Genomic DNA, 228148 nt, shown 5'->3' with positions numbered 1-228148 from the left:
ATAACGCCTTTAGACGGGGACGCTTTTTTGCACTCAAGAATAAACGCGGTGCGCGCACCCTGCAGGGCGTCATAGAAACGACGGCTGCTCGGGACGACGTCGTTCTGGAAACTGGCAAGCGGCTGCTGTTGCTTGCGGGCTTCCACCCAGATGGCCTTGTCGGCAACGATTTTCGCTAAAACGGTCTGCATTCTTTACCCTCTTGCCGCAAGTGCGGTAACGCGATCGTAAGCTGCACCGGAGCGCAGTACATCCAGAACTTTTTGAACGTTGGCCTTCAGGTCTTCCTCACCGTGCAAACGCATCAGCATGGCGACGTTGGCAGCAACGGCGGCCTCATGGGCGACCTCACCCTTACCTTGTAATAAGCGCGTCAGAATGTCACGGTTTTCTTCCGGCGTACCGCCTGCCAGCGCTTCCTGATGATACGGCGCAAGGCCGAAGTCGGCAGCGTCCAGCTGGTAGCTCAGAATCTCACCGTCGCGCAGTTCGGCCACCAGCGTCGGGGCATGCAGCGACACTTCATCCATACCGCCGCTGTGCACCACGGCAGCACGCTGGTAGCCCAGGACGCGCAGCGTTTCTGCAATCGGCAGGACCAGCTCCGGGCTATAGACGCCAATCAGCGCCAGCGGCGGGTGAGCCGGGTTAATCAGCGGCCCCAGGACGTTAAACAGCGTGCGGGTTTTAAGCTGCTGACGAACCGGCATCGCGTGGCGGAAACCGGTGTGATACTTCGGCGCAAACAGGAAGCAGACGCCCAGATCATCCAGCGCTTCACGGGAACGCTCGGCGTTCATATCGAGATTAATACCGAATGCGGCGAGCAAATCAGACGAGCCTGACCGGCTGGAAACGCTGCGGTTACCGTGTTTCGCGACCTTCAAACCACACGCTGCCGCCACGAAGGCGCTGGCGGTGGAGATATTGATGCTGTTACTGCCGTCACCGCCGGTGCCGACAATATCGGCAAACTGATAGTCCGGGCGCGGGAACGGCGCGGCATTTTCCAGCAGGGCCGTGGCGGCGCCGGCGATCTCCTGTGGGCTTTCGCCGCGCACTTTCATGCTCACCAGCGCGGCAGCCAGCTGCTCAGGCTTCAGCTCGCCGCGAACCACCGCGGAGAAGAGCTGGTGGCTCTCCTGCTGGCTCAGGGTCTGAGCCTGGTACAGTTTTTCCAGAATTGGCTGCAGGGTGTTGGTCTGCTCCAGCTTCTGTAACGCCCAGTCCAGGGTCTGTTCCAGCAGACGGGCACCGTGGGAGGTCAGGATCGATTCCGGGTGGAACTGCATGCCGCAGACGCGGTCAGCGTCGTGACGTACCGCCATCACCATTCCTTCAAACGAGGCGTTAATGGTCAGTCCGGCGGGAATGTTGCTTCCGACCAGCGAGTGGTAGCGTGCAACCGGGAGCGGATTCGGCAGCCCGGCAAACATCGCCTGGCCGTCATGTTCGATGCTGGACGCTTTACCGTGCAGGATCTCACCCGCCTGGCCGACGTAGCCGCCGTAGGCTTCAACGATGGCCTGATGGCCCAGGCAGATGCCGATAATCGGCAGCTTGCCGCGCATGCGGGTCAGCAGCTCGGGCATACAGCCCGCCTCGCTCGGTGCGCCAGGCCCCGGGGAGAGCATCAGCACCGGGTTTTGCATGGTTGCCAGACGGTCAATCAGGGTCTGCGCCGGTACATGGTTGCGATAGATAACGACGTTATGACCATTCGCACGCAGCTGATCTGCCAGGTTATAGGTAAAGGAGTCGATATTATCGAGCAGCAGAATATCAGCCATCAGAAAATCTCCTGTGCATGGTGTGCGGTTGCAATGGCGCGAAGGACCGCACGTGCTTTACTGCGCGTTTCGTCAGCTTCAGACTGCGGAACAGAATCAAGAACAATCCCGGCTCCCGCCTGTACGGTAGCAATACCGTCTTCGACATAGGCGGAGCGGATCACGATGCAGGTATCGAGGTCACCGTGGGCCGTGAAGTAGCCCACCGCGCCGCCATAGCTTCCGCGACGGCGCCCTTCGGCCGCGGCAATCAGCTGCATGGCGCGCACTTTCGGCGCACCGCTCAGGGTGCCCATGTTCATGCAGGCGCGATAGGCGTGCAGCGCGTCGAGATCGTGGCGCAGCTCGCCGACCACGCGGGAGACCAGGTGCATCACGAACGAATAACGGTCAACTTTGGTCAGGTCCGCCACGTAGCGGCTGCCCGGGGTGCAAATGCGGGCCAGATCGTTACGCGCAAGGTCAACCAGCATCAGGTGCTCGGAGAGCTCTTTGTGGTCGGTACGCATTTCAAGTTCGATGCGGCTGTCCAGATCGCGATCCAGGGAGCCGTCGGCACGACGCCCGCGTGGACGGGTTCCGGCAATCGGGTAGATCTCAATCTGGCGGCTGGTGGCGTCATATTTCAGCGAGCTTTCCGGCGACGCGCCAAACAGCGTGAATTCGTTGTCCTGCATAAAGAACATGTACGGGCTTGGGTTACTCTTCTTCAGCACTTCATAGGCCGCCAGCGGGGACGGGCAGGGCAGTGAGAAGCGACGGGAAGGCACCACCTGGAAAATTTCCCCGGCGCGAATCGCCTTTTGCATCTGGCGAACCACGGCACCGAACCGATCGTCCGTCTGGTTTACATCGCATGTCATTTTTTCCACGCGCTGCACCGGCAGCGCAGGTGGCGCTTCGCGCATCTGCTGTTCCAGTTGTGCGATACGGTGTTCGAGGCGTTCTTTCTCCGCGCTGGACGGCGTGAACAGGCTAGCCTGAATGCGGGTGTACTTTTTCTGATGGTCGATCACCAGCAGGGTTTCAGCCAGATAGAAGCAGTAATCCGGGCAGCGGTTGCCCTGTTCCGTTTCCGGCAAATCTTCGAAACCGGCAACCAGGTCGTAAGCAAACAGCCCGCCAAAGAACATCGCTTCACGTTCCTCTGCCGGCACGGTGACCAGATTCTGCAGCAGGCGGAAGGCATCGAAAACGGAAAGAGAGCAGAGCCGCGCGTCTTCGTCCAGCAGCTGGCTGACCGCCGGGAAATGCAGAATGCGCATTTCCGGGTGGCGTTCATTTTCAATACCTGAAGGCAGAGCGGCATCCAGCAGCGGCAGAAGCGATGCGCCATTGTCCGACAGCGCCTTGATCGTGACGGTATCACCTAACGCGGTAATGCGCAGTGCGCTATCAACCAGCAGCAGACTCTTGAGATCGTCCTTGCTGTCGATATCCGCAGATTCCAGCAGCAAGGTCGCCGGACGGGCACCGCACACCTGATGAAACAGGGCAGTAGGGTTGTGACGATAGGCCGCCTCGCAGGTCAGCAATTCGAGGTGTGGTTTGGCTGTTTGCATTATGTTGTTCTCATTTTCTGTTCAAAAAAAAGCCCGCTTGGTAGCGGGCTGGGTATCTGTTTGCATTTCGCAGACGCGTGACACTGCCCGAAGATCAGGAAGTACGCCACCAACCGTGCAGAGTGAAATGTGCTGTCATTTTCAGATACCTTTCTCGTGTGAACTTGCGTACTAGTTAACTAGTTCGATGGCGTATTGTCAACCCTTGATTTCAGAATTTCGCGTTAAGTCGGTATCATGGTGGTTTCGGATGTCTCCAACCTGTTATGGGAAGTGCTTTGAGCGATACCACCTACGCCATTATTTATGATTTACACAGCCATACTCAGGCCTCTGATGGCCTGTTGACACCCGAAGAACTGGTTCACCGTGCCGTTGAAATGCGCGTTGGCACGCTGGCGATAACCGATCACGATACGACAGATGCCATTCCGGCGGCGCGCGCCGAGATTGCCCGCAGCGGGCTGGCGCTGAACCTGGTCTCCGGCGTCGAGATATCCACGCTCTGGGAAAACCACGAAATTCATATCGTTGGCCTGAACATCGATATAGAACATCCGGCACTTCGCGCGTTTTTGCAAGAACAAAAAACGCGCCGCAACCAGCGTGCAGAGATGATCGGCGAGCGTCTGGAAAAGGCGCATATTCCGGGCGCGCTGGAAGGCGCGCAGAAGATGGCGAACGGCGGGGCGGTGACTCGCGGCCATTTCGCCCGTTTTCTGGTTGAGGCAGGCAAAGCAACGACCATGGCGGATGTCTTTAAAAAGTATCTGGCACGGGGGAAAACCGGATACGTTCCGCCACAGTGGTGTACAATAAAACAAGCTATTGATGTGATTCATCATTCTGGCGGTAAGGCCGTGCTGGCCCATCCGGGACGGTATAATCTTTCTGCTAAATGGCTGAAAAGACTGCTGGCACACTTTGCCGAATGCGGCGGTGAGGCGATGGAAGTCGCCCAGTGTCAGCAGGCGCCCAACGAGCGTGCGCAGCTCGCGACCTATGCCCGCCAGTTTGGCCTGCTTGGGTCACAAGGGTCTGATTTTCATCAGACCTGCGCCTGGATCGAACTGGGGCGCAAGCTCTGGTTGCCCGCTGGCGTTGAACCTGTCTGGCAGCTCTGGGAACAGCCGCAGCAAATTGAAGAGAGGGAAGTATGAGTCAGTTTTTCTATATCCATCCGGATAACCCGCAGCCGCGCCTGATTAACCAGGCCGTGGAGATCGTCCGCAAAGGCGGCGTGATCGTCTACCCGACCGATTCAGGCTACGCGCTGGGCTGCAAAATTGAAGATAAAGGGGCAATGGAGCGCATTTGCCGTATTCGCCAGCTGCCGGACGGCCATAACTTTACCCTGATGTGCCGCGACCTTTCTGAGCTGTCGACCTACGCCTATGTCGATAACGTGGCGTTTCGCCTGATTAAGAACAACACGCCGGGTAATTACACCTTCATCCTGAAAGGGACAAAGGAAGTACCGCGTCGTCTGTTGCAGGAAAAACGTAAAACCATCGGCATGCGCGTGCCGTCGAACCCGATTGCGCAGGCGCTGCTGGAAACCCTCGGTGAACCGATGCTCTCTACCTCGCTGATGCTGCCGGGAAGTGAGTTTACCGAGTCCGATCCGGAAGAGATCAAAGATCGCCTCGAGAAAGTGGTCGAGCTGATTATTCACGGCGGTTATCTCGGCCAGCAGCCGACCACCGTCGTCGACTTAACCGAAGATGCCCCGGAAGTGATTCGTGAAGGCGTGGGCGACGTAAAGCCTTTCTTGTAAAGGTATAAGCAGATATACTACGCGGCCATCAAAGCAGGGCGCGGCCCTGTTTTGACCTGATTCGACGCCTGTGAAGGCGACACCTGAGGAAGCTCAATGAGCGAGAAGTTACAGAAAGTGCTGGCGCGCGCCGGCCACGGTTCACGCCGTGAAATCGAAGCCATTATTGAAGCGGGCCGCGTGAGTGTGGACGGTAAAATCGCCACGCTGGGCGACCGCGTAGAAATCGTACCGGGGCTGAAGATCCGCATCGACGGTCATCTTATCTCCGTAAAAGAATCCGCTGAGCAGATCTGCCGCGTGCTGGCTTACTACAAGCCGGAAGGCGAGCTGTGCACCCGCAACGACCCGGAAGGTCGCCCGACGGTGTTTGACCGTCTGCCTAAACTGCGTGGCGCTCGCTGGATTGCCGTCGGTCGTCTGGACGTGAACACCTGCGGTCTGCTGCTGTTTACCACCGATGGTGAACTGGCGAACCGTCTGATGCACCCGAGCCGTGAAGTGGAACGCGAATACGCCGTGCGTGTATTTGGCCAGGTTGATGAAAATAAACTGCGCGATCTGTCGCGCGGCGTTCAGCTGGAAGACGGTCCTGCGGCGTTCAAAACCATCAAATTTACCGGTGGGGAAGGCATTAACCAGTGGTACAACGTGACGCTGACCGAGGGCCGTAACCGCGAGGTGCGTCGTCTTTGGGAAGCGGTGGGCGTCCAGGTTAGCCGTCTGATTCGCGTCCGCTACGGCGACATTCTGCTGCCAAAAGGTCTGCCGCGTGGTGGCTATACCGAATTGGATCTGACGCAAACCAACTACCTGCGCGAGCTGGTTGGCCTGACGCCAGAAACCACCTCTAAAGTGGCGGTAGAGAAAGATCGTCGTCGCATGAAGGCGAATCAGATTCGCCGTGCGGTGAAGCGCCATAGCCAGGTGAGCAGCAACCGCCGCTCCGGCAGCCGTAACAACAACGGTTAAAAACGAAAGCCCGGTCAGTGACCGGGCTTTTTTTTAATAATCAATCCCGATTTGCGCTTTGATGCCCGCATCGAAGGCGTGTTTCACCGGACGCAGTTCGCTGACGGTATCTGCCAGCTCCAGAATATCCCGATGACACCCGCGCCCCGTGACGATAACCGTCTGATGCGCTGGGCGGTTTTTCAGGGCTGTCAGCACGGCCTCCAGCGGCAGATAGTCGTAGGCGACCATGTACGTTATCTCATCCAGCAGAACCATATTCAGCGTGGGGTCAGTCAGCATTCTTTTGGCGTGCTCCCAGACGGCGAGACAGGCTGCGGTATCGGTTTCCCGGTTCTGCGTGTCCCACGTAAACCCGGTCGCCATCACCTGAAACTCTACGCCGTGAGGCTCAAGTAAATTTCGTTCGCCGTTGGGCCATTCGCCTTTGATAAACTGGATAACGCCGACTTTCTGCCCATGGCCGACCGCGCGGGTGGCAGTACCAAACGCGGCAGTGGTTTTCCCTTTGCCGTTGCCGGTAAACACGATGACGATCCCACGCTCGTCCTGCGCTGCCGCGACGCGTGCGTCGACCTGTTCTTTCAGACGCTGCTGGCGCTGCTGATGACGTTCTTCACTCATTGCGAAATTCCCGGTTTACGGCCCGGCTGGGCGTCAAAGGTCATCCCGGTCTTGCGGCGGCTGTCGTCGCCCATCAGCCAAAGATAGAGCGGCATAATATCGGCCGGGGTTTTCAGCTTCTGCGGATCTTCGCTCGGGAACGCGCTGGCGCGCATTTTGGTGCGCGTACCGCCCGGGTTAATGCAGTTCACGCGAAGATGACGGCTCTGATACTCCTCCGCCAGCACCTGCATCATGCCTTCGGTGGCGAATTTTGATACGGCATAAGCACCCCAGTTTGCGCGCCCTTCGCGGCCTACGCTGGAGGAGGTAAAGACCAGGGAGCCTGACTCGGATTTGAGTAATAAAGGAAGCAATGCCTGGGTGAGGAAAAACGTGCCGTTGACGTTAACCTGCATCACCTGCTGCCAGATATCCGGATCCTGTTCATCCATTGGCCGCACCTCGCCAAGCAGACCGGCGTTATGCAGCACGCCGTCGAGCCGTGGATAGTGGGTGCTGATGCGTCGGGCTAATTCCTGACACTCCGCGGGCGTACAGGTAAGTAAATCGAGCGTATACCACGGAACCGGAGTGCCGTATGCGGCCTCAATCTCCTGAGCGACGCTTTTCAGTTTTTCTTCGTTGCGCCCTATCAGAATAACGTTCGCGCCGTACTCGGCGTAGGTCAGGGCTGCCTCGCGGCCAATCCCATCGCTGGCACCGGTGACAAGAATGATCCGGTTCTGCAGCAGATTTTTTTGCGGTTGATAATGCACGGTGGCTCCTCAGGTGCCCGGTGATTCAGTGGCACCTTCATAATGACTTTTCGGCTTTATGCCCGAATTAGCATGAGAATTCAATCAGTCTACAGGACGCATTACTGTAAAATTAACAATTTGCAAATATTTAAACTACATGCCGGGGATTCCTGAAGGCGGCTCGCAGAGGTAATGTCACGAGCGAGACGCATGGGCAGGGCTGTTGTACACTGCCGTGAAAGATTCGTGGTTAAATCAAGGTGGAACGCGTGGAATTACTTTCTCAATATGGGTTGTTTTTGGCCAAAATCGCAACGGTGGTGATTGCCATTGCGGTGATTGCCGTTCTGATTGTCAACCTGACGCAGCGTAAGCGTCAGCGTGGGGAGTTACGCATCACCCGCCTGAGCGAGCAGTATAAAGAGATGCAAGAAGAGATGTCTCTCGCGCTGCTTGATAGTCATCAACAGAAACTGTGGCTGAAGGCACAGAAGAAAAAGCATAAACAGGATGCCAAAGCGGCAAAGGCAAAAGCGAAGCTCAACGTGCCGCAGGATAAGGCCGCGCCACGCGTTTACGTGCTCGATTTTAAGGGCAGTATGGATGCACATGAAGTTTCCTCTTTGCGGGAAGAGGTCACCGCCGTTCTGGCCGTGGTGACCCCGCAGGATCAGGTTGTTGTGCGTCTTGAAAGCCCGGGCGGTGTAGTTCATGGCTATGGGCTGGCAGCCTCGCAGCTGCAGCGCCTGCGTGAAAAACAGATCCCGTTGACCGTTGCCGTGGATAAAGTGGCGGCGAGCGGGGGCTATATGATGGCCTGCGTGGCGGACAAAATTGTTGCCGCGCCGTTCTCCATTATTGGTTCAATCGGCGTGGTCGCCCAAATTCCGAACTTTAACCGCTTCCTGAAAAATAAAGAGATTGATATCGAACTTCACACGGCGGGTCAGTACAAACGCACCCTGACGCTGCTGGGGGAAAATACGGAAGAAGGGCGTCAAAAATTCCGTGAAGATCTCAACGAAACGCATCACCTCTTTAAAGACTTTGTGCACCGGATGCGCCCAGCGCTTGATATCGAACAGGTGGCGACGGGTGAGCACTGGTACGGGATCCAGGCGCAGGAGAAGGGGCTGGTGGATGAAGTCGGGACCAGCGACGACCTGCTGCTCAACCTGATGGAAGGCCGGGAGCTGGTTGGTGTGCGCTTTACCCAGCGTAAGCGACTGCTGGATCGCTTTACCAACAGTGCGGCAGAGAGTGCGGACCGCCTGCTGCTCCGCTGGCTGCAGCGCGGACAAAAACCGCTGCTGTAAACAAAAACGCGAGGCATATGCCTCGCGTTTTGCATTAATCGATCAGGTGATATTTCTCTGAAAGCGTATGCGCCAGGTATTTAAACATGTTAAACACGGCGGTGCTTTTCGGGGTTGGTAACCCCTGTTCGTCAAGGAAGTATTCGCCGCTGAAAATCAGCACCCCATTACGCTGCTCTACGCCGGTGGCTTCAATGCCCGCCAGCGTATCTTCATGGTCACGGATAAGCTTGTTTGCTTCGATAAGCAGAGAGGCTCGGTCAATAGGTTGGGTCGTATTCTGCATAATCCACTCCTTAAACAGTGACAATAGTCTACGCCGAGGGCGCTTTGGGGGCAAATTTTCCCTGTAATGTGAGGGGATAAGGTACCGGGACCTGGCTGGCAGGATTTGCTTTTGCATGCTAATAAAGTTGCGTAACGAATTTTATCAGGTAGAGTGTGCGCTTTCGTCATTCTGGCAACAGAATTGCTTGACATTCAACCTGGAATTCGTCACGAATTACACGAGATGTGAGAAAAATACCCGAAAACTCAATCACCTGGGCGTTTTTTGTTTGACGCTCAGTAAGTCAAAGGGGTTGATATCTCCTGACGCAGTCGCAATATCATTGGCTCGTCGTCAGCGGAAGGGAAATCAACGTGCGGCGTATTCCTGGAAGAATTAAATTAGGTAAAGGTGAATATGGGTAAAGCTCTCGTCATCGTTGAGTCCCCGGCAAAAGCCAAAACGATCAATAAGTATCTGGGTAATGACTACGTGGTTAAGTCCAGCGTCGGTCATATCCGCGATTTGCCGACCAGTGGCTCAGCCAGCAAAAAGAGCGCAGACTCTACCTCCACCAAAGGGGCTAAAAAGCCTAAAAAGGATGAACGTAGCGCGCTTGTCAACCGCATGGGTGTTAACCCATGGCACAACTGGGATGCACAATATGAAGTGCTGCCCGGGAAAGAAAAAGTCGTTAACGAGCTGAAGCAGCTTGCTGAAAAAGCAGACCACATCTATCTCGCAACCGACCTTGACCGCGAAGGGGAAGCCATTGCGTGGCACCTGCGGGAAGTGATCGGTGGTGATGACAAACGCTACAGCCGTGTAGTGTTTAACGAAATTACGAAGAATGCGATTCGTCAGGCTTTTGAAAAGCCGGGCGAGCTGAATATCGACCGTGTAAACGCACAGCAGGCACGTCGCTTTATGGACCGTGTAGTGGGTTACATGGTTTCTCCACTGCTGTGGAAAAAGATTGCCCGTGGGCTGTCCGCAGGTCGTGTGCAATCGGTCGCAGTGCGTCTGGTCGTTGAGCGTGAACGCGAAATTAAAGCCTTCGTGCCGGAAGAGTTCTGGGAAGTCGATGCCAATGTGACCACGCCGGGCGGTGACGCTCTGCCGCTGCAGGTAAGCCACCAGAACGACAAGCCTTTCCGTCCAGAAAACCGCGACCAGACCATGGCCGCCGTAGCGCTGCTGGAAAAAGCGCGCTATCAGGTGCTGGAACGAGAAGACAAACCGACCAGCAGTAAGCCTGGTGCGCCGTTTATTACCTCGACGCTGCAGCAGGCTGCAAGCACGCGTCTGGGCTATGGCGTGAAGAAAACCATGATGATGGCCCAGCGCCTGTATGAAGCGGGTTACATCACCTATATGCGTACCGACTCAACCAACCTGAGCCAGGACGCGGTGAACATGGTGCGCGGTTACATTGGTGACAATTTCGGTAAGAAATACCTGCCGGAAACTGCTAACCAGTTCGCCAGCAAAGAGAACTCTCAGGAAGCGCACGAAGCGATTCGTCCTTCCGATGTCTCTGTGTTAGCCGAATCGCTGAAAGACATGGAAGCCGACGCCCAGAAGCTGTATCAGCTGATCTGGCGCCAGTTCGTTGCGTGTCAGATGACGCCAGCGCAGTACGACTCCACCACGCTGACCGTCGGTGCGGGTGATTTCCGCCTCAAGGCGCGCGGTCGTATCCTGCGTTTCGACGGCTGGACGAAAGTCATGCCAGCGCTGCGTAAAGGTGATGAAGACAGAACGCTGCCGGCGGTTAACAAAGGTGACGAACTGTCTCTGGTTGAATTGATCCCGGCTCAGCATTTCACCAAGCCGCCTGCGCGCTTCAGCGAAGCCTCTTTGGTGAAAGAGCTGGAGAAACGCGGTATCGGTCGTCCGTCAACCTACGCATCCATCATCTCGACGATTCAGGACCGTGGCTACGTACGTGTTGAAAACCGTCGTTTCTACGCGGAAAAAATGGGTGAGATCGTCACTGACCGTCTGGAAGCCAACTTCCGCGAGTTGATGAACTACGATTTCACCGCGCAAATGGAAGACAGCCTCGACCAGGTCGCCAGCCATCAGGCGGAATGGAAAAAGGTGCTCGATAGCTTCTTCAGCGACTTTACCGACCAGCTTGAAAAAGCGGAGAAAGATCCTGAAGAGGGCGGCATGCTGCCTAACCAGATGGTACTGACCAGCATCGACTGCCCAACCTGTGGCCGTAAGATGGGGATCCGTACTGCCACGACGGGCGTTTTCCTCGGATGCTCCGGCTACGCGCTGTCGCCAAAAGAGCGCTGCAAAACCACCATCAACCTGGTGCCTGAGAATGAAGTTCTCAACGTGCTGGAAGGTGACGATGCGGAAACGAACGCTCTGCGTGCCAAACGCCGCTGCAAAAAATGCGGCACGGCAATGGACAGCTACCTGATCGATCCAAAACGTAAACTGCACGTGTGCGGTAATAACCCAACGTGTGATGGATATGAGATCGAAGAGGGTGAGTTCCGCATTAAAGGCTATGACGGCCCGATTGTGGAGTGCGAGAAGTGTGGTTCTGAAATGCACCTGAAAATGGGGCGTTTCGGTAAGTACATGGCGTGCACCAACGACGAGTGTAAAAACACGCGTAAAATTCTGCGTAACGGTGAAGTGGCGCCGCCGAAGGAAGATCCGGTTCCGCTGCCTGAGTTGCCGTGTGAGAAATCCGACGCGTACTTCGTGCTGCGTGACGGCGCTGCGGGTGTCTTCCTGGCCGCCAACACCTTCCCGAAATCGCGTGAAACGCGCGCGCCGCTGGTCGAAGAGCTGCATCGTTTCCGCGATCGTCTGCCTGAGAAACTGCGTTACCTGGCCGATGCGCCGCAGCAGGATCCGGAAGGCAACAAAACCGTGGTGCGCTTTAGCCGTAAAACCAAGCAGCAGTATGTTGCGGCGGAAAAAGAGGGTAAAGCGACCGGATGGTCAGCCTTCTTTGTCGATGGCAAATGGGTTGAAGGCAAGAAATAATCTTCCCTTACCGTAACTTACCTGTAAAAGGGCCGGACTTCCGGCCCTTTTTTATTGCCTTGTTATTATTTTTTGTTCCGTACTATACAGTCAGGCTATAAATGATATAGTGGTTATAGTTAACCTGTTTTTTATTATTAAATCGTCTTAAGCGATTGACCGCGTGCGCTAAATCGGATGGTCTGGCATGAAATTACAGCAGCTTCGTTATATCGTTGAGGTGGTGAATCACAACCTTAACGTCTCTTCCACCGCCGAGGGGTTATATACCTCCCAGCCGGGCATCAGCAAACAAGTTCGTATGCTGGAGGATGAGTTAGGTATCCAGATATTTGCCCGCAGCGGGAAACACCTCACCCAGGTGACGCCAGCAGGGCAGGAAATCATCCGCATCGCGCGGGAAGTCCTCTCTAAAGTCGATGCGATTAAGTCTGTCGCAGGGGAGCATACCTGGCCGGATAAAGGCTCGCTGTATATTGCCACAACGCATACTCAGGCGCGCTACGCGCTGCCGGGCGTTATCAAGGGCTTTATCGAGCGCTATCCCCGCGTCTCTTTGCATATGCATCAGGGCTCGCCAACGCAAATTGCGGAGGCAGTATCGAAGGGCAACGCGGACTTTGCTATCGCGACGGAAGCCCTTCACCTGTATGACGATCTGGTGATGCTCCCGTGCTACCACTGGAACCGTTCGATTGTCGTGACGCCCGATCACCCGCTGGCAGGCAAGGGGTCGGTGACTATTGAAGAGCTGGCACAGTATCCTTTAGTGACCTATACGTTTGGCTTCACCGGGCGGTCTGAGCTTGATACGGCTTTTAACCGGGCAGGATTAACGCCGCGTATTGTCTTTACCGCGACCGATGCCGACGTTATTAAGACCTATGTCCGGCTTGGGCTGGGGGTGGGCGTTATTGCCAGCATGGCGGTCGACCCGGTGTCAGACCCTGACCTGGTGCGACTTGATGCGCATGATATTTTCAGCCATAGCACCACAAAAATTGGGTTCCGCCGCAGCACCTTCCTGCGTAGCTATATGTATGATTTTATTCAGCGCTTTGCCCCTCATTTAACGCGTGACGTGGTTGATACCGCCGTCGCATTACGTTCAAATGAAGATATCGAAGAGATGTTTAAAGATATCAAACTCCCTGCAAAATAATCACACCCGGTATCTTTCCCTCACGGAAAGATACCGAAATAACCCTCAAAGCTAAATTAGAATTATCTTCATCTACGCTTCCTGTCATATAATGTCAGTATCCTTTTAATTGGTGTGGTTATAATGTCGTGAATTGGCGACAAAAGTAGAAACTAATTAACGGCTACGCAAATTTTTCTTTTCAATTATTTATTTCTGGTCAAAAGAATGAATATTTCCTGGGTGCCGGTGCGTAAATTCACTGGCTTTTCGGCTAAAGTTTCTTTAGGATTTATCTCAACAGATGATTAATTGTACCAATTGTTTGGTCCTAAATGATAAGCGATATCGATTGTATGAGGTTAGCAATGCCTTCAGGAAGTGAAGAACCGCAAAGGGATCCTGCGCTCAAGCGTAAAGCCTGGCTGGCGGTCTTTCTCGTTTCCGCCCTGTTTTGGGTGGCAGTTGCTCTCCTGGCCTGGAAATATTGGGGTTAAATATGGCAGTGACGGTTCGTACAGCAACGGTAAAACAGATGTGTCAGCATCGTGACAATGGTCACAGAGGGCGTAAAGCACCTGCGACTGTTGTACCCGCGTCCTGGAAACTGACGCCGCAGCAGCAAGCGTTTATTGATGTGTTCGCAGAAGACGAACCCAAAAAACAATAATTTAGTTTATTGCCTAATGGTGCAAATAGTGTGAATAACGACTCTGCACTTTTGTACTCTTTAATAAATACACATCAGCAATATAGCACTGAGGTCTAACCTCGGAACTTTTTATAAATAATGCCTGGTGTCCCTATGATGAATAACATGACGTCTCACAAATACTGGTCATGGATCGGCGTTTTTACCGTGTCGATTCTGTTCTGGAGTCAGCTCATCTGGTTGGCCCTCCACTAAATTGTAAAACCTCGCTACGGCGGGGTTTTTTGTTTCTCCCCCTCTGGACCAATCCGAAATTTATCAATTTGGGTTGTTATCAAAACGTTACGACATCTTTGTGTTATCTTTAATTACGGCCCTGATAATTGTCAGGGCATCTCTGTGATTAAGGAGGAGCTCATGTCGTTAACCCTACGCGAAGCCAGTAAGGACACATTACAGGCAGAAAATAAAACCTGGCATTACTACAGCCTGCCGCTGGCTGCCAGAACGCTTGGGGACATTTCGCGTTTACCCAAGTCATTGAAGGTTTTACTGGAAAATCTGTTACGCTGGCAGGACGGTGACTCCGTTACCCTCGACGATATCCAGGCGCTGGCCGGGTGGCTTGAGAATGCCCATGCCGACAGAGAAATTGCCTACCGCCCGGCGAGGGTCCTGATGCAGGACTTTACCGGCGTTCCTGCCGTGGTTGATTTAGCCGCGATGCGCGAGGCCGTTAAGCGTCTCGGCGGTGATACGGCAAAAGTGAATCCACTTTCCCCTGTTGACCTCGTCATTGACCACTCCGTCACCGTTGACCACTTCGGCGACGATGATGCCTTTGGTGAGAACGTGCGTCTGGAGATGGAGCGTAACCACGAGCGCTACGTATTTCTGAAGTGGGGGCAACAGGCGTTCAGCCGCTTTAGCGTGGTTCCACCGGGTACCGGTATTTGTCACCAGGTTAACCTTGAATATCTGGGCAAAGCCGTCTGGAGCGAACTGCAGGATAAAGAGTGGGTGGCCTATCCGGACACGCTGGTGGGCACGGACTCCCATACCACCATGATCAACGGTCTGGGTGTGCTGGGCTGGGGTGTCGGCGGTATTGAAGCGGAAGCCGCCATGCTCGGCCAGCCGGTTTCCATGCTCATCCCTGATGTGGTGGGCTTCAAGCTTACCGGTAAACTGTCTGAAGGCATTACCGCTACCGATCTGGTGCTCACCGTCACCCAGATGCTGCGCAAGCATGGTGTGGTAGGCAAGTTTGTTGAATTCTACGGCGACGGCCTGGATTCGCTGCCGCTGGCCGACCGCGCCACCATCGCCAATATGGCGCCGGAATATGGTGCAACCTGCGGCTTTTTCCCTATCGATGACGTTACGCTGGAGTACATGCGCCTTAGCGGTCGTAGCGAAGAGCAGGTGGCGCTGGTGGAGGCGTATACCAAAGCGCAGGGCATGTGGCGAAATCCGGGCGATGAACCGGTCTTCACCAGTTCGCTTGAGCTCGATATGGGCAGCGTCGAGGCGAGCCTCGCCGGGCCTAAACGTCCTCAGGATCGGGTTGCGCTAACTGACGTGCCGAAAGCGTTCGCTGCCAGCAATGAGCTGGAAGTGAACGTGGCGAAGAAAGACCATCGTCCAATCGACTATGTTCTGAACGGTCATCAGTATCAGCTTCCGGACGGGGCGGTGGTTATCGCAGCCATTACCTCCTGCACCAATACCTCGAACCCCAGCGTGTTAATGGCGGCCGGTTTACTGGCTAAAAAAGCGGTAGAGCTTGGGCTAAAACCTCAGCCGTGGGTCAAGGCCTCGCTGGCACCGGGCTCCAAGGTGGTGTCGGATTACCTGGCCCAGGCCAGGCTGACGCCGTACCTCGACGAACTGGGCTTTAATCTCGTCGGCTACGGCTGTACGACCTGTATCGGTAACTCCGGTCCGCTGCCTGAACCCATTGAAACTGCAATCAAGCAGGGCGATCTGACGGTTGGCGCAGTCCTTTCCGGTAACCGAAACTTTGAAGGGCGAATTCATCCGCTGGTAAAAACCAACTGGCTCGCCTCGCCGCCACTGGTGGTGGCTTACGCCCTGGCAGGGAACATGAATATCAACCTGGTGACCGATCCGATTGGTCACGATCGCAAGAATGACCCTGTCTACCTGAAAGATATCTGGCCGTCATCGCGTGAAATCGCCCTGGCCGTTGAAAAGGTCTCGACCGAAATGTTCCGCAAAGAGTATGCGGAAGTCTTTGAAGGTACGCCGGAATGGAAAGCCATTAACGTCGCAGGTTCGGATACCTATGACTGGCAGGATGACTCGACCTATATCCGTCTGTCGCCGTTCTTTGATGAGATGCTGGCCGAGCCGGCACCGCTTAAGGATATCCACGGCGCGCGCATCCTGGCGATGCTGGGGGATTCGGTCACGACCGACCATATCTCTCCGGCGGGGAGCATCAAAGCCGATAGCCCGGCAGGCCGCTATCTGCAAAGCAGGGGGGTGGAACGCCGTGATTTTAACTCCTACGGTTCGCGCCGCGGTAACCATGAAATCATGATGCGCGGCACGTTTGCCAACATCCGCATTCGTAACGAAATGGTACCGGGTATTGAAGGAGGCATGACGCGCCATCTGCCGGGGACGGAAGTCGTGTCGATTTATGATGCGGCCGTGAAATATCAGCAGGAAGGAACGCCGCTGGCGGTGATCGCTGGCAAGGAGTACGGTTCCGGCTCAAGCCGTGACTGGGCAGCGAAAGGTCCGCGCCTGCTGGGTGTTCGTGTGGTTATCGCCGAATCGTTCGAACGTATTCACCGCTCGAATCTGATCGGTATGGGGATCCTGCCGCTTGAGTTCCCGCAGGGCGTGACGCGCAAAACGCTGGGCCTGACCGGAGAAGAGCAGATTGATATCAGCGATCTGCAAAACCTGAAGCCGGGTAAAACGGTGCCGGTGAAGTTAACGCGGGCTGACGGGAAAACCGAGGTGCTGGAATGCCGGTGTCGTATCGATACGGCAACCGAGCTGACCTATTACCAGAACGACGGCATTTTACATTATGTGATTCGCAAGATGCTGGATTGATGAAGCGAGCCCGGCACCCGTGCCGGGCTTTTAACGTTTACTCGTTCAGGAGATGGCCCATTTTGGCCGCTTTGGTATCTAAATAATGGGCGTTTTTCGGGTTACGGCCGACAATCAGCGGGACACGCTCAACGATATTGATCCCGGCTTCGGTCAGGATCTCCACTTTTTTCGGGTTATTGGTCAGCAGGCGAACTTCATCCACGCCCAGCAGCTTGAACATATCGGCACACAGGGTGAAGTCACGTTCGTCAGCGGCAAAGCCGAGTTGGTGGTTCGCTTCAACGGTATCGTAGCCCTGATCCTGAAGCGCGTAAGCGCGGATTTTATTCAGCAGGCCAATATTACGGCCTTCCTGACGGTGATAAAGCAGTACGCCGCGACCTTCTTCAGCAATATGAGAAAGGGCCGCTTCCAGCTGGAAACCGCAATCACAGCGCAGGCTGAACAACGCATCGCCGGTAAGACACTCTGAGTGTACGCGGGACAGCACCGGCGTCTGCCCTGAAATGTCGCCATACACCAGCGCGACATGATCCTGTCCGGTTGCCAGTTCTTCAAATCCGACCATCAGGAAATCGCCCCATGGGGTTGGCAGTTTGGCTTCTGCCACACGTTTAAGCTGCATGTGATTCTCCAGAGTAGGCTGACACGTTTCGCGTCTTTGCCCTGTTTTGCTTTCTGTATCCGTTCATTTTGCCACAAGCTCAGCATGTTCGCCTAATGGGCGCCACGCTATATGAACGTTAAACGCACGATCCGACATCTCCACCCAGCGAATAAATTTCAGTTATGATTGTGGCGCTTAGCGAAAAAGGAGAAGACATGCTTTCGATCGCCAGACGTACGGCAGCAGGTGCGGCCATTTTACTGATTATGCCTCTGGCCGTATGGGCCTCAGGGTGGATGTGGCAGCCCGGGCAGAACGCCACGTGGCTGAAATCGTTATACTGGATAACGGAAACGGTCACCCAGCCGTGGGGGATCATTACCCACGTGCTTCTCTGCGCCTGGTTCCTGTGGTGTTTGCGCTTTCGTCTGCGCGCGGCGCTAATGCTTTTTGCGATCCTCGGTGCTGCCATTGTTATTGGCCAGGGCGTAAAGTCCTGGGTGAAGGATCGCGTTCAGGAGCCGCGTCCTTTTGTCGTCTGGCTGGAAAAAGCGCACCATGTTCCGGTAGATGAGTTCTACAATTTAAAGCGTAAAGATCGCGGTGCATTGGTAAAAGAACAGCTTTCGGAACAGCAGGATATCCCGAAGTTTTTGCGTAAGCACTGGCAAAAAGAGACGGGGTTCGCGTTTCCTTCCGGTCATACCATGTTCGCGGCCAGTTGGGCGTTGCTGGGGGTTGGGCTGTTATGGCCAAGACGTCGAACGGTCACTATCGCGATTTTGCTGGTCTGGGCTACGGGGGTGATGGGTAGCCGCTTGCTGCTGGGTATGCACTGGCCGCGGGACCTGGTTGTCGCTACGCTTATTTCATGGCTGCTGGTGACGCTGGCGACCTGGCTTGCTGAACGATTCTGCGGCCCGCTAACACCACCGCCAGAAGAGAAAGAAGAAATAGCCGAAAGGGAGCAAAGCGACGCCTGACGGTTGATATTCCGTGTTTCGCCCATAAATCCATGGCTGGCGCGTTACTTTTTCCGTTTCGCGCCCGTCACTAAAATGGTAGTTTATAAGGCTGATTGCGGTGAGTTGAACACACTTTATTCGCTTGAACCACATAACGGGAAGTAATGTGAAATATTTACTCATTTTCTTACTGGTATTGGCGATTTTTGTCATTTCAGTCACATTGGGTGCACAGAACGATCAACAGGTGACGTTTAACTATCTGCTGGCCCAGGGCGAGTATCGCGTGTCGAGCCTGCTGGCGGTCTTATTTGCTGCGGGCTTTGCCATTGGCTGGCTGGTTTGCGGTCTGTTCTGGTTAAAAGTCCGTGTCTCTCTTGCGCGCGCTGAACGTAAAATTAAACGACTCGAAAATAACATTGCGCCTGCGTCCGACATTCCGGAAAGCTCCGGTGTGCCGGTCGTGAAGGAATAATCGACTATGCTGGAGTTGTTGTTTCTGCTTTTGCCTGTCGCCGCAGCCTATGGCTGGTACATGGGCCGCAGAAGTGCGCAACAAACAAAACAGGATGAGGCCAATCGTCTCTCCCGCGACTACGTTGCGGGGGTGAACTTCCTCCTGAGCAATCAGCAGGACAAAGCGGTAGATCTGTTCCTCGACATGCTGAAAGAGGATACCGGTACTGTTGAAGCGCATCTCACCCTGGGTAACCTGTTCCGCTCGCGCGGTGAAGTCGATCGCGCCATCCGTATCCACCAGACCCTGATGGAAAGCGCCTCACTGACCTACGATCAGCGTCTCCTTGCGGTGCAGCAGTTGGGGCGTGATTACATGGCTGCGGGGCTGTACGACCGCGCTGAAGATATGTTCTCGCAGCTGGTGGATGAAACGGATTTCCGTATCGGTGCGTTGCAGCAGCTGCTGCAAATTTATCAGGCTACCAGCGACTGGCAGAAAGCCATTGATACGGCTGAACGACTGGTGAAGCTGGGTAAAGATAAGCAGCGCGTTGAGATAGCCCATTTCTACTGCGAGCTTGCTCTTCAGCAGATGGGCAATGACGACATGGACAAAGCCATGGCGTTGCTGAAGAAAGGAGCCGCCGCAGACCGCAATAGCGCGCGTATCTCCATCATGATGGGGCGTGTCTTTATGGCGAGTGGCGATTACGCCAAAGCCGTTGAGAGCCTGCTGCGCGTCATTGATCAGGACAAAGAGCTGGTCAGTGAAACGCTGGAAATGCTGCAAACCTGCTACCAACAGCTTGGCAAGCAGGAAGAGTGGGTGGCATTCCTGCGTCGCTGCGTGGAAGAGAATACCGGTGCGACCGCGGAACTGATGCTCTCAGACGTGGTGGAGCAGTATGAGGGAAGCGACACCGCGCAGGTTTATATTACCCGACAGCTGCAGCGCCATCCGACCATGCGGGTCTTCCATAAGCTAATGGATTACCACCTGAACGACGCTGAAGAAGGGCGCGCCAAAGAAAGCCTGATGGTGCTGCGCGACATGGTTGGCGAGCAGGTGCGCAGTAAACCGCGCTATCGTTGCCAGAAGTGTGGTTTTACCGCCTATACGCTGTACTGGCATTGTCCTTCCTGCCGCGCATGGTCCACTATTAAGCCAATTCGTGGCCTGGACGGGCAGTAATTTTTTAAAACCCCTCACTTTAGTTACAACATACTGTTCATTTTCTCACATCTTCAGGCTCCGTGCGGTTTGCCGGTCTGGCAGGAAAGCAAATGGATTCTGTCAATTTGCGGCGGTGGCAGGTAGAATGCTCGCCGTTTATCTGTTCCGCGCCGCTGCGCGCCCATAGACGAAAAGGGCTGGTCATGACGTCTGTTACATCCTCCACTTCCCGCATAATTACGGATTCTCCTGTTGTTGTTGCGCTTGATTACAATAAGCGTGACGCTGCACTGGCGTTTGTCGACGGTATCGACCCTCGCGATTGCCGTCTGAAAGTTGGCAAAGAGATGTTCACGCTGTTTGGACCGCAAATCGTTCGCGATCTGCAGCAGCGCGGCTTTGACGTTTTCCTCGACCTCAAATTCCATGATATCCCGAATACCACAGCGCACGCCGTGGCTGCAGCCGCCGATCTGGGCGTATGGATGGTTAACGTCCATGCATCGGGTGGGGCGAGAATGATGACGGCTGCCCGTGAAGCGCTCCTGCCGTTCGGCAAAGATGCGCCACTGCTGATTGCGGTCACCGTGCTGACCAGTATGGACGAAAGCGACTTACGCGACCTCGGCGTGACGTTGTCACCTGCCGAGCATGCCGAGCGTCTCGCGCGTCTGACGCAGCATTGCGGGCTCGATGGCGTCGTCTGCTCCGCGCAGGAAGCGGTGCGTTTTAAATCAGTGCTGGGTCAGGATTTTAAGCTGGTCACCCCGGGGATCCGTCCTGCAGGCAGTGAAGTTGGCGATCAGCGCCGTATTATGACGCCTGAGCAGGCGCTGGTTGCTGGCGTTGACTACATGGTCATCGGGCGTCCGGTGACGCAGTCTGCAAACCCGGCAGAGACGCTTAAGGCTATCAACGCGTCGCTGAAAAAGGGGGGATAATGACCGATTCCAACAGTCGTCTGGTCTACTCAACCGACAGCGGGCGTATCGACGAACCGAAAGCGAAAGCCGAGCGTCCGAAGGGAGACGGAATCGTTCGCATCCAGCGTCAAACCAGCGGGCGAAAAGGAAAAGGGGTCTGCCTTATCTCCGGAATTGACCTGGATGATGCGGAGCTGACAAAGCTGGCGGCCGAACTGAAAAAGAAATGCGGCTGCGGCGGTGCCGTGAAAGACGGCATTATCGAAATCCAGGGTGATAAACGCGATTTAATAAAATCGCTGCTGGAAGCCAAAGGCATGAAGGTCAAACTGGCGGGCGGCTAAAATAAATAAGCCACGGCAAATGCCGTGGCTCGTGTTATATACGTGCGTATGTCAGACCTGAAATGCGTTCAAATATCACAATATCGCGGAAGGCTTATAGAATAATTATTTGCCGACCTGGTGACCGATAATACCACCGACAGCAGCGCCACCTAATGTACCCAGCGTACTACCATCCGTTAATACTGCACCACCGAGAGCACCGGCACCGGCACCAATGGCGGTGTTGCGGTCACGTTTAGACCAGTTAGAGCATGCGCTCAGGGACATAGCTACAGTGATTGCCAGAACAGCGGCGGCTAATTTTTTGCTGGTTAAGGTCATAATACTTTCTCCTGAATTATCGATTCACGGAAAGATGTACACGTTAAGTATAGACGATTCGAATACTTAATTCTGTTCTCCGTGAAAGCTGGTCGCGCAGGCGTTACGTAATCACGCAGGTGATAGTCACTTCCTGTTATATCGCTAACATTAATTTTACGACTTTAGGGCGAGTTAAACAGGTAAAAACTCTTAAAGAAGTACCAGGAATCATCTCAGAGAAAGAAGGGCGAGAGCGCCCGAAATTCGGGCGCACAGAGGGCTCAGGCGGTTGTTTTAATAATATTGACGATGAGACCGTCATCTTCCAGTTTATTACGGTGCTCTTCGCGTAAACGTTCGTCAGTAATAACGCGGCTAAAGCGAGAAAGAGGCCCCATCGTATACGGATGGACGGCGCCGAATTTAGAGCTATCGGTGAGCACAATGGCTTCACACTCTTTTTCCAGTACGGCATTCACGACGTCAGAGCGCATCATATCCCGGCCGGTGAACCCCGTCTCAGGCTGCCAGCCGTCAATCCCGATAAAGGCCTTACTGAAATGAACCTGCTGGACGTACTGGCGGGTCAGCGGGCCGACCATGCTTTCACTTTTTTTCTGGTAAATACCGCCCAGCAGAATGACCTCGCAGCGCGTCTCTTTGAGCAAATGCGCGATATAGCTACTGACGGTGATGATAGTTACGTCTTTTTGATCGGCAAGCGTGCGCGCCAGAAGGGCATTACTGCTGCCGTTTTCAATAAAGACCGTTTCACCATTGTTCACTAACGACGCGGCAAATTCCGCCAGTTCACGTTTGAGCGCGTAGTTATTCATCATGCGCGTCTCAACGTCATCGCTGTCCAGCGGGACGGCATAGCCGTGTGCGCGACGCAGGTAGCTCTGTTTTTCCAGCAGATTAAGATCCTGGCGGATTGTGACTTCAGACACGCCGGTCGTTTTAGCGAGATCGACTACGCTGACGCGTCCCTGATCGATGACCATCTGCAAAATGAGTTGTTGTCGGGAATTCATAGCATCCATTTAATAAAGCGAAACGAGGTCGGAAACGGTGGGGTTAAACTTCCCACGGCGCTTTGGGCTGTCTGTTTTCAGGTGGCACGTCAGCGCCGTTCTGAGCAAGGAGTTCAGACTTCAGGATCTCAAGATTACGGATAGCAGAGTGATAATCGCCCGCCACCAGGATATCCAGCACGGTATCAATACGTTGTGCTACAGCTTGTGCATCAATAGTCGACATAATCTCACCCCCAGGCGCGAAAAGTTAATATTTTCAATGATGCAGAAATTAGGATCAAAAGAGAAGGGAAAAAATACAATAACTAAATTACTTAAACGGAAGTGATAAATTTATTCCCTCTCATGTAGCGGGCTTATTGAGTGGATTAGTCTAAAACTGCGCGCAACGCGCTTTTTTATAAGAGGAATGAGACTATGACCGTTATCAATCAGCCTACCTGCACACTGTTTACCGATACTGAACGGTTCACTCAGCTGTCAGGGTATTACGAGGCGGAGCGACGCACAGTCTGGATGATGCTGCGGGCCCAGCCGCGTCCTTGCTTCAACCACGCGTTAATTGAGGAGATCATGAACTTTTCATGGCTGGTTCGCCAGTCTGGTTTTGCGGTTGATTTTTGGGTAACCGGATCGCTGGTTCCCGAGATGTACAACGTGGGCGGTGATTTGCAGTTCTTCGTCGAGTGCATTCAGAACGGACGTCGGGAAGCGCTGCGGGCGTACGCACGCGCCTGCGTTGATTGCGTCCACGCGGCATCCCGCGGGTTTGATACGGGAGCCGTCTCTCTGGCAATGGTCGAAGGCAGTGCGTTAGGGGGCGGGTTTGAGGCCGCGCTGGCGCACCATTTCGTTCTGGGTCAGCGCGATGCCCGTTTAGGTTTCCCGGAGATTGCCTTCAATCTCTTCCCCGGCATGGGGGGATATTCTCTGGTCGCACGCCGTTCAGGCATGAAGCTGGCGGAGGAACTCATCTACAAAGGGGAATCCCATACGGCGGAATGGTACGAACAGCACGGGCTGGTGGATGTCCTGTTTGAGCCCGGACAAAGCTATGTTTCCACCAGAACCTTCATCGATACGCTGCGGCCAAAACTGAATGGCGTAAGGGCGATGCTGCGCGCCCGTACGCGCGTCCTGCAATTGCCTCGCAGTGAACTGATGGACATCACGGAAGACTGGGTTGATGCTGCGTTCTGCCTGGAGCCGAAGGATATCGCCTACATGGAGCGTCTGGTGATGCTGCAAAACCGCCATCATGCGGCGGGTTTGCGGAAAGCCAGTTAACGCTGTTTACGCGCTTGATATCGTTTTAGCCATCGCTCAAATGCGGCAGCGGGCATCGGCTTAGCAAACAGAAAACCCTGCCGTTCGTTGACGCCGTTCTTGGTCAGAAAGGCGTCTTCTTTTGCACTTTCGACCCCTTCGGCAATCACCTGCAGGTTCAGCGCCTGCGCCACCGCAACGATGGCGCGCACCAGAGACTGGGAAATTGACTGCTTATGAATATCCCTGACAAAGGATTGATCGAGCTTGATGGCGTCGATGGGGAAACGGGCCAGCTGGGAGAGGGAAGAGTAGCCGGTACCAAAATCGTCCAGGTGAATTTGCGCCCCGAGCCGGCTGAACTGCTGGATGACGGAGAGCGCCAGCTCTTCGTTCTCAATAAGACAGCTTTCGGTTAATTCAACGTCGACGGGGCAGTATTCAAAGTTAAGATCTTTTAGCGCCTGCTTTAAATCACTGAAAATCGTCTGGTCGGCCAGCTGTCGCGCTGAGACGTTCACGGCCACGCGCAGGTTTATCCCCTTATCGCGCCATTTCGCCACCTGTCGAACCACGTCGAGCATGACCCAGCGCCCCAGCGGCACAATCAGGCCCGATTCCTCGGCATAAGAGATAAACTCCAGCGGCGGAATCAAGCCGCGTTCCGGCGATTGCCAGCGGACCAGTGCCTCAAGGCTTCTGATCTCCCCGCGCCAGGTTATTTTAGGCTGGTAGTGGATCAGGAGCTGATCGTTATCCAGCGCTTTACGCAGGTTGGTATCCAGCCAGAGATACTCAAACACGCGCTGGTTCATCTCGGGCGAGAAGACGCAGAACTTGCCGCGACCGTTCTCTTTGGCGGTATACATGGCGGTATCGGCGTTACGAATGACGCTTTCCCGGTCGTTTCCGTGCTGCGGAGCGAGGGCGATGCCCAGAGAGCAACCGGTGTAAATCTCGATCAGACCGATTCTGAAGGGCTGGCGCAGGCGGGTCAAAATGCGCGACGCCATCGCTTCCAGTGAACCCTGAGAGGTATTGGTGGCCATGACGATAAACTCATCGCCGCCAAGTCGCGCCAGCACCTGTCCCTCATCCAGACAGCTCAAAATGGCGAGAGCGACGGCCTGTAGCAGCTGATCGCCAAACATATGCCCGTAGGCGTCGTTGACCTTTTTAAAGTTATCCAGATCGAGATACACCACGCCAACCTGCGTATCGCCGCGGCTGGCGATGGCGTCGGAAATCAGTTCATGGATGGCATTGCGGTTTGGCAAGCCGGTGATGGTATCGGTATTGGCCAGCACGCGCAGCCGCTCCTGCGCGCGGCGCTCCTCGGTAATATCGGTACCGGAACAGATAAGGAAAATTTCATTTTTACCGCTGCCGCTGTGAACGAATTTGTTTCTGAACAGAAACAACCGCTGCCCTTTACGCGTTTTAATCCAGCGTTCGACCTCGTAGGAGCTGCCGTTACGGAAGAAACCGGCGATATTACGCTTTGAGGCTGCCGCTTCGCTGCGGCTCATAAACAGCTTAAACACGTTCTGACCAATCACTTCGTGTTCTTTCAGACCGGTATATTCTTCGCTCAGCCGGTTAAAACGCTGAATATTGCCGTTTTGATCGAGGATAACAATAACGGAGTTGGCCTCTGAGACAACCTGTTCCGCGAAAGAGAGACCCTGAGCCAGATCGCGCGCGACGGAGGGCGTATCGTTCCAGGCGGACGCGGTGCCGGCCCACTCGTTGCGGGTAATTTTGCGCCCCACGAGGTGCACCGGGACATCTTCTCCGTACAAAGAGAGCGACATGGAGATACTGGAGGTAATCACGGTTAACTGACGGATGAGATCGGCCTGTTCATCGTCCAGAGACACCACCTGCGTGACATCGGCGTTTTCGCTGGTGGCAAGGTGCAGAGCATTACTGTCAGCTGACAGGCGCCACCAGGGGCTGTGCGTCCCCATGTAACGAAACAGCAAATTCTGCTCCAGATCGTCCATCATGTCTTCTCCCGCCGCTGTTCATTAGCGCACAAATTATTCATTTGCAGTCGACTTTTCCGTTGCGAAACAGCGGTAAAACCGAAGTGAACTTATTGTTTTTCCCTGTTTTCTTATATTAAAACGAGTCGGGTAAAAAAGAATACTCAGCGTATAAAAATTCACGTAACCGAATATAACAACACTCTTTTACTGTAGATAATTATGGCGAGTTTGGGCGGCAGTAAACGGAAAATAGTGTGAAAAAATGATGATTTTGTGGCGGGGATAAAAAGAAAAATTGTCGGCCCCTCCGGAAAGGAAATGGCCGACAATTTAACAGGTTATCAGGCGACAGGGCGCGCGATAATACTGCGGGTTTCCATGCGGACTTCGGCGATGTTTACGTCAATCACGTCTGTGACTTTGTAAACTGTTTCACCTTTAATTTGCACCGTGCCGTTTTCCTGACTGCAGACCATTTCATCGCGCACGGCATGCAGGAACGGAGCAGGGATAAAGGCGACAGCGCCGTTATCGACCAGGCGGACGCGCATACCGCCGCGGCTGATATCAATGATCTCAGCCGCGAAACGGGTATCCGTACCGGCTTTATCCTGCAGGAAGCGCGCGTACAGCCAGTCTCCCACGTCACGTTCCGCCATGCGGTTCAGGCGGCGACGTTCGGCCATCTGCAGCGTGGTATCGTCCTGAGGACGCGCGATCGTTTCGCCTTTGATAATCGCTTTCAGCAGACGGTGGTTAACCATATCGCCATACTTACGGATTGGAGAGGTCCAGGTAGCGTAAGCTTCCAGACCGAGACCAAAGTGCGGGCCCGGCTCCGTGCTGATTTCCGCGAAGGACTGGAAGCGACGAATGCGGCTGTCCAGGAAACCGGACGGCTGCGCGTCCAGCTCACGACGAAGTTTGCAGAAGCCCGGCAGCGTCAGCACTTCTTCCGGATCAACGTGCACATCATGATTCTTCAGCAGGGCCGCCAGCGCTTCGGTGTTCGCAGGATCAAAACCGGTGTGGACGTTGTAAATGCCGAAGCCCAGCTTGTCGCGCAGCACGCGTGCGGCACAAATGTTGGCAGAAATCATCGCTTCTTCAACAATGCGGTTCGCAATACGTCGCGGCTCGGCCACGATGTCCAGCACTTCGCCTTTTTCACCCAGAACAAAGCGGTAATCCGGACGGTCTTTGAACACCAGCGCGTGGGTTTTACGCCACTCGCCGCGGTTCAGGCAGATGCGCTGCAGCAGACGGATCTGCGCGGCAATAGCATCTGATTCAGGTTTCCAGCTACCGGTATTTTCAAGCCAGTCGGACACGTTGTCGTAGGCCAGCTTGGCTTTCGATTCGATGGTAGCGGCAAAGAACTCGATATCGTCTTCAATCGCGCCATCCGCTGCGATGGTCATGCGGCAGGCAAGGACCGGGCGCACTTCATTGGGGCGCAGCGAGCAGAGATCGTCTGACAGCTCGCGCGGCAGCATCGGAATGTTGAAGCCCGGCAGGTAGTTGGTGAAGGCACGGATTTTCGCCGCGTCATCCAGCTTGCTGCCTTCGGCAATCCAGGCGGTGGGATCGGCAATGGCAACCGTCAAATGCAGTTTGCCATCGGCGCTCTCTTCAGCGTAGAGCGCGTCATCCATATCTTCCGTGCTGGCGCTGTCGATGGTGACAAATTCCAGGGCGGTGAGATCGCGACGCGTCAGACCTTCGTCCTGCATCTCCGTCGCTACGCCGTTAGGTGCTTCTTTTTCAAGATTGTGACGTGCGAGCGTGACCCACCATGGCACGAAATGGTCGGCACCAAAGGTGATGAACTGGGTCAATTCAGCATAAAAACCGCGGTCGCCTTTCAGAGGATGACGGCGCATTTCTGCTACGGCCCAGTCACCTTCTTTAAAATCATGCTCAACGCCGCGGGCGGCGCGGCAGGGGATGGCATCTTTCAGCAGAGGATGATCCGGCACGATAGACAGACGATCGTCTTTTCTCTGCACCTTACCCACAAAGCGGGTCAGGAACGGTTCGATCAGTTCTTCCGGCTCGGCGGACTCTCGTTCCTTTTCGGTATGAATGACGGCCATGACGCGGTCGCCATGCATCACTTTCTTCATCTGCGGTGGCGGAATGAAGTAGCTTTTCTGCGCGTCAACTTCAAGGAAGCCAAAGCCCTTTTCCGTGGCTTTTACGACCCCTTCTGCACGCGGCGTCTGGGAATGCAGTTGCTGTTTAAGCTGCGCTAGCAGCGGGTTGTCCTGAAACATAATGTTCTATTTTCGTAGCCATTGAGCGGCTGACAGTTTTACGCGATTCTCACTGTCTCAGCAAGCGGTCTTTGGGTAATTAGTATGGTTATTCCTCTTTGCCAAACGCGACTTTCAGACGCGTAAGCCAGCCATCAAACGCACTTTGGGTAAGCAGTGAGATCGCCTGTTCGGCAGAGAGTCCTTGATCCGTGAGCGGGGTAAACTGTGCGGCACTGAAGCGGTCCGGAGAGCGCGTCAGCAGTTCGACCGCTGCCGAAAGTGCAGGAGAAGTCAGAGAAATCTCTTCGCGACTGTTGATCAGGATTTCTCCCGTCAGGTCGAGCAGCGACGGCTCATGGCAAAGAACCGGCGTCAGCGCCTCAAGCGCGGGTTCTGCCTGCCAGCGGGACAGCGACTCAAGCTGATGCGCACTCGCATAGCGCAGCTCGACAACCGGCAAAAGCGGCGCCCAGGCCTCGTGGCTCGCGGGCAGGGTGTGTGGCTGAATATGATGGCCCGGCAACCAGCGAACGGGCTGTCCTAACAGCGCCTGAAACACCGCGACCACGCGCGCCTGAAAACCAATAAAGCCGATAATCTGGTTAATCACCACAATGTCATATATTGACAGGCCAACCTCATCAAGCTGGTTCTGCGCTTTATCATCAATGACATCAGGGGAGCTGGAAAGCTGGCGGGCATACTGCGTGATTTGCGCCAGGCGTTGGTTGCTTTCGCGCGAGGAGTCCGGGCCGGGTAGTGGGGCGAGGAGGGCGGCGTAATGGTTACAAAGCCGTTGAACGCCACAGGCCTGTGCGACCGTCAACGCGGTACTGAGCCGATCGTAGGCGCTGAGCGTATGCAGGCGGTTCACGGGAATCGAGAGCGGAAACAGCTGGTGGCATAAGGCTCTGGCAGGGGCAAACCAGCCAGAACAGGCGGCGACAATCTCATCAGGCAAAGCTAAATCGAGCAAAAAACGATCGTCGACGTTAGCGGCTTCGGGCACCAGAGGCAGAATATCCGTCTGCGCGTGGTTTGACTGGGTTTCGTGGTACCAGTGGCCTTTGCCGGAAAAACGGCGTTGTTCCATGTGCGTTCCTTGATCTCAAAATGGCGATCAATATCCTGGCGTAACGCAGATAAAGGGAAAAATATTGTTAGGTGATAACAAATAGCAGAACGGAATAACGGAGGAATGGTGCGGGGGAAAAACTCTCTTCCCGTGGGGAAGAGAGTCACAGCTTATTTAATTTCCAGCTCGTTCATTGCAGCGATGTTGAAGCCGCCGTCAACGTGAACCACTTCGCCGGAGATACCCGCGGAAAGGTCAGAGCACAGGAAGGCTGCAGAGTTACCCACATCTTCAATGGTAACAGTACGACGAATCGGGGTAACCGCTTCGCAGTGTGCCAGCATTTTACGGAAATCTTTGATGCCGGAAGCTGCCAGGGTGCGGATAGGACCAGCAGAGATGGCGTTAACGCGCACGCCTTCAGGACCCATTGCGTTCGCCATGTAGCGTACGTTTGCTTCCAGAGACGCTTTAGCCAGACCCATGACGTTGTAGTTAGGGATAGCACGTTCTGCGCCCAGGTAAGACAGGGTCAGCAGGGCTGCGCCCGGGTTCAGCATCGCGCGGCAAGATTTAGCCATCGCAACGAAGCTGTAGGAGCTGATGTCGTGAGCGATTTTGAAGCCATCACGGGTTACCGCGTTCACGTAGTCGCCGTCCAGCTGGTCGCCAGGAGCGAAGCCGATGGAGTGAACGAAGCCGTCGAATTTCGGCCATGATTTTGCCAGTTCAGCAAACATGCCATCGATGCTTTCGTCTTGTGCAACGTCACATTCCAGAACAATGCTGGAACCCAGCTGTGCGGCAAACTCTTCAACACGGCCTTTCAGCTTGTCGTTCTGGTAGGTGAACGCCAGCTCAGCGCCTTCGCGATGCATTGCCTGCGCGATGCCGTATGCGATGGACAGTTTGCTGGCAACGCCAGTCACCAGAATGCGCTTACCGGAAAGAAAACCCATAGCTTTAATCCTTATATTCATTGCTTATTTTGCCTTGTAATTCATAGCGTTACAGGCAGTATTTCAAAATCATTCGAAATTAGCTCGAAATTATAGCCCACTCACAGCCCCTTGTGTCACGATTTTTCTCGCTCTTCTCCGAAGACGCATGCCCTACGTTATGGGGCGCGGACGCGCGGGGGCGCAAAATTTCAGCATCCGTCCAGTATATCACCCGGCAACGGCTTCACCTCATCCAACCAGCGAGGAAGCGCAATCCATCAACGGATTCACGCTTTTCTGATTCTGTCGGTGAAACGCGCGATGACGATAAAGAAAACCGGTACGAAGAAAATGGTGAGAAGCGTACCGCTAATCATGCCGCCAAATACGCCGGTGCCGATAGCGTGCTGAGTACTGTCACTTGCCCCCGTGGCCAGCATCAAAGGAACTACTCCCAGGGTGAAGGCTAACGAGGTCATCAGAATAGGGCGCAGCCGCTGGCTTGCAGCATGCAGCGTTGCCGCCAGGACCGGTTGCCCTTCGCGATGAAGCTGCCTTGCAAACTCAACAATCAGAATGGCGTTCTTGGCGGACAGGCCGATCAGGGTGATAAGACCGACCTTGAAGAAAACGTCATTCGTCATGCCCGCAACAGAAACGGCTATCACCGCGCCGAAAAGACCCAATGGAACAACAAGCATTACTGCAAACGGAATGGACCAGCTTTCATAGAGGGCCGCGAGCACCATAAACACGACCAGTATCGACAGAATGATAAGACCTGGAAGCTGAGATTCCGATTTTCGCTCCTGCAATGAACTGCCGGCCCACTCGCCCGCCATGCCCTGGGGTAAATTTCTCGATAAACTCTCCATAACCTTCATGGCGGTGCCGCTGGATTCACCCGATGGCGCACTTCCGGTAATGCGTAGTGCAGGGTATCCCTGATAACGGGTCAATTGCTGCGGGACAACGTTCCAGGAGAGTGTGGCAAACGTTGATACAGGCACCATCTGGCCCATCCGGTTTTTCACTGATAATTTCAGTAGCTGCTCAGGCTGCATTCGATAAGGCGCATCGGCCTGAACGATTACCTGCTGAATGCGACCGTTATTCGTATAGTCGTTGACGTAATTTGAGCCCATTGTGACGGAGAGCGTCTGGTTGATTTCATCAAATGATACGCCCAGCGCTTCCGCTTTTTCTCTGTCAACCTGGAGCGCAAGGCTGGCTCCTTCCGGCAGGCCATCTATGTAGACTTCACTGAGTTCAGGGCGCTGGTTGGCCTGCTGAACCAGTAAATCGGCCGCCTTCTTTAAAGCCTGATAGCCCAGGCCGGTTCTGTCCTGCACGTACCAGGTGAATCCGGATGAGGTTCCCATGTCGGAAATCGCAGGAGGAAGCAGGCTCATCGTGACGGCATCAGAAACGTTCGCCATGCTTTCTTGTATATGGTCGGCTTCATCTTGCGCTGTCGAACCCTGCCGATTTTTCCAGTCCTTCAGCGTGGTGAAGGCCATGGCCGAATTCGGTCCTGAACCTGAAAACCCAAACCCCAGGATCGTAATGTTGCTTTCGATATCCGGTCGGGTCGCAATTTCCTCTTCAAATTTTTTAACCACTTTCAGGGTTCGCTGCGTTGTGGCGTCAGACGGCAGCTGTATTGAGGACATAAAATAGCCCTGATCTTCATCCGGCAGAAAGGACGTTGGCAAAGACGACAATCCAAAAAACAGCGCAGCGCACAGCGCAACGTACAGGAGCAGCATACGCCCGGTGCGTTTCAAAACGTCACCCAGTCCGGCCTCATAACGGGCTGTGAGCGAACGAAAGCGCGCGTTAAACCCTTGCGCGAACCTTCCACCTCCGCGCTTATCTGCCCTATGCGGCTTGAGTAAGGTTGCACACAGGGCGGGCGTCAGCGTCAGGGCAAGAAACGCCGATAGCAGTATGGAGACCGCCATTGAAATGCAAAATTGTCGGTAGATAATCCCGACGGAGCCTTCTGCAAATCCCATGGGTATAAAGACGGCGGTAAGCACCAGCGTGATCCCTATAATCGCCGGTGTAATTTCCTGCATGGCTTGCCGCGTGGCTTCCCGTGGGGAGAGGTTTTTTTCTTCCATCAGTCGTTCGACGTTCTCCACGACCACAATGGCATCATCAACGATAATCCCTATCGCCAGCACCATGCCGAACATCGTCAGAATATTGATGGAGTATCCGCTCAGTAACATCACAGTGAAGGTGCCAAGAAGCGCGACGGGCGCAACAATCGCCGGAATAAGCGTGCAGCGTAACTTATGCAGAAACAGCAGCATAACAAGGAAGACCAGGACCATCGCTTCCACAAATGTTTGTACGACTTTCATGATAGAAAATTTTACAAACGGGGCCGTATCGAAGGGTACCGTAAATGCCATTCCTTCGGGCAAAACCTGCGAAAGCGCGTCGATGCGATCCCGTACGCCAGAAGCCGTGCTCATCGCATTTGCGCCTGGTGACAGCTGTATTGCGGCAGCTGTTGCATGAACCCCATTTTCGCGTATACCAAAGGCATAACTTTGCAGGCCAGATTCAACACGTGCAATATCGGACAATTTCAGCCGGGCGCCGGACGCGTCAGATTTAAGGGTGATATTCCTGAACGCCTCTACTGAGGAGAATTGCCCCTCCACGGTGATAGGATAGGTTACCCCTTGGCCTTCCGTCGTCGGTTCATCTCCCGTTCGGCCTGGCGAAACAAGGGCATTTTGCTGGCTGACCGCGGTAAGAACATCGCTTACTGAAAGCCCGTAAGCGTGGAGCTTCATCGGATCCAGCCAGATGCGGAGCGCTTTTTCGCCGCCAAACAGCTGAACTTTCCCTACGCCGGGCACGCGGCGAAGCTCATCGCTGACGTTTCGGGCGAAATAATCGCTTAAATCGGCTTCCTCAAATTTACCTGCCGTGGACTTCAGCCCCACCATCATTAAAAAACCTGAATTTGCGGCCTCGACGTTAATGCCGTTTTGTCTTACCGCCTGAGGTAAGCGCGGCTCCACAATCTTAATCTGGTTCTGAAGGTCCATCTGCGCCAGCTTGATGTCCGTGCCGGGCTTAAACGTCACGGTAATCGATGCGGAACCGGTTGTGTCGCTGGATGACTCGAAATAGAGCAAATTATCTACCCCGGATATTTCGCGCTCAATCAACGACACCACTGACGTATTCATGACATCGGGGCTGGCGCCAGGGTAGCTGACGGAAATAATGATCCCCGGCGGAGCCACCGCCGGATACTGGGCTACCGGTAAACGAGGAATAGACAGTACGCCCGTCAGGACGATAAAAAGCGCCACTACCCAGGCGAAAACGGGGCGTTCAATAAAAAAATGAGGCATTACAGTAATGTCCAGGTACGAGAGCAGTGCGATGGATTAAATCATCCTCATCATGAGGTACAGCGGTGAACCGCCAAAAAAGATGATCAAATAGCATTCGTAGTAAAAGACCAGATCGTCGATATCAGGTATCGCGTTTAACAGCACGGTAAACGTGATGATGAGATAAACGAAAATCACCATCAGCCAGAAGGCGATAACAAATAACTCTGTGAGCGCACCGGCTTTATGCTGTATTACCAGGGTGACAACTGACAAGGCGATGCAGCCGTAGATTATGGGTGAAGAGGGCATCGTCGAGGTGACTTGTTCATCCATTCTGTGTATTAGCACCAGCCAGGCATAAAGTAATCCCCACGAGAGCAGCAGGAACAGAGAATATACGCCGATTTTTTTAGGAGAGAGATATTTAGAAAGTTCCATGTTCATTATTTCAGCAAAATTCATAAAATCTTAATGCGTTAGGGTTAATTGGCAGCATTCAAAGAAAAGGTTTAGGCCTGAATAGTTATTTTGAACGGGTATTGTCGAGTTTTTATTGCCGGAATGTGTAGCCTGTGTGGAGAAATAGCCGGGCATTTAAATCAACCTCAAAATTTTCGCGTCCATGGCACTTTTTCCCGGAGGCTGTGTCTTATTGTGCTGAAGATATTTGATAGCGTGCTAAAAGGGATTTCACCCGCGGAGTAAAAATGAACAAAAATGCGCTGATCCTTGTTGTTGAAGATGAAGACGAAATCGCCGATATACTCATGAGCTACCTGGAGCGTTCCGGAATGAAAACGCTCAGGGCCAGGCAGGGCGAGCAGGCAATAACGCTAAACCGCCTCCATAAGCCGGATCTCATATTGCTGGATATTCATTTGCCCGTATGTGATGGCTGGAGCGTACTCACCACGCTTCGTCAGGAAAGTTCCGTGCCCGTCATTATGGTGTCCGCCCTCGATCAGGATGTCGATAAGCTCATGGGGCTGAGGCTGGGCGCGGATGATTACGTGATCAAGCCCTTCAACCCTTCCGAGGTTGTCGCACGGGTTGAAGCGGTGCTGCGCAGAACAAAACCCGCGGTTCAGCAGGTAGGTTCGATGCCTCTCAGAACGCCATTTATTACGGTCTATCCGGATGATTTTTACGTGGAGGTCACAGTGGGTGCAGAGGTTATCTCCCCGGTATTAACGACGACTGAATTTAAATTACTGACCTGGCTGGTGAGATATCCGCGAAAGGTGTGTTCCCGCGAAGAGTTACTCAACGCGTGTCTGCCTGAGGGCGATACCCTCGACAGAACGGTCGACAGCCATATGAGCAAGCTGCGTAAAAAACTTGAGCTTGCCGGCCTGTATGGCGTTCCCGAGAGCATCAGGGGAATGGGCTACCGGCTTGGGGAAAAGAAATGAACAAAGAGTCTGTCCTGAGTCGTCAGATCTTAACGTACATGCTGTTGTTGACGTTCACGATAATTGCCATCGCCATACTGGGCTCCTGGTTTTTTTACTCTTTTATTCTGGATCACCTTCCCGGCGGCGCAGCTGCGGGAGATGACGAGCAGATGACGATGTGGGACTGGGTGTGGATCGGGACAGCGACAACCATCAGTCTGATCATTGCCGTATTTTTTACGGTAAAACTCTCGTCGCGAATACTCACCCCGCTAAACGCGGTCGCGTCCAGCCTGAAAAAAATCTCGCAGGGCGATCTGGACGCCCGGGCGTTTTGTGCCAGTTCCCGGCTTGGTGAGGTCAACCACCTCGTCACGGATTTCAATGAAATGGCGGAAAAACTCCAGACGCTGGATATCCAGCGTAAATCCTGGAATGCCGCTATTGCGCATGAGCTGAGAACGCCGGTCACCATTTTGCGCGGACGGCTTCAGGGACTGGTTGACGGCGTTTTTGCCCCGGAACCGGTGCTGTTTAATAACCTTCTCAAGCAGACGGAAGGGTTAACGCGTCTGATTGAAGACCTTCGGGTGATCAGTTCGGACGGTGGAGCGGGTTACACGCTATATCAATCCAGAACCGATCTAAAAGGGACAATACAGGATGCTCTCGACACTTTTATGCCCGAGTTCAACCGTAAAGCGTTCATCATCAATACAGAACTGAGGGAGCAGCAATGTGTCTTCGATCCGTTGCGTATCAATCAGTGTCTGACCGTTTTGTTTGACAATGCATTGCACTATTCAACCTCGCGCAAACTGATCGTGAAAAATGGGGTTTCAGATAAAGGAAATTATATTCTTATTCAGGACGGGGGACCGGGCATTCCCCGTGAGTTTCATGATTTCTTGTTTCATCCCTTCCAGCGCGATAATGGCGCCAGACAGGTGAACCCGGAGGGCTGTGGGTTAGGCTTATCGGTGGTAAAAGCCATCATGCTTGCTCATGGTGGCGATGTTACCTATACCTTATCGACGCAAAATCACTCAATTTTTAAACTCACCTGGCCCAGTACCTGAGCTTCAGCGGCAGGTCAAACGTGCCTGCCCGTGGAGAGCGGTAAATGCCATATTTTCCCTAACCTTGCATCCCATTCCCGTGGGGTAATAGTCAGCTTACCGCGTCTCGGGCTCAGGGTTATTTCACTGAAATAGATTTCATGCTTTTTTAGCATCAGATCAACGCGGCAGTAGTCAATGCCATCCGCCAGCTCCTGGGATGCCAGCAATGCCTGTCTGAACAAGACCGGTTCGCCTGGCTCAACCGAAGTATTGGGATATTCCATCTGGAAAGGCTGTAAATTCCACTGCCTGTCGTAAACGTTGATAAAGCCGTGGCCATTACTATCCGTAAAATCCGCTTCTACGTAGTGGGCAACGCCATGAAAGCAGTGAATTCTCAGCATTTCCGGCGTGGTGTTTCTGTCTGCCTCATCAAAGAGATCGACAAACGGTTCGCAAAGTATCATCGGGGTAATGTTTTTGTACTGCCATTCACGTGTGGTGTAGTACAAATTCTTCCTTAATGCGAAATCCAGCTTTTTACACGCTTCCCAGTAATTAAATTGCGCTTTGTTTTTGCACACTATTGTGCTGCCGCTATCATGATTGCACTTAAGGACGAATTTGTCCGGGAGTGTTGTGAAATCAATTTGCGACGCCTTGTTATAAACGCCAATTAACGGCACCGTTTTCACCCGTTTGGTTCTTGATGTCACGTATTCCCGAACGGCGAGTTTATCGGCAAGCATTGTGTAGAGGTCATTGCGATCGTACACCAGGCGATGACATATCTTTTCACTCAACGTAGTGGGCGATTTAATGTCAGGGTCTTTCCCTGAAATTTTTTTGAGTCTGCTGGTATGGAAATTCAGGTCCGTCATTAAAAAAGAACGGCATTTTCTGATGAGATACTCGATGTATTTGAGTAAGTAAGTTGCGTTATTCATTTCTTCTCCTCCGTAATGTTCGGGTATTCTGGAGAAGAACTGTTGATTGATATTGATTAGAATATGGAGCAGAGGTGGAGACGCAAATTTAAAGGATTAAATAGCCTGAACGGACTATTTAATCCTTATATTAGCAAAGTAATCTTTGTTTACCGTCGTGCCTAGCGGTCTTTTCGCCACGCGTCAGCTGTCAATGCTTCACCGAAATGACCGGCAATCAGGCGTTTTGTCAGCTCATGGAGCGGGGAGGCCATCACATCCGCCGTGCTGCCGCGCTCGACGACTTCCCCCTCGTGCATGACCATCACCTGATCGCTGATGTGCTTCATCATCCCCAGATGCTGGGTGACGTAGATATAAGAGATACCCTGTTTTTCCTGTAGCTCCAGCATCAGGTTAATCAGCTGCGAACGCATCGACATATCCAGCGAGGCAAGCGCTTCGTCAGCGATGATTACTTTCGGGCGCAAAATCAGCGCGCGCGCCAGACCCAGACGCTGTTTCTGACCAGGGGCCAGCATATGCGGGTAGTAGCTTTCGTGATCCGGTAACAGCCCAACCATGCGCAGGGTTTCAAAGACGCGCTTACGGCGCGCCTCCGGCTCCAGGTCAGTGTTCAGGCGCAGCGGAAAATCGAGGATCTGCGAAATACGCTGGCGTGGATTAAGCGAGGTAGACGGATCCTGGAAGATCATGCGGATGCGCTGGCTGCGGAAAGAATAATCCCCGAACGCCAGAGGATGGTCGTCAATCAACACTTCGCCTGCGGTAGGTTCAACCATGCCGGCGAGCATTTTCGCCAGGGTAGATTTCCCGGAACCGTTCTCGCCGATGATCGCCAGGGTCTGTTTTTCACGCAGGGTAAAGCTCAAGGGTTTTACCGCTTCGACGGTTTGACGGTGAAACAGCCCCGTACGGTAGCGAAAGGTCTTACTCAGGTTGCGGACTTCCAGCAAGGTTTCGACCATTTCACTCTCTCTCCATGTTCAGCGGGAAATGACAGGCGTAAAGATGATTTTTGGCCCCGGCCAGGCGCGGCGTCTCGATACATTTACGCTGAGCATAGGGGCACCGTGGCCCCAGACGGCAGCCAATCGGCAAGGATTCCAGCAGCGGAATCGCCCCTGGCAGAGTATTCAGGCGGCTCTTGTGCGGCATGGCGCTGCCAAAATCCGGAATGGCGCGGATAAGCGCCTGCGTGTACGGATGGTGCGGGGCGTTGATAAGATCTTCACTCGGCGCGGTTTCGACCGTTTGCCCGCAGTACATCACATCGATTTTGTCCGCCCATTTGCTGAGCATTTGCAGGTCATGGCTGATCAGCAAAATAGTGGTGTTGTTATTCTGGTTGAGACGCGACAGCAGGCGGAAAATTTGCGCCTGCGTGGTGGGCTCCATCGCGTTTGTGGGTTCATCCGCAATCAGCAAACGCGGCTGATTGGCCAGGGCGATGGCAATCATCACTTTCTGACACTCGCCGTCGGTCAGCTCATACGGGAAGCTGCGCATCGCGTCTTTGTGATCTTTGATCCCGACGCGGTGCAGGAGCTCAATCGCGCGACGCTTGCGCCAGCCCACGTGCTGCCACCAGCGGCCTTTAAAGGTCCAGCCGGGAATGTTCTGCATCAGCTGTTTGCCCACCCGTTCGGACGGGTCGAGACAGGACTGCGGCTCCTGAAAAATCATCGAGACGTTATGCCCGACCAGCTTGCGCCGCTCGCGAGGGGAGAGGCGCAGCAGGTCGATATCATCAAAGCGCATTCGGTCGGCGGTCACGCGCCAGTTGTCTTTCGCCACGCCGCAGATGGCTTTGGCAATCAGGCTTTTTCCGGAGCCGGATTCTCCCACCAGCCCGCGAATTTCACCCTCAGCGAGGGTGATGCTGATGCGATCGACGGCTTTAACCCAGCCTTCACCGGTTCTGAATTCAATGGTGAGGTTACGAATATCAAGAAGCGGCATTATTGCACCCCCGCGTTAATTGCACGGCGAATACCGTCGCCCAGCAGGTTGATCAGCAATACGCTCACCATAATCGCCGCGCCTGGCAGCATGACCGTCCACGGCGCAACGTAGATTAACTCCAGCGCGTCACCGAGCATCGCGCCCCATTCAGGCGACGGCAGCTGTGCGCCGAGGTCGAGGAAGCCGAGCGCAGCGATATCCAGAATCGCCATCGACAGGGCGCGGGTGATTTCGGTGACCAGCCCGGCGGCGATGTTTGGCAAAACGGCAAACCACAGAATGTTGAAGGTCGTCGCACCGTCCAGACGGGCCGCGACAACATACTCTTTCTCCAGCTCGTCGTGCACCATGCTGTAAACCGATCGCACGATGCGGGGCAGAATAGCCAGCCAGACCGCGAACATGGCATGCGACAGATGCGGACCGGCAAAAGCAACGACAATGATCGCCAGCAGCAGAGAGGGAATGGAGAGCAGCGTATCAAGAATGTGGTTAAGCACTGCCGAGCGCAGGCCGTGCGTGGAGCCCGCAAAAATGCCCAGCGCCAGTCCGCAGACAGTGGCCGCGAGCGTCACCACAAATGCGCCGCCTACCGTCGGGGCGGCACCGCTCAGCAGGCGGCTCAGCACGTCGCGTCCCAGATCGTCCGTCCCCAGGAAGAAAGAGACTTCACCGTAGCGGGACCAGGAAGGCGGCAGCAGCTGATAGCCAAGGAACTGCTGGTCAATGCCATACGGCGCAAACCACGAGCCAAAGACGCACAGCAACACCAGCCCGGCGCAGCCGTAAAGGCCGATCATTGCCGTGGTGTCACCATAGAATTTACGCCACACGGTACGCAGCACGCCGGGCGTGCGCTTTTCACTGTATACGCTATCGTAAGGCATACCATTCCTTATGCTTCAATGGGTTAGCCATAGCACCCAGAATATCGGACAACACGTTAACAATAATCACCAGCGAACCAATTACCATCACACCCGCGGAAATAGCCGCATAGTCCTGCTGGCGTATAGCGTTAATCAGCCACCGGCCCAGTCCGGGCCAGCTAAAGACCATTTCGGTGATCATGGCCAGCGTGAGCATGGTGGAAAACTGTAATCCCAGACGCGGAATAACCGGCGGCAGCGCGTTGTGCAGGACATTGCGGCGCAGTATGGTCAGGCGCGATAGCCCGCGCGTGGCGGCGGCTTTGACGTAGTTTTGATCAAACACTTCGATGGTGCTCAGGCGCATCAGGCGGATCACTTCAGTCGTTGGGGCCACTGCCAGCGTCAGCACCGGCAATACCATATGGCGCAGGGCGCTGACAATCATCTCATGGCGCCACACGGAATCGGACAGCCACGCGTCGATGATGGCAAACCCCGTCACCGTTTTCACCGTGTAGAGCAGGTCAAAGCGGCCGGAGACCGGGAGCCAGCCCATCGTCAGCGAGAAGAAAAGCGTCAGCAGCAGCGCCAGCCAAAAGACTGGGATGGAGAAGCCGAGCAGGGCGAGAGCGCTGATAAACTTATCCTGCCATTTATTGCGATAAATCCCGGCCAGCATACCCACGGGGATCCCGACCATCAGGGCAAAGCCGAAGGCCAGAATGCACAGCTCCATTGTGGCCGGAAAAACCTCTTTCAACTGCTCGGAAATCAGCTGCCCGTTAATGCTGGACACGCCAAAATCCCAGTGCAGCAGCCCGTTGAACCAGAAGAGCCAGGCATCCCATAGCGACGATCCCTGGAGCGGGGCGTGCGGCGTGAAATAGCTCAGGCTGAAGCCGACAAAGTTCAGGAAAAAGAGCGTCACCAGCAGCAACAGGAGCCGACGCAAGGTAAAAATAATCATGGTTTTTTCACCTCTTGTTCTTTTTCACGCGACACGCCGGCGAACGAGGCGTTACCGAACGGGCTCAGCACCAGGCCTTTAATATCATAGCGATAGGCCTGGAGACGCAGGGAAGAGGCCAGAGGCAGCACCGGCAGTTCCTGGGCCAGGATCTTCTGCGCCTCGTCATAGGCGTCGATGCGTGAGGCCAGCTGTTGGGAAGCGAGCGCTTTTTGCAGCACGGCGTCAAACTCCCTGTTACACCAGTGGGCGTAGTTAGTCTGCGAGTTTATTGCCGCGCAGCTCAGCAGCGGCCGGAAGAAGCTGTCCGGATCGTTACTGTCGGTTGCCCAGCCGGTCAGGGTTAAATCATGATTCATGTCCATCAGGCGCGCCTCCTGGAAACGGCCTTCAACCGGTACGATGATCACTTTTACGCCCACCTGCGCCATATCCGCCTGCAGCAGTTCGGCGGTCTTGAGCGGGCTCGGGTTCCACGCCTGGGAACTGGTCGGCACCCAAAGCTGCAGCGTAAGGTTTTCCGCCCCCAGCGCCTTCAGCTGTTCACGCGCTTTTGCCGGGTTGTATTCCGTAATTTTAGCCTCACCGTCATAGGCCCACGAGGCGCGCGGTAAAATTGAGGCGGCGGTTTCCGCCGTGCCGTAGTAGATCGACTGCATCAGGCGCTGGTTGTTAATCGCCAGCGCCAGGGCATGACGAACGGCAGGGTTATTCAACGGTGGCTTATCGGTGTTAAAGGCCAGATAAGCGATGTTCATGCCGGGACGTAACGTCAGGCGCAGGCGCGGGTCGTCGCGCAAAATGGTGAGCTGGCTGGCAGCAGGCCAGGCGAGCACGTCACATTCCCCGGTGAGAAGTTTCGACAGACGTCCTGTTCCGCCAGAACCCAAATCAACCACCACCTGAGGCATCAGCGGGGTACCGCGCCAGAAATGTTCATGGCGCTGCAGACGAATATATTGCCCGGCGCGGTATTCGGCCAACTGGAACGGACCGGTGCCGACCGGCTGGCGATCGAGCTGCTCCTGACGATCTTTCTTCGTCAGCTTCGCCGCGTATTCGGCAGACATGACGGACGCATAGTGGGTAGCCAGGTGCCAGAGGAAGGAGGCATCCGGGCGCGTCAGGCTGAATTCAACCGTCCGGTTATCCAGCTTGCGCACGCTTTTAACCGTATCAGCAAACTGCAGGCTGTCGAAATAGGGGAAGTTGCTGCCGTTAACGTTATGCCACGGGTGATTGCGGTTAAAAATACGCTGGAAGGTAAAGACCACGTCGTCCGCATTCAGCTTGCGCGTGGGGGTAAACCACGGGGTGCGCTGGAACGTGACGTCATCGCGCAGATGAAAACGGTAGGTAGCGCCGTTATCCAGTACTTCCCAGCTTTCCGCAAGCTCGGGTACCAGACGGTAGGTGTAAGGGTCGACATCAAGCAGACGATCGTAAAGCTGTGCGGCAAGGGTATCCACAATCAGGCCGCTGCCCGCTTTCTGCGGGTTAAAGGTATCAACCTGGCCGCTCACGCAATAGACGAAGCCGCTGTCACGAATGTCAGGCTGCGGCGTTTGCTCGGGCGCAGCTAAGGCCAGGCTACTGAACAGACCGAGTGCAAAAAAGGACGATAAAACCAGACGCATAATTTTTAAGGTATTTTATATGAAGTGGCTATCTTACTAATTTTAAACGACATTATCCAGTGTCGTTTATCCCTGAGGGCATCCTGGGGCAGGAGCGTTTGCAGTCGCTCATTCAGCATGCCTGCCTGATCGGCGTTCATACCAACTATCCACTTTGAATATACCTCATACACCATCTTAGCATTTTCACGGCCCATCTGACTCGCTATAAACGAAGGTTTCGCCCCGGCAGACGCCATCCAGTCAGTCACCGTATGGCTTAGCTGAAAAAAATAACTAAAGATTTCTTCCTGTAATCTTATGACTGACATTAATATTGGCGAATTGTCTTAAAATCCACTCATTGATATTAATTTCGACATGAAATTTCATAATAATGTGCACGGTGTTTATATCGCGCAAGCAACACGCAAGTATGCGAATTTTTATAGTGGATGCGTATTGTCATAAGAAATATTCAGTAAAAGCATGTTTGCCCAAGTAATTGTTGCCGTCATGATAATGATGGTTTATATACTGGCTCTCTGAGCCAGCAATTTGACTGAGCGAAAGGGGTGTCAGAGAAAAATGAAACTCTACAACGTTTAGGAAAATTACATATTTCATGTAATCGACCCGAATGTCGATTGCCTGTTAATTTGTTGGGTTTCGATATTCATCGTGATGTGGTTTCAATAATGACGTCTAAAAGTCACTTTAAAATGTGACAATGGCTAAGATATCAAAGGCTTATGGATGAGTAAACCCTTGCAGGTATTTAAGAATTTTACACATGCGCGCTTGCGGTTGTTTGTGATTATTGCTTTTTTCTCTTCAGTAATAAATGTGCTGATGCTTACGCCTTCAATTTATATGCTGCAGGTCTACGATCGCGCGCTGTCATCCGGGAATACGACAACCCTCTTTATGTTGACCTTGTTGGTGTTATTTATGTTCACCATCATGGCACTCATGGATTATGCCCGGGGCATCATCATTATCAGATTAGGTAATCAGTTTGATAATGCTCTTTCGCCTGTACTGTATACCGCAGCATGTGAAAGCAATCTCATTAAGCGTAGCCCTAATGCCGGGCAGGCTATCAGCGACCTCGCCGTCATACGCCAGTTTGTTACCGGTCCAGCGTTATTCGCCGTTTTTGATTCGATCTGGTTTCCAGTCTACATAGGCGTCATTTTTCTTTTTAATACCTGGCTCGGATTGTTCTCTCTTTCAGGCGCGTTTGTGCTGCTGGCTCTGGCTTTTATTAATGAAAAAATAACGCGTCAGCTTTTAAATGAAGCGGGTGGTTATGTCCTGGTGTCTAATCATCAAGCTAACAGCACCTTGCAATGTGCTGAGACGCTGCAGGCGCTGGGGATGACTGAAAACGTCAAGGCGCGCTGGTGGCGAGCACATCGACAGTTCCTTTACTGCCAGAGTGCGGCCAGTGAACGTGCTGTTTTTATGTCTGCCATCACCAAAACGGTACGTATGGCTCTCCAGTCGCTCATGCTGGGGCTTGGCTGCTGGCTGGCGATTCTGGGGGATATCTCGCCGGGCATGATGATCGCAGGCTCTATTTTGCTTGGAAGAGCGTTGGCACCGGTTGAACAACTCATCAGCGTGGCGAAAGGGTACCGGTCAGCTCGCCAGGCATGGGGGCGCATGGTTCATTTGACAAGCGAGTTTCCACCGGCGCTGGAGAGCATTCGTCTGCCGGAGCCACAAGGGCTGCTCACGGTGGAGAATGTCACCGTTTTCCCGCCGGGAAACTCCCGGCAGCCCATACTGCACAATATCAATCTGCGGGTAGAACCGGGTGAGGTGCTGGGAATTGTGGGGGCCAGTGCATCGGGAAAATCCTGTCTCGCTAGAGTGTTATGCGGTGTCTGGCCCGCCGGAGAAGGGGATGTCAGGCTGGATGGGGCAGATATTTATCAATGGCAGAAGCAGAAGCCAAGTCCCGGAATCGGTTACCTGCCGCAGGATGTTGCGCTCTTCACGGGAACCATCGCTGAGAATATTGCGCATTTTGGTGAGATCGATTCAACGCAACTGATCGCCACTGCAAAGATGGCCGGCATTCATGAAATGATTTTGCGCATGCCTGAAGGCTATAACACCCTGACCGGCGAGCAGGGTACGGCCCTTTCGGGCGGACAAAAACAACGCATTGGTCTGGCTCGTGCGCTGTACGGCAACCCGGCGCTGGTGATCCTTGATGAGCCCAACGCTAACCTGGATGAATCGGGCGAAAAGGCCTTACAGCAGGTCATCCGGCAGCTTAAACAGCAGAAGAAAAGCGTCGTCATCATTTCTCATCGTCCGGGTATTTTGCCGCTGACCAGTCACCTGCTCGTTCTGGAGGGCGGGAAATCAAAGCTTTATGGCCCGACAGAACAACTCTTACAGCAGTCAACTCGCCCGGTGAATCAGACCAAAAGCGTCCCCGTAGAACAAGGAAAAGTCCATGCATGATACCGATGCGCTGAAGACGCCTCTTGTTGACGTCATTCCATTTGTCCGCTTTGGCTGGATCGTGCTGCTGGCAGGCCTGGGCTCTTTTTTGTTCTGGGCTGCCCTGGCTCCTCTGGATAAAGGTGTTGTGTCATCCGGAACAGTGGTGGTCGACGGATACCGTAAGGCCATACAGGCTCCCATCGGCGGCGTGGTGACAAAAATCGCGGTCAAAGAGGGTCAGACTGTACATAAGGGCGACCTGCTCGTGATGCTCAGCCAGCAAACCTCACTCGCCCAGCTCTCCGCTGCGCGCCAGCATTATCTGACTTCGCTTATTGCTGAAAGCCGTCTTCGATCGGAGTTGGCTGGCATGCAAACGCTGACGTTGCCCCCTGAGGCAGAGGAAGAGGCTCTGCAGGATGCCATGAAGCCAATTGTCTTACAGCAAAGCCAGCTTATGCATGCCCGGCAGGAGGCGCTGAAAAACGCCCAGCAAAACGACGCTCAGGCCATCGCGGGGCTGGCGCGCCAGCGTGATTCTCTTGCCAGAACCTGCGAGACGAAAGAGCGAGGTCTCGCGCTGGTAAATCGTCAACTTAAAGACCTCAAGCCGCTGATGGAGGAAGGCTATTTTCCCCGTAACCGCTTTCTTGATATCCAGGTGCAATCTGCGTCACTGGCGGGCGAGGTGGGGGAAACTCGCAGCAAAATAGTGGAATTAGGTAATCAGATTGAGCAGCTTAAGCGCAGCATGCAACAGCGTTTGATTGACAACCGGAAAGATATTGAAACGCAGATCGATCAGCTTCGCCTGCAGGTAAGTGAGAGTAAAAAACAGCTGACGCTCTCCGATGTCGATCTCTCGTTGACCCGAGTCGTGGCACCACAGGACGGTGTGGTAATGAACCTCGCGCTTGCCAGCGATAGCGCGGTAGTGAGTGTGGGAGAGCAGCTTTTGGAGCTTGTCCCGCAGACATCCCCCCTGACTATAGACTCACATATCGATGTGGCCTTGATCGATAAAGTTCATAAAGGCATGCCTGTCACCCTGATGTTCACTGCCTTTAACCAGCAAAGCACGCCAAGGATCCCGGCCCAGGTATCACTGGTTTCGGCGGATCGCCAGACAGATCCCACTACCCAGCAGCCTTACTACAAGATTCAGATCGCCGTTTCGCCAGAGGGCATGAAAAAGCTGGAAAGTGAAGATATTAAACCCGGTATGCCGGTAGAGGTCTTTATTAAAGCCGGAGAGCGCTCGCTGTTGAGCTATCTGTTGAAACCGATTGTGGATCGAGCGACGCGGTCGTTCATCGAGGAATAATGATGCTGAGTGCACACTTTACACGCGTTTTATATTTTCTCGCACTGATGGCGCCGTTTTCAGCAGGTGCCTTGACACTTGCACAGGGCTGGTTTATGGCGCTGGATAACGATCCCCATTACCGTGCTGCCGTTAAGGATCAGCTTGCCGGGGAAGAATACATTCCCATTGGCCGAGCCGGGTTGCTGCCAAAAGTCAGCGTCAGCTATCAGCGCGCACCGCGTAACTGGCAGCGGCAGCAGTACCAGCAGTTAAATGTGCTGGGTGAGCGTTCTGAGGTGGTGCAGCATCAACAATATGACAGCCATTCGGGATCGCTTACCGTCGTTCAGCCGCTGTTTGATTACGACGCCTATGCGGGCTATCGCATCGGCATCATCAAAAAATTGCAGTCTGATGAACGCTACCGAAGCAGCCTGATTGACCTGCAAAACCGCTTCATTACCGCATGGCTGGATGTTGCTGAGGCACACCAGCGGCTTCAGCTTGCAGCCCTGCATCGCCAGGGTCTGGAAGAGCAGAAAAAGCAGACTCAGCGACAGTTTGAATCCGGAGAGGGGTCAATAACGGATGTCACGGAAACCGCGTCTGCGCTCAGCCTTGCTGTTGCTGATGAGGTAGAAGCGCGGGATACGCTTGATACGGCAAACGTTGCGCTTTCAGCGATAGTGGGCATGGTTCTGTCGGATACTTCAGCGCTGCCGATGCTCGGTGAAAAGCCCCTTAAGCTTCCGCTGGCATCGAGAGACTATCAATACTGGGAACGAAAAGCGTCCTCGCATAACCCCGATATTCTGTCTGCCGGGCACAGCGTGGAAGAAAAGCGCTATGAAATTGAACGCAGCCGCGCTGGCGCGCTTCCCCGAATACAGCTTTACGCAATGCATTCTGAGAACGACTCCAGCAACGATAACACCATCAATCAGAAATATCGTACCGACAGCATAGGAATGCGCGTCAGCATGGATTTGTTCTCCGGCGGAGGCGTGTCCGCTTCCGTGCGCCAGGCGGCGGCCCGCTATGAACAGGCAAAATATCTTCACGACGCGCAGCGGCTGGTTACCTATAGCGAAATCAAAAAATCATTAAATAAATGCCTTCATGCGCCAGAGCGCATTGCAGCCTATGCCTCCGCGGTGGAAGCCGCCAGGCGACAGGTTGAAGCGACCCAAAAAAGTATTCAGGCTGGCCAGCGTATGAATATTGATTTATTAAATGCGGAACAATCTTTCTATAAAACCAAAGTTGAGCTTACTGCTGAAAAACATGCTGTCATTAAAGCATGGGTCAGTTTGCTCGCGCAGACGGGTGAAATAAATAATGACAACGTTATGTTGCTTAATTCTTATTTCGCTCATTAATTGTCAATGTTAAACAGAGGGACAGACTATGCCTGTATTTGATTATCAGGGCGAGAAAAACACGCAGCTTATTAAGGAAGCGCTGACTATTGAAAGTATCAATTTTGGTGCGGCGACCTATGCTGATTATATCTATACGGAAGAAAATGGCTGGAATGTACTAGACGGTGCGACGCTCAACTATAGTGGTTGTACTAATCCCTATGGTGCTTTTTATGGCGAAAGTCTTCTTGAGTCGAGCGCCGAATGCAACGTCATGGGGAAATATGATGCTAATGGTAAGCTGGTGAACATAGGAATTAGCTTCTGGGGGACGGGCACTTACGCGGCCGCGCCTTCACTTCAGCATACCGTTAACACAGCGATGGATACCGTCAGCGATGTATTCTCTGCGCTAATCGACGGCTATGCAGATAACTATGTTCTCAATGCTTATAAAAACCTCATGAGTTCAGTGGCTGCGTTTGCCACCGCAAACGGCCTCACCGGTAATGACGTCATCGTCACCGGGCATAGTCTCGGTGGACTGGCTGTTAACAGCATGGCGACCCTTTCCGCGCAGGGCCAATGGGATAGTTTTTTTGAGGACGCGAGCTATGTCGCTTTTGCCTCTCCGACTCAGAACCTTGCCGATGATAAGGTTCTTAACATTGGTTATGAAAACGACCCCGTGTTTCGTGTTTTAACTGGCCATAGCCTGTCTCTGGACAGTTTATTTAATCATGACACTCCGCTTGAGACCTGTACCAACAACCTTGTCTCTTTTAATGATTACTATGCAGGCCTGACCAGCGATTGTCAGTTCTTTTCGATCGCGAATATGGCGTCGTGGGCCGGGCATTCAGGCCAGGGATATACGGACGGCGCGTTGCGAATTATGGATTCTGAAATCTATGATTTCACGCATCAAAACTCCAATATTATTGTTTCCAACCTTTCTGAGGCGTATCGCTCGACAACCTGGGTTTCTGATCTTAATAAATCCGTAACCCATGTTGGTTCGACGTTTATTATTGGTACAGAGTCGAATGATTTATTACAGGGTGGAAAGGGCAACGATTATCTTTGCGGGGGTGGGGGCGATGATAGTTTCAAAGACCACAGTGGCTATAACGTTATTTATGGCGGCGCGGGAAGCAATACCTACGTAACGGAATGTAATATCGCCGATTTTACCTTCAGCCACGACACCGAGGGAACGCTGTACTTTAAGTATTCCACCGGGGATGTTACTCGGGCAGAAGATATCCATTACGTTAATGCTGACCACACGTTGTTCAGCCTGTTTGGCATTAACTTCAACCAGAACGCTACATGGCAGGTCACCGGTTATGGGTTAGAAGGCGATAGCGGCTCAATCGCCTATGCGAAAAGCTATTATGCTGATACATCTAACAGTTTCACTATCTCGACCGCCAGTAATGACAGCTGGTTCTATTCAGGGGCAAATGACAGCGATATCAACATTGCCGGTAACAATAATAATGTTGTTTCCGGGTTTGCAGATGACGCCATTCACCTCAACGGCAGCGAAAACACGCTTCTCTTCTATGGTGATTTTGGTCACGACACTGTCTATAACCTCTCAACCAGCGACAGCCTGATCTTTATGGCTAACCAGAGTATTGCAGACAATGACAGTTATCTTAGCCATCTGTCGTTTGACGGTGATAATGCGTTACTGACCTATGGTGAGAGCAGTGTCACGCTAGTGGGTGTTAATACCGATATGCTTTCACAAATGCACATAGCGGTAGCATGAGTCTTATCCCCGCGGGATGCTCCGCGGGGATAAGTTCCGTCTAAACTTTTCCAACTTCATAGCGCTGTCGTCCGCTTCCGGCTGTCAGCGCATGTGATGTTTTTTGAGCAATGCCCTTAATTGATGGTAGGTCAGACCCAGCAGTTCAGCCGCGCGTTTCTGGTTATATTTCGCTGCCTTCAGGCTTTGTTCAAGCAGCCGTTGCTCCTGATCGTGCTGGAACTGACGCAGATCGAGAGGAAGTGAGGGCGCATCGCCCGCGGTCGCCGGTGCGGCAGCGGGTGACGTACTACGCTGAAAAGGATCGATAATGATGTTGTCCAGCTCTGTCTCGCTGCTCCCGTGGCGGTACACTGATCGCTCCACGACGTTTTTCAGCTCGCGGATATTTCCCGGCCAGCGGTAAGCAAGCAGCGTCTCCTGCGCATAATCGCTGAAGCCGGGGAACAGCGGCAGGCCAAGTTCACGGCACATCTGAATTGCAAACTGTTCCGCCAGCAGCATGATGTCGCTTTGACGCTCGCGCAGCGGAGGAAGCTGAACGACGTCAAAGGCCAGCCGGTCAAGCAGATCGGCACGGAATTTTTCCTCCGCCACCATCTCCGGCAGGTTGGCGTTAGTGGCGCAGACCAGGCGCACATTGACCTGCAGCGGCTGGCTACCGCCGACGCGTTCCAGCTCGCCGTACTCAATCACGCGCAGCAGTTTTTCCTGCACCAGCATGGGGGCGGTGGCCAGTTCATCAAGAAACAGCGTGCCGCCGTCGGCGCGCTCAAAGCGTCCGGGATGGCGTTTCTGGGCGCCGGTAAACGCGCCCGCTTCGTGGCCGAAAAGCTCGGTGTCGAGCAGGTTTTCATTCAGCGCCGCACAGTTAAGAGAAATGAAGGGGCCATCCCAGCGCCCGGATAAATAGTGCAGACGGTTGGCTATCAGCTCCTTACCTGTTCCACGTTCACCGATGATGAGCACCGGTTTATTGAGCGGTGCAAGGCGGGAGACCTGTTCCAGCACTTCCAGAAAGCTGTTTGCTTCGCCGAGTAAATTGTCTTTGTATCCAGGCATGATGAAATTAACCACTCCTTAGTGTTATTCACCAGGTAAGAATAGTCAGTCGCTGCCTGAAAATCAATCATGATGAGTAAAATCAATAAGATAAAAAGTTGGCATGGGATTTGTATTATCTGTACAGCAGGGCATCGCCCGATAACAGAAACATGAGGATTAGATTATGGGTATTTTTTCTCGTTTTGCCGACATCGTGAACGCCAACATCAACTCTCTGCTCGAGAAAGCGGAAGATCCGCAGAAGCTGGTACGTCTGATGATTCAGGAGATGGAAGACACGCTGGTCGAAGTGCGCTCTACCTCCGCCCGCGCGCTGGCTGAAAAAAAGCAGCTGACGCGTCGTATTGAGCAGGCTACCGCTCAGCTGAACGAATGGCAGGAAAAAGCGGAGCTCGCGCTGCGCAAAGATAAAGAAGATCTGGCCCGTGCGGCGCTGATTGAAAAGCAGAAGCTGGCCGATATGGTTGCTACGCTTGAGCATGAAGTGACGCTGGTGGATGACACGCTCGCCCGTATGAAGAAAGAGATTGGTGAACTTGAAAACAAGCTGAGCGAAACGCGCGCGCGTCAGCAGGCGCTGACTCTGCGTCACCAGGCGGCAAGCTCTTCCCGCGACGTGCGACGTCAGCTGGACAGCGGCAAGCTGGATGAAGCAATGGCGCGTTTTGAATCGTTCGAGCGTCGTATCGACCAGATGGAAGCGGAAGCCGAAAGCCACGGCATCGGTAAGCAGAAGTCGCTGGATCAGCAGTTCGCCGACCTGAAGGCCGACGACGAAATCAGCGTGCAGCTGGCGGCACTGAAAGCCAAAATGAAGCAAGATAACCAATAATAATGCCTGCGGCACCTGAGCGTGCCGCATCATAAGACAAGGAGTACACATGAGCGCGCTTTTTCTGGCCATTCCCCTGACTATTTTCGTGCTGTTCGTATTGCCGATTTGGCTATGGCTGCACTACAGCAACCGTTCTTCACGAGGCGAACTGTCCCAGAGTGAACAACAGCGTCTGGCACAGCTCTCCGAAGAGGCGAACAGAATGCGCGAACGCATTCAGGCGCTGGAGTCTATTCTGGATGCCGAACATCCAAACTGGAGGGACCGTTAATGTCTGGACTGAATCTGAACAAAAAGTTGTGGCGTATTCCGCAGCAGGGCATGGTGCGCGGCGTCTGTGCCGGGCTGGCCCACTATCTTGATGTCCCGGTAAAGCTGGTGCGCGTGGTGACGGTGCTTTCGATCTTCTTCGGTCTGGCATTTATTACCCTGGTGGCGTACATCGTGCTGTCGTTTGTCCTTGACCCGATGCCGGAAGGGGAGCTGGCTGCAGAAGGGGCTCCAACCAGCAGCGATCTCCTCAATGCCGTTGATGAGCAACTCGCAGCCGGTGAGAAGCGGCTACGGGAAATGGAACGCTATATCACGTCGGATACCTTTACGCTGAGAAGTCGTTTTCGTCAGCTTTAAGAGAGAAATGAGATGAAACAACACTGGCAACAGGCCGGTCAGAAGGTAAAACCCGGCCTGAAAATCGCAGGTAAACTGGTTCTGCTGACCGCGTTACGCTACGGTCCGGCGGGTGTGGCAGGCTGGGCGATAAAATCCATTGCCCGCAAGCCGGTCAGAATGGTGCTTGCCGTGGCGCTCGAACCGCTGTTGCAAAAAGTGGCAAAACGGCTTTCACGCCGCTATTTATCCTGAAAATTCTCACTCGCGCCAACCCCTTCTTTTCCCAAAGAAGGGCCAGGGACGAATAACCGCATTTCCGCTTTTCCCCCTTCTTTCTTTGCGGCAGCTCACAATACTACGCTGAGCTGCTTTGCAATCGCGTTTTTCTGCCTCCCGGTCCGTTGACAGATATTTTTCATGGGAGTAGATTGCGTTCCGTGGGACCGCTACCATGGAAAATAAAAGTGAACGCAAAAATTAAAGAGCTCATTAATCTTATTTACGGGGAATCGTTTTCTGAAGCACAGCGTAATGTGCTGCTGGAAAATATTGGAAAGGCCGCTTTTGTTATTACTGAAAAGCGTAAAGCGGGGTGGGATGAAAAAGACGTTGTTCTGATTACCTATGCCGATCAATTTTCGACGAAAGGGGAGAAGGCACTGCCTGTTTTTACGCGTTTTTATAACAAGTGGCTTTCTCACTCTTTTTCTCACGTCCATCTTTTACCATTTTATCCATGGTCTTCTGACGACGGATTTTCTGTCATTGATTATCATGAAGTTGCACCTGAAACCGGAACGTGGCGAGACGTTGCCGAATTAAAACAGTCAACCAGCTTGATGTTTGATTTCGTCTGCAACCATATGTCTGCCAAAAGCAAATGGTTTGCGAATTACCTTAAGCAAATACCCGGGTACGAAGATTTCTTCATTTCTGTCGATCCTGAAACAGACTTATCCGCGGTGACTCGCCCGCGCGCATTACCTCTTCTTACGCCTTTCACGCTTCATGATGGCAGCGTGCGACACTTGTGGACCACCTTCAGCGATGACCAGGTCGATCTCAATTTCGCTTCTCCGCTGGTGCTGATTGCGATGGTAGACGTCCTGCTGCATTACCTGATTGAAGGTGCGCGTTACATTCGTCTGGATGCCGTTGGGTTTATGTGGAAAATACCCGGAACATGCTGCATCCATCTTGAGCAAACCCACCAGCTCATCCAGCTTTTCCGCGCCATTACCGAGGCTGTGGCCCCCGGAACGGTGATTATCACTGAGACGAACGTTCCGCATAAAGATAACGTTGCTTACTTCGGTGACGGTGAAAATGAAGCACAGATGGTTTATCAGTTCTCTCTGCCCCCGCTTGTTTTGCATGCGGTGCATTGCCAGAATGTGCGTGCTCTCAATCAGTGGGCAGCGTCGCTAAAGCTGCCCTCAACGAAAACCACCTGGTTCAACTTCCTGGCCTCGCATGACGGCATTGGCCTTAATCCGTTACGTGGAATTTTACCTGAGTCAGAGATTATTTCACTTGTGGAAACACTGCAGGCCGAAGGGGCGCTGGTTAACTGGAAAAATAACCCGGATGGGACACGTAGCCCGTATGAAATTAATGTCACCTATCTGGATGCATTAAGCCCAGGTGACAGCAATGATGATCATCGTATCGCACGGTTTATTCTGGCTCACGCCGTGCTTTTAAGCTTCCCGGGTGTACCTGCTGTCTATATTCAAAGTATTCTTGGTTCCCGTAATGATTATGCTGGCGTTGAACGCCTGGGATACAACCGTGCGATAAACCGTGAGAAATACATCGCAGGACAAATTGATAGCGTGCTTGAGGATAAAACCAGCCTGCGTTATCAGGTCTATTCCAGATTAAGTCATTTAATTGCGCTGCGCCGGAAAGAAAAAGCATTCCATCCTGACGGTGAGGCTTATTTTAGCGCGTCGGGGGAGCATGTTTTAAAAATTATTCGTGTTGCGGATTCTGGCGAGAAGATAACGGCAATATTTAATTTCAGCGATCGCACTCAAAGGATTGAATCCGATATTCAATCCGGAAGGGAGTTGATCGCCGGAAAGGATATTACAGATACGGCTCTGACCCTTATTCCATGGCAGGTGTTGTGGATTAAAGAAAACTAAAAAAGGACCTTAAACATGAGAATGCCCAGAATTGTGCTGATATCAGCACTGGTTTCGTGCGCCTTGTTATCAGGCTGCAAGGATGACAAACCGTCTGCTGTCACGATTGAGTTTATGCACTCGTCAGTAGAACAGGAGCGTCAGGCGGTTATTACGAAACTGATCGAAAAGTTCGAGAAAGAGAATCCTGGTATTACCGTAAAACAGGTGCCGGTGGAAGAAGATGCCTACAACACCAAGGTGATTACGCTGGCCAGAACGGGGGCATTGCCCGAAGTGATCGAAGTCAGCCATGACTACGCAAAAGTCATGGACAAGGAGCAGCTGCTGGATCGCAAGGCTATCGGCGAAGCCATTAAGGCGGTAGGGGAAGACACCTTCTATGACGGTATCCTGCGCGTCGTGCGTACGGAAGACGGCTCTGCCTGGACAGGCGTCCCCGTCAGTGCCTGGCTGTCCGGCGTCTGGTATCACAAGGATGTGCTTGCCGCGGCGGGTATTGAAGAGCCGCGTAACTGGGAACAGCTGTTGAAGGCCTGCCAGAGTCTTAACGACCCGGCAAAAAAACATTACGGCATTGCGCTGCCAACCGCAGAAAGCGTGATGACCGAACAGGCATTCTCTCAGTTTGCCCTGTCCGGCGGTGCAAACGTTTTTGATGCTAAAGGGAATGTCGACATCGATACCCCTGAAATGGCGAAAGCCCTGGCGTTTTACAAAGCCCTGGCCGCAACCACCATGCCTGGCTCCAACGATGTCATGGAGATCAAAGACGCCTTCATGAACGGTTCTGCGCCAATGGCCGTTTACTCCACCTACATCCTGCCGGCGGTCTTTAAAGACGGAAATCCGTCCAATCTGGGCTTTGTCGTCCCCACAGAAAAAACGTCTGCAGTCTACGGCATGGTCACATCTCTGACGATCACCACCGGCCAAACCGAAGATGAAACGAAAGCGGCAGAGAAATTTGTCACCTGGATGGAACAGGCTCAACACGCCACTGACTGGGTAATGATGTCCCCGGGTGCGGCATTGCCAGTGAACAAGCTTGTGGTCGGCACGGATACCTGGAAAAACAACGATGTGATTAAAGCGTTTGGGCAACTGCCTTACGAACTGTTCGCACAGTTCCCGAATGTGCAGGTGTTTGGTGCGGTGGGAGATAAAAACTTCACCCGCATGGGGGATGTGACGGGGTCCGGCATTATCAGTTCCATGGTGCATAACGTTACGGTGGGGCAACAAGCTCTCAGCGCGACCTTAAGCAACAGCCAGAAGCGACTGACTGACGTGATTTCACAACGATAGGAGCGCTTTGCGGAAGGAAATTATGAAGACGTTGTTTTCTGGTCGTTCAGATATGCCTTTCGCCATGCTGCTGTTGGCCCCCAGCCTGATTTTACTGGGGGGCCTGGTGGCCTGGCCGATGATTTCCAATATTGAAATCAGTTTTTTACGCTTGCCGCTTAACCCGCGCATTAGCGCTGTGTTTGTCGGGCTCGACAATTACATTCGCATTCTCAGTGATGCGGCATTCTGGCATTCGCTGTGGATGACGTTCTGGTACACGACACTGGTCGTGATGGGGAGCACGGTGCTGGGGCTGGCCGTAGCAATCTTCTTTAACCGGGAGTTTCGTCTGCGAAAAACGGCGCGTTCGCTGGTAATTTTGTCCTATGTCACCCCGTCCATTTCGCTGGTATTTGCCTGGAAATACATGTTCAACAACGGCTACGGCATCGTGAACTATCTGGGCGTGGACGTGCTGCATCTGTATGAGCAGGCCCCGCTGTGGTTTGACAATCCTGGCAGCAGCTTTGTGCTGGTGGTGCTGTTCGCCATCTGGCGTTACTTCCCGTACGCGTTCATTTCGTTCCTGGCAATTTTGCAGACCATTGATAAATCGCTGTATGAAGCCGCGGAAATGGACGGAGCAAATGCCTGGCAGCGTTTTCGCATCGTCACGCTGCCCGCGATTATGCCGGTGCTGGCAACGGTGGTCACGCTGCGCACTATCTGGATGTTCTACATGTTTGCGGATGTCTACCTGCTGACGACCAAGGTCGATATTTTAGGCGTCTATCTTTACAAAACTGCCTTCGCTTTCAACGATTTGGGTAAGGCAGCGGCTATCTCCGTCGTGCTGTTCGTGATCATCTTCGCGGTGATTCTGCTGACCAGAAAAAGGGTAAACCTCAATGGCAACAAATAAACGCGTGCTGGGTCGTATTGGTTTTTATCTGGGGCTGGCGGTGTTTCTGGTCATCACGCTGTTCCCGTTCTTCGTGATGTTAATGACGTCGTTAAAGAGCGCGAAAGAGGCGATATCGCTTCACCCGACCATACTGCCGCAGGAGTGGACGCTGCAGCATTACGTCGACATTTTTAACCCGCTGATTTTTCCGTTCGTGGACTATTTCAGAAACAGCATGGTGGTGTCGTTGACCTCATCGGTGATTGCCGTGTTTCTCGGCACGCTGGGGGCTTACGCCTTATCCAGACTGCGTTTTAAGGGCCGCACGACGATCAATGCGAGTTTTTACACCGTCTACATGTTCTCCGGGATATTGCTGGTGGTACCGCTGTTCAAAATCATCACTGCTCTGGGGATCTACGACACCGAGCTGGCGCTGATTATCACCATGGTGACCCAGACGTTACCGACAGCGGTGTTCATGCTGCGCAGTTATTTCGACACCATTCCGGACGAGATTGAAGAAGCCGCGATGATGGACGGCCTCAATCGTCTGCAAATCATCTTTCGCATCACCGTGCCGCTGGCGATTTCCGGCCTCGTATCGGTGTTCGTCTACTGCTTTATGGTGGCGTGGAACGACTACCTGTTTGCGTCCATTTTCCTGTCCAGCGCCAGCAATTTCACGCTGCCGGTTGGGCTGAATACGCTCTTTAGCACGCCAGATTATATCTGGGGTCGCATGATGGCGGCATCGCTGGTGACGGCGCTTCCGGTGGTCATCATGTACGCCCTGTCTGAACGTTTTATTAAAAGTGGTTTGACCGCCGGCGGCGTGAAGGGCTGAGGCAGTCAATTTTAACAAGGAGTCAGTCATGAAAAAATTAGTTGCGACCGCGCCTCGTGTGGCGGCGCTGGTGGACTATGAAGATCGTCAGGTTGCCGTACATGAAGTGAAAATTCGTGCACGCTTTGGCGCACCAAAACATGGAACTGAAGTGGTGGATTTCCGTGCGGCAAGTCCGTTTATTGATGAAGAGTTCAACACGGAGTGGCAGATGTTTACCCCGCGTGAAGAGGGCTCGGCGCGCGGGATCGAATTCGGTAAGTTCCAGCTGGGCAATATGATTGTTGGCGACATTATCGAATGCGGTGATGACGTTACAGAATACCAGATTGGCGATCGCGTCTGCTGCTACGCACCGCTGCAGGAGACGGTCATTGTGAATGCCGTCAACAACTACAAGCTGCGCAAAATGCCGCAGGGTGCCTCCTGGAAAAACGCCGTTTGTTACGATCCAGCGCAGTTTGCGATGAGCGGCGTACGCGATGCTAACGTGCGGGTAGGCGATTTTGTGGTGGTGGTGGGGCTTGGTGCGATTGGGCAGATTGCGATCCAACTGGCCAAAAAAGCCGGTGCGTCAATCGTCATCGGCGTCGATCCTATCGAACACCGTTGCGAGATAGCCCGTCGTCACGGTGCCGACCACTGCCTTAATCCGATCGGGACTGATGTCGGTCTGGAAATCAAAACGCTGACCGGGAAACAGGGCGCGGATGTGATCATCGAAACCAGCGGCTTTGCAGATGCACTGCAGTCCGCGCTGCGCGGACTCGCCTACGGCGGCACCATCTCCTACGTCGCCTTCGCGAAGCCGTTCGCGGAAGGTTTCAACCTCGGCCGAGAAGCGCATTTCAATAATGCGAAGATTGTCTTCTCGCGCGCCTGCAGCGAACCCAATCCGGATTATCCACGCTGGAACCGCAAACGTATTGAAGAGACCTGCTGGGAACTGCTGATGAACGGTTATCTCAACTGCGAGGACCTGATCGACCCTGTGGTCACCTTTGCCTCCAGCGCTGAAAGCTACATGCAGTATGTCGATCGGCATCCTGAACTGAGCATCAAAATGGGCGTCACTTTTTAAGCTAAGGAGAGCAACAATGAAAATCGCAACCCAAAACCAGGCCTTTTTCCCAACCTCGATTCTGGAGAAGTTCCAGTACATCAAAGCGATGGGTTTTGATGGCTTTGAAATTGACGGCAAACTGCTGGTTGAGAACCTCGATGAGGTGAAAGCGGCTATCCACGCCACGGGGCTGCCGGTGACAACGGCCTGCGGCGGATATGATGGCTGGATTGGCGACTTTATTGAAGAACGTCGTCTGAACGGTTTAACTCAGATTGAACGCATTCTGGAAGCCCTGGCGGAAGTGGGCGGAAAGGGCATTATCGTGCCTGCAGCGTGGGGGATGTTTACCTTCCGCCTACCACCGATGACCTCTCCACGCAGCCTTGAAGGCGACCGCAAAGCGGTGAGCGCTTCGCTACGCTGGCTGGATGAGGTGGCGGCGCGCACCGGAACGACCGTCTATCTTGAACCGCTGAACCGCTACCAGGATCACATGATCAACACCCTGGCGGACGCGCGTCGCTATATCGAAGAGAATGCGTTGAAGCACGTACAGATCATCGGCGACTTCTACCATATGAATATCGAAGAAGATTCGCTGACGGAGGCGCTGCATCGCAACCGGGATCTGCTTGGCCACGTCCACATTGCCGATAATCATCGCTATCAGCCGGGAAGCGGTAGCCTGGATTTTGCCAGCCTGTTCGATCAGCTGCGCGCGGATCGTTACCAGGGCTATGTGGTTTACGAGTGCCGTGTGCGCGCCGACGATCCTGCTCGGGCTTACCGGGATTCACTGACTTATTTGCGTGAATGCTAAGGATGGCGAGCGCGATGAGTCCTTCAACACCTTCGCAACTGCGCGTCGCCATAATTGGCGCCGGGCAGGTCGCGGAAAAAGTACATGCCTCGTACTACGCCACGCACGGTGATGTTCAGATGGTGGCTGTCATGGATAGCCACCCCGAACAGGCACAGGCTTTTGCGGAACGTCATGCCATCCCTTCTGCATGGCATGACGTGCGAGAGATGCTCGGGGCGGTTAAGCCGGATGTGGTGAGCGTTTGTTCGCCTAACCGGTTTCATTTTGAACACGTTATGGCAGCGCTGGAAGCAGGCTGCCACGTGATGTGCGAAAAACCGCCGGCAATGACCCCGCAAGAGGCCGAACGGATGCGTAACGCCGCGCGCAAGGCGGGAAAAGTGCTGGCGTATGATTTTCACCATCGTTTCGCACTTGATACGCAATTGCTGCGTGAGGCCGTGATGAACGGTGCGCTGGGTGAAATTTATTTCACCACGGCCCAGGCGCTTCGGCGCTGTGGAGTGCCGGGCTGGGGCGTCTTCACCAACAAATCGTTACAGGGCGGAGGACCTCTGATTGATATCGGCATTCACATGCTTGATGCCGCGATGTACGTCATGGGGTTCCCGGCGGTAAAAAGGGTGACGGCGCATAGCTTCCAGAGGCTGGGAAACCGCAAAAGCAGCGGCCAGTTTGGCGCGTGGGATCCCGCTCAGTTTACCGTTGAAGATGCCCTGTTTGGCACCATTGAATTTTGCAACGGCGGCATTCTGCGTCTGGATACGTCGTTTGCGCTCAATATTCGTGAGCAATCGATCATGAACGTCGCATTCTGCGGTGAAAAGGCGGGGGCCACGCTGTTCCCGGCGCACATCTACAACGACGAGGCCGGTCTTTTAGTCACCCTCACGCAGCGTGAGGAAGCTGATGACCAACGCCATCTGCGCAGTATGGATGCCTTTGTACGGCATGTGCAGGGAGAGCCCGTCATGATTGCTGATGCAGAGCAGGGGCTGGTTATCCAGCAGCTTGTCGCCGCGCTGTATGAATCAGCAGAAACAGGGGAAAGCGTGACGTTATGCTAAACGTGTCTGTCTTAACCGATCCGGGCTTTTGTCCACACAGCCTGAATAAATACGCCTCCATCATGGCCTGCGGTAATGGCTACATGGGGATCCGCGCTACGCACGAAGAAGATTACACCCGGCAAACCCGAGGCATGTATCTTGCGGGTCTCTATCATCAGGCGGGTCGTAACGAGACCACTGAACTGATTAACCTGCCAGACATTATCGGTGTTGATGTTGAGCTGGATGGCGTCAATTTCACGCTCCTGTCAGGCGAAATCCTTGAGTGGCAGCGCGAGCTGGCGTTTGCCAATGGCGAACTCCGTCGCAGCGTCCTCTGGCGCTCGCCCGACGGGAAACGCTATCGGCTGGAAAGTCGTCGTTTTGTGTCGCTGGACCAGCTGCCGTTAGCGGCAATGCAGCTCTCGATCACGCCTCTTGATGCCGCCTCGCAGGTGGTACTGAAAACCGGCATTGACGCAACGCAGACCAATAGCGGCAGACAGCATCTGGATGAAATGTCGGTCAGAGTGTTCGACCAGCATTACATGCAGGGCGTGTATGAAACGCAGGACCGAGTCTCAGATGTTGTTGTGTCGGCGTTTTGCCAGCTCTCAACAAAGAGCGACAGCTGTTTCACCGCTAAAAATCGTCGTCTCAGCGTTCATCATTCGCTGACGATTGCGCAGGGTGACACTGTCACGCTCGAGAAAATCGTCTGGGTTACGCATCGCAGTGATAAAGCCCTGCCGCAGGAGTCTTTCGCTCGCGACGCGCTGGCCGATCTCAAAGTCTGTGCGGCACGGGGCTACGATGCGTTGCTTGAAAGCTCATCGTATGCCTGGAAAGAGGTCTGGCTTGACGCTCGGGTGGAAGTGACGTCAGCGGAATGCCAGGATCAGATCGCGCTGGATTACGCCGTCTGGCATCTGACCACCATGACGCCAGCCCATGATGAGCGAAGCAGTATCGCCGCCAAAGGGCTGACGGGAGAGGGGTATAAAGGCCACGTCTTCTGGGATACCGAAATTTTTCTGCTGCCTTTCCATCTCTTCACGCGTCCCCTGGTCGCCCGTAGCCTGCTGCGTTACCGCTGGATAAACCTGCCCGGGGCGCGGGAAAAAGCCCGGCGCAACGGCTGGCCTGGTGCGCTATTCCCGTGGGAAAGTGCTGCGAGCGGTCAGGAGGAGACGCCGGAGTTTGCCGCCATTAACATCCGAACGGGCACGCGCCAGAAGGTGGCGTCCGCGCTGGCGGAACACCACATCGTGGCGGACATCGCCTGGGCCGTCGTCGCGTACTGGCAGGCAACGCACGATGATGCCTTTATGCGCAATGAAGGTCTGACGTTGCTGATGGAAACCGCCGCCTTCTGGATGGGGCGCGTAACGGATATCCATGGTCGTCTGGAAATCCATGACGTGATTGGACCGGACGAATACACCGAGCACGTGAACAATAACGCCTATACCAACTATCTGGCCTGGCATAACGTTGCCTGCGCGTGCCGGTTTATGGCGATGTTTGGGCGCGAGGATGAAGGTTTTACGCAGAATGCCACACGGTTCCTGACGCGCTTATGGCTGCCGGAGGCCAATTCAGACGGTGTGATCCCACAGGATGACACCTTCATGGCGAAACCTGCTATCGATTTGAGTCGCTATAAAGAGAAAGCGGGTAAGCAGACCATTTTGCTCGACTATTCCCGCGCGGAAGTGAACGAGATGCAGATCCTAAAGCAGGCTGATGTGGTGATGCTTAACTACCTGTTGCCAGAGCGGTTTACGTCGCAGCAATGTGTCGCCAACCTGGCGTTCTACGAGCCCCGTACGATCCATGACTCTTCGTTGAGCAAGGCCATTCACGGCATTGTGACTGCCCGCTGCGGTGATACCGAAGGAGCCTATGCCTTCTGGCGTGATGGTGTCGCTATCGATCTGGGGGACGATCCGCACAGCAGTGATGACGGTATTCATGCCGCAGCCACCGGCGCGATCTGGTCCGGCGTAATTCAGGGATTTGCCGGTATGCAGATTATGGAAGGGGAGTTGCATCTTGCGCCGAAATTACCAGTCCACTGGCGAAGACTTGCTTTTCCGTTGCGCTGGCGGAACGCACGGCTGCGCTTCACGTTTGAAAATGACGTTTTAACCATCGATACCACCGCGCCCGTCACGTTAACCCTGTGGGGTAAAACGGTGTGCATATCGGCGCGGCAGACACTGACGCGTAGGGAATTTCTTGCACCTTTTAATGGGACCGCTACCACGGAGGCCAGCCATGAAGCCTGAAGCCGTTGTATTCGATCTTGATGGTGTTATCACCGATACCGCGCATTTGCACTTTCTTGCCTGGCGTGCCGTGGCGCAGGAGATTGGCATTTCCATCGATGAGGCTTTCAACGAGGAACTGAAGGGAATTAGCCGCATGGAATCTTTGCAGCGCATCCTGCGGCAGGGTGGAAAAGAGGGGGCGTTTAGCGACAAACAGTGCCTGGCGCTGGCGAGTAAAAAAAATGCGCTTTATGTCCAGTCTTTGGCGTCGTTGACGCAGGACTCTCTGCTTCCCGGCATCCGCGACGTACTGGCGGAAATACGTGCGGCGAAGGTCAAAATCGGGCTCGCCTCCGTTTCCCTGAATGCGCCTGGAATATTGCATGCGCTGGGTATTCAGAACGCTTTTGATTTTTGCGCCGATGCCTCACTCATTGTCTGTTCGAAACCAGACCCGGAGATCTTCCTCGCCGCCTGCTCAGGTCTGAATGTCCGTCCTGAAGCGGCCATGGGGATTGAAGATGCCCCCGCCGGCGTTGAGGCGATCAACGCCGCGGGAATGCTATCGGTTGGGATTGGCTCTGGCCTGATCCATGCGGGTTTACAGCTTCATTCAACGCGGGAACTGACCTGGAAATGCCTGACCGATTTCTGGGCATCCCGGACGTATTGATAAGGAATTAACAATGGCCCAACTGTCACTGAAACATATTCAGAAAATATACGATAACCAGGTCCACGTGGTTAAGGATTTCAATCTCGACATTGAGGACAAAGAGTTTATCGTTTTCGTCGGTCCGTCAGGCTGCGGCAAATCGACGACGCTGCGCATGATTGCGGGGCTGGAAGAGATCTCCGCGGGTGAACTGGTCATTGACGGCGTTTGCATGAACGACGTGCCAGCCAAGTCGCGCGACATTGCCATGGTATTCCAGAACTATGCGCTTTATCCGCACATGACGGTTTACGACAACATGGCGTTTGGCCTGAAAATGCAAAAAATTGCGCCCGCGGTGATTGAGGAGCGCGTTAACTGGGCGGCCCAGATCCTCGGTTTACGGGAATATCTTAAGCGTAAGCCGGGCGCGTTATCGGGCGGCCAGCGCCAGCGCGTGGCGTTAGGCCGGGCGATCGTGCGCGAAGCGGGCGTCTTCCTGATGGATGAGCCGTTATCCAACCTTGATGCCAAGCTTCGCGTGCAGATGCGGGCTGAAATCAGCAAGCTGCACCAAAAGCTCAATACCACGATGATTTACGTGACCCACGATCAGACGGAAGCGATGACGATGGCCACCCGTATCGTTATCCTGAAGGATGGCATTATTCAGCAGGTGGGGGCACCGAAGCAGGTTTATAACGAACCGGCGAATATGTTTGTTGCAGGTTTCATCGGCTCACCTGCCATGAACTTTATTCGCGGCGCGCTGGACGATCGTTATTTCGTGACGGAAACCCTGCGCCTGGAGATCCCGGAAGAGACGCTCGCGGCGCTCAATAACGCGGGATATCAGCGTAAAGCCGTGGTCTTTGGGATCCGCCCGGAAGATATTCTGACGCTTCAGAACCGTGATGACGACATTGCTGCGAAAGTCAGCGTAGCCGAATTGACGGGGGCGGAGTTCATGCTCTATGCCACCGTTGGCGGGCATGAGCTGGTTGTTCGCGCTGGAGCCGCGAATGATTATGCCGCAGGGGATAATATCGGCATTCAGTTCGATATGAATAAGTGCCATTTCTTCGACGCTGAAACCGAAGCGGCTATTAGATAAGAAAGGTGTTCGCCGGAAATGAAAATTTCCGGTTTTTTTGTTTGTTACTTATAAAGGGAATATTTAATGAGTACTCTACTAAAAAGTGCTGCGCTCGTTCTGTGCGCAGGAGTTAGCTACGCACAAGCATCAGAAACAGCTAAGCAGTGGGAATTTAATATTGGTGCAATGTATGAAATTGAAAACGTCGAAGGTCAGGGCGACGATAAAGATGGATTATATGAACCTTCCGTGTGGTTTAATGCAACCTGGGATGCGTGGACGCTTTCACTGGCAATGTATCAGGAAGGACCTGTTGATTACAGCAGTATGACCCGCGGCACCTATTTTGATCGTCCTGAATTTGAATTACGCTATCGCTTTATCGGCACCGAAGATTTTACACTCGGCCTGACCGGCGGTTTCCGTAATTATGGCTATCACTTCAAAGATGAACACGGCGCGAAGGACGGCAGTGCAAATATGCAGCGCTATAAGGTTCAGCCTGACTGGGATATTAAATTAACCGACGACTGGCGTTTTGGCGGCTGGTTTGCCATGTATCAGTTCGCCAACGATCTGGAGAAAACCGGCTATGCTGACAGCCGCGTCGAAACCGAAACGGGCTTCACCTGGACCATTAACGAAACCTTTGCAGCAAAAGTGAATTACTATTTAGAACGTGGATTTAATATGGACAGCTCTCGTAATAACGGCGAATTTTCGACGCAGGAAATTCGTGCGTATCTGCCCATTTCGTTAGGCCAGACCACGCTCACGCCTTATACCCGCCTGGGGCTTGACCGCTGGTCTAACTGGGACTGGCAGGACGATCCCGAGCGTGAAGGACATGATTTCAACCGGCTCGGTCTCCTCTACGCCTATGATTTCAACAATGGTTTATCCATGACGCTGGAATATGCTTACGAGTGGGAAAACCATGATGAAGGCGAAAGCGACCGCTTTCACTATGCGGGTGTTGGCGTAAACTACGCGTTCTGACCAACGGCGCGCCAGGGGCATTAAGCCCCTGGTTTTAGCGAAGTGAGGCAGCCAACAAAAAATGGGTATCAACAAGCACTTTTTGCGGGGCGGGATGGCCGGCAATACGCCTGAAAAGAAGATCGCAACTCTCTTCACCCAGCTTACGGGTGGGAATATCAAAGCCGCCCGGCGCTGGCGTTAAAATGAGAGACAGCATCGGGTCACTGTATCCGGCTATCACTACCTGCTCTGGGATCATCAGATTTAACTCATCCGCCGCGCGATAGAGGCTGAGTAACTTCATGCTGTCGGTAGCAAAAACCGCATCAGGCGGAGTGGGTGAGGATAATAATTCAAGCGCCGCCGCAAGCGCGCTCTCATGGGTATATCCCCCATCCATGATCCAGCCCGGGGTAAGGGCAATGTTATGCTTTTCCAGGCTGGCTTTATAGCCTGCAAGACGATCAATCGAAACATGATAATCAAGTGGCGCATGCAGACAGGCAATTTTACGGCGACCATTTTTAATAAAGGTTTCCGTCAGCGTTGCGCTGTCATGAAAATTATCCGTATCGACGGAATATATATTCTGATAATCACCTTCCACTTTACCGATGACCACTACCGGTACGCCATAGGGATCCAGCGTGCTGAAAAAGGATTCATTTGCCGGTGAACTTAGCATAATGATCCCTTTGATCATCTTCTGTTTTATTTTACTTACACATTTCAGCAGATCGTCTTCACTGCTTTTTGACGTTTGCAAAATAACATCAAAACCTTCCTCTTCCGCTTTTGCCGTAATGGCATGAAGGACATCGGAGAAAAAAGGGTTACCGGCGGTGGTTTTGGTTGAGCGGGTCGAAATAACCATAATGGCGTCGAAACCCGAAGAGGTCAGGGCGCGGGCCAGTTTGTTGGGTTGATAATTTAATTCGTCAATCGCCTTCAGCACTTTTTCACGCGCTTCGGGAGAAATATTGGTTTGTTTATTCAGAACGCGGGAAACGGTTGATTTCGATACGCCCGCAACCCGTGCGATATCATAAATGGTGGGTGACATACACCTTACTCACTCCGGACTGACAGCAATGCCGTTCATCTTACTGGAGAGAAAACGGCAATAGCAATAAATAAGAATTGATAATCAACGATCTGCCCCCATTTATTGTATTCTGAAGCAATGCATTCAAGGCTTCCGGGCAACGAAGGACGGCGATGAAGCGACTTAAAAACGAACTCAATTCACTGATGAACCGCGGCGTTGACCGTCATCTGCGTCTGGCGGTAACAGGGCTGAGCCGCAGCGGTAAGACGGCGTTTATCACCGCGATGGTGAACCAGCTACTGAACCTGCACGCAGGTGCGCGCCTGCCGCTGCTGGGCGCGGTGCGGGAAGAGCGTCTGCTGGGCGTTAAGCGCGTCCCCCAGCGCGATTTTGGCATTCCACGTTTTACCTATGACGAAGGGCTGGCGCAGCTTTATGGCGATCCGCCCACGTGGCCGACGCCGACGCGAGGGGTCAGTGAAATTCGCCTTGCGCTGCGTTTCCGCTCCAATGAATCCCTGATGCGCCATTTTAAGGATACTTCCACCCTGTACCTGGAAATCGTCGATTACCCCGGCGAATGGCTACTCGATCTGCCGATGCTGGCGCAGGACTACCTTAGCTGGTCCCGGCAGATGACCGGGTTATTGCAGGGGCAGCGCGCCGAGTGGTCGGCCAAATGGCGTCAGCTGTGCGCAGGCTTAGACCCGCTTGCCCCGGCCGATGAAAACCGCCTGGCGGCCATTGCCGAAGCCTGGACGGCGTATCTGCATCAATGTAAGCAGGAAGGGCTGCACTTCATTCAGCCGGGGCGTTTTGTTCTGCCGGGTGATTTAGCGGGTGCGCCTGCGCTTCAGTTCTTCCCGTGGCCGGATGTGGACGGGGCTGGCGAGTCGAAGCTGGCGCAGGCCGACAGACACACCAACGCCGGAATGCTGCGCGAGCGTTACAATTACTACTGTGAGAAAGTGGTCAAGGGATTCTATAAAAACCACTTTCTGCGTTTTGACCGCCAGATTGTGCTGGTGGATTGCCTGCAGCCGCTTAACAGTGGGCCACAGGCATTCAACGATATGCGCCTCGCGCTGACGCAGCTGATGCAAAGTTTTCACTACGGGCAGCGGACGCTGTTCCGTCGTCTGTTCTCACCGGTGATCGACAAACTGCTCTTTGCGGCCACCAAAGCCGATCACGTTACGGTCGACCAGCATGCCAATATGGTGTCGCTGCTGCAGCAGCTGGTGCAGGACGCCTGGCAAAACGCCGCCTTCGAAGGGATCAGCATGGATTGCCTGGGGCTCGCGTCCGTGCAGGCGACGCAAAGCGGCCTGATTGACCTCAACGGCGAGAAAATACCCGCATTACGCGGAAATCGACTCAGCGACGGCGAAGCGCTTACCGTATATCCGGGCGAAGTGCCCGCGCGGCTGCCGGGCCCGGCCTTCTGGCAGAGCCAGGGCTTCCAGTTTGAAGCCTTCCGTCCGCAGGTCATGAGCGTCGACCGGCCGTTACCGCACATCCGTCTGGATGCGGCGCTGGAGTTTTTGATTGGAGATAAATTGCGATGACGGAACCGTTAAAACCGCGTATAGACTTTACCGGAACGCTTGAGCAAGAGCAGCAGGAGGCGTTTAAAACGGCGCAGACGTTCAGCGGCACGCAGGCTGATAACTTTGCCCCGGCGCTGACGGAGGAGCCTGACGTTGAGGAAGGTCCCGCGGAAGCGGCCGTGGAAGCTGCGTTGCGTCCGAAACGTAGCCTGTGGCGTAAAATGGTGACCGCGGGTCTGGCGCTGTTTGGTGCAAGCGTGATTGGGCAGGGCGTACAGTGGACCATGAATGCCTGGCAAACCCAGGACTGGGTCGCGCTGGGCGGGTGTGCCGCGGGCGCGCTGATCGTGGGGGCGGGCGTCGGGTCGGTTGCCACCGAGTGGCGTCGGCTCTGGCGTCTGCGACAGCGCGCGCATGAGCGTGATGTCGCCCGGGATCTGCTCCACAGTCACGGCACCGGCAAAGGCCGTGCGTTCTGTGAAAAGCTGGCCAGCCAGGCCGGGATCGATCAGTCGCACCCGGCGCTTCAGCGCTGGTATGCCGCCATTCATGAAACCCAGAACGATCGGGAAGTGGTGACGCTCTATTCACATATGGTTCAGCCGGTGCTGGATGCTCAGGCGCGACGCGAGATTGGCCGTTCTGCGGCGGAATCAACGCTGATGATCGCCGTTAGCCCGCTGGCGCTGGTCGATATGGCCTTTATTGCCTGGCGCAACCTGCGCCTGATCAACCGTATCGCAAACCTTTACGGCATAGAGCTGGGTTACTACAGCCGGCTCAGACTGTTTAAACTGGTTCTGCTCAATATCGCGTTTGCCGGCGCGAGTGAGCTGGTGCGCGAAGTGGGAATGGACTGGATGTCGCAGGATCTTGCGGCGCGTCTTTCTGCCCGTGCCGCCCAGGGAATCGGCGCCGGATTACTGACCGCACGTCTGGGAATTAAAGCGATGGAAGTCTGCCGCCCGCTGCCCTGGATCGATGGCGATAAGCCCCGGCTGGGGGATTTCAGGCGTGAACTGATCGGCCAGCTCAAAGAAACGCTCAATAAAAAACCTGCCCCGTGAGGTTTTGTTCACTAATCGTGCTGGCTGTCAATATTTCTTGACAGCCATCTTCCTGATCGCCGTGTTCTGACATATCATTTTACTGTTATTGGCTTAAAACGGTGAATTTCCCATGCGTCTTGAAGTCTTCTGTGAAGACCGTCTCGGTCTGACCCGCGAATTACTCGATCTTCTTGTTTTGCGTAGCATTGATTTACGTGGCATTGAGATCGATCCTGTCGGGCGAATTTACCTCAATTTTGCCGAAATTGAATTTAATACATTCAGTAGCCTGATGGCGGAAATCCGCCGTATCGCTGGCGTTACGGATGTACGCACCATTCCCTGGATGCCGTCTGAGCGTGAGCACCTGGCGCTGAGCGCGCTGCTGGAAGCCATGCCGGAGCCGTTCCTCTCCCTGGATTTGAAAAGTAAAGTGGAGCGCGTTAACCACGCGAGCTGCCAGCTTTTCGCACAGAGCCAGGAGAAGCTCAGCAACCACAACGCCGCGCAGCTGATCCCGGGTTTCAACTTCCAGCGCTGGCTGGACAGCAATCCGCAGAACACCCATAGCGAGCATGTAGTGATTAACGGGCAGAATTTCCTGATGGAGATCACGCCGGTCTATCTGAAAGGGGAAGGGAATACCCGCGTGTTGACCGGGGCGGTGATCATGCTGCGGTCGACGTTACGCATGGGCCGTCAGCTGCAGAATATTTCCAGCCAGGATGTGGGCGCCTTTAGCCAGATTATTGCCGTCAGCCCGAAAATGCGCCATGTAGTTGACCAGGCACGCAAGCTCGCAAGCCTGACCGCGCCGCTGCTGATTACCGGCGATACCGGCACCGGGAAAGACCTGCTGGCGCACGCCGTGCACCTGGCGAGCCCGCGTGCGGCAAAACCGTATCTGGCGCTTAACTGCGCCTCAATCCCGGAAGATGCCGTCGAAAGCGAGCTGTTTGGTCATGCTCCGGAAGGCAAGAAAGGGTTCTTCGAGCAGGCGAACGGTGGCTCTGTGCTGCTGGACGAGATCGGCGAAATGTCGCCGCGCATGCAGGCTAAGCTGCTGCGTTTTCTGAACGACGGAACGTTCCGCCGCGTCGGTGAGGATCACGAAGTGCATGTGGACGTGCGCGTCATTTGCGCCACCCAGAAAAACCTGGTCGAACTGGTGCAAAAGGGGATCTTCCGCGAGGATCTCTATTACCGCCTCAACGTCCTGACGCTGAATATTCCCCCGCTGCGCGATTGTCCGCAGGACATCATGCCGTTAACGGAGCTGTTTGTGGCCCGCTTTGCCGACGAGCAGGGAGTTCCGCGTCCGAAGCTTTCTGCCGATCTCGGTACGGTGCTAATGCGCTACGGCTGGCCGGGCAACATTCGTCAGCTTAAGAACGCCGTCTATCGTGCGCTGACCCAGCTCGAAGGCTATGAGTTGCGTCCGCAGGATATTCTATTGCCTGATTACGACGCCGGAACGGTATCGGTAGGCGAAGAGGCGATGGAAGGTTCGCTGGACGACATCACCAGCCGTTTCGAACGCTCGGTGCTGACGCAGCTGTATCGCAGCTATCCCAGCACCCGCAAGCTGGCAAAACGTCTTGGCGTCTCGCACACCGCGATTGCGAATAAGCTCCGCGAGTACGGTTTGAATCACAAGAAGGGTGACGAATAACAAAAAGCCTCTGTAAAGAGGCTTTTTTATTTTGCGCTTATTCCTTCGCCAGAGGCGTGGTCACGATTTCGGTTTTTGTCTCTCCCTGAATCGACGCAATCCGGCTTTCGACGTCTTTTACCTGCTGCGGGCTGTGAAGCAGGGTATAGGTCAGGTCAAACTGCGCGCTGGCGCCAGGCTGCAGTTGCTTAACGCGCTTCTGCTCGCGTTCAATGGTGACGGGATAGGCGTAGCTGGTACCCGGCTCAATGCCCGTGACATACCCTTGCTTCAGCGTGTCGGTATTTTTCCATAAGGTCAGAACGGGCAGCTGACGGGTGTCAAACTGGATTGACGCGCCTTTATCGCCGGCTTTATTGACCACTGCCGCGAGCGTTTCATGCTTATTGTCCGCAAGTGGTTTGATGTTAAAGACCATCTCATCAAAGCCTTTTGTCGGCCCGGCATAGGTTTGCCAGTCGTTAACGCCCGCTTTTGCGTAATCATTGAACGGGCTCACGCTTACCGCTGGCGCAAGGAAACGTGCGCCTTCTTCGAGGATCGGCGTCCCGAAGTTGCTGTGATAGATGATCTGGTAATCATGAGGATAATCTGCATGGTTTGTCAGCACGTCGTGCAGGCTGAACTGGTTGGTTCCAGGAACGTAACGCAGCTCGGTCATGGTTTGCAGATCCGCTTTTTTAAACGTGCTCTCCTTGATCAACCCCCGAACGCGGATCTCATGCGGAGCGGCATCCGCAACCTCGACTTCTACCTGCGATACTGGAGTATTACCGGCCTTGCCGTGAAGGGTATAAATCTGTCCGTCAGCGGTGACCGGGTGTCCTGTCCACTCATAGCCACAGCGCACCATCATCTCGTTGAAACCATCCAGCCAGCCGAGACCGTTTCGGCTTTCCAGATTGATATACGCCGGGTTCACAACTTCTTTAACGGGCGAATTCCACCCCAGCCGGGTGCCAAACCCTTCAACGTGCAGAAGGTTCATCCCGCGCGTCGGGCTCAGGGAAATGGTCAGACCGCCTTTACTGCTAATAACGATGATTTTACTGCCTTCCTGTTTACCGCCGTGTAAGATTTTTTGCTCAATGCTGAACGTTTGATCTTTAACGTTCAGCTCATCACTGGAAATCTTCCAGTTTCCTTTTTCTACGCTGCTTTCAGCGCTTGTCAGCACCCAGGTTTTAGCCGCTGCATGGCCAGAAATCAGTACCGCAAGGAGCGAAAAAGCGAGTTTGATCTTCATATTTTATCCTTTTTGCTGAAACGATTATTTTCTTTCGTAAGCAAATCTAATGTTTAGACAGAAAGGGAAATGTGATGAGCCTCACTGGAGGAAAAAACAGGCAATTTTAACGATAGCAGTGTGCTGATGGTCACGTTAATGTTGGATGTATGAGTTTTTGTTGCATAATTAATGTGAATTTCGAGTGCTCATGCTTTAACGATTCAGCTTAACGGTAATAAAAAACCCCGCCGTGGCGAGGTTGATAATTAATTGTATAGAATGCTCAGTACTTATTATGCTTTCAGCACGTCCAGCGCGGCAGCGTAGTCCGGCTCGGTGGTGATTTCGTTAACCAGTTCACTGAAGACGACAGTGTCGTTTTCATCAAGAACCAGTACGGCACGAGCTGCCAGACCTTTCAGAGGGCCTTCCGCAATGCTGACGCCGTATTTCTCGAGGAAATCCGCGCTGCGCAGGGTGGAGAGGGTAATGACGTTGCTCAGGCCTTCGGCACCGCAGAAACGGGACTGGGCAAACGGCAGGTCAGCGGAAATGCACAGCACAACGGTGTTGTCCATTTCAGTCGCCAGCTGGTTGAATTTACGCACGGATGCGGCACAAACGCCGGTATCAATGCTTGGGAAAATGTTCAGCACTTTGCGTTTACCCGCAAACTGAGCCAGTGTGACGTCAGACAGATCTTTAGCCACCAGAGTAAAAGCCTGCGCTTTGCTGCCAGCCTGCGGAATGGAACCTGCAACAGCAACCGGGTTGCCCTGGAAATGAACGAGTTGTGACATAGATATCTTCCTGTTTACATATAGTTAACGTCGGGGCTAGTGTATGCCATCAGCGGATAACACGGCAAACCAAATTTTTCGCCTTTCCGGGCCGCAAGGAGTCAGTGATGAGAAGCGTTAAGGTCTACGAAGAAGCCTGGCCATTGCATACCCCGTTTGTGATCTCCCGCGGCAGCCGAAGTGAAGCCAGCGTGGTCGTGGTTGAAATCGAAGAAGAGGGTTTTAAAGGCGTCGGGGAATGTACGCCTTACCCGCGCTATGGGGAAAGTCTTGCCTCAGTGATGGCGCAGATCATGACCCTGGTCCCTGACCTGCAAAAAGGGCTGACGCGCGAGGCGCTACAGCAGCGTTTACCCGCCGGCGCGGCGCGCAACGCTATCGACTGCGCGCTCTGGTATCTTGAGGCCGCTAAGCAGCAAAAATCGCTGACGTCATTGCTGAGCGTGGCGCTGCCGCAATCGGTCGTGACCGCGCAAACGGTCGTGATTGGTGAACCGGAACAGATGGCAGCCAGCGCAAAAGCGCTGTATGACGCCGGGGCTACGCTGTTAAAAGTGAAGCTCGACGATCGCCTGATCAGCGAGCGGATGGTCGCCATTCGCTCGGCGGTTCCCTCAGCCACGCTGATTGTTGACGCCAACGAGTCATGGCATCCCGAAGGGCTTGCCGCGCGGTGTCAGCTGCTGGCTGACCTCGGCGTGGCCATGCTGGAGCAGCCTCTGCCGGCGAAGGACGATGGGACGCTGAAGAATTTTATCCACCCGCTGCCCGTCTGCGCGGATGAAAGCTGCCATACCCGCGCGAATTTGAGCGAGCTTAAGGGCAGCTATGACATGGTCAACATTAAGCTCGACAAGACCGGAGGGCTGACGGAAGCGCTGGCCCTGGCGGCGGAAGCTCAGGCGCAGGGGTTTTCACTGATGCTGGGATGTATGCTCTGCACGTCCCGGGCGATCGGCGCGGCGCTGCCGCTGGTCAATCAGGTCCGCTTTGCCGATTTGGATGGCCCGACGTGGCTGGCGGTTGACGTTTCACCGGCGCTCAATTTCACCAGCGGCGTGCTTCATCTCTGAGGCTGCCAGCGCAGAAGCTCCATCATGGCTTTCAGGTATTTTTCGCTGGCTTCGTCGGAGGAGATCGGCGGGAATTCAGCGGTGATGCAGGGCAAGCTCAAATCGGCGCACCAGCTGCCGAATGAACCGGGTGTTTCATAGCCCACGCTGGTGACGAGCGGCAGGGCGAACGCCTGTGCCAGCCAGGCGCCCAGCTCGGAGTGGCGCGGATCTTCAATACACGCCAGCGGATCGTGGAAGGAGACAACCCAGGCAGGGTGGATCTTATGGATAAGCTGGCACAGCGCCTGCGTTTCCGGCTCCGAGCCGGGTTTGTCTCCCGTCAGCAGGACCACGTCCCGCTCCTCGGCGGAACTGTTCCAGCGATATACCGTTTCCCCGGCGCGCCAGTTTGCTGCCGGAAAATTACGGTTCAGGTCGACTCCTCTCGCATTAGCCCGTAACCCAAGCTGACAGCCGTCCGGATTCACGGCAAGAATGACGTGATGACGTCGCAGAGCTGGGGTGAGCGTGCGCAGCGCGCACGAGAGCGTGACGACGGACGAGTTCTCATCCCCGTGCGTGCCGGCAATGATCAAACCGCTGTCGCGATCGGCATCGGGTGCCGGGAACCAGATCAGCGATGCGCCTAAGAATGAGCGGCCATATTGCTCAGCGCCCGGTGGAAAGGCGCCGCGTTCCGCTCGTGGTCGGGTGGTTGCCATACGAAATCCTGATAAAGAAGTCTCTACTGGCAGTGTTGTGCAAAACCCGCGGTTAATCAAATAGTTTCCATAACGGCTGAGAATTGCCTTAAATCACTATTCAGGAGTAAGTTATTTGCAATTCTCTTTGTCGAAACAAATAATTACGCATCTGCTTGTTACCTGAATTCATTAAAGGGGATCTTATGAAGCATCCTGTTTCGCGTCTTTTCGCCGCACTGTGCCTGTGCGGACTCTCTACACTCTCGTACGCTGCTGATGTGCCACAGGGCACGGTACTGGCGCAAAAACAGGAGCTGGTCAGACATATTAAAGACGAACCGGCTTCGCTCGATCCGGCGAAAGCGGTGGGGCTGCCGGAGATTCAGGTGATTCGGGATCTTTTCGAAGGGCTGGTGAATCAGAACGAGAAAGGGGAACTGACCCCGGGCGTGGCAACGCGCTGGCAGACCAACGATAACCGTATCTGGACGTTCACCCTGCGCGATAATGCGAAATGGTCTGACGGTACGCCGGTTACCGCGCAGGATTTTGTCTACAGCTGGCAACGCCTGGTTGACCCGAAAACGACCTCTCCGTTTGCCTGGTTTGCGGCGCTGGCGGGTATCAACAACGCGCAGGCCATCATAGACGGTAAAGCGGCGCCTGATACCCTGGGCGTGACGGCGGTGGATGCCAGAACGTTACGCGTCCAGCTGGACAAACCGTTGCCGTGGTTTAGCAACCTGACGGCAAACTTTGCCTTCTATCCGGTGCAAAAAGCGAACGTTGAAAGCGGTAAAGAGTGGACGCGTCCGGGAGCGTTGGTCGGTAATGGGGCATACGTTCTGAACGACCGCGTGGTGAATGAAAAGCTGGTTGTCGTGCCGAATACTCACTACTGGGACAATGCTAAAACCGTCCTGCAAAAAGTGACCTTCATTCCGATTAATCAGGAATCGTCCGCCACGAAACGCTATCTGGCAGGGGATATTGATATTACCGAATCGTTCCCTAAAAACATGTATCAGAAGCTCCTGAAGGAGATCCCGGGACAGGTCTATACGCCGCCTCAGCTCGGCACTTACTACTATGCGTTTAACACGCAAAAGGGCCCGACGGCCGATTCACGGGTCCGTCTTGCGCTGAGTATGACTATCGATCGCCGTATTATGGCGGAAAAGGTCTTAGGTACAGGTGAGAAGCCGGCTTGGCATTTTACCCCTGACGTGACGGCGGGCTTTACGCCTGAACCTTCACCGTTCGAACAGATGTCTCAGCAGGAGCTGAATGCGCAGGCGAAAACCTTGCTGCAGGCCGCAGGCTACGGTCCTCAGCGCCCGCTGAAGCTGACCCTGCTGTACAATACCTCGGAAAACCACCAGAAAATTGCGATTGCGGTGGCGTCCATGTGGAAGAAAAACCTCGGTGTGGATGTCAAACTGCAAAACCAGGAGTGGAAAACCTATATCGACAGCCGCAACACCGGCAATTTTGATGTAATCCGCGCGTCATGGGTGGGGGATTACAACGAGCCCTCTACCTTCCTGTCCCTGCTGACCTCCACCCACAGCGGCAATATCTCGCGTTTCAATGACCCGGCTTACGATAAGATCATCAACCAGGCGACGCTGGAAAGCACGGCGAAAGCGCGTAATACGGACTACAACATGGCGGAGAAAATCCTCATGGAGAAAGCGCCTATCGCGCCCATTTACCAGTACACCAACGGTCGCCTGATTAAGCCCTGGGTGAAAGGTTATCCTATCAATAACCCGGAAGACGTGGCGTATAGCCGGACGATGTATATTGAGAAGCACTGACGAGCCCGGTTTCTACGGTAACTATCGTTAATAAGAGTAACATTGAGCACTGGCGCATCTGGCGCCAGTTGTTTTTTTTATTCCCGAAAAGTGTCTGTTTCAAAAATAATCGCATGGATAAATTATGACGGATGAAAAGAAAGACAAACCCTCATTTCCGGCAGGCTTAGGTATTATGGATAAAATCTGGGAATGGCAGTGGATCATACGCTTCATCTATATTGTCCTTTTCGCCGATCTGGCGCTGCTGGCTTACAGCGGACAGGGGATTTTGACCTGGCCCGTGCAGGCCATTAGCTGGACCGAACATCTTGGCTTCTTCTGCGTCGCGCTGGCAGCCCTGGGGCTGATAGCCACAACCCTTATGCCCGTTGCCGCCAATGTTTTCAGGCAAGTGCTGAATGCGATCATATACAGCAGCATCTTCCCGGATATTCTTCGCCCGCAGAGCGATTACCAGAGACACCCCGGTGAGGTGCCTTCAAGGGAAGTGCTTGATTTAGCGTTGCAAGAGAATAATCAGTTTTTACTTAATTACTATGAAAAACATGATTCCGCCTGGCGCAGTAAATTCAGTGAAAGATTCAAAGTTGGCGATTTACTTTTTGGGCTGCTGTTTTTCATGATACTTGATTACCATCCGCACTGGTTCAGTCACGCTCAGCATTCCTTAGCCAGGGATCTTTTCAATCTGGGCGGTGATGAGGGCTTTATTATCTTCTCTATCATCCTCATCACTGTATTTAGCGCCCTGATGAATATCTGGTTCGGCAAGTGGGACTGGGGGCACATTTATTATCCGCCGCTGTACCGTAAGAAAGAAGAAGCGCGAAGAAAACAGCGCGAGATGGAGGCGGAATGGCGTCGGCAGGATCGATGAATATTGTTTTGTGAATCTGCGCCCGCTCAGGTTGAGCTGGCGGGAGCAGGTATTGCTATTCTAACAGCGCATTAAACTTCGCCAGCCACTGCGGATGCGCGGGCCAGGCGGGGGCGGTCACCAGATTGCCGTCAACGTGGGCCTGATCGATGCCGATACTGGCGTAGTGGCCGCCGCTGAGCCGGACTTCAGGAGCACAGGCCGGGTAGGCGCTACAGGTTCGTCCTTTCAGTATGCCAGCGGCAGCGAGCAGCTGTGGGCCGTGGCAAACCGCAGCAATCGGTTTACGCGCGGCGTCAAATGCCTGTACCAGCTTTAACACCTCCTCATTTAACCGCAGATATTCGGGCGCACGTCCGCCGGGGATGAGCAGCGCGTCGTAGTCCTGCTCCTTAACAGTGGAAAAGTCGGCGTTGAGGATAAAACGGTGGCCGGGTTTTTCGCTGTAGGTCTGGGCGCCGTCAAAGTCATGGATCGCCGTCATGATGTAGTCGCCCTTTGGTTTGTCGGGGCAGACCGCATCAACCTGGTGGCCAACCATCTGTAACGCCTGAAAGGGCACCATGGTTTCGTAATCTTCGGCGTAATCGCCAACCAGCATCAGGATCTTCTTGCTCATCATTCCTCACCTTTATCAATAACGATGATTAAGATATAGCCTGGCGTGGCAGAATTGCGGAAATAAAAAAGCCCGTCAGAGAACGGGCAACATAAGCAAGTGAATAAGTGATTCGTTATCAACGTTGTTGGAGGATAACGCCGCGTATCTTACGCGGCGACCGGTAATACCGGAACCTGACAAATTCGGTAGGTGAAACAAGAAATTAAACGTGCGTTACAGTGCGTCGAAGGTGGGGTAAAGGCTATTTTCAAGAAACTCGACGAGATACCAGATTTCACCGCTAAAGATAAGCCAGAAGCCAAATATAATAAGGAATAAAATAATTATGGTGAGTATTATTTCTGTTTTTCCCATTGGAGATTTTACCCACCTGACGTCATTTTATTCGAGGTGGCATTGTAGCGGGGCTTTTCCTGATACACCAGTTTCATGCAGCAAGGACTTTATTGCGTCCGTCATTTTTAGCACGATACAGCGCATCGTCGACGCGCTTAAACAGCTCATCAATACTCTCCCCCAGATTATGCCGCGCCACGCCAATGCTGACGGTAAACCGAGGCAAGCCCGGGATCGTAATACGGGCAACTGCCGCTCGGATCGACTCGGCAATCTGTAGCGCGGCGTCAAGAGAGGTATGCGGCAGCAGGATGACGAACTCTTCGCCACCCCAGCGAAACACCATGTCGTCTTTCCGGCTGCAGGCTTCAAGCGTTCGGGAGAGGGCAATAAGCACCTCATCGCCTTTCAGGTGACCGAACAGATCGTTGATGTTCTTGAAATGATCGGTGTCCACCAGCAGCAGGCTAAACTGCTGTTGCGCAGGAAGATGATTGAGGTTGCTTTGATCGGTAATGGTGTAGAACTGGCGACGGTTGAATAATCCGGTCATGGAGTCGCGTAAAGCAGCATGTTCCAGCTGTTGCTCCAGTCTTTTTTGCTCGGTGATATCGTGGATGATGCACAGCATCAGCTTGTCACCGTAGATCTCGATGGGCCCTGCATAGGTCTGAACATGGCGCGTGGAGCCGTCGGCAAGACGATGAACAAAGTTGAGCGGCTTATGACCGCCGGGCAGCGCGGCAATTTCAGTCATTATGGGCATCACATCTCGCCCCAGGGTATTTATTTCCCAGGTATGTTTACTGCACATACCCTCGTGTGAATAACCGTAAAAATTGAGCGCGGCCAGGTTAGCATCGACAATTTGGCCGTCGCGCGCAGGATCGATTAACAGCATCGGTGCGCTGTTGGTGAGAAAAAAACGCGCGTAAAACCCCTGTTTTTTGCGCTGATAGGTGGCGGAGCGGCTGGCCTTCAATCCTGAGACGATTTGCGGGAAGATCCCCTCAAAGACAATCACATCACCCCAGGGCGCGTAGTGGGCAAGCGAGAGACGACAGCTTAACGGCACGTCGTGTCCATCCCGGCTGATTGTCCAGATTTCAATGATTTCCTGCTCTGTTTTCAGTTCAGGAACATACATCGACAGGAGGGTTTGTGCATTTGCGGAATAGGTCCCTTTGCGCAGCAGGTCGAGAGTTTTATCTCCCATGAGCTGCGTTGCGGCCATATTCGCAAAAATAATCTGTTCCGACACGGGTGAAATGAGCCACACGGGTGTTTTAATTACATTCAACGCATCAAAACAAGGTTGCGACATAGGCGTTTCCTGTTCATCGGCACAATGTGCCTGACAGTCATGGCAGAATGAACTCGCGTGCACTCCTCTGAAACATACTCTACTTAACCCCGTCAGGCATGATTTTTTTGTGAAATAAATGCGGGGTCCGTTTGAATTTTATTAATGGGTATAATTTGCTTATCTGAGTTTTTCTGCAGCAGCAGCCACGGCACCTGTTCGGCAGGTAATGGTCGTGAGAAAAGGTAACCCTGCAGGTAGTCGCAGCCGAGACGGGTGAGAACCGCCTGCTGCTCTTCCGTTTCGATCCCTTCTGCCACCACATTCATCTCCATGGTTCGGGCAATACTCATAATGGTTTCGACCAGCTTGTAGCTTTTTTCATTTTCCAGCATCGACGTGACAAAGCTTCGGTCGATTTTAAGCTCTTTTGCCGGAAGCACGCTCAGCATCAGCAGGTTGGAATAGCCCGTGCCAAAATCATCAATCGAGACGACGATCCCTGCACGATTAAACGCATCCAGCAGCTCAATGCTGCGGTCGAGGTTTTTAAGCGCGGTGCTTTCCGTCACCTCGAGGATCAGCCTGGCGGGCGACAGGCTGTATTTTTCCAGCATCGACGAGACGATATGGAAGATGTCCGGCTGTTCGAACTGGACGGGGGACAGGTTGAGCGACAGCGTCCACTGGCTGAAACCTTGCTCAGTCCAGAAATGAAGCTGTCGGCACGCCGCTTCAATAGCCCAGTTCCCCACCGGAATGATTAAGCCTGTTTGTTCCAGCGAAGGGATAAACAGGTTAGGCAGTAAAACGCCTTGCTCAGGATGCCGCCAGCGCAAAAGGGCCTCAAAACCATGAATAGTCTTATCTTCCGCATGCCAGGTTGGCTGGTACCACAGTTCAAACTGATCGCGCTCAAGCGCCTGAGAGAGTTCCTGTAAAAAACCGGGCTTTGCCGGGACCGCGGTTGACATCTCGGTTCTGTAAATTGCCCAGCCGTTGCGGCCCTCTTCTTTGACGTGGTGTAAGGCTGCATCCGCCTTGAGTTTCAGCTCATGCAGCGTTTCGCCATCCTGAGGATAGAGGCTGACCCCCGCGCTGATTGTCGTGCTCAGCGTGTGTCCGCAGAGCGAAAGCGGACGACGCATATCGTCGAGCAGCGCGGTGAGCAGGCCGTTGAGCTTTTCGTCGTCACATTCAGGCACCAGCAGGATAAAGGCGTCTCCGCCAAGCCTCGCCAGGGTCATCTCACGCGTGAGCCGGGCCGTGATGCGCTGGGCAACGGTGATTAACAACTCATCGCCAACGCTGTGCCCCCAGGTGTCGTTAACGCGCTTGAAGTGGTCGACGTTCAGGAAAATGACGGCAAATGGCTTTTTACTCAGCAGCGCGCTGCGCAGACAATCCTGCATGCGGATATCCATCTGGTGGCGGTTTGCGAGCCCGGTGAGTGCATCAAACCGTGCCTGAAGCTCAAGCTGGCGATTGAGCTGCCGCAGATTATCCGTCAGCCGGCCGGTGCGCCAGTGAGAATCGATAAGCGAAATAATTAGCATCACGCCGAGCAGGCAGAGCGTGGTGACCGACACCCAGATGGATAACCCCAGCTCGCCGATCCCGCCGGGGAGGGTATGCGACGTTTCCTGAAACTGCGCGGCACTCATGCCGGTATAGTGCATCGCGCAAATGGCCGCGCCCATGACGAAGGCCGCGAGAAGGCGATCGATAAAGACCCCTTTGTGTTTATCCCGCAGACGGAAAGCCAGCCACAGCGCCGCGCCGGAGGCAATAATGGCAATGACCACGGACAATGCCACAAGGCGGCGATCCCAGATGATGCTCCCGTCCAGCATCAGGGCAGCCATACCGGTGTAGTGCATAGAGACCACGCCCGCGCTCAGGAGCGTAGTGGCAAGGATCAGTCGTCCAGGAGAGAGTTTTTTACCCGTAACGGCGATATTAATGGCAGTGGTTGAGGCAGCCACCGCGACGCCCAGAGACGTAAGGGTTAACCAGAGGTCGTAGCTCATCATCATCGGCATTTGCATGGACAGCATGCCGATGAAATGCATCGACCAAATCCCGATGCCCAGCGTGACCCCTCCGGCAATGCGCCAGAACAGGGCAGCCCTGCGGCTGGAAAGCGGTATTTTTCCGGCGCTGTCCAGCGCCACAAAGGAGGCAATAAAAGCCACCAGATAAGAGATAGCGATCAACACAGGGTCCCACGATATATTGAGCATTATGCAATCCCACGCCTCAGAGGGTTACCGATTTCGCCTGCCGGCACATCTTAATCTGGCAGCGAACATGCGCATTCAAACCATATTAGTTATTTATCGTGAAAAATGACCGGTCATATTAATACTCTACAGCTCATTAAGAATATAAAATATATTCTCTTTGTTAACGTATTAAGCATTGCTAAACAAAAACGAATAACAGTAGCAAAGCGCCTTAAATATGAGGGCGATCGTATCGTCTCACCGCAGAGAATGGTATCGCTTCACATGGCCGGAGACCAGTATCGCAGCATGCCGGGAATAACATTTTCACTAATACGCTCTTTTTGTCTGACTTAAGCAAAATCTCAGGTTGCTAACGGCGAAACAAAAAACAAGCGTCGTTTGCGAGGAAAAACCGTTGCGCCAATGCTATAAGTCTAAATGCCGACCAAAATATAAAACGTGGATATCATCATGCTAAAAAATATTAGTGTCAGGACCTTTATTATCGGGTTCCTTTTATCTCTATTTTTGGTAAATGCAGGTGTCGTTGTTCTATTTTCCAGCAATTCCTCTCTCTTTATTTCCCTTAACGTAATCAACTTCGTTGCGCTATTTTTGCTCTGGCTCTATATGACGAAGTATCTTGTGACGCCGATCAATACGGTGAAGAAAAGCATCGAAGAGGTGACTGCGGGCAACCTGGGCGTGTCTATTCCCGAGTTTGGCAACAACTGTGCGGGTCGACTCATCCCGGGGATCAATAGCCTTTCCGGCAACATTGCTACGCTGGTGCGCGAGATCAGGGCGTCATCGCAAACCGCCATGACCTTATCGGACCAACTCTCGCAACGTAGCGCGCAGCTTTCGGTTAAAACCGAGCAGCAGTCCGCATCTTTAGTGCAAACCGCAGCCAGCATGGAACAAATGGCGGCGAGCACCAAAAACAATGCTGATAACACCCGCCTGGCGAGCGAGCAGGCCAATGTCGCGACGCTGCAGGCGCGCAAGGGCGGGGAGCTGATGGGGCAGGTCGCCACCAATATGCAGTCCATTACTGAATGCGCACAGCAGATGACGGAGATTATTTCCCTGATCGACGGCATTGCATTCCAGACCAATATCCTGGCACTCAACGCGGCCGTTGAGGCGGCGAGAGCGGGAGATCATGGCAAGGGTTTTTCTGTGGTCGCGGAAGAGGTCAGAAACCTGGCGCACCGCAGTGCAGAGGCGGCGAAAAATATCAAAACGCTGATTGAAGTGACCAGCAATAACGTTACGCAGGGCGTTACCGTGGTGTCACAGGCGGAGAAGAATATGCATGAAATCGTGACGGGCTCCGGGAACGTCAGCCGGCTGATGGACGACATCTCCGCGTCAACGTCAGAGCAGGAGAAAGGCATTTCTCAGATCACGCTGGCGCTCTCGGAGCTGGAGCGGGTCACGCAAAGTAACGTGGCGATGGCAGAAGAGCTCAACGGTTCCTCTGATGTATTGCGTAATCAGGTGCTTGAGCTGCAGGCCCGAACGCGTAATTTCAGGCTTGACCAGGGCTCCCTTTCGTCATCACCGGCCGGCTCGCCATCTTTCCTTCCTCGGCCAGAACACTCTCTCTGATTGAACCTCAAAGCCTGGCATGCCGGGCTTTTTTCTCGCCTCTCGTCAGCATGTACAATTCCTGAGCGATTTCAGCGCGATGGGAAACATAGTTGTTGCTTAAGCCCTGATGGAGGCTAGACTGACACCGAAAGAGCTAAAAAGGTGGAGGTGCTGTGGAAAGCATTAAAGGATCTGAACTTAACGTTCCTGACGCAGTTTTTGCGTGGGTGCTGGATGGTCGCGGCGGTGCACGTCCGCTGGAAGACAATGATGTGATCGACAATGCGCATCCCTGCTGGCTACATCTGAACTACACCCATACGGACAGCGCTGACTGGCTGGCCTCGACCCCGCTCTTGCCTAATAACGTGCGCGATGCGCTGGCGGGTGAGAGCCTGCGTCCCCGCGTGAGCAGAATGGGGGACGGTACGCTGATCACCCTGCGATGCATTAACGGCAGCACGGATGAGCGTCCGGATCAGCTGGTTGCGATGCGTGTCTATATGGACGACGGGCTGATTGTCTCCACCCGGCAGCGTAAAGTCCTGGCGCTGGATGACATCGTCAACGATCTGAAAGAGGGCACCGGGCCAACCGACTGCGGCAGCTGGCTGGTGGACGTGTGTGACGCGCTTACCGATCACGCGAGTGAGTTCATCGAAGAACTGCACGACAAAATCATCGACCTGGAAGATAACCTGCTCGATCAGCAGATCCCGCCCCGCGGTTTTCTGGCCTTACTGCGTAAGCAACTGATCGTGATGCGCCGCTATATGACGCCGCAGCGCGACGTGTACGCGCGTCTGGCCAGCGAAAGGCTCGCCTGGATGAATGACGATCAGCGACGCAGAATGCAGGATATCGCCGACAGGCTGGGCCGCGGGCTGGATGAGATTGATTCCTGTATTGCCAGGACGGCGGTGATGGCGGACGAAATCGCGCAGGTAATGCAGGAGTCGCTGGCGAGAAGAACCTATACGATGTCTCTGATGGCGATGGTATTTTTGCCGAGCACGTTTCTTACCGGGCTGTTTGGCGTGAACCTGGGCGGCATTCCAGGCGGCGCGTATCGCTACGGCTTTACCGCGTTTTGCGTCATGTTAGTTGTTTTGATTGGTGGTGTTGCATGGTGGTTGCATCGTAGTAAATGGCTGTAAATTTACGCTTTTTTCACCTTTCACAGAGATCAAAACGCTCTTTTAATTGAGCGAAGTCAATAAAACTCTACCCCGTAAGGTGCAATATTACTCCCGCAGGTGAATGCAACGTCAAGCGATGGGCGTTGCGCTCCATATTGTCTTACTTCCTTTTTTGAATTACTGCATAGCACAATTGATTCGTACGACGCCGACTTCATAGTCGGCTTTTTTTTGCCTCCTGATTCTCAGCGTCTACCCTAAAAGGGATGACAGCAAATTCTGGAGGGAATGATGAGCATCCTTAGCGCTCTGCTACTGCCACAATGGCGTCAATCCGATCCCATCCCCACCGATCCGGTGCCGATGCCCGATCCCATCCCGCGTCCTCAGCCGATGCCCGACCCGCCGCCAGATGAAGAACCGATTAAATTGTCGCATCGGACCGCGAGATCTGCGAGGATACGCGCCATCTGACCGCAAAGATGACCACGAGAGACTACTGTGACCGCTTTTTCTACCCTGAATGCTCTGCCCGCCGCCCAACTCGATAACCTCAACGAGTTGGGTTACCTCACGATGACGCCCGTCCAGGCGGCCGCCTTGCCCGCTATCCTTGAAGGCCGTGATGTGCGCGTGCAGGCGAAAACGGGCAGTGGGAAAACGGCGGCATTTGGCCTTGGTCTGTTGCAGCATATCGATGCGGCGCTTTTTCAGACCCAGTCTCTGGTGCTGTGCCCGACCCGCGAGCTGGCGGATCAGGTCGCGGGCGAACTGCGTCGCCTGGCGCGCTTCCTGCCAAACACCAAAATTTTAACTCTGTGCGGCGGGCAGCCGTTCGGCGCGCAGCGTGATTCACTCCAGCATGCGCCGCACATTATCGTCGCGACGCCGGGCCGCCTGCTGGATCACCTGCAAAAAGGCACCGTCTCGCTGGATGCGTTACAAACGCTGGTGATGGATGAGGCAGACCGGATGCTGGATATGGGCTTCAGCGATGCGATTGACGAGGTGATCCGTTTCGCACCGGCCGATCGCCAGACGCTGCTGTTCTCTGCGACCTGGCCGGAAGCTATCGCCGCCATCAGCGGGCGCGTGCAGAAAAACCCGCTCACCATTGAAATCGACAGCGTAGATGCGCTGCCCGCCATTGAACAGCAGTTCTTTGAAACCTCGCAGCAGGGAAAAATTGCACTCCTGCAGAAGTTGCTGAGCCAGCATCAGCCCGCGTCCTGCGTGGTGTTTTGTAACACGAAGAAAGACTGTCAGTCGGTTTGTGATGCCCTGAATGCCGCCGGACAGAGCGCATTGTCGCTGCACGGCGATCTGGAACAGCGCGATCGCGATCAGACGCTGGTCCGTTTCGCCAACGGCAGCGCCCGCGTTCTGGTTGCAACCGACGTTGCCGCGCGTGGCCTGGATATTAAATCGCTTGAGCTGGTCGTGAACTATGAGCTGGCGTGGGATCCTGAAGTCCACGTTCACCGTATTGGCCGTACCGCGCGCGCGGGAAACAGCGGCCTGGCCATCAGCTTCTGCGCACCGGAAGAGGCGCAGCGCGCCAACATTCTCTCTGAGATGCTGCAGATTAAGCTGAACTGGATGAACGCCCCTGCCAGCGTCAGCCTGGTGCCGCTGGAGGCTGAAATGGCGACGCTGTGTATCGACGGCGGTAAAAAAGCCAAGATGCGTCCTGGTGATGTATTAGGTGCGCTGACCGGGGATGTCGGTCTGGACGGGGCGGATATCGGTAAGATTGCGGTCCACCCGGCGCATGTCTATGTGGCGGTTCGCCAGAGTGTTGCCCATAAGGCATGGAAGCAGCTGCAAAACGGGAAAATCAAAGGTAAAACCTGCCGCGTACGTCTGCTGAAATAAAGAATGAAGCGTCTCAGAAGGTCCTTCTGAGACGCTAATCGCTTACTTCACTTCAAGCACGTTCAGACGCAACTCTTCAAACTGATTGTCATCTTCTTCCGGCTGCCAGCCTGCAGGCTGCATGGGGATATCTTCCCGGTCAAACGCCAGATCGCCGCCATTCACCACGTCTGAATCGTGGTTGATGCCTTTGAAGTCAAACAGCTCAACGTCCGCGAGATGTGAAGGGACGACGTTCTGCATCGCGCTGAACATGGTTTCGATACGTCCCGGATAACGCTTATCCCAGTCGCGCAGCATGTCACCAATCACCTGACGCTGCAGGTTCGGCTGAGAGCCGCAGAGGTTACATGGAATGATCGGGAACCCTTTAGCCTGAGAGAAACGCTCAATATCTTTTTCGCGGCAGTAGGCAAGAGGGCGGATCACAATGTGTTTGCCGTCATCGCTCATCAGCTTAGGCGGCATGCCTTTCATCTTGCCGCCGTAGAACATATTAAGGAACAGCGTTTGCAGGATATCGTCGCGATGGTGGCCCAGCGCAATTTTGGTCGCGCCCAGCTCCGTCGCGGTACGATACAAAATGCCGCGGCGCAGACGGGAGCAAAGAGAGCAGGTGGTTTTCCCTTCCGGGATTTTCTCTTTCACAATACCGTAGGTATTTTCTTCGACAATTTTGTATTCAACGCCCAGGTTTTCGAGGTATTCCGGCAGAATGTGCTCCGGAAAGCCCGGCTGTTTCTGGTCAAGGTTGACTGCCACCAGGGAGAAATTCACCGGCGCGCTTTGCTGAAGATTACGCAGGATCTCCAGCATGGTGTAGCTGTCTTTACCCCCTGACAGGCAAACCATGATGCGGTCGCCTTCTTCAATCATGTTGAAGTCTGCAATGGCTTCGCCCACGTTACGGCGCAGTCGCTTTTGCAGTTTATTCAGGTTGTATTGCTCTTTTTTGTTAATTTCTTGATTCTGTTGCATTTAATGCTACCTTCGGAGCCAGTAGGGGCAAAATTTATTCAGCGTGTGAGCTTATCGTTAAGCGTCAGCACCTGTTCGCCATTCATTTCTTCAATCCACGCACCGTAGACTTCATAAACCATTTGCGCGCTTTCATGCCCCATCTGGCTGGCTATGAAAGACGGGTTAGCGCCGGCAGATAACGGCCAGCAGGCAAAAGTATGCCGCGTATGGTACGGATTCCGGCGGCGAATACCAGCACGTTTTACAGCTGCGTTAAATCTGGAACTGATACTCGATAAAGCGTAGTCGGCTTTCCTCCCACTTTTGTGCACAGGCAGGCAGGAAGACAAAGGGTTGCACGTATTGGTTTTGTAAATATATTCTTATGGGGTTATCTGCATGGTGAATCTCCCCATGCATTTTCTGTAACTTTTATCCCATTGGAAGGGGTTAACGTGTTCAAGCTTAATTTATCTCTCATGGCGGTTTTGCTCCTGTCAGGCTGTAGCTCCGATCTGGTTCTCAATCCACCTAAGCAACCAGAATACAAGTCGATGCCTGAAATAACGCAGTCTGTGACGCCATCACAACAGCGCGCAATCATGGCTGGCGAGCGGCCTGACTGGTCAGAAAGAATGCCGACTAATACAATAAAACGGTATTAATAAACACTTATCCTTCAGGGCTGCCGTTCGGCGGCCTTTTGTTTTCCTTCAATCTGGTGTGCAAGGAAATTTCTGACGCCTGACGTGGTATTTCTTTCTTTATCAACCATGCTTAAGACGATGACAATTCAAACACTTCAGCATTATTGAAGCGGCAACTTTACTCTAATCGAGAACTCTAAATGCGCCACGCATCTATCCCCTTAGCTGCAGCCACGACAATTTTTATGCTGGGCGTTTTTATCATCAATTTACAGGTTTGGTATTCGGCACGTGCTGACAGTCTTGCAGGGGCACACTTTGTTGTAAGAAACCTGAACGTCATGCTTAAAGAAGCCCAGCATGCTACCCAGTTAGCGATGCAGCTTGCTGATAATGAGTGTGATACTGAAGGACAATATCGGCTGGGTACCGAAGCGGCATTACAGCCACACCTGAGAACCATCGTTATTCTCAAAAGATATGCGGTCTGGTGCTCTTCGTTGCCGGGTAATCGCGTATTGTTGGTCAACAGCTCTGCGCTACCGGAATCATCATTGTTGCTTGTCCCTTCGGGAAGTACGGTAAACGGGCTGCCGGTTCTCTTATACCAGACAAACTATGCCGGAAGCCGAATCATAGTAAGTATTAGCGACAGCCATATCCGGGATGCTCTGGACGTACCATTAAATGGCGTTAAGTACTCACTCAGAGTAGGCGATCGTATTTTAAGCCTGTCAGGCGATGTGGTAACGGGAGTCGATTCAAGCAAAAAGGTATTAACGGTTAAAGCCCCTGATTATCCTTTCGCAATTCAATTTAACTCTCCACCCCTTTTTAGCCTGACGAGATTATTTAACCGTGCCGGAGGCCTGTTGTTATTCCTGCTTATCATTTCTTCGCTTCCTGCGTATATTCTTCAGAGATATCTTTCCAGGGATATTTCGCCGGAAGAGTCGCTGCGCACCGCCATTTACAGAAATGACATTATTCCCTATTACCAACCCGTAGTGAGCGGTAAAGAGGGATCGTTGCGCGGGGTAGAAGTTCTGGCCAGATGGAAGCATCCACAGTCAGGGTTTATCTCCCCCGCGTCGTTCATTCCTCTCGCTGAGAAATCCGGCTTAATCATTCCATTAACCCAGAACTTGATGCGTCAGGTTGCGGCGCATATGAATTCTATCTCTACGTTGCTGCCAGAAGGGTTCCACGTCGGCATTAACTTCAGCGCGTCCCATATCGATGCCTCCACCTTTGTTGAAGAGTGTCTCCGCTACAAGCGCAGTTTTATTCGACAGGATCTTAACCTTGTTATTGAGGTGACCGAGCGTGAACCCCTTCATATCGATGAACATCTCGTAAAGACGCTGAATGAGCTACATGAGATTGGCTTTGCCATTGCTCTGGATGATTTTGGAACGGGATATTCTGGTCTGTCCTACCTGCAGGCTTTGCACATTGATTACATCAAAATCGACCAAAGCTTTGTTGCCAGGGTTAATGCCAGTGAGGATTCAACCGTTATACTTGATTCGGTACTGGAACTGGCAAAAAAATTGTCAATCAGTATTGTGGCTGAAGGGGTTGAAACACAAGAGCAGCTTGATTATCTCACCCGCAACCACATCAAGTTTTTACAGGGTTTTTACTTCTACAAACCCACACCGTTTAAAGAACTGGTAAAAGTCCTTTTGTCGAAGCCAAAGATTAAAGTGAGGGTGGAGTAACGTTTATTCACTTTTCAACGTTTCAGCCTGATACATGCGTAAGATAGCGTATAATGCGTCTTCGAAAACCACTTAACAGCTTTGTGGCCTGAACGATGACTCTCAATCGCTTTTGTTATGTACTCCTGATTTTCGCCGCCGTCAGTAGCCTTCTGACCCAGAATCCGTTGATCGTCTGGTTTCTACTGGTCAACGTGCTGACGATGAGTATGTATGGCGTCGATAAAATGGCTGCGCGCAAAGGCCTGCGCAGGGTCCCGGAAGCCACGCTGCTGGTCTTCGGCGCGACGGGCGGCTGGCCTGGCGCCATTGTGGGCCAGCAACTCTTTCGCCATAAAACCCAAAAGCAGCCCTTCAAAACCTACTTTTTCATCAGCGTCGTCGTCAGCATCGCTGTGATGGCGGCAGTTTACGCTTTCTTGCCTGTTTCTCCTTTGTGAAGGCATCGCACATCGCTAATTAATCCGCCATCACTGCCAATAGTAGTAGGACTATTCTTAAGGGGTTGCTGTTTTTTGCACAATCTGAATAATACGTGCAACAACACGGACGACAACATCCCATGAAAATAGAATCTATTACACTGGCAGTGCTGGTGGTCTTTTCTGCGCCTTCCTGGTCCGCTTTTCAGGAGCGGGAATATAATACCTGGTATATAAAAAACGCCGTTCTTTATGATATGACGCAGACCTCCGAAGGGTTTCCTGTCATGGTAAGCGTCTCTCAGCCAGGAAAAAAATCCGCTAATTTGCTGGTGTCATATATTACGGAAGGCCGTTGTGGTGAGAATTACCTGCCGCTTAACGTGAACGGTAAAGTGCTGCCTGCCAAATATCACTGTGTACAGGTGGGGCAGAACAGAATTGAACATTTTTCGGTAATTGATGCGGACAGCGTGAATGACATGGTGACGCATTTGAAATCAGATTTTACTCTTCTTCTGCAAAACGATATCAAGATTTGGGCCGCAAATATTAAAACGCCAAAATACGGACTGTCGCCGCGATTCTAAATGTGGGATGTTTTTTTTGACAAGAATTTAAATGGCGTGATAATTATGTGGAAATTAATGGTTTCAGAGCATGACTAATCAAGTTGAGGAGTAAGTGGCCTCGTTTTTTTACGTATTTAAATAAACTGTATGCTAAACGGTACAATACAGCCTAAGTAAACCTTTCTGTAATTATGGATAAAGCTCACTACCAGACTTACGCTTGCTAGCGACTTTTCGTTGTTCAGCACAACTTTATTGGTAAGGAGCAGAAAATGTCACAACGTAATAGCCTTGATTTACTAAGCCGTAAAGAAGGAATGTGTTTGCTAGAGCAAAGCATGGGGTTTGTCTGGCAGGCAGCACTTCGGGCGGTCGCGGTAATAGGCGTTGCAGATCTTCTGGTAGAAGGAAAAAAATCCGTTAAGCAGTTGGCGAAGGAGCTCAATGTCGATAGCGACTATCTTCATCGAATCATGCGCTTATTATCCTCGCGTGGTGTGTTCAACGAATTATCCGAAACGGAATACGGTCTTAGCCACTCAGCGCAATTCCTGCGTTCCGATCATGAATTTTCCTTACGTGCGGCGGTGATCATGCTGACAGACCAAACGTTCTGGCAGCCAGCGGCTAAATTGGATGAGTTATTGCAGGGCAAACCTGTTTTTAATGAGTTGTTCGGCAAGCCTTTTTACGACTACTGGCAGCATGACGAGAGTGTAGCTGATAGCAACATTTTTCATGCCGGTATGGCCTCTATGTCATCCGTGGAGAATGAAGTCATTGCAGAAACTTATTCGTTCCCTCAAAACGCTGTCGTTGCCGATATCGCTGGTGGGCTGGGTAATTTATTGCTGGCAGTTTTACGTCGAAACCCGACCATAACAGGGATCCTGTTTGATCAAAAAGACGTACTGGCGCGGAATCGGCTGCACCTTTTGAATGATAACCGTCGATGGAAGACTGTAGAGGGCAGCTTTTTTGAATCTTGTCCCGCAGCGGACATTTATCTACTTAAATATATTTTGATGGACTGGCCTGATGAGAAAGCAATCCAGATACTTCAATGTTGCAGAAATGCAATGAAAGAAAACGCCCGTTTATTAATTTTTGAACCGCTTATCAAGAAAGACAATAATGAGCAGGGAAGATTTGAAATTGACCTTCTTCTTTTAACAAGCTTTGATGGCGGGCGTGCTAGAACAGAGCTTGAGTATCAGATCTTGTTTGAACAGACCAAACTTAAGCTAAACAAAATAATAGACACCCGTTCGTATCTGTCGATTTTAGAGGTCGTACCTGTCTAAATGTGTCCGTCATTTCGTTTTAGCGTTTTCCTGCTACGCTTGTTTGTTGTACCAGGAGCATGAATATGAAAAACAAAGACGAACAAACAGGATTAGTGGGGCTGGCGATTGGGGCGGCCGTTATTGGGCTGGTTTCAGCGCAGAAACCGATCCATCGCAACAGTATTGTCGATGAACTGGTCAGGCTCGGTAGGCAAAAAGGCGATGGTGTAGAAGATGAGGTTTTCGTTAAAGCCGCCGAGCTGGTCAGAAAAGGGGTATAGCCAATGGTTAAAAGTCGTAATGCGAAGCTCTCTTTTCCAGAAAAAGGGGCGAGTCAGGCCTGATTACCGCCTGGCCACTCTTCAAACAGCCTGGCTATAGTGGAGAGTGGTTAACTGAAACAGGAGAAATTATGCTCTGTGTTGAAAAAGACGACCCGCGTGAGGCACCTGAATCAGGGGACAAAAAGCCTCAACCCGTGAAAAAATAACGTTACGTATACGTTTATCCGCCACCGGCACTGCTGGTGGCTTTTATTTCACAGTAACAAGGTTAACTGCCATCCAGATGGTTTAACAGAGTGCCGAGATGCCCGACAATATCAGCAAAATCAAAAATTAACGCCATCCAGATTAGCGCTAAAAGAGTAAGTACGGCAACGGATACACGACCAAACAACACTGTTATCCTTAGTGATGAAAAGGCTATCACCGCAGTTTAAACAGCTTTTTCTCAACTGACCCTCAACCACACGACTCCGGTACCTCTTTTTTGTGACAAGCTTCAAAAAAGTAAGTGAGCCCGCATCATAATGCGGGCTCTGACCATCAGAACTGGTAAACCAGACCTAACGCTACGACATCATCTGTGCTGATGCCGTTATCTTTGTAGAAATTGTCATCTTCATCCAGCAGGTTGATTTTATAATCAACGTAGGTGGACATGTTTTTGTTGAAGTAGTAGGTAACGCCTACGTCAGCGTATTTAACCAGATCCTGATCGCCCTGACCGTTGCCCAGCTCTTTACCTTTTGACTGCAGGTAGGAAAGGGACGGACGCAGGCCAAAGTCGAACTGGTACTGCGCGGTCACTTCGAAGTTCTGGGTTTTGTTCGCTACGGCGTCGGTGTTATCGCCATACGGCGTCATATTGCGGGTTTCAGAATACATTGCCGCCAGATAGATGTTATTGGCGTCGTATTTCAGGCCCGCGGTCCATGCATCCGCTTTGTCACCGCCCGCGGTGGTGTTCATCACCTGCTCGTTGGTACGGTCAGAAGAGGTGTACGCGGCACCCGCAGTAATCCCCATGCCAAAGTCATAGGTGGTAGAAATACCGAAGCCGTCGCCGTTCTCGTGACGTGTGTCGCGACCGTTGTTGGTGCCTTCCTGGTTGTTGCTGGCGTCTTCATTTTTGCCCTGATACTGCAGCGCAAAGTTCAGGCCCTGAACCAGACCATAGAAGTCGGTGTTACGGTAAGTAGCTACGCCGTTGGCACGACCGGTCATGAAGTTGTCGGCTTTGGTGTAGGAGTCGCCACCGAACTCAGGCAGCATATCGGTCCAGCCTTCCACGTCGTACAGAACGCCGTAGTTACGACCGTAATCGAAGGAGCCGTAGTCACCTACTTTTACGCCGGCGAAGGCCAGACGCGTCCAGGACTGATTGTCAGACCCTTCCGTGTTATTAGCCTGAATGTTGTATTCCCACTGCGCGTAGCCTGTCATCGTGTTGTTGATCTGGGTTTCACCCTTGAAACCCAGACGCATGTAGGTCTGATCGCCGTCAGCACCTTTGTCATCGGAGAAGTAGTGCAGACCATCTACTTTTCCGTACAGATCTAATTTGTTACCGTCTTTATTATAAATTTCTGCCGCATGCGCAGCACCAGCCATTAACAGAGCCGGAATCATCAGAGCCAGTACTTTTCTTTGCATTATGATATTCCTTTGCAGTTGTTTTTATTTAATTACCTGTTGAACTTTCCGAATGAGAAAGTTGTCTCATGCTAAATCACTCCCGTGTAAGAGTAATAAAATATAATTGTTACGAACTAAGTAAAATCTAAACTGAATAAATCAGTAGAAATGGTCATTAGTTTGATGAATGATTTAAAATTAAGTATATTAAATTAAAATTATTAATCAGGGTTTAATTACGTTAATCTCAGCGGCGTTATATGCCTTTAAGATTATTTATCCATAATCGCTATGAATGTTATTTGGGAAACTAAAGAGATATTCATTGATTATCTGGATTAGCCCGGTGTGAAGACTCCGGGCTTTTTTTATGGCAAAAAAAATGCCCGGGCAAGCCGGGCAGGGAAGTTAGTCGCTGGTCGATTTTTCGGCTTTACCCGCCATCTGCGCCAGGAAATCATAGCGTTTTTGCAGATCGGCCGCCGCGTCTTTCCACAGCTGCTCAGCCACTTCCGGCTGCTGCGCGTTAAGGCGACGGAAGCGCTGCTCCTGCATTAACGTCTCGGCCAGGGCATCAGACGGCGGACGCGAATCCAGCGCCAGCGGTAATTTACCCTCATCCGCACGGCGCGGATCGAACCGGTACAGCGGCCAGAAGCCGGTCGCCGTCAGCTGACGCATCTGATCGTGGCTGAGCGCCAGGTCGTAGCCATGCTCTTCGCAAGGGCTGTAGGCAATGATCAGCGACGGTCCAGGATAGGCTTCCGCTTCCTGAATTGCTTTCACCGTCTGGTTAAGCTGTGCCCCCAGCGAGATTTGCGCGACATATACGTGACCGTACATCATCATGCTGACACCGAGATCCTTGCGCGCCTTGCGTTTACCGTGTTCACCGAATTTGGTCACGGCGCCTAACGGCGTGGCTTTCGACGCCTGACCGCCGGTGTTCGAATAACATTGCGTATCCAGAACCAGGATGTTGACGTTTTCGGTCAGGCTCAACACGTGATCCAGACCGCCGAAGCCGATGTCGTAGGCCCAACCGTCGCCGCCAATCAGCCAGATCGATTTTTCGACCAGGGCGTCCGCGTCGGTCAGCAGCTGTTCAGCACCCGCCACGCCCTGAAGCGCCTTACGCAGCTCAGCAACCTGCTCACGACGTACTTCTGGCGTTGCGTCCGCGTGAAGGGCGTCATTGAGCTCGGCTGGGATCTGACCGGCAAACTGTTCCAGCAGGCGCATCACGCGCGCCCGGTGCTGGTCGACGGTCAGGCGGAAGCCGAGACCAAACTCGGCGTTATCCTCGAACAGCGAGTTTGCCCACGCCGGACCGCGGCCGTTGGCGTCGGTGGTATAGGGGGTAGAAGGCAGATTGCCGCCATAAATCGAGGAGCAGCCGGTTGCGTTGGCAATCAACATCCGGTCACCGTACAGCTGGGTAAGCAGCTTGATATACGGCGTTTCACCGCACCCGGAGCAGGCACCGGAGTACTCAAACAGCGGCGTGATCAGCTGTGAAGTTCGAATATCAATACGTTCCAGTTTACTGCGATCGATTTCCGGCAGATTCAGGAAGAAGTCATAGTTGACCTTCTCCTCTTCCACGTGCTCCAGACGCGACATCATATTGATGGCTTTGATCTCTGGATTCTGCCGATCTTTCGCCGGACAGACTTCGACGCACAGGTTACAGCCGGTGCAGTCCTCAGGCGCGACCTGCAGAACGTATTTCTGTCCGCGCATGTCACGGGACTTCACATCCAGCGAATGCAGGCTGGCCGGCGCGGCTTCCATCTCTTCTGGTGAAACCACTTTGGCACGTATGGCAGAGTGCGGGCAGGCCGCCACGCAGTGGTTGCACTGAGTACACAGATCTTCTTTCCAGATGGGGATCGCTTCGGCGATGTTGCGTTTTTCCCAGCGGGTGGTGCCCATCGGCCATGTCCCATCCGGCGGTAGCGCAGAGACGGGCAGGGCGTCACCCAGACCGGCCAGCATCGCCGCCGTCACGGTCTTCACGAAGTCAGGCGCCTCGTCGGAGACCACCGGAGGACGGTTCGGGCTTGCGCCATTGACCGGCTGCAGCGGCACCTCGAACAGCGACTCGCGCGCCAGCGCCAGCGCCTGCCAGTTGCGCTCGACCAGCTCCTGCCCCTTGCTACTGTAGCTTTTGGCAATCGCACCCTGCAGCTCCACCAGCGCGCTGTCGCCCGGCAGGATGTTGGTCAGGTGGAAGAAGGCCATTTGCATAACGGTGTTGATACGCGCCGCCAGGCCGCATTCACGGGCAATTTTCGCGGCGTTAACCACATAGAAACGGGCTTTTTTCTGGTTCAGCACCGCCTGAACTTCCTGCGGCAGGCGCGTCCAGACTTCATCAGCGCTGTACGGCGTATTGAGGAGGAAAATACCGCCGGGTTTCAGGCGCTCAGCCATCTGGTATTTATCGATAAACTGCAGCTGATGGCAGCCAACAAAATCAGCCTGAGAAATAAGATAGGCAGAGCGGATAGGCTGTTCGCTGACGCGCAGATGGGAAACGGTCAGGCCGCCTGCTTTTTTGGAGTCATAGACGAAGTAACCCTGGGCGTACCAAGGCGTTGAGTTGCCGATGATTTTGATGTTGTTCTTGGTCGCGGAGACGCTACCGTCGCTGCCCAGACCATAGAACAGCGCCTCAAGTTTAGCCGTCGACGGCAGGGTGTTTTCCGGCAAGGCCAGGGAGAGGTTGGTTACATCATCATAAATGCCGACGGTAAAGCGCGGCTTGGGTTTCGCCTCGCTTAGCTCGTTAAATACCGCCAGCACGCACTCAGGGCCAAACTCCTTGGAGGACAAACCGTAGCGCCCCCCGATGGTGCGCGGCAGCGTTTCACGTTCACCGTTGTTAAAGGCTTCTGCCAGGGCGGTCATCACATCCAGATACAGCGGTTCCGCCTGCGCGCCCGGCTCTTTGGTACGGTCGAGCACCGCCACCGCGCGCGCGCTTTCAGGTAAAGCGGAAAGCAGATGTTTAGCCGAGAACGGACGATAGAGACGCACTTTAAGCACGCCGACCTTTTCTCCGCGCGTCAGCAACTCGTCAACCACCTCTTCGCAGGTGCCGATGGCTGAACCCATCAGCACAATCACCCGTTCCGCCTGCGGATGGCCGTAGTATTCAAACGGCTTATATTCCCGGCCGGTCGCGGCGGCAAAGTCGTTCATCGCCTGTTCTACATGGTGGTAAACCGCGTTGTACCAGGGGTTCGTGGCCTCGCGGGACTGGAAATAGGTATCCGGGTTTGCCGACGTTCCGCGAATAACCGGGTGTTCCGGGTTAAGGGCCCGGGCGCGATGGGCGTCGATCTCCGCCTGCGGCAGCAGGTTCAGGATAGTATCGTCAGCCAGCGGGACGATCTTGTTGATTTCGTGCGAGGTGCGGAAACCATCAAAGAAGTGAATAAACGGAACGCGGCTTTTGAGCGTGGCGATATGCGAAATTAAGGCAAAGTCCTGGGCTTCCTGAACGTTGCTGGCGCACAGCATTGCGCAGCCGGTCTGGCGCACGGCCATCACGTCAGAGTGATCGCCAAAAATCGAGAGCGCGTGGGTCGCTACGGTACGCGCGGCGACGTGCAGAACGAAGGGGGTCAACTGGCCCGCGAGTTTGTACAACGTAGGGATCATTAACAACAATCCCTGAGAAGAGGTAAACGACGTGGACAGCGCGCCTGTCTGAAGCGCACCGTGTACCGTGGCAATTGCACCGGCCTCGGACTGCATTTCAACCACTCGCGGGACATCGCCCCAGACGTTTTTTAACCCGTTACCCGCCCAGGCATCCGCCTGCTCAGCCATGGTGGAGCTCGGCGTAATCGGGTAGATGGCGATAACTTCACTGGTGCGAAACGCGACTGAGGCAACCGCACCATTACCGTCAATAGTTTGCATAGGACAACACCCTTACATTGCGCAAAAAATAGGGGTCTGTATTACGGCAACAAACCCTGAATATTATCTGTGTATTCTAGCAAACGGGTGATTTTTCGATTTTCGCTTTTGTGTCCTCGGTATTCTCGCCATCAATGAGTAGATCAAACTTTTGGCGAAAAAATTGCGAGAAATTGTTTCAGGAGCGCATAAATACGCACTTCCGCTCTCGACGACGCGGGATGTGATGCCTATTATGCATAGGTTTCGCATTATTCATGGGGGAGAGAGCATGCGCTCAGCATTTTTGGTAGGGTGTGCCGCATTATTGTTGTCGGCATGCAGCAATGAACCTGTCCAGCAGGCAACGGCAGCCCACGTGGCGCCGGGAATGAAGGCGGCGATGTCCAGTTCCGGTCAGGCTAACTGCGCGATGATTGGCGGTTCGCTGTCGGTTGCCCGCCAGCTTGATGGTTCTGCTATCGGGATGTGCGCCTTGCCAAACGGCAAACGCTGCAGTGAACAGTCGCTTGCCGTTGGAAGCTGCGGTAACTACTGATTAGTCTGCGCGCTTAAACATCAGCGTTTTATCAGCTGTCGCCAGCGTTAACTGGTCTTCTGTCAGGTCGACCTGCGCCCCGTTGCGCAGCATGTCGCCGATGGCCTGATCCAGCTCATTCAGCTGCGGTTCAGTACAGAGTTTGCGCGTCATGGCCAGCGTTTTCACCTTAAGCTCGCCTTCGGACAATTTCCCCTGTCCGTTAAAGCGGTTACACATCGCACCAGACACGCTGATGTTATTAACCAGGCTGATATCTGGCAGCGCGCTAAAGCTGATTTCAGGCTGCGCTGTCGCGGTCTTCACGGCCTTACCGTTCACATTTTCCAGCACAAAGCGGTGGTTTTTCAGTTGCTCCGGCTGTACGGAGGCTTTGCCCGGATTAACGCAGCCGGTAAGGACAAGACTAATAACGCTTATCGCAATGAGCTTTTTCATTTTTCATCTCAAACTATAAATACTGTGAATCTTTTTCCAGTGTAACGATACTCCGCGGTGCGTTAATGGGGTTTATCTGAAAGTGCGGGGGGAAGTGCCGGGCAACGCAGCGGATGCCCGGGTGACGTTAATGAGATTTAAACCCTGCCGCCGTCATCAGCATACGGAAGAGCATGCTGACAGCCGCCAGCGCCAGTACGCTGCCGCCCCAGATAATGGCCAGCCAGAGTAATCTTTTCCAGACCGGTTGTTGCATCAGTGATATCCCTCCCCATGCTGAACTTTGCCGCGAAATACGTAGTAGCTCCAGAAGGTGTAGACCAGAATAACGGGAATGATCAACAGCGCGCCCACCAGCATAAAGCCCTGGCTTTGTGTCGGCGCGGCGGCCTGCCACAGGGTGATCGACGGCGGAATAATGTGCGGCCAGATGCTGATCCCAAGCCCACTAAAGCCGAGGAATATCAGCCCCAGCGTCAGGATAAACGGTCGGCTATGGCTGTCGGGATTGTTCAGGCAGCGCCACTGATACAGGCTAAAAATCACCACCAGGGCCGGGACAGGCAGCAGATAAAACAGGTTCGGCAGCGTAAACCAGCGCGCAGCGATGGCCGGGTGCGCCAGCGGCGTCCAGAGGCTGAGCGCCGCCATAAACGCCAGCAGCACGAGTAACAACGTTTTCGAGACCTCACGCATCCGCTGCTGCAGCGCGTTTTCGCTTTTCATCACCAGCCACGTAGAGCCTAACAGCGCATAGGCCACCACCAGGCCCGCGCCGCAAAACAGGTTAAATGCGGTAAACCAGTCAAAGGGCCCGCCGGTATAGGCCCGGCCGGTGACGGTAAAGCCGTTAATGACGGCACCCACCGTCACGCCCTGGGTAAACGTCGCCAGAATGGAACCGCCAATAAACGCCTTATCCCAGAAGGGGCGGTGCGCCGGGGTGGCTTTAAAGCGAAACTCAAACGCCACGCCGCGGAAAATAAGTCCGATCAGCATTAACGTCAGCGGAATGGTCAGGGCATCAACGATCACCGCATAGGCTAGCGGGAATGCGCCGAAGAGGGCGGCTCCGCCAAGCACCAGCCAGGTTTCATTTCCGTCCCAGACCGGCGCAACGCTGTTGACCATCACGTCGCGATCGTCGGCGTTTTGCGTTGCCGGGAACAGAATCCCTATCCCCAGATCAAAACCGTCCATCACGATATACATCAGCGTGGCGAAGACGATGATCACAAACCAGATAATGGAAAGATCGATACCCATTATGGCAGCTCCTTATGTTCAGCGGTGACGGCAGAAAGCGGGCGCGCCGGACGTCCGTCGGACTCGGTGGCGAAAGATTCATGCGGCTGCGGGCCTTTTCGGATGAGGCGCACCATGTAGCTGTAACCCACGCCGAATACCGAGGTGTAAACGACGAAGAAGGCCAGCAGGCTCACGCTCATATGCAGATCGCCATGGGCAGAAACCGCATCCTTCGTTCGCTGGAGTCCGTAGACCACCCACGGCTGGCGGCCCACTTCGGTAGTGATCCATCCGGCCAGAATCGCAATCAACCCGGAGGGCCCCATCAGCAGCGCAAACCACAGGAAAGGGCGGGAAGAATAAACGCGCTTTTTATAGCGCAGCCAGAGTGCCGCCACGCCAAGCAGCAGCATCAGCATGCCCAGGCCCGCCATAATGCGGAAAGACCAGAAGACGATGGTGGAATTCGGACGGTCTTCCTTCGGAAACTCTTTGAGTGCCGGAACCTGCTTATCCAGGCTGTGCGTCAGGATGAGGCTCCCCAGCGCCGGGATCTCCAGCCCAAAGCGGGTGCGCTCCTGTTCCATATCCGGCCAGCCAAACAGCAGCAGCGGGGTAGGCTCGCCCGGCGGATTTTCCCAGTGCCCTTCGATGGCGGCAATTTTCGCGGGTTGGTGCTTTAAGGTGTTCAGCCCGTGCATATCGCCCACCATGGCCTGGATGGGCGCGACGATCAGCGTCATCCACAGCGCCATTGAAAACATTGCGCGGATGGCGGGGGTATTATTGCCGCGCAGCAGGTGCCATGCCGCAGATGCGCCAACAAACAGGGCGCTGCTCAGGAACGCGGCTATCGACATATGCAGCAGGCGGTAAGGGAAGGAGGGGTTAAACACCACGGCGAACCAGTCCACCGGTACCACCTGGCCGTTGACGATCTCATAGCCCTGCGGGGTCTGCATCCAGCTGTTCGATGAGAGGATCCAGAAGGTAGAGATAATGGTGCCCAGCGCCACCATGCAGGTGGAAAAGAAGTGCAGTCCCGGCCCGACTTTATTCCAGCCGAACAGCATCACGCCGAGGAACCCGGCTTCGAGGAAGAAGGCGGTAAGCACTTCATAGGTCAGCAGCGGGCCGGTAATGCTGCCGGCAAACTGCGAAAAACCACTCCAGTTGGTGCCAAACTGGTAGGCCATCACCAGCCCGGAGACCACGCCCATGCCAAAGTTGACGGCAAAAATCTTCGACCAAAAATGGTACAGCGAGCGCCAGACCGGATTTTTTGTTTTCAGCCACAGGCCTTCGAGCACGGCAAGATAGCTGGCGAGACCAATGGTGATGGCCGGGAAAATAATGTGAAAGGATACGGTAAACGCAAACTGTATCCGCGCAAGGTGAAAAGCATCTAAACCAAACATGCACAGCCTCAATGTCAAACGGTGTGCTGTTATGGTATAGGGGCTAAAATCAGACTATCAGACGCAGAAAAACGATTTTTAACCATAACAGTTGGAGTAAAAACCCTGCTTTAGGCATCTGATATACTTCGCGGTTAGGGAATAAAAACACTCTTTTTATGAATTTTCCGCATAAAACTGCTTGCCTTGTCGTCAGCGCCGTGCGTTAATGGTCTTCTGGTTTTGAGTCCAAATAAATATCTGACGTAGTTTTATAAAGCAGTTCTCATCACGTTGTGCCTCTCCGCAGCCTCTCTTGGGTCTTTATCTACTTTCCGATTAGTTTTGTTTAAAACCATTATTGCCCAATCGGCCCATTAGTAATTTACGTTTTACGTTTCAGGAGAATCCTATGACTTCTTATATCCATTTTCGCTGCCCGTGCTGTCATGGCTCGCAGTACCGTACCTCAGTCTTTGATGTGTCTGAGAAAAACCCGCTCGGTGCGAAATGCATCTTTTGCAAATCGTCGATGATCACGCTCGACCACCTGGCCGCTGCGCGTCAGGCGCAAAGCCACATCACCGAGTACCGTAAGTAATTCATTTTCAAAACTATAACAGTTAGCTAAATCTTCTCTTTTTCTCCTGCTGATATACACTGTCAGTCATAAGGAGAATCTGATGAAAAAATACCAGCGTCTGGCGCAACAAATTATCTCGCAGATTGAGCTTGGCGTATGGCTGCCGGGCGATAAGCTGCCTTCCCTGCGAGAGCAGGTGGCGAGCAGCGGCATGAGTTTTATGACCGTTGGCCACGCGTATCAGATGCTGGAAAGTCAGGGGCGCATTGTCGCCAGACCGCAGTCGGGCTATTACGTTGCCTCGCGCCCGACCGCACAACAGCCTGCGCCACCCGCTCAGGTGATGCGTGACGAAGCGGTGGATATCAACACCTACATCTTCGAGGTCTTACAGGCCAGCCGCGACCCCTCCGTTGTCCCTTTTGCTTCCGCGTTTCCCGACCCCCGGCTTTTCCCGCTTCAGCAGCTCAACCGCTCGCTGGCAAACGTCAGCAAAACCGCGACGGCGATGAGCGTGATTGAAAACCTGCCGCCGGGTAACGTCGATCTCCGTCACGCCATTGCCCGCCGCTACGCGCAGCAGGGAATGAACATCTCCCCCGAAGAGATTGTGATCACCGCCGGCGCGCTCGAAGCGCTCAATCTCAGCCTGCAGGCGGTAACCGAGCCCGGCGACTGGGTGATTGTCGAAAACCCCTGTTTTTACGGCGCGCTGCAGGCGCTGGAACGCCTGAAGCTCAAAGCCTTGTCGATTGCAACGGACGTCCGCGAGGGGATCGATCTTAACGCCCTGGAGCAGGCGCTGAATGACTACCCGGTTAAAGCCTGCTGGATCATGACCAACAGCCAAAACCCGCTTGGCTTCACGCTGAGCGCGGAGAAAAAAGCGCAGCTTGTCGCGCTGTTAACGCAGCACAACGTCCCGCTGATTGAAGATGATGTCTACAGCGAGCTCTATTTTGGGCGTGAAAAGCCGCTCCCGGCGAAAGCCTGGGATCGTCAGGACATGACGCTCCACTGCTCGTCCTTTTCAAAATGTCTGGTGGCCGGTTTTCGCATCGGGTGGGTCGCGGCGGGAAAACACGCGCGGCGCATTCAGCAGCTGCAGCTGATGAGCACGCTCTCAACCAGCTCTCCCATGCAGCTGGCGCTGGTGGATTACCTGGCGACCAAGCGCTATGACGCCCATCTTCGCCGCCTGCGACGAACCCTGGCCGAGCGAAAACAGCAGGCCTGGCAGTCACTCCTGCGCCATATGCCTGCCGGCGTCAAAATTCACCATAACGACAGCGGCTACTTTTTATGGCTGGAACTTCCGGCGCCGCTGGATGCGGGACTTCTGAGCGAAAAGGCCCTAATGCACCACATCAGCATTGCCCCCGGAAAGATGTTTTCCACCTCTGACGCGTGGACGCCGTTCTTTCGTTTTAATACCTCGTGGGCCTGGGGAGAGCGGGAAGAGCAGGCGGTGGTTCAGTTAGGCAAATTAATTAGCAGCATGCTGGAATAATTTTCCTCACCCGCAATTAAATAATCATTTCTTATCCTGATGACGGCACGGCGAATATTTCGCGGTGCCGTATCATAGGAAATCTGCATACCGTCTCTCGCGGCTAACTCCTTGTCTATAATCCAGTTAACGGGGAATGCGCCCTCGGTCACACCTTGATGAAATTTCCTTAAGCCGCACGGTGCGGCGCATTTGCGCGGTCTACGTTTAATAAGGGAGATATTTTTACGGCACGGCTGCCGCTAAATTTCATTGCGACAGGAGTAATTCTTATGAGCAAAAAATTTGCCCGCAGCAGCCTGTGCGCGCTCGGCATGACTATCATGACAGCGCAAGCCGCAGAACCGCCGAAGGCCATTGGCGACGGGGAAGGACGGTTGGATATTATTGCCTGGCCGGGATACATCGAACGGGGGCAGACGGATAAAAACTATGACTGGGTCACCCAGTTTGAAAAAGAGACCGGTTGCGCGGTCAACGTCAAAACGGCGGCCACGTCGGATGAAATGGTCAGCCTGATGGCGAAAGGGGGATACGACCTGGTCACCGCGTCGGGTGATGCGTCGCTCCGCCTGATCATGGGTAAACGCGTTCAGCCGATTAACCCCGATCTCATCCCCAACTGGAAAACCCTCGATGCACGGATGGTGAAAGGAGAATGGTTTAACGTCGGCGGTAAAGTCTACGGCACGCCGTACCAGTGGGGGCCAAACCTGCTGATGTACAACACCAAAACCTTCCCGACGCCGCCGGACAGCTGGAGCGTGGTCTTTACCAAACAGGATCTGCCGGACGGTAAAACCAATCAGGGACGCGTTCAGGCCTATGACGGCCCGATTTACATCGCCGATGCGGCGCTCTTTGTCAAAGCCACTCAACCTCAGCTGGGGATCAAAGACCCGTATCAGCTCACTGAAGAACAGTATGCGGCCGTGCTCAAGGTGCTTCGCGATCAGCATGCCCTGATCCACCGCTACTGGCACGACACCACCGTTCAGATGAGCGACTTCAAAAATGAAGGCGTTGTGGCTTCCAGCGCCTGGCCGTATCAGGCAAATGCCCTGAAGGCCGAAAACCAGCCCGTAGCCACCGTCTTCCCGAAAGAGGGAGTAACCGGCTGGGCGGACACCACCATGCTGCACGCTCAGGCAAAACACCCGATGTGCGCCTACAAGTGGATGAACTGGTCGCTCACGCCAAAAGTGCAGGGCGATCTGGCCGCCTGGTTTGGCTCGCTGCCCGTCGTCCCGGAAGGGTGTAAGGCCAGCACGCTGCTGGGGGATAAAGGTTGCGAAACAAACGGCTATAACGAGTTCGACAAAATCATGTTCTGGAAAACCCCTATCGCAGAAGGCGGCAAATTTGTGCCTTACAGCCGCTGGACGCAGGATTACATCGCCATCATGGGTGGCCGTTAATCGCCGGGAGCAGAACATGACGTACGCGGTAGAGTTTAATAATGTTTCCCGCCTGTACGGCGACGTGCGGGCGGTGGACGGGGTCACCATTGCGATCCGTGACGGAGAGTTTTTCTCCATGCTGGGGCCTTCGGGCTCCGGCAAAACCACCTGCCTGCGCCTGATCGCCGGTTTTGAACAGCTGTCAGGCGGCACGATTTCTATCTTCGGCAAAGAGGCGAGCGAACTGCCGCCCTGGGAGCGGGACGTAAACACCGTGTTCCAGGACTACGCGCTATTTCCTCATATGTCGATCCTCGATAACGTCGCCTACGGGCTGATGGTAAAAGGCATCGATAAGAAAAAGCGCCATGCGCAGGCCCGTGACGCCCTGGAAAAAGTGGGCCTGAGTTTTGCCGTCGCCCGCAAACCGTCGCAACTTTCCGGCGGCCAGCGCCAGCGCGTCGCCATCGCCCGGGCGCTTGTCAATGAGCCGCGCGTCTTGCTGCTGGACGAGCCCTTAGGGGCGCTCGATCTCAAACTGCGTGAGCAGATGCAGTTCGAGCTGAAGAAACTTCAGCAGGAACTCGGCATCACCTTTATTTTCGTCACCCACGACCAGGGTGAAGCCCTTTCCATGTCCGACCGGGTGGCGGTATTCAATAACGGACGCATCGAGCAGGTGGATACCCCGCGCGATCTCTACATGCGGCCGCGCACGCCGTTTGTCGCCGGTTTTGTCGGCACGTCCAACGTTTTTGACGCGGCCCTTGCGCAGAAACTGTGCGGCATGGAAGGCGCTTATTCGCTGCGCCCGGAACATATTCGCCTTAACGAGAGCGGTGACGTTCAGGTTCAGGGATGCGTGCAGGCCGTTCAGTACCAGGGCGCCGCCACGCGTCTGGAGCTGAAACTTGCTGACGGCGCAAAACTGCTGGTGAGCCAGGCCAACCTCAGTGACGCCTCGCCGCTGAGCGGCGTTACGCCGGGGCAGGTCGTTATGGCGTCATGGTCGCGCGAGGCGATGATCCGCCTTCACGAGGAGAGGTGAAATGGATATGAGCGTTGCGCATCCTCCCGCCTCTCGCAGCGGCCTGAGCCGCCTGACGGCACTACTCTGGCGTAGGCCGTCGCTCGGGCTGTTCCTGCTTCTGCTTGCACCGCTGATGTGGTTCGGCATCGTCTATTTAGGATCGCTGCTGACCCTGCTGTGGCAGGGGTTTTACACCTTTGACGATTTCACCATGGCGGTCACGCCGGACCTGACCCTGGCGAACATTCAGGCGCTCTTTAACCCGGCAAACTACGACATCATCCTGCGCACGTTAACCATGGCGATTGCGGTGACCATCGCCAGCGCCATCCTGGCGTTCCCGATGGCCTGGTACATGGCGCGATACACCCGCGGCAAGTGGAAAGCGTTCTTCTATATCGCCGTGATGCTGCCGATGTGGGCGAGCTACATCGTCAAAGCCTATGCCTGGACGCTGCTGCTGGCGAAGGACGGCGTGGCGCAATGGTTTCTCAGCCACATGGGGCTGGAGCCGATCCTGACCTCGCTCCTTACGCTCCCGGCGATTGGCGGCAACACCTTGTCCACCTCCGGGCTGGGGCGGTTTCTGGTCTTCGTCTACATCTGGCTGCCGTTTATGATCCTGCCCGTCCAGGCGGCGCTGGAACGCCTGCCGGCTTCTTTACTGCAGGCCTCAGCCGACCTCGGCGCACGACCCCGACAGACCTTTCGCTACGTCGTTCTGCCGCTGGCGATCCCGGGTATTGCGGCGGGCTCGATATTCACCTTTTCCCTGACGCTGGGGGATTTCATTGTTCCCCAGCTGGTGGGGCCGCCGGGCTACTTCATCGGCAATATGGTCTATTCCCAGCAGGGGGCTATCGGCAATATGCCGATGGCCGCCGCGTTCACACTGGTTCCCATCGTGCTGATTTCTCTCTATCTGGCGCTCGTGAAGCGTCTGGGAGCATTCGATGCACTCTGAACGCGCACCGCTGTTCCTGAAAGTGGCAGCATGGGGAGGGGTTATCTTCCTGCACTTCCCGCTGCTGATTATCGCAACCTATGCCTTTAACACCGAAGACGCCGCCTTCAGCTTTCCGCCGCAGGGGCTGACGCTGAAGTGGTTTAGCGTGGCGGCGGGGCGTGGCGATATTATCGAATCCGTGACGTTGTCACTTCAAATTGCCGCGCTTTCCACCGCGATAGCCCTTGTGCTTGGCACGCTTGCTGCAGCGGCGCTGTGGCGAAGCGAGTTTTTTGGCAAGAATGCGATCTCACTGCTGCTGCTGTTGCCGATTGCGTTACCGGGGATCATCACCGGCCTGGCGCTGCTGACCGCATTCAAAACCATCAACCTTGAGCCGGGCTTTTTCACCATCGTGGTGGGACACGCCACCTTTTGCGTGGTGGTGGTGTTTAACAACGTGATTGCCCGGTTCAGACGCACCTCCTGGAGCCTGGTGGAAGCGTCGATGGATCTCGGGGCCGACGGGTGGCAAACCTTCCGCTACGTCGTGCTGCCCAATCTGGGTTCAGCGCTGCTGGCCGGGGGAATGCTGGCGTTTGCCCTGTCGTTTGACGAAATAATCGTCACAACGTTTACGGCGGGACACGAGCGCACGTTACCGCTGTGGCTGCTTAACCAGCTCGGGCGTCCGCGCGACGTACCGGTCACTAACGTCGTTGCACTGCTGGTGATGCTGGTGACAACCATCCCCATTCTGGGAGCCTGGTGGCTAACCCGCGACGGCGAGAACATTGCCGGCAGCGGGAAATAACATTGATTTCAACAGGACAATGCTATGCAAACACATCTGCTGATTAAGGGTGAACTGGTTGCCGGAGAAGGCGAGAAACAGCCGGTTTATAATCCGGCCACCGGAGAGGTACTGCTGGAAATTGCCGAAGCCTCGCTGGCCCAGGTCAACGCGGCGGTTGAGGCCGCTGACCAGGCTTTTACCGACTGGGGGCAGACCACGCCCAAAGCGCGCGCTGAGTGCCTGCTGAAGCTGGCTGACGCCATTGAGGCGCAGGGTGAAGAGTTTGCCCGGCTTGAGTCTCTCAACTGCGGCAAGCCGCTGCACTGCGCCCTCGGGGACGAAATTCCGGCGGTGGTCGACGTTTTCCGCTTCTTTGCCGGGGCGGCCCGCTGCCTGAACGGGCTGGCCGCCGGAGAGTATCTTGATGGCCACACGTCAATGATCCGCCGTGATCCGGTGGGCGTGGTTGCTTCTATCGCGCCGTGGAACTACCCGCTGATGATGGCCGCGTGGAAGCTCGCACCCGCGCTGGCCGCCGGAAACTGCGTGGTGATCAAACCCTCCGAAATTACGCCGCTGACGGCGCTGAAGCTGGCGGAGCTGGCAAAGGATATCTTCCCGGCGGGCGTGCTGAACGTGCTGTTCGGACGAGGCAAGACGGTAGGCGATCCGCTGACCGGGCATGAAAAGGTCCGCATGGTCTCGCTGACCGGTTCGATTGCGACCGGGGAACATATCATCGGCCATACGGCCTCCTCCATTAAACGCACCCACATGGAGCTGGGCGGTAAAGCGCCGGTTATCGTGTTTGATGATGCCGATCTGGATGCGGTTGTCGAAGGCGTGCGGACGTTTGGTTTCTACAATGCCGGGCAGGACTGTACGGCGGCCTGCCGTATTTATGCCCAGAAGGGAATTTATGCCCAACTGGTGGAAAAACTGGGCGCAGCGGTAGCCAGCCTCAAAATGGGCGCCCCGGAGGATGGGAATACCGAACTGGGACCGCTCAGCTCGGCGGCCCATCTTTCACGCGTCTGTCAGGCTGTCGACCAGGCGAAAGCACTCGGCCATGTTCGGGTCGTCACGGGCGGGAGCAAAAAAGAGGGGGCGGGCTACTACTTCCAGCCAACCCTGCTGGCGGGAGCAAAGCAGGATGATGCCATCGTTCAGCGCGAGGTGTTTGGCCCGGTGGTGAGCGTCACCGAGTTTGACGACGAGGCGCAGGTGCTGGCCTGGGCGAACGATTCACAGTACGGGCTGGCGTCGTCGGTCTGGACGAAAGACGTGGGCCGCGCCCATCGTCTGAGCGCGCGCCTGCAGTACGGCTGCACCTGGGTGAATACCCATTTTATGCTGGTGAGCGAAATGCCGCACGGCGGCATGAAATTATCCGGCTACGGAAAGGATATGTCGGTATACGGGCTCGAGGATTATACGGTTGTCCGGCATGTGATGATAAAACACTAAGCATCATGCCCGGCGGCCAGTACCGCCGGGCGTTTTCTTACCAGCCACAAACCTCATGCTCATTTTCCGTGTCGTAAGCGCGAACGGTATTCACCAGATCCTTCACCACGTCTGCGGCGACGTCCGGAATGAGCAACTCCATTGGGGCGTCTGTTTCATAGTCCACCGAGACGCCGTTGCTGTTGTTGGTCACGGTCACGGTGTACGTTGCTTTACCCACGCTGTTACTCCTTATGTGTATTAACCACTTTTCCGATACCTGCGCCCTGAAGCGTAACGTCAGGGTCGGCAAAAAAGTCGATATTGAAATACGTATCGTCAGTCAATAACTCAATGCGGTGCCATTTTTGCGGCGGTGAGATGCCAAACGATCCAGCTTCGATTACAAGCTCCAGATCCGGTTCTGTAGCGTCTGCATCCGGGAAGCCAAAATAGCGCACGGCGCCCTGCATCACGGACAAACGGCCGTAGACGCTGGCTTTCGTATTATGATGGGTGAAAAGGGCTTTTGGTGCCGTGTCTTTGTTCCAGAATGGCGTGGAGCGGGTATGAACAAAATTCTCAGGAATACGTAGCATAATGGTTTCCTCGTAAGTGCAAGCCACTTAAAGCGACCTCAGTACCTCGGGTTCGACGAAAAAGTCGATGTTGAACAGCGTGTCATCGGACATCACTTCGATGTGATGCCATTTCTCAGGCGGAAACACGCCGAAGTGGCCAGCCTTGATAATCAATGTGCTGTCAGGCTCGGGAGTCAATTCATCGGCATAGCCTAAGTAACGCACGGCACCCTGCACCACGGTCAGGCGAGGATAGACGCCCGGACGGGTACCCGTGTCGAGATGACGCTGAAAGATCCCGGCAGGCGCGGTGTTTTTATTCCAGAAAGGGGTGGAGCGGGTATGAATACAACTCGGCGGAATGCGCAGCATATTGCCTCCCATGAATGTCTGCCTTTATTAAACGCCTTTGCAAGATACAGCATTTATCAAAAAGTGCATTTAAGATGCATCTTATCAATAATAGTTATTCCTCGGCCTCCCGCTTTGTTACGTAAGATACTCAGTTGTTATTAGCCTTAATATTTAAGTGGTTATTGTGTAACGAAAAAACTTGATCTGTATCAACATATGGCGCATATTGCGTGCGGTTATTTTTTCGGCTCTGGTATCAAGAATGACGTTGTATCAAAAGATGTTGGTTTTTTACGCAATCATGGCTTCCATCTGCGCATTAATTACCTGGTTCCTCTCCAAAGACCGCAAACGTATCCGCCTGCTCAGCGCTTTTCTGGTGGGATCAACCTGGCCAATGAGCTTTCCCGTTGCGCTGCTGATCTCGCTTTTCTGAAGCACGCTTCCCGTTTTAAAAGATGAACGTAGCATTCCGGATGTGATGACTGTATAAATACACAGTGAGTCATAAAAGGAGTGCTTATGAACAGCTTTTACTCGCAGCAGGCCGGCTGCACCGTGCGCTGGCATGATTTACCCGGCACCGGCGATCCCGTGGTGTTCATTCACGGGCTGGGCTGCGCCGCTTCCTATGAATATCCCCGTGTCGTTTGTGACCCTCTTTTTGGCGCACGCAGAGCCATTCTCATCGATCTGCCCGGCAGCGGCTACAGCGACAAACCTCTGCACTACTCCTACCGAACAACTGACCAGGCTCGCGTCGTCGTGGAGCTGATTAACCATCTCAAGCTTGATGCCTTATGGCTTTATGGTCACAGCATGGGCGGCAGCATTGCTATCGAAACGGCGGGGCTGCTGGGCACCCGCGTTAAGGGACTGATGGTGTCAGAACCTAATTTTCACGCGGGCGGGGGCATGTTCAGCCGGTCTATTGCGGCACAAACCGAGCAACAGTTTCTGGAGCAGGGCTATGACGCCATGCTGCGGGCAGAAACCACGGCGTGGGCGGGGTGCCTGCAGAGCAATGCCCCTTATGCCGTCTGGCGCGGTGCATCGAGCCTGGTGGAGGGCGTTGAGCCAGAATGGGAGGCGCAGTTCCTGTCACTCACTTGCCCGGTGACGTTGATTTTCGGCGAGCTGTCGCTGCCTGATGACGACGTGGATAATCTGAAGCAGAAGGGCGTTGCGGTGAAAATTATCCCTGCGGCGGGGCACTCAATGTCCTGGGAAAATCCGTCTGCGCTGGCGCAGACGCTAGCGGACTGTATGGCCCGCACTGCTGCGGGTTAAAAAATCAGAATGTAGGCCGGGTAAGCGCAGCGCCACCCGGCAAGAAAGGCGTCTACATTGCTAATCAGCGCAATAACGCGTGCAGCGCCTGACGCGCGCCAGGCTGGACATCATGCGGGTGCTGGTAATCAATGTTCTCTATCGCGCGGTTGTAGAGCGCAACCAGCCAGTCGTAAACGTACGCGGTGGCCGCATGCACGGGCTGTTCCCCCAGGCGCGTCAGGCGGGGCTCGGCGCTGCTGACCACTGGCGTAATGAAGATTGGCTGTCCCTTGCGGATGCGGCTTGCCGGACGCGTCGCCGTGGGCGTCTGGTCGTAACCCAGCCAGCCAATGAAGTTACCCATTACGGCATGCAGCTGCGCAGCGCTGCTTTTATCCGCTTCGACAATACGCTGAAGCTGCTGAGGCAGATCCAGCCGGTAGCTGGTGATAACCAGAACATCCGCGATTTGCTGTAACACCGCGGGTTCCAGCCCAAGACGGGCGGCCGTGGCCTCATTGCGGCTCCACTGACGCAGATGATTAATCCACACCCTGTGCGCCAGGCGCGCTTTGTCTTTTGTCTGGAGCAGTCCGGCGCTTTCCTGGGCGCTATCGGCAAACAGGTCAATGCTATCCGTAAACAGCCCGTTAACCTGCTCCTCGCGCGGCTGCTGAACGGCCAGCAGCGTTTCAAAGGCTTTTAGCGGCGGCAGCAGGCCATCAAGCAGCTCGCCGTGGCGGGCGGCGCTGCTTTGCAGCGTGCGCACCATGTTTTCTGCCTGAGCGCGTCGGGTACCGGGCTCTTCAACCAGCGGAGTCAGGTAGCTTTGCATCAGCGACGAGAGCTCCTGGCGCAGCGCGTTTTTCAGCGTGCTGAGACGCTTTTGTCGCTGCGCGGGCAGCGTGGCCTGAGACAGCCACTCGATGACGCGCTGCATGCTGTGGCTGTCCAGCGCCTGCAGCGTGCCCCAGCGTAAGCCCGGTTTCCCGAGCAGATGCTGTACGGCTTCATCAAGATTCTGCCGGGTGGTAAAGCGAGCGTCGTGCGGGGTAATGGCCCATACCAGGCCCGGCAGGGCAGAGTCTTCAGCGGGCTGCGTCTCTTTTACCCAGTTCATCAACACTTTTGCTTTTTTGGCCGTCTGTTCGTGGTGCGCCGTCGCATTGCAAATGACCAGCACATCCGGCTGCAGCTGTTGACGGTAGTGCTCGAGCAGCCACTGGGATTTTGCCTGGCGCAGCGGGTCGGCACGGTTATCTTCGAAAACCGGGATATCAACGATATCGACGTTATCCAGTGCGCCGTTCTCAACCGGCAGCACCAGCTCGCGGGTCAGGAAGGCAAGCACATCGACTGGAACGCTGATGGCGTTGAGCATCTCACCGTTATTCAGCGGATGAAGCAGCGTCTCCTGCGCATCCTGAAGGGCCGGCGTGCCGTCGTGCGTCAGGAACCCTTCACCCGGCAGACCAAAGCTGTCCACCAGCAGGCTGAGCGGGGCGGCAAGCTCGCTCGTGTGGCTGGTCTGATGCAGCACGTGGGCCAGGTTTAACCACTGCTGGGTCAGCTCCTGCTGCTCGCCCCACAGCAGCGACCAGACGCTGGCCCGGGTACTGAGATCGAGCGAAGGAACCAGCTGGGCAAACGCATGCCACAGGGCATCGTCAATTTGCTGTTTGGCGGCGGGCACCGTGCTCTGCCAGAAGCGGGCAATCGCGCCCACTTCCTGAGCCGTGATGCCGGGTACGCCCTGCGGCTGGCGCAGGCCGCGCCATTTTTCCAGACGCGTCTCAATGACCGCCTTATCCACCGCGCGCATCTGCGGATGCAGCGTCGTGCGGGCAATAAACAGCTGCACCAGCTCGGCCTCGGTGACCAGACTCAGGCGCAGCGGGAACGCCTCATCGGATACCTCCGGTGTTTCCCGGGTGAAGCGGACGGCCATATTGGTCAGGGCATGACCCGGATTGATATGCGAAAAATAGTCAAAGGTGCGCTGGCCCGGCGTCACGTTCAGGCGTCCATTGCCGCTGCCGCACAGAGACAACAGCAGGTGCGCTTTCGCGCTCTGCGAATGGCCGTAAAGCCCGATGCTGCTCTGGCGGGTCATGGCGCGTTCAATGGCCTGCTCCCGCGCCTGCGCCGCGTTGATGCGGGCAAGCAGGGCGTCGGCATCGTTATCCAGCACAGGGGCGTTCAGCCGCGTCTCATTAATCCACCCGATTAAGGGCTGAGTGGTGGTCGTCGTCGCTGTCATTTCAGGTATACGCTCCCGCTGTCGATCCAGTAGTGGCTGCCGCTGTGTCGGCGATCGGCCAGAGTATTCAGTTTGAAGGTTAATGCGTCAGGTGCCACCGGCGTGCCGTCCTGCAGCCAGGCATCGCTCAGCTCGAAGGCCTCCGGCCCCTCCTGCTTGCTGCCGCCGCAGAGCTTGAGGCGCACGTTCAGCACGCCGTCGCCGGCAATCGCTTTCGCCAGTTCAGCCGAGTTAATGCTGAGCGTGTAGAGCGGTGTGGCGGGCCAGCGCGCGTTCGCCAGCTGGCGGAAGCCGAGGGTGACGTTACCGCGCAGCGGGAAGTGCAGACGCGCGTCGAGCTTCGCGCCCGGCTTATCGAGATCGATATCCTGATACCAGACGTTTTCCTCGCGCAGGGTGTTGACGGTGTTATCCAGCACGCCCAGATAGCGCACGGTTGAATACGCGCCAATGTCCGCGGCTTTAAAGTTGAAGCGCGGCAGGCGCAGGTCGAGCGCCAGGCTGCAGAGCATGGCCCCCACGGCGGCCGTCGATTTCGGGTTGCCAATGCGCCCCTGCTGGCTGAACGGATACCACTCGTGCACCTGGTATTTATCCAGCCAGACGATGCGGTTGACCGGCACCGGCTGCAGATGGCGAATGAGCGCCTGAACGCCGGGCAGGCAGCCAGGGCGACCGGTGATCAGCAGAATATCGCAGCTGTAATGCGAAATTGCCTCACACACCGCGTGGAGCGGAGAGGCCAGCGTAAACTGCCCGGCCAGCATCGCATCCTGCATTTCGCGGAAATTGACGTGCAGCGGCACGGCGAAGAGGTCAAAAGCGTCTGAACCCGCAGGCAGGGCGTGATCGATCGCCTGCTGCAGGTAATTCATCACGTTGCGGGTCGGTTTCTGCGCCAGGAGATCGCCAAAGGTGGCATGCAGACCGGCCAGCGGATCGTCAACGTCGCTCGACTCCCATGCGGCAAGAATGGCATGGCCAATCGGCATAAAGAGCTGAAGTGCCGTTTGCTGGCGGAGTACGGCCTGGGTATCAATGCGCCCGGAGTCGCCGAACAGTGAAGCCATCAGCAGCGAGGCGTCCGCAATACCGGATTTCTGCAGCTGCGTTTGCAGGGCGGGCAGCACGTAGCGTTGGATCACGTCGAGAAGCGTGTCGTCGCCCGCCACCTTAAAGCCTTCGCGGAACAGCAGCTTCGGGGTAATTTTGACGTTATTGCCGGAGCCGTCATCCAGCTGATAGTGGGTGATCGCCATATCCGTTGTGCCGCCGCCGATGTCGATGGAGGCAACGCGCAATGCGCGACCCGGCTGGCTACCCGGCTCAGGCTCGCGGTCCGGGCGGGCGAGGGAGGCGAAGAAGGCTTCCGTCTGGCCGCCAAAACGAGAGATTGCTTCGTTATACAGCCAGACCAGCTGACCGCAGCTGGCTTCATCCCACTCCATCTGAATTTCAGGCACCGGCACCACGCTCTTATCCTGCTGTTTGCGGGTGACAAAATCCTCATCCTGCGGGTGCCAGCCCATCGCTTTCCAGACGATAGCGATGGCTTCGAACATGCGGCGACGGAAAATCTCGCGCTCCTGCTTGGGCATGGCGGAGGGCAGCGTCAGGATCAGGGTGCGCAGCTGGCGTGGAGACGCCGGGAAGCCCAGACGCAGGCGCGTGGCGACGCTGTTGATCTGCCCCAGAGCCTGAGCCAGCAGCTCGCACAGCATGTGCGTCATCAGCGTGCTGCGGCTGTACTGCGGCGAGAAGACCGGCAGCCGCTCGTCCTGCGGCAGCGTGAAGAGCGGCTCTCCGTCATCGTTCATCAGGTTCATCAGCGGAAACGCGGTGGCAAGCGGCTCACGCTGGGTTTTGCTGTTCATCTGGCTAAAGCGCCAGTCCTGCACCACCGGCGTTTCATCCCACAGGTAGCGACGCGGGCTGGAGATGCCGCTGTTGCCTTCGGTGCCCAGACGCTGCATCGCCAGCTTGCGGGCTTCATCGCCGACGCGGACAATCGACGGCCAGACAAAGGCATCTTCGCGACCGCTTTCAACCGAGAAGTGCTGCTTGCCAAAACGCGCTTCGGAAAACTCGAGGCGGCTGGTGAACAGTGGCTCGTTCAGGAACTGCGGCTCGCTTAACGAGCGCACCTGCAGCTCGGCGGTCTGGCGCAGCCCATCGTTCGCATCGCCGTGGTCTTCGATAATGACGCCGCAGGTGTGGGTATTGCCCACGTCGAGGATCAGGTCGACCGGAATGGCAGGCGTGCTGAGCGTATGGGTAACAAATTTCACTTCCGGCACGGTGAGCTGCTCGCCGAGCATGGTCAGCACGTTGAGCCAGTGGGCCTGATACTCAAAACCGCGCATCGCCTGCTGGAGATCGCGTTCCGAGCGGTTCTCAACGCCGTCGGCGTACTGGGTAAAGGCCTCGCGCAGCCAGCCATCAATCCAGGTCTGGTCGAGGAAGCTTTCAACCTCATTGTCTCGCCAGGCCAGCGCGAAGCGGGTGCCGTTCAGAATATCGTTTTCGACCGGGGACAGAGCGGACGTGGCATGTTCGGCAATCTGGCTGTCAAGCGCGAGGGTCACGCGGTGCGTATTGCCAGCCGTGTCGGGGGTATCCAGCTTGCGCACCTGGACGCGGGCCCAGTTATCCGGCCCTTCAACAAAGGTCCGCGGCGGGTTGAAGCGCAGGAACGGAACCGGAAGCCAGACGCCATCGAGCACCGCCAGCGACTGATGCAGCGGGATAGTGGTTTCCGGTTTGACCACTTCAGGCTGCCCGCCGTTCGTTCCCGGCAGGGTGTAGCGCCCGTTGACCAGGTCGAAATCGAGTCGCAAAAGCGGGCCGTTCGCGGTTTTACGTACGAAGCGCCCGTGGCTGGCGGTGTCCTGCGGCGTCAGGCCGAAATCAAGGAACTGCACGCCGCTGTTAGCGATAAGCGTGACGCTTTGTTTATATTCGCAAAGATTTACCAGCATAGGATCAGGCACCTGCTTTCTTGAACGTCAGAGGGACGACGGTATTTGCGTCATAACGGGCGCGACATTCTGCGATATCGCTGGCGCCGGCTTTACAGGCAACCTCCGGCATCGGGTAGCGGGAACCGTCGGTGCAGCGGGCATGACCGCGACTCTTAATCATCAGCTCGCCGTTGCTGTGCAGCCCGGAGAACACTTCCGCGCGGCAGACAACGTTGTCGCCGTGGACAACGCGGGCGAAGCCTTTATTGTTCTGGATCTGATAGCGCAGCGACGGCGGTTTGCCGGTCACCGGATCTTTCACATCGAGGATGGCGCGCCAGGTTCCGTTCAGGAAACGCGTGGATCCCGCTTTCACCTGGTTCGCTTCCATCACCATGGCATCTTTCGGGATGGCGACAATCACTACCGGAGCGGGCTGTGGCGCAGGAGCTGGTGCCGGAGCTGGTTCTTTTTCTTTGCTCGCCACAACTTCAGCCTGATGCAGCGGTAAGTTCATGGCCAGCGGCTCAACCGCTTTGATCGGGTTTGGCGCAATCTCCACGGGCTGAGGGGCGGGCGCCGGCGCGGGTTCCGCGGAAGGCGCCTGTTTTGGCCACAGCAGCGGCGCGGCGATGGCGGCAACAATCACGGCGGCAACTGGCAGCGTCCACAGGGGGAGACGGCGCTTTTTCGCGACAATTACCGGGGCCGGTTCCTGAACGGGTTGCGCAACAGCCGGAGCTGGCTCGGGTTCATACAGCTCCTCTGGCGTAATGCGCACCACCGTGGAAGGGGCGATCAGCGGTTCGTCAGCGTGCTCAAAGGTCATCACCGGTTCGGGTTCTGGCTCGGGTTCAGGATCTTCAATGACAACGGGGGCAGGCTCAGGGATCAGCGATTCACGCAGGCAGTCGAGGACATCGTCGCGCGCATTTTCGTTCAGGTTTACAAAGCCCCAGAAGCTGATGACCGGCTTTCCGTCCACCAGGAACAGGAAGTTTTCCCCCGGGAACTGGAATGCCTTCGACAGCAGAGAGCCAAAAAGCTGCTGCGCGGTTTTGGGCGACTGGAGGCATTTCTTGCTTAACGACTCGACGCTGGCAAGCGTGTTTTCCAGATAACGCAGGGCGCGGTAGCGGTCATCTTCATCGGCCGCTTTCCAGCTGGTCACGCTCCCTTCGACAGGGGAGTACCAGTCCACGCGATCGCCACTGTCGTTGACCTGAGGAATAGCCAGACAGTCGACGATGGCCTGTTGTTTGCGCAACCGGAGCGCTTCCCGGATTTGTAACGCTGATTCAAAAACGGCTTGTCCGCCGCCGCCAACGGCCTGAAAATCATCCAGGTTACCGCTGCGTAAAAGAGTTTTTGCCACGATTTGATCCCATATACTTCTTCACACCGTTACTTTAACGAAACGACGAAGCAAACAAACGGAGGAAGAGACGCCAAAAGGGCCGATTTCTTGCGGCATAGAAAGTGACGGTTGTGCTTGACGAATAATGGCACTTAAGGCAAATCATTTTTTTGGGCGCTGGCTGTAAAACCAGCGAAAAACGCGGCTTTAGAATAACCTGATAGTGTTTCGTTATTTGCCAGGTCATAACGCCTGTGCTGTTATTACTGTCCTATATAATAAAACTGTCAGGGTTATAACCATGTCTACAGGGAAAACACTGCTCGCCCTTGCGCTGAGCGCTTTTTTACCAGCCGGTGCCGCGTGGGCGGCAAACAACGACACCCTTATTTACTGTTCTGAAGCGTCCCCCGAGTCGTTCAACCCGCAAATTGCCAGCTCTGGTCCGTCTTTTGTGGCCAGCTCTCAGGTGCTGTATAACCGCCTGATCAATTTCGACCCGGTGAAAAACACCCCGGTTCCGTCGCTGGCGGAGTCCTGGACGATTTCACCGGACGGCAAGACCTACACCTTTACCCTGCGCAAAGGGGTGAAGTTCAACAGCAATAAATACTTCAAACCAACGCGCGACTTTAACGCCGATGACGTTATTTTCTCGGTCATGCGTCAGAAAGACCCTAAGCACCCGTACCATAACGTGTCGCAGGGCAACTACGAATACTTCAACGATGTGGGTCTGGATAAGCTGATCCAGGACGTTAAAAAGGTCGACGATTACCACGTTCAGTTCACCCTCAGCGAGCCCAACGCCGCGTTCCTGGCCGACTGGGGGATGGATTTCGCCTCTATTCTTTCCGCTGAATACGCCGATGCGATGCTGAAAAAAGGCACGCCTGAGAACGTTGATACCTGGCCGATTGGGACCGGGCCTTATGTCCTCCAGCAATACAAGGTGGATTCGCTGATCCGCTATGTTGCTAACCCGAACTACTGGGACGGCGAGGTTCCAACGAAGCATCTCATCTTCTCCATCACGCCAAATGTGGAAACGCGTCTGGCGAAGCTGCAGACCAACGAGTGCCAGATCGTTCCTGCGCCGTCCCCGGTGCAGTTCGACGTTATCAGGAACAACAAGGACCTGACGCTGCACGCCGTCGATGCGCTGAACGTCGGCTACCTGGCGTTTAACACCGAGAAAAAACCGTTTGATAACGTGCTGGTGCGTCAGGCGCTGAACTACGCGACCGACAAGAAAGCTATCGTTAACGCGGTCTTTATGGGATCGGGCACGGTGGCAAAATCGCCGATCCCGCCAAACATGCTGGGCTTTAATAAAGACCTGAAGGACTACAGCTACGATCCTGAAAAAGCGAAAGCGCTGCTGAAGCAGGCCGGGCTGGAGAAGGGCGCGGAAGTCACGCTGTGGTCAATGCCGGTTCAACGTCCGTACAATCCTAACTCACGCCGTATCGCGGAGATGATCCAGAGCGACTGGGCTAAAGTTGGCGTGAAGGCCAAAATCGTCTCCTACGAGTGGGGCGAATACCTCTCCGGAATGCGCAAAGGCGAACATGACTCCGCGCTGTTTGGCTGGATGTCCGATAACGGCGATCCGGACAACTTTGCCGACGTTCTGCTGGGCTGCAACAGCATCAAAACCGGTTCAAACGCCGCGCGCTGGTGCGATAAGGGGTATGATGGTCTGGTGCAAAAAGCGAAGCTGACCAGCAACCCGGCCGAGCGTGCGAAACTCTACGGCCAGGCGCAGGAGATTTTCTACCAGCAGGCGCCGTGGATTGCGCTGGCAAACGGCAAAACGTTCTATGCGACCCGCAGCAACGTGACGGGATACAGCGTGAGCCTGATGGGCAGCGATTTCTCGAAAGCGAAGCTGAACTGATCTTGTGCCCGGTGGCGCTGCGCTTACCGGGCCTACGGTTCCCTCTGTAGGCCGGGTAAGGCGTAGCCGCCACCCGGCAATTCTCAAGGAGTGACAATGTCACATTTAAGCGAAGTTATCGCCCGCGTCGATGCCGCGATTGAAGAGAGCGTCATCACCCACATGAATGAACTGCTGATTGAACTGAGCGATGACGCTGAGCTGGGCCGCGATGAACGCTACGTCCAGCAGCAGCGCCTGCGTACCGCGATTTCGCACCACGGGAAGCAGCATAAGGAAGAGATGGAGGCGCGCCAGGAACAGCTCACCAAAGGCGGCGTCATTCTGTAACGTTCAAAACTGGCGTCGCGCCACCAGCCAGGCACCGACGACCAGCATCACCGCGCCGCACACCGGGCCTATCAGGGCGCGCAGCGGAATGCCGTTGCTTCTCAGCACGTCCATCACCAGCCCGCCGATGAGCTGGCTTGCTACCAGCACGGCGATAGTCGTCGCCGCGCCAACGTTCTGATACCCGCTGATGCTGGCAAACACGAAGAACGACCCCAGCAGCCCCGGAATGAGTGTCCACCAGCGTACCGTTGCGGCCAGCTCGCTAAACCCGGCGACGCCCTGTTTCAGCAGCAGAATGCTGACAAACAGCACAATGCCCACCAGGGAATTCAGCAGCATCGCGATAAGTATGGTGGAAGAGGACTGGGTGATTCGCACCATTAAGGTGTTTTGCACCACCAGACCAATGCCCGCCGCCACCAGAAACGCCAGCGTCAGTGACTGATTCATGGGATGGCGTCCGGATCGCTGCGCTCGTCCAGCTGCAGCTGCATAAAGGTTAAGTCCAGCCAGCGGCCAAACTTGGTGCCCACCTGCGGCATCTGTCCCGTGGTCACAAAACCCAGCGTTTCGTGCAGATGAATCGAGGCGTGGTTCTGCGCTTCAATTCCCGCCACCATGACGTGTTTGCCGATCTGACGAGCCTCAATTATCAACGCCTTCATCAGCGTGCGGCCAATGCCTTTGCCCTGATGCCCCGGATGGACATAGACCGAGTGCTCAACCGTATGGCGAAAACCCTCAAACGCGCGCCAGTCGCCAAAAGAGGCGTAGCCGGTGATAACGCCGTCTTCTTCGCTTACCAGAACCGGGTAACCCGCGAGCGTGCGTGCCTCAAACCAGGCGATTCGGTTGTCGGTATCGACGGTTTTATCGTTCCAGATCGCGGCAGTATGCAGCACCGCGTGGTTGTAGATCTCTCCTATCGCAGCGCAGTCTTCTTTGCAGGCGTGACGAACGATCATGATTAAACCTCTGTGTGTTGTTCACTATAGTATTACGTTGTTGCTACGATATTACACAACCGTATAGCCTGAACGCTACGGCATAAGCCATATTTTTTTGTTATCAAAAGCCCATTGAAATGCCGTTCATACACTATAGTATGACGTCATGAACACCATAACAGACACGATGAATCAACGGATTAGCGCAAGAATTCGCCTGGAGCGCGAGTCTCGCGGATGGTCCCTGAGCGAGCTTGCCGACCGGGCAGGCGTCTCCCGCGCCATGATCCATAAGATAGAGCGCGGGGACAGTAGCCCGACGGCCACCTTGCTTGCCCGCCTGTCAGGGGCGTTTGGCATCAGCATGTCCACGCTGATTGCCCGGGCCGAGATGCAGGAGGGCAAGCTGCTCCGCCTGGCAAACCAGCCCGTCTGGCGCGACCCGCAGACGCACTATCTCCGCCGCCACGTTTCTCCCCGCACCGATCTGCCCATCGACCTTGTTCAGGTTGAGCTGCCTGCGGGCAGCGATGTTCCGATGCCTGCATCTTCATACGCGCTGGCGCGTCAGCTTATCTGGCTGCAGTCCGGCGAGCTGGTGTTTCAGGAGGGCGATACGCGCCACGAGATGCACGCTGGAGACTGTCTGGAGCTGGGGCCGCCAAATGACTGCCGATTCATCAACGAAACGAATGAAACCTGTATCTATCTGGTTGTACGGCTTAACCAGTCTGGCTCGTAATGCTAATGCGGTAACGCCGATCGTGAGCCAGGCTGTAATGACATTTGTACCAGAAGGAGATCCCGATGAATCAACCTGTTTCGCAAAACCGCCGCTGGGTACTGGCCTCTCGTCCACAGGGCGCGCCGGTCGCGGAAAATTTTCGTCTGGAAACGCAGCCTGTTCCAGCGCCTGCTGAGGGGCAGCTTTTGCTCCGTACCGTCTGGCTGTCGCTGGACCCATACATGCGCGGCCGCATGAGCGATGCGCCATCCTATTCGCCTCCGGTAGAGCTGGGTGCGGTGATGGTGGGGGGCACGGTCAGCCGCGTTGAGCAATCCCGTCACCCGGATTTCAAACCCGGTGAGTGGGTGCTGGGCTACAGCGGCTGGCAGGCGTATGAACTTTCAGACGGCAGCGGCCTGGTGAAGCTCGGCGAAAGTCCGACTCATCCTTCCTGGGCGCTGGGTATTCTGGGCATGCCGGGCTTTACCGCCTATATGGGGTTACTGGATATCGGGCAGCCCAAAGCGGGCGAAACGCTGGTGGTCGCCGCGGCGACGGGCCCGGTGGGCGCGACCGTTGGGCAGATCGGCAAAATCAAAGGTTGCCGGGTGGTCGGCGTTGCCGGTGGTGCTGAAAAATGCCGCCATGCCGTTGAGGTCCTCGGGTTTGACCTGTGCCTGGACCACCACGCCGCGGATTTTGCCGAACAGCTGAAGCACGCCTGCCCGAAAGGAATTGACGTTTATTATGAAAACGTTGGCGGAAAGGTATTTGATGCCGTTCTGCCGTTGCTGAATACCTCCGCCCGCGTGCCGGTTTGTGGCCTGGTGAGCGGCTACAATGCGACGGGCCTGCCTGACGGGCCGGATCGCCTGCCGCTCCTGATGGCGACTATTCTGAAGAAACGCATTCGTATGCAGGGCTTTATCATCGGCCAGGACTACGGGCACCGCATTAAGGAGTTCCAGGAAGAGATGGGGCGCTGGGTGCAGGAGGGTAAAATTCACTATCGTGAACAGGTCACGGATGGGCTGGAGAACGCCCCCGAAACGCTGATTGGCCTTCTTGAAGGGCGCAACTTCGGCAAAGTCGTGATTCGCGTCGCGGGTGACAATAAATAAACAGCTTTATGGCGGGGTTTCCCGCCATATTTATTTGTGAAGATACGATATATTGTCTTTAATTAATGGACATGGCATTTCGCGCCTTCATCCCGGATGAGCCCGAAACCGATAAAAAAATGACGTTTGCTTTTTTTGCTGTTTTTACGTACTTCCCACCACCAGGCATGACGATACAGGATATATCGGACCAGCGTCGTTTTATTAAAACTGGCGTTTAAAAATAGCATTAAGTTTTAGCTACAGGAATTGAACATGCTTGATTTGGATCACTTAGAAAAAGCCCAAAGGATCAGTCTTACCATGCAAGTTGAACTCAGTTTGAAAGGCGCGTTAATTACGGGCTCACTCAAACCTGGGGCACGACTGATTACGAAAGAGATCGCCGATAAATTAGGTACCAGTATTACACCGGTTCGCGAGGCGCTTTTGCGCCTGGTGTCATCAGGGGCGTTACACGCCACGCCGGCGCAGGCATTTCTGGTTCCGGAGGTGTCGCTGGAGCGGTACAACGAGATTAACGCCATCAGAAAACAGCTTGAGCCAATGGCGGTTGCTGCCGCATGCCAGAATATGTCAGACGGCAAGCTGGAGACGTTGCGCAAAATGTCAGAGGTATTCCATGAGGCCATGCGCAACGGAAACGTTCAGCAGGCATTGCATGCGAACCGCGTCTTCCGGTTTACGCTGTATCAGTATGCGGAAATGCCCACGCTTAACGCGTTAATTGAACAGCTCTGGGTGCGCATCGGGCCCTGTATGAACTATCTTCACCAGGAGCTTAACGACATTAAAGCGTCGACCTATCACTATGATGAACTCCTTTCCGCCCTTGAGCGAAGAGATGTTGTCGCCAGCCAGAAGGCGATCGTTAAGGTGATTGATGAGGCGAATTCTCTTTTACAGCGACAATATTTTAACTAAGCGATTATTTAACAGAGCGACTATATACCGCGTCTAATTATTTATCTGGTGAATAACTCCTGATGGCTTATTGCCATCAGGAGCGTTATTTTATTTATAAAATAAACTTTTCTTTTTGCTTACTCGAAGCGATAAGAGACCGACAGGCCGACGCCGTAGTTACGGCCTGGTGCAGGCTCGTAATAACGCCCGTTGGATTCGTTGACAATAACTGAGCCGACGTACTCTTTATCGAACAGATTATCGACGCGACCAAAGACGTCCATGCCCCAGTTGCCGTAGTTGAATTTATACCCGGTATTTAGCCCGACCACGGTATACGACGGGGCTTTCGCCGTGTTCTCATCATCGGCCATGATATCGCTCATGTAGCGCACGTCAGAACCCGCGTACCAGCCCTCTTCAGGCTGCCAGCCAAACGAGGCGTAACCCATGTTGCGGGCGATGCCCGGCATGCGGTTACCGTTGCAGTCTGCGTCGCCGCATACGTTGGTGCGGTAGGTGGCGTCCAGATACGTCCACGCCAGCTTCAGCTTCCAGTTCTCAGCAAACTGCTGATCGAGGGAAACCTCCACACCCTGACGACGGGTTTTACCGGCATTTTTATAGCTGGTACGTCCGCCAGAGCTGGCGTCCACCACAATCTCATCATCCGTATCGGTGCGGAACAGGGCAGCGGTCAGCAGGCCATTGCCGATGCGGGTTTTGCTGCCCACTTCATAGGTGTTGTTGGTGGATGGCTTCAGGCCAATGTTCAGACCGCCCTGATTATCGGCGCGGTAGGAGAGCTCGTTGATGGTTGGCGTTTCAAAGCCACGCCCTGCAGCGGCGTACAGATTCCACGCGTCCGTCACGGCATATTTCACGGATCCGGCCGGGAGCCATTTGTGATAGCTTGCGTCGCCGCTGTCATCGCCATTGCCCGGCGTAACGTAATGGTCGTTGGAATCGAACCAGACCGAGCTGTAGCGCACCCCCGCATCCACTGACAGCTTCTGCGTCAGCTGCCAGCTCGTTTGCAGATACGGATCGACGTTCCACATCAGGTTACGTTCGTTACGACGTTTGTCACCCTTCACGCCGTAATCCGGCACGCCGTTGTTCATCACGAAGTTTTCGTATCCGCGACGATCTTCGCTCAGGTTTTCGTAGTTCAGACCGGTGGTAAAGGTGACCGGCACCAGCAGCTCGCCACGGTGCGTCCAGCGGGTATCAATGCCCTGATAGTGGCGCTGCATATCAATCACCCCGCCGGAGTGGGAAGGTTTGAGCTGCGGCTGATAGGGAATCGACTGGTACTGCGTCATTTCACGCTCGCCGGCGTACATCATCACGCTGAGGTCGTCCTGCGTGCTGAGCTGGCGGTCGTAGCGCAGGCCGGCCTGGGTCTGCTTAATAGTCTTACGCGTGTTGTACTGATCGCCGCGCGGAGACTGTCGCGGGTTGTCCCGCCACTCCTGATAGTTCAGGCCGCCCGGATCGTTGGCCTTCATGTCCACGCTGTTGAAGATAAGCGTCAGCTTGCTGACGTCATCAATCCGCACGCCCAGCTTAGCGTTGGCGAGGTTCTTCCGCGCGCCGCTGTGGTCGCGAAACCCTTTGGTGGTGAAGCGGGTGGTGGAAACGGTGTAATCCACATCGCCCGCGTGGGTGCCATCACCCATCGCGCCGGTGGCTTTCATGCCGTAGCGCCAGGTCCCGTAGCTGCCGTAATAGCTGCTGGCTTCAATGGTCGGCGGCTGCTGCCCGGTCTGGGTATTGATGTTAATCACGCCGCCGGAGGCGTTGCCGTACAGGGCAGAGAAGGGGCCGCGCAGCACTTCAACGCTCTCCACGCTGGAGAGATCGATGTTGGAGGTCTGGCCCTGTCCGTCCGGCATGGTGGCAGGAATACCGTCGACGTACATACGGATACCGCGCACGCCGAAGGTTGAGCGGGCGCCGAACCCGCGCATCGAAAGCTGGAGATCCTGGGCATAGTTCTGACGGTTCTGAATTTGCAGCCCCGGGACGCTGCCGAGGGACTCAGACAGGTTTATACGAGGCGCGGCCTGGCGCATATCGTCGCCATTAACGACGCTGACCGCCGCCGGGGTATCGAGTTCCGATACGGTTTGCGGCGTGGCGCTGACGATCATGGTTTGTTCATCCGCGCTCATTGCGCTAAGCGGCGCCAAAATAACGGGAACCAGCAGCAGCGGGAGAGAAGCCTTACGGGCAGAAATGATTTTCATGAATAAAACCGGTTGTGGTGTATAAACGAACCAAATGGAACATGTCCATACATGTTAAATGTTTTGTAAATGTTTTGAAAACTATAACCGCACATTGCGTTAATGAAAGGCGAAACGGGAAAGAAAAACTCCACATTCGTTTGATTAATGATTACTATTCTCATTATCAAAAGGCAATGCCACGACGTTGCCTGCCGGAAGTGATGTCAGCAGAAAACCCTCTTTTCAGAAAAGGAATTGTTATGTCTTTACGTCATCTGAGCTCGCCGCGTCTGAGCGTGTCGCTGCTGTCTGCCGCTTTACTGTTTGCCGGAACGTTCCAGGCGCATGCTGCCGAAGAGGTGCTGCGCAAAGCGGTGGGCAAAGGGGCGTATGAAATGGCGGTGAGCCAGCAGGAGAACGCGCTGTGGGTGGCAACGGCGCAAAGCCGTAAAACCGACAAGGGCGGCGTTGTCTATCGTCTCGATCCGGTCACGCTGGACGTCACGCAGGCCATTCATAGCGATCTCAAGCCCTTTGGCGCCACCCTTGACGGCGCGAGCCAGACGCTGTGGTTCGGCAACACCCTCAACGGCGCGGTAACGGCCATTGACGCCAAAACGGGCGACGTAAAAGGGCGTGTGGTTCTGGATGGACGTCAGCGTAGTGACACCGTTAAACCGCTGCAGCCGCGCCAGCTGGTGGCAGACGACAGCACCCACACCGTTTACATCACGGGCGTGGGGAAAGAGAGCGTGGTTTGGGTAGTGGATGGCACAACGCTGAAGCTGAAAGAGACCATTGCCAACACCGGTACGTACGGCACCGGCCTGGCCCTGGACGCGCAGGCGAAACGTCTCTATACCACGAATGCGGACGGCGAACTGGTGACGATTGATACGGCTAGCAACAAAATTATCAGCCGTAAAAAGGTGCAGGATGACGGGAAAGAGCACTTCTACCTGAATCTGAGCCTCGACGCTGCCCGTCAGCGCGCGTTCCTGACCGATTCAAAGCAGCCGGAAGTGCTGGTAGTGAGCCTGAAAGACGGCAGCGTGATCGAGAAAATCGCCGCGCCGGAATCGCTGGCCGTCCTGTTTAACCCGGCCCGCAACGAGGCCTACGTGACGCACCGTGAAGCCGGTAAGGTGAGCGTGATTGACGCGAAATCCTATAAGGTCACCAAAACCTTCGACACGCCGGTCTACCCGAACAGCCTGGCGCTCTCAGCGGATGGCAAAACCCTGTACGTGACGGTGAAACAAAAATCCACCCGCCAGCAGGAAGCCACCCAGCCTGACGATGTGATTCGTATTGCTCTGTAAGATGGGATTGCCCGGTGGCGCTGCCGCTTACCGGGCCTACAAAACCATGAAATGTAGGCCGGGTAAGGCGAAGCCGCCACCCGGCTTTTTTATTAACGCGAGGTTTCTTCTACCAGCGGCGCGTCGTGTTTTTCATCGTCAGGATGAACCGGCGCGGTGCTGTGGATTTCGTGAACGCGTTTACGCACGCCAAACCAGCCGGCAATCAGCAGCACGGCCAGCAGCGGAATGGTCGCGATGGTGTAGGTGCCGTTCGGGTAGTCGAACGCCATCAGCACCAGCACGCTGAACAGGAAGAGCAGGGTGAGCCAGGAGGTCACCGGCGCGCCAGGCAGCTTAAAGCTGACGTCAGCCGCTTTCCCTTCTTTAATGGCTTTACGCAGACGCATCTGGCAGACCACGATAAAGGCCCAGGACGCGATAATACCCAGCGCGGCCACGTTCAGAACGATTTCGAAGACCTGAGACGGGACCAGGTAGTTCAGGAACACGCCGAAGACGTAGACCACCAGCGTCGCGAGAATACCGGCGTACGGCACGTGCTGCTTGCTCATTTTTGACATGAACTTCGGCGCAGAACCGCCCATGGACATGGAGCGCAGGATGCGACCGGTAGAGTAAAGGCCGGAGTTCAGGCTGGAGAGCGCCGCCGTCAGCACCACGATGTTCATGATGCTGCCTACGTAAGGCACGCCCAGCTTAGAGAAGAAGGTCACGAACGGGCTCTGACCTGCCTGATAGGCGTTCCACGGCAGCAGCAGAACCAGCAGCACCACGGAACCCACGTAAAACAGACCGATACGCCAGATCACGCTGTTGATGGCCTTTGGCACCATCGTCTGCGGATCTTTACATTCCCCTGCCGCGGTACCCACCAGCTCGATGGAGGCAAAGGCGAACACGACGCCCTGAACCAGCACCAGCGCAGGCAGCAGGCCGTGCGGGAAGAATCCGCCGTTATCGGTTATCAGATGGAAGCCGGTGGCATTGCCGTCCAGCGGCTTACCGCTGCCGAGGAAGACGGTACCCACAACCAGGAACACCACGATGGCCAGCACTTTTACCAGCGCAAACCAGAACTCCATCTCCGCGAACCACTTCACGCCGATCATGTTCATGGTGCCGACAATCGCCAGCGCGCCAAGCGCAAAGACCCACTGCGGCACATCGCCAAACGCGCCCCAGTAGTGCATATACAGCGCAACGGCGGTGATATCGACAATACCGGTCATCGCCCAGTTAACGAAGTACATCCAGCCCGCCACGTAGGCCGCTTTTTCACCGAGGAATTCACGGGCGTAAGAGACGAAGCTTCCACTGGAGGGGCGATGGAGTACCAGTTCGCCCAGCGCGCGTAGAATGAAGAAAGAGAAGATCCCGCACACCAGATAGACCAGGGCGAGAGCCGGGCCAGCCATCTGCAGACGTGCACCCGCACCTAAAAACAGACCCGTTCCGATAGCGCCGCCGATGGCGATCATTTGAACCTGACGGTTGCCCATCGCTTTGTGGTAGCCCTCTTCGTGGGAGTTCAACCAGCGACGTTTAGCAGCATGATGATCGGCTGCGCTTTTATTGCTTGTTTTCATTGAGTTACCTGTTTGCCTGTCTGAACCATTATCGTGATAGTCCTGCCTGGCAGAAAGCAATACAAACGATTGCTTCTGCGCAAACACATGTCGCCTTCCCAGTCATTCTGCGTATGGATAAGGCGAAACATGGCGAGGCATCCTACCTGCAATTCATAAGCGACGCAAAATATAACCGTGCCGAAAGTGATGCACGTCGAAGGAAATCGTGTGGTCAGAGCAGACGGCGATCGCAACACGCTGAATCGTGGCGCATTTTTAGACAAAACAGTTGCGGGGTTGATTATTTAATCATCAGATTCGCTTAATAATTACCAGGTGGTAAAGTTTATGGCTGCCGCAGGGCATCCAGCAGTAACCTGAAAGCGGTAGTGTGCTGGCGACGGCTGGGATAATAAAGATGGTACCCTTCAAAAGTGGGGCACCACGGCTCAAGGACGCTGACTAACCGCCCGTCATTCAGCGCAGCCAGAACCGACGCTTCAGGCACGTAGGCGAGTCCGAGGCCATTCTCAGCGGCGTCGATGCGCTGGGACAGGCTGTTCAGCGTAAGCTGCCCCTCAACCCGCACGCGCAGCTCGCGCCCGTCGCGTTCAAATTCCCACTGATACAGCCCCCCACGCGTGGGCAGGCGCATGTTGATGCAGCGGTGGTCAGCGAGCTGCTCCGGCGTCTGCGGAACGCCAAAGCGTGCCAGATAATCCGCGGAGCCGACGACGGCCATGCGCATGTCCGGGGCGATACGCACCGTAATCATATCTTTTGCCACCTGTTCACCCAGGCGTACTCCCGCGTCGAAACGGCCGTCCACGATATCCGTCAGGCCGTTATCGACCGTCACCTCGACGCTAATCTCCGGATACTGCAGCATAAACCTCTTCAGTACCGGCCAGAGCACGGCGTCCATCGCGTGCTCGCCGGCGACGATGCGGACAGCGCCTGCGGGTTTGTCGCGGGCGCTACGAAGCACCGCAAGCTCCTGCTCGATCTCCCGCAAGTGCGGGCTTAAGCGCGCAAAGAGCTGCTCACCCGCCTGGGTGGGCGCTACGCTGCGGGTTGTGCGGGTTAACAGGCGCACGTCCAACCGCGCTTCAAGCTTGCGCATGGCATGGCTAAGGGCCGATTGCGAAACGCCCAGCTGCGCCGCTGCGCGCGTAAAGCTGCGCTCGCGGGCAACCACCATAAAAGAGAGCAGGTCGTTGAAGTTATCTTTTAGCATCGCGGTTGCCTCTATTTATGAATTTCAATCATATTTCCTATCTGATTATGCACGCTAATCGTTCGGAATGCTTTGCGCTACTGTTAACGCAACAGACAACGAGGAGCACAAGATGAAAATTATCCGCAGCGGTTCATTACCTTCAGCACAGGGGCCGGAAGCCTGGTTCACCGGCACCGTCCGCATTGACGCGCCCTTTCAGGCGACCGAACCTGCCCGCGTCGGCGGGGCAACCGTGACCTTTGAGCCGGGCGCGCGCACGGCATGGCATACGCATCCCCTGGGGCAAACGCTGATTGTGACGCAGGGGCGCGGCTGGCTACAGGAGTGGGGCAAAGCGGCGGAAGTGCTGAACCAGGGCGATATCGCCTGGATCCCACCCGGCGTGAAGCACTGGCACGGGGCAAGCGCGCAAACGGCGATGACGCACATCGCCATCGCCGAATCGGAAAACGGCAGCCCGGTAGCGTGGCTGGAAAAAGTCACCGACGAGCAGTACCCGAACGACTAACCGCCAAACACGGCAATCGCCTGCTTAAGGCGCGTCGCGCGCTGCGTCAGGTGATTCGCGGCGTGGGTGACGTTATCCACCATCCCCGTATTGGTGAGGGTCATGGCGCCGATACGGGAGATGGACGCGTTGATGAGCGTTAGCGCCTGGGTTTGCTCCTGCGTGGCGTGGCCGATCTCCTTAATAAGGGAGGAGACCTGCAGAACGTTTTCGATCATCACCGTCAGCTGCGTTTCGGTCTGTTCCACTTTCTCCACGCCCGCGTTGACGCTGGCAACGTTTTTCTCAATCAGCGCTTTGATCTCTTTCGCCGCCGTCGCCGAGTGCTGCGCAAGATTGCGCACCTCAGCCGCCACCACGGCAAACCCGCGCCCGGCCTCACCGGCGCGCGCCGCTTCAACGGCAGCATTCAGCGCAAGAATATTGGTCTGAAAGGCAATACGATCGATAACGCCGATAATATCGACAATCTGGCCGTTATCCTGCGAGACGGACTGCATCATACCGATGGTTTCTTTCATCATCGCTTCACCGCAGCGGGCGCTGGCGCGGGTGCGATCCGCCATCTCCGTGGCCTCTTTCGCGGTTTCCGCCGTCTGCTTCACCGCGCTGGCGATCTCCTCCACCGCAGAAGCGGTTTGCTGCAGAAAGTCTGCGCTCTCTTCGGAGCGCGTCTGCAGCGCTGCACCTTCTTTCGCGACCTGCTGGCTGATGGTGCCAATCCCGCTGATTTGCGCCCCGACGTCGTCGACCAGCGAATTCAGGTTTAAACCGGACTGATTCACCAGGCGCATCATCAGCCCGATGTCATCGATCCTGTCAAAATGGTAATAGGTCGTTTTACGCCCTGAAACCACGCTCTGCATCTGTTGCACGATGGATTTTAACGGCCGGGCGATCTGCGCGTGTAGATAACAGGCGAGGGCAATAAACAGCAGCACCAGACTTCCGGCCTGAACGCGACTATCCGAGAATAAATATATCGCCAGGCAGGAGAGTAATGCTGTTGCTGCAATACCAAGGTGGATTCGTTTGCCGGTGCTGAGACGTTTAAAGAGCGACATAAAGGAAAATAAACCGCGCCGGATTAACAGCCCTTTATAAAAACGATGATGTTTTAATTCATTATTACGTACTTTCTCATACAGTTTTTCACTGGCCGCGATCTCTTCCCGGGAGGGAATATTCCGCACGGAAATATAGCCCGTGAGGGTTTCATCCTGCCAGACCGGCGTCACGTTAGCCCGCACCCAGTAATGGTCGCCATTCTGACGACGATTTTTCACCATCCCCGTCCAGGTCTCACCCTGCTGCAGGGTAAACCACATATCACCAAACGCCCCGGCAGGCATGTCGGGATGGCGGATGAGGTTATGCGGTTCACCCAGCAGATGTTCTTCTTTATATCCACTGGCTTCAATAAAAGCGGAATTGGCATAGGTAATATGACTTTCTGTATCGGTGGTCGACATTAGCGTCGAACCATCGTTAAGCAAATACTCGTTTTGTGTAACGGGAGTGTTACGCCTCATGAGTAACTCCATAATTATGTGCAAGAATAAAAACACCCGGAAAACGCTCAGGTAAGATTAATATGATTATTTTTATAGCTGTCAGGGGCTATTCTCTCTGAAATTAATATTATTCGAAATAGCCCCATTAATTATTTTTATAGGGTTAGTTACAGCGAATGTAATAAAAATGAAAATATTTCCAGACGCGCTTTTTTGAACCGCTTTAAATAAATGACCTAAGCCAAACTGAAAGAGGGAGATCGCCTCCCAGGGAAAATTGCCCTGCTGAAATAGCGTTTCGTTAACAGGATGAAAACGTTATTATTTAGTCAGTTTTCGTTAACGGGGTGAGGCTTAAGTGAAAATTAACGTCATCGGAACCAGCGGGAGTGGAAAAAGCACCCTGGCGAAGCAGATTGCGGCCGAACTGGCGATTCCCTATATCGAGATGGACAGGCTCTACTGGCGCCCCGAGTGGCAGGGTACTCCGGACGATCTCTTTGAGGAAAAGCTGGAGCAGGCGCTACGGGCGTCGCCAGACTGGGTGCTTGACGGTAACTATAACCGCACGCGGCCCATTAAATGGCGTAACGTCGACGTTGTGGTGTGGGTAGATTACGGGTTTGTCCGCACACTCTGGCAGGCCGTCATAAGGGCCATCAAACGGGCATGGCACAAGCACGAGCTCTGGCCCGGCACGGGGAACAAAGAGAGTTTTCGGCGCGCGTTCTTCAGCAGAGAGTCCATTATCATCTGGACGATGAAAACCTGGCGCAATAACCGCACGCGTTATGAAGCCGATCTGCAAGATCCGCGCTACGCGCATATCCGCTTTGTCCGCATAACCCGCCGCGAGCAGGCGGAAACGCTGCTTGCCTCCCTAAAGTCTTATTCTTAGCATGGTTTTATATATCTGATTTCCGGCAAACCAAATGTAAATTAATTGTTTCTCAGTGGTGAAATGCGCCTTTAATAATGTCGACATGTTAAGTCAAACGAGAACGCAACATGTCATGGCGAATCAGCATTCTGGATAAAAGCCCCATCGCTGAAAATGAAACGGCTGCCGATGCACTGGCGCGTACCCTTGCGCTGGCGCAGCAGGCAGAAAATCTGGGCTATCACCGCTTCTGGATTGCCGAACACCACAATACCCCACAGCTTGCCAGCCCTTCACCGGAGCTGCTGATTGCCTGGATCCTCGGGCAAACCACGCGGATTCGCGTCGGCTCCGGCGGCGTGATGCTTCAGCACTACAGCCCTTATAAAGTTGCCGAGAATTTCAACGTCCTGGCCGCGCTGGGGCCGGGCCGCGTGGATCTCGGCGTCGGAAAAGCCCCCGGCGGCCTGCCGCTCTCGACCCGCGCGCTGCAGCAGGGTCTGAATCAACAGGAAAAGGGCAGCTTTGCCGAACAGCTGGCCCAGCTCGATCGCTGGATCCGTCCTGAACATCAGTCAACAGAAGAAGCTGTGCTTGCCACGCCGCTGCCGCCGTCACCCGCGCAGGGTTTCCTGCTGGGAGCGAGCACTGAAAGCGCGCTGCTGGCCGCCCGGCTTGACTGGCACTTTGTCTTCGCCGCGCACCTGAACGGCGATCCGGACTTGCTGCGTGAGGTAATCGCCACCTGGCGTGAAAACAGCACCCGCGAGGCGATTGTGGCGGTGCAGGCGATTGTCGCGCCGACGCAGGCCGAAGCGGAAGCGCTGGCGCAGAAGGTGGAAGTGTGGGGCGTTGAGCTGACCAACGGACAGCGCGTCACCGTCGCCAGCGAAGAGCAGGCTTACGCGTTTGCGCGCCAGGCGGGAAGTGAACCGGTGCGCATTGCGCGTCGGGCGCAATCTCTGCTGGCGGGCACGGCGGAATTCGTGCTCGAACACCTGAACGCCCTCCATGAAACGTGGGGCATTGACGAATTTATTATTGATACACCGATTGCGAATGGCGCCACGCGCGTGGCGTCCCTGCGGCTGCTGGCCGAGGCGCGTCTTAACAGGGAGGTTACAGTATGAGCTTTGGCGAACAGCTGATTGCCTGGCGGCGCGAGCTGCACCAGAACCCGGAGCTGTCGGGTCAGGAAGTGGAAACCACCGCGCGCCTGCGCCAGTGGCTGACAAACGCGGGCATTGCGCCGCTGCCTTATGAGCTTTCGACCGGGCTGGTGGCGGAAATCGGCACCGGCAGCAGGCTGATTGCGCTGCGCGCAGACATTGATGCTCTGCCGATAGAGGAGCGCAGCGGCGTGCCGTTTAGCTCGCAACGTGCGGGGGTGATGCATGCCTGCGGACACGACATCCACACCAGCGTGATCCTCGGCGCGGCGCTGAAGCTGAAAGAGCGTGAAGCGTCGCTCGACGGGCGAGTGCGGATCCTGTTCCAGCCTGCGGAAGAGAACTTTGGCGGCGCGAAGAGCATGGTGCGGGCCGGTGCCCTGCGCGACGTGAGCGCGATTTTCGGTATGCATAACGAGCCCGGCCTGCCGGTCGGCGAGTTCGCCACCCGCGGCGGGCCGTTCTATGCCAACGTCGACCGTTTCGTGATCCGCATTACCGGCAAGGGCGCGCACGCCGCACGTCCGCACGAAGGCAACGACGCCATCGTGCTGGCGAGCCAGCTGGTGACGGCGCTGCAGAGCGTTGCCAGCCGCAACGTCAATACGCTGGATTCGGTGGTGCTGAGCGTCACGCGCATCGCCGGCGGCAACACCTGGAACGTGCTGCCGGAAAGCGTCGAGCTGGAGGGCACGCTGCGAACCCACCGCACGGAAGTGCAGCAGAACGTGAAGGCCCGCGTGGGCGAAATTGCCGCCGGGTTTGCCAGCGCCTTTAGCGCGCAGATCGATATCACCTGGTATGCCGGGCCCACCGCGCTGGTGAATGACGAACGCTGGGCCGATTTTGCCACCTCGGTTGCCCGGGAAGCCGGTTACGAAACCCGGCACGCGGAGCTGCACATGGGCGGGGAAGATTTCGCGGTCTATTTGCAGTCCATTCCCGGCGCGTTTGTCAGCATTGGCAGCAACAGCCCGTTTGGTTTACATCACCCGGCGTTTAACCCGGATGAAGCATTAATTGAGCCCGCTGCCCGCTATTTTGCACAGCTTGCGGAAAAAGCCCTGCAACACGTTTAATTCAGAAGAGGTGAATATGTCTGCACATCGTCAACTGCGGCTCGGGACCATTTTGCATGGTGCATCCGGGAATATGTCCGCCTGGCGTCACCCTGCGGCCGTCGCCGATGCCAGCATCAATTTTGATTTCGTTAAGGCGACGGCGTTAAAGGCGGAAGAGGGCAAACTCGATTTCTTATTCGTTGCCGACGGCCTTTATATTAACGAAAAGTCGATCCCGCATTTTTTAAACCGGTTTGAACCGCTGACGGTGTTATCCGCGCTCGCCAGCATCACCTCGCGCCTGGGGCTGGTGGGAACCTTATCCACCTCCTACAGCGAGCCCTTTACCACGGCGCGTCAGTTCGCCAGCCTCGACCATCTGAGCAACGGCCGCGCGGGCTGGAACGTGGTGACCTCACCGCTGGAAGGGTCGGCGAAGAACTTTTCCCGCGAAAAACACCCGGAACACGCGCTGCGCTACCGGATCGCCGATGAGTATCTCGACGTGGTGAAAGGGCTGTGGGATTCCTGGGAAGGTGATGCGTTCGTACGTAATAAAGAGAGCGGGCAATTCTTTGACGCGTCAAAGCTTCACGCCCTGGATCACCACGGTGATTTCTTCCAGGTCGCCGGGCCGCTGAATATTGGCCGCACCCCGCAAGGGCGTCCGATTGTATTCCAGGCCGGCGCGTCGGATGACGGGAAAAAGCTGGCGGCGAAACACGCCGATGCCATTTTTACCCATCACGAAACCGTCGAGGAAGCAAAGGCGTTTTATCGCGACGTGAAGCAGCAGCTGGAAACGCACGGCCGCCGCGCCTCTGATTTACATATTTTCCAGGGCGTCAGCGTTATTGTGGGTAAAGACGCCGATGACGTGGAAAACCAGTATCAAACCACGGCGGCGCTGGTGTCGATTAACGATGCCCTTAATTACCTCGGGCGTTATTTTGAACATCATGATTTCAGCCAGTATCCGCTCGACGAACCGTTCCCGGATATCGGCGACTTAGGCAAAAACAGCTTCCGCAGCACCACCGATGAAATCAAGCGTAACGCCCGCGAGCGCAGCCTGACCCTGCGTCAGGTGGCGCTGGAAGCCGCTTCGCCGCGCCCGCGCTTTTCCGGTACGCCGGAGGAGGTTGCGGACGGCCTGCAGGCCTGGTTCGAAGGCTATGCCGCAGACGGCTTCATCATTCAGGGCGGTACGCCGGACACCTTCCCGCGCTTTGTTGACCAGGTGGTGCCCGTGTTACAGGCCCGCGGCCTGTTCCGCACCGACTACCCGGGCACCACGCTGCGCGAAAGCTTAGGCCTGGACGAGCCGAAAAACGCCTTCACACAACAATAAAAGAGAACACCGCTATGCAGAAAACATCGCTTATTCTGGCGCTCGCGCTGGCCTTTACCCCTGCCGTCTGGGCAGAGAATGTAAATATTAACGGCACCGGCGTGAGCATTGAGGCTAATAAAACGCCGATCAACACCGCCAAAAACGGTGATGCCATCGCCCAGCTGCCGAAAGACTACCGCTTCGCCGTGCCGGGCAAATTCACCGTGGCGGTGGCCGCACTTAATTCGCCGCCGCTGACGGTCTTCTCCGATGACAACAAAACGCTGTTGGGAAGCGAGGTCGACGTTGCGCGTCTGGTGGCGGACAGCCTCGGGCTGGAGCTGAACGTGGTGCCGACCTCCTGGGAAGACTGGCCGCTGGGCGTGGCCTCAGGGAAATACGATGCGGCCATCAGCAACATCACCGTCACCAAAGAACGCAAACTGAAGTTTGATTTTGCCACCTACCGCAAGGATTCCCTCGGCTTCTACGTGAAATCTACCAGCCCGATTACGTCCATTGAGAAAGCGGAGGACATCGCCGGGCTGCGCATTATCGTGGGCTCCGGCACGAATCAGGAAGCCATTCTGCTGGCATGGAATGCTGAAAACCTGAAGAAGGGGCTGAAACCTTTTACCCCGATCTACACCAAAGACGATGCGGCACAAACCCTGGCGATCCAGTCCGGGCGCGCGGACGCCTTCTTTGGCCCGAACGTGATTGGCGCGTGGAAAGCCGCGCTGACGGGTAAAACCAAGCTGGTCGGCAGCGTCGACGGCGGCTGGCCGAAGGCGGCGCACATCGCGGTAACGCTGAAAAAAGGCAGCGGCCTTGTCGAGCCGGTACAAACCGCGCTGAACGGCGCTATCAAAAGCGGCGATTACGACAAGGTGCTGAACCGCTGGGGTGAGGGCGTTGAGCGCATCCCGAGTTCAGAAGTGAACCCTGCTGGCCTGGGTGATTAAGGAGGCGCGATGAGCGAACAATTTCGTGATGTTTCGCCGGAAGATGCCGAACTCCAGCCCATTATCGAGGGGTTGTTCGGTGAATACGCGGCCCGTTACGGGGACTACTTCTCTAAGGATGCGGAAGTCGAGCTGACGGAGTGGTATCTGGCGCCGCAGGGGCTGTTTATCGTCCTGGAGCGCGATGGTGAAATCATCGCCACCGGCGCCTACAAGCCCTTTGACGAGCGGACCGCAGAGATTAAACGTATCTGGACCAACAAATCCCTGCGTCAGCAGGGACTTGCCGGGCGCGTGGTGCAGGAGCTGGAGCGCAGGGCGGTGCTGGCAGGGTATAGCCATATCTACCTGACAACCGGTTTTCGCCAGCCGGAGGCGGTCAGGCTCTATATCAGCCAGGGCTACCAGCCGCAGTTCGATCTGAACCGGGATCCGGAAGAGTATAGCCAGCCGCCGTTTGACGGCCGGCTGCGCTTCACCAAAACGCTGGTACGCGAAGCGTTCAGTCAAACCGCATGAGGAACGACGATGAGCAACGTTGAAACCATTAAGGTGGTCCCGGCGCGATATCCGCTGCGGGCCGTCGGCGCCGCGGTGGCGCTGTTTGTCCTGGCGGTCGTCATACAGTCCGTGGCCTTTAACCCGCGCTGGGAGTGGGGGTATTCGCCCGCTGGTTCTTTGACCCGGTGATCCTCGAAGGCGTCGGCCAGACCCTGCTGCTGACGCTGATCGGCACCGCGCTGAGCGTGGTCATTGGCGGCATGCTGGCCCTGGCGAGACTCTCTTCGTCCTGGCTGCTGAGCAGCCTGGCGTGGGCCTACATCTGGCTGTTCCGCTCTCTGCCGCTGATCGTGGTGCTGATCATTCTCTACAACTTTTCCTATCTCTACGACACGCTCTCTCTCGGCGTGCCGTTCACCGGCATCACCTGGGGCAGTTTTGAAACCATTAACGTGCTGGGGCAGTTCTCCACCGCCGTGGTAGGGCTCACCCTGGTGCAGAGCGCCTATACCGCCGAGATCATTCGCGGCGGATTCCTCGGCGTCGACCACGGGCAATATGAAGCGGCCGCCGCGCTCGGCCTGCCGGCCTGGCGCCGCACGGTGCGCATTATTTTGCCGCAGGCGCTGCGCACCATTCTGCCTTCGGGATTCAATGAGATCATCAGCCTCGCCAAGGGCACGGCGATGGTCTACGTCCTGGCGATGCCGGAGCTGTTTTATACCATCCAGATGATTTACAACCGCACGCAGGAGGTGATCCCGCTGTTGATGGTCGGAGCCGCCTGGTACCTGGTGATTACCACCGTCTTGTCCGCTATCCAGTACGGTGTTGAACGCGCGCTCGCCCGCAGCGAACGCCGCTCTGCCGTTAATCAGAACCGCGCCACCCGTCGTAGCCGTTCTGTCACCACCGCACCAGCACAGGAGCCCGTCCATGCAAGCCTCTCCTGAAGGACACATTTCGATTACCGGCGTCAGCAAGTATTTCGGTCGCCATAAGGCGCTCGACAACGTCACGCTTGAGATCCCGCCCGGATCCGTGACGGTGATCCTCGGGCCGTCCGGCTCGGGCAAATCGACGCTGCTGCGCACCATTAACCACCTGGAGCGCGTCGACGAAGGCTTTATCCAGATAGACGGCGATTACATAGGCTATCGCCGTCAGGGCGACCGGCTCTACGAGCTTAAAGAGAAGGAGATCCTCAAGCAGCGCATCAACGTGGGCTATGTGTTCCAGAACTTCAACCTCTTCCCGCACCTCACGGTGCTGGAAAACCTGATAGAGGCGCCGGTCGCGCATAAAAAGCTCAGCAAAAAAGAGGCGGTGGAAAGGGCGTTCAGCCTGCTGGACGTGGTTGGGCTGCGGGATAAAGCGGACGCCTGGTCCCGCCATCTTTCCGGCGGCCAGCAGCAGCGAATTGCCATTGCCCGCGCGCTGGCGCTGCGCCCGCGCGTGATGCTGTTTGATGAACCCACCTCGGCGCTGGATCCGGAGCTGGTGGGGGAAGTGCTGGACGTGATCAAAAAGCTGGCCCGGTCCGGCACCACGCTGGTGGTGGTCACCCACGAGATCGGCTTTGCCCGGGAGGTGGCGGATCAGGTGGTGTTTATGGTCGACGGAAAAATTGTGGAGCAGGGCAGCAGTGACGAGGTGCTGAATCATCCATCGCATCCGCGAACGCGCCAGTTTCTCTCCAAAGTCTTATAAGGAGCACCAATGAAATACGGACTTCTGGCGGGGCTGATTTTTTCAGCCGCCAGCCACGCCAGCATTGATTTAAAAGCCAACGAGCAGCCGCTGCCGATGACGGTCGATCCGCAGGCGGTGGCGAAGATCCCCGCGAATTACCGGTTCGTTGAACCGGGGACGCTGACGGTCGCCATTTCGGCGCTGAACTCCCCGCCGCTGGCGCTGCTGGCCAGCGATAACCGAACGCGGATTGGCAGCGACCCGGATATCGCTCGCCTGCTGGCGGGCAGCCTGGGGCTGAAGCTGAAGCTGGTACCGACGGCGTGGGAGGACTGGCCGCTGGGGATCGCCTCGGGGCGCTACGACGTGGCGCTGGTGAACATTGCGGTGACCGAACAGCGGAAAGAGAAGTTCGATTTTGCAACCTACCGCGTCGATTCGCTGGCGTTTTCGGTGAAATCCACCAGCGAGGTGCAGTCCATTAAAAACGCGGAAGATCTGGCGGGGAAAAAGGTGATTGTCGGCTCTGGTACTAATCAGGAACGTATCCTGCTGGGCTGGAACGAAGAGAACCAAAAGGCAGGGCGGGCACCTGCGCTGCCGGTCTATCTCCAGGACGATGCCTCGGGCAATCTCTATATTCAGTCCGGCAGGGCGGACGTGTTCTTCGGGCCGCAGTCGGTCTCGGCCTATAAAGCCGCGCTCACCGGCAAGACCCGCGTGGTCGGTTTAGGGCCGAAAAAAGCCTATGTCGCGACCACCACCAAAAAAGGCAACGAGCTGGTGTACGCCCTGCAGGCCGCGCTGAACGGTGCGATTACGCGCGGAGATTACCAGAAGGTGCTGGCGCGCTGGGGCGAGCAGGGCGAAGCGGTAGCACAATCGGAGGTCAACCCGCCTGGGATAACCTACTAATGGTGCTCTACACTTAGGGTTTTCATCCCTCACCCTCAGGGGGCAACATGATTAAACTCTATGGCGTACCCGGCTGGGGCTCGGCAATCAGTGAAGTGATGCTAACCCTGGCTGATATCCCTTATCAATTTATCAACGTGGACGGGTTTGATCAGCCCGGTCCGCAGCGTGAGTTGCTGCACAAGCTGAACCCGCTGTGCCAGGTGCCGACGCTGGAGCTGGAAAATGGCGCCATCATGACCGAAACGGCGGCGATTGCCCTGATGGTGCTCGACAGGTGTCCCGATCTCGCCCCGCCCGTAGGTCAGGCTGAACGCCAGCAGTTTCAGCGTTTGCTCATCTGGTTTGTGGCGAACGTCTATCCCACGTTTACGTATGCCGACTATCCCGAACGCTGGGCGCCGGACGCGCCGGAGCAGCTGCAGAAAAACTGCATCGAGTACCGGAAATCCCTCTATTTGTGGTTCGAAGAACAGCTCAGCGCTGCCCCGTTTGCGCTGGGTGAACGGCTGACGCTGCTGGACGTGTATATTGCGGTGGCGCGCACCTGGGGACCCCGACACGCCTGGTTTGCGGCCAATACGCCGAAACTAACGGCCGTCGCGGATACCGTATGCCAGCTGCCGGAACTGCACAAGGTGTTAAAGGTCAACGATATTATCTGATAACGTGGAGCCCTGACTCACAACTGGAAGCCTGCATATGCCACACGTAGATATCAAATGTTTTCCCCGTGATTTGAACGACGAACAAAAAACCGCCCTGGCGGCGGATATTGCCGAGGTGATTATTCGCCATTTCAACAGCAAAGACAGTTCCGTGTCGGTGGCGTTGAACCAGGTGAATCAGGAGGACTGGAAAGCGCAGGTCTGGGATACCGAAATAGGACCGAAGCTGGACGAGCTGATTAAGAAGCCCGGCTACTCAATGTAGGATCTTTGTGCCGGGGAGCGGATCCGTTCTTCCCCGGCTTTCCCCGCCTGTCATCCCGCTTTTCGCAAAAATCGATAAAAATGCGTTTTGTCTTATCCGCTACACTTTACGTTTCTGACTGACATTTCATAAATCCTTAGGAAAGATCTTCAACAGAATCAGTTAAGGACAGACACGTTAAAGGATAATTTTCTGATGACAAAATTACCGCGGTTTTCCCTCGCTTTTCTTCACCCCCGTTACTGGCTCAGCTGGGCCGGCATTGCCGCGCTGTGGCTCATCATGCTGCTGCCTTATCCGCTGTTGTTTCGAATCGGTCACGGCCTTGGGCGGCTGGCGATGCGCCTGCTCCCCCGGCGCGTCGAGATTGCCCGCCGCAACCTTGAGCTTTGCTTTCCTGAGATGAATGAGAATGAACGCGAGACGTTGCTGCAGCGTAATTTTGAATCGGTAGGCATGGGGGTGATCGAAACCGGGATGGCATGGTTCTGGCCGGCGTGGCGGGTGCAGAAATGCTATACCGTGGTGGGCTATGAGCACATGGAAAAGGCGCGGGCGAAAGGCAATGGCGTGGTGCTCGTGGGCATGCATTTCCTCACCCTTGAGCTGGGCGCGCGGATCTTTGGCATGCTTAACCCCGGCATTGGGGTGTATCGTCCTAACAATAACGCGCTGCTGGACTGGCTGCAGACGCGCGGGCGCCTGCGTTCCAATAAAACCATGCTCGACCGCTATGATTTAAAAGGCATGATCCGCTCGCTGAAGCAGAATGAAATTTTGTGGTACGCCCCGGATCACGACTATGGCAAAACCAATAGCGTCTTCGTGCCGTTTTTTGCGGTGCCGGATGCCGCCACGACGGCGGGCAGCTATATGCTGGTCAAAAGCGCGCGGCCTGCCGTCATCCCCTTCGTGCCGCGGCGCAGGGCGGACGGCTCAGGTTACGAGCTGATTATTCTGGAGGATATCGGTGAAGCGCTGCAGGGGGGAGATAAAGAATCCGTTGCGACGCAGATGAACAGGGCAATTGAGCGCGCGGTACGGATGGCGCCAGAGCAGTATATGTGGCTGCACCGTCGCTTCAAAACGCGTCCTGAAGGCCAGCCTGACCGGTATGCCCGCCGCAAAACGGCGGCACCGCGGGCTGATATTCTGTCCGTCGACGATTTTTCCGACCGCTCGGGCGTACAACATTAAAACAGCACCAGGGCCCTCACCGCGCGGTGAGGGCATGACCGATCCTACAGCGCGGAGCGGCGGTAAGGCGCATAGTCCGCCTGCCACCAGGTCTTCTCGATGCGCGCCATCAACGTCTCATCATCTATCGCCGGGGCAACGCCCTGGGCAATTGCGGCCCGTGCCACGGCGACGGCTATCTGGCGTGACACCGTTTCAATACAGTCAACCGGCGGCAGCAATCCCCCTTTTTCCGTTGTGACCAGCGGAGACTGCGCCGCCAGGCTGCGGCTTGCTGCCATCAGCATCTCTTCGGTTACCCGGCGCGCGTTACAGGCCAGAACCCCTAATCCCAGCCCCGGGAAAATATAGGCGTTGTTACACTGGGCGATGTCGTACTGCGTGTCCTGCCAGAAGACCGGGGCAAACGGGCTGCCGGTAGCCACCAGCGCGGCGCCCTGAGTCCAGGCGATAAGATCCTGCGGCTGAGCCTCCGCCCGTGACGTCGGGTTCGAAAGCGGCATGATAATCGGGCGCGGGCAGTGGCGATGCATCTCTTTGACAATCTCTTCGCTAAACAGCCCCGGCTGGCCCGAAACGCCAATCATCACCGTTGGGTGTGCGTTCTTCACTACGTCCAGCAGGGAAATATTCTTCGTCTCTACCTGCCAGCGGCTAATGGCGTCGCGCGCGGTGAGCAGGTTTTTCTGGAAATCGAGCAGGTTGGTCATGTCGTCGGTCAGCAGGCCGAAGCGATCGACCATGAAGATCCGGCTGCGGGCTTCGGACTCGGTCAGGCCGTCATCCACCATTAGCGCCACAATTTTTTCTGCTATCCCGCATCCGGCGGAACCGCTGCCCAGGAAGACCACGCGCTGGTCGCGAATGCGCGTGCCCGCGGCATGGGCCGCCGCAATCAGCGTACCTGCGGTAACGGCTGCCGTTCCCTGAATGTCATCATTGAAGCAGCACAGCTGGTCGCGGTAGCGCTGGAGCAGTCTGGTGGCGTTTTTCTGGGCAAAGTCTTCAAACTGCAGAAGAACGTTGGGCCAGCGCGCCCTGACGGTGCTGACAAACATATCCATAAACTCGGCGTATTGATCGTCGCTGATGCGCGGATGACGCCAGCCCATGTACATCGGGTCGTCCAGGTGCTGCTGATTATTGGTACCGACGTCCAGCATGATCGGGAGGGTAGAGGCCGGATGGATCCCCCCGCAGGCGGTATACAGCGACAGCTTGCCAATCGGGATGCCCATTCCGCCGATACCCTGATCGCCAAGCCCTAAAATACGTTCCCCATCCGTCACTACAATTACGCGGATGTCGTTGCGCGAGAAGCTTTGCAGCATCTCATCAATGCGATGGCGGTTAGGCCATGAAATAAATAACCCGCGCGCGCGGCGATAAATCGTCGAGAAATGCTCGCAGGCTTCACCCACTGTCGGGGTATAGATAATTGGCAGCGTCTCTTTCAGATGCAAACGCAGGAGATTATAAAAGAGGGTTTCATTAGTATCCTGAATATTGCGCAGATAAACATGACGGGAAATATCACTTTTAAAATGGCAGAACTGCACCCAGGCACGTTCGGTTTGTTCTTCAATGGTTTCAACGTTGTGCGGCAATAGCCCATGAAGGTTAAAATTATCCCGCTCTTCTTTAATGAAAGCGAGCCCTTTATTTAATAACGGGTTCTCCAGCAGTACGGCTCCGTTATAGGGCGTATACAGCACTTTTTTGCGAGACATGGTTAACTCCTGACTATTTAAAAGGCGAGTAAAAACAGCGGCTTTAATGGTTTTAAAGACACGGTATTTGTGTGATTGATTGGGGGGTAATTTAGCGCCTGGCTAGCGGAGCAGGAGTGATAAAGTTCACATTCTTTCTGGTTTTATTAATTTCAAAAAGGTATGCATTGATCGCCACGAATAACTTTAGTTACATAATGATGAATTAAATTATTTAAAAGGAAAGCGTTGTTGTGTTCACATTTCTCTTCGGGGGCGCATGTTAATTTCATCCTGAGCCTGATTTTAGAAAAGGCCGCATAATTCATTATTTATATTTAAAAATATTTATTTTATCAGGAATGGTTTCCAGCCTATTCCTTTATCTGTATATCCGAACACAATTTTCAGGTGATTATATGAAAGATAATCCTGTACCGACTTCTGCGCTGCCGACCTCGCGTTTCGCCTTTGGGCTCAATACCGAGGTTGGCGCTGTCCCGCTGATGCTGTTTGTCGGGATTGCCGCCATTGTGGCGACATCCGCCTGGGCAGGGCTACTGCCGAAAAATATGATTGGCGGACTCGCGGTCATCATGACCCTCGGCTTCGCGTTTGCCAAAGTAGGGCGTCAAATCCCCCTGCTGAAAGACATCGGCGGCCCGGCGATCCTGTGCCTGATGGTGCCCTCCGTGCTGGTCTACTTTGGCGCATTCGGCCAACAGACCCTTGATACGGTGCATCTGCTGATGAAAGAGGCGAATCTGCTCTATTTCGTCATCGCCTGCCTGGTGGTCGGCAGCATTCTGGGGATGAACCGGGTACTGCTGATCCAGGGGATGATGCGCATGTTTGTTCCGCTGGTGGCAGGGACATTCATGGCCGTGCTGAGCGGGATCATTGTAGGATCGTTGTTTGGCTATACGCCTTACCACACGTTCTTCTTTATCATCGTTCCGATTATTGGCGGCGGGATTGGCGAGGGGATTTTGCCCCTGTCCCTGGCCTATTCGGCAATACTGGGACACACGCCGGACGTCTACGTTGCGCAGCTGGCACCCGCTGCGGTCGTTGGGAACATCTTCGCCATTATTTGTGCAGGCTCGCTGGCGCGTCTCGGGGCAAAACGTCCCGCGCTTACGGGTAACGGCATGCTGACCCGAAGCAAAGAGGACGCCAGCCTGTTTACCGGGGCGCAAAGTGCTCAACAGACGGATTTTCATCTGATGGGCGGCGGGTTGCTGATGGTGTGCGCTTTTTTCATCGTCGGTGGATTGTTTGAAAAACTGGTCCACATTCCCGGCCCGGTGCTGATGATCCTGATTGCCGTCCTGTGTAAGTACTTCAGGGTAATCCCGGCCTCCATGGAGCAGGGGGCGCACAGCTGCTATAAATTCGTCTCGGCCGCGCTTGTCTGGCCGCTGATGATCGGCCTCGGGATGTTATACGTTCCGCTTGAGAGCGTGGTGTCGGTCTTCTCGGTGGGATACGTGGTGGTGTGCGGCTCGGTCGTGATTGCGATGGCGCTGAGCGGCTACTTTATTGCGTCGCGTCTGAATATGTATCCCGTGGAAGCGGCCATTGTGACCTGCTGCCACAGCGGTCTGGGCGGAACGGGGGATGTGGCTATTTTGTCGGCCTCTAACCGGATGTCGCTCATGCCGTTTGCGCAGATTGCCACCCGCATCGGCGGCGCGTCGACGGTGATTTCCGCCACGCTGCTGATGGGATGGATTATGGCGCACTGATCTGAAACGTCAGGATGCTGAATCGCAACGACATTTTCAGGATGCCGCTGCGGTTCAGTCCTTTATAAATATCACCGCGCTGTATAGAATTACCGCATCCACAGCGACGGGATACCACACGATGACCGGAAGAGTTGATTATCAGATTGAAAAATATCTCCTTACCGAAGCCGCCGAGCCGGAGCGCCTGACGCGCCAGTGGGCAGAGGTGATGGAGGAGTGTCGTGAGCAACAGTCCGGTGCAGAGGAGCGGCTGCGTCTCGCGTTGCTTAATGTGGATTACGTCACCAGCTTCGAGCTGCCCTTCAGACTACTCCTTACCCGTGCACCCCAGCTGATAGATGTTGTCAGAAAAGAGCTTCAGCTCAGTCAGAAAAATGTTCTGTTCAACGGCAAGCGCTTTGGCTGCGTCTATAGCCTTAAAAGGGATCTCGACGGAATACCTGACGAATTTACCTATCAACTTAAAACGCGTATCCAGCGCAGTGACGTGACAGGATGCAGTGAAGTGCCTTACCGGCAAATTGCCCAGCAGGTTAAAGCCCCGAAGGAACGCCTCAAACTGGCGCTGGAAAACGGACTGTCGGTGACGGCACTCGACGGGCTTTTCTGGTTTGGCATCCAGCGTATCGCGGCCGATGTGCAAAGATTACGCAAGACAGGGATGAGGATCGTGACGTCCGACGCCGAGGTGTTTGATACGCTCACCAAAACCACCCGGCGGATCCCGGTCTATCGCCTGGAAGGGACTGAAATTATTTAACCTGCAGCAGTATCTTCATCAGCCCGGGAAAACGGGTATCCAGATCCTCTCTGCGCAACGAAATCATATTTTCTCGTCCCTGCGGACGCTGCCAGATGACGCCGCTGTCGCGCAACACGCGCCAGTGGTGTGTCATTGTCGATTTCACTACATCCTCCGGGCGCAGTGCGTTGCAGCTGAGTTCGCTGCCGTCGGCCAGCCGGCGAATAATCGACAGCCGGAGCGGGTTGCCGAGGGCAAACAGCACATTTTCCAGCAGTATTTGTTCAGTTTCGGGATGGTTAGGGATCATCGTTTTCCTGCGTGTGGTGTCAGATTGAGCTATATCAACAATAGGTCAACCATTAAAAAAAAGTTCGATAATACTCGTACAATAGGACTATTATAGCAAACGAACGAATACACGACCATACCGGTCGTCACACACAGGTCATAGAGACTTAAGGAAATATCATGCCCCGACCCATCCCCCTCGAACGTTATCGCAACATCGGTATCTCCGCGCATATCGATGCCGGTAAAACAACCACCACCGAGCGCATCCTGTTTTACACCGGGATGAGCCACAAGCTGGGTGAAGTACACGATGGCGCGGCAACAACCGACTGGATGGCGCAGGAGCAAGAGCGCGGGATCACCATTACGTCCGCAGCCGTCAGCTGCTTCTGGCCGGGTATGGACAGAGGGTTTGAACCGCACCGGATCAACATCATCGACACCCCGGGGCACGTGGATTTCACCATTGAGGTGGAACGCTCCATGCGCGTTCTCGACGGTGCCGTGATGGTGTACGACTCCGTGGGCGGCGTGCAGCCTCAGTCCGAAACCGTCTGGCGTCAGGCGAATAAGTATCACGTGCCGCGTCTGGCCTTCGTTAACAAAATGGACCGTCCGGGCGCCGATTTCTTCCGCGTGGTGCGGATGATGCAGGAGCGCCTGAAGGCGAATCCGGTACCGATTGTGATTCCGGTTGGCGCGGAAGAGCATTTCACCGGCGTGGTGGATCTCATCAAGATGCGCACCATTCTGTGGGACGATGCCACCCAGGGCATGGTGTTCACCTATGCGCCCGTGCCGGATGACTTAGTGAAAACCGCTCAGGAATGGCGGGAAAAGATGGTCTCTGCGGCGGCAGAAGCCAGCGACGATCTGATGGATAAATACCTGGAAACGGGCGATCTGGACGAAGCGGAAATCATCAGGGGGCTGCGTATTCGCACCATCTCGGGTGAAATCCAGCCGATGCTGTGCGGCAGCGCGTTTAAAAACAAGGGCGTGCAGCGCATGCTCGATGCGGTCATTGAGCTGATGCCGTCGCCGCTGGACGTGCCGGCGATTGACGGCGTGGATGAAAAAGGGCAGCACGCGGAACGTCACCCCAGCGATGACGAACCGTTTTCGGCGCTGGCGTTTAAGCTGATGAGCGACCCGTACGTTGGGCAACTGACCTTTATCCGCGTTTACTCTGGCGTGTTGCGCAAAGGCGACGCGGTGTATAACCCGGTGAAAGGGAAGAAAGAGCGTATCGGGCGTATCGTGCTGATGCATGCCAACGATCGCCACGAGGTGGACGAACTGCGCGCCGGGGATATCGCTGCCTGCGTTGGGCTGAAAGATGTGACCACGGGTGACACCTTAACCGACCCGAACGCGGTGATCACGCTTGAGCGGATGGAGTTCCCGGATCCGGTTATCTCGCTGGCGATCGAACCGAAAACGAAAGGCGATCAGGAGAAAATGGGGATCGCGCTGCAGCGTCTGGCGGCGGAAGATCCGTCTTTCCGCCTGCACACTGACGAAGAGTCCGGCCAGACCATTATCTCCGGGATGGGTGAGCTACACCTGGAGATTATCGTCGATCGCATGAAGCGTGAGTTTGGCGTCGAGGCGAACATTGGTCGTCCGCAGGTAACCTACCGCGAAACCTTGCGTAAAGCGGTGAAGGATATCGAAGGCAAATTTGTCCGTCAGTCCGGCGGCAAAGGGCAGTACGGTCACGTAGTGCTGAGCCTTGAGCCGACCGACCCCGGCAGCGGCTTTACGTTTGAAGATGCCACCAAGGGCGGCGTGGTGCCGCGCGAGTATATCCCGTCCGTTGAGAAAGGGCTGCGTGAAGCCATGAACAGCGGCGTTCTGGCGGGGTATCCGGTTGTCGATGTCAAAGCGACGCTGACGTTTGGTTCGTATCACGAAGTCGACTCCTCGGAGATGGCGTTCCGCATGGCGGCGATCCTCGGCTTTAAAGAGGGCGCTCGCAGGGCGGATCCGGCGATCCTTGAGCCAATCATGCACGTGGAGGTGGAAACACCAGAGGAGTACGCCGGTAACATTATGGGCGATCTCTCCTCCCGCCGTGGCATGGTGCAGGGGATGGAAGAGCAGTACGGAAGCCAGATTATTCGTGCTGATGTGCCGCTGGCCGAGATGTTTGGTTACGCCACGACTTTGCGCTCGATGTCCCAGGGACGCGCGACGTACACGATGGAGTTCCATCATTTTGCGGAAGCCCCGCGAAATGTTGCGGATGAGATTATTGCGCGGCGTGCGAAGTAGTACGTTTACCCTCTCCCTTATAGGGGGAGGGTTTTCTCAATCCGGCGCCTTCACCATCTTCCCACTCGCCACAAACGTCCCGGCCCCAAGGTGATGCAGCGTATTCAGCTTATCGCCGTCAAACTGCCAGCGTCCGGCGACAAACGCGCGTTCATCTGCCGCCGCCGATACCACTTCGCCAAACAGCGTATCGTACTTTTCTGCCGCCGATGTGGCGGGTAATAATCGACACTCCATCCACGCCAGACATTTTTCTTCAATGACCGGCAGGCAGAGTTCGGGGCCGTTTACGACCGGGATCCCGTAGCAGTTGAATTTGTCTTCATCACGCCCGCTGACGCTACCCACCGCGTAAGTCCAGTTGGCCGCCGCCACGCCGGGGATGACGATGCCAAACTTCCCGCTGCGTTCTATCAGTTCGCGCGACCAGGCGCTTTTATCCACCACAATGGCAATACGCGGCGGTTCAAATTCGACGGGCATTGACCATGCGGCGGCCATCACGTTGCGTCTGTCCAGGGTTTCATCCCGGCTGGTAATCAGCACGGTAGGGCCGTGGTTCAGCAGGCGGCTGGCATGACGTAATTCAACAGGGCGAAAGGGGCTCATAGATTCTCCTCGTAAACAATCGAGTATGCAGAAAAAGCACGGAAATCAAAGTGAACGCGTAAAATTAGTTTATAAACAAAACATCACTTTTAAAGGAAACTGATGCATGTCTCCCTTTCTGACTGCCTATTTTGCTCGCATCGGCTGGAAGCAACCGGCTTCTGCGGATATCGACACCCTGCGCGCGCTGCACTTACATCACAACTGCGCGATCCCGTTTGAGAATATCGATGTCGTCCTGCCGCGCGAAATTCATCTTGAAGACCCGTGTCTGGTCGACAAACTGGTGACCGCCCGTCGCGGGGGATACTGCTTTGAGCAAAACGGCCTGTTCGATCGCGTCTTGCGCGAAGTCGGGTTTACGGTGCGCAGCGTGCTTGGGCGCGTGGTATTGGCTAATCCACCACAAATGCCGCCGCGCACGCACCGCCTGCTGCTGGTGGAGCTGAACGGCGAGCGCTGGATTGCCGACGTTGGGTTTGGCGGCCAGACGCTGACGGCGCCGATTCGCCTGCTGGCCAACGAAGAACAGGAGACGCCGCACGGGCTTTATCGTCTGCTGAGCGAGGGGAATGACTGGGTGCTGCAGTTCCGTCATCACGAGCACTGGCAGTCGATGTACCACTTTGACCTGACGACGCAGTATTTCAGCGATTACGTGATGGGGAATTTCTGGTCGGCGCACTGGCCGCAGTCGCATTTCCGCCATCATCTGCTGATGTGCCGCCATCTGCCGGACGGCGGCAAGCTGACGCTGACCAACTTTAACTTTACCCACTGGCAGAATGGCCATGTAGAGGAGCAGATCCATCTTCCCGACGCTGCGGCGCTGTATCAGCTGATGCAGGAACGCTTTGGGCTGGGCGTTGACGATCCGAAGCACGGTTTTTCACTGGCAGAACTTACGGCGGTCATGGCGGGGTTTGATACTCACGGGAAATAACCTGGACCGCTATCGCCCGCGAAATTCGCGTCGATAGCGGGAAGGCGACGTATTCAGCAGATTGTTAAAGTGACGTCGCAAGGACGTTGTCGAGGGAAAACCGACTCGCTCAGCAATGTCATCCACCGGCTGGTCAGTTTTTTCAAGATAGCGTTGCGCGACGATAATGCGTTGATTAATCAGCCAGCGCGAAAAACTCTCCCCGGTTGTTTGCTGAAAACGGCGGGTGAAGCTGCGTCGGCTCATGCAGGCCTTTTCCGCCACGCAGTCCAGTGTGAGTGCGAGCTGAAGATTCTCCGTTGCCCACGCCAGCGCATCGGTGAAATAGTCCCCGCGACGCGTATTCTGAACCGGCAGCTCTACATACTGCCGCTGCCCACCCTGGCGGTGGGGGGGAACAACCAGCAAGCGCGCTACGCTGTTTGCCACTTCTGCTCCCCATGCCTGACGCACCAGATGCAGGCAGCAGTCAATGCTGGCCGCCGTTCCCGCAGATGTGACAACGTCACCATCATCAATATAAAGCACATCTTTGTCCATTTGCACGGAGGGATAGAGGCGCTGAAAGTCAGCCGCCCATCGCCAGTGCGTTGTCGCAGGGCGATGTTCCAGTAACCCCGAGGCGGCAACCACAAACGCACCCATGCATAAGCCCACAATGCGTGCACCCGCAGCATGGGCCTTTTTCAGCGCCAGCAAGAGCTCGGAATCTGGGGCACGATCGGGAACATCCCAGCTTGGGACGATCACCATATCCATTCCTGCCAGAGCATCAAGCCCACGCTCAACAACGATCGAAAATCCGGCATTTGTCTTCAGTACGCCGGGCGTCGTGGCGCAAACGACCAGTTGACAAAGGGGCTCGCCTTGTGGCGTGAGCGCTTTCTCAAACACGGCATACGGCACCGAAAGGTGAAAAGGGATGATCCCATCAAATACCACAATACCAATTTTCAACGTCATAAAAGCCTCCATGTGCCAGCCAGTATAGAAGTCTGGCTGGCGACATGGATCAAGTCCGGTCTTATTTTGTGACCGGCAATGCCATAACGTCTTTGGTGGTCATTACCTCAGCGAATACATCGGCCACACCGGCTAATGCCGCTCGTTGCAGTGTTTTGTGATCCACCACGCCGCCCTGGCCATCGTCCAGATCGCGTGTTGCCGTTGCATCTTCAGGAATAATCACGCTGTAACCCAGCGGTACAGCGTCACGTGCGGTTGACGAAATACACATGTGCGTCATCAGGCCAATTACGATGACCTTTTTAATTCCTTTTTTCTTTAATTGCGCATCCAGATCGGTGCCAACAAAAGAGCTTGGGGTCGCTTTGGTGATAATGGTGTCTTGCGCAGAAGGTTGCAGATCTTTATGGAATTGCGCATAGATGGACCCTTCGGCGAAGATCGGGCTATCCTTCGGCCCTATATGACGCACGAAGTAAACTGGCAGCCCTTTTTGATGGGCATAGTCGACCAGTTTCTGGCTGTTCTTCAGTACCTTTTCACCATCCGGGATAACCATCTGACCACGAAAATCTTTTGATGCGTAATATTCGTTTTGAATATCCACCACGATTAACGCGGTTTCAGAAGCCGATAAGGATGGGGTTGCCGCTGCGCCCGTCATCGCGCGAATGGTTTTGCTATTCATGCTGGTTGTCTCCTGTGCGATAGCATAAGTTGAAAATGCGCTCATCATGCCGATCATCAATGCCGTACGAAAAAATGGTTTCATCACGATAACTCCCTCTATGTTGTGTTCGGGAGTCATTATTTCGCATAGTCGCCAACGGCAGGAGTCACCTGGAGAACAAATAAGGGTACTTTTGGGCCAATATGAGACGGCTACAGCTGAGTAAACTTGCCGATCCACGGGCTGCTGTTTTCGCCAGACCACAGATGTAAAATCAGCTCGCGGAATTTTTCCGCCGCCGGACTAAGGGGCGTTTCCCGGCGTTGCACAAGCCCCAGCGTTCGGCGTATGACGGGTTCAATCAGCGGGCGACTGACAAGGACGTGATGTTCATCGGTCGGCATCGCCAGACTTGGAACCACAGACACGCCGAGACCCGCTTCCACCATCCCCAGTGACGTTGACAGATGACGCACTTCATAAAACCAGTTCGGTTTCCAGGCCATTTTCTCGAAAGCCTGATCGATAAGCGAACGGTTCCCGCTGGAACGTCTTACCCCAATCAGCTTCATTCCGGCCAGATCGTCCCATGTGACCAGCGGTTTTTTCGCCAGTTCATTGTCGCGCCGGCATGCCAGAACAAAGGGTTCATTCACCAGCGGCGCAAAATCGATATTAGGATGTGTGATGTTTATCATATTTATGCCGAAATCTGCGTCGCCATTTAAAACCGCTTCGAGACAATCGCTGGCACTGTGCTCAAGTATGCGGATCCGGATGTTTGGGTAGTCATTGTTATAATCTCGTATCACAGATGGCAGAAAATAGAAGGCCGCGGTAGGGATACAGGAAACCGTAATCACGCCTGCCTGATGCGTCGCCATCTCTTTAATACTCAGGATTGAGCTTTCATAAAAATCGATTAAATTCCTTGCCTTAGGTAAAAACTCTCTTCCCACCGTCGTAAGCTTCACGCTGCGCGTCGAACGCTCAAACAGCGTGGTTCCCAGGCTCTCTTCCAGTTTCTGAATTCTGCGTGTTAACGCCGGTTGTGAAATATGAAGAAATTGCGACGCTTTTGTAAAACATCCGATTTCTGCAATTTTTACAAACGCTTGTATTCCCTGTAATTCATGTTGCATATCCGCATCCCGCTCTCGCTTTTCTTTAACCACGATAACGCAGTGGTTATTAATGTGCAAAACGTATTAATTCTGCTTTTTTTGACATTAGAGTTATCAACTGGAGTGTGAAAACCTTATTGCGTTCCTGATAAAACGAAATGAGAAAAACACATGTTAAAGATCCCTTGCGTATTAATGCGTGGCGGTACGTCAAAAGGCCCCGTTATTCTGGCCAGCGACCTGCCTGAGGAAACCGAAGAGCGCGACGCGGTGTTACTCAGCTTGATGGGGGCAGGCCATGAACTTGAAATTGATGGCATTGGCGGTGGAAGCCCGCAAACCAGTAAGGTGGCCATCGTCAGTCCTTCCGACAGTCCGGATGCAGATGTGGATTATTTATTCGCACAGGTGATGGTGAACGAACGTCGCGTCGATACCACGCCAAACTGCGGCAATATGCTCTGTGCGGTGGGACCCTTTGCGATAGAAAAAGGGCTGGTGAAGGCGCAAAGCCCGGTGACAACGGTGCGGATCCGTAATCTTAATACCGGAACGCTGGTTGATGCGGAAGTGCAAACGCCTGATTATCGGGTCACCTATGAAGGCGATACCCAGATTGACGGTGTTCCGGGTACGGCCGCACCCGTTGGCTTAACCTTCCTGAATTCAGCGGGTTCCAAAACAGGAAAATTACTCCCGACTGACAGCGTCACAAACGTATTCGACGGGATTGACGTTACCTGCATTGATATGGCAATGCCGATGGTATTGATTGAGGCATCGGCCCTGGGGAAAACAGGAGGAGAGTCACCTGCGGAACTGGATGCCGATACGGCGTTTAAAGCAAGGCTGGAGAGCCTGCGCCGTCAGGCGGGCGAGGCGATGGGCTTAGGGGATGTGTCAAACAAAGTGATCCCTAAACCGGTTCTCCTCAGCCGGGCGCGCAACGGCGGAACGCTTCAGGTGCGGTATTTCATGCCACACACCTGCCATAAATCACTGGCCATTACCGGCTCGATTGGTATTTCGACCGCGACGCTTATAGAAGGCTCCGTCGCCGCTAAAATTGTCGCCGATCGCCCAAAAGAGCGCTTTACCAATATTATTGATATTGAACACCCAAGTGGAAAAATATCCGTGTCATTGTTGAGGGACGGGAACAATATTGAAAATACCCGAGCCGCGGTAATTCGTACCTCCCGTAAGCTATTTGAAGGTGTCGTCTGCGTGCCTGAAAAAATGCTCTCTGAAGTTGATTAAGTAAAAGCCAAACTAAGAAATAGTTCTACCTTAAACAATTATACTCTGTACCTTAACTATAAAACTGAGGTTATTATGGCGTTAACGCATGCTAACAATACCCTGAAAGCGCCCGATCCTGTAAAAGCCAGCGCGCATATTCGCGTAATTCTGGCACTCGCATTATCCGGGCTAGCAGAACTTGCTTCTCTGTTTTTTATTCAGCCACTGCTTCCGACTCTGGCCGTTGAATATAATGTTCCGGTCAGCCAGGTGAGTATTATCTTATCTGCAGAAACGGCCTTGCTGGCAATTGGGTTGCTGTTTACCGGGACCTTATCCGACCACTATGGCAGGAAGCGCTTAATTATCGTCTCCCTCCTGTTGGGCGGCATTCTGACGCTGCTCTGCCCGCTGGTAGAATCCTGGGCGATGCTGGTGGCGCTGCGTGCGGTGATTGGTCTGGCGCTAAGCGGTATCGCTGCGGCGGCCACCGCCTACATCAGTGAAGAGGTCGCACCGGTGGCGGCTGGCATCGTGACGGGCTATTTTGTCTTCGGCAACTCGATGGGCGGTATGTCCGGCCGTATTGTTGCCAGCCAGCTTATCGATCACGTTTCAATCAATGTCATCTTTTACGGATTTGCTGTCAGCCTGATAGCGGTTGCCGTTCTGGTGAAGTTCCTGCTGCCTGAATCTAAAAACTTCAAGCCTACGCAGAGCCTTAACGCCATGCGTATGGTGAAAGGGGCGGCATCGCACTTCAAAAATAAAAATCTGGCGCTGGCGTTTGTCATCAGCTTTATTATCTTCGGCGCATTTACCTCACTGTATAACTATCTGGCCTTCTTCCTGAAAGGTGAACCGTTCCATATTTCACCGGCAAATGCAGGCCTGCTCTCCTTTAGCTTCGCCCTGAGTTTCTTTACGGCTCCGCAGGCAGGCCGCTTATCGGCAAAATATGGCGCAATGAAGGTCCTGCGCGTGTTGTTCCTGATCATGGCGTTCGGCATGCTGCTGACGCTCACGTCGAACGTTGTCACCTTTATTGTTGGCGCCGTAATTTTTACCGGCTGTTTCTTCGGCTGTCACTCTATCGGCTTAAGCTGGGTCAGTAAAAATGCAACCCATGCAAGAGGCCAGGCCGTCGCGCTCTATTTATTCTTCTACTACATGGGCGGTTCGGTGATTGGTTTTATTAACGGTTTTGTTTTCCATTCGATGGGCTGGCAGGGGATGACCGGATTTATTCTGGCATTGCTCGGGGTTGGCGTTGTGGTGGCGACGTATCTGGCATCCGGTAATAAACCGGTACTGGTACCCGCCCAGTCCGCAGAATAAAAGTCAGGCAATGTGTTCACGCCCTGGGGCGTGAACACAGAAAGAACACGTATATCAATCGGGTATTATCATGAAATTAGCAAGCTATATTCATCAGGGCCGTAAAAGCTACGGGATTTATACACCATCCGGCTTTATCGATTTGGGTAATAAAATCGGCCATCAATATGCGACATTGAAAGACCTTCTTCACTGGGATGCGGTAGACGTCGCCAGACAATATCTCGATTGCCCGGTGGATATTAGGCCTGAAGAAATCACCTTTTTGCCCGTTATAGAAGAGCCCGGAAAGATTTTCTGCGTGGGGATGAATTACGCTGAAAAAAGAAAAGAGTTTGCTGAGACGAATAATGCCCCCACGCTGTTTATCCGTTTTCCTGATTCGCAAACCGGGCATGCGCGGCCGGTGATAAAACCGGTTCTCTCCAGCGAGTTCGATTACGAAGGCGAGCTGGCCGTGATCGTCGGTAAACCCGGTAGCCGAATTGACGTTAATAACGCGCTCAGCCACGTCGCGGGATACAGCTGCTATATGGACGGCTCCGTGCGCGACTGGCAGCACGCCTGGTTCACCGCCGGTAAAAACTGGACGCAAACTGGCGCCTTCGGCCCGTATATGACCACGGCGGACGAGATCCCCGACCCTCACGCATTGACCATTCACACCTGGCTGAACGGCATGCTGGTTCAGAATGACTCCACCGGCAGCATGATTCACAAAGTGGCGGATCTTATCGCCTACATCAGCACGTTTACCTCTCTCAGCGCCGGCGACGTCATTATTACCGGTTCGCCGGGCGGCGTCGGCAAAAAGCGTAATCCACCTCTGTTTATGCACGACGGCGATCGCGTTGAAGTGGAGATCGAAAACGTTGGCCGACTGGTCAATACCATTGTGGAAGCTCAACCGCAGCCGCAAGCGTTAGCTGTCTAAACGCTCAGGAGAGAGAAGATGTACACCGCCAGAACACCCGAATTTGAGGTTATTAACGCCGGTAACGCCCAGTCCCGGGAAGAGGTCGTCCGCTTCCTGGCCCGCAACGGTTTAGGCATTGATGATGATATTGAGCAATTTATTGTTGCGCGCTATCAACGCCATCTGGTCGCCTGCACCGGCATTGCGGGTAACACGCTGAAGTGCATCGCGGTGGATCCCGCGTGGCGGGGCACGTCGCTAAGCCTGACGTTAATCCATGAAGCCGAGCTTCAGGCGGCGCAGAACGGTGAACATCAGCTCTTTCTTTTTACCTGTCCGGATAACGTGAAGTCGTTTCGCGGATGCGGGTTTTATCCGCTGGTGACGGTCGAGAACCGTGCGTCATTAATGGAGAATACGCCGGTAGGTATTCATCGTTATTGCAGCCAGCTGCGCCACCGTCATTTCGCACCGGGGAAAAATATTGGCGCAATTGTGATGAACGCCAATCCGTTCACCCTCGGCCATCAATATCTTATTGAGCATGCGGCAAGCCGGTGCGACGCGTTACATGTTTTCGTGGTCCAGGAAGATGTCTCGGCATTTTCGTTTAAAGAACGGTTCGCGATGGTCAGGGACGGATCGCGGCACCTGCCGAATGTCATCGTTCATCCGGGGTCGGCGTATATTATTTCGCGCGGGACATTCCCGGGCTATTTCCTGAAAGATAAGCAGGTCATCGATAAAACCTACGCGGCAATTGACCTCATGCTGTTCAGAAATTACATCGCCCCCGCGTTGAATATTAATCATCGTTTCGTGGGGACCGAGCCATTTTGTCCGTTAACCGCCGAATATAACCGGGCGATGCATCGCTGGCTGGAAGAAGAGATGAGCACAGCGGCTCGTATTAGCGTACACGAAATAGAAAGAAGAACGGACGGTAATAATGTGCCGGTATCGGCTTCAGCCGTTCGTCGTTTATTAAAAGAAAACAACATCGCTGCCGCCAGTCGCATGGTGCCTGCCACTACGCGCGCGTTTCTGAATAACGGAATACAGCATCAGCCCTGTTTATCCGAGCCGCTGACGGCAGCGGTTTAAGCGCATTATCACAGGAAAATGAATATGAAAATTGTGCAAGCCACGATGGCGGGAACGCTGGAATCCAGCGACCTGATGGTCAAGGTCAGTCCCGTCGAGAGCGGGCTGGATGTGGTCATCCAGAGCGAAGTGTATAAGCAGTTCGGCGACCGAATTGCAGAGGTGGTCAATGAAACCCTTGCGGCGTTCAATATCAAGCAGGGGCTGATCGTTGTCGATGATAAAGGCGCGCTGGACTGCGTGATCCGCGCCCGCGTGCAGGCTGCACTGCTCAGAGGTACAGCCCGGGAAGACATTGCATGGGAAACGTTATAATGAAAAAGTTACGCCGCAGTATGTTATTTATTCCCGGTTCAAGTGCAGCCATGCTGTCGACGGCATTTATCTATAAACCAGACTCAATTATGTTTGACCTGGAAGATGCCGTTGCGCTGAAAGAAAAAGACAGCGCGCGTCTTCTGGTATTTCACGCGCTGCAACACCCAATGTACAACGATATTGAAACCGTTGTCAGAATTAACCCGCTTAATACCCCTTTTGGTTTAAAGGATCTGGAAGCCGCCGTCAGGGCAGGGGTGGATGTTATTCGTTTGCCGAAAACCGACACACCGGAAGATATTTATCAGCTTGAACGTGAAATCGTCCGCATTGAAGAAAGCTGCGGGCGTCCTGTTGGCTCAACGAAATTAATGGCGGCAATCGAATCCGCCGTCGGCGTCATTAATGCCGTTGCCATTGCGAAATCCTCCGACCGTTTAATGGGGATTGCGCTCGCCGCCTTTGACTACGTGATGGATATGCAAACCGAGCGGGGCGACGGGACCGAACTGTTTTATGCCCGCTGCGCCGTACTGCATGCCGCTCGCGGGGCAGGGATCGACGCTTTCGACGTGGTATACGCCGACGTGAATGACGAGGCCGGTTTCCTGAAAGAAGTGGATCTCATCCGCCGGATGGGCTTCAACGGAAAATCGCTGATTAATCCGCGACAAATTGAAATTCTTCACAACGCCTACGCGCCTACGCAGGAAGAAGTGGATTACGCCCAGCGCGTGATTGCTGCCGCAGAAGAGGGAGAACGCAACGGACTGGGGGTGATTTCGCTGAACGGAAAAATGATCGACGCGCCAATCATCAACCATGCCCGCGTGGTTATCGAACGTAAAAATGCCTCGGGCATTCGTCAGTAATCCCTTATACCGCAAGCGACAGGATGAATAATGAAAAGTCTCACTGAAAACCTGCAACACATTCCTGGCTCTCGCCGTGAGTACGTCGCCTTCAGCGGCGCTAACGCGACGACGCCATATCTTGCTGACGCTCAGCAAAAGTCTCAGCGCAAACTTTTTGCCAGCGTGGACGACGTGCTGTCTCGTTGCGATCTGCATGACGGCATGACCGTATCCTTTCATCACGCGTTCCGCGAGGGCGATAAGGTCATTAATTACGTGATGGATAAGCTGGCTCAGCGCGGTCTGAAAGGGATCACGCTCGCGTCCAGTTCGTTGATGTCGTGCAATGCCCCACTTATTGAACACATTCGCAGTGGCGTGATTGGCAAAATCTACACCTCCGGCATGCGTGGCGAGCTGGCGGATGCGATTTCACACGGGCTGATGGACGAGCCGGTACAGATCCACTCCCACGGCGGGCGGGTGAACCTGATTCAGAAGGGTGAAATTGCCATTGATGTCGCTTTTCTGGCGGTGTCCTGCTGCGATGAATATGGCAATGCCAGCGGCAACGGCGGCACATCGCAGTGCGGCTCGCTCGGTTACGCCATGGTCGACGCGCAATATGCCAAAAAGGTGGTCTTGCTCACCGAAACCCTGAAGCCGTTCCCCAACCTGCCGGCCAGTATCGTTCAGGACCGGGTTGACTATGTGGTGCAGATTGAGAGCGTCGGCGACCCGGCAAAAATCAGCGTAGGCGCCGCCAGGGTCACCAGCAATCCACGTGAGCTGATGATTGCCCGTTCTGCCGCCGACGTTATCGAACACTCTGGCTATTTCCGCAACGGCTTTTCCATTCAGACCGGTTCAGGTGCGGCGTCTACCGCCTGTACGCGGTTTATGGAAGCCCGTATGCGCAAACACAACATTGTCGCCCGTTTCGCGCTCGGCGGGATCACTGGCAGTATTGTCGATCTGCATCAAAAAGGGCTCATTGAAAAGATCCTCGATACGCAAAGCTTTGACGGCGCCGCGGCCGCGTCCATGACCGTCAATCCCGGCCATGTAGAAATCTCCACCAACGTCTATGCGAACCCGGCTGCAAAAGCCGCCTGCTGCGACAGGGTGGACGTGGTCATCCTCAGCGCGCTGGAGGTGGACACGCAGTTCAACGTCAACGTGCTGACCGGTTCCGACGGCGTGATGCGCGGCGCGTCGGGCGGGCATTGCGACGTCGCCGCGGCGGCAAATCTCACCATCGTGGTTGCCCCGCTGATCCGCAGCCGAATTCCAACCGTTGTCAGGCAGGTCACCACCCTGGTGACGCCGGGCGAAAGCATTGACGTTCTGGTTACCGATCACGGTATTGCCGTGAACCCGGCGCGTCCGGAGATCCGCGAACGTCTGATTAACGCCGGGCTGGCCGTCGTCGATATCGATGCGCTGTATCACAAGGCGCTGCTCATCTCAGGGCAGCCTAAGCCTGTGGAGTTTACTGACCGGATCGTGGGTGTGGTGCGCTACCGCGACGGCAGCGTGATTGACGTGGTTCGCCAGGTTAAGGAGTAATTCCCATGACGGATAAAGCCTCGAACGTGAAGGTTTCTCTGGAACAGGTGCTGAACGCCAGAGAACAGCGAGCCCGCCGCCAGCAGGCGTGGCTGTTTCAGTCGGATCATACGGTGGTGTCCGTCACGCTGGTCTGGCCGGGGGAGGTGAAGGATACCGCGCTGGCCAGACGGGTGATGGCCGCTGCGAATGACGCACTCGGTGACCTGTTCCGGACCCATCAGTGGACGGTCTGCCGCCAGCAGATCCTGCTGCCAGTCACGGGGCCGGAAGCGCTCTGGTCGGTGGCGGCACCCGCGTGGATGATCAAACACGTGACGGCGCATCTGGAAGATAACCATCCGCTGGGGCGCCTATGGGATATCGACGTGCTGTGTCCAAAGGCGGGCCTGCTGAAAAGAGACGCCATCCAGCAACCTATGCGCAAATGCTTTATCTGTCATGAACCTGCTCACGTTTGCTCCCGCATGCGACGTCATTCGCAGGCCGAGCTCACGCGCGTAATTGAGGCGTTAACCGATGACTACTTCGCTTGCCAGATGTAATGCGCCAGACGTTCAGCAACCCTTCGCGGAGCTGGCGGCCGAGGCCCTGTACCGGGAAATTCGCTTGACCCCGAAACCGGGTCTGGTGGATCGCATCAACAGCGGGGCGCATAAGGATATGGATTTCGCCCTGTTCATGAGCAGTATCGCGGCGATTGCCCCCTGGTTCTCGACGTTCTTTAACGTTGGCAGAGAGACGGCTCGTCTTGCTGGTCCGCAAACGCTGCGGGCGATAAGGCCAACCGGTCTGGCCTGCGAACAGGCGATGTTTAACGCCACCGGCGGGGTGAATACCCATAAAGGCGGGATTTTCTCTCTGGGGCTGCTGTGTGCCGCGGCGGGGCGTCTGACGCAAAAGCAAGAAAACCTCACGCAGCGCAGCCTGTGCGAGGAGTGCAGCGCAATCTGCACGGGAATCGTTGAGCGGGAGCTGAATAATCGCGGCGTGGCGAAGACGAAGGGCGAGCAGCAGTTCAAAGCGTACGGTTTCACCGGTGCCAGAGGTGAAGCGGAAAGCGGTTTTGCCACCGTCCGCCACGCTGGCCTTCCTCACTTTAAAACCGCACTGCGCCGGGGAGCCTCTGAGGACGAGGCGCTGCTGAGGATGCTGCTCGGGCTGATGGCGTCGAATCCGGACACCAATCTTGTTTCACGTGGTGGAACGAAAGGGCTGAATTATGCCAGACGCTATGCCAGACGAATATTATCCGTGAAACATCTGACGCTGGAAAAATTAATTAACGCCTTATCCAGCATGGACGTTCAGTTTATTCGCCGGAACTTAAGCCCGGGAGGGAGCGCAGATCTTATCGCCGTCGGATGGTTATTGTCGCAGTTCCCGTCCGAATAATCGAAAAAGGAAAACGTCATGATTGAACAACGCCTGCAGCAGCTCGGTAACGTTTATATCCCTATTCTGGTGCCGGGGCTGAGAGACAGCGATGAACATCACTGGCAAAGCTGCTGGGGGCGGCGTTTTCCTTTCTGGAAGCGGATCCAGCAGAAAAACTGGTTCGAGCCCGATATTGAAAACTGGGTCTCCGCCATTTCCCGCGAGCTGGCAGCGTGTCAGCTGCCCGCCATCCTCGTCGGCCATAGCTTTGGCGCGCTGGCGTCATGCCGGCTGCTGCAAACGCGGCGGGTAAACGTCGCCGGGGTGGTGATGGTCGCGCCAGCAGAGCCCGCCTTTTTCGGCCTGGAAGAGTCCATTCAGCCAGCCTCATTACCGGTTCCCTGCCTGATGTTTGCCAGCAGAAACGACCCCCTGATGCCTTTCGCGCGCGCTCAGTTCTGGGCGGCATGCTGGGAGGGGCAATTAATCGATATCGGGGAGGCCGGGCATATTAATGCCGAATCCGGATTTGGTGAATGGCCTTACGGGCTCGAACGACTAACGGAATTTTGTGAACAACTTTAGCTTTAACAGGAGAACCTATGTTAGATGATTATAATCAGCACCTGAACGCGCGCGCTGAATCGGGTATTCCGGCAAAACCCTTAACGGCAGAACAGACCGAGGCGCTTATTCATCGCTTAATTCACGATGCACCCGCAGATCATCCGCGATTAATTGATTTATTAACCCGTTGCGTTCCCCCGGGCGTCGATCCCGCGGCAAAGTTAAAAGCCGAATTTTTATTTAAGCTGGCACTGCAGGAATACCGTATTGACGGTCTCTCTCCCGAAGCGGCCACGACACTGCTGGGTTCCATGCAGGGTGGCTATAACGTTCAGCCGCTGATCGATCTTCTGGACCACCCGAGCCTGGCACCGCTGGCCGCACAGCAGCTTTGTTCGACTATCCTGATCTTCGAAAAATTCAGCCAGGTTGAAGCCAAAGCGCTGAACGGTAACGTCCGGGCAAAAGAGGTGCTTCAGTCCTGGGCAAATGCCGAGTGGTTCACCCGCCGTCCGGCGATGCCTGAAAAAATCACCCTGACGGTGTTCAAGGTTCCCGGCGAAACCAATACTGACGATTTGTCTCCGGCACCGGAGGCGTGGTCACGCCCGGATATTCCACTGCATGCGCTCTCCATGCTCAGTAACGCCAGGGAAGGGGTTGAGCCGGATGAGCCCGGCGTGCGCGGGCCTTTGCGCCAGCTGGCAGCGTTAAAAGAGGCGGGCTGGCCGCTGGCATACGTCGGCGACGTCGTGGGAACCGGGTCATCGCGCAAATCCGCCACCAACTCGATCTTATGGCACATCGGGAATGATATTCCGTTCGTGCCTAATAAGCGTAACGGCGGGTTTGTGTTCGGCGGCAAAATTGCCCCGATTTTCTTCAACACGCTGGAAGATTCCGGTGCCTTGCCGGTAGAGATGGACGTCTCCGCGCTGACGACCGGAATGCTGATCGATCTGTATCCCTACAAAGGTGAAATTCGCGAAACGGAAAGCCAGCGCCTGGTGACGCGCTTTACGCTTAAAACCGACGTGCTGCTGGACGAAGTGCGCGCCGGCGGGCGGATCCCGCTGATTATCGGACGCAGTTTGACCGCGAAAGCGCGGGAATCGCTGAAGCTTGCGCCTTCAGATGTCTTCCGCAAGCCCTCCGCCCCTGCGCCATCCGCAGCCGGTTTTACGCTGGCACAAAAAATGGTGGGTAAAGCCTGCGGCGTCGCGGGGATCCGTCCCGGACAGTACTGCGAGCCGAAAATCACGACCGTGGGCTCTCAGGACACCACCGGCGGGATGACGCGCGACGAGTTGACCGATCTTGCCTGCCTGACGTTTTCAGCCGATCTGGTGATGCAGTCTTTCTGCCACACCTCGGCGTACCCTAAGCCCGTCGACGTTCAGCTGCATGAAACCCTGCCGCAGTTTATCTCCCGTCGTAATGGGGTTGCGCTGAAACCGGGGGACGGCATTATCCACTCCTGGCTTAACCGGATGCTGCTGCCGGATACGGTGGGCACCGGTGCCGACTCCCATACCCGCTTCCCGCTGGGGATCTCGTTCCCGGGCGGCTCCGGGCTGGTGGCGTTTGCCGCCGCGACGGGCATTATGCCGCTGGATATGCCGGAATCGGTGCTGGTTCGCTTTACGGGCGAGATGCAGAAAGGGATCACCCTGCGCGATCTGGTTCACGCCATTCCGCTCTACGCCAGAAAGCAGGGCCTGCTGACGGTCGAGAAAAAGAATAAGCGCAACATTTTCTCGGGCCGAATCCTTGAAATTGAAGGCCTGGAAACACTGAGTGCAGAGCAGGCGTTTGAGCTGGCTGACGCCTCCGCTGAACGGTCCGCTGCCGCCTGCGTGATGCGCCTGGCGGAGGACAAGGTCGCGCAATACCTGCGTTCCAACGCGGCCCTGCTGCGCTGGATGGTAAAGCAAGGATATGAGAACGCCGACACGCTTGAACGACGCATCGATGAAATCGAGGCGTGGCTGGCTAACCCGTCGCTGCTCCGCGCCGATCCTGACGCGGAATATGCCGCAGTTATAGACATCGATCTCAATGAAATCACCGAACCGGTGGTCTGCGCGCCAAACGATCCGGATGACGCACGCTTACTTTCTGAGGTGGCCAGCACGCCGCTAGAGGAGGTCTTTATTGGCTCCTGCATGACCAACATCGGTCATTTCCGCGCTGCGGGAGAAATCCTGGCCGATGCCGGTGAAAGCCAGGCGCGGCTGTGGATCGCGCCTCCGACCAAAATGGACGCCCGGCAGCTTTCCCGTGAGGGCTATTTTAGCCAGTTTATTAAGTCGGGGGCGCGAATCGAGCCCGCGGGTTGTTCCCTCTGCATGGGGAACCAGGCGAGGGTGCGCGAAGGGAGTCACGTGGTATCGACGTCCACCCGAAATTTCCCGCATCGTCTGGGAACGAATGCCAGCGTGTTCCTTGCCTCGGCGGAATTAAGCAGCGTCGCGGCCATACTGGGTAAAATGCCAACCGTTGAAGAATATTTACGCTATACGGATAAACTTCATGGTGCGCGTGAAAATATCTATCGCTATCTCAGTTTTGACACCCTGGCCGAATATCAAATCACAGAAGGTGATAATATCCCGGTTGTTAGCGTGTAGTTTCTTATTATTTATTTAGCAAATGTATTTATCCGGCAGAGGCGTCTCTCAGGAGAATCCTCTGCCATTCAGGGACCTTTTTCTCATGGGTGAGATATGCTTAAATCCAATGTTTTGAAAACAATCTTACTTGCCGTAATAATATTATTATCAATATTTATTCCTCCGCCTGATGGATTAAGTAAAGAGGCGTGGATACTGGCAGGGATATATTTATCCGCTATCGTTGGCCTGGTCATTAAACCTTATCCCGAACCCGTTATCATGCTCGTCGCGGTCGCGTTAACCTGTTTTACCGTAACAAAATTTCCGGATTCACCTGTCAAATCAATGGATGTGCTGAGCGGATACGCCTCAGGCACGACCTGGCTGGTGTTCAGCGCCTTTACGCTTAGCGCGGCGTTCGTTACGACCGGTCTGGGAAAGCGGCTTGCTTACTGGTTTATCCTCAAATTTGGCAGTACGACGCTAAGGCTGGGGTATGTCACCGCCTTGCTGGACCTGGTGCTCGCACCCGCCACGCCCTCCAATACCGCGCGGGCAGGTGGGGTGGTTTTCCCGATTATTAATAGCATCGCGACCGTACTAGGCTCAACGCCAAAAGAGACACCGTGCAAGGCTGGCCGTTATTTAATGGTCAATGTCTATATGGTCACTAAAACAACCAGCTATATGTTTTTAACGGGCTTTGCCGGGAACGCGTTAGCGCTTCAGCTCATTTCAGATATTTTCCATATCCATATTAGCTGGATCGGCTGGATGCTGGCGGGCGCCCCGTTGGGATTATTGATGCTGTGTATTATTCCCTATATTTGCTACCGAATTGCCTCGCCGGAAATTAAGCATATTGATAATGTCGCGATTGCGACCAACGGGCTGGAAAACCTCGGGGCAATGAGCCTCAAAGAGAAGGGGCTGGTGGTTATTTTTATCGCCGCACTATTGGGCTGGATCTTCTCACGTCATCTTGGTCTCACTGAATCCGCCGTCGCTATTATCGCGATGGGGGCGGCGCTGCTGTTTAATATTATCGGCTGGAACGATGTCCAAAAAAATAAAGGCGGCTGGAATACCCTGATGTGGTACGGGGGCATCATCGGTCTGAGCGCCACCCTGAGCAAAGAGGGCTTTTTCCGCTGGCTGGCGGATTTCCTCTCTGCGCATCTGGATTTTCTCAGCGCCGGTAATATGACCATCGTGATTATCGTGTTTCTCAGCGTGCTGGTTCGCTATTTCTTCGCCTCTGGCGGGGCATACGTCGCGGCCATGGTGCCGGTGTTTGCCACCGTGGGTCTGGTCACCGGAACGGCGCCCGTCCTGCTGGCGCTTGCGATTCTGTTTTCCAATTCCTACGGCGGGTGTATCACGCACTATGGGGGCGCGGCAGGACCCATTATCTTCGCCTCAGGGTATAACGACATTAAGTCATGGTGGACGATTGGCACCATCGTGGCGCTGTGCACGTTTTTAGTCCACATGCTCGTCGGCATTCCCTGGTGGGGTTTCCTCATGCAGCATGGGATGCTGCAGTCTTAATCGCCCGGTAGCGGCTACGCCTTACCGGGCCTGCATGATTTTGAACGTAGGTCGGGTAAGGCGTAGCCGCCACCCGACAAAATCAACGGCGCGATCTCACCACCTGATACCGACGGGTAAAATACTCAAACGGCGCGCTCCATACGTGCACCAGACGGGTGAACGGGAAGATAAGGAAGATCGTCATCCCCAGCACCAGATGGATGCGGAAGATCGGCGCCACGCCGCTCAGCATTTCTGATGAACCTCCCTTAAACGTCACGATCCCCTGCGCCCAGCCGACCAGCTTCATCATTTCACTCCCGTCAGGATACTGCGCGGAGAAGGGAATGGTGGTCAGCCCCAGGATGCACTGGATCAGCAAAATGCTCATGATGATGATATCCGGCGTGGTGGACGTGGCGCGCACGCGCTGATTGAACAGGCGGCGGTAAAGCAGCATAGACCCGCCAATCAGCGTCAACACGCCACAAACTCCACCCGCCATCATCGCCAGCTGCTGCTTAACCGCGACGGGTAAAAACCAGGCGTACATCCAGTGCGGGGTTAACATGCCGAACAGGTGTCCGAAGAAAATCCCCAGGATCCCGATATGAAACAGGTTAGAGCCCCAGTTCATACCGCGTTTACTGAGCATCTGGCTCGACGAGGCGCGCCAGGTGTACTGCCCGTAGTCGTAGCGCAACCAGCTGCCGAGGAAAAAGACGGTGGCGCAGATGTAGGGATAAATGTCATAGAAAAACACGTTCAGGTAGTGTGTCATTTTGGGCCTCCGGCGCTGACGTCTACGTACTGCGGCGCGACGTCCTGGCTAAAGCGTCGTTGATATTGCTGCATCGGCGAGCTGTCGCACGATGTGGCGTTGTCTTCGATAAACTTGACCTGTTCCTCTTCCCAGACTGCGTCCAGCGCCTGACGGGTATCATCCCGTTTTTCACCGGACACCTGTTTTGCCACGCTGTCGCTGGAAAGCCGGGTTTCCGCCAGCGCCAGCAGGGCATCAAACAGCTGGTAATGCGCCACGCCGCGCTGCTTCAGGCGTCCCCCAATCAGCGCCAGGATAGGCGCGACGTTTTGCAATCCTTCGCGCGCTTCGTCGTCGGTAACGATGCTGAGGTATTCCAGGTAGAGCGGCAGGTAGTCCGGCAGCTCGCGGCAGTCCAGCTGGAGCCCGGCTTTCTCATACTGGCTCATCAGGTCGACCATCGCCTGACCGCGATCGCGGGACTCCGCGTGAACGTGCTCGAACAGCAGCAGCGACGTCGCGCGACCGCGCTCAAAAACCTCGCACCACTCGGCCTGTTTATCCAGCAGCGGGGCGTTCAGGTGCTGCCGGGTAAACGGCAGCAGCGCGGGCGCGTTCTGCTCAATCAGCGAAAGCGCTTCGTCACGGTTTTCCCACAAGGTCTCATCGGGATACTCGATCAGCAGCGCGATGATTTTGAGGATTTGCATTATTCTCCCTCCCCGTGTTCGCGCACCTCGGTGATGTTGATCGCGTCAATGCGGCTGCTGTTGAAGAGGTTGAATTTGGTGTCGGAGCCGTGGCAGCCGTCGCCAAAGGTGAAGCCGCAGCCGTTTTTCTCCGGGAAGGCGTCGCGCGCCATTTCGCGGTGGCTGGTTGGGATCACGAAGCGGTCTTCGTAGTTAGCAATTGCCAGGTAGCGGTACATCTCTTCAACCTGCGCTTCGGTCAGGCCAACCTCTTCGATGGCGCGGGTATCGGTCACGCCTTCCACGGTCTGGGAGCGTTTGTAGTGGCGCATCGCCATCATGCGCTTCAGGGCGCGCAGCACCGGCCCGGTATCGCCCGCGCTTAGCATGTTCGCCAGATACTGCACCGGAATGCGCAGGCTCTCTACGGCAGGCAGGACGCCGTCGCTCTGCGGCAGGCCGCCGGCGTCCGCGTAGGACTGGATCGGCGACAGCGGCGGCACGTACCAGACCATCGGCAGGGTGCGGTATTCCGGATGCAGCGGCAGGGCGAGCTTCCAGTCCATCGCCATTTTATAGACCGGCGAGCGCTGGGCGGCGTCAATCACGTTCTGCGGAATACCCTGCTTCAGCGCTTCCTCAATGACCGCCGGGTCGTTCGGGTTCAGGAACACGTCGCACTGGCGCTCGTACAGATCGGTTTCATGCTCGGTGCTGGCCGCCTCTTCAATGCGGTCCGCGTCATACAGCAGCACGCCGAGGTAGCGGATGCGCCCGACGCAGGTTTCCGAGCAGACGGTCGGCTGGCCGGACTCAATGCGCGGGTAGCAGAAGATGCATTTTTCTGACTTGCCGCTCTTCCAGTTGAAGTAGATTTTCTTGTACGGACAGCCGCTGATGCACAGACGCCAGCCGCGGCATTTGTCCTGGTCGATCAGCACGATGCCGTCTTCTTCGCGCTTGTAGATGGCGCCGCTCGGGCAGGTGGCGACGCAGCTCGGGTTGAGACAGTGCTCGCACAGGCGCGGCAGGTACATCATGAAGGTGTTTTCAAACTGGCCATACATCTCTTTCTGGATCTTCTGGAAGTTGCGGTCGCGGGCGCGCTTTTCGAACTCGCCGCCCAGCAGCTCCTCCCAGTTGGGTCCCCAGACGATTTTATCCATCCGCTTGCCGTCAATCAGCGAGCGCGGCCGGGCGGTAGGGAGGTGATCGCCCTCCGGGGCGCGGTGCAGATCCTGATAGTCAAAGGTAAAGGGCTCGTAATAATCGTCAATCTGCGGCAGGACGGGGTTAGCGAAAATTTTCGACAGTACGCCCATCTTGCCGCCGAGGCGTGGAGTCAGCTTGCCGGTAATGCCGCGGATCCAGCCGCCTTGCCACTCCTCCTGATCTTCCCAGTTTTTCGGGTAGCCGATGCCCGGTTTAGTTTCGACGTTGTTAAACCACGCATATTCCATCCCTTCACGCCCGGTCCAGACGTTCTTACAGGTGACCGAGCAGGTGTGGCAGCCGATGCATTTATCGAGATTCAGAACCATGCCAACCTGTGAGCGTATTTTCATTTTTTCGCCTCCTGTACCTGATCCCGACCTTCGCCATCCAGCCAGTTGATGTTTTTCATTTTGCGGATCATGATGAACTCGTCGCGGTTAGAGCCGACGGTGCCGTAATAGTTAAAGCTGTACGCCAGCTGGGCGTAGCCGCCGATCATGTGCGTCGGTTTCGGGCAGACGCGGGTCACCGAGTTGTGGATCCCGCCGCGCCGTCCGGTCACCTCTGAACCTGGAATGTTCAGGATGCGCTCCTGAGCGTGATACATCATGGTCATGCCCGGCGGTACGCGCTGGCTGACCACCGCGCGGGCGGTGAGGGCGCCGTTGGCGTTGAAGGCTTCGATCCAGTCGTTGTCCTCAATGCCCAGCTCGCGGGCGTCGGTTTCGCTGATCCAGACAATCGGCCCGCCGCGCGACAGGGTCTGCATCAGCAGGTTTTCGCTGTAGGTGGAGTGGATGCCCCATTTCTGGTGCGGCGTCAGGAAGTTGAGCGCTTTTTCCGGGAAGCCGTTCGGCGGGATCTCGCGCATGTGGCTGACGCTGCGGGTATCAATCGGCGGACGGTAGGCCACCAGACTTTCCCCGAAGGCGCGCATCCACGGATGATCCTGATACAGCTGCTGGCGGCCCGAAAGGGTACGCCACGGGATTAGCTCGTGGACGTTGGTATAGCCCGCGTTGTAGGAGACGTGCTCGCTCTCAAGACCGGACCAGGTCGGGCTGGAGATGATTTTGCGCGGCTGCGCCTGAATATCGCGGAAGCGGATCTTCTCGTCTTCTTTATTCAGCGCCAGGTGGGTGTGGTCGCGCCCGGTCAGTTCGCCGAGCGCTTCCCAGGCCTTCACCGCCACCTGACCGTTGGTTTCCGGCGCCAGGGCGAGGATCACCTCGGAGGCGTCGATCGCCGTTTCAATCAGCGGGCGACCTTTCGCCGGGCCGTCGGGCTTGACGTAGTTCAGCTTGCCGAGGAAATCGACCTCGTTCTGCGTGTTCCACGATATGCCTTTTCCGCCGTTGCCGAGCTTGTCCATCAGCGGACCGAGAGAGGTGAAGCGTTCGTAGGTTTCCGGGTAGTTACGCTCGACCACCGCAATGTTCGGCGAGGTTTTGCCGGGGATCAGATCGCATTCGCCTTTGCGCCAGTCCTGAATATCAAACGGCTGGGAGAGCTCCGCTGGCGAGTCGTGCTGCAGCGGCTGCAGCACCACGTCGGTTTCGGTGCCCAGATGCCCGACGCAGACCTCGGAGAAGACTTTGGCGATGCCTTTATAGATCTCCCAGTCGCTGCGGGACTCCCACGCCGGGTCGACGGCGGCGGAGAGCGGATGAATAAACGGATGCATATCCGAGGTATTCATGTCGTCTTTTTCATACCAGGTGGCGGTGGGCAGGACGATATCCGAGAACAGACAGGTGCTGGACATGCGGAAGTCGAGCGTCACCAGCAGGTCGAGCTTGCCCTCGATGGCGGCGGTCTGCCACTCCACCTCTTCGGGCTTCACGTCATCTGTAGAGCCGAGATCCTCGCCCTGAATGCCGCTCTCGGTGCCGAGCAGGTATTTCAGCATGTACTCGTGGCCTTTTCCGGACGAGCCGAGGAGGTTAGAGCGCCAGACGAACAGGTTGCGGGGATGGTTTTTACCGTTGTCAGGCTGCTCGCAGGCGAAACGCACGTCACCCGATTTCAGCCCCTGCACGGTGTACTCCTGCGGCGTCATGCCTGCCGCCTCCGAGCGGGCTTTAATGTGCAGCGGGTTCAGGTTGAGCTGCGGGGCCGACGGCAGCCAGCCCATACGCTCCGCGCGGACGTTGAAGTCGATCAGGTGGCCGGTGAATTTCGTGGCGTCCGCCAGCGGGGAGAGCAGCTCCTGCGCGGTCAGCTTCTCATAGCGCCACTGGCTGGCGTGGTTGTAAAAGAATGAAGTGCTGTTCATCTGGCGCGGCGGGCGGTTCCAGTCCAGCGCGAAGGCCAGCGGCAGCCAGCCGGTTTGCGGGCGCAGCTTCTCCTGGCCCACGTAGTGGGACCAGCCGCCGCCGCTCTGCCCGACGCAGCCGCAGAAGACCAGCATGTTGATCATCCCGCGGTAGTTCATGTCCATGTGGTACCAGTGGTTGACCCCGGCACCCAGAATGATCATCGAACGACCGTGCGTTTTGTGCGCCGTATCGGCAAACTCGCGGGCGATTTTTTCTATCAGATAAGCGGGCACGCCGGTAATCTGCTCGCCCCAGGCGGGCGTATAGGCCTTAATCTGGTCATAGCTTTCTGCGGCGTTACTGTCTTCCAGGCCGCGATCGAGACCGTAGTTAGCCAGCACCAGATCGTAAACGCTGACCACCCGTTTCTGGCTGCCGTCGGCGAGCGTCAGGGTTTTGCTCGGCACGCGGCGCGTCAGCACCGGCTCCTGCTTCACGCTGCGGAAATGCGGGTTTTCGTTGCCGCCAAAGTAGGGGAACGCCACATCGGCAACGCTATCGTGGGTAATCAGCAGGGAGAGAGTCAGCTCGGTTTCATGGCCCGCGGCCTGCGGCTCCAGGTTCCATTTGCCTTTTTCTCCCCAGCGGAAGCCAATCGATCCGTTTGGCACCACCAGGTTCCCGGCAATATCAAAGGCGACGGTCTTCCATTCCGGGTTATTGGCTTCCCCCAGCCCGTCAACCAGGTCCGAGGCGCGCAGCATGCGGCCCGGCACGACGCGGCCGTCCGCCTGCTCGTCCAGCAGCACCAGCATCGGCATGTCGGTGTAGCGGCGGCAGTAGTTGAGGAAGTAGTCGCTGGGGTTATCGAGGTGAAACTCTTTGAGGATCACGTGGCCCATCGCCATCGCGAGGGCGCTGTCGGTGCCCTGTTTGGGGGCCAGCCACTGGTCGCTCAGCTTCGCGACCTCCGAGAAGTCCGGCGTGATGGCGACGGTTTTGGTGCCTTTGTAGCGCACCTCGGTGAAGAAGTGGGCGTCTGGCGTGCGGGTCTGCGGCACGTTGGAGCCCCAGGCGATGATATAGCTGGAGTTGTACCAGTCGGCGGATTCCGGCACGTCGGTCTGTTCGCCCCAGGTCATGGGGGAGGCAGGGGGGAGATCGCAGTACCAGTCATAGAAGCTCAGGCAGGTCCCGCCCAGCAGGGAAAGATAGCGCGTGCCAGCGGCGTAGGAGACCATCGACATCGCCGGGATAGGGGAAAAACCGGCGACGCGGTCCGGGCCATAATTTTTGATGGTCCAGACGTTGGCGGCGGCGATCAGCTGGTTCAGCTCCTTCCAGTTCGAGCGGATAAACCCGCCGTGACCGCGCGCGCGCCTGTAGCTCTGCGCCTTTTGCGGATCGCTCTGGATGGCGTCCCAGGCCAGCACCGGATCGGTATGCTGCGCCAGCGCCTCGCGCCAGAGCTCAATTAACTTGCGGCGCACCAGCGGGTATTTGAGACGGTTGGCGCTGTAGAGATACCAGGAGTAGCTCGCCCCGCGCGGGCAGCCGCGCGGTTCATGGTTGGGCAGGTCGGGGCGGGTGCGGGGATAGTCGGTTTGCTGCGTCTCCCAGGTCACCAGACCGTTTTTGACGTAAATTTTCCAGCTACAGGAGCCGGTACAGTTCACGCCGTGGGTCGAGCGCACAATCTTGTCGTACTGCCAGCGCTGGCGGTAGCTGTCCTCCCAGTCGCGGTTGGTGTGATACACCTGCCCGTGCCCATCGGCGAAACTGTCGCCTTTTGTTTTGAAGTAGCGGAAGCGGTCCAACAGTTTGCTCATGACATTTCTCCTGCTTCGATAGCATTGCCGGAGGGTGCTGCATCACGCTCCGGCTAAGAGGTCGTTATTATTTTTGTGCGGATTTGCGGCCATACACCAGCCAGGTAACGAGTACGCAGACGATGTAAAACACGAGGAACACCTTCATGGCGCCGACCGGCGATCCGGTCATCGCCAGCGAGGTGCCAAAGGCTTTGGGGATGAAGAACCCGCCCACGGCACCGATGGCGGAGATAAAGCCCAGCGCGGCAGCGGTCTCGGTCACCGCTTCATGCTGCGCCTGTTCGTCCGTTCCGCCCTGCTGCTTCACGCGGGTAAGGGTGATCTGGCGAAAGATGATGGCAATCATCTGGAAGGTGGAGCCGCTGCCCAGCCCGGCGGTGAGGAACAGCCCCATGAAGACCAGATAGAAGGCGATAAAGCTGCCGGAGCCCGTGCCGGGCAGGGTCAGGAAGATCAAGGCGCTGAACGCCGCCATAAAAATGAAGTTGACGAGCGTAACGCGTACCCCGCCCAGCTTGTCGGAGATCATCCCGCCCGCGGAACGCGCCAGCGCGCCAATCAGGGGGCCAAAGAAGGCGAGGTGAAGGATGTTAACGTCGGGAAACTGGGTTTTTGACAGCATGGCAAAGCCTGCCGAAAAGCCGATAAACGAGCCGAAGGTTGCGAGATAGAGCAGGCTCAGCAGCCACAGGTGAAAGCGTTTTAGCACCGGAAGCTGGCTGGCGATAGAGGCCTTAGAGCTGGCGATATCGTTCATGCCAAAGAAGGCGGCAAGGGTGGCCAGCAGCAGCAGCGGTGCCCAGATCCAGGCGGCATTCGCCAGCCACATCGTGGAGCCGTCATCCTGCGGTACCCCCTGCACGCCCAGGAAGGTAAACATCGGCAGGAAGATCACCAGCGGCGCGATCAGCTGCATCACGCTGACGCCCAGGTTGCCCAGCCCGCCGTTAATACCGAGCGCGCTACCCTGTTTTGCCTTGGGGAAAAAGAAGCTGATGTTGCCCATGCTGGAGGCGAAGTTGGCGCCGGCAAAGCCGCAGAGCAGGGCAATCACGATAAAGACCCAGTAAGGCGTCGCGGTGTTCTGAACGGCAATCCCCAGCCAGACGCAGGGGATAATCAGGATGACGGTGCTCAAAACCGTCCAGTATCGTCCGCCAAATATCGGCACCATAAACGAGTAGGGGACGCGCAATATCGCACCGGAGAGAGAAGGCAATGCCGTTAGCATAAAAAGCTGGTCAGTGGAGAAAGTAAATCCGATTTTATTCAGGTTGACGGCAATCGCGCTAAATAACATCCATACGCAGAACGCTAACAGCAAACAAGCGACTGAAATCCACAGGTTTCGCCGCGCGATATGTTTTCCTTTATTCTCCCAAAATTGCGTATTTTCCGGTTTCCAGTTATTCAACAGATGCGGATTACTCTTCTCACTTTGTTGTGACATATCACCCTCTTGCTTGCCAAGATGAAGATAAAAAACAAATGAAAACAAACGGATAGTTGTAGGTGTGTTGACTGGTTTATTGGATGTTTTTGGATACAACTGAAAGGATAGATAAAAAAACGAACCCTTGAGTTTAGAAAGGAAATAAGGGTTCGCTTAATATGTTACTAATTGTAAGCGCAGCGGTAAATAATACTCCGTCAGGAGTATTAACCCAATTCGAGGGAAATCAGCTTGTCGAGATGCTTATTAAGCGCCGCATCGTCCATCCCGGGCATATTTAATATGGTGATCCCGTCAAGCCCGCAAACCAGCCCGATCAAACGCCAGGCGATATTTTCCGCACGGTCGTTAAGCGTAAAGGCACTGGACTCCGCCCCGGCGCGGATAATCGCCACGGTCTCCTGATGCCACATCTCCATGGTCAGGACATACGCCGCTTTGATTTCGGGGTCCCGGCTGGCGAGAATCTGCGCTTCCCGCCACAGGCGAATGTAGGGCTCAAACCCGCCGTCATCGCTGCCGAGCATGGCGTGAAGCCGCTCGCGCCAGGTAGCGTTTTCACCCAGCATGTCGGCATCCAGCAGCTCGCGGATCAGACGCACAAAGGCCAGCGATTTTAGCTCGCCGCCGGAGGTGAAGTGGTGGTGAACCTGACCGGTCGCGACGCCGGCTTCAGCGGCAATGCGTCGCACCGTCATGGCCGCCAGCCCTTCGGCCAGCGCCACGCGCATGGCGGCCTGTAGGATAGCTTCCCGCCGTTCATCCTTGCTCAGATATGGCATGTTTACTCACTCTCAATGGGAACGAAACGAGTGTAACAAAAAGCTGGACACTCGTTCAACTTTACGTAGGATCGCATTCTGGACATGTGTCCATGTTTAAAAAGAAAAGGAAATTTATGTTTCGTCAGTGGTTAGCGTTAGTGATTATCGTGCTGGTGTATATCCCGGTGGCGATCGACGCGACGGTGCTGCACGTGGCGGCGCCGACATTGAGCATGACGCTGGGTGCCAGCGGTAATGAATTGCTGTGGATCATCGATATTTACTCGCTGGTGATGGCGGGTATGGTGCTGCCGATGGGCGCCCTGGGTGACCGCATTGGTTTTAAACGACTGCTCATGATTGGCAGTACGCTGTTTGGCCTGTCGTCCCTGGCGGCGGCGTTTGCCCCGTCGGCCGGTTGGCTGATTGCGGCGCGCGCCTCGCTGGCGATCGGTGCGGCGATGATCATTCCGGCTACGCTTGCTGGGATCCGTACGCTGTTTGTCGACGCCCGCGACCGTAATATCGCGCTTGGCGTCTGGGCGGCGGTGGGGTCCGGCGGGGCGGCGTTTGGTCCGCTGATCGGCGGTATGCTGCTTGAGCACTTCTACTGGGGGTCGGTGTTTTTGATTAACGTGCCGATCGTGCTGGTGGTGGTTTCGCTGGCCGCGCGTTTTGTGCCGCGTCAGCAGGGCCGCCCGGAGCAGCCGCTGAATATCAGCCATGCCATCATGCTGATTGTGGCGATTTTGCTGCTGGTCTACAGCGCCAAAACCGCGCTAAAAGGCGCGCTGTCGCCGTGGCTGGTTGCCTCCGCGCTGGTGACCGGCTCGGTGCTGCTGTTTGCCTTCGTGCGTATTCAGCTTCGCGCTCGCGTACCGATGATCGACATGCGCCTGTTCTGCCACCGCATCATCTTGAGCGGCGTGGTGATGGCGATGACCGCCATGATTGCCCTGGTCGGCTTTGAGCTGCTGATGGCCCAGGAGCTTCAGTTCGTTCACGGCTTTACGCCGTTTGAAGCGGGCATGTTCATGCTGCCTGTCATGGTCGCCAGCGGGTTCAGCGGACCGATCGCGGGCGTGCTGGTTGGGCGTTTGGGGCTACGCATCGTCGCGGCCGGCGGAATGGGGCTCAGCGCCGTCAGCTTTATCGGCCTGTCGATGCTCGACTTCAGCACCCAGCAGTGGCAGGCGTGGGGGCTGATGGTGCTGCTCGGCTTCAGCGCCGCCAGCGCGCTGCTGGCCTCGACCTCCGCCATTATGGCCGCCGCGCCGAAAGAGAAAGCCGCCGCCGCAGGGGCGATTGAAACCATGTCCTATGAGCTGGGGGCCGGGCTGGGGATCGCCATTTTTGGCCTGCTGTTAACCCGCAGCTTCTCGGCGTCGATTGTGCTGCCGCAGGGGCTGAATGCATCTCTCGTCGACAAAGCCTCGTCATCCATCGGTGAGGCGATGAAGGTGGCGCAGGATCTGACCCCGACCCTGTCGGAGTCGGTCATTGAGGCGGCGAAAAGCGCGTTTATTACCTCGCACAGCGTGGCGCTGGGCAGCGCGGGCGGTATGCTCCTCCTGCTGGCCGTTGGGATCTGGTTCAGCCTGGCGAAGGTCAACCCTCGGTAAATAGCGCAGCAAAACCGGACTGGCGGTTGGCGCGGGCGGGGCAGATGGGCTATGTTTTTTAAAGGATTATCTGACTCTTGCTGGAAAATATGAGCCCGCGCCACAGCAGTGAACCGTCTCAACCCTTCTCCCGGTTAACCCTGCTTGCAGGCGGTGCGCTGGGCGTCGTTTTTGGCGATATCGGCACCAGCCCGCTTTACACCTTCAGAACGGTGCTTTCGCTCTCTGAGCATGACCCGACGCCCGGCGTCATACTGGGCCTGCTCTCCCTGATTACCTGGACGCTCATCCTGGTGACATCCATAAAATATGCCGCCTTCGCCATGCGAATTGATAATCATGGCGAGGGCGGCATCATGGCCCTGATGTCGCTTCTGGTGGAAAAAGGGAAAGGCGGGCGCTGGGTTATTTTTGCCGCCCTTATCGGCGCAGCGTTGATTTACGGTGACGGTGCGATAACCCCGGCAATCTCGGTGCTTTCCGCGCTGGAAGGGCTGGAGATGGTCATTCCTGAATCGCAGCCGTACATATTGCCCCTTACGGTCGCGGTTCTGCTGGCGCTGTTCCTGATCCAGCCTTTTGGTACCGCCCGCATAGGGAAGATATTTGGCCCGGTGATGGCGCTGTGGTTTCTGGCGATTGCCGCGCTGGGCGTCTGGGGCATCATTCAATACCCTTCGGTACTGTTGGCCTTGAATCCGGCTTACGGCATCGCGTTTTTGTTCTCAAACGGGTACACCAGCTTCCTGGTCCTGGGCGGCGTTTTTCTCTGCGTAACGGGGGCCGAGGCTCTTTATGCCGACATGGGGCATTTCGGTAAAAAGCCTATCTGGCTTGCCTGGTACGGCGTCGTTTTTCCTTCCCTGCTGCTCAACTATGCCGGCCAGTCGGCGCTGATTCTGGCGGGTGCCGACAGCAAACAAAATCTCTTTTACCTGCTGTGCCCGCCGGTGCTGCAGGTTCCGCTTATCGTGCTTGCCGCGCTGGCAACGATCATCGCCAGTCAGGCAATTATTACCGGCGCCTTTTCCATGACCCGTCAGGCCATTCAGCTTGGCTGGCTACCGCGATTACGCATTAAACAGACGGCGGCAGAGAGCTACGGTCAGATCTATATCGGGACAATAAACTGGCTGCTGATGGTGGTGACCATCGGTCTGGTCGTGTTCTTCAAATCTTCCGATAAGCTTGCCGCCGCGTACGGCATTGCCGTGTCGTTAACCATGCTGATGACGACGGGGCTGCTGTTTGTCGCCATGCGGGAAATATGGCGCTGGAGCCTGCTCAGCAGCGCGGTCATCGCCCTCTGTTTCTTCGTGGTTGATGCCACCTTCTTATTCGCCAACCTGATTAAGGTCCTGGAAGGCGGCTACATTCCGCTCCTGATGGCGGCCGCCATTTGTACGGTTATGTTAATCTGGCACCGCGGCGTTCGGACGGTCTCCGCGTCGGTGGGTGAGAAGGGCGTCAGCGTGGATGCGTTCTTTGCCCATCTTCAGCAAAAGACGGTGCCCAGAGTGGCGGGCGCCGCCGTATTTTTGACCCGTACCCGGAACAATATCCCGCCGGTGATGCGCTGGCACGTCGCGCGAAACCGGGCGCTCCAGCAGGATGTGCTGTCGCTGACCATTGATATTCTCAACGTGCCCTACGTCGGAGAAGAACAGCGCATCAGCGTGGAGCAGCGCGCGCCGGGCTACTGGCACGGCGTGGCGCAGTACGGCTTTATGGAACACCCGGACATTCCGCGCTTGCTGCAGGGCGTCAGCGAGATTAACGCGCTGTTTGCCACGGATGACGCCACCTGGTATGTCGGGCATGAAACCATTGTGGCAGGCGAAGGCGGGGCCGGAATGGCGGCGTGGCAACGGCACATTTTTGCCTTCATGAAGCGCAACTGCACGCACGTCATCAACCATTACCACCTTCCCAGCGATCGGGTTGTCGAAATCAGCCGGCGCGTTGCCGTCTAGCGCCGCACTTATTTCTCCTGGGCCGCGGAGAGAACGCTGTGTAACAACACGTTCGCCCCTTTCTCCGACCATTCCGGGAGGATCCTCTCCGCTTCGTTATGGCTTATGCCTTTCACGCAGGGGATAAATATCATGCTGGCAGGCGCAATCTTGCTGATGTAGCAGGTGTCGTGTCCCGCACCGGAGACCATCGGCTTCGACGAATAGCCCAGCTTCGCCACGGCCTTCTCCGTGCGAGCCAGGCATTCGGCATCAAACGCGATGGGCGCATAGTCAAAAATGCGTTCAACGGCAGCGGCCACGCCGCGCAGGCTCAGGCTTTCAGCTACCTTATGCAGCGCCGCTTCCATGGCTATCAGCGCCTCCTGCGAAGGATGGCGAAACTCCACGCTGCATACCACGCGAGACGGCACGACGTTGCGCGAGTTCGGCGTAACCTGCGCCATACCGATCGTCGCGCGTCCGTCTGGAGCATGCCGATAGCCAATCGCTTCCACCTTCAGCGCCAGCTCGGCGAAGGCGGTCAGCGCGTCGCGGCGGCTGTGCATCGGCGTCGTTCCGGCATGGGCGGCGAAACCGTCCAGCGTCAGGGTAAACCAGCGCTGGCCCATTGCTGCGCGGACGAGCCCGATATCCAGACCTTCATCTTCCAGAATAGGGCCCTGTTCGATGTGCAGCTCGTAGCAGGCGTGAACCGGAAACGCGCGAGCCGGGATGTCGCCGCGATAGCCTATCGCTTCAAGGGCCTCGCGGACCGTGACGCGCTTGCTGTCCATCCGGGCGTAAGCAAACGCCTCGGTAAGCTGGCCAGCCCAGACGCCTGAGGCGAGCATGGCTGGTGCGAAGCGCGCGCCTTCTTCGTTGGTCCAGTTCACCAGCACAACGTCGCGTTCCGTCTCAACGCGGTGGTCATTGAGGGTGCGCAGCAGCTCCAGCCCAGCCAGCACGCCGTAAACCCCGTCGTAGTTACCGCCCAGCGGCTGGGTATCTACGTGCGAGCCGGTCATGACCGGCGCGAGCGCCGGGTTTTTCCCCGCGCGACGGATAAACATGTTGCCCATGCTGTCGACGTCGCAGGTAAAACCCGCCTCCTGCGCCCAGTCGCGCAGCAGGTTACGCGCAATACGATCTTCCTCGCTCAGCGCCAGGCGGGTCACGCCTCCGGCGGGCGTGCCGCCGATCTGCGCCATCATCTCAAGCGTTGACCACAGCCGTTCGGCGTTGACGCGGATCATGGCTTGTCCTTAGTGCTGCGGTAGCGGAAATCACAGCACGCGCCGCCCTGCATGATGGTGGTGGTCCGGGTCAGCTTCACGTCCGGCGCATAGCCAACGATGAACTTTTCATCGCGCGCGCAGGAGAGCAGGTGGCCAATTTCGCCCAGCCCCATCTCGTGGTACATCTCCGCGTAGCGGCAGCGGGTGACGTTGTAGTTGTACTGCTGGTCGTCGGCGTCGATCACCTTTACGTCGAGGGCGTTATCTTTCTCCCACAGATACTGCAGGGCGATGAAGCTTTTGACGTCCGCGCCGTTGGGCTCTTTGCTGGCAAAGGTTTTGCCAGCGTCAATCGCGGCCTGCTCAATGGCCTCGCCAATCACCGCCTGGGCGCGGGTTTTCCCTATCTCGCGCACCAGGATTTCATAGATTGGCTTAATAATTTCTGCTTCAATTTTGCGGCGGGCGAGAATGCCCAGCTCGTTATTATCACTCATCACATTGCCTCGCTGCGTTACTTCGCTATTGCGCCGCCCAGCACGGTCTGCGGCTGCCATTTGCCGTCGACAACCTTGTAGACCGTGAACGACGGTGATTTCAGGTTGCCCTCTTTATCAAACGCGATCTCTCCTGTAACGCCGGAGTAGCTGATGGCGCGCAGGGCGGGCAGGTAGCCGGACGGCTCCACGGTGTCTGCTTTTTCCATTGCCGCCACCAGCACGCGGGTGGCGTCATAGGCGAACGGGGCGTGCAGTTCGATATGGGTGTGGTAGCGGGCCTGATAGGCCTGTTCAAACGCTTTGCCGCCCGGCATCTGGTCAACCGGCAGGCCTGGCTCCAGGGCGACAACGCCTTCACCCTCTTTTTGCGCCAGATGCAGGAACGTCTGGCTGACGAATCCGCCTGCGCCCATCAGCGTGGCATTCATGCCCAGCTGTTTGATGCGGCGCGCCAGCGGTGCGGCCTGGCTGTCGACGCCGCCGAAGAAGATCAGATCGGCATTTTTACTGCGAATCGCGGTCAGCACGGCGCTGAAATCGACCGTTTTGTCATCCACGTACTGACGATCGACAATCTTCACGCCCTGTGCTTCAAGCGACTTAATAAACTGGTCCGCCAGACCCTGACCAAAGGCGGTACGGTCGTCGATCACCGCAATGCGTTTGGCCTTCAGGGTATTCACCGCGTACTGGCCGGCGAGCTGGCCGCCGTCATCGTCGTGGCCCATTACGCGGAAGCTGGTGTCAAAACCCTGTTGGGTATACGCGTGACCGGTCGCGACCGGTGCCACCTGTGCGATGCCCGCATCGTGGTAAACGCGGGCGGCAGGAATGCTGGTGCCGGTGTTCCAGTGACCCACCACGCCCGCCGCGCCGCTGTCGACCAGACGCTGCGCAACGGCCACGGCGGTGCGCGGGTCGGACTGATCGTCTTCGGACTGCAGCCTGAAGGTCACCGCCTTGCCGCCGATGGTCGGGTGCTGCTTGTTGATGTCATCGATAGCCAGCTGCGCGCCGTTTTCCAGATCTTTACCGATACGGGCAGACGGGCCGGTGAGCGGGCCCGCCAGGCCGATAACCACGGTTTCGCTGTCAGCGGCCCACGAGGACGTTGAGGCAAAACCACCGAGCAGAATAGCGGCGCTGAGCGCACTGATTTTTACTGTTTTCATTGTATTTCCCCGATGTTGGCTGGTGTTGTTAAACGGGCATTTCGCCCAAATAAATCTGTGCAATCTGGTCGTCATCGAGCATCGCTTTCGACTGGCCGTGATGAACGATGCTGCCGCTGTCCATTACCCACGCGCTGTCGGTTACCTCCAGCGCCAGGCGGGCGTTTTGTTCAATAAGCAGCAGGGCGACGCCGCGCTCGCGCAGGCCGGCGATAACGGCAAAAATGTTTTCGACCATCTTCGGGGCGAGGCCCATCGACGGTTCGTCGAGGATCAGCAGGCGCGGCTGGCTGAGCAGGGCGCGGTTAAGGGCCAGCAGCTGCTGCTCACCGCCGGACAGCAGACCGGCAAGCTGGTGCTGGCGCTCGCCCAGACGCGGGAAGCGCTCGAAAATGGCATTCATTTCGCGCTTAACCGTGACAGTGTCACGCCTGAGCCAGGCGCCCATCTGCAGGTTTTCCAGTACCGTCATGCGGGAGAAGATCCCGCGGCCCTCCGGGACCATGACCAACCCGTCGCGAAGCAGGGCGTCAGGGCCGTGTTTGCGTACCGCTTTACCGTTAAATTCAATACTGCCGCTGAAGCTTTCCAGCCCGGTGATGGCGCGCACGGTGGAGCTTTTTCCCGCGCCGTTAGCGCCGATCAGCGTAGCCTGTTCGCCCTCGTGCAGGGTAAAGGAGACGTCGCGTACTGCCTGAATGCCGCCGTAATGCACGTCCAGACGTTGGACCTTAAGTAATTCAGACATGGGCGTTGCCTCCAAGCCAGGCGGCGATCACTAAAGGGTCGCGACGCACGCTTTCCGGCGTGCCGCAGGCGAGCGTTTTGCCGTAATCCAGCACCGTCAGGCGATCGCAGATGCCCATCACCAGCTTGACGTCATGTTCAATCATCAGCAGGGTTTTGCCGTCATCGCGGATGCGGATGAGCAGCTCGCCGAGCGCCACCTTTTCCGCCGCGTTCATCCCGGCGGCGGGCTCGTCCAGCGCCAGCAGGAGCGGATCCGTTGCCAGCGCGCGTGCGATTTCAAGGCGACGCTGGTGACCATAGGCCAGATCGCAGGCACGATAGTGGGCGAACTGCGCAATGCCGGTATAGTCCAGCCAGTGCCAGGCCAGCTCGCGGGTCTGCTGCTCTTCCGCGCGGGCGCGTTTGTGACGGCTCAGCGCGGCCCACAGGCCGTTGCGAGTGCGCACGTGGCTGCCGACCATCACGTTTTCCAGCACCGACATGTCGTTAAAGAGGCGCACGTTCTGGAAGGTGCGGGCAATCCCGGCGGCGGTGACTTTCTCTATCTGCTTCGGGAAATAGGGCTTATCGGCAATCGAAAACTCGCCGCTGTCCGCCGGATAAAGCCCGGTGATCAGGTTAAAGCAGGTGGTTTTTCCCGCCCCGTTGGGGCCGATCAGCCCGTAGATCTCGCCCTTGTTTACGGTAATCGACACATCATCCACGGCAGTCAGCCCGCCGAAGCGTTTTGACATATGGCGTACGGTTAACAGACTCATGCCTTCACCTCCTTGTGGCGTACCGGCCAGATGCCGGAAGGACGTACCAGCATCACCAGCACCAGCGCCAGGCCGTAGAACAGCTGACGTAACACTTCCGGGTCAACCAGCACCGAACCGAACAGCGCCTGCTGAACCGGGGCCGCCTGGCTGCGCAGCAGTTCCGGCAGGGCGGTGAGCAGTACCGCGCCGAGGATCACGCCCGGAATGTGCCCCATACCGCCCAGCACCACCATCGCCAGCACGGCGATGGATTCCTGTAACGTGAAGGATTCCGGGGAGACAAAGCCCTGAAACGCGCCGAAAAGTGCACCCGCCACGCCGCCAAAGGAGGCGCCCATCGCGAAGGCCAGCAGCTTATAGTTACGCACGTTGATGCCCATCGCGCGGGCCACATCCTCATCTTCACGGATGGCGTGCCAGGCGCGGCCAATACGGGAATGCTGCAGGCGCAGGCAGACGAAAACGATCGCGATAATCACCACCATCAGCAGGTAGTACCACAGCCACAGGGCGGGCACTTTCACGCCGAACCAGTGGTATACGCCGCTGAACTTCAGGCCGAACAGGCTGAGCGTATCTACCCCGGTAATGCCCTTGGCACCGTTGGTGATGTTCACCGGACGATCGAGGTTACGCATCAGGATGCGGATAATCTCCCCAAAGCCGAGGGTCACTATCGCCAGATAATCTCCGCGCAGCTTAAGCGTGGGGGCACCCAGCAAGATGCCGCAGACGGCCGCCACGAGCGCGGCCAGCGGAATGATGAGCAGATAAGAGGTGTGCAGTCCGTCCGGGAACCAGACGCCGAGGATCGGGAACACCTCCAGCAGGTGTGGCGACGCCATCAGCGCCGCGAGGTAAGCACCGACCGCGTAAAAGGCGATAAAGCCCATGTCCAGAAGGCCGGTATAGCCGACCACAATGTTGAGCCCCAGCGCCAGCATGATGTAGAGCAGGGCGAAGTCGATAACGCGCACCCAGTAGTTGCCGCCAAGCTGCGTGGCCACCACGGGCGCAACCAGCAGCGCAAGGCAGAATAACGTCATGCCGGACCAGAACTTGCGCGTCGTTGCCGGAGCCTGGAGTTGAAGAGTTGTCATAGTGTCCCTTACGCTCTGTTTGCCACGCGCTCGCCCAGCAGGCCTGCCGGACGGAAGACCAGCACCAGAATCAGCACGATGAAGGCAAAGACATCCTGATAATTGCTGCCGAATACGCCGTGGGTCAGTTCACCCAGGTAGCCCGCGCCCAGCGCTTCGATAATGCCGAGCAGGATCCCGCCAATCATGGCGCCACGAATGTTACCAATGCCCCCCAGCACGGCGGCGGTGAAGGCTTTGATTCCGGGCAAAAAGCCCATCGAGAAGCTGGCGTTGCCGTAGTTGCTGGCCATCATGACGCCTGCCAGCGCGGCAAACGCTCCGCCAATGGCAAACGTCAGGGTAATGATGGCGTTCGGGTTAACCCCCATCAGCGTGGCCACGCGCGGATTTTCCGCAACGGCGCGCATACCGCGACCCAGGCGCGTGTATTCCACCAGCAGCCACAGCCCGGTCATCACCGCAAGCGCCAGCGCCACGGTGACAATGCCGGTGACGGTCACGATGGCGGGCGGGTGCATTTCACTTCCCGACGTAACGGCAATCGGATCCATGGGCAGGATCTGCGGGAACATCAGCGGGTTGCGCGTCCAGATAATCATCGCCACGGTTTGCAGCAGGACCGAAACGCCGATACCGGAGATCAGCGGCGCCAGGCGCGGGGCGTTGCGCAGGCGGCGGTAGGCAAAGCGCTCGACGGCCATGGCCAGCAGGGCGCAAACGGCCATCGACACCGCCAGGGCAACGCCGAGCTGCAACAGCAGCGGCATGAGCGGGAAGGCGGAATTCAGGGCGTTAATGACGGAGAGCGTGGTGAGCGCGCCGACCATCAAAATATCGCCGTGAGCAAAGTTAATAATGCGCAAAATGCCATACACCATGGTATAGCCCAGCGCGATCAGCGCGTAGATGCTTCCCAGCATCACGCCGTTGATCAGTTGTTGTATGAGTGTATCCAACGTTTGTACCCGCAAAGTGCTCTTTCTGCGGCTACCATCTAATAAATGAATTAAATTGTAAAATACGCATCTATTATTTCTTATGATAAATAAATATTGTCTTATCTTTATGATTTATATAAAGATAATGAAAACCTGTTTTTGGGTAAAAAGCCTAAAGAAATCAACATATGAATAAAACAGAACAATCAGTTGGCCTGTCTGCGTATGCAGAAAGTCGCCTGGCAAACGATCCGCCGCTTCGCGCCGTGCGTGCCTTTGAGGCCATCGCCCGGCTGGGTAGCGTCACGCTGGCCGCGCAGGAGCTGGCTATCTCTCCGTCGGCCGTCAGCCATCAGCTCAAGGTGCTCGAAGGGTATCTGCAAATGCCGCTGACGGAGCGTCAGGGGCGCAGGCTGGTTCTGAGCCAGCACGGGCGTGAATACTACCGCTCGATCCGCGCGGCGTTTAACGTGCTGCGCCAGGCGACGGAGCATCTGGCGGAGCAGGCGCAAACGCGCCAGGTCACCATCAGCCTGATACCGCTTTTTGGCATGGGGTGGTTTATCCCGCGTTTGCCTGCATTTATGCGCGCCAATCCGCAAACCGAGATCAATGTGGTGTATGCCAACCACCGTAACTATTTGAGCGACGCGTCGGACATGTCGATTCGTTTTGGTAACGGTCAGTGGGCGGGCTATCAGAGTGAAAAGCTGATTTCCGGGCAGATGGTGCCGGTGTGCAGCCGCGCGTTTTTGCGCGTGCATGGCCATATCGACACCCCTGAGCAACTGCTGCAAATGCCGCTGCTGCACGATGAGGAGCGTACCAGCTGGCCGCAGTGGTTTCAGCTGCAGGGGGTAAAACGTTCTCTACGGCGCAGCGGTCCCCTGTTTGAAGACGGGCTGTTGACGCTGGCGGGCGTGCAGGCTGGTCTGGGCTGCGCGCTGATGCGTGAGCCGCTGATCGCGCCTTATCTCGAAAGCGGCGAGCTGGTGAAGATATTCGACTCACCCATTGACGACGGACGCGACTATTACCTCTGCGTGCGTGCCGATTCAGAGATGACCGAGGACGGTAAGCTGCTGCAAAACTGGCTTCGTCGGGCGGCAGGCGTTGAATCGCTTACGGCGTAAGCAGGCACTGTTTATCCAGCGCTTCAATTTCCGAACCGCTGTACCGCGCGTATTGCCCGGTCAGGCCAAAAAACGCAGGTTGGGTTTCAGTGTAAATTTCCGCGGCGAGCACCAGCCGGCGTCGCTCATCTTCGCCCATTTCAAGCAGCGTCCAGGGAATGAAATAGCGTGACGTTGCGGTCAGTTTGAACCACAGCGGGCAGCCGCAGCCGGGACAAAACCAGCGTTCACCGCGCGCCGATGACGCGAAATGAGAAGGGGCGATGGAGTCTTGCTCAAGAAGCGGTTCGCCCTGCGGCTCAAGATACATGGCAATGCCGCCCGACCACTTCTGGCATTGCGTACAGTGGCATGCGTACACGTCAAAATTGTTGAGGCTCACGCTGAACTGACTCATTCCGCACAAGCAGCGTCCTTTGAATATGTGCATGGCGTACTCCTTTTTGACGCCAGAAATCCGTATAAAAAAAGCCAGCCACATGGGCTGGCCTTTTATCGTGACAAATCTTAGAACTGGTAGGTCAGGCCTACAGCTACGATGTTGTCGGTAGCAACGCCAGTTGCTTTGGTGAAGCTGTTGTCGTCAACCAGGTTGATTTTGTAATCAACATAGGTAGACATGTTTTTGTTGAAGTAGTAGCTCGCGCCAACGTCAACGTATTCAACCAGATCCTGGTCGCCGTATGAACCCAGGTCTTTACCTTTGGATTTCAGGTAAGCGATGGATGGACGCAGGCCGAAGTCGAACTGGTACTGAGCAACAACTTCAAAGTTCTGAGCTTTGTTCGCGATATAACCGTCACCGAAGTTGGTCATGTTGCGGGTTTCAGAGTAGGTAGTTGCCAGGTAGATGTTGTTCGCATCGTATTTCAGGCCAGCAGCCCATACTTCTGCGTTCTCACCGCCAGCGTTAACGGTGTTAGCAACGCGACCTGCAGCAACCTGACGGTCAGTACGGTCAGATTTCGCGTAGGTTGCACCAACGCCGAAGCCGTCCATTTCATAGGTAGAAGACAGACCCCAGCCGTCACCGTTCGCTTCGGTGATGTCATTACGATCGTTTTTACCCTGGTACTGAGCGGCAACGTTCAGACCGTCAACCAGACCGAAGAAGTCGGTGTTACGGTAGGTTGCAACGCCAGTCGTACGGCCAGTCATAAAGCCATCAGTCTGGGTCCAGGTATCGCCACCGAACTCTGGCAGAACGTCAGTCCACGCGCCGATGTCGTAAGCAACACCGTAGTTACGACCGTAGTCGAATGAACCGAATTCGTTGAATTTCAGACCCGCGAATGCCAGACGGGTTTTGTTGCCGTCAGCGCCCTGGGATTCAGAACGGTTGCCTTTGAACTCATATTCCCACTGGCCGTAACCGGTCAACTGATCGTTGATCTGAGTTTCGCCTTTGAAGCCCAGACGAACATAAGTTTTGTCGCCGTCGTTATCAGTATCATCAGAGAAATAGTGCAGACCTGTTACTTTACCGTACAGATCCAGCTTGTTACCGTCTTTGTTATAAACTTCAGCCGCGTTTACAACGCCTGCTGCCAACATGGAAGTCACTGCCACTGCAACTAATTTAAGTTTCATCTTAAATATTCCTTATAATTTTCTTAGGTATTTCCTGAGCCACTTTGAACAATTTCTAAACGAGGCTAATCGTCAATGGCATGCTATTTTTAAAAATCTTGTAGTCCTATTTCAATAATAAGTTTCAAATTATTAGTAATAATTTCAGTTAGTGTGATCGAGATCGGGTAAATGACGGTGAAATGGCGTGAATTGATGAATATTCATTCAATTTTTTGCGTGATTGATTGCTGGTAATATAGTTACGGTGTGGTTTTATAAAAAATGGTAATTATCGGTATTTTCGTTCTTTTGGTGGGACTTGAGTGGCTATTTAAGCCGTAATGCCTTGTTTTAAACCTTTAACGTACGGAATTTCCGTTCTATTAAATGAAATAAACAGAAATACACTATTGCACTTTGTGCTATTAATAGCGTGAGTATTCGCAAGTAACTAATCACGCACCGGTGTCAATTTATGTCAATGGAAGTGAATGGAAATTTACGAAAGGACGCTAATATAAACAGAATCTAAACACGCGCTCTACTGGCCTGACAAATATTTTGGCGTGCGCTCACATATTAAATTTATGTTAATTTTTTGCTGTCGGGATAAATATTACCCGACAGCAAAACTGGCATTATTTTCTGGTGGCGTACCAGCAGAGCAACGACCCGACGCAGACCATCAGCGCGCCTTGCCAGAACGAGAAGGAGAGCGGGGAATTCAGCACTGCGGCGGCAAGTGCGGCTGAGAGGACCGGGGTGAAATAGGATACGGCAGCCAGTACCGTGACGTTACCGTGAAGGATGCCAATATTCCATGCGGCATAACCAAACCCAAGGGCGATTCCGCACATCACGAGTTTTACCACCACCGGAAGCGTGAACACCATATCGGGCTGATCGCTGAAAGCATATTTCACCCACAGACTCAGCGCTGTCAGCAAAACAAACAGGGTGATACCGTTTTGCCCTTTCGCAAATTTACTGGTTACGGTGCAGTAGGCTGCCCAAATAAATGCCCCGGCGAATGCCAGCGCATAGCTCAGCGGACTGGACACGATATTGCGGGTGATTTCATCAAGATGTAACCCCTGTTCGCCCCCTAATACCCAGCAGACGCCCAGCAGCGAGATGGCTAATCCGGGGATCACCCACAGGGTAGATTTTTGACCATTGAACAAAATGGCAAACACAATCGTCAGGCTTGGCCAGAGGTAATTCACCATACCGACTTCAATGGCCTGAGCGCGCGTTGCGGCATAGCCCAGCGACAGCGCCAGGCATATTTCGTAGCTGACAAATAAAACGCTGCCAGCAATAAGATACCGGGGCGAAAACCGCCTGATATCAGGAAATCCTACTGTTACCAGACACAGTAATCCGCTGAGGGTGTATATCATCGCCGCGCCGCCTACCGGCCCCAGCCCTTCGCTCACGCTGCGAATAAGGCCGACCATGGTGCTCCATAACAGTATTGCCGCCAGCCCAATAAGCGTTGCTCTCTTTCTGTCCATGACGTTGCCATTGCAATAAAAATCAGAGGGAAAATGTAGCGCATTCATCCTGACGCTGTCGCGAATTATTCTCTTAAGCCGTTAATCAAAAAGGGGTATTTAACCGTACCGGAGGTGACTATTAAGGGGGGGAAGGGAGATGACCTTGATTTGACGCAAAAAAAACAGGGGCATTGCTGTTAGTTTGCGCCACGAAGTCTTATCAGATAACGAGGACAACAATGGACGTCAGCCGCAGACAATTTTTCAAAATCTGCGCGGGCGGTATGGCCGGAACAACAGCCGCTATGCTGGGATTTGCGCCCAAAATGGCACTGGCTCAGGCACGCAACTATAAGCTGCTGCGCGCGAAAGAGATCCGTAACACCTGCACATACTGCTCCGTGGGTTGTGGGCTTTTAATGTATAGCCTGGGCGATGGCGCGAAGAACGCCAGAGAAGCGATTTACCACATTGAAGGGGACCCGGATCATCCGGTGAGCCGCGGCGCACTTTGCCCCAAAGGGGCGGGTCTGCTGGACTACGTGCACAGCGAAAACCGCCTGCGCTACCCGGAATACCGCGCGCCGGGCTCTGACAAATGGCAGCGTATCTCCTGGGATGAGGCCTTCTCCCGTATTGCAAAATTAATGAAGGCCGACCGCGACGCCAACTTTATTGAAAAGAACGCGCAGGGCGTGACGGTCAACCGCTGGCTCTCCACCGGGATGCTATGTGCCTCAGCGGCAAGTAATGAAACCGGCATGCTGACGCAAAAATTTGTGCGCTCTCTCGGCATGCTGGCGGTAGATAACCAGGCACGCGTCTGACACGGACCAACGGTAGCAAGTCTTGCTCCAACATTTGGTCGCGGTGCGATGACCAACCACTGGGTTGATATCAAAAACGCGAACGTCGTGGTGGTGATGGGCGGTAACGCCGCTGAAGCCCATCCGGTGGGGTTCCGCTGGGCGATGGAAGCGAAAAACAACAACGATGCGACGCTTATCGTCGTCGATCCGCGCTTTACGCGTACGGCATCGGTGGCGGATATCTATGCGCCTATTCGCTCCGGCACGGACATTACGTTCCTGTCCGGCGTACTGCTGTACCTGATTGAAAACAACAAAATTAACGCGGAATACGTTAAGCATTACACCAACGCGAACCTGCTGGTGCGGGATGATTTTGCCTTCGATGACGGGCTGTTTAGCGGCTATGACGCCGAAAAGCGCCAGTACGATAAGTCCTCCTGGAACTATCAGTTCGATGAGAACGGCTTCGCGATGCGCGATGAAACGCTGACGCATCCGCGCTGCGTGTGGAACCTGCTGAAACAGCACGTGTCACGCTATACGCCGGACGTGGTGGAGAACATCTGCGGCACGCCGAAAGCGGACTTCCTGAAAGTGTGTGAAGTGCTGGCCTCTACCAGTGCCGCTGACAGGACCACGACGTTCCTGTACGCGCTGGGCTGGACGCAGCATACCGTCGGCGCGCAGAACATCCGCACCATGGCGATGATCCAGCTGCTGCTCGGCAATATGGGCATGGCAGGCGGCGGCGTGAATGCCCTGCGCGGTCACTCCAACATTCAGGGCCTGACCGACCTCGGCCTGCTGTCCACCAGCCTGCCGGGCTACCTGACGCTGCCTTCGGAAAAGCAGGCGGATCTGCAAACGTACCTGGCGGCGAACACGCCAAAAGCGACGCTGCCGGACCAGGTGAACTACTGGAGCAACTATCCGAAGTTCTACGTCAGCCTGATGAAATCCTTCTACGGCGACGCGGCGCAGAAAGAGAACGACTGGGGCTATGAGTGGTTACCGAAGTGGGACCAGGCCTACGACGTTATCAAATATTTCAACATGATGGATAAGGGTAACGTCACGGGGTACATCTGCCAGGGCTTTAACCCGGTGGCCTCGTTCCCGGATAAAAACAAAGTGGTTCGCAGCCTGAGCAAGCTGAAGTACATGGTCGTTATCGACCCGCTGGTGACCGAGACCTCCACCTTCTGGCAAAACCACGGGGAATCGAACGATGTCGATCCGGCGTCGATTCAGACCGAAGTGTTCCGCCTGCCGTCCACCTGCTTCGCGGAAGAGGACGGCTCCATTGCCAACTCTGGCCGCTGGCTGCAGTGGCACTGGAAAGGTCAGGACGCACCGGGTGAAGCGCGCAACGACGGCGAGATCCTGGCCGGGATTTACCATCGCCTGCGCGAGATGTACCGCACCGAAGGCGGCAAAGGCGCTGAGCCGCTGCTGAAGATGAGCTGGAGCTATAAGCAGCCGGATCATCCTGAGTCGGAAGAGGTAGCGAAGGAAAATAACGGCGTGGCGCTGGCCGATCTCTACGATGCGAACGGCAATCTGGTGGCGAAGAAAGGCCAACTGCTGAACAGTTTTGCGTTGCTGCGCGATGACGGGACTACGGCCTCTTCCTGCTGGATTTATACCGGCAGCTGGACGGAGCAGGGTAACCAGATGGCCAACCGCGATAACGCTGACCCGTCCGGGCTCGGCAATACGCTGGGCTGGGCATGGGCGTGGCCGCTGAACCGCCGCGTGCTGTACAACCGCGCGTCTGCGGACGTCAACGGCAGGCCGTGGGATCCGAAGCGCATGCTGATCCAGTGGAACGGGGCGAAGTGGACGGGGAACGATATCCCGGACTACAACACCGCCGCGCCGGGTAGCAATACCGGGCCGTTTATCATGCAGCCGGAAGGGCTGGGACGCCTGTTTGCCCTCGACAAGCTGGCGGAAGGGCCGTTCCCGGAACACTACGAGCCGATGGAAACGCCGCTGGGGACCAACCCGCTGCACCCGAACGTTATCTCCAGCCCGGTGGTGCGTATCTACGAAGACGACGTGCTGCGCTTAGGCAAAAAGGACAAATTCCCGTACGTGGGGACGACCTACCGCCTGACCGAGCATTTCCACACCTGGACCAAGCACGCGCGGCTTAACGCCATCGCGCAGCCGGAACAGTTTGTGGAAATCAGCGAAACGCTGGCGAAAGCGAAAGGGATTGCCAACGGCGATCGCGTGAAGGTGAGCAGCAAGCGCGGGTTTATTCGCGCGGTGGCGGTGGTCACTCGCCGTCTGCAAACCCTGAACGTGCACGGTCAGCAAGTGGAAACCGTCGGTATCCCGCTGCACTGGGGCTTTGAGGGGGTGGCGCAGAAAGGCTACATCGCCAACACCCTGACGCCAAACGTTGGCGACGCCAACTCGCAAACGCCTGAGTACAAGGCGTTTCTGGTCAACATCGAGAAAGCGTAAGGAGCGATTAGATGGCGATGGAAACACAAGACATTATTAAGCGCTCCGCGACTAACCCGATTACCCCCGCGCCTCGCGCGCGGGATTACAAGGCAGAAGTCGCCAAGCTTATTGATGTCTCCTCCTGCGTGGGCTGCAAGGCCTGCCAGGTGGCCTGCTCGGAGTGGAACGACATTCGCGACGAAGTGGGGCATTGCGTTGGGGTTTACGACAATCCGGCGGATCTGAGCGCCAAATCCTGGACGGTGATGCGCTTTAGCGAAACCGAGCAGAACGGCAGGCTGGAGTGGCTCATCCGCAAGGACGGCTGCATGCACTGTGAAGATCCGGGCTGCCTGAAGGCGTGCCCGTCTGCCGGGGCGATCATTCAGTACGCCAACGGGATCGTCGACTTCCAGCAGGACAACTGCATCGGCTGAGGCTACTGCATCGCGGGCTGTCCGTTTAATATCCCGCGCCTCAATAAAGAGGATAACCGGGTATATAAATGCACTCTGTGCGTCGATCGCGTCAGCGTCGGCCAGGAGCCTGCCTGCGTGAAGACCTGTCCAACCGGCGCCATTCACTTTGGCACCAAAAAAGAGATGCTGGACGTGGCGCAGGCGCGGGTGGATAAGCTGAAAGCGCGCGGCTATGAGAATGCGGGCATCTATAACCCGCAGGGCGTGGGCGGCACGCACGTCATGTATGTGTTGCACCACAACGACCAGCCAGAGTTGTACCACAACCTGCCGAAAGATCCGGCGATCGATACCTCGATCAACCTGTGGAAAGGGGCTCTCAAACCACTCTCTGCGGCGGGCTTTATCGCCACCTTCGCCGGGTTGATTTATCACTATATCGGTATTGGGCCAAACAAAGAGGTGGATGACGATGAGGAGGAGCATCATGAGTAAGTCGAAGATGATAGTGCGCACAAAGTTCGTTGACCGCGCCTGTCACTGGACGGTCGTGATCTGCTTCTTCCTGGTGGCGGTGTCGGGAATTTCGTTCTTCTTCCCGACGCTGCAGTGGCTAACCGAAACCTTCGGCACGCCGCAGATGGGGCGAATTCTGCACCCGTTCTTCGGCGTGCTGATTTTCGTGGTGCTGATGTTTATGTTCGTGCGCTTTGTTCATCACAATATCCCGGACAAACAGGATATCCCGTGGGTGAAAGGGATCGTTGAAGTCCTGAAGGGCAACGAGCATAAAGTCGCGAAGGTAGGCAAATACAACGCCGGGCAGAAGATGATGTTCTGGACCATCATGAGCATGATTTTTGTGCTGCTGGTGACCGGCGTGATTATCTGGCGACCGTATTTTGCGCACTATTTCCCGATCCAGGTGGTGCGCTACGCGCTGCTGATCCACGCGACCTCGGCCATCATCCTGATTCATGCCATCCTGATCCATATGTATATGGCGTTCTGGGTGAAAGGCTCGATTAAAGGAATGATTGAAGGGAAGGTGAGCCGTCGCTGGGCGCAGAAACATCACCCGCGCTGGTACCGTGATGTGGAACGGCTGGAAGCGAAAAGGGAAAGTACGGAAGGAATGAAGTGAGCTCTGCGCCGTCGGCTTTGCCCGGCGGCGCTGCGCTTGCGCGGGCCTACCAGGCAGGCCTTACGTCATGTGTTCGTCAATAAACGATCAATTGCCGCTATAACGTCATGACGTGCGTGGCGTAAATTACAAACAAAGTCTTTAGGACTGATTTTTCGATTATTAATATTCGTTATCATTGGCGAATAAATCAGAAACGTTTCAAAATCGATATTAACGCCAGGAGCCAACTGGCTCTGCCATAACGGTAGCCTATTGTTTCTCGCGAGCGGTACGATTACGCGTGTAGCCAGATCGTCAAAGCAATCATCCTGAATAAGCATATAGTAAGGTAGCCTGTCCCGAGTTGCGGCGGACGTATTACGATAAACATTAAATTGTCTCAGCATTAAAGCACCCTGAAAAAATCATCATCAGTAATCGTTCCATGCTTCTCTACAAACTCATTCATTGCCCGTATAAATGCACGATCTTCTTCTGAGGGCTGACGCCGTCTGGCCTGACATTGTTCTCCATGACTCAAGGGCTTACGCGATGTGATGTTCTGGCTCGACTTTGTTTCTGCGGTATGTTTCATTTTTACCTCCTTTGTTGGTGCGGTCATTATCAACCGCAGCCAACAAAAAACAATACCGTTTCCCCTGGTAATCTACATTCTGCGAGCCGCCTTCCAGTAGTATTAAAACCTTTCTGAAATATACCGGAACGGGTATTTCGTTGGCTTCACCTTACCTATTTTACGCTTCGGTAAATCGACCTTTTCAACGTGCAGTTCTTTATACGGAATCTGCGAAAGTAGATGCGAAATAATATTCAGACGCACGCGCTTTTTATCTTCTGAACGCGCCACAAACCACGGTGCCCAGGCGGTATCGGTGGCTTCAAACATGGCGTCGCGTGCACGGGTATACTCGTCCCACAGGTTAAAGGATTTAATATCCATCGGCGAAAGCTTCCAGATTTTACGACCATCGTTAATACGGTCGCGCAGGCGGCGCTCCTGCTCTTTAGGCGTCACTTCCAGCCAGTACTTCAGCAGGATAATGCCGGCATCGACCATCGCTTTTTCCATGACCGGCGTGCCGTCCAAAAATTTCTCAACCTGTTCCTCAGTGCAGAACCCCATTACCCGCTCCACGCCCGCGCGGTTGTACCAGCTGCGATCGAAGATCACAATCTCGCCCGCCGAAGGCAGATGCGGTACATAGCGCTGAAAGTAGAGCTGGCTTTTTTCTTTATCCGTCGGGGCAGGGAGCGCAACAACGCGAAACACCCGAGGGCTGACGCGTTCGGTGATCGCTTTAATGGTACCGCCTTTGCCGGCGCCGTCGCGTCCTTCAAAGACGATACACACCTTTAGTCCTTTGGCGACGACCCACTGCTGGAGCTTAACCAGTTCCACGTGCAGACGGCGGAGCTCTTGTTCGTACTCTTTGGTCTTCAGCACGGGTTTAACCACGCTATCTGCGCTCGCTTTGGTCACGGTCGCTGCTTTGGTTTTCTTCTGCTTTGCGTTTCCCATGATAATCCTCATCTCCGGATCGGGTGATGTGCTTAGAAGGAACTAACACTTTGAAGTGTAATGCTGGCCTGCAACCTCCGCGGGAATTTTTCACATGTGTGTCTGATAAGCGTGTTTCTCTTCATCAGGTAACGGGTTAGAATGGTTAAGGCTACTGTATGAATAAACAGGTGGATGTAATGACATTGATTTTTGAGGGCGAAAAAATCGGTCGTACTCGTTTTACCGGCGAGAAAATAGAGAATGCAATCTTTCGTAATTGCGACTTTTCAGGCACGGATTTAACCAGCACGGAGTTTATTGGCTGTCAGTTCTATGACCGGGAAAGCCAGCAGGGCGGTAAGTTTACCCGGGCGCAGCTTAAAGATGCCATTTTCAAATGCTGCGATTTATCGATGGCGGATTTCACGCATTCGAATGCATTAGGCATCGAAATCCGTGAATGCAGGGCGCAAGGGGCAGATTTTCGCGGGGCCAGTTTTATGAATATGATCACTACGCGTACCTGGTTTTGCAGTGCTTACATAACAAAAAGCAACCTGAGCTATGCCAATTTTTCGAAGGTGGTTCTGGAAAAATGCGAGCTGTGGGAAAACCGCTGGAACGGTGCGCAAATCCTCGGTGCCACCTTCAGCGGCTCGGATCTGTCGGGGGGCGAGTTCTCCTCTTTTGACTGGCGAGCAGCCAATTTTACCCACTGCGATCTGACCAACTCAGAACTGGGTGAACTGGACGTGCGCGGTATTGATTTGCAGGGTGTCAAACTGGACAGCTATCAGATTGCCCAGCTGATGGAGCGGCTTGGCATCGTGGTTTTGGGCTAGCGGTATTCACAACCTTACCTGAATTAATGGATTAACCTGTCAGCCAGCTGATTTGAACTGGCTCACCATACAAGATTATTCAATAATGCCCGTCGCGAGTGATTAACCAGTGGTTGAAGTATGAAAAAGACAATTTTTTCGTTGGCGCTGAGCACCTTTGGCCTGGGAATGGCTGAATTTGGCATTATGGGAGTGTTAACCGAGCTGGCACATGACACCGGCATTTCAATTCCCTCTGCCGGGAATATGATCTCGTTTTATGCCTTCGGGGTGGTGATTGGCGCGCCGATTATGGCGCTGTTTTCAGGCAAGCTCTCGTTAAAAACCACGCTGCTGTTTCTGGTGGCGATGTCCGCCGTCGGAAACGCCCTGTTTACCTTTTCAACGTCCTATCTCTTGCTGGCGGCGGGGCGCTTAATTTCAGGATTCCCACACGGCGCAATTTTCGGTGTCGGGGCGATTATCCTCTCGAAAATTGCGCCACCGGGGAAGGTGACGGTCGCGGTGGCCGGGATGATCGCCGGCATGACGGTGGCAAACCTGGTGGGCGTTCCACTGGGTACCTGGCTTGGGCACCAGTTCAGCTGGCGCTATACCTTTTTCCTGATTGCCGTGTTCAATGCGCTGGTGATCCTTTCAGTGCTGCTCTGGGTGCCGGACATCCATGACAAATCAGAAATTAAATTGACCGAGCAGTTCCATTTTCTGAAGAAACCAGAACCCTGGCTGATTTTTGCCGCCACGATGTTTGGCAACGCCGGCGTGTTCGCCTGGTTCAGCTTCGTTAAGCCGTTTATGGTCAACGTTTCCGGCTTCACTGAAGGCGTGATGACCATCATCATGATGCTGATGGGCCTTGGCATGGTGTTGGGCAATCTGTTGAGCGGTAAGCTCTCGGGCCGCTTTAGCCCGCTGCGCATTGCGGCCACCACCGACATGGTGATTGTCGCCTCGCTGCTGCTGCTTTTCGCCTTTGGCGAGCTGAAAACGGCCTCGCTGGTGATGGGCTTTATCTGCTGCGCCGGGCTGTTCGCGCTCTCTGCGCCGCTGCAAATCCTGCTTCTGCAAAATGCGAAGGGCGGTGAGATGCTGGGGGCCGCGGGCGGGCAGATGGCGTTTAATCTCGGTAGCGCGATTGGCGCATACTTTGGCGGGATGATGATTACCCTCGGCTTTAGCTGGAGCTACGTCACGCTGCCTGCGGCGATACTCTCTTTCTCGGCCATGAGCGCGCTGCTGATCTACGGTTATCTGCGGGTCAGGCAGGATCAGGCTAACGCTCGCGCGCTAGCCTGATCGGGTCAGGCAAGCCAGGGCTCGCCCAGGGTCAGCATCAGGCGGTTGGCCCAGGCGAAGAAGGCCGCTGACTGCACCAGGTCAAGCTGCGCTAAGGTATCCAGCCCCTCTTTTTCCAGTGCGGCAAGGTGCAGCGGCGTGGCGGCAGGCGGCGTAACCGACAGCGCTGCCGCAAAGTTAATTTCCGCCTGCCAGCGCGCAGACTGCCCCTCGCTCAGGGATTGCCCCGGACGCACCGCCAGAAGCGCCTCTACCGCGCCGTCATCCTTTGACAGTTGGCTGGCTTTACGCGCATGGACAGATGCGCAGTAGATGCAGCCGTTGATTTTACTGGCGACCGTTGCGGCCAGCTCGCGCTCGGCGCGCGGCAGTCCCCCCGGAGTATAAAAAATCCCTTTATCGGTCAGCGTGCGCTGTTCAAGCACCGGCAGATTGCGCCCCAGCAGGCGGAAATAGTCGGAATCGGTATGACCAAATTTCGCCAGTATGGCAACCTCATCGTCGCGGAAATCCGCCAGCGGTTTAGCGGCCAGCCACGGCTCCCAGCCCAGCTCCTGCTGGGTGAACGCGACGGGAGCCGCCTTCCCGGTGGCCGTGGTTGCGGTCGTGTGCCAGATGCCCGCGGCCACCGGCGTATCGCTTGCGGCGACGGGCCTGTCGTTCAGCAGCCGCAGTCCGGCAATCAGTCGGCTCTGGAAGCTCACAAACGCGATGAGCTGCGCCAGGGTAACGATACCTTCCTTGCTCCATCCCGCCTGGGTCAATGCCTTTAACGCGGTCGGCGTGGCTTCAACGGGCGAGAACGTCAGCAGGCGCGCGAAGTTCAGCGCCGGGGTCAGGCGGTCTGAGGTGGGGTCGGCCAGGCCAAACCCCGCGTAGTGCGCGGCCAGCGCCTCCGCGCTGTGCCATCTGGCCACTTTTGCGGCCACGGCGAAACGCTCGTCGAGTGCAAAATCATCATCCTGCTGGCTGAAGAGGATTTCATAGCTGCCCTGCGCGTGACGCGTGGCGGCATCCCGCGCGGCGCGCGCCTCTGCCAGAGGGGAACCGGGTTTAATTTCCGCCAGCTCGGCGAGAATGTCCTGACTTAATGACATAGGTGTCTCCTCAAAGTATGTGGGGGGCGATATGTTCGGCAATCAGCTCAATGGAGCGCAGCGTGTCGCGGTGCGTGGGTTCGACCGAGTGGACCTGGAACGAGATATCCGTGGCGCGCCTGAGAATGGAATCGGCGTACAGTGAACGCAGTACCGTCTCGGGTGAACCGATATGGGCGTCAAACTGGCGGCGATAATCGGTGACGGTGTCACCTTTAACCGCGTGTCCGGCAGCGCGATGCTGCTGTGCCTGCTTCGTCAGGCCCGGCGTTGCCACCTTCAGCGCATAGTCATCGCTGTCGGCGACGAACGCGGTACGGGAGGCGAGAATGCGCGGCGCGATGCCCGCCGGCAGCGCCTCAAGGTAGGCATCCACAATCGGGTTCTGGATTTCATCGAGCGTGAGATCCGGCCGGTCCGCGGGGCGCGGCTGCGTGCGCGAGAGCATTAAGCCGTGTCCGGCGTGCGCCGCCCGCACTGCGCCGTCTACGGAGAAGGTGGCAATCCAGATGCGGTCCGCCAGCTGCGGTGCCGGTGGGTATAAATGGTTATCCGGATGGGCGAGCGAATCGCCGCGCCAGGCGCTCTGGAGCACGTGCAGGTTCTCGGCAAACGCGGTAGCGCGCGCCTCAAACGTCAGGCCGAACGGCAGGAATGAGGTGGGCGTGCCGCCAGACCCCAGCCCGACTTCAAGACGTCCATCGGCGAGTAAATCGAGCACCGCGGCATCTTCCGCCACGCGCAGCGGATTTTCCATCGGCAGGGTGATGATAGCCGTGCCCAGGCGGATGGTTTCGGTATGCGCGGCCACGTGCGCCAGAAACAGCAGCGGCGACGGCAGCCCGCCTTCGCTTTCGTGGAAATGGTGCTGCGCAATCCAGGCGCTGTCGAAACCGTGGCGTTCAGCGTGGCGGATCTGTTCTGTTGCCAGACGATAGCGCTCCTTCGGCGCAGCGTCGTCAAGCAGGCGGGTGAAAAACCCCAGGCGTTTTCGCGTCATGCGAACTCCTCCGTAGCGGGTGAAAAATGGGGAATGGCGTCAATCAGCTCGCGGGTATAGGCGTTCTGCGGCGATGCGAATAAGGTCCCGACGTCGCCGTGCTCGACCACCTGACCGCTGCGCAGCACCGTGACGCTGTGGGCGATCCGGCGAACTGTGGAGAGATCGTGCGTAATAAAGAGATAGGTTAACCCCAGCTGCTGCTGCAGCTGCTGCAGCAGAGCCAGGATCTGCGCCTGGACGGTGACGTCCAGCGCGGAGGTGGCTTCGTCCAGCACCAGAATGGTCGGCTCCAGGATCAGCGCCCGGGCGATGGCAACGCGCTGGCGCTGTCCGCCAGAAAGCTCCCGGGCGGTGCGGCTCAGGAGCTCGACGGGCAGGGCAACCCGCTGCGCGACCGTCTCCACCCGGACCTTACGCTCTGCTTTGCGCAGGCGGGAAAAGTTCTTCAGCGGCTCTTCGATAATGTCAAACAGCGTCTGACGCGGGTCGAGAGAGGCAAACGGGTTCTGGTAGACAAACTGGATCTTCTGGCGCAGCTGACGACGGGCCTCGCGGCTGAGCGTGGTGGCGTCGATATCGTCAATAATGACCTGCCCGCTGTCGGCCTGTTCAAAGCCCAGCAAAATACGGGCGAGGGTAGTTTTCCCGGAGCCGGATTCACCGACCAGCGCATGCGTGCTGCCGCGCCTGACGTCAAACGTTACCCGATCCAGCGCCTGAAGCTGATGGGCTTTGCCCAGCGAGAACCGTTTGCTGATGTCGCGGGCGCGAATGGCCGGTGACGCGAGCGGCAGACCGGCCACCGGGGCGATGGTCAGGCGCTGGCCCTGGAGATCGCTCAGCAGCTGGCGAGTGTAGGGGTGCTGCGGCGTGCGGACGATATCGGCGGTATTTCCCTGTTCCTGAATTTCGCCATCGCGGAAAACCAGCAGCCTGTCCGCGCGCTCGGCGGCCAGCGCCAGATCGTGGGTGACAAACAGGACGGCGGTTCCCGATTCCCGCCGCAGGATATCCAGCAGGTCGAGAATGCGTTTTTGCACCGTCACGTCCAGCGCGCTGGTGGGCTCATCGGCAATGATGACGTCCGGGCGCAGCGCCATCGCGATGGCAATCAGCACGCGCTGCTTCATGCCGCCAGAGAGCTGATGCGGGTACTGCTTCATGCGCTGCTCGGGGTGGCTCAGGCCGACCTTTGTCAGCAGGGCGAGCACCTGCTCGTCGCGCTGGTGAGCCGTGACCTTTTGGTGCAGCTGAATAATTTCGCCGACCTGCGCGCCGATGGTTTTTACCGGGTTGAGTGAATTACCCGGATCCTGCGGAACCAGGCTAACTCGCGCGCCGCGAAGGGTATCGAGACGCTTAGCGGACCACTGGCTTATCTCCTCGCCGTTGAGAATGATTTTCCCCGCATCGCGCCGGGCGTTATCGGCCAGCAGACCGATGATCGCCTGCGCCGTGGTCGTTTTGCCTGAGCCGGACTCGCCGACAAACGCCAGCATTTCTCCTCGCCCGAGCGTGAAGCTGACGTTATGCACCACCTCTCGCCACTGGCGCGCGGTGCGGTAGCTGATGGTGAGGTTTTCTACCGAGAGTACGGTCATTTCAGGCCTCCGCTGAACTGTTGGCTGATACGGTTGGTTGCCAGCACCACGGCGATAACGGCCAGTCCGGGGAAGGTGGTTAACCACCAGGCGGTAGAGAGATAGTTACGGCCTTCGGCAATCAATAAGCCCCATTCCGGCACGGGCGGCGGGGTGCCGTAGCCGAGAAAGCTCAGCGTGGAGAGCGCCAGGATGGCCTGACCAAACTGCAGCGTGGCAAAGGCGAGCACGGCGGTTAAGGCGTTGGGCAGGATGTGTCGCCACAGCACCGCAAAGAACGTCCCGCCGCTGCCATACGCCGCTTCGACATAATCCGTATGGCGGATGCGCACCACTTCACCGCGCGCGAGGCGGGCGAAGCTGGCAATCGAGGCTACGCCCACGGCAATCGCGGCGTTAACGGTGCCAAAGCCGAGCAGAATAATCACCGTCAGCGAGAGCAGCAGAGACGGGATGGACAGCAGCACGTCGACGAAACGCATCAGCAGAGACTCGACGCGTCCGGCGAACGCCCCGGCAACCACTCCTAAACCGGTACCCACCAGCAGACCCATCGTGACGGCGGCCAGCGCCGCGCTCAGGGAGTGGGAGGCGCCATAAACGATACGCGCGTAAACATCGCGGCCAAGCTGATCGGTGCCGAGGCAGTGGCCGGCCTGCGGCGCCAGGCGCTGTGCGCCCGCGATGCCCTCAATCGGGCTGTAGTGGGTTAACAGGCCGGGCGCCACGGCGGCAAAGAGAGCGATAATAATTACCGCCCATGCCAGCCACAGTCCGGGCTGCCATTCGACACCCTGCCAGGTGGGGACGCGTTTTCGCGCGGCGGCTGCGTAATCGACAAGGCTCATGATGCACCTCCGGAAAGGGGTTGCAGACGGGGATCCAGCAGCGGCATCAGCAGATCCACCAGCAGATTGATCAGGACAAAACCGAGGGCGGAAATCATCACCACCGCCTGAAGCACGGCGATATCCTGGTTATTCACCGCCTGCTGGGTCAGTTGCCCGAGCCCGCTGCGGCCAAAAACGGTTTCCGTGATCAGCGCTCCGGCAATCAGCTCACCCAGCAGCAGCCCGGCAATATTCAGCACCGGCAGCAGGGCGTTGCCCGTCACGTGACGCCACAGGACGGCGGTTTCACTCAGCCCTTTGGCCCGGGCAACGGCAACAAACGGCTGCGTCGCCACCTGGTCCAGGCTGCGCATCAGGATTTGCGCCAGCGGGGCGGAGATCGGGATGGCGACGGTCACGATCGGCAGGATCAGCCCCTGCAGCGGCGTCGGGTTAATTACCGGGATCAGCCGCAGCTGAAAAGAAAAAAGCTGGATCAGGGCAATGCCCAGCCAGAACGTCGGTAACGAGATAAACAGGACCGGCAGAGACTGGAGGGTATTGCTCAGCCAGCGCAGACCCGGCAGCCGCGACGCAAAGGCCAGCGCAAACGCCAGCAGGACCGCGAGTAAAAACGCGGGCAGGGCGAGGCTCAGGGTATCCGGCAGGTTGCTGGCAATCAGCTCGCTGACCGGCACGCCAGCCTGTAACGAATAGCCGAAATCCCCGCGCAGCATCGCCAGCAGCGTGTGGCCGTACTGCTGCCACAGCGGGCTGTCTGCGCCGTAAGCCACGCGCATCTCCTCGATTTGCGCCGGGCTTAAGCCCAGATCCGGGTTCTGAAATTTAATCAGCACCGCGTCGCCCGGCAGCACCTGGAGCAACACGAACGAGAGGGTAAAGGCGGCCCACAGCACCAGTAGCCCGTGCCCAAAACGTTGAAGAAGTGCGTGGCGCATCGTCGGCTCCTCAGTGTTTCTCAATCCACGCGCCGTAGAACGACGGGCGGCCTACCGCTTCAAAGCTCACGCCTTTCAGCCACGGGGCGCCGGCGAAGACCTGCGGCTCCTCGAAAATCGGAATGACGTAGGCGTTATCCAGCAGGTAACGCTGGGCATCGCCGCTCAACTGCAGGCGTTTTTGTGGATCGACCTCGGCGGAGATATCGACCAGCAGTGCGTTCAGCTTGTCGTCGCGGAAGTTTTTGACCTTGTCGCTGGAGCCGCCTTTCTGCAGCAGCGCGTCGCGGTTAGCGGGGTAGAACATGCTTTTCACCACGTCAGGATCGGCGCGGCCCACTTCGGAGACGGTTAGCGGCGTTTTCAGCGGGTCAAGGTTATCCAGCGTGCGGCTGCCAGCGTCGCCGGCTTTGACGCTCAGGGCAACGCCCACCTGACGCCACTGCTGGGCAACCAGCTGCAGCACCTCTTTGTTTTGCGGCTGCGGCAGCGATTCATACACCGTCAGCGCCAGCCGCTGCCCGTCTTTGGCGCGGATCCCGTCGCTGCCCGCTTTCCAGCCCGCCTCGTCCAGCAGCTGGTTAGCTTTTGCCGGGTCGAAGGTCAGTTTGTCGCTGAGGTCGACAAAGCCTGCGGCGGAATCGGCAATCACCGACTTCGCCTGCGGATAGTTGGCCGAGAAGAGGGTCTCGACCACCTGTTTGGCATTGGTGGCGTGCAGCAGCGCCTGACGAACGCGAATATCGGCGACCAGCGGGTTGTCCGGACGGAAGCTGATGCTGTCATTCACGCCGCGCGTCGGGGCGGCGTAGATCTTATAGCCCTGGTCCGTCGCCTGCTTTTCGTCATACGCCTGCACCTGACGGATAAAATCCGCCTGACCGGCCAGCAGGGCGCCGACGCGCACGCTGTCCTCCTGGGTTACGATAAACTTGATGCCGTCCAGATTGGCAGGACCCTGCTGCGCCAGATTTTTAGGTCCCCACCGGTAGTCTTTGCGGGCTTCGAGCGTCACTTCGCGGCCGAGCTTCTCGTCCTTCACCACAAACGGGCCGGAGCCAATGATATGGCGGGCGTCTCCCAGCTCTTCGAAGTTGCGCTTCAGCGTGCTGAGCGAGACCAAACCTGAACCAATGGTGGCAGTGCCCTGCAGAAACCCCGGCGATGGTTTTTTGAAGTAGAACTTCACGGTCAGCGGGTCGATGACTTCGCTACGATCGTAGTTATTGATCACTTCAGACACTGGCAGGCGCTGCGCCTTGTTGCCTAAACCGTAGGTATCAAAATTTTTTGCCACGGCGCTGGCGTCCAGCGGCGTGCCGTCGGAGAAGGTGATGCCGGGCCGAAGCTTAAAGGTGTATTCGGTTTTATCGGCGTTGGTGGTCCAGCTTTCTGCCACCCAGGGTTCCACCTGCAGCGTTTTCGGGTTCTGCCAGGTCAGCTTGTCGGTGATTTGGTTCAGGATGCCGCCGTTCGGGTAGAAGCCGCCGGCGGGCGGGTAGAGGTTGGTGTGCGCCTGTTGCTCCAGATAGATCAGCGTGCCGCCTTTGACGGGCGCTTCTGCTGCCCAGGCTGTTGTTGTCGCCAGAATCAGCGCCGTCAGCAGCGGCAGACGAAATGGGGTTTGCATGGTGAATTCCTTTGTTATCTTCTTGTTAGCGTCGGATTCATCATCGGGCGCGGGGGAAAACAAGGGAACAAAGGAATTAAGATAAGGATTGCCGGAAAATGGCTATAAAAGCGCCCCGTCAGGGGGCGCAGGCTGGGAGTTAAACGAATTTCGCCAGCGGGTCTGCGGCGGCAAACGCAACCGCTTTATCGGCTGCCGGGGGGTAGATCAGCTCGTTAGTGATGGCAATCTTGATCTTCTTGGCTTCATCCCGCACTGATTTAACGGCCTGATCCCAGCCCTCTGTATAAACCGCACCCCAGCCCCCCAGGTCCAGGCAGGTTACGTAATTCACCTGACGATAAGCATAAGGTTCAATGTTCAGCAGGCTGGCCGCCGCGTTGTGTCCGGCAAATTTCCCTAGCTGGATCGCGTGCTGGCAGGTCATCAGTGCCGTATTGCCCGCATCGTCTGTTTTGGCGTGAGCCATATCGCCAGTAGCATAGACGTCCGGATGCGTCGGAACCTGTAACGTCTCTGCCACGACCAGGCGACTCTGGCTATCGCGTTCACCGTCAATCTGCAGGCTAAGAGGGTTGGCCTCCACGCCGGCGGTCCAGACGACGGACGCAGTAGCAATACGTTCACCATTTTTCAGCGTTACCCCGTGGGCATCAACGGCTTCAACTTCACTGTTTAATCGCCATTCTACGCCCAACGCCTGGCTCGCCTCTGCAATGGTTTCACGTAGTGCTTCACTGTAGCGGCCGCCAATGACTGGCCCTCTTTCAACTACGACTATTTTAATCTCTGTATTATCCCCGAGACGGGAGCGCAGCCGGGCAGGCAGCTCCGTTGCCAGCTCAATGCCGGTAAAGCCGCCTCCGCAGATTACCACGGTGTTGCGTTCAGGCGTTGAGGGGCGTAACGCCAGCGAGTCCAGGTGACGCTCGAATGCCTGTGCAGTTTCCAACTGGTCGATGTCGAAGGCATAGTCAGCCAGGCCGGCAATCGGTGGGCGTTTGGTCTGGCTGCCCGTAGCGAGAATCAGCCGGTCGAAGGAAGCCGTAGCACGATCGCCATGTGACGTCCGGTATGAAACGGTTTTCTTCGCGGTATCAATCTGTTCTGCGTGTCCGGCGATGAACGTAATATCAAGCTCAGCAAACAGGTCTGTTAATGGGGCGACCAGCGTTGACACGTTCTCCTCATAGAAGCGTGGGCGAACACGCAGTTCAGGCTCGGGGGCCAGAACGGCAATTTTAAGGCTGTCTTTTTCCTGCTGCGCCGACAGGCGCGCGGCGCTGACCGCAGCCCACATACCGGAAAACCCGCAACCCACAATTAATATCTGCTTTTTCATACTCGATCCTTTTGAACGGCAGGCTGTATACCTGACATAACTGCCACTATACTTGTCGGAGTTAACTGCGACAACTTCTTTCTGAGTTAAAAAACGTTATACTGCTGCGAACAATGATTCGGAGTGAACCATGGCGTTTTACAGTTCCGGTGTGGAATACGGCATTCACAGCCTGATGTGTATGGTGGATGCGAAGGGCAACGAGCGTGAGATGAGCGTCCGGGAGATGGCTGCCCTGCAGGGCGTGCCGTATGATTATCTTGGAAAAATTTTTACGCGCCTGTCGCGCGCCGGGCTGGTCATCAGTACGGAAGGCAAGGGCGGGGGCTTTAAGCTGGCGCGTCCGGCGGAGCTGATCAGCGTGCTGGATGTGGCGCATGCCATTGACGGCGAGAAAAATATGTTTGAATGTCGTGAAGTGCGCCAGCGGCTGGCCGTGTTTGATGAAACCCCTCCCGCCTGGGTATGCGACGGCCCGTGCGGAGTACGTTCAGTAATGGACAGTGCGCAGCAGCGGATGGAAGAGGAGCTCGCGCGTCATACTATTCTCGACCTGGCGCGCAAAATGTACCGAAAGGCGCCGGACACCTTCCAGATTGAGGTTCAGGAGTGGATTTCAGTTCGTCGTTCGTCGTAGTAATGAGCCGGGTAAGGCATAGCCATTACCCGGCAAAAAGTGTTTACGAACGTAAGTCGATCACCATACGGCCACGGATCTGGCCCTGTTCCATCTCTTTAAAGATGGCGTTGATGTCCTCGATCGGACGCATCGTGACTTTCGGCACCACTTTGCCTTCTGCGGCGAACTGGAACGCTTCCTGCAGATCCTGACGGGTGCCGACCAGCGAACCCACCACCTGAATGCCGTCCAGCACCAGGCGCGGAATGTCGAGGCTCATGGCTTCCGGCGGCAGACCCACCGCGACCACGCGGCCACCGGCACGCACGGCGTCTACCGCCGAGTTGAATGCCGCTTTTGCGACGGCGGTAACGACAGCGGCATGCGCGCCGCCGGTTTTTTCCTGCACAATTTTAGCGGCATCTTCGCTGCGGGAGTTGATGGTTAAATCCGCACCCATGCTTGCCGCCAGCTTCAACTGCTCGTCGTTAACGTCAAGGGCGATGACTTTGGCGTTAAAGACGTTTTTTGCATATTGCAGCGCGAGGTTGCCCAGGCCACCCAGACCGTAAATCGCAATCCACTGGCCCGGTTTGATGCCAGACACCTTCACCGCTTTATAGGTGGTCACGCCGGCGCAGGTAATGCTGCTTGCCGCCGCGGATTCCAGACCGTCCGGCACTTTTACCGCGTAATCCGCGGTGACGATGCACTCTTCCGCCATGCCGCCGTCAACGGAGTAGCCGGCGTTTTTCACATCGCGGCACAGGGTCTCGTTGCCGGTATTACAGTATTCGCAGTGGCCACAGCCTTCAAAAAACCACGCCACGCTTGCGCGGTCGCCGACCTTCAGCGATTTCACGCCAGGGCCGACTTCTTTCACGATCCCAATCCCTTCATGGCCCAGGATAACCCCGGTTTTGTCGCCGAAATCACCGTTCTTCACGTGGAGATCGGTATGGCATACGCCACAGCACTCCATCTTCAGCAGGGCTTCCCCGTGCTTTAGCGGGCGTAAGGTTTTTTCGGTGACGTTGACCTGGTGGTCCTGTGTGACAACAGCAGCCTTCATGTGTATCTCCTTGTTCATGATAAGAATCTGCATAGCAGGTGTAATACCCCTTAAGGATTAATACATTAGCCTGGTAATGCAAGGCTGCCGCAACATAATGTCATCATTTGATTCGATTTCAGATTAAGAATACGGCGATCCTCTAATAATTAAGGGGGGAAAATGCTGGCCCGGCGAGGTGCTCGCCGGGCGCAGGCTTACAGCTGTGCTTCTATCTCCTCAATCTCCTTACGCCATTGCGCCTGCAGCTGCGGCTTTTGATGCTTCGGCTTGCGCGCCAGATCGTCTTCCAGCAGCGTTTCCAGCGCAACCAGCCGTTCAAGCAGATCGTCATACGGCGAGGGTTGCACCGTCGCGGCGACAGAGGGCGCAGCGGATGTCATAAGCCCCGCGCTTTCACGCAGCCGCTCAAAAACCGCTTCTGCATCGTGCCACTCGCTCAGCGTTCCCTCTTCAATCAGCCAGAAACGGTTGCAGCTTTGGCTGATTAACTGACGGTCATGGCTGACCAGCAGCACGCCCCCTTCGAACTGCTGAAGGGTTTGCGCCAGCGCCTCTTTGCCTTCCATATCGAGGTGGTTGGTTGGCTCATCCAGCATCAGCAGGCTGTAGCGGGCAAGCGTCAGGCCAACGAACAGCAGGCGCGAACGTTCGCCGCCGCTGAGCGTGCTGACTTTTTGCCCGTGACGGGACCACGGGAACCCGGCGCTGATGAGCGCCATCTTCCTGTTTTGCGGATCGGGCGCGAAGGGCTCCAGCGCGTCGAGCAGCGTGGCATCATCCGGCAGCTGGTTCAGCGTCTGGTCGTAATAGCCCGGCGAGACGCGCGGATGGATTTTCAGCCCGCCGTCCGCCAGCTCATCGGTAAAATGTCGCCAGATAAGCCTCATCAACGACGATTTACCGCAGCCGTTACGACCGACAATCGCCACGCGATCGCCGCTTTTCAGCCGCGCCATTTCGATGTTAAACAGCGGCGGTAGTCCGGGCGCCGGCGGTACGCCGAGGTTTTCCATCTCCAGCAGACGGTCTGCCCGCAGCGCGTCACCGCGCAGGGTTAACGTCCACTGGCTACCCGCCGTGAGCGCGGTCTGGCTCTCTTTAAGCCGTTCAACCTGTTTTTCCATCTGTTTGGCTTTGCGGGCCAGGTCTTCATTGTCGTAAACCTTGCCCCAGACCGCCAGCCGCTTAGCGCTGGCGGTGACGCGGTCGATCTCCTTTTGCTCCGCCTTGTGGCGCTGCGCGTCGCTTTCGTCTTTTGCTTCAAGCGCCTGGCGTGCCGCCGTGCAGGGAAGGGCAAAGTAGTGCAGCATCTTATCGCGCAGGATCCAGCTGCCGTTGGTGACGGCATCCAGCAGCTGTCTGTCGTGCGAGACCAGCACGAAGCTGCCTGACCAGTTCTGTAAAAAGTGCTCCAGCCAGAGCATGGTCGGCAGGTCCAGGTGGTTGCTGGGCTCATCAAGCAAGAGCAGGTCCGGCTCGTGAATCAGCGCCCGCGCCAGCAGCAGGCGGGTGTGCTGCCCGCCGCTGAGCGTGGCGGAGTGCAGCGACATATCCTGCGGCGTGAAGCCCATGCCCGCCAGCAGCGTTTCGGCTTTCCAGCGCAGGCTGTCGCGTTCCGCTAAGGGCAACTGGGCCAGGACGGCATCCAGCATGGTCAGCGGTAAAATAGCGTCCGGGAGGTGTTGCTCAACGCGCGCCATCAGGCAGTGCCCGGCCAGCGCTACCGTTCCGGCAGCAGGGGAGTCAGTGCCGTCCAGCACCTTCAGTAGCGTACTTTTGCCGCAGCCGTTATCGCCCAGCAGACCAATGCGGTCGCCTTTTTTCAGCGTAAAGGAGAGCGAGTCGAAGAGCGTGCCAAACGCCGTATCAACGCGTAAAGATTGTGCAGTGAGTAAAGTGCTCATTGTTGCTTACCCAAGAGTTACAGGCATGTTTATGCCTCGTCAAACATCGCTGACGATAACTCAGTAAGCCCGAGAGAAGGGATTTCAGGGGTTGGTGTCTTCGCTCAAGCAGAAGTTATCGCAGCACGATACCGATAACGCTTGAGCTGGTGCGATCACCAAATGTATGTGAAACATTGAAAATTTCACAGTACAGCATAATTGGCCTCCTTATATATTCAGTGGGTTAATGGATTAAGGGAGTGTAGCGGGGGAAAAGGGGTTTGGCTAGTGGGTATTCGATGGTGCGGTCTGTTCCCCTCACCCTAACCCTCTCCCGGAGGGAGAGGGAACGGTCGGAACACAGAGTTAAATCGAGGTGCGGCGATAGCTGCGGTATTCAGGCTTCCAGAAGTTGTCGTCGATGGCCTGCTGCAGCGCGTCGGCAGAGGTTTTCACCGCCACGCCCTGCTGCTGCGCCATTTTACCTACCGCGAATGCGATAGCGCGCGACACCTTGTGAATGTCTTTCAGCTCTGGCAGCACCAGACCTTCGCCGTCGTTGACCAGCGGCGAGTGGCTCGCCAGGGTCTCGCTCGCCGACATCAGCATTTCATCGGTGATGCGGGACGCGCCGGAGGCGATAACGCCCAGACCAATGCCCGGGAAGATATAGGAGTTGTTGCACTGGGCAATCGGATAGGTTTTATCCTTCCACACCACCGGGTCGAACGGACTGCCGGTGGCAACCAGCGCGTTGCCTTCGGTCCAGGCGATAATGTCCTGCGGCGTTGCTTCCACGCGTGAGGTCGGGTTGGAGAGCGGCATCACGATAGGGCGTTCGCAGTGCTTGTGCATCTCGCGAATAATCTCTTCGGTGAAGAGACCGGTTTGCCCGGAAACGCCGATCAGAATATCCGGCTTCACGTTGCGCACCACGTCCAACAGGGAAAGGACTTCGTTGTCGGTATCCCAGTTTTTCAGGTTCTCGCGCTTCTGCACCAGTTTAGTCTGGAACGGCAGCAGGTTCGGCATGCCGTCGGTCAGCAGGCCGAAGCGGTCAACCATGAAGACGCGGGAGCGGGCCAGCTCTTCGCTCAGGCCTTCGCGCTGCGTCTGGGCAATAATCTGCTCGGCGATACCGCAGCCCGCGGAGCCTGCGCCCAGGAAAACGATTTTCTGGTAGCTCAGCTGGCTGCCGGCCGCGCGGCTGGCGGCGATAAGCGTCCCCACGGTCACGGCGGCGGTGCCCTGAATGTCGTCGTTAAAGGAACAGATATCATCGCGATAGCGGTTCAGCAGCGGCATCGCGTTTTTCTGCGCGAAGTCTTCGAACTGCAGCAGCACGTCCGGCCAGCGGTGCTTCACGGCCTGGATGAAATCGTCAACAAACTGATAGTAATCGTCGTCGGTAATACGCGGATGACGCCAGCCCATATAGAGCGGGTCGTTCAGCAGCTGCTGGTTGTTGGTGCCGACATCCAGCACGACCGGCAGGGTATACGCCGGGCTGATGCCGCCGCAGGCGGTGTAGAGGGAGAGTTTACCGATTGGGATCCCCATCCCGCCGATGCCCTGGTCGCCAAGGCCGAGAATACGTTCGCCGTCGGTCACCACAATCACTTTGATATTGTGGTTCGGCACGTTCTGCAGAATGTCGTCCATGTTGTGACGGTTCTGATAAGAGATGAAAACCCCGCGGGAGCGACGGTAGATCTCGGAGAAACGCTCGCAGGCCGCACCCACTGTCGGGGTGTAGATCACCGGCATCATCTCTTCCAGATGATTCTGCACCAGGCGATAGAAGAGGGTCTCATTGGTGTCCTGAATGTTACGCAGGTAGATGTGTTTGTCGATCTCAGTTTTGAAACCCTGATACTGGATCCACGCGCGCTCTGCCTGTTCTTCAATGGTCTCAACCACTTCTGGCAGTAAACCGAGCAGGTTAAAGCTGCTACGCTCTTCCATGCTGAAGGCGCTGCCTTTGTTGAGCAGGGGGAATTCGAGTAAAACCGGTCCGGCGTATGGGATGTATAAGGAACGATGTTTTTTCAGTTTGTTGTCCATGTCACTCACTCTTTTTATGAAGATCCGTCCCTGACACTGCTGTTTGTCATCTTTCTGGCCTGTGCGCTGGGGTGCGGTCAGGCGGTATTATAAAGGAGCTAAATATTAATTACCGCAACACATAAACAAAAACACCATCGGGATTACCGATGGTGTTCTGGATCTTAGTCTGGAACTTACTTGCCGGCGTGGCGTTTTCTGCCGGTGGCGTGAGTGACTTGCGTTTCATGGTCGCCTTCAATCACCACTTTACGCTGATTAGAAAGCTTGTAGTTCAGTCCCAGAATATGGCGTGCCTGACGGTTCGATTTCATGTTAACTCCTCAATCCTGTTGATAGTTTTAAGGACCAGTTTGCTTACGCAAACGAAATGTAACCCCTTAGGTTGCAGATCCAGCTTAGCAGGTTTTTACAAGGGTGCGTTTTGCCCGCTGACGACGTAATTAATGGTCTGCTGGTAGATGTCACTGAGGATGTCATTATCCGTGGATTCCACCCACTTGGTCAGTTCCATCAAAATGTCATCTTCAGTCACAGCACCGTGCTCGGCGTGAAGACCCTGCGCAATCGCGTTAACGAGTTCAGGTTGTGCTGCTGTGGTATTAGCCGGGTAATAAGTAAACATGCTGCCTCCGTGTCGTTGTCTGTTTAATGGTACGGCTCGCAAAAAATTTAATTCACAAACAGAATGGCAAATATTTTCCCGGTTGTGGCTCAGATTCATCTTAGAAATAAAAATGATATAAGTGCATGCTTTTATGCGCTTTTAGACGGAGAGGATATATCGACGAGTAACGGCGGGGATATTATGCGGGTGCTCCTGCTATCACGAATATATAGCAGGAGCAGAGGTTAAATTACCACTTCATTTCGCCGGTATTCACCTTCGCGCTTAATTCCAGCGAGCTCTCTTCCGCCAGGCCCGGATACTGTTTTTTCAGGGTGCTGATAACGCCTGCGGAATCTTTATGTGCGGTTAAGGCTTTTTCAAAGCGCTGCAGATAGTCGCGGGTAAAATCAATCGCGCCAGCGCCCGCCGGTGGGGTGCCCAGATAGTGTCCCGGGATCACGCGTTCTGGCTTGTGCGCGGCCATAGCCTGCAGCGTGTCCTGCCACTGCTTACGGCTTTCCGGGGTCTGGGTGTCTGCCGTCCAGACGTGAATACCCCAGGCTACCCCGGTGCCGCCGAGGATCGTTTTCGCTGACGGGATCCACACATAGGCCGCGTAGCTGTCCGGCTGTTCGATATCGACCTTTTCCCCGTCAACCATAAACGTGGTGGAGGCGAGAACCTGCGGAACAATCAGTTCCGTTGGCGCACCGTCTTTCATCTGCGGGCCCCAGAAAGCCAGCTTGGCGTCTTTGGTGGCCTTGATATGGTCAACCACGTGCTGCGTGGCCACCACTTTGGCATTCGGGAAGGCTTTGACCAGCGGCTGCAGGCCAAAATAGAAATCCGGATCGCCGGAGGTGATCACAATCTTATTCAGGGTTTTACCGCTACGGCGAATTTTCTCTACCAGCGCTTCGCCATCCTTCACACTGAACTGCGCGTCAAACAGCACCGCTTCCTTCGGGCCGGAAACCAGCGTGGAGGAGACCGCGAAAATGCCTTTTTCCTGCGGGTTGTAGGTATCAACGTTCAGCTGTGCGGCAAACGCGGCCGGCGTGATAAGGGTGGAAAGCAGGGCAAAGTGAGTGAGTTTCATGCTGTTGTCTCTGTTGTTCAGGAATGTCTCTATTGTACGGATATTCGCATTTGCCAGAATTCCTGAAACAAGACATGCTTAGTTTCATAAATCGAGCAAATGGAGCTTAAATGGATCGCGTTATTGCCGCTCAGGTCTACAACCGGATATGCGAGCTGGGAAGCTTGAGCGCGGCGGCACGCGCGCTGGGCATCTCCCGGCCGATGGTGAGCCGCTATCTTGAACAGATGGAGAAGTGGGCGGGCACGCGGCTGGTAAACCGCTCGACGCGCAAGCTGACGCTGACCGCGGCAGGGGAAAAGGTGCTGCAAAAAACGCGGACGCTCTCGCAGATCTCGCAGGAAATTGAGGGCCAGTCGGAGAAAGATCTTCCGTCAGGCACCCTGCGGGTGGCCTGCGCCCACTTTACCGCCATGCATATGATTGCGCCGGTTCTGCCCGGCCTGCTCGCGCGCTACCCGCAGCTGCGCGTTGAGCTTGACGTGAACAACCACCCGGTGAGCCTGGTGGGAGAGCGTATTGACGTCGCCGTGCGTATTACCGACAACCCCGAACCCGGGATGATTGCCCGCCGGCTGGGGGAATGTCGCTCGGTGCTCTGCGCTTCGCCGGACTATCTGGCACAGCGCGGCACGCCCGCCAGCCCTGAAGAACTCGCGCAGCATAACTGCCTGCACTACAGCTTCTTCGCCGGGCAGTCCTGGCACTTCCTGACGCCGGAAGGGGAAAGCCTGAGCGTGGCCGTCAGCGGCAACCTGAGCGCCAGCATCTCTTCGCTGCTGATGGACGCGGCGATCAAGCACTGCGGTATCGCTATGCTGCCGGAGCGCGAAGCGCGTGCCGCGCTGGAGCAGGGGTTGCTGGTGCCGGTACTGGAGGCGCTGGAACCCAAGCCGCTTGCCATCCACGGCATTTACCAGTCCCGGGAATATCAGCCTGCCGCGCTGCGGGTGTTCCTTGATGAGCTGACACGCTACCTGGCATAAGAGGTGATTACTTTGTCTTTAGCCAGGGAGACGTCGTGCTCCAGAAAATAATATCGGCCCCGAGATAACTTTCACCGAAGCGGACAAATTCAGCTTTGGTGAAAAGTTTACCGGTCTGAGGATTCCTGTAAGTCAGGGTCGGTTCCTGAACCGCCATCGCGATGAGCGGCAGCGTCTGTTTATTTTTATTGAAGAAAGGATAGGCATTCTTCATGTGTGCCTTGCGGTTGGGAACAATGTCCGGCCCACCCAGGCCTACTTTGTTGGCGCTGGCCCAGGCAAAAAGACGCCCCATGTAGTTGTGGTCATTATCCCATTCGCACGGCCAGAAGTTCACGTATTGCACAACGTGTGATTTCTGAAAAGCCTTTCGCGCAAAGGCCAGGTTTTCCATTTCTCCCGCAAAATAGCCGTCGCAGGTAAACCCGGCGGGCGGATTTTTTTCGTCGAGATCGATGGCGGTTTCAGGCAGGTTTACCCCATATACCTCTCCGTCAAAGCGTTTCGCAAGGGCCGCCAGTAGCGCCTGGTAGCGCTGGCGCACGGTGGGGTCCCACTGACGCGCCACCCATCCTGAACCGACGGGCTTGCCTTCACCGGGGTTATCGAACTGCGGTGCAATTCCGCCACCGTATTGCTTATCGTGCATCAGATAATCCGGCACGTAGCGGGCATTAGGCTCAAAGAAACGATCCTGAATCTGGATGAAGAGCTTCTTCCTGGCAGTCTTAAGACGCGCCAGGTCCCGTTCAATGCGCGAGAAGTCGTAGCGATCCTTCTCTGGCTCAAGCGCGCGCCAGTTGTAGACGATCTGCACGCCGCCGATGTCGCTTCGCGCAACGAGCGGAAACGCCGCGTCGAGATCGCCGGAGCTGGTATAGATAAAGTTCTCCGGCGTTTTCGCCAGTGAAGACAACGATAAAGCCAGCGTGGTTACCGCAACGGCCATCCTGATTTTTAGCGCCATAGGTTTATCCTTTTTTGTCGGTACAGCAGGTGTCAGTCCCGGAATTGTCTGTGTTCCAGAGTGGGGCAGATGCGTAGTCTATACTTAACCCTTTGTAAGCCAAAAGGAGAGCAAGAATGACTATTCATAAGCACGGTTCGGCACACTGGTCTGGCGACATTAAGCGCGGGAAGGGAACTGTTTCCACCGAGAGCGGCGTTCTTAATCAGCAGCCTTATGGTTTCAATACTCGCTTTGAGGGTGAAAAGGGGACCAACCCCGAAGAGCTGATTGGCGCGGCACACGCGGCCTGTTTCTCGATGGCGCTGTCGCTGATGCTGGGCGAAGCGGGCTATACCGCCGATTCCATTGATACCACCGCGGATGTGTCACTGGATAAAACCGACGGCGGCTTTGCCATCACGAAGGTGGCCCTGAACAGTAAGGTGACCGTCCCGGGCATCGCCCCGCAGCAGTTCGATGGCATTATTCAGAAAGCGAAAGCGGGCTGCCCGGTTTCGCAGCTCCTGAAAGCCGAAATTACGCTGGACTATAAGCTTAACTAAGCCTCAGCCGGGTTCGCGCCCGGCTATCCCTTCAGCGCGGCGGGGAACACCTCCGCCAGCCACGCAATAAATACCTTAAGGCGGTGCGTCAAATGCCGGTTTTGCGGGTACACCACGTGAAACGGATAGGCGGCAGGGCGCCAGCTGCCCAGGATCGCCGTCAGCGTACCCGCCTGTAAATACGCGTTAGCCGAATACTCAAAGGTCTGCACAATCCCCAGCCCCGCCGCGGCCGCCGCCAGGTGGGCATTGCTTTCATTTATGCCAAGATAATGCGGAATGCTGATTTCCAGCGTCTCGCCGTTCTCTCTGAAGCGAAACGGAAATGGCCGCCCGGTGACGGGCGAGATGTAGCTGATGAGCTTATGACCGTTGCACAGCTCCTGCGGATAGGCCGGAACGCCGTGATTTTTCAGGTAGCCTGGCGTCGCGCAGGTGACCATTTCAGCGTTGCCAATATGGCGAGCGATGAGGGTCGAGTCGTCCAGCGGGCCGCCGCGGATCACGCAGTCTACGTTACCGCCGATCAGGTCCACCGGACGATCGGCCACCCCAAGGTCGATGCGGATATCCGGATAACGCTGCATGAAGTCCGGCAGCAGGGGGATGAGCACGTCCCGGGCGGTGGAGCCGCCCACGTCAACCCGCAAAAGCCCTTTTGGCGTCGCGCGGGACACGCGAAACGAGGTGTCGATATCTTCGATATCTATCAGGACCCTGAGCGCTTTTTCATAGTAATCCGCCCCTTCCGGCGTTGCGACAACCCGGCGAGTGGTACGGTGCAGAAGGCGTATCTCCAGATGCGCCTCAAGCGATTTTACCAGCTTGCTCAGCGTGGCGATGGGCATGTTCAGCGAGTCCGCCGCGCGGGTAAAGCTGCCGGTTTCCACCACCCGCGTGAAGGCGCGCATCGCCATGAGCTGGTCCATGATGACCTCTGATTATTTCTATAGGTGAATAGTCATTTTCATTTTTGCCCATTTTTCACTAATGCCGCAAGGGCTAAAGTCTGTTCAACGCGAGCGAAAGCGCGCAACGCAAACCCAACAAAAGGTAAATGACATGAACACGACTCACTCAGGAAAAATTGCACTGGTCACCGGCGGCAGCACCGGTATTGGTCTTGCCACGGCGCAGGAGCTGGCAGCACAGGGCGCGAAGGTGTATATCACCGGCCGTCGTCAGGCCGAGCTGGACGCCGCGGTAGCAGAGATTGCTTCTGGCGCAGTGGGCATTCGCGCGGACGTCTCTAAGCTTGCCGATCTGGACGAGGTCTATGCCCGGATTGCCAAAGAAGAAGGCCGCCTTGATATTCTGTTCGCCAATGCGGGTGGCGGCGATATGCTGCCGCTGGGCGCGATCACCGAAGAGCAGTTTGACCGTATTTTCGGCACCAACGTCCGCGGGGTGCTGTTTACGGTGCAGAAGGCGCTGCCGCTGCTCTCCGCCGGGTCGTCGATCATTCTGACCGGCTCGACGGTCTCCGTTAAGGGGACGGCAAACTTTAGCGTCTACAGCGCCAGCAAGGCCGCCGTGCGCAACTTTGCCCGCTCCTGGGCGCTGGATTTGCAGGGCCGCGGGATCCGCGTCAACGTGGTAAGCCCGGGCCCGATCAAAACCCCGGGGCTTGGCGACCTGGTGCCGGAAGAACACCGTCAGGGGCTGTACGACGCGCTGGCCGCTCAGGTACCGCTCGGGCGTTTAGGCGCGCCGGGTGAGGTGGGTAAAGCGGTGGCGTTTCTGGCCTCCGACGCGGCCAGCTTTATTAACGCCATCGAGCTGTTCGTAGACGGCGGGATGGCGCAAATCTAATCCAGACTGCGCCAGCAGCGAACGTCACGGCCCTCGCGAGAGGGCTGTAACGGCTGCGGGCGTTCACACCCCTGCGCTGCCATCGGGCAACGGTCGCGGAAAAAACAGCCTTCGGGCAGATGACGGTTGCCGGGAAGCTCCGTTTTGCGCAAGGCCAGGTTTTCATCCAGCGGTTCACCGGTTCGAGGTACTGAGTCGAGCAACAGGCGGGTGTAGGGATGGCGCGGTTCTCCCAGAACCTGGGCGGCGCTGCCCAGCTCGACAATTTGCCCGAGGTACATCACCGCCACGCGGTCGCTCATGTGCCTGACCACCGAGACGTTATGCGAGATCAGCACGTAGGTCAGATTACGCTGCTGCTGCAGCGTCACCAGCAGGTTGAGGATTTGCGCCTGCACGGAGATATCCAGCGCGCTGGTGGGTTCGTCGAGCACGATAATATCGGGGTCGGACGAGAGCGCCCGGGCGATGGCGATGCGCTGGCGCTGCCCGCCGGAAAAGGCGTGCGGAAGCCGGTCGAGATATTCCGGGCGAATGCCGACCTGCTGCGCCAGGTTTTCAGCCAGCTGGCGGCGTTCCCGCTCGCGGCTGCGCTTTTGCACCCACACCGGCTCGGTGATAATGCGCCAGACCGGCAGGCGCGGGTCGAGCGAGGAGAGCGGGTCCTGAAACACCATCTGCATGCCGCCCGCGTAGTGCGCCCGCTGGCATGCGCCGGTGCTGGGCTTAAGCATGCCCATCAGCAGCTGGGCCAGCGTGCTTTTCCCGCAGCCGGATTCCCCGACGATGCCGAGCGTTTCTCCCCGGCGGATCTCCAGGTCGAGCCCGTTGAGGGCGTGGACCTGCTCCGTTACGCGGCCCAGCCAGTTTTTGCGCGCCGCAAAGTTCACGTGCACGCTATCCAGTTCCAGCAGTACGTCAGACATGGTGTTTCTCCCGTTGCGGATACCAGCAGGCGGCCTGTTGGCCCTCTGCGCCGTTGGGCTGCAGGCGCGGCGTTTCGCTGCATTTCGCCCCGGCGGCAAAGCAGCGCTCGCGAAAAGCGCATCCCTGCGGAAGCTGGCTGAGGTTGGGCACCGTGCCGGGGATGGCGGGAAGCAGGGCGCGCGGCTCGCCGTTTTCCGGCGCGCACTGCAGCAGGCCAATGGAGTAGGGATGCACGGGGCGGTGGATAAGCGTTTGCGTGTCGCCGCTCTCGATCACACTCCCGGCATACATCACGTACATTCTGTCGCAGAGCTGCGACACCACGGCCATATCGTGGCTGATAAACAGCACCGAGGTGCCGCTGGCCCGCGCCTTATGCTTCAGCAGGCGCAGCACCTGCAGCTGGACGGTGACGTCCAGCGCGGTGGTCGGTTCGTCGGCGACGATCAGCTCCGGCTCGCAGGAGAAGGCAAGGGCGATCATCACCCGCTGGCGCATGCCGCCGGAGAGTTCGAACGGATAGCGTTCCATCACCGCCTTCGCGTCCGGGATTTGCATCTCTTCCAGCAGGGTTATCGCCTTTTGCTGCGCCTCACGCCGCGAAAGCGGCTGATGCTGGCGGATCACCTCCACCATCTGTTTGCCAATCCGCCGCGTTGGGTTGAGTGCGGTCATGGGCTCCTGAAAAATCATCGCCACTCTGGCACCGCGCCACTGGCGAAGCTGTTTCTCGGACGCCGTCAGGACGTTTTCGCCGAGTAATGTCACCTGACCGTGATGAATGCGGTAGCTCCCCTCCGGCAGCAGCCGCATGGCGAGCATGGCGGTTACGGATTTACCCGATCCCGACTCGCCCACCACGCCGACAATTTCGCCCCTTTCGATCTCCAGCGAGACGTGGTTCAGCGCGTGGACCTCCCCGCGAAACACGGGAAAGCTCAGGTGCAGGTCTTCAATGCGTAATACCGGTTCGGTCATCACTGTTTTCCTCCCGATTTCGGGTCCAGCAGATCTCGGATGCCATCGCCAAACAGGTTAAAGCCCACGGCGGTAATCAAAATCGCCGCACCGGGAAACGCGCAGTACCACCACTGGTCCAGCACGTAGTTACGGCCAACGGCCACCATCGCGCCCCATTCGGCGGTGGGCTGCTGCGCGCCCAGGCCAATAAACCCGAGCGTGGCAGCCATCAGTATGGCGCTGCCGATATCCAGCGAAGCCTGCACAATCAGCGGCGGCAGGGCGTTGCGCAGGATATGCCAGCTGATCAAATGCCAGCGGGATGCGCCGAACGTGCGGGCGGCCTGAACGTAGGTAAACTGGCGCACCACCAGGGTTTGCCCGCGCGCCAGGCGGACGTAGAACGGAATGCGGACAATCGCAATCGCCAGCATGGCGTTAAACAGGCTCGGCCCGAGCGCGGCGGCCAGCGCCATGGTCAGCACCAGGGAGGGAATAGAGAGCATAATGTCCATCACCCGCATGATGATGGCGTCGCCGCGCCCGCCCAGCACGCCGGACAAACAGCCCAGCAGCGAGCCGATGCCGCCCGCAATCACCACCACCGCCAGCCCGGCGGTAATTGACTGCTGGCTGCCCGCCAGCACGCGGCTGAACAGGTCGCGTCCCACCTCATCGGTGCCAAACCAGTGCTGCGCGGACGGCGCCTGCAGGCGGGCGGTCAAATCCAGCGCGTTCGGGTCATGCGGCACGATCCACGGCGAGGCCACCATCAGGAAGAGCATCGCCATCATAATGACGCCGCCGACAATCGTGAGCGGGCTTTGACGCAGCATCCAGAACAGCTTTGCCCAGTTGATACGTTGTCTGGCGGTTTTAACAGCCGCGGGCGTTTCCTGAGTTAACATCATTCGGCACCTCCGCGCCCGATTCGTGGGTCAATCCACAGGTAAAGCAGATCGACCACCAGATTAACCAGCACGTAGGCCAGCGAAACAACGACGGCAAAGCCCATCACGGCGGGGAAATCGAGCGCCTGTATGGACGTCACCACCCAGGCGCCCATGCCCGGCCAGGCAAAGACGGTTTCGGTCAGCACGGCGCCGTACAGCAGATCGCCCAGCGCTAGCCCGAGCACGGTAATCGACGGGATCATCGCATTCGGCAGGGCGTAGCGCAGGACGATGTACCAGCCGGGCAGGCCGCTGGCGCGGGCCGTGCGGATGTAGTCCTCGCTAAGCTGCTCCAGCATCGCGGACCGGACCTGCCGCGCCACGATGCCCAGATGCACAAATGCCAGCGTCAGCGAGGGTAAAATCAGGTGCTGAAGCGCATTGAAAAAGACCTCGCCGTTGCCCTCCAGCAGCGCATCCAGCAGATAAAAGCCGGTGACGCGCGTCGGCGGGTCGAGCCAGTCGTCCAGCCTGCCGCCGCCGGGCAGAATCTGCAGATGCCCGTAGAACAACACGATGACGCCCAGGCCCAGCCAGAAGGCGGGGGTGGAGATGCCGGTCATCGCCATCAGCCGCACCAGGTGATCCAGCCAGCGGTTGCGGTACACCGCCGACAAAATCCCCAGCGGTACGCCGATGGCCAGCGCCAGCAGCAGAGAACAAAAGGCCAGTTCCAGCGTGGCGGGGAAAAAGGCCTTCAGATCTTCGGCCACCGGACGTCCGGTACGAATGGACGTGCCTAAATCACCGTGGGCCAGGGCGTCCACGTAGCGGCCAAACTGAACATACAGCGGCCGATCCAGCCCCAGCTGCTGGCGGATGTTCTGCACGATTTCGTCGCTGGCGCGGTCGCCGGCCAGCAGACGGGCCGGATCGCCGGGGATCAGGTGCGAAATAATAAAGGTGATGATACAGACACCGGCCACCACCAGAAGTAACCCCCAGCAGCGCTGGCGCACGATGCTCCAGAACGTCATACACTTTCCCCCGGCGAAACCGTTATTTGCTCATGGTGGCGATGTTGAATACCTGCTCGAGCATCGGATTAAAGGTGAAGCCTTTGACCTCTTTGTTCATCGCCAGCTGATAGTTCTTCTGGAACAGATAAACGTAGGCCGCCTCGTCAATCACCACCTTTTGCGCCTGCTGGTAATCTTTGGTGCGCTCTGCCTGGTCCGTGGTTTTCAGCGCGGCCTGCAGCAGCGAGTCGACCTCTTTGTTCTCATAGAACGAACGGTTGCCCGGCAGCCCTTTTTTGTCTGATTCAAACCAGTAGTTCATGAACATATACGGGTCGGCAAAGTCCGGGCTCCAGTTGCCGATGGCGATGTCGTAATCGCCTTTGCCGACGCGGTCGCGCATGGTGGCATTAGCCAGCTTCTCCAGCTTGACGTTAATGCCGATCTTGCCAAGGCTGGCCTGGGTTGAGAGGGCGATAGGCTCCCAGTTCGGATCGTTGTCCGAGTATAGGAAGGTCAGGCTGGCGGGCTTGTCTTTGACCTTCTCCAGGGCCGCTTTGGCTTTGGCCTCGTCAAAGCTGTACTGCATGGCCGTGGCGTCAAAGCCCCACATGCCTTCCGGGATCGGGCCGCGCATCTGCTTGCCGTTGCCGCTCAGAATGCCCTTCACCATGCCCTGGTAGTCCGTTGCCCAGGAGACGGCCCGGCGTAAATCCACCTGGTTGAGCGGGGCTTTGCCGTTGTTAAGGTAGAGGTAAGTCACGCGCAGCGAGGGGTACTCCGCGACGGCGACTTTTCCTTCCTGCTTCAGGGCCGCGAGCTGATCGACCGGCAGGGAGTCGGCAATGTCCAGGTCGCCGCGGGAAAGCTGCAGCCGGCGGGAGGCGCTTTCACCGATAATTTTCACCGATACGCGCTTAAAGTGCGGCTTCTCGCCCGGCCAGTGGGGGTTCGGCACCAGGATCAGCTGCTGGCCTTTCTGCCAGCTTTTCAGCATAAACGGCCCGGAACCGGCGGTGTTTTGCGCCAGATACCCGCGCGCGTCGTCCGCGGCATTGGCCTTCAGCACCGCCGGGTTAATGATGGAGGCCCCGTCGTTCGCCAGGGTGTACAGGAAGGGCGCGAACGGCTGGCTGAGGGTGAATTTCACCGTGTGGTCATCAACGGCGTCAACTTTCAGGTCTTTCGGGAAGGCTTCGGACGGCCCCTGGCTGAGCTTGAGCAGGCGTTCAAAGGAGAGTTTTACCGCTTCTGCGGTGACCGGCGTGCCGTCGGAGAATTTCGCGTTATCGGACAGGGTAAAGGTCCACTCCTTCTGGTCGTCGGACGCCTTCCAGCCCGTCGACAGATCGCCTTCCACCTCGGTGGAGCCCGGCTTGTATTTGACCAGGCGCTGATAGGACGGATAGGTAACGGTCCAGTCGTTGTTATCGATGGTGATGGCCGGATCGAGCATTTGCGGGTCGGCGGCTTTACCGATCGCCAGCATGTCTTTCGGGACGGCAGCCAGCGCCAGCGGGGCGCTCAGGAGCAGCGTGGCGGCAATTACGGTCGAGAGAAGCGATGTTTTCATGGCAGTGCTCCAGGTTCAAAGAGGGGTGTGCGTCAGTGGAAAACAGGCAAAACGGTCATCAAGCAGCGGATAGCTAGCGGCGTTCGGCAGTTCGAAGTGCCACCATTCGCTGGCGATCCCGACAAAACCGCCGCCGAACATGATGGCGTTCAGCAGCAGACGGTTGCGCTGGGCGTGCGGCGGCACGGAGGGGTGATACGGATGCGAGCGGTCGTGCATTTCGTCAAAACCGGCCCCCATATCCAGCACGACGTTATCTTCGTCCATTAGCGTGACGTCGATGGCCGTGCCGCGGCTGTGGTTGGAGCCAATCGCCACGTCAACCACATATTCCGGGTTCGGGCAGGCATCCCACAGCTGGGCCTGCGCCTGCTGCGGTCGATAGGCGTCGTAGACCACCAGCTTCAGCCCGGCCAGCGCGGCAATGCTGATGGCTTTTGCCAGCGCGGTGGCGGCGTCGGTATGCAGCAGGCACAGCGCCTCCTGGTAGATCGGGCGGCCGGTGATGTTGTCGGCGGTGGCGTACTTCAGATCGATATGCAGCGTGGGAAACGTCTTCGCCACATCGATCAGTTCACTCTCTTCGGGCATAGCTCCGCTCCTTTAGCGTTCGAATTGACCAAACTCTTGTTGTAATTGTCGGTTGACCGCCAGGCGCGCCGGAAGCGCGTCACCCAGCGCTTCCACCACGCCCGACAGCAGCAGGTTGAACAGACAGCTCACGGGGGCAAGTGAATCCCAGAAATGACCGGTATCGGTTTTCACCTGCAGCAAATCCAGCGGGTAATCCCGCGCCCACGGGCACCAGATGTCGGTGATCAGGGCCAGCGGAATGCCTTTCTCGCTCGCGACGCGGCAGTACTGGCGCGCCATCGCGGAGTAGGTGCGGGTATCGGTCAGCACGACGTAGGGATGCGAAAACCCTGAGTTCAGGGACTCAACCCAGCTCCCGGATGCGCCCTCTGAATAGCTCACGCGCGGGCGGAGGTACTCGAGGTGGCTGAAGAAGGCGTTGGCAATCCCGCGCGTGGACTGGATCCCCAGCACAAACACCGCGTCCGCGTGGGCCAGGTTGTGCACCACCTGACGGAAGGCGTCCGTTTGCGCCAGCTGATACACCTGCGTGATGGCGTCCACCTCCAGCGACAGGGCGTGCTGAAGGCGGTTGGGCAGGGGGCGCTGCTGCTGCCAGGAGTCCAGCCGCTCGTTCATGCCCCAGGGCTGATATGGGTCGCGAAGGCTTTTTTTGGCATCCTCCAGGTTGCGATACCCCAGCTTGCGCAGAAAGCGCCCGACGGTGATCCCGCTGGTCCCGCTCGCCAGACCTACGCTCTCCGCCGTTTCAAACGGGATTTGCGCGGCGTGCGCCAGCAGCCAGCTCGCAACCCGCTTTTCGCTGGGCGTGAGCTGGCTGAAGATCGCTTCGATACGGCTCAACATCTCGGGTTTCGTCGTCATACCGCCTCGCTGTTAACAGGCTGTCAATGGCCGGATTTGTGTTACCAGGTTAACAATGCATGACGCGTGCCATGTTCACAGGAGGGCGAAAACCCGCTGTGCCGTAAACTTCATGCAATATTTACTTAACCAATGATCAACATTTGTGCAGCGTAGTTCACTTTTGGTGCACCGGCTGAAGCGGCAGGTATGAATTTGGTGAATACGTCAGCCTGTTCACATTTTTGATAAGATAGAAGCACTGTGAACATAAAAAGGATCCCGGCATGGCGAATTTGCCCTGGCGAGTCAGCGTGCGCCTGATGGCGCTTGCAAAGAAAATGGCGATGGTCGTGGGGATCGTGCTGATCGTCCTGCTGGCGGTGCGGGTGTATCTCTCGCAGCAGGGGCCGGAACTGCACCTGTGGCATACCTGGCGGGCCGATGAGATGTCCGTGCGCGAGCTGGACAAGGCCGATTTTGCCGGGTATATCGCCCGGGAAAACGCCATTTTTGCCGATCTGGATAAGGCTGTGACGGCGAAAACTGAGCGTGAAGAACGCACGCCACTAAACCGCTATTATCGCCAGAGCCTGGTGTGGCCCGGTCAGTTTTCACCCGATGCTAACCGCTCATTTGTGCTGATGCCTGCCGGAAAGCCGCGCGGCGCGGTAGTGCTGCTGCACGGATTGACGGACTCGCCTTACAGCGTCAGGCACCTTGCCCTTAACTACCAGCAGCACGGCTTTGTGGCCGTCGTCCCGCGCCTGCCCGGACACGGCACCGCGCCCGGCGCGCTGACCGGCGTTGACTGGGAGATGTGGCAGGCGGCAACGCGCCTTGCCGTGCGGGAAGCCACGCGTCTGGTGGGGGAGAATGTGCCGCTGCATCTGGTGGGCTACTCCAACGGCGGCGCGCTGGCGATGAAATATGCCCTCGATGCGCTGGACGCCCCTGCGCTGCGTAAACCGCAGCAGGTCATCCTGCTCTCCCCGATGATTGGCGTGACGGCCTTTGCGCGGTTCGCCGGTTTCGCCGGACTACCGGCGCTGCTGCCGGCGTTTGCCAAAGCGGCGTGGCTGAATATCGCCCCGGAATATAACCCGTATAAATACAATTCTTTCCCGGTGAACGCCGCCCGCCAGTCGTGGCTGCTGACGAAAGCCCTGCAGGAGCAGATTGGCCGCGCGGCGCGGGAGCAGCGGCTGGGGCAGCTCCCGCCGGTGCTGGCGTTCCAGTCGGTAATGGATTCCACGGTCAGCACCCGCGCGGTGGTGACCGGTCTGTTTGACCAGCTGCCGGCAAACGGCAGCGAGCTGGTGGTGTTTGACATCAACCAGGCGGCGAGCTTCCGCCCGCTGTTCAAGCCGTCGTCCTGGACGGCAACCTCGGCGCTGCTGCCGGTGGCGCAAAGGCGTTACAGTGTCACGGTTGTCACCAATGCGGACGAACGCAGTTTCTCGACGGTCGCGAAAACAACGCCGGCAGGCAGCACCCGCGAAACGGTCGTGCCGCTTGGGCAGTCCTGGCCGCAGGATGTCTATTCGCTGTCGCACGTTGCCGTGCCGTTCCCGCCGGATGACGATCTCTATGGCCGCGAGCCAGGCGTGAAAAACCGCTACGGCATCAGTCTGGGGACGATAGCGCTGTGGGGGGAGACGTCCGTGCTGAGCGTCGGAAAAGAGGCGCTTATGCGGGTCACCTCGAACCCGTTCTACGATTATATGCAGGAGAGGATCGATAGCCGGATCGGGGACGGGGGAAAGTAACGTTCCCTTGTGGCGTGAATATGTTAGGTCGCATTGATTAAGTATGTTAAATAGAAGCTTCAAGGCACCGCTCTTTCTCATCGGAACCCATTTTTGTGCTGACTACTCTAATCTACCGAAGCCAGTTGAATTTATCCCAGCCGTCTACAGAACTGCGGGAGCTGGTGGAGCGCGCCAGGGGCCGTAACGCAAAGCTGAATATTACCGGTGTACTCCTTTCTAAAGGGAGCGACATCCTGCAAATTCTTGAAGGATCGGAAGAGAGCGTGGTCAGCCTGTTCCATACCATCCGTGATGACAAGCGGCACAGTGGGGTGGTTGAACTGCTGCGGGACTATGGCCCGCGCAGGCGTTTCGAAAACGTCGGCATGCTGCTGTTCGATCTGCAAACGCAGTCGCCGAAAGAGGTGCTGCAGTCGGTTCTGCACTACAGCAAGCTGGACAGCTATCTGACCTCCGACGATCGGGTGTTCAAATTCATTCGGACGTTTATTATGGGCAAGCGTGCGTCTCCGTCAGGATCGCGCTACGTCCCGGAAAAATGGACGCTCTCTCCCGAAGCGCTACCCTTTGGTGAGAGCCTGGGCCTGATTGCCGGTCAGTCCTGTCAGTTTGCGCTCCAGCCCATTGTCGAGCCCTCGGAAGGGAAGATCAGCTCCCTCGAGGCCCTCATCCGCGGCAACGACGGCGGCAGCCCGGAGCACTTCTTCAGCACCCTCGACCCGGAAAAAATCTACGAAG

205 protein-coding genes, 4 pseudogenes and 1 other annotated feature (2 of these 210 cut by a window edge) are annotated in these 228148 nt (G+C 55.9%); of the genes and pseudogenes, 110 read left to right on the top strand and 99 right to left on the bottom strand.

Annotated elements, in window-relative coordinates:
- From trpCF to trpL, 4 genes are all read right to left on the bottom strand, one after another.
- A protein-coding gene (trpCF, locus tag ACWHWP_RS13320; protein WP_063956632.1) for a bifunctional indole-3-glycerol-phosphate synthase TrpC/phosphoribosylanthranilate isomerase TrpF crosses the window boundary here: on the bottom strand, positions 1–191 show its beginning. Its footprint begins 1168 nt before the window's first position; 191 of the gene's 1359 nt are visible here — the first part of the coding sequence; it begins with the start codon at positions 189–191; the stop codon falls past the left edge of the window.
- Positions 192–194: 3 nt separating this feature from the next.
- A complete protein-coding gene (trpD, locus tag ACWHWP_RS13315; protein WP_047348257.1) occupies positions 195–1790 on the bottom strand; it encodes a bifunctional anthranilate synthase glutamate amidotransferase component TrpG/anthranilate phosphoribosyltransferase TrpD in 1596 nt (531 codons plus the stop codon).
- Positions 1790–3352, bottom strand: a complete 1563-nt coding sequence (locus ACWHWP_RS13310; RefSeq protein WP_447855791.1) for an anthranilate synthase component 1 — start codon at positions 3350–3352, stop codon at positions 1790–1792. Before ACWHWP_RS13310 ends, trpD begins: the two co-directional genes overlap by 1 nt.
- Before the next feature lie 23 nt (positions 3353–3375).
- Positions 3376–3470: a sequence feature (Trp leader region), on the bottom strand.
- Entirely contained in the window at positions 3447–3491 is a 45-nt protein-coding gene (trpL, locus tag ACWHWP_RS13305) for a trp operon leader peptide (protein ID WP_106993556.1), read from the bottom strand. It overlaps the preceding feature by 24 nt.
- 127 nt (positions 3492–3618) lie before the next feature.
- Here trpL and rnm point away from each other — a divergent pair, with 127 nt between their 5' ends.
- The 3 genes from rnm to rluB all read left to right on the top strand — a co-directional run bounded on the left by rnm (position 3619) and on the right by rluB (position 6101).
- Positions 3619–4512 carry an RNase RNM gene (gene rnm, locus ACWHWP_RS13300; RefSeq protein WP_447855790.1) on the top strand — a complete coding sequence of 298 codons (894 nt, stop codon included), beginning with the start codon at positions 3619–3621 and terminating at the stop codon, positions 4510–4512.
- The gene (locus ACWHWP_RS13295; RefSeq protein WP_003856793.1) at positions 4509–5129 is read left to right on the top strand and encodes an L-threonylcarbamoyladenylate synthase; all 621 of its coding nucleotides are present in this window, start codon (positions 4509–4511) and stop codon (positions 5127–5129) included. Before rnm ends, ACWHWP_RS13295 begins: the two co-directional genes overlap by 4 nt.
- Before the next feature lie 96 nt (positions 5130–5225).
- Positions 5226–6101, top strand: coding sequence for a 23S rRNA pseudouridine(2605) synthase RluB (gene rluB, locus ACWHWP_RS13290; protein WP_008502809.1), 876 nt, complete (start codon positions 5226–5228; stop codon positions 6099–6101).
- Positions 6102–6134: 33 nt separating this feature from the next.
- On the opposite strand, the gene cobO is transcribed toward rluB, so the two are convergent.
- On the bottom strand, positions 6135–6725 hold the full coding sequence (cobO, locus tag ACWHWP_RS13285) for a cob(I)yrinic acid a,c-diamide adenosyltransferase (protein WP_059309861.1): 591 nt from the start codon (positions 6723–6725) through the stop codon (positions 6135–6137).
- On the bottom strand, positions 6722–7483 hold the full coding sequence (locus ACWHWP_RS13280; RefSeq protein ID WP_063429643.1) for a YciK family oxidoreductase: 762 nt from the start codon (positions 7481–7483) through the stop codon (positions 6722–6724). Before ACWHWP_RS13280 ends, cobO begins: the two co-directional genes overlap by 4 nt.
- A 251-nt stretch (positions 7484–7734) precedes the next feature.
- Between ACWHWP_RS13280 and sohB the strand changes: the two genes are divergently transcribed.
- The gene (gene sohB / locus ACWHWP_RS13275) at positions 7735–8781 is read left to right on the top strand and encodes a protease SohB (RefSeq protein ID WP_447855788.1); all 1047 of its coding nucleotides are present in this window, start codon (positions 7735–7737) and stop codon (positions 8779–8781) included.
- A 34-nt stretch (positions 8782–8815) separates the two neighbouring features.
- Here the strand turns inward: sohB and ACWHWP_RS13270 are convergent, their stop codons facing one another.
- The gene (locus tag ACWHWP_RS13270) at positions 8816–9067 is read right to left on the bottom strand and encodes a YciN family protein (RefSeq protein ID WP_059309864.1); all 252 of its coding nucleotides are present in this window, start codon (positions 9065–9067) and stop codon (positions 8816–8818) included.
- 399 nt (positions 9068–9466) lie between these two features.
- Here ACWHWP_RS13270 and topA point away from each other — a divergent pair, with 399 nt between their 5' ends.
- From topA to acnA, 5 genes are all read left to right on the top strand, one after another.
- The gene (gene topA, locus ACWHWP_RS13265; protein WP_063429647.1) at positions 9467–12064 is read left to right on the top strand and encodes a type I DNA topoisomerase; all 2598 of its coding nucleotides are present in this window, start codon (positions 9467–9469) and stop codon (positions 12062–12064) included.
- Positions 12065–12251: 187 nt separating this feature from the next.
- The gene (gene cysB / locus ACWHWP_RS13260; RefSeq protein ID WP_006175683.1) at positions 12252–13226 is read left to right on the top strand and encodes an HTH-type transcriptional regulator CysB; all 975 of its coding nucleotides are present in this window, start codon (positions 12252–12254) and stop codon (positions 13224–13226) included.
- 335 nt (positions 13227–13561) lie between these two features.
- Positions 13562–13702, top strand: a complete 141-nt coding sequence (locus ACWHWP_RS13255; RefSeq protein WP_216689425.1) for a YmiA family putative membrane protein — start codon at positions 13562–13564, stop codon at positions 13700–13702.
- Positions 13703–14013: 311 nt separating this feature from the next.
- Positions 14014–14112 carry a small membrane protein YmiC gene (ymiC, locus tag ACWHWP_RS13250; protein WP_032623144.1) on the top strand — a complete coding sequence of 33 codons (99 nt, stop codon included), beginning with the start codon at positions 14014–14016 and terminating at the stop codon, positions 14110–14112.
- Positions 14113–14274: 162 nt separating this feature from the next.
- The gene (gene acnA / locus ACWHWP_RS13245; protein WP_063429650.1) at positions 14275–16950 is read left to right on the top strand and encodes an aconitate hydratase AcnA; all 2676 of its coding nucleotides are present in this window, start codon (positions 14275–14277) and stop codon (positions 16948–16950) included.
- Between the two features lie 37 nt (positions 16951–16987).
- Here the strand turns inward: acnA and ribA are convergent, their stop codons facing one another.
- On the bottom strand, positions 16988–17578 hold the full coding sequence (ribA, locus tag ACWHWP_RS13240; protein ID WP_047348267.1) for a GTP cyclohydrolase II: 591 nt from the start codon (positions 17576–17578) through the stop codon (positions 16988–16990).
- 197 nt (positions 17579–17775) lie between these two features.
- Between ribA and pgpB the strand changes: the two genes are divergently transcribed.
- The 5 genes from pgpB to yciH all read left to right on the top strand — a co-directional run bounded on the left by pgpB (position 17776) and on the right by yciH (position 21425).
- Complete coding sequence (pgpB, locus tag ACWHWP_RS13235; RefSeq protein ID WP_063429652.1) at positions 17776–18543, top strand: phosphatidylglycerophosphatase B; 768 nt, start codon at positions 17776–17778, stop codon at positions 18541–18543.
- 148 nt (positions 18544–18691) lie between these two features.
- On the top strand, positions 18692–19000 hold the full coding sequence (locus ACWHWP_RS13230) for a LapA family protein (RefSeq protein WP_023312067.1): 309 nt from the start codon (positions 18692–18694) through the stop codon (positions 18998–19000).
- Between the two features lie 6 nt (positions 19001–19006).
- On the top strand, positions 19007–20176 hold the full coding sequence (lapB, locus tag ACWHWP_RS13225; RefSeq protein WP_047348269.1) for a lipopolysaccharide assembly protein LapB: 1170 nt from the start codon (positions 19007–19009) through the stop codon (positions 20174–20176).
- A 185-nt stretch (positions 20177–20361) separates the two neighbouring features.
- A complete protein-coding gene (gene pyrF, locus ACWHWP_RS13220; protein WP_447855787.1) occupies positions 20362–21099 on the top strand; it encodes an orotidine-5'-phosphate decarboxylase in 738 nt (245 codons plus the stop codon).
- A complete protein-coding gene (yciH, locus tag ACWHWP_RS13215; RefSeq protein ID WP_047348270.1) occupies positions 21099–21425 on the top strand; it encodes a stress response translation initiation inhibitor YciH in 327 nt (108 codons plus the stop codon). The genes pyrF and yciH overlap by 1 nt, the downstream gene beginning before the upstream one ends.
- A gap of 105 nt (positions 21426–21530) precedes the next feature.
- Here yciH and osmB read toward each other — a convergent pair whose 3' ends face one another.
- From osmB to ACWHWP_RS13200, 3 genes are all read right to left on the bottom strand, one after another.
- Positions 21531–21749, bottom strand: coding sequence for an osmotically-inducible lipoprotein OsmB (gene osmB / locus ACWHWP_RS13210; RefSeq protein ID WP_008501216.1), 219 nt, complete (start codon positions 21747–21749; stop codon positions 21531–21533).
- A 263-nt stretch (positions 21750–22012) separates the two neighbouring features.
- Positions 22013–22765 carry a DNA-binding transcriptional regulator YciT gene (yciT, locus tag ACWHWP_RS13205; protein WP_047348271.1) on the bottom strand — a complete coding sequence of 251 codons (753 nt, stop codon included), beginning with the start codon at positions 22763–22765 and terminating at the stop codon, positions 22013–22015.
- Between the two features lie 43 nt (positions 22766–22808).
- Positions 22809–22991 carry a YciZ family protein gene (locus ACWHWP_RS13200; RefSeq protein ID WP_047348272.1) on the bottom strand — a complete coding sequence of 61 codons (183 nt, stop codon included), beginning with the start codon at positions 22989–22991 and terminating at the stop codon, positions 22809–22811.
- A gap of 194 nt (positions 22992–23185) precedes the next feature.
- Between ACWHWP_RS13200 and ACWHWP_RS13195 the strand changes: the two genes are divergently transcribed.
- On the top strand, positions 23186–24055 hold the full coding sequence (locus ACWHWP_RS13195; RefSeq protein WP_059309870.1) for a crotonase/enoyl-CoA hydratase family protein: 870 nt from the start codon (positions 23186–23188) through the stop codon (positions 24053–24055).
- Here the strand turns inward: ACWHWP_RS13195 and pdeR are convergent.
- The 6 genes from pdeR to crrC form a co-directional block, all read right to left on the bottom strand.
- The gene (pdeR, locus tag ACWHWP_RS13190) at positions 24052–26043 is read right to left on the bottom strand and encodes a cyclic di-GMP phosphodiesterase (protein WP_063956620.1); all 1992 of its coding nucleotides are present in this window, start codon (positions 26041–26043) and stop codon (positions 24052–24054) included. The genes ACWHWP_RS13195 and pdeR overlap by 4 nt on opposite strands.
- A gap of 323 nt (positions 26044–26366) precedes the next feature.
- Entirely contained in the window at positions 26367–28301 is a 1935-nt protein-coding gene (locus ACWHWP_RS13185) for an exoribonuclease II (RefSeq protein WP_059309872.1), read from the bottom strand.
- An 88-nt stretch (positions 28302–28389) separates the two neighbouring features.
- Positions 28390–29376 carry a CMD domain-containing protein gene (locus tag ACWHWP_RS13180; RefSeq protein WP_447855785.1) on the bottom strand — a complete coding sequence of 329 codons (987 nt, stop codon included), beginning with the start codon at positions 29374–29376 and terminating at the stop codon, positions 28390–28392.
- Positions 29377–29528: 152 nt separating this feature from the next.
- Positions 29529–30317 (bottom strand): enoyl-ACP reductase FabI, encoded by a 789-nt coding sequence (gene fabI, locus ACWHWP_RS13175; RefSeq protein ID WP_025756597.1) that lies wholly within the window; start codon positions 30315–30317, stop codon positions 29529–29531.
- Positions 30318–30586: 269 nt separating this feature from the next.
- Positions 30587–33682 carry a multidrug efflux RND transporter permease subunit gene (locus ACWHWP_RS13170; protein ID WP_447855784.1) on the bottom strand — a complete coding sequence of 1032 codons (3096 nt, stop codon included), beginning with the start codon at positions 33680–33682 and terminating at the stop codon, positions 30587–30589.
- Positions 33683–33718: 36 nt separating this feature from the next.
- Positions 33719–34105: a colistin resistant protein CrrC gene (gene crrC / locus ACWHWP_RS13165; protein ID WP_447855783.1), complete on the bottom strand. Its 387-nt coding sequence runs from the start codon at positions 34103–34105 to the stop codon at positions 33719–33721.
- Positions 34106–34374: 269 nt separating this feature from the next.
- On the opposite strand from crrC, the gene ACWHWP_RS13160 reads away from it, so the two are divergent.
- Both ACWHWP_RS13160 and ACWHWP_RS13155 read left to right on the top strand, forming a co-directional pair.
- Positions 34375–35079, top strand: coding sequence for a response regulator (locus ACWHWP_RS13160; RefSeq protein ID WP_063431304.1), 705 nt, complete (start codon positions 34375–34377; stop codon positions 35077–35079).
- Positions 35076–36140: an ATP-binding protein gene (locus tag ACWHWP_RS13155; RefSeq protein ID WP_059309877.1), complete on the top strand. Its 1065-nt coding sequence runs from the start codon at positions 35076–35078 to the stop codon at positions 36138–36140. Before ACWHWP_RS13160 ends, ACWHWP_RS13155 begins: the two co-directional genes overlap by 4 nt.
- A 14-nt stretch (positions 36141–36154) precedes the next feature.
- Here ACWHWP_RS13155 and ACWHWP_RS13150 read toward each other — a convergent pair whose 3' ends face one another.
- The 6 genes from ACWHWP_RS13150 to sapA form a co-directional block, all read right to left on the bottom strand.
- On the bottom strand, positions 36155–37069 hold the full coding sequence (locus tag ACWHWP_RS13150; protein ID WP_447855782.1) for an ATP-grasp fold amidoligase family protein: 915 nt from the start codon (positions 37067–37069) through the stop codon (positions 36155–36157).
- A gap of 161 nt (positions 37070–37230) precedes the next feature.
- Entirely contained in the window at positions 37231–38037 is an 807-nt protein-coding gene (sapF, locus tag ACWHWP_RS13145; protein ID WP_059309879.1) for a putrescine export ABC transporter ATP-binding protein SapF, read from the bottom strand.
- A gap of 1 nt (position 38038) precedes the next feature.
- Positions 38039–39031: a putrescine export ABC transporter ATP-binding protein SapD gene (sapD, locus tag ACWHWP_RS13140; RefSeq protein WP_447855781.1), complete on the bottom strand. Its 993-nt coding sequence runs from the start codon at positions 39029–39031 to the stop codon at positions 38039–38041.
- A complete protein-coding gene (gene sapC / locus ACWHWP_RS13135; RefSeq protein ID WP_047174190.1) occupies positions 39031–39921 on the bottom strand; it encodes a putrescine export ABC transporter permease SapC in 891 nt (296 codons plus the stop codon). The genes sapD and sapC overlap by 1 nt, the downstream gene beginning before the upstream one ends.
- Complete coding sequence (sapB, locus tag ACWHWP_RS13130) at positions 39908–40873, bottom strand: putrescine export ABC transporter permease SapB (protein ID WP_023335929.1); 966 nt, start codon at positions 40871–40873, stop codon at positions 39908–39910. The genes sapC and sapB overlap by 14 nt, the downstream gene beginning before the upstream one ends.
- Positions 40870–42510 carry an ABC transporter substrate-binding protein SapA gene (sapA, locus tag ACWHWP_RS13125; protein ID WP_063956610.1) on the bottom strand — a complete coding sequence of 547 codons (1641 nt, stop codon included), beginning with the start codon at positions 42508–42510 and terminating at the stop codon, positions 40870–40872. The genes sapB and sapA overlap by 4 nt, the downstream gene beginning before the upstream one ends.
- Before the next feature lie 735 nt (positions 42511–43245).
- On the opposite strand from sapA, the gene ACWHWP_RS13120 reads away from it, so the two are divergent.
- From ACWHWP_RS13120 to ACWHWP_RS13105, 4 genes are all read left to right on the top strand, one after another.
- On the top strand, positions 43246–44970 hold the full coding sequence (locus tag ACWHWP_RS13120; RefSeq protein ID WP_447855780.1) for a type I secretion system permease/ATPase: 1725 nt from the start codon (positions 43246–43248) through the stop codon (positions 44968–44970).
- The gene (locus ACWHWP_RS13115; RefSeq protein WP_447855779.1) at positions 44963–46276 is read left to right on the top strand and encodes an HlyD family type I secretion periplasmic adaptor subunit; all 1314 of its coding nucleotides are present in this window, start codon (positions 44963–44965) and stop codon (positions 46274–46276) included. Before ACWHWP_RS13120 ends, ACWHWP_RS13115 begins: the two co-directional genes overlap by 8 nt.
- A gap of 71 nt (positions 46277–46347) precedes the next feature.
- Complete coding sequence (locus ACWHWP_RS13110) at positions 46348–47637, top strand: TolC family outer membrane protein (protein ID WP_235836420.1); 1290 nt, start codon at positions 46348–46350, stop codon at positions 47635–47637.
- A 28-nt stretch (positions 47638–47665) separates the two neighbouring features.
- Positions 47666–49399: a polyurethane esterase gene (locus ACWHWP_RS13105; protein ID WP_447855778.1), complete on the top strand. Its 1734-nt coding sequence runs from the start codon at positions 47666–47668 to the stop codon at positions 49397–49399.
- A gap of 84 nt (positions 49400–49483) precedes the next feature.
- Here the strand turns inward: ACWHWP_RS13105 and pspF are convergent, their stop codons facing one another.
- Positions 49484–50461, bottom strand: coding sequence for a phage shock protein operon transcriptional activator (pspF, locus tag ACWHWP_RS13100; protein WP_063431298.1), 978 nt, complete (start codon positions 50459–50461; stop codon positions 49484–49486).
- A gap of 166 nt (positions 50462–50627) precedes the next feature.
- Here pspF and pspA point away from each other — a divergent pair, with 166 nt between their 5' ends.
- From pspA to ACWHWP_RS13025, 15 genes are all read left to right on the top strand, one after another.
- On the top strand, positions 50628–51296 hold the full coding sequence (gene pspA / locus ACWHWP_RS13095) for a phage shock protein PspA (RefSeq protein ID WP_447855777.1): 669 nt from the start codon (positions 50628–50630) through the stop codon (positions 51294–51296).
- Between the two features lie 49 nt (positions 51297–51345).
- A complete protein-coding gene (gene pspB, locus ACWHWP_RS13090; RefSeq protein WP_447855776.1) occupies positions 51346–51570 on the top strand; it encodes an envelope stress response membrane protein PspB in 225 nt (74 codons plus the stop codon).
- A complete protein-coding gene (gene pspC / locus ACWHWP_RS13085; protein ID WP_447855775.1) occupies positions 51570–51929 on the top strand; it encodes an envelope stress response membrane protein PspC in 360 nt (119 codons plus the stop codon). Before pspB ends, pspC begins: the two co-directional genes overlap by 1 nt.
- A 12-nt stretch (positions 51930–51941) precedes the next feature.
- Positions 51942–52163: a phage shock protein PspD gene (pspD, locus tag ACWHWP_RS13080; protein ID WP_047348288.1), complete on the top strand. Its 222-nt coding sequence runs from the start codon at positions 51942–51944 to the stop codon at positions 52161–52163.
- A 212-nt stretch (positions 52164–52375) separates the two neighbouring features.
- Complete coding sequence (locus ACWHWP_RS13075) at positions 52376–54061, top strand: sugar phosphorylase (protein WP_447855774.1); 1686 nt, start codon at positions 52376–52378, stop codon at positions 54059–54061.
- A 15-nt stretch (positions 54062–54076) separates the two neighbouring features.
- Positions 54077–55369, top strand: a complete 1293-nt coding sequence (locus ACWHWP_RS13070; protein WP_447855773.1) for an ABC transporter substrate-binding protein — start codon at positions 54077–54079, stop codon at positions 55367–55369.
- A 22-nt stretch (positions 55370–55391) separates the two neighbouring features.
- Positions 55392–56273 (top strand): carbohydrate ABC transporter permease, encoded by an 882-nt coding sequence (locus tag ACWHWP_RS13065; protein WP_063956596.1) that lies wholly within the window; start codon positions 55392–55394, stop codon positions 56271–56273.
- Positions 56260–57102, top strand: a complete 843-nt coding sequence (locus ACWHWP_RS13060; protein ID WP_059309892.1) for a carbohydrate ABC transporter permease — start codon at positions 56260–56262, stop codon at positions 57100–57102. Before ACWHWP_RS13065 ends, ACWHWP_RS13060 begins: the two co-directional genes overlap by 14 nt.
- A gap of 28 nt (positions 57103–57130) precedes the next feature.
- Positions 57131–58183 (top strand): zinc-dependent alcohol dehydrogenase, encoded by a 1053-nt coding sequence (locus ACWHWP_RS13055; protein WP_063431290.1) that lies wholly within the window; start codon positions 57131–57133, stop codon positions 58181–58183.
- 16 nt (positions 58184–58199) lie between these two features.
- On the top strand, positions 58200–58988 hold the full coding sequence (locus ACWHWP_RS13050; RefSeq protein ID WP_063956592.1) for a sugar phosphate isomerase/epimerase family protein: 789 nt from the start codon (positions 58200–58202) through the stop codon (positions 58986–58988).
- A gap of 2 nt (positions 58989–58990) precedes the next feature.
- The gene (locus ACWHWP_RS13045; RefSeq protein ID WP_447855772.1) at positions 58991–60058 is read left to right on the top strand and encodes a Gfo/Idh/MocA family protein; all 1068 of its coding nucleotides are present in this window, start codon (positions 58991–58993) and stop codon (positions 60056–60058) included.
- Entirely contained in the window at positions 60052–62331 is a 2280-nt protein-coding gene (locus tag ACWHWP_RS13040) for a glycoside hydrolase family 65 protein (protein ID WP_447855771.1), read from the top strand. The genes ACWHWP_RS13045 and ACWHWP_RS13040 overlap by 7 nt, the downstream gene beginning before the upstream one ends.
- A complete protein-coding gene (gene pgmB, locus ACWHWP_RS13035) occupies positions 62321–62986 on the top strand; it encodes a beta-phosphoglucomutase (protein WP_063431282.1) in 666 nt (221 codons plus the stop codon). Before ACWHWP_RS13040 ends, pgmB begins: the two co-directional genes overlap by 11 nt.
- A 13-nt stretch (positions 62987–62999) precedes the next feature.
- On the top strand, positions 63000–64082 hold the full coding sequence (locus ACWHWP_RS13030) for an ABC transporter ATP-binding protein (protein ID WP_447855770.1): 1083 nt from the start codon (positions 63000–63002) through the stop codon (positions 64080–64082).
- 66 nt (positions 64083–64148) lie between these two features.
- Positions 64149–65063, top strand: a complete 915-nt coding sequence (locus ACWHWP_RS13025) for an OmpG family monomeric porin (RefSeq protein WP_063431278.1) — start codon at positions 64149–64151, stop codon at positions 65061–65063.
- Between the two features lie 34 nt (positions 65064–65097).
- Here the strand turns inward: ACWHWP_RS13025 and ACWHWP_RS13020 are convergent, their stop codons facing one another.
- Positions 65098–66108 carry a LacI family DNA-binding transcriptional regulator gene (locus ACWHWP_RS13020; RefSeq protein WP_059309900.1) on the bottom strand — a complete coding sequence of 337 codons (1011 nt, stop codon included), beginning with the start codon at positions 66106–66108 and terminating at the stop codon, positions 65098–65100.
- A 155-nt stretch (positions 66109–66263) separates the two neighbouring features.
- On the opposite strand from ACWHWP_RS13020, the gene ACWHWP_RS13015 reads away from it, so the two are divergent.
- From ACWHWP_RS13015 to tyrR, 3 genes are all read left to right on the top strand, one after another.
- Positions 66264–67661: a YcjX family protein gene (locus ACWHWP_RS13015; RefSeq protein ID WP_447855769.1), complete on the top strand. Its 1398-nt coding sequence runs from the start codon at positions 66264–66266 to the stop codon at positions 67659–67661.
- Positions 67658–68710 carry a YcjF family protein gene (locus ACWHWP_RS13010; protein WP_047348301.1) on the top strand — a complete coding sequence of 351 codons (1053 nt, stop codon included), beginning with the start codon at positions 67658–67660 and terminating at the stop codon, positions 68708–68710. The genes ACWHWP_RS13015 and ACWHWP_RS13010 overlap by 4 nt, the downstream gene beginning before the upstream one ends.
- Positions 68711–68822: 112 nt before the next feature.
- Positions 68823–70364 (top strand): transcriptional regulator TyrR, encoded by a 1542-nt coding sequence (tyrR, locus tag ACWHWP_RS13005; RefSeq protein ID WP_059309903.1) that lies wholly within the window; start codon positions 68823–68825, stop codon positions 70362–70364.
- Positions 70365–70401: 37 nt separating this feature from the next.
- Here tyrR and ACWHWP_RS13000 read toward each other — a convergent pair whose 3' ends face one another.
- Both ACWHWP_RS13000 and tpx read right to left on the bottom strand, forming a co-directional pair.
- Entirely contained in the window at positions 70402–71610 is a 1209-nt protein-coding gene (locus tag ACWHWP_RS13000) for an aldose 1-epimerase family protein (RefSeq protein ID WP_447855768.1), read from the bottom strand.
- A 275-nt stretch (positions 71611–71885) separates the two neighbouring features.
- Positions 71886–72392 (bottom strand): thiol peroxidase, encoded by a 507-nt coding sequence (gene tpx / locus ACWHWP_RS12995; RefSeq protein WP_047348304.1) that lies wholly within the window; start codon positions 72390–72392, stop codon positions 71886–71888.
- 107 nt (positions 72393–72499) lie between these two features.
- Here tpx and ycjG point away from each other — a divergent pair, with 107 nt between their 5' ends.
- Positions 72500–73465 carry an L-Ala-D/L-Glu epimerase gene (gene ycjG / locus ACWHWP_RS12990; protein ID WP_063428388.1) on the top strand — a complete coding sequence of 322 codons (966 nt, stop codon included), beginning with the start codon at positions 72500–72502 and terminating at the stop codon, positions 73463–73465.
- Here the strand turns inward: ycjG and mpaA are convergent.
- Entirely contained in the window at positions 73456–74169 is a 714-nt protein-coding gene (gene mpaA / locus ACWHWP_RS12985) for a murein tripeptide amidase MpaA (protein ID WP_063428386.1), read from the bottom strand. The two genes, ycjG and mpaA, sit on opposite strands and share 10 nt — an antisense overlap.
- A 185-nt stretch (positions 74170–74354) precedes the next feature.
- On the opposite strand from mpaA, the gene ACWHWP_RS12980 reads away from it, so the two are divergent.
- Positions 74355–75971, top strand: coding sequence for a peptide ABC transporter substrate-binding protein (locus ACWHWP_RS12980; RefSeq protein WP_447855767.1), 1617 nt, complete (start codon positions 74355–74357; stop codon positions 75969–75971).
- Between the two features lie 124 nt (positions 75972–76095).
- Positions 76096–76851: a hypothetical protein gene (locus ACWHWP_RS12975; RefSeq protein ID WP_447855766.1), complete on the top strand. Its 756-nt coding sequence runs from the start codon at positions 76096–76098 to the stop codon at positions 76849–76851.
- 55 nt (positions 76852–76906) lie between these two features.
- Here ACWHWP_RS12975 and ACWHWP_RS12970 read toward each other — a convergent pair whose 3' ends face one another.
- The 4 genes from ACWHWP_RS12970 to ACWHWP_RS12955 form a co-directional block, all read right to left on the bottom strand.
- Positions 76907–77470, bottom strand: a complete 564-nt coding sequence (locus ACWHWP_RS12970) for a DJ-1/PfpI family protein (protein WP_447855765.1) — start codon at positions 77468–77470, stop codon at positions 76907–76909.
- 216 nt (positions 77471–77686) lie between these two features.
- On the bottom strand, positions 77687–77827 hold the full coding sequence (locus tag ACWHWP_RS12965; RefSeq protein WP_059309910.1) for an Ecr family regulatory small membrane protein: 141 nt from the start codon (positions 77825–77827) through the stop codon (positions 77687–77689).
- Positions 77828–77900: 73 nt separating this feature from the next.
- Positions 77901–79133 (bottom strand): sensor domain-containing diguanylate cyclase, encoded by a 1233-nt coding sequence (locus ACWHWP_RS12960; RefSeq protein WP_447855764.1) that lies wholly within the window; start codon positions 79131–79133, stop codon positions 77901–77903.
- A gap of 92 nt (positions 79134–79225) precedes the next feature.
- Entirely contained in the window at positions 79226–81355 is a 2130-nt protein-coding gene (locus ACWHWP_RS12955) for a putative bifunctional diguanylate cyclase/phosphodiesterase (RefSeq protein ID WP_447855763.1), read from the bottom strand.
- A 456-nt stretch (positions 81356–81811) separates the two neighbouring features.
- Here ACWHWP_RS12955 and ACWHWP_RS12950 point away from each other — a divergent pair, with 456 nt between their 5' ends.
- The 4 genes from ACWHWP_RS12950 to dbpA all read left to right on the top strand — a co-directional run bounded on the left by ACWHWP_RS12950 (position 81812) and on the right by dbpA (position 85950).
- Positions 81812–82954 carry a methyl-accepting chemotaxis protein gene (locus tag ACWHWP_RS12950; RefSeq protein WP_447855762.1) on the top strand — a complete coding sequence of 381 codons (1143 nt, stop codon included), beginning with the start codon at positions 81812–81814 and terminating at the stop codon, positions 82952–82954.
- A gap of 155 nt (positions 82955–83109) precedes the next feature.
- Positions 83110–84093 carry a zinc transporter ZntB gene (gene zntB, locus ACWHWP_RS12945; RefSeq protein WP_047348324.1) on the top strand — a complete coding sequence of 328 codons (984 nt, stop codon included), beginning with the start codon at positions 83110–83112 and terminating at the stop codon, positions 84091–84093.
- Between the two features lie 273 nt (positions 84094–84366).
- Positions 84367–84549 (top strand): proline-rich small protein YnaL, encoded by a 183-nt coding sequence (gene ynaL, locus ACWHWP_RS12940; RefSeq protein WP_072250527.1) that lies wholly within the window; start codon positions 84367–84369, stop codon positions 84547–84549.
- 27 nt (positions 84550–84576) lie between these two features.
- A complete protein-coding gene (dbpA, locus tag ACWHWP_RS12935; protein ID WP_059309914.1) occupies positions 84577–85950 on the top strand; it encodes an ATP-dependent RNA helicase DbpA in 1374 nt (457 codons plus the stop codon).
- Positions 85951–85992: 42 nt separating this feature from the next.
- Here the strand turns inward: dbpA and ttcA are convergent, their stop codons facing one another.
- On the bottom strand, positions 85993–86928 hold the full coding sequence (gene ttcA / locus ACWHWP_RS12930) for a tRNA 2-thiocytidine(32) synthetase TtcA (RefSeq protein WP_447855761.1): 936 nt from the start codon (positions 86926–86928) through the stop codon (positions 85993–85995).
- A gap of 38 nt (positions 86929–86966) precedes the next feature.
- Positions 86967–87315, bottom strand: a pseudogene (locus ACWHWP_RS12925) (tyrosine-type recombinase/integrase); the annotation flags it as partial.
- A 442-nt stretch (positions 87316–87757) separates the two neighbouring features.
- On the opposite strand from ACWHWP_RS12925, the gene ACWHWP_RS12920 reads away from it, so the two are divergent.
- The 6 genes from ACWHWP_RS12920 (at position 87758) to ACWHWP_RS12895 (ending at position 92051) form a co-directional block, all read left to right on the top strand.
- Positions 87758–89281, top strand: coding sequence for a cyclic diguanylate phosphodiesterase (locus ACWHWP_RS12920; protein WP_059309917.1), 1524 nt, complete (start codon positions 87758–87760; stop codon positions 89279–89281).
- Positions 89282–89376: 95 nt separating this feature from the next.
- Positions 89377–89721, top strand: a complete 345-nt coding sequence (locus ACWHWP_RS12915) for a DUF1294 domain-containing protein (RefSeq protein ID WP_063956565.1) — start codon at positions 89377–89379, stop codon at positions 89719–89721.
- Between the two features lie 122 nt (positions 89722–89843).
- Positions 89844–90293, top strand: a complete 450-nt coding sequence (locus tag ACWHWP_RS12910; RefSeq protein ID WP_059309919.1) for a hypothetical protein — start codon at positions 89844–89846, stop codon at positions 90291–90293.
- A 254-nt stretch (positions 90294–90547) separates the two neighbouring features.
- A complete protein-coding gene (locus tag ACWHWP_RS12905) occupies positions 90548–91579 on the top strand; it encodes a methyltransferase (protein ID WP_059309920.1) in 1032 nt (343 codons plus the stop codon).
- 65 nt (positions 91580–91644) lie between these two features.
- Positions 91645–91842, top strand: coding sequence for a hypothetical protein (locus ACWHWP_RS12900; protein WP_023312007.1), 198 nt, complete (start codon positions 91645–91647; stop codon positions 91840–91842).
- Positions 91843–91973: 131 nt separating this feature from the next.
- Positions 91974–92051: a hypothetical protein gene (locus ACWHWP_RS12895; protein ID WP_223239581.1), complete on the top strand. Its 78-nt coding sequence runs from the start codon at positions 91974–91976 to the stop codon at positions 92049–92051.
- A gap of 337 nt (positions 92052–92388) precedes the next feature.
- Here ACWHWP_RS12895 and ompC (ACWHWP_RS12890) read toward each other — a convergent pair whose 3' ends face one another.
- On the bottom strand, positions 92389–93498 hold the full coding sequence (ompC, locus tag ACWHWP_RS12890) for a porin OmpC (RefSeq protein ID WP_059309921.1): 1110 nt from the start codon (positions 93496–93498) through the stop codon (positions 92389–92391).
- A gap of 390 nt (positions 93499–93888) precedes the next feature.
- Complete coding sequence (gene nifJ, locus ACWHWP_RS12885) at positions 93889–97413, bottom strand: pyruvate:ferredoxin (flavodoxin) oxidoreductase (protein WP_447855760.1); 3525 nt, start codon at positions 97411–97413, stop codon at positions 93889–93891.
- Positions 97414–97684: 271 nt separating this feature from the next.
- On the opposite strand from nifJ, the gene ACWHWP_RS12880 reads away from it, so the two are divergent.
- Positions 97685–97951 carry a putative hemolysin gene (locus ACWHWP_RS12880; RefSeq protein WP_047349054.1) on the top strand — a complete coding sequence of 89 codons (267 nt, stop codon included), beginning with the start codon at positions 97685–97687 and terminating at the stop codon, positions 97949–97951.
- On the opposite strand, the gene hslJ is transcribed toward ACWHWP_RS12880, so the two are convergent.
- The 4 genes from hslJ to ACWHWP_RS12860 form a co-directional block, all read right to left on the bottom strand.
- The gene (gene hslJ, locus ACWHWP_RS12875; protein ID WP_059309923.1) at positions 97952–98389 is read right to left on the bottom strand and encodes a heat shock protein HslJ; all 438 of its coding nucleotides are present in this window, start codon (positions 98387–98389) and stop codon (positions 97952–97954) included.
- 127 nt (positions 98390–98516) lie between these two features.
- A complete protein-coding gene (locus ACWHWP_RS12870) occupies positions 98517–98645 on the bottom strand; it encodes a DUF2474 domain-containing protein (RefSeq protein ID WP_008501283.1) in 129 nt (42 codons plus the stop codon).
- Positions 98645–99655 carry a cytochrome d ubiquinol oxidase subunit II gene (gene cydB / locus ACWHWP_RS12865; protein WP_447855759.1) on the bottom strand — a complete coding sequence of 337 codons (1011 nt, stop codon included), beginning with the start codon at positions 99653–99655 and terminating at the stop codon, positions 98645–98647. The genes ACWHWP_RS12870 and cydB overlap by 1 nt, the downstream gene beginning before the upstream one ends.
- Entirely contained in the window at positions 99655–101055 is a 1401-nt protein-coding gene (locus ACWHWP_RS12860) for a cytochrome ubiquinol oxidase subunit I (RefSeq protein WP_059309925.1), read from the bottom strand. The genes cydB and ACWHWP_RS12860 overlap by 1 nt, the downstream gene beginning before the upstream one ends.
- Before the next feature lie 391 nt (positions 101056–101446).
- Here ACWHWP_RS12860 and ymcF point away from each other — a divergent pair, with 391 nt between their 5' ends.
- The 7 genes from ymcF to patD all read left to right on the top strand — a co-directional run bounded on the left by ymcF (position 101447) and on the right by patD (position 108766).
- Entirely contained in the window at positions 101447–101635 is a 189-nt protein-coding gene (gene ymcF / locus ACWHWP_RS12855) for a cold shock small protein YmcF (RefSeq protein ID WP_047348336.1), read from the top strand.
- An 82-nt stretch (positions 101636–101717) separates the two neighbouring features.
- Positions 101718–103127, top strand: a complete 1410-nt coding sequence (locus tag ACWHWP_RS12850) for an aminotransferase-like domain-containing protein (protein WP_063428355.1) — start codon at positions 101718–101720, stop codon at positions 103125–103127.
- Between the two features lie 272 nt (positions 103128–103399).
- Positions 103400–104545: a putative ABC transporter substrate-binding protein YdcS gene (gene ydcS / locus ACWHWP_RS12845; RefSeq protein WP_059309927.1), complete on the top strand. Its 1146-nt coding sequence runs from the start codon at positions 103400–103402 to the stop codon at positions 104543–104545.
- Between the two features lie 16 nt (positions 104546–104561).
- Positions 104562–105575, top strand: a complete 1014-nt coding sequence (locus ACWHWP_RS12840) for an ABC transporter ATP-binding protein (protein ID WP_063428401.1) — start codon at positions 104562–104564, stop codon at positions 105573–105575.
- A gap of 7 nt (positions 105576–105582) precedes the next feature.
- Positions 105583–106521 carry an ABC transporter permease gene (locus tag ACWHWP_RS12835; RefSeq protein WP_447856676.1) on the top strand — a complete coding sequence of 313 codons (939 nt, stop codon included), beginning with the start codon at positions 105583–105585 and terminating at the stop codon, positions 106519–106521.
- On the top strand, positions 106511–107317 hold the full coding sequence (locus ACWHWP_RS12830) for an ABC transporter permease (protein WP_008501291.1): 807 nt from the start codon (positions 106511–106513) through the stop codon (positions 107315–107317). Before ACWHWP_RS12835 ends, ACWHWP_RS12830 begins: the two co-directional genes overlap by 11 nt.
- A gap of 24 nt (positions 107318–107341) precedes the next feature.
- Positions 107342–108766 carry an aminobutyraldehyde dehydrogenase gene (gene patD / locus ACWHWP_RS12825; protein ID WP_447855758.1) on the top strand — a complete coding sequence of 475 codons (1425 nt, stop codon included), beginning with the start codon at positions 107342–107344 and terminating at the stop codon, positions 108764–108766.
- Positions 108767–108803: 37 nt separating this feature from the next.
- Here patD and ACWHWP_RS12820 read toward each other — a convergent pair whose 3' ends face one another.
- From ACWHWP_RS12820 to ACWHWP_RS12810, 3 genes are read right to left on the bottom strand one after another with little or no spacing between them, the layout of a single operon-like run.
- Complete coding sequence (locus tag ACWHWP_RS12820; RefSeq protein ID WP_047348342.1) at positions 108804–108986, bottom strand: DUF1869 domain-containing protein; 183 nt, start codon at positions 108984–108986, stop codon at positions 108804–108806.
- 4 nt (positions 108987–108990) lie between these two features.
- On the bottom strand, positions 108991–109344 hold the full coding sequence (locus ACWHWP_RS12815) for a DUF1971 domain-containing protein (RefSeq protein ID WP_063428347.1): 354 nt from the start codon (positions 109342–109344) through the stop codon (positions 108991–108993).
- Positions 109345–109371: 27 nt separating this feature from the next.
- Positions 109372–109698 carry a DUF1971 domain-containing protein gene (locus ACWHWP_RS12810; RefSeq protein WP_063428399.1) on the bottom strand — a complete coding sequence of 109 codons (327 nt, stop codon included), beginning with the start codon at positions 109696–109698 and terminating at the stop codon, positions 109372–109374.
- Between the two features lie 244 nt (positions 109699–109942).
- Between ACWHWP_RS12810 and ACWHWP_RS12805 the strand changes: the two genes are divergently transcribed.
- Both ACWHWP_RS12805 and ACWHWP_RS12800 read left to right on the top strand, forming a co-directional pair.
- Positions 109943–110116: a GhoT/OrtT family toxin gene (locus ACWHWP_RS12805; RefSeq protein ID WP_003856960.1), complete on the top strand. Its 174-nt coding sequence runs from the start codon at positions 109943–109945 to the stop codon at positions 110114–110116.
- A gap of 86 nt (positions 110117–110202) precedes the next feature.
- Positions 110203–110970 (top strand): alpha/beta fold hydrolase, encoded by a 768-nt coding sequence (locus ACWHWP_RS12800; RefSeq protein WP_447855757.1) that lies wholly within the window; start codon positions 110203–110205, stop codon positions 110968–110970.
- Between the two features lie 64 nt (positions 110971–111034).
- On the opposite strand, the gene ACWHWP_RS12795 is transcribed toward ACWHWP_RS12800, so the two are convergent.
- The 3 genes from ACWHWP_RS12795 to ACWHWP_RS12785 are packed head-to-tail and all read right to left on the bottom strand — an operon-like array spanning position 111035 to position 117547.
- Positions 111035–113212 (bottom strand): virulence factor SrfC family protein, encoded by a 2178-nt coding sequence (locus ACWHWP_RS12795; protein ID WP_447855756.1) that lies wholly within the window; start codon positions 113210–113212, stop codon positions 111035–111037.
- A complete protein-coding gene (locus ACWHWP_RS12790) occupies positions 113209–116190 on the bottom strand; it encodes a virulence factor SrfB (protein WP_447855755.1) in 2982 nt (993 codons plus the stop codon). Before ACWHWP_RS12790 ends, ACWHWP_RS12795 begins: the two co-directional genes overlap by 4 nt.
- 4 nt (positions 116191–116194) lie before the next feature.
- Positions 116195–117547 carry an SrfA family protein gene (locus ACWHWP_RS12785; protein ID WP_447855754.1) on the bottom strand — a complete coding sequence of 451 codons (1353 nt, stop codon included), beginning with the start codon at positions 117545–117547 and terminating at the stop codon, positions 116195–116197.
- A 283-nt stretch (positions 117548–117830) separates the two neighbouring features.
- Here ACWHWP_RS12785 and ACWHWP_RS12780 point away from each other — a divergent pair, with 283 nt between their 5' ends.
- Positions 117831–119429, top strand: a complete 1599-nt coding sequence (locus ACWHWP_RS12780) for an ABC transporter substrate-binding protein (RefSeq protein WP_447855753.1) — start codon at positions 117831–117833, stop codon at positions 119427–119429.
- Positions 119430–119525: 96 nt separating this feature from the next.
- The gene (locus ACWHWP_RS12775; protein ID WP_063956540.1) at positions 119526–119759 is read left to right on the top strand and encodes a YdcY family protein; all 234 of its coding nucleotides are present in this window, start codon (positions 119526–119528) and stop codon (positions 119757–119759) included.
- 3 nt (positions 119760–119762) lie between these two features.
- Here the strand turns inward: ACWHWP_RS12775 and ACWHWP_RS12770 are convergent, their stop codons facing one another.
- Together ACWHWP_RS12770 and ACWHWP_RS12765 are read right to left on the bottom strand one after the other, a co-directional pair.
- Complete coding sequence (locus tag ACWHWP_RS12770) at positions 119763–120212, bottom strand: DMT family transporter (RefSeq protein WP_032656841.1); 450 nt, start codon at positions 120210–120212, stop codon at positions 119763–119765.
- Positions 120209–120727 (bottom strand): N-acetyltransferase family protein, encoded by a 519-nt coding sequence (locus ACWHWP_RS12765; RefSeq protein ID WP_447855752.1) that lies wholly within the window; start codon positions 120725–120727, stop codon positions 120209–120211. Before ACWHWP_RS12765 ends, ACWHWP_RS12770 begins: the two co-directional genes overlap by 4 nt.
- Before the next feature lie 148 nt (positions 120728–120875).
- Here ACWHWP_RS12765 and ACWHWP_RS12760 point away from each other — a divergent pair, with 148 nt between their 5' ends.
- The 3 genes from ACWHWP_RS12760 to ACWHWP_RS12750 all read left to right on the top strand — a co-directional run bounded on the left by ACWHWP_RS12760 (position 120876) and on the right by ACWHWP_RS12750 (position 123481).
- The gene (locus ACWHWP_RS12760) at positions 120876–121451 is read left to right on the top strand and encodes a helix-turn-helix domain-containing protein (RefSeq protein WP_008501301.1); all 576 of its coding nucleotides are present in this window, start codon (positions 120876–120878) and stop codon (positions 121449–121451) included.
- A gap of 65 nt (positions 121452–121516) precedes the next feature.
- Positions 121517–122557 carry an NADP-dependent oxidoreductase gene (locus ACWHWP_RS12755; RefSeq protein ID WP_447855751.1) on the top strand — a complete coding sequence of 347 codons (1041 nt, stop codon included), beginning with the start codon at positions 121517–121519 and terminating at the stop codon, positions 122555–122557.
- A 255-nt stretch (positions 122558–122812) separates the two neighbouring features.
- Positions 122813–123481, top strand: a complete 669-nt coding sequence (locus ACWHWP_RS12750) for a GntR family transcriptional regulator (RefSeq protein WP_063428328.1) — start codon at positions 122813–122815, stop codon at positions 123479–123481.
- Between the two features lie 119 nt (positions 123482–123600).
- Here ACWHWP_RS12750 and pqqU read toward each other — a convergent pair whose 3' ends face one another.
- Complete coding sequence (pqqU, locus tag ACWHWP_RS12745; RefSeq protein ID WP_447855750.1) at positions 123601–125715, bottom strand: TonB-dependent receptor PqqU; 2115 nt, start codon at positions 125713–125715, stop codon at positions 123601–123603.
- 242 nt (positions 125716–125957) lie between these two features.
- Here pqqU and yncE point away from each other — a divergent pair, with 242 nt between their 5' ends.
- Positions 125958–127019 carry a 7-bladed beta-propeller protein YncE gene (gene yncE / locus ACWHWP_RS12740; protein ID WP_447855749.1) on the top strand — a complete coding sequence of 354 codons (1062 nt, stop codon included), beginning with the start codon at positions 125958–125960 and terminating at the stop codon, positions 127017–127019.
- Between the two features lie 92 nt (positions 127020–127111).
- Here yncE and ansP read toward each other — a convergent pair whose 3' ends face one another.
- Together ansP and ACWHWP_RS12730 are read right to left on the bottom strand one after the other, a co-directional pair.
- A complete protein-coding gene (ansP, locus tag ACWHWP_RS12735) occupies positions 127112–128608 on the bottom strand; it encodes an L-asparagine permease (RefSeq protein WP_059309942.1) in 1497 nt (498 codons plus the stop codon).
- Between the two features lie 328 nt (positions 128609–128936).
- Positions 128937–129827: a LysR family transcriptional regulator gene (locus ACWHWP_RS12730; RefSeq protein WP_447855748.1), complete on the bottom strand. Its 891-nt coding sequence runs from the start codon at positions 129825–129827 to the stop codon at positions 128937–128939.
- Between the two features lie 112 nt (positions 129828–129939).
- On the opposite strand from ACWHWP_RS12730, the gene ACWHWP_RS12725 reads away from it, so the two are divergent.
- Positions 129940–130338, top strand: a complete 399-nt coding sequence (locus tag ACWHWP_RS12725; protein WP_447855747.1) for a (R)-mandelonitrile lyase — start codon at positions 129940–129942, stop codon at positions 130336–130338.
- On the opposite strand, the gene ACWHWP_RS12720 is transcribed toward ACWHWP_RS12725, so the two are convergent.
- Complete coding sequence (locus tag ACWHWP_RS12720) at positions 130335–131870, bottom strand: methyl-accepting chemotaxis protein (RefSeq protein WP_447855746.1); 1536 nt, start codon at positions 131868–131870, stop codon at positions 130335–130337. The two genes, ACWHWP_RS12725 and ACWHWP_RS12720, sit on opposite strands and share 4 nt — an antisense overlap.
- Positions 131871–132210: 340 nt before the next feature.
- Here ACWHWP_RS12720 and ACWHWP_RS12715 point away from each other — a divergent pair, with 340 nt between their 5' ends.
- The 11 genes and pseudogenes from ACWHWP_RS12715 (at position 132211) to ACWHWP_RS12665 (ending at position 142498) form a co-directional block, all read left to right on the top strand.
- Positions 132211–132750 carry an AAA family ATPase gene (locus tag ACWHWP_RS12715; protein ID WP_063956526.1) on the top strand — a complete coding sequence of 180 codons (540 nt, stop codon included), beginning with the start codon at positions 132211–132213 and terminating at the stop codon, positions 132748–132750.
- Positions 132751–132860: 110 nt separating this feature from the next.
- Positions 132861–133862, top strand: coding sequence for an LLM class flavin-dependent oxidoreductase (locus tag ACWHWP_RS12710; protein WP_063956524.1), 1002 nt, complete (start codon positions 132861–132863; stop codon positions 133860–133862).
- Positions 133859–134980, top strand: coding sequence for an amidohydrolase (locus ACWHWP_RS12705; protein WP_447855745.1), 1122 nt, complete (start codon positions 133859–133861; stop codon positions 134978–134980). Before ACWHWP_RS12710 ends, ACWHWP_RS12705 begins: the two co-directional genes overlap by 4 nt.
- 16 nt (positions 134981–134996) lie before the next feature.
- Positions 134997–137260 (top strand): annotated as a pseudogene (locus ACWHWP_RS12700) (NtaA/DmoA family FMN-dependent monooxygenase).
- Positions 137261–137269: 9 nt separating this feature from the next.
- Positions 137270–137779 carry a GNAT family N-acetyltransferase gene (locus ACWHWP_RS12695; RefSeq protein WP_447855744.1) on the top strand — a complete coding sequence of 170 codons (510 nt, stop codon included), beginning with the start codon at positions 137270–137272 and terminating at the stop codon, positions 137777–137779.
- 9 nt (positions 137780–137788) lie between these two features.
- Positions 137789–138714: pseudogene (locus ACWHWP_RS12690) on the top strand (amino acid ABC transporter permease).
- On the top strand, positions 138698–139471 hold the full coding sequence (locus tag ACWHWP_RS12685) for an amino acid ABC transporter ATP-binding protein (RefSeq protein ID WP_059309952.1): 774 nt from the start codon (positions 138698–138700) through the stop codon (positions 139469–139471). The pseudogene ACWHWP_RS12690 and the gene ACWHWP_RS12685 overlap by 17 nt, the downstream one beginning before the upstream one ends.
- A 9-nt stretch (positions 139472–139480) precedes the next feature.
- Complete coding sequence (locus ACWHWP_RS12680; RefSeq protein ID WP_447855743.1) at positions 139481–140368, top strand: ABC transporter substrate-binding protein; 888 nt, start codon at positions 139481–139483, stop codon at positions 140366–140368.
- A gap of 47 nt (positions 140369–140415) precedes the next feature.
- Positions 140416–141033: a glutathione S-transferase family protein gene (locus ACWHWP_RS12675; RefSeq protein WP_447855742.1), complete on the top strand. Its 618-nt coding sequence runs from the start codon at positions 140416–140418 to the stop codon at positions 141031–141033.
- Between the two features lie 37 nt (positions 141034–141070).
- Positions 141071–141301, top strand: coding sequence for a tautomerase PptA (gene pptA / locus ACWHWP_RS12670; RefSeq protein WP_047348369.1), 231 nt, complete (start codon positions 141071–141073; stop codon positions 141299–141301).
- Between the two features lie 195 nt (positions 141302–141496).
- Positions 141497–142498 (top strand): Kdo(2)-lipid IV(A) acyltransferase, encoded by a 1002-nt coding sequence (locus ACWHWP_RS12665; protein WP_447855741.1) that lies wholly within the window; start codon positions 141497–141499, stop codon positions 142496–142498.
- A 44-nt stretch (positions 142499–142542) separates the two neighbouring features.
- Here ACWHWP_RS12665 and ACWHWP_RS12660 read toward each other — a convergent pair whose 3' ends face one another.
- Positions 142543–144228, bottom strand: coding sequence for an NAD-dependent malic enzyme (locus ACWHWP_RS12660; RefSeq protein ID WP_447855740.1), 1686 nt, complete (start codon positions 144226–144228; stop codon positions 142543–142545).
- 398 nt (positions 144229–144626) lie between these two features.
- Here ACWHWP_RS12660 and ACWHWP_RS12655 point away from each other — a divergent pair, with 398 nt between their 5' ends.
- Positions 144627–145955: a 2-hydroxycarboxylate transporter family protein gene (locus ACWHWP_RS12655; RefSeq protein WP_447855739.1), complete on the top strand. Its 1329-nt coding sequence runs from the start codon at positions 144627–144629 to the stop codon at positions 145953–145955.
- 121 nt (positions 145956–146076) lie between these two features.
- A complete protein-coding gene (locus tag ACWHWP_RS12650) occupies positions 146077–146718 on the top strand; it encodes a helix-turn-helix domain-containing protein (protein WP_063428303.1) in 642 nt (213 codons plus the stop codon).
- Here ACWHWP_RS12650 and ACWHWP_RS12645 read toward each other — a convergent pair.
- Positions 146711–147010, bottom strand: coding sequence for an ArsR/SmtB family transcription factor (locus ACWHWP_RS12645; protein WP_047348374.1), 300 nt, complete (start codon positions 147008–147010; stop codon positions 146711–146713). The genes ACWHWP_RS12650 and ACWHWP_RS12645 overlap by 8 nt on opposite strands.
- A 161-nt stretch (positions 147011–147171) precedes the next feature.
- Between ACWHWP_RS12645 and fusA the strand changes: the two genes are divergently transcribed.
- On the top strand, positions 147172–149271 hold the full coding sequence (fusA, locus tag ACWHWP_RS12640) for an elongation factor G (protein ID WP_059309957.1): 2100 nt from the start codon (positions 147172–147174) through the stop codon (positions 149269–149271).
- A gap of 36 nt (positions 149272–149307) precedes the next feature.
- Here the strand turns inward: fusA and ACWHWP_RS12635 are convergent, their stop codons facing one another.
- Positions 149308–149880, bottom strand: a complete 573-nt coding sequence (locus tag ACWHWP_RS12635) for a flavin reductase family protein (RefSeq protein ID WP_447855738.1) — start codon at positions 149878–149880, stop codon at positions 149308–149310.
- Between the two features lie 106 nt (positions 149881–149986).
- Here ACWHWP_RS12635 and nhoA point away from each other — a divergent pair, with 106 nt between their 5' ends.
- Positions 149987–150823, top strand: coding sequence for an N-hydroxyarylamine O-acetyltransferase (gene nhoA / locus ACWHWP_RS12630; RefSeq protein ID WP_447855737.1), 837 nt, complete (start codon positions 149987–149989; stop codon positions 150821–150823).
- A gap of 9 nt (positions 150824–150832) precedes the next feature.
- Here the strand turns inward: nhoA and ACWHWP_RS12625 are convergent, their stop codons facing one another.
- The 3 genes from ACWHWP_RS12625 to ACWHWP_RS12615 form a co-directional block, all read right to left on the bottom strand.
- Complete coding sequence (locus ACWHWP_RS12625) at positions 150833–151786, bottom strand: GlxA family transcriptional regulator (protein ID WP_447855736.1); 954 nt, start codon at positions 151784–151786, stop codon at positions 150833–150835.
- Between the two features lie 61 nt (positions 151787–151847).
- On the bottom strand, positions 151848–152561 hold the full coding sequence (locus tag ACWHWP_RS12620) for an isochorismatase family protein (protein WP_447856674.1): 714 nt from the start codon (positions 152559–152561) through the stop codon (positions 151848–151850).
- Between the two features lie 110 nt (positions 152562–152671).
- On the bottom strand, positions 152672–153601 hold the full coding sequence (locus ACWHWP_RS12615; RefSeq protein ID WP_063428397.1) for a LysR family transcriptional regulator: 930 nt from the start codon (positions 153599–153601) through the stop codon (positions 152672–152674).
- A gap of 153 nt (positions 153602–153754) precedes the next feature.
- On the opposite strand from ACWHWP_RS12615, the gene ACWHWP_RS12610 reads away from it, so the two are divergent.
- The 12 genes from ACWHWP_RS12610 to ACWHWP_RS12555 all read left to right on the top strand — a co-directional run bounded on the left by ACWHWP_RS12610 (position 153755) and on the right by ACWHWP_RS12555 (position 167034).
- Positions 153755–154843 (top strand): 4-oxalomesaconate tautomerase, encoded by a 1089-nt coding sequence (locus tag ACWHWP_RS12610; RefSeq protein WP_447855735.1) that lies wholly within the window; start codon positions 153755–153757, stop codon positions 154841–154843.
- Positions 154844–154918: 75 nt separating this feature from the next.
- Complete coding sequence (locus ACWHWP_RS12605; protein ID WP_063428287.1) at positions 154919–156163, top strand: MFS transporter; 1245 nt, start codon at positions 154919–154921, stop codon at positions 156161–156163.
- Between the two features lie 70 nt (positions 156164–156233).
- The gene (locus tag ACWHWP_RS12600) at positions 156234–157097 is read left to right on the top strand and encodes a fumarylacetoacetate hydrolase family protein (RefSeq protein WP_063428284.1); all 864 of its coding nucleotides are present in this window, start codon (positions 156234–156236) and stop codon (positions 157095–157097) included.
- An 18-nt stretch (positions 157098–157115) separates the two neighbouring features.
- Complete coding sequence (citC, locus tag ACWHWP_RS12595) at positions 157116–158183, top strand: [citrate (pro-3S)-lyase] ligase (RefSeq protein ID WP_063428282.1); 1068 nt, start codon at positions 157116–157118, stop codon at positions 158181–158183.
- A 24-nt stretch (positions 158184–158207) separates the two neighbouring features.
- Positions 158208–158498: a citrate lyase acyl carrier protein gene (gene citD / locus ACWHWP_RS12590; protein ID WP_447855734.1), complete on the top strand. Its 291-nt coding sequence runs from the start codon at positions 158208–158210 to the stop codon at positions 158496–158498.
- Positions 158498–159373, top strand: coding sequence for a citrate (pro-3S)-lyase subunit beta (gene citE, locus ACWHWP_RS12585; protein ID WP_023616934.1), 876 nt, complete (start codon positions 158498–158500; stop codon positions 159371–159373). Before citD ends, citE begins: the two co-directional genes overlap by 1 nt.
- 30 nt (positions 159374–159403) lie before the next feature.
- Entirely contained in the window at positions 159404–160924 is a 1521-nt protein-coding gene (gene citF, locus ACWHWP_RS12580) for a citrate lyase subunit alpha (protein WP_447855732.1), read from the top strand.
- Positions 160925–160929: 5 nt separating this feature from the next.
- A complete protein-coding gene (gene citX, locus ACWHWP_RS12575) occupies positions 160930–161469 on the top strand; it encodes a citrate lyase holo-[acyl-carrier protein] synthase (protein ID WP_447855731.1) in 540 nt (179 codons plus the stop codon).
- Positions 161444–162319, top strand: coding sequence for a triphosphoribosyl-dephospho-CoA synthase CitG (gene citG / locus ACWHWP_RS12570; RefSeq protein WP_063428274.1), 876 nt, complete (start codon positions 161444–161446; stop codon positions 162317–162319). The genes citX and citG overlap by 26 nt, the downstream gene beginning before the upstream one ends.
- Before the next feature lie 18 nt (positions 162320–162337).
- Positions 162338–162886: an RBBP9/YdeN family alpha/beta hydrolase gene (locus ACWHWP_RS12565; protein WP_447855730.1), complete on the top strand. Its 549-nt coding sequence runs from the start codon at positions 162338–162340 to the stop codon at positions 162884–162886.
- 17 nt (positions 162887–162903) lie between these two features.
- Entirely contained in the window at positions 162904–165498 is a 2595-nt protein-coding gene (gene acnB / locus ACWHWP_RS12560) for a bifunctional aconitate hydratase 2/2-methylisocitrate dehydratase (RefSeq protein WP_447855729.1), read from the top strand.
- 96 nt (positions 165499–165594) lie between these two features.
- On the top strand, positions 165595–167034 hold the full coding sequence (locus tag ACWHWP_RS12555) for an anion permease (RefSeq protein WP_063428268.1): 1440 nt from the start codon (positions 165595–165597) through the stop codon (positions 167032–167034).
- A gap of 82 nt (positions 167035–167116) precedes the next feature.
- Here the strand turns inward: ACWHWP_RS12555 and narI are convergent, their stop codons facing one another.
- From narI to ACWHWP_RS12525, 6 genes are all read right to left on the bottom strand, one after another.
- Positions 167117–167797, bottom strand: coding sequence for a respiratory nitrate reductase subunit gamma (gene narI, locus ACWHWP_RS12550; protein WP_047348394.1), 681 nt, complete (start codon positions 167795–167797; stop codon positions 167117–167119).
- On the bottom strand, positions 167794–168489 hold the full coding sequence (gene narW / locus ACWHWP_RS12545) for a nitrate reductase molybdenum cofactor assembly chaperone (protein ID WP_447855728.1): 696 nt from the start codon (positions 168487–168489) through the stop codon (positions 167794–167796). The genes narI and narW overlap by 4 nt, the downstream gene beginning before the upstream one ends.
- Positions 168489–170033, bottom strand: a complete 1545-nt coding sequence (gene narH / locus ACWHWP_RS12540) for a nitrate reductase subunit beta (protein ID WP_047348396.1) — start codon at positions 170031–170033, stop codon at positions 168489–168491. The genes narW and narH overlap by 1 nt, the downstream gene beginning before the upstream one ends.
- Positions 170030–173770, bottom strand: coding sequence for a nitrate reductase subunit alpha (locus ACWHWP_RS12535; RefSeq protein ID WP_447855727.1), 3741 nt, complete (start codon positions 173768–173770; stop codon positions 170030–170032). Before ACWHWP_RS12535 ends, narH begins: the two co-directional genes overlap by 4 nt.
- Positions 173771–173837: 67 nt before the next feature.
- Positions 173838–175223 (bottom strand): NarK family nitrate/nitrite MFS transporter, encoded by a 1386-nt coding sequence (locus tag ACWHWP_RS12530; RefSeq protein ID WP_447855726.1) that lies wholly within the window; start codon positions 175221–175223, stop codon positions 173838–173840.
- A 209-nt stretch (positions 175224–175432) separates the two neighbouring features.
- Positions 175433–176008 carry a TetR family transcriptional regulator gene (locus ACWHWP_RS12525; RefSeq protein WP_063431939.1) on the bottom strand — a complete coding sequence of 192 codons (576 nt, stop codon included), beginning with the start codon at positions 176006–176008 and terminating at the stop codon, positions 175433–175435.
- Between the two features lie 116 nt (positions 176009–176124).
- Between ACWHWP_RS12525 and ACWHWP_RS12520 the strand changes: the two genes are divergently transcribed.
- Positions 176125–177612, top strand: coding sequence for an MFS transporter (locus ACWHWP_RS12520; protein WP_059309977.1), 1488 nt, complete (start codon positions 176125–176127; stop codon positions 177610–177612).
- A gap of 89 nt (positions 177613–177701) precedes the next feature.
- A complete protein-coding gene (locus tag ACWHWP_RS12515; protein ID WP_447855725.1) occupies positions 177702–179585 on the top strand; it encodes a potassium transporter Kup in 1884 nt (627 codons plus the stop codon).
- Positions 179586–179593: 8 nt separating this feature from the next.
- Here ACWHWP_RS12515 and ACWHWP_RS12510 read toward each other — a convergent pair whose 3' ends face one another.
- Genes ACWHWP_RS12510 through ACWHWP_RS12480 form a run of 7 tightly spaced genes read right to left on the bottom strand, consistent with a single transcriptional unit; the run spans position 179594 to position 186044 of the window.
- Complete coding sequence (locus ACWHWP_RS12510; protein WP_447855724.1) at positions 179594–180820, bottom strand: Zn-dependent hydrolase; 1227 nt, start codon at positions 180818–180820, stop codon at positions 179594–179596.
- Positions 180817–181299: an L-2-amino-thiazoline-4-carboxylic acid hydrolase gene (locus tag ACWHWP_RS12505; protein WP_447855723.1), complete on the bottom strand. Its 483-nt coding sequence runs from the start codon at positions 181297–181299 to the stop codon at positions 180817–180819. The genes ACWHWP_RS12510 and ACWHWP_RS12505 overlap by 4 nt, the downstream gene beginning before the upstream one ends.
- Before the next feature lie 17 nt (positions 181300–181316).
- Positions 181317–182474 carry a branched-chain amino acid ABC transporter substrate-binding protein gene (locus ACWHWP_RS12500; RefSeq protein ID WP_447855722.1) on the bottom strand — a complete coding sequence of 386 codons (1158 nt, stop codon included), beginning with the start codon at positions 182472–182474 and terminating at the stop codon, positions 181317–181319.
- A 28-nt stretch (positions 182475–182502) separates the two neighbouring features.
- A complete protein-coding gene (locus ACWHWP_RS12495; protein ID WP_047348405.1) occupies positions 182503–183222 on the bottom strand; it encodes an ABC transporter ATP-binding protein in 720 nt (239 codons plus the stop codon).
- Complete coding sequence (locus tag ACWHWP_RS12490; protein WP_447855721.1) at positions 183215–183982, bottom strand: ABC transporter ATP-binding protein; 768 nt, start codon at positions 183980–183982, stop codon at positions 183215–183217. Before ACWHWP_RS12490 ends, ACWHWP_RS12495 begins: the two co-directional genes overlap by 8 nt.
- Positions 183979–185085 (bottom strand): branched-chain amino acid ABC transporter permease, encoded by a 1107-nt coding sequence (locus tag ACWHWP_RS12485; RefSeq protein WP_447855720.1) that lies wholly within the window; start codon positions 185083–185085, stop codon positions 183979–183981. Before ACWHWP_RS12485 ends, ACWHWP_RS12490 begins: the two co-directional genes overlap by 4 nt.
- 8 nt (positions 185086–185093) lie before the next feature.
- Positions 185094–186044, bottom strand: coding sequence for a branched-chain amino acid ABC transporter permease (locus tag ACWHWP_RS12480; protein ID WP_059309984.1), 951 nt, complete (start codon positions 186042–186044; stop codon positions 185094–185096).
- A gap of 170 nt (positions 186045–186214) precedes the next feature.
- Between ACWHWP_RS12480 and ACWHWP_RS12475 the strand changes: the two genes are divergently transcribed.
- The gene (locus ACWHWP_RS12475; protein WP_059309985.1) at positions 186215–187159 is read left to right on the top strand and encodes a LysR substrate-binding domain-containing protein; all 945 of its coding nucleotides are present in this window, start codon (positions 186215–186217) and stop codon (positions 187157–187159) included.
- Here ACWHWP_RS12475 and ACWHWP_RS12470 read toward each other — a convergent pair.
- From ACWHWP_RS12470 to yddG, 3 genes are all read right to left on the bottom strand, one after another.
- The gene (locus ACWHWP_RS12470; RefSeq protein ID WP_059309986.1) at positions 187149–187589 is read right to left on the bottom strand and encodes a GFA family protein; all 441 of its coding nucleotides are present in this window, start codon (positions 187587–187589) and stop codon (positions 187149–187151) included. The genes ACWHWP_RS12475 and ACWHWP_RS12470 overlap by 11 nt on opposite strands.
- Before the next feature lie 77 nt (positions 187590–187666).
- Positions 187667–188749, bottom strand: coding sequence for a porin OmpC (ompC, locus tag ACWHWP_RS12465; protein ID WP_047348410.1), 1083 nt, complete (start codon positions 188747–188749; stop codon positions 187667–187669).
- A 620-nt stretch (positions 188750–189369) separates the two neighbouring features.
- Complete coding sequence (gene yddG / locus ACWHWP_RS12460; protein ID WP_447855719.1) at positions 189370–190248, bottom strand: aromatic amino acid DMT transporter YddG; 879 nt, start codon at positions 190246–190248, stop codon at positions 189370–189372.
- 221 nt (positions 190249–190469) lie between these two features.
- On the opposite strand from yddG, the gene fdnG reads away from it, so the two are divergent.
- The 3 genes and pseudogenes from fdnG to fdnI all read left to right on the top strand — a co-directional run bounded on the left by fdnG (position 190470) and on the right by fdnI (position 195062).
- Positions 190470–193517 carry a formate dehydrogenase-N subunit alpha gene (gene fdnG, locus ACWHWP_RS12455; RefSeq protein ID WP_447855718.1) on the top strand — a complete coding sequence of 1016 codons (3048 nt, stop codon included), beginning with the start codon at positions 190470–190472 and terminating at the stop codon, positions 193515–193517.
- 11 nt (positions 193518–193528) lie between these two features.
- Positions 193529–194413, top strand: a pseudogene (gene fdxH, locus ACWHWP_RS12450) (formate dehydrogenase subunit beta).
- Complete coding sequence (gene fdnI / locus ACWHWP_RS12445; RefSeq protein ID WP_059309989.1) at positions 194406–195062, top strand: formate dehydrogenase-N subunit gamma; 657 nt, start codon at positions 194406–194408, stop codon at positions 195060–195062. The pseudogene fdxH and the gene fdnI overlap by 8 nt, the downstream one beginning before the upstream one ends.
- 65 nt (positions 195063–195127) lie before the next feature.
- Here fdnI and ACWHWP_RS12440 read toward each other — a convergent pair whose 3' ends face one another.
- The 3 genes from ACWHWP_RS12440 to ppk2 all read right to left on the bottom strand — a co-directional run bounded on the left by ACWHWP_RS12440 (position 195128) and on the right by ppk2 (position 196584).
- Positions 195128–195451 (bottom strand): CcdB family protein, encoded by a 324-nt coding sequence (locus tag ACWHWP_RS12440; RefSeq protein ID WP_059309990.1) that lies wholly within the window; start codon positions 195449–195451, stop codon positions 195128–195130.
- Positions 195451–195639: a type II toxin-antitoxin system CcdA family antitoxin gene (locus tag ACWHWP_RS12435; RefSeq protein WP_063428246.1), complete on the bottom strand. Its 189-nt coding sequence runs from the start codon at positions 195637–195639 to the stop codon at positions 195451–195453. Before ACWHWP_RS12435 ends, ACWHWP_RS12440 begins: the two co-directional genes overlap by 1 nt.
- Before the next feature lie 102 nt (positions 195640–195741).
- Positions 195742–196584: a polyphosphate kinase 2 gene (ppk2, locus tag ACWHWP_RS12430; RefSeq protein ID WP_059309992.1), complete on the bottom strand. Its 843-nt coding sequence runs from the start codon at positions 196582–196584 to the stop codon at positions 195742–195744.
- A 179-nt stretch (positions 196585–196763) separates the two neighbouring features.
- Here ppk2 and ACWHWP_RS12425 point away from each other — a divergent pair, with 179 nt between their 5' ends.
- Together ACWHWP_RS12425 and araJ are read left to right on the top strand one after the other, a co-directional pair.
- Entirely contained in the window at positions 196764–197408 is a 645-nt protein-coding gene (locus ACWHWP_RS12425) for a QnrE family quinolone resistance pentapeptide repeat protein (protein WP_447855717.1), read from the top strand.
- Between the two features lie 120 nt (positions 197409–197528).
- Complete coding sequence (gene araJ / locus ACWHWP_RS12420) at positions 197529–198704, top strand: MFS transporter AraJ (protein WP_447855716.1); 1176 nt, start codon at positions 197529–197531, stop codon at positions 198702–198704.
- Positions 198705–198709: 5 nt separating this feature from the next.
- Here araJ and ACWHWP_RS12415 read toward each other — a convergent pair whose 3' ends face one another.
- From ACWHWP_RS12415 to ACWHWP_RS12385, 7 genes are all read right to left on the bottom strand, one after another.
- Positions 198710–199801, bottom strand: coding sequence for an alkylhydroperoxidase domain protein (locus tag ACWHWP_RS12415; protein WP_447855715.1), 1092 nt, complete (start codon positions 199799–199801; stop codon positions 198710–198712).
- Positions 199802–199811: 10 nt separating this feature from the next.
- Positions 199812–200801, bottom strand: coding sequence for a putative FMN-dependent luciferase-like monooxygenase (locus tag ACWHWP_RS12410; protein ID WP_447855714.1), 990 nt, complete (start codon positions 200799–200801; stop codon positions 199812–199814).
- Entirely contained in the window at positions 200798–202405 is a 1608-nt protein-coding gene (locus ACWHWP_RS12405; RefSeq protein ID WP_447855713.1) for a dipeptide ABC transporter ATP-binding protein, read from the bottom strand. The genes ACWHWP_RS12410 and ACWHWP_RS12405 overlap by 4 nt, the downstream gene beginning before the upstream one ends.
- The gene (locus ACWHWP_RS12400) at positions 202402–203253 is read right to left on the bottom strand and encodes an ABC transporter permease (RefSeq protein ID WP_447855712.1); all 852 of its coding nucleotides are present in this window, start codon (positions 203251–203253) and stop codon (positions 202402–202404) included. The genes ACWHWP_RS12405 and ACWHWP_RS12400 overlap by 4 nt, the downstream gene beginning before the upstream one ends.
- Positions 203250–204194: an ABC transporter permease gene (locus ACWHWP_RS12395; RefSeq protein WP_059309997.1), complete on the bottom strand. Its 945-nt coding sequence runs from the start codon at positions 204192–204194 to the stop codon at positions 203250–203252. Before ACWHWP_RS12395 ends, ACWHWP_RS12400 begins: the two co-directional genes overlap by 4 nt.
- A gap of 10 nt (positions 204195–204204) precedes the next feature.
- Positions 204205–205824 (bottom strand): TIGR04028 family ABC transporter substrate-binding protein, encoded by a 1620-nt coding sequence (locus ACWHWP_RS12390; RefSeq protein ID WP_447855711.1) that lies wholly within the window; start codon positions 205822–205824, stop codon positions 204205–204207.
- 139 nt (positions 205825–205963) lie between these two features.
- Positions 205964–207166, bottom strand: coding sequence for an NAD(P)/FAD-dependent oxidoreductase (locus ACWHWP_RS12385; protein ID WP_447855710.1), 1203 nt, complete (start codon positions 207164–207166; stop codon positions 205964–205966).
- 130 nt (positions 207167–207296) lie between these two features.
- Here ACWHWP_RS12385 and ACWHWP_RS12380 point away from each other — a divergent pair, with 130 nt between their 5' ends.
- Entirely contained in the window at positions 207297–207803 is a 507-nt protein-coding gene (locus tag ACWHWP_RS12380) for an RrF2 family transcriptional regulator (RefSeq protein ID WP_047348427.1), read from the top strand.
- A gap of 43 nt (positions 207804–207846) precedes the next feature.
- On the opposite strand, the gene adhP is transcribed toward ACWHWP_RS12380, so the two are convergent.
- From adhP to ACWHWP_RS12350, 6 genes are all read right to left on the bottom strand, one after another.
- Positions 207847–208857, bottom strand: a complete 1011-nt coding sequence (gene adhP, locus ACWHWP_RS12375; RefSeq protein ID WP_023311899.1) for an alcohol dehydrogenase AdhP — start codon at positions 208855–208857, stop codon at positions 207847–207849.
- 197 nt (positions 208858–209054) lie between these two features.
- Entirely contained in the window at positions 209055–210764 is a 1710-nt protein-coding gene (locus ACWHWP_RS12370) for an ABC-F family ATP-binding cassette domain-containing protein (protein ID WP_447855708.1), read from the bottom strand.
- 348 nt (positions 210765–211112) lie between these two features.
- On the bottom strand, positions 211113–212810 hold the full coding sequence (locus ACWHWP_RS12365; RefSeq protein WP_447855707.1) for an NAD-dependent malic enzyme: 1698 nt from the start codon (positions 212808–212810) through the stop codon (positions 211113–211115).
- Between the two features lie 176 nt (positions 212811–212986).
- Positions 212987–213124: a stationary-phase-induced ribosome-associated protein gene (gene sra / locus ACWHWP_RS12360; protein ID WP_008501714.1), complete on the bottom strand. Its 138-nt coding sequence runs from the start codon at positions 213122–213124 to the stop codon at positions 212987–212989.
- Positions 213125–213219: 95 nt separating this feature from the next.
- Positions 213220–213435 carry a biofilm-dependent modulation protein gene (gene bdm, locus ACWHWP_RS12355; RefSeq protein WP_023335793.1) on the bottom strand — a complete coding sequence of 72 codons (216 nt, stop codon included), beginning with the start codon at positions 213433–213435 and terminating at the stop codon, positions 213220–213222.
- Positions 213436–213667: 232 nt separating this feature from the next.
- Entirely contained in the window at positions 213668–214519 is an 852-nt protein-coding gene (locus tag ACWHWP_RS12350) for a Vmh family MBL fold metallo-hydrolase (protein WP_447855706.1), read from the bottom strand.
- A 110-nt stretch (positions 214520–214629) separates the two neighbouring features.
- Between ACWHWP_RS12350 and ACWHWP_RS12345 the strand changes: the two genes are divergently transcribed.
- On the top strand, positions 214630–215505 hold the full coding sequence (locus ACWHWP_RS12345; RefSeq protein WP_447855705.1) for a LysR family transcriptional regulator: 876 nt from the start codon (positions 214630–214632) through the stop codon (positions 215503–215505).
- 7 nt (positions 215506–215512) lie between these two features.
- On the opposite strand, the gene ACWHWP_RS12340 is transcribed toward ACWHWP_RS12345, so the two are convergent.
- Positions 215513–216472 (bottom strand): hypothetical protein, encoded by a 960-nt coding sequence (locus tag ACWHWP_RS12340; RefSeq protein WP_447855704.1) that lies wholly within the window; start codon positions 216470–216472, stop codon positions 215513–215515.
- Between the two features lie 116 nt (positions 216473–216588).
- Here ACWHWP_RS12340 and ACWHWP_RS12335 point away from each other — a divergent pair, with 116 nt between their 5' ends.
- Entirely contained in the window at positions 216589–217017 is a 429-nt protein-coding gene (locus ACWHWP_RS12335; RefSeq protein WP_045326427.1) for an OsmC family protein, read from the top strand.
- Positions 217018–217040: 23 nt separating this feature from the next.
- Here ACWHWP_RS12335 and ACWHWP_RS12330 read toward each other — a convergent pair whose 3' ends face one another.
- On the bottom strand, positions 217041–217946 hold the full coding sequence (locus ACWHWP_RS12330) for a LysR substrate-binding domain-containing protein (RefSeq protein ID WP_447855703.1): 906 nt from the start codon (positions 217944–217946) through the stop codon (positions 217041–217043).
- Between the two features lie 133 nt (positions 217947–218079).
- Between ACWHWP_RS12330 and ACWHWP_RS12325 the strand changes: the two genes are divergently transcribed.
- Positions 218080–218829: an SDR family NAD(P)-dependent oxidoreductase gene (locus tag ACWHWP_RS12325; protein WP_447855702.1), complete on the top strand. Its 750-nt coding sequence runs from the start codon at positions 218080–218082 to the stop codon at positions 218827–218829.
- Here the strand turns inward: ACWHWP_RS12325 and ACWHWP_RS12320 are convergent.
- The 7 genes from ACWHWP_RS12320 to ACWHWP_RS12290 are packed head-to-tail and all read right to left on the bottom strand — an operon-like array spanning position 218826 to position 225659.
- Entirely contained in the window at positions 218826–219755 is a 930-nt protein-coding gene (locus tag ACWHWP_RS12320) for an oligopeptide/dipeptide ABC transporter ATP-binding protein (protein ID WP_447855701.1), read from the bottom strand. The two genes, ACWHWP_RS12325 and ACWHWP_RS12320, sit on opposite strands and share 4 nt — an antisense overlap.
- Complete coding sequence (locus tag ACWHWP_RS12315; protein ID WP_447855700.1) at positions 219748–220734, bottom strand: ABC transporter ATP-binding protein; 987 nt, start codon at positions 220732–220734, stop codon at positions 219748–219750. Before ACWHWP_RS12315 ends, ACWHWP_RS12320 begins: the two co-directional genes overlap by 8 nt.
- A complete protein-coding gene (ddpC, locus tag ACWHWP_RS12310; RefSeq protein WP_063430054.1) occupies positions 220734–221627 on the bottom strand; it encodes a D,D-dipeptide ABC transporter permease in 894 nt (297 codons plus the stop codon). The genes ACWHWP_RS12315 and ddpC overlap by 1 nt, the downstream gene beginning before the upstream one ends.
- Complete coding sequence (locus ACWHWP_RS12305) at positions 221624–222646, bottom strand: ABC transporter permease (protein WP_447855699.1); 1023 nt, start codon at positions 222644–222646, stop codon at positions 221624–221626. The genes ddpC and ACWHWP_RS12305 overlap by 4 nt, the downstream gene beginning before the upstream one ends.
- Positions 222647–222668: 22 nt before the next feature.
- The gene (locus tag ACWHWP_RS12300) at positions 222669–224201 is read right to left on the bottom strand and encodes an ABC transporter substrate-binding protein (RefSeq protein WP_447855698.1); all 1533 of its coding nucleotides are present in this window, start codon (positions 224199–224201) and stop codon (positions 222669–222671) included.
- 15 nt (positions 224202–224216) lie between these two features.
- The gene (ddpX, locus tag ACWHWP_RS12295; RefSeq protein WP_059310010.1) at positions 224217–224792 is read right to left on the bottom strand and encodes a D-alanyl-D-alanine dipeptidase; all 576 of its coding nucleotides are present in this window, start codon (positions 224790–224792) and stop codon (positions 224217–224219) included.
- Between the two features lie 12 nt (positions 224793–224804).
- Positions 224805–225659: a MurR/RpiR family transcriptional regulator gene (locus ACWHWP_RS12290; RefSeq protein ID WP_059310011.1), complete on the bottom strand. Its 855-nt coding sequence runs from the start codon at positions 225657–225659 to the stop codon at positions 224805–224807.
- Positions 225660–225925: 266 nt separating this feature from the next.
- Between ACWHWP_RS12290 and ACWHWP_RS12285 the strand changes: the two genes are divergently transcribed.
- Positions 225926–227407: an alpha/beta hydrolase gene (locus ACWHWP_RS12285; protein ID WP_447855697.1), complete on the top strand. Its 1482-nt coding sequence runs from the start codon at positions 225926–225928 to the stop codon at positions 227405–227407.
- A 95-nt stretch (positions 227408–227502) separates the two neighbouring features.
- Positions 227503–228148, top strand: partial view of a diguanylate phosphodiesterase gene (locus ACWHWP_RS12280; protein ID WP_447855696.1) — the 5' portion only. 566 nt of this gene lie beyond the right edge of the window; only the first 646 of its 1212 coding nucleotides appear in the window; the start codon lies at positions 227503–227505; its stop codon lies beyond the right edge, outside the window.

This window comes from Enterobacter sp. WI-ESBL-E8 (genome assembly GCF_053364895.1).
Note: the sequence above shows the minus strand (reverse complement) of the source record. Positions and strands in the feature narration are given on the sequence as shown.

What these genes read in the sequence shown, in the direction of transcription:
- ACWHWP_RS12385 (WP_447855710.1), bottom strand. Translation starts at nt 207,166, where the DNA reads ATGAAAAAGCAGATATTAATTGTGGGTTGCGGGTTTTCCGGTATGTGG.
- ymiC (WP_032623144.1), top strand. Translation starts at nt 14,014, where the DNA reads ATGAATAACATGACGTCTCACAAATACTGGTCATGGATCGGCGTTTTT.
- ACWHWP_RS12380 (WP_047348427.1), top strand. Translation starts at nt 207,297, where the DNA reads ATGGCGTTTTACAGTTCCGGTGTGGAATACGGCATTCACAGCCTGATG.
- ACWHWP_RS12870 (WP_008501283.1), bottom strand. Translation starts at nt 98,645, where the DNA reads ATGCAACAACCGGTCTGGAAAAGATTACTCTGGCTGGCCATTATCTGG.
- ACWHWP_RS12495 (WP_047348405.1), bottom strand. Translation starts at nt 183,222, where the DNA reads ATGTCTGAATTACTTAAGGTCCAACGTCTGGACGTGCATTACGGCGGC.
- ACWHWP_RS12390 (WP_447855711.1), bottom strand. Translation starts at nt 205,824, where the DNA reads ATGCAAACCCCATTTCGTCTGCCGCTGCTGACGGCGCTGATTCTGGCG.
- ACWHWP_RS12565 (WP_447855730.1), top strand. Translation starts at nt 162,338, where the DNA reads ATGATTGAACAACGCCTGCAGCAGCTCGGTAACGTTTATATCCCTATT.
- ACWHWP_RS12770 (WP_032656841.1), bottom strand. Translation starts at nt 120,212, where the DNA reads ATGAATCAGTCACTGACGCTGGCGTTTCTGGTGGCGGCGGGCATTGGT.
- ACWHWP_RS12955 (WP_447855763.1), bottom strand. Translation starts at nt 81,355, where the DNA reads ATGCTCAATATATCGTGGGACCCTGTGTTGATCGCTATCTCTTATCTG.
- ACWHWP_RS12965 (WP_059309910.1), bottom strand. Translation starts at nt 77,827, where the DNA reads ATGGGAAAAACAGAAATAATACTCACCATAATTATTTTATTCCTTATT.
- ACWHWP_RS13060 (WP_059309892.1), top strand. Translation starts at nt 56,260, where the DNA reads ATGGCAACAAATAAACGCGTGCTGGGTCGTATTGGTTTTTATCTGGGG.
- ACWHWP_RS13070 (WP_447855773.1), top strand. Translation starts at nt 54,077, where the DNA reads ATGAGAATGCCCAGAATTGTGCTGATATCAGCACTGGTTTCGTGCGCC.
- ACWHWP_RS12750 (WP_063428328.1), top strand. Translation starts at nt 122,813, where the DNA reads ATGCTTGATTTGGATCACTTAGAAAAAGCCCAAAGGATCAGTCTTACC.
- ACWHWP_RS12645 (WP_047348374.1), bottom strand. Translation starts at nt 147,010, where the DNA reads ATGATCCCTAACCATCCCGAAACTGAACAAATACTGCTGGAAAATGTG.
- ACWHWP_RS12695 (WP_447855744.1), top strand. Translation starts at nt 137,270, where the DNA reads ATGAGCGAACAATTTCGTGATGTTTCGCCGGAAGATGCCGAACTCCAG.
- ACWHWP_RS12800 (WP_447855757.1), top strand. Translation starts at nt 110,203, where the DNA reads ATGAACAGCTTTTACTCGCAGCAGGCCGGCTGCACCGTGCGCTGGCAT.
- ACWHWP_RS12780 (WP_447855753.1), top strand. Translation starts at nt 117,831, where the DNA reads ATGTCTACAGGGAAAACACTGCTCGCCCTTGCGCTGAGCGCTTTTTTA.
- ACWHWP_RS13015 (WP_447855769.1), top strand. Translation starts at nt 66,264, where the DNA reads ATGAAGCGACTTAAAAACGAACTCAATTCACTGATGAACCGCGGCGTT.
- ACWHWP_RS12810 (WP_063428399.1), bottom strand. Translation starts at nt 109,698, where the DNA reads ATGCTGCGCATTCCGCCGAGTTGTATTCATACCCGCTCCACCCCTTTC.
- narI (WP_047348394.1), bottom strand. Translation starts at nt 167,797, where the DNA reads ATGACACACTACCTGAACGTGTTTTTCTATGACATTTATCCCTACATC.
- ACWHWP_RS12720 (WP_447855746.1), bottom strand. Translation starts at nt 131,870, where the DNA reads ATGAGGCGTAACACTCCCGTTACACAAAACGAGTATTTGCTTAACGAT.
- ACWHWP_RS12510 (WP_447855724.1), bottom strand. Translation starts at nt 180,820, where the DNA reads ATGATCCGCGTCAACGCCGAACGGCTGTGGTCAACGCTTGAGATGATG.
- fabI (WP_025756597.1), bottom strand. Translation starts at nt 30,317, where the DNA reads ATGGGTTTTCTTTCCGGTAAGCGCATTCTGGTGACTGGCGTTGCCAGC.
- ACWHWP_RS12345 (WP_447855705.1), top strand. Translation starts at nt 214,630, where the DNA reads ATGGATCGCGTTATTGCCGCTCAGGTCTACAACCGGATATGCGAGCTG.
- tyrR (WP_059309903.1), top strand. Translation starts at nt 68,823, where the DNA reads ATGCGTCTTGAAGTCTTCTGTGAAGACCGTCTCGGTCTGACCCGCGAA.
- ACWHWP_RS12320 (WP_447855701.1), bottom strand. Translation starts at nt 219,755, where the DNA reads ATGTCTGACGTACTGCTGGAACTGGATAGCGTGCACGTGAACTTTGCG.
- ynaL (WP_072250527.1), top strand. Translation starts at nt 84,367, where the DNA reads ATGAGCATCCTTAGCGCTCTGCTACTGCCACAATGGCGTCAATCCGAT.
- ACWHWP_RS12440 (WP_059309990.1), bottom strand. Translation starts at nt 195,451, where the DNA reads ATGCTGAGACAATTTAATGTTTATCGTAATACGTCCGCCGCAACTCGG.
- sapA (WP_063956610.1), bottom strand. Translation starts at nt 42,510, where the DNA reads ATGCGTCTGGTTTTATCGTCCTTTTTTGCACTCGGTCTGTTCAGTAGC.
- ACWHWP_RS12405 (WP_447855713.1), bottom strand. Translation starts at nt 202,405, where the DNA reads ATGACCGTACTCTCGGTAGAAAACCTCACCATCAGCTACCGCACCGCG.
- ACWHWP_RS12975 (WP_447855766.1), top strand. Translation starts at nt 76,096, where the DNA reads ATGACGGATGAAAAGAAAGACAAACCCTCATTTCCGGCAGGCTTAGGT.
- ACWHWP_RS13185 (WP_059309872.1), bottom strand. Translation starts at nt 28,301, where the DNA reads ATGTTTCAGGACAACCCGCTGCTAGCGCAGCTTAAACAGCAACTGCAT.
- ACWHWP_RS12395 (WP_059309997.1), bottom strand. Translation starts at nt 204,194, where the DNA reads ATGCGCCACGCACTTCTTCAACGTTTTGGGCACGGGCTACTGGTGCTG.
- ACWHWP_RS12790 (WP_447855755.1), bottom strand. Translation starts at nt 116,190, where the DNA reads ATGCTGGTAAATCTTTGCGAATATAAACAAAGCGTCACGCTTATCGCT.
- ACWHWP_RS12775 (WP_063956540.1), top strand. Translation starts at nt 119,526, where the DNA reads ATGTCACATTTAAGCGAAGTTATCGCCCGCGTCGATGCCGCGATTGAA.
- pgpB (WP_063429652.1), top strand. Translation starts at nt 17,776, where the DNA reads ATGCTTTCGATCGCCAGACGTACGGCAGCAGGTGCGGCCATTTTACTG.
- yddG (WP_447855719.1), bottom strand. Translation starts at nt 190,248, where the DNA reads ATGGACAGAAAGAGAGCAACGCTTATTGGGCTGGCGGCAATACTGTTA.
- ACWHWP_RS12485 (WP_447855720.1), bottom strand. Translation starts at nt 185,085, where the DNA reads ATGACAACTCTTCAACTCCAGGCTCCGGCAACGACGCGCAAGTTCTGG.
- ACWHWP_RS13045 (WP_447855772.1), top strand. Translation starts at nt 58,991, where the DNA reads ATGGCGAGCGCGATGAGTCCTTCAACACCTTCGCAACTGCGCGTCGCC.
- ACWHWP_RS12655 (WP_447855739.1), top strand. Translation starts at nt 144,627, where the DNA reads ATGAAAGATAATCCTGTACCGACTTCTGCGCTGCCGACCTCGCGTTTC.
- trpD (WP_047348257.1), bottom strand. Translation starts at nt 1,790, where the DNA reads ATGGCTGATATTCTGCTGCTCGATAATATCGACTCCTTTACCTATAAC.
- narW (WP_447855728.1), bottom strand. Translation starts at nt 168,489, where the DNA reads ATGCAAATCCTCAAAATCATCGCGCTGCTGATCGAGTATCCCGATGAG.
- pgmB (WP_063431282.1), top strand. Translation starts at nt 62,321, where the DNA reads ATGAAGCCTGAAGCCGTTGTATTCGATCTTGATGGTGTTATCACCGAT.
- pspF (WP_063431298.1), bottom strand. Translation starts at nt 50,461, where the DNA reads ATGCCTGGATACAAAGACAATTTACTCGGCGAAGCAAACAGCTTTCTG.
- ACWHWP_RS13195 (WP_059309870.1), top strand. Translation starts at nt 23,186, where the DNA reads ATGACCGTTATCAATCAGCCTACCTGCACACTGTTTACCGATACTGAA.
- ACWHWP_RS13030 (WP_447855770.1), top strand. Translation starts at nt 63,000, where the DNA reads ATGGCCCAACTGTCACTGAAACATATTCAGAAAATATACGATAACCAG.
- crrC (WP_447855783.1), bottom strand. Translation starts at nt 34,105, where the DNA reads ATGGAACTTTCTAAATATCTCTCTCCTAAAAAAATCGGCGTATATTCT.
- pspB (WP_447855776.1), top strand. Translation starts at nt 51,346, where the DNA reads ATGAGCGCGCTTTTTCTGGCCATTCCCCTGACTATTTTCGTGCTGTTC.
- ppk2 (WP_059309992.1), bottom strand. Translation starts at nt 196,584, where the DNA reads ATGGGAAACGCAAAGCAGAAGAAAACCAAAGCAGCGACCGTGACCAAA.
- ACWHWP_RS12530 (WP_447855726.1), bottom strand. Translation starts at nt 175,223, where the DNA reads ATGTCACAACAAAGTGAGAAGAGTAATCCGCATCTGTTGAATAACTGG.
- ACWHWP_RS13310 (WP_447855791.1), bottom strand. Translation starts at nt 3,352, where the DNA reads ATGCAAACAGCCAAACCACACCTCGAATTGCTGACCTGCGAGGCGGCC.
- ACWHWP_RS12400 (WP_447855712.1), bottom strand. Translation starts at nt 203,253, where the DNA reads ATGAGCCTTGTCGATTACGCAGCCGCCGCGCGAAAACGCGTCCCCACC.
- rluB (WP_008502809.1), top strand. Translation starts at nt 5,226, where the DNA reads ATGAGCGAGAAGTTACAGAAAGTGCTGGCGCGCGCCGGCCACGGTTCA.
- ddpC (WP_063430054.1), bottom strand. Translation starts at nt 221,627, where the DNA reads ATGATGTTAACTCAGGAAACGCCCGCGGCTGTTAAAACCGCCAGACAA.
- ACWHWP_RS12665 (WP_447855741.1), top strand. Translation starts at nt 141,497, where the DNA reads ATGACAAAATTACCGCGGTTTTCCCTCGCTTTTCTTCACCCCCGTTAC.
- ACWHWP_RS12330 (WP_447855703.1), bottom strand. Translation starts at nt 217,946, where the DNA reads ATGGACCAGCTCATGGCGATGCGCGCCTTCACGCGGGTGGTGGAAACC.
- ACWHWP_RS13150 (WP_447855782.1), bottom strand. Translation starts at nt 37,069, where the DNA reads ATGAATAACGCAACTTACTTACTCAAATACATCGAGTATCTCATCAGA.
- pdeR (WP_063956620.1), bottom strand. Translation starts at nt 26,043, where the DNA reads ATGATGGACGATCTGGAGCAGAATTTGCTGTTTCGTTACATGGGGACG.
- ACWHWP_RS12710 (WP_063956524.1), top strand. Translation starts at nt 132,861, where the DNA reads ATGTCATGGCGAATCAGCATTCTGGATAAAAGCCCCATCGCTGAAAAT.
- ACWHWP_RS12635 (WP_447855738.1), bottom strand. Translation starts at nt 149,880, where the DNA reads ATGAGCCCCTTTCGCCCTGTTGAATTACGTCATGCCAGCCGCCTGCTG.
- acnA (WP_063429650.1), top strand. Translation starts at nt 14,275, where the DNA reads ATGTCGTTAACCCTACGCGAAGCCAGTAAGGACACATTACAGGCAGAA.
- ACWHWP_RS12660 (WP_447855740.1), bottom strand. Translation starts at nt 144,228, where the DNA reads ATGTCTCGCAAAAAAGTGCTGTATACGCCCTATAACGGAGCCGTACTG.
- ACWHWP_RS12830 (WP_008501291.1), top strand. Translation starts at nt 106,511, where the DNA reads ATGCACTCTGAACGCGCACCGCTGTTCCTGAAAGTGGCAGCATGGGGA.
- ACWHWP_RS12370 (WP_447855708.1), bottom strand. Translation starts at nt 210,764, where the DNA reads ATGAGCACTTTACTCACTGCACAATCTTTACGCGTTGATACGGCGTTT.
- fdnI (WP_059309989.1), top strand. Translation starts at nt 194,406, where the DNA reads ATGAGTAAGTCGAAGATGATAGTGCGCACAAAGTTCGTTGACCGCGCC.
- ACWHWP_RS12980 (WP_447855767.1), top strand. Translation starts at nt 74,355, where the DNA reads ATGAAGCATCCTGTTTCGCGTCTTTTCGCCGCACTGTGCCTGTGCGGA.
- ACWHWP_RS12755 (WP_447855751.1), top strand. Translation starts at nt 121,517, where the DNA reads ATGAATCAACCTGTTTCGCAAAACCGCCGCTGGGTACTGGCCTCTCGT.
- ACWHWP_RS13200 (WP_047348272.1), bottom strand. Translation starts at nt 22,991, where the DNA reads ATGTCGACTATTGATGCACAAGCTGTAGCACAACGTATTGATACCGTG.
- ACWHWP_RS12490 (WP_447855721.1), bottom strand. Translation starts at nt 183,982, where the DNA reads ATGAGTCTGTTAACCGTACGCCATATGTCAAAACGCTTCGGCGGGCTG.
- cobO (WP_059309861.1), bottom strand. Translation starts at nt 6,725, where the DNA reads ATGAGTGAAGAACGTCATCAGCAGCGCCAGCAGCGTCTGAAAGAACAG.
- ACWHWP_RS12950 (WP_447855762.1), top strand. Translation starts at nt 81,812, where the DNA reads ATGCTAAAAAATATTAGTGTCAGGACCTTTATTATCGGGTTCCTTTTA.
- ACWHWP_RS12685 (WP_059309952.1), top strand. Translation starts at nt 138,698, where the DNA reads ATGCAAGCCTCTCCTGAAGGACACATTTCGATTACCGGCGTCAGCAAG.
- ACWHWP_RS12335 (WP_045326427.1), top strand. Translation starts at nt 216,589, where the DNA reads ATGACTATTCATAAGCACGGTTCGGCACACTGGTCTGGCGACATTAAG.
- sapF (WP_059309879.1), bottom strand. Translation starts at nt 38,037, where the DNA reads ATGGTCGAAACCTTGCTGGAAGTCCGCAACCTGAGTAAGACCTTTCGC.
- lapB (WP_047348269.1), top strand. Translation starts at nt 19,007, where the DNA reads ATGCTGGAGTTGTTGTTTCTGCTTTTGCCTGTCGCCGCAGCCTATGGC.
- nhoA (WP_447855737.1), top strand. Translation starts at nt 149,987, where the DNA reads ATGTCTCCCTTTCTGACTGCCTATTTTGCTCGCATCGGCTGGAAGCAA.
- ACWHWP_RS13055 (WP_063431290.1), top strand. Translation starts at nt 57,131, where the DNA reads ATGAAAAAATTAGTTGCGACCGCGCCTCGTGTGGCGGCGCTGGTGGAC.
- ACWHWP_RS12900 (WP_023312007.1), top strand. Translation starts at nt 91,645, where the DNA reads ATGAAAAACAAAGACGAACAAACAGGATTAGTGGGGCTGGCGATTGGG.
- ACWHWP_RS12300 (WP_447855698.1), bottom strand. Translation starts at nt 224,201, where the DNA reads ATGAAAACATCGCTTCTCTCGACCGTAATTGCCGCCACGCTGCTCCTG.
- ACWHWP_RS12805 (WP_003856960.1), top strand. Translation starts at nt 109,943, where the DNA reads ATGACGTTGTATCAAAAGATGTTGGTTTTTTACGCAATCATGGCTTCC.
- ACWHWP_RS12365 (WP_447855707.1), bottom strand. Translation starts at nt 212,810, where the DNA reads ATGGACAACAAACTGAAAAAACATCGTTCCTTATACATCCCATACGCC.
- acnB (WP_447855729.1), top strand. Translation starts at nt 162,904, where the DNA reads ATGTTAGATGATTATAATCAGCACCTGAACGCGCGCGCTGAATCGGGT.
- ACWHWP_RS12350 (WP_447855706.1), bottom strand. Translation starts at nt 214,519, where the DNA reads ATGAAACTCACTCACTTTGCCCTGCTTTCCACCCTTATCACGCCGGCC.
- ACWHWP_RS12850 (WP_063428355.1), top strand. Translation starts at nt 101,718, where the DNA reads ATGAAAAAATACCAGCGTCTGGCGCAACAAATTATCTCGCAGATTGAG.
- citX (WP_447855731.1), top strand. Translation starts at nt 160,930, where the DNA reads ATGACGGATAAAGCCTCGAACGTGAAGGTTTCTCTGGAACAGGTGCTG.
- ttcA (WP_447855761.1), bottom strand. Translation starts at nt 86,928, where the DNA reads ATGCAACAGAATCAAGAAATTAACAAAAAAGAGCAATACAACCTGAAT.
- ACWHWP_RS12765 (WP_447855752.1), bottom strand. Translation starts at nt 120,727, where the DNA reads ATGATCGTTCGTCACGCCTGCAAAGAAGACTGCGCTGCGATAGGAGAG.
- ACWHWP_RS13065 (WP_063956596.1), top strand. Translation starts at nt 55,392, where the DNA reads ATGAAGACGTTGTTTTCTGGTCGTTCAGATATGCCTTTCGCCATGCTG.
- ACWHWP_RS12835 (WP_447856676.1), top strand. Translation starts at nt 105,583, where the DNA reads ATGAGCGTTGCGCATCCTCCCGCCTCTCGCAGCGGCCTGAGCCGCCTG.
- ACWHWP_RS12795 (WP_447855756.1), bottom strand. Translation starts at nt 113,212, where the DNA reads ATGACAGCGACGACGACCACCACTCAGCCCTTAATCGGGTGGATTAAT.
- sapD (WP_447855781.1), bottom strand. Translation starts at nt 39,031, where the DNA reads ATGCCGCTTCTTGATATTCGTAACCTCACCATTGAATTCAGAACCGGT.
- ACWHWP_RS12515 (WP_447855725.1), top strand. Translation starts at nt 177,702, where the DNA reads ATGAGCCCGCGCCACAGCAGTGAACCGTCTCAACCCTTCTCCCGGTTA.
- ACWHWP_RS12650 (WP_063428303.1), top strand. Translation starts at nt 146,077, where the DNA reads ATGACCGGAAGAGTTGATTATCAGATTGAAAAATATCTCCTTACCGAA.
- ACWHWP_RS12910 (WP_059309919.1), top strand. Translation starts at nt 89,844, where the DNA reads ATGAAAATAGAATCTATTACACTGGCAGTGCTGGTGGTCTTTTCTGCG.
- ACWHWP_RS12895 (WP_223239581.1), top strand. Translation starts at nt 91,974, where the DNA reads ATGCTCTGTGTTGAAAAAGACGACCCGCGTGAGGCACCTGAATCAGGG.
- ACWHWP_RS12470 (WP_059309986.1), bottom strand. Translation starts at nt 187,589, where the DNA reads ATGCACATATTCAAAGGACGCTGCTTGTGCGGAATGAGTCAGTTCAGC.
- yciT (WP_047348271.1), bottom strand. Translation starts at nt 22,765, where the DNA reads ATGAATTCCCGACAACAACTCATTTTGCAGATGGTCATCGATCAGGGA.
- ACWHWP_RS12610 (WP_447855735.1), top strand. Translation starts at nt 153,755, where the DNA reads ATGTTAAAGATCCCTTGCGTATTAATGCGTGGCGGTACGTCAAAAGGC.
- ACWHWP_RS12410 (WP_447855714.1), bottom strand. Translation starts at nt 200,801, where the DNA reads ATGACGCGAAAACGCCTGGGGTTTTTCACCCGCCTGCTTGACGACGCT.
- ACWHWP_RS12285 (WP_447855697.1), top strand. Translation starts at nt 225,926, where the DNA reads ATGGCGAATTTGCCCTGGCGAGTCAGCGTGCGCCTGATGGCGCTTGCA.
- adhP (WP_023311899.1), bottom strand. Translation starts at nt 208,857, where the DNA reads ATGAAGGCTGCTGTTGTCACACAGGACCACCAGGTCAACGTCACCGAA.
- ymcF (WP_047348336.1), top strand. Translation starts at nt 101,447, where the DNA reads ATGACTTCTTATATCCATTTTCGCTGCCCGTGCTGTCATGGCTCGCAG.
- ACWHWP_RS13120 (WP_447855780.1), top strand. Translation starts at nt 43,246, where the DNA reads ATGAGTAAACCCTTGCAGGTATTTAAGAATTTTACACATGCGCGCTTG.
- ACWHWP_RS12625 (WP_447855736.1), bottom strand. Translation starts at nt 151,786, where the DNA reads ATGACGTTGAAAATTGGTATTGTGGTATTTGATGGGATCATCCCTTTT.
- ACWHWP_RS13040 (WP_447855771.1), top strand. Translation starts at nt 60,052, where the DNA reads ATGCTAAACGTGTCTGTCTTAACCGATCCGGGCTTTTGTCCACACAGC.
- ACWHWP_RS13050 (WP_063956592.1), top strand. Translation starts at nt 58,200, where the DNA reads ATGAAAATCGCAACCCAAAACCAGGCCTTTTTCCCAACCTCGATTCTG.
- sapC (WP_047174190.1), bottom strand. Translation starts at nt 39,921, where the DNA reads ATGCCTTACGATAGCGTATACAGTGAAAAGCGCACGCCCGGCGTGCTG.
- citE (WP_023616934.1), top strand. Translation starts at nt 158,498, where the DNA reads ATGAAAAAGTTACGCCGCAGTATGTTATTTATTCCCGGTTCAAGTGCA.
- sapB (WP_023335929.1), bottom strand. Translation starts at nt 40,873, where the DNA reads ATGATTATTTTTACCTTGCGTCGGCTCCTGTTGCTGCTGGTGACGCTC.
- ACWHWP_RS12415 (WP_447855715.1), bottom strand. Translation starts at nt 199,801, where the DNA reads ATGTCATTAAGTCAGGACATTCTCGCCGAGCTGGCGGAAATTAAACCC.
- cysB (WP_006175683.1), top strand. Translation starts at nt 12,252, where the DNA reads ATGAAATTACAGCAGCTTCGTTATATCGTTGAGGTGGTGAATCACAAC.
- patD (WP_447855758.1), top strand. Translation starts at nt 107,342, where the DNA reads ATGCAAACACATCTGCTGATTAAGGGTGAACTGGTTGCCGGAGAAGGC.
- sra (WP_008501714.1), bottom strand. Translation starts at nt 213,124, where the DNA reads ATGAAATCGAACCGTCAGGCACGCCATATTCTGGGACTGAACTACAAG.
- bdm (WP_023335793.1), bottom strand. Translation starts at nt 213,435, where the DNA reads ATGTTTACTTATTACCCGGCTAATACCACAGCAGCACAACCTGAACTC.
- ACWHWP_RS12680 (WP_447855743.1), top strand. Translation starts at nt 139,481, where the DNA reads ATGAAATACGGACTTCTGGCGGGGCTGATTTTTTCAGCCGCCAGCCAC.
- ACWHWP_RS12615 (WP_063428397.1), bottom strand. Translation starts at nt 153,601, where the DNA reads ATGCAACATGAATTACAGGGAATACAAGCGTTTGTAAAAATTGCAGAA.
- ACWHWP_RS13295 (WP_003856793.1), top strand. Translation starts at nt 4,509, where the DNA reads ATGAGTCAGTTTTTCTATATCCATCCGGATAACCCGCAGCCGCGCCTG.
- ACWHWP_RS13160 (WP_063431304.1), top strand. Translation starts at nt 34,375, where the DNA reads ATGAACAAAAATGCGCTGATCCTTGTTGTTGAAGATGAAGACGAAATC.
- ACWHWP_RS12525 (WP_063431939.1), bottom strand. Translation starts at nt 176,008, where the DNA reads ATGCCATATCTGAGCAAGGATGAACGGCGGGAAGCTATCCTACAGGCC.
- ACWHWP_RS12840 (WP_063428401.1), top strand. Translation starts at nt 104,562, where the DNA reads ATGACGTACGCGGTAGAGTTTAATAATGTTTCCCGCCTGTACGGCGAC.
- ACWHWP_RS12725 (WP_447855747.1), top strand. Translation starts at nt 129,940, where the DNA reads ATGAAAATTATCCGCAGCGGTTCATTACCTTCAGCACAGGGGCCGGAA.
- osmB (WP_008501216.1), bottom strand. Translation starts at nt 21,749, where the DNA reads ATGACCTTAACCAGCAAAAAATTAGCCGCCGCTGTTCTGGCAATCACT.
- fusA (WP_059309957.1), top strand. Translation starts at nt 147,172, where the DNA reads ATGCCCCGACCCATCCCCCTCGAACGTTATCGCAACATCGGTATCTCC.
- ACWHWP_RS12620 (WP_447856674.1), bottom strand. Translation starts at nt 152,561, where the DNA reads ATGAAACCATTTTTTCGTACGGCATTGATGATCGGCATGATGAGCGCA.
- ACWHWP_RS12970 (WP_447855765.1), bottom strand. Translation starts at nt 77,470, where the DNA reads ATGAGCAAGAAGATCCTGATGCTGGTTGGCGATTACGCCGAAGATTAC.
- citC (WP_063428282.1), top strand. Translation starts at nt 157,116, where the DNA reads ATGTACACCGCCAGAACACCCGAATTTGAGGTTATTAACGCCGGTAAC.
- ompC (WP_059309921.1), bottom strand. Translation starts at nt 93,498, where the DNA reads ATGCAAAGAAAAGTACTGGCTCTGATGATTCCGGCTCTGTTAATGGCT.
- citD (WP_447855734.1), top strand. Translation starts at nt 158,208, where the DNA reads ATGAAAATTGTGCAAGCCACGATGGCGGGAACGCTGGAATCCAGCGAC.
- ACWHWP_RS12500 (WP_447855722.1), bottom strand. Translation starts at nt 182,474, where the DNA reads ATGAAAACAGTAAAAATCAGTGCGCTCAGCGCCGCTATTCTGCTCGGT.
- ACWHWP_RS12730 (WP_447855748.1), bottom strand. Translation starts at nt 129,827, where the DNA reads ATGCTAAAAGATAACTTCAACGACCTGCTCTCTTTTATGGTGGTTGCC.
- ACWHWP_RS13000 (WP_447855768.1), bottom strand. Translation starts at nt 71,610, where the DNA reads ATGAAGATCAAACTCGCTTTTTCGCTCCTTGCGGTACTGATTTCTGGC.
- ansP (WP_059309942.1), bottom strand. Translation starts at nt 128,608, where the DNA reads ATGAAAACAAGCAATAAAAGCGCAGCCGATCATCATGCTGCTAAACGT.
- narH (WP_047348396.1), bottom strand. Translation starts at nt 170,033, where the DNA reads ATGAAAATACGCTCACAGGTTGGCATGGTTCTGAATCTCGATAAATGC.
- ribA (WP_047348267.1), bottom strand. Translation starts at nt 17,578, where the DNA reads ATGCAGCTTAAACGTGTGGCAGAAGCCAAACTGCCAACCCCATGGGGC.
- ACWHWP_RS12340 (WP_447855704.1), bottom strand. Translation starts at nt 216,472, where the DNA reads ATGGCGCTAAAAATCAGGATGGCCGTTGCGGTAACCACGCTGGCTTTA.
- pspA (WP_447855777.1), top strand. Translation starts at nt 50,628, where the DNA reads ATGGGTATTTTTTCTCGTTTTGCCGACATCGTGAACGCCAACATCAAC.
- ACWHWP_RS12555 (WP_063428268.1), top strand. Translation starts at nt 165,595, where the DNA reads ATGCTTAAATCCAATGTTTTGAAAACAATCTTACTTGCCGTAATAATA.
- tpx (WP_047348304.1), bottom strand. Translation starts at nt 72,392, where the DNA reads ATGTCACAACTCGTTCATTTCCAGGGCAACCCGGTTGCTGTTGCAGGT.
- ACWHWP_RS12425 (WP_447855717.1), top strand. Translation starts at nt 196,764, where the DNA reads ATGACATTGATTTTTGAGGGCGAAAAAATCGGTCGTACTCGTTTTACC.
- ACWHWP_RS12290 (WP_059310011.1), bottom strand. Translation starts at nt 225,659, where the DNA reads ATGACGACGAAACCCGAGATGTTGAGCCGTATCGAAGCGATCTTCAGC.
- ACWHWP_RS13025 (WP_063431278.1), top strand. Translation starts at nt 64,149, where the DNA reads ATGAGTACTCTACTAAAAAGTGCTGCGCTCGTTCTGTGCGCAGGAGTT.
- pspC (WP_447855775.1), top strand. Translation starts at nt 51,570, where the DNA reads ATGTCTGGACTGAATCTGAACAAAAAGTTGTGGCGTATTCCGCAGCAG.
- ACWHWP_RS12520 (WP_059309977.1), top strand. Translation starts at nt 176,125, where the DNA reads ATGTTTCGTCAGTGGTTAGCGTTAGTGATTATCGTGCTGGTGTATATC.
- ACWHWP_RS12605 (WP_063428287.1), top strand. Translation starts at nt 154,919, where the DNA reads ATGGCGTTAACGCATGCTAACAATACCCTGAAAGCGCCCGATCCTGTA.
- yciH (WP_047348270.1), top strand. Translation starts at nt 21,099, where the DNA reads ATGACCGATTCCAACAGTCGTCTGGTCTACTCAACCGACAGCGGGCGT.
- ACWHWP_RS13010 (WP_047348301.1), top strand. Translation starts at nt 67,658, where the DNA reads ATGACGGAACCGTTAAAACCGCGTATAGACTTTACCGGAACGCTTGAG.
- ACWHWP_RS12600 (WP_063428284.1), top strand. Translation starts at nt 156,234, where the DNA reads ATGAAATTAGCAAGCTATATTCATCAGGGCCGTAAAAGCTACGGGATT.
- ycjG (WP_063428388.1), top strand. Translation starts at nt 72,500, where the DNA reads ATGAGAAGCGTTAAGGTCTACGAAGAAGCCTGGCCATTGCATACCCCG.
- araJ (WP_447855716.1), top strand. Translation starts at nt 197,529, where the DNA reads ATGAAAAAGACAATTTTTTCGTTGGCGCTGAGCACCTTTGGCCTGGGA.
- ACWHWP_RS13255 (WP_216689425.1), top strand. Translation starts at nt 13,562, where the DNA reads ATGAGGTTAGCAATGCCTTCAGGAAGTGAAGAACCGCAAAGGGATCCT.
- ACWHWP_RS12325 (WP_447855702.1), top strand. Translation starts at nt 218,080, where the DNA reads ATGAACACGACTCACTCAGGAAAAATTGCACTGGTCACCGGCGGCAGC.
- ACWHWP_RS12860 (WP_059309925.1), bottom strand. Translation starts at nt 101,055, where the DNA reads ATGTTTGGTTTAGATGCTTTTCACCTTGCGCGGATACAGTTTGCGTTT.
- ACWHWP_RS12915 (WP_063956565.1), top strand. Translation starts at nt 89,377, where the DNA reads ATGACTCTCAATCGCTTTTGTTATGTACTCCTGATTTTCGCCGCCGTC.
- ACWHWP_RS12675 (WP_447855742.1), top strand. Translation starts at nt 140,416, where the DNA reads ATGATTAAACTCTATGGCGTACCCGGCTGGGGCTCGGCAATCAGTGAA.
- ACWHWP_RS13020 (WP_059309900.1), bottom strand. Translation starts at nt 66,108, where the DNA reads ATGTCACCCACCATTTATGATATCGCACGGGTTGCGGGCGTATCGAAA.
- ACWHWP_RS12920 (WP_059309917.1), top strand. Translation starts at nt 87,758, where the DNA reads ATGCGCCACGCATCTATCCCCTTAGCTGCAGCCACGACAATTTTTATG.
- ACWHWP_RS13270 (WP_059309864.1), bottom strand. Translation starts at nt 9,067, where the DNA reads ATGCAGAATACGACCCAACCTATTGACCGAGCCTCTCTGCTTATCGAA.
- mpaA (WP_063428386.1), bottom strand. Translation starts at nt 74,169, where the DNA reads ATGGCAACCACCCGACCACGAGCGGAACGCGGCGCCTTTCCACCGGGC.
- pptA (WP_047348369.1), top strand. Translation starts at nt 141,071, where the DNA reads ATGCCACACGTAGATATCAAATGTTTTCCCCGTGATTTGAACGACGAA.
- pqqU (WP_447855750.1), bottom strand. Translation starts at nt 125,715, where the DNA reads ATGAAAATCATTTCTGCCCGTAAGGCTTCTCTCCCGCTGCTGCTGGTT.
- ACWHWP_RS12435 (WP_063428246.1), bottom strand. Translation starts at nt 195,639, where the DNA reads ATGAAACATACCGCAGAAACAAAGTCGAGCCAGAACATCACATCGCGT.
- ACWHWP_RS13155 (WP_059309877.1), top strand. Translation starts at nt 35,076, where the DNA reads ATGAACAAAGAGTCTGTCCTGAGTCGTCAGATCTTAACGTACATGCTG.
- ACWHWP_RS12475 (WP_059309985.1), top strand. Translation starts at nt 186,215, where the DNA reads ATGAATAAAACAGAACAATCAGTTGGCCTGTCTGCGTATGCAGAAAGT.
- citF (WP_447855732.1), top strand. Translation starts at nt 159,404, where the DNA reads ATGAAAAGTCTCACTGAAAACCTGCAACACATTCCTGGCTCTCGCCGT.
- rnm (WP_447855790.1), top strand. Translation starts at nt 3,619, where the DNA reads ATGGGAAGTGCTTTGAGCGATACCACCTACGCCATTATTTATGATTTA.
- ACWHWP_RS13115 (WP_447855779.1), top strand. Translation starts at nt 44,963, where the DNA reads ATGCATGATACCGATGCGCTGAAGACGCCTCTTGTTGACGTCATTCCA.
- ACWHWP_RS12705 (WP_447855745.1), top strand. Translation starts at nt 133,859, where the DNA reads ATGAGCTTTGGCGAACAGCTGATTGCCTGGCGGCGCGAGCTGCACCAG.
- ydcS (WP_059309927.1), top strand. Translation starts at nt 103,400, where the DNA reads ATGAGCAAAAAATTTGCCCGCAGCAGCCTGTGCGCGCTCGGCATGACT.
- nifJ (WP_447855760.1), bottom strand. Translation starts at nt 97,413, where the DNA reads ATGCAAACTATTGACGGTAATGGTGCGGTTGCCTCAGTCGCGTTTCGC.
- ACWHWP_RS12305 (WP_447855699.1), bottom strand. Translation starts at nt 222,646, where the DNA reads ATGACGTTCTGGAGCATCGTGCGCCAGCGCTGCTGGGGGTTACTTCTG.
- ACWHWP_RS13180 (WP_447855785.1), bottom strand. Translation starts at nt 29,376, where the DNA reads ATGGAACAACGCCGTTTTTCCGGCAAAGGCCACTGGTACCACGAAACC.
- cydB (WP_447855759.1), bottom strand. Translation starts at nt 99,655, where the DNA reads ATGGGTATCGATCTTTCCATTATCTGGTTTGTGATCATCGTCTTCGCC.
- yncE (WP_447855749.1), top strand. Translation starts at nt 125,958, where the DNA reads ATGTCTTTACGTCATCTGAGCTCGCCGCGTCTGAGCGTGTCGCTGCTG.
- ACWHWP_RS13170 (WP_447855784.1), bottom strand. Translation starts at nt 33,682, where the DNA reads ATGCCTCATTTTTTTATTGAACGCCCCGTTTTCGCCTGGGTAGTGGCG.
- hslJ (WP_059309923.1), bottom strand. Translation starts at nt 98,389, where the DNA reads ATGAAAAAGCTCATTGCGATAAGCGTTATTAGTCTTGTCCTTACCGGC.
- ACWHWP_RS12880 (WP_047349054.1), top strand. Translation starts at nt 97,685, where the DNA reads ATGCGCTCAGCATTTTTGGTAGGGTGTGCCGCATTATTGTTGTCGGCA.
- ACWHWP_RS12760 (WP_008501301.1), top strand. Translation starts at nt 120,876, where the DNA reads ATGAACACCATAACAGACACGATGAATCAACGGATTAGCGCAAGAATT.
- ACWHWP_RS12535 (WP_447855727.1), bottom strand. Translation starts at nt 173,770, where the DNA reads ATGAGCAAACTGTTGGACCGCTTCCGCTACTTCAAAACAAAAGGCGAC.
- ACWHWP_RS12905 (WP_059309920.1), top strand. Translation starts at nt 90,548, where the DNA reads ATGTCACAACGTAATAGCCTTGATTTACTAAGCCGTAAAGAAGGAATG.
- ACWHWP_RS12815 (WP_063428347.1), bottom strand. Translation starts at nt 109,344, where the DNA reads ATGCTACGTATTCCTGAGAATTTTGTTCATACCCGCTCCACGCCATTC.
- pspD (WP_047348288.1), top strand. Translation starts at nt 51,942, where the DNA reads ATGAAACAACACTGGCAACAGGCCGGTCAGAAGGTAAAACCCGGCCTG.
- ACWHWP_RS12315 (WP_447855700.1), bottom strand. Translation starts at nt 220,734, where the DNA reads ATGACCGAACCGGTATTACGCATTGAAGACCTGCACCTGAGCTTTCCC.
- citG (WP_063428274.1), top strand. Translation starts at nt 161,444, where the DNA reads ATGACTACTTCGCTTGCCAGATGTAATGCGCCAGACGTTCAGCAACCC.
- pyrF (WP_447855787.1), top strand. Translation starts at nt 20,362, where the DNA reads ATGACGTCTGTTACATCCTCCACTTCCCGCATAATTACGGATTCTCCT.
- ACWHWP_RS12505 (WP_447855723.1), bottom strand. Translation starts at nt 181,299, where the DNA reads ATGAGTGATAATAACGAGCTGGGCATTCTCGCCCGCCGCAAAATTGAA.
- ACWHWP_RS13105 (WP_447855778.1), top strand. Translation starts at nt 47,666, where the DNA reads ATGCCTGTATTTGATTATCAGGGCGAGAAAAACACGCAGCTTATTAAG.
- ompC (WP_047348410.1), bottom strand. Translation starts at nt 188,749, where the DNA reads ATGAAACTTAAATTAGTTGCAGTGGCAGTGACTTCCATGTTGGCAGCA.
- topA (WP_063429647.1), top strand. Translation starts at nt 9,467, where the DNA reads ATGGGTAAAGCTCTCGTCATCGTTGAGTCCCCGGCAAAAGCCAAAACG.
- ddpX (WP_059310010.1), bottom strand. Translation starts at nt 224,792, where the DNA reads ATGCCCGAAGAGAGTGAACTGATCGATGTGGCGAAGACGTTTCCCACG.
- ACWHWP_RS12960 (WP_447855764.1), bottom strand. Translation starts at nt 79,133, where the DNA reads ATGTCGCAACCTTGTTTTGATGCGTTGAATGTAATTAAAACACCCGTG.